This window comes from Paraburkholderia sp. A1RI_3L, from assembly GCF_048957895.1.
Classification (GTDB): Bacteria; Pseudomonadota; Gammaproteobacteria; order Burkholderiales; family Burkholderiaceae; genus Paraburkholderia; species Paraburkholderia kururiensis.
In genome coordinates this window covers 56,923-285,843 of sequence record NZ_JARCHA010000008.1, presented here as the reverse complement: position 1 = coordinate 285,843, position 228,921 = coordinate 56,923, and the positions used below count along the sequence as shown (strand labels likewise).

Genomic DNA, 228,921 nt, shown 5'->3' with positions numbered 1-228,921 from the left:
CATGCCGCGCGAGTTCTTCCTCAACGTGAGCCTGCTCGTGGGCGCCGTGAGCTGCGTAACGATTCCGTGCTTTGCGTGGCTGGCCGACCGCTTCGGCCTGCGCCGCATCTACATGATCGGCGCGCTGATCGGCCTTGCGTGTGCCGTGCCGTTCTTTCTGGCCATGGAGTCGCGCTCGGTGGTCTGGATCACCGTCTTCGCCGTGCTGCTTGCCAACATGGCGCACGACATGGTGGTAAGCGTCCAGCAGCCGCTCTTCACCGAACTGTTCGGCGCCGAGTACCGCTACAGCGGCGCGGGCGTGGGCTACCAGTTCGCGAGCGTGGTGGGCGGCGGCTTCACGCCGTTCATCGCGGTGGCGCTCGTGAGCTTTGCCGGTGGCTCGTGGCACCTCGTGGCCGCGTATCTCTGTGCCGGCTGCGCGATCTCGCTGATCGTCGCCGCCTTCATGAAAAAAGCGTGAAAAAGGCCTAAAAAAAGGCCTGATCCGCAACACATTGCGCCGCGGCTCGACAGCCGCGCGCGCAACGATCTAACGGCATCAGCCGCTACACCCATGAGCAAGACACCGCTGGCAAGGCGCGACTGGATCGCGGGCCTCGAAAAGGGCCTCGCGATCCTCGAAGCCTTCGACGACACCCATCCCCGCATGACGCCTACCCAGGCTGCGGAGCGTACGGGCTTGACGCGCACCGCCGCGCGCCGCTATCTGCTCACGCTCGAACATCTGGGCTATCTCTACACCGACGGCAAGCTCTTCGGCCTCACGCCGCGCGTGCTGCGCGTCGGCTGGTCGTATTTCGATTCGGCGCGCCTGCCGCGCATGGTGCAACCGTATCTGCAGCAACTGAGCGCGGCGATAGGCGAGGGCGTGTACGTGAGCGTGCTCGACGAATGGGAACTCGTCTTCATCGCGCGCAACAGCTCCTCGCGTGTGATGACCACGGGTTTCGTGCTGGGTGCGCGCGTGCCGGCGCCGCTCACGTCGGCGGGCGTCGTGCTGCTCGCATTCGAGCCGGACGAGCACGCCGTGGTGGACTGGCTCAACTCGACCCCGCTGCACCCCTTCACGCCGCACACCATCACGGACCCCGCGAAGCTCCTGACGAGCATTCGCCGCGCCCGCGCGAAGGGCTACGCGATCATCGAGCAGCAGTTGCAAGTGGGGGTGAGAGGCATCGCCATTCCGCTGAAAAACCGGCACGGCCAGGTGGTGGCGGCACTGAGCACCAACATGCCGATGGGCGACGAGACGGCGGACGCATCGCTCAAGCGCGTGCTGCCGCACATGCAGGAAACGGCGCTGGCGATGCTGAACGTGCTTTGAATCGCTAAAGGGTGCGAGCCGTGCGGTCGGCCGCGTTGGCCTTCCGCGCCTGCCGCCCGCCATTCAGACTGCCGGCAACTCAAGCCGCCTGAATCGTTTCCCGGCTGAGCAGCGCACAGGCCGCGTCACCCGCCATCGGCTTGCCGAACAGATAGCCCTGCATCTTGCGGCACCCCAGCTCGTGCAGAATGCGCACCTGCTCCTCGTCTTCGGCGCCTTCCACCACGCAGTCCAGATCGAGGTTGCGGCACAGATCCACGATGGACTTCACCACGCTTTGCCCCGTCGCGTTGTGCACGATGTCGCTCACGAAGCTGCGGTCGATCTTGATCTTGTCGAGCGGCAGTCGGTGCACGTAGGTGAGGCTTGAAAAGCCGGTGCCGAAGTCGTCGAGTGCAATGCGCACGCCCAGTTGCTTGAGCAGCCGCAGCGATTCGCTTGCCAGATCGAAGTCGCTCACCAGCGCCGTTTCGGTGATCTCCATCTCGATGCGATGAGGCGGCACGCCGCTCGCGAGCACGATGTCGGCGATGCGTTGCGTCGCTTCGGGCGAGCCGATGTCGCGCGCCGAAAGGTTGAACGACACCCACGTGTCGTCGGGCCAACGCCGCGCCTCGGCCAGCGCCTTTTTCAGCAGCACTTCGCTCACCACCAGGATGCGGTTGGAGCGCTCCGCACACGCGATGAATTCGGCAGGCGGCACCTCGCCTAACCGCTCATGCGTCCAGCGCGCCAGCGCCTCGAAACCCAGAATACGGTGGTTCGGCAATTCGACGATAGGCTGGAACGCGACCGTTAGCTCGTGCTCGAGGTCCGCATGTGCGAGCGCCTGTTCGATGAGCCCCATGCGGCGCCGCTCGCTTTCATGCGTGTGCGAGAAGATGACCGGTTCGCCCCGCGCGTTCTGCTTGGCGTAGTAGAGCGCGTGGTCGGCCTGCTCGAAGAGCAGTTCGGGGCGCTCGACCGGACCGTCCGACGCCGCAAAACCCACCGATGCCGTGAGCCGCAGCGTGAGGTCGCCCAATTCGTACGGCTGTTGAAGCAGCCGGCAGAGCACGCGGCCGCGGGCCATCAATTCGTCTGTAGAGAGGTTTTCGCGCAGCAGCATGCCGAATTCGTCGCCGCCCAGCCGCGCGAAGAACACCGGGTTCGTGCTGACGTCCAGCAGGCGGCGGCCCACTTCGGCGAGCACGCGGTCGCCGGTGCTGTGGCCGTAGGCGTCGTTGACGAGCTTGAAGTCGTCCAGATCGATGAGCCCGATCACGATAGGGCTCGCGCCTTTCGGCCGGATCGCGCTGTTGCTGTCCGCCGCTGACGCCATGCTGTCGATGTGCGCGAGGAACGCGCGCCGGTTCGGCAGGCCCGTGAGCGAATCGAGATTCGCGAGCCGGAAATTCTCGTCGCTCAAACGCTGCGTTTCGGCCTGGCGCAACCTGAGCGTCACGGTGGATTCCACGAGCCGCGCAAAATCGCGGTAGTGCACGAGCAGCACGAAGATCATCGCGACCCATACGAGCAGCAGGTTCGCCGCCATCAGCATGAATACCAGGTTGCCCGTGAGCGAGAAGAACACCGCGAACGGCAGGATCACGATGGCGGCCAGCATGAGCGCCGCGCCGCGCAGGTGCATCAGGCAAAAGATGCAGCCGATTACCGTGATCGCCATGTAGAACGCCACGTGCGCCTGGGCATAGGCGTCGCCGTACTGGTAGAGGTTAAAACCCCAGGCCGTGAACAGCACGCCGAGCACGGGCACGAGGCGCAGCGTGAGCCGCAGCCGCCTCAGGTGCGTGGCCGTATCCACTTCGACGTTGCGAATGCGTCGCCACCAGAAGAGCCGCACGATGCAGAAGCCGCACAAGGCGCCGGGCGCCCAGACGGTCATCCACATGGGCGCCGAGTGTAGATGTGTGAGTGCAAGCGCCACGCTGTTGGTGACGAGGATGAAATACAGCAGAGGAATCTGCGTGGAAAGCGCAGCGGATTGCGAGCGGATGAGCTCGGGATTCTCCGCCGGAACCGCGAACAGCCTTGCGCATCTTTCGACGGCGCGTCTGCAGCGGAGTATCCATGCGCGATGAACCGGGCGACTTGTCATGATGTCCCGCTGACGTATTCAGAAACGACTTCAATGTAGCAATGTGAGTGCAGTCTCCTTGCGGCTGCTGCCTGCGGCGCGGATCTGGAATCTGGAAGCCCGCGCCCCGCGAAGCCGCGTGCTGCTACTCCCGTAAACGGCAGCAGAGCGGCCCGGCTTGAGCATTTTGGGGGTTTGTCCGCACCTGCAACCGCGCGGCGGGACGAAATCCTTGCAAATCATTGCCGCACGTCACGCATTGCCCGGGCAGACCGCGCGCTCTAAGGTGTAACCCCAACCTCCGGCCCTCGTGCAGAGGGCGCTGCCGCGGCCATAGCAATTCCTGCTGCGGGAGCCCATCAAAACGGCGACTTTCGATTGCGCGCCTTCGCGAATCAGGACATTCCATTAATTTGGCGATGCTTAAATTCAATCAGCACGCAGGCGGTGAGCTTTGCCAGACAGGCGAGGCGCGGACCCCGGCGGGCGCAGGAGACCTTGCAGGCGACCAGCAAAAGGCGCGGCGAGCGATACCAGGAGCGGCAGCATAAAACACTGCGGTCACTTTCCCTTTGTCCGAGGAGCAGGTTCCATGAACGACGATGAAATCAAACAGGGTGGTTTCAGCCGCCGCGACATGATGCGTGTATTGGCTCTGGGCGGCATGCTGGCCTCGGGCGCGGGAGGCCTGCTTGCGGGGGCGAAGAGCGCCTTCGCGGCCGATGCGCCCAAACGCGGCGGCAAGGTACGCGCGGCTTACGAGTCGATATCCACATCCGATACGCTCGATCCTGCGAAGGGCTCCTCGGGCTCGGACTACATCCGCTTTTTCATGATCTACAGCGGGCTCACGCAGTTCGACCCGAGCCTCACGCCGCAGCCCGCGCTAGCCGAGTCGCTGGACACGACGGACGCGAAGACGTGGGTCGTGAAGCTGCGCAAGGGCGTGACCTTTCACGACGGCAAGCCGCTCACGCCCGCCGACGTGACGTACTCGCTGCTGCGCCACAAGAACCCGGCCACGGCGTCGAAGGTGAAGTCGCTGGCCGACCAGTTCGCCGACGTGAAGGCCACCGGCCCGAACGAAGTGACCATCACGCTCACGCAGCCGAATGCCGATCTGCCCGTTATTCTCGCCACGCCGCAGCTCGTCATCATCCGCGACGGTACGACGGATTTCGCCACCGCAGTGGGCACGGGCCCCTACAAGCTCAAGACCTTCAAACCCGGCGTCACCACGGTGGGCGTGCGTAACGACAACTACTGGCGCCAGGGCAAGCCCTACCTCGACGAGGTGGAACTGATCGGCATTTCCGACGACGCGGCCCGCGCGAACGCGCTGCTCTCGGGCGACGTGCATCTGATCAACGGCGTCGATCCGCGTGCCACACAACGCATTGCGTCCACGCCGGGCTACGCGATTCAGGAAACGAAGTCGGGCCTCTACACCGACCTCATCATGCGGCGCGACAACCCGCTCACCGGCAACCCGGACTTCGTGGAAGGCATGAAGTATCTGTTCGATCGCGATCAGATCCGCACGGCCGTGTTTCGCGGCTTTGCCGTGGTAGGCAACGACCAGCCGATTCCGCCTGGACACCGCTACTACTTCGCGGGCTTGCCGCAGCGTCCCTACGACCTGGACCGCGCGAAGTTCCATCTGCAAAAAGCCGGCGCTATCGGCGCGGCGATTCCGCCCGTCTTCGCCACCTCGGACGCCAACGGTTCGATCGAAATGGCCGTGCTCATGCAACAAAGCGCGCAGAAGATCGGCATGAACCTGCAGGTGAACCGCGTGCCCGCGGACGGTTACTGGTCGAACCACTGGATGAAGCATCCGCTCGGCTTCGGCAGCATCAATCCGCGTCCCAGCGCCGACGTGCTCTTCACGCAGTTCTTCAAGTCCGATGCGCCGTGGAACGAGTCCGGGTGGAAGAACCCGAAGTTCGATCAACTACTGCTCGCCGCGCGCGCCGAAACCGACGACGCCAAGCGCAAGCAGATGTACGCCGACATGCAGGTGCTCGTGAGCAAGGAAGGCGGCATCGGCATTCCCACCTTCCTGAGCCTGCTGGATGGCTACGACAAGCGCCTGAAGGGCCTGGGTTCCATCCCGACCGGGGCGATGATGGGCTTCTCGTTTGCCGAGCACGTGTGGTGGGAAGCCTGATGCTCGCGGGCGCAGGCGCGCGTTGATGCGGCGCGCGCCGTACTCCCGACGTTGTCGGGGCCCATACGACAGGCCGGCTGCGCGGTGGCACGCGCGGCCGGCGTCATCGCAACCGTGCTGTTGGGCGTCTAGCCGTTCTACCGGGCAGGAACCATGAACCAGACCGTTGCTTCGTTGATCGTGCGGCGCCTCGCGCTGACGCTGCTCATGCTGCTGATCGTGTCGCTCATCATTTTCACGATCACCAACCTGCTGCCCGGCGACGCGGCGCAGCAGGCGATGGGCCAGGCGGCCACGGCCGACACTGTGGCCGCGTTGCGCCAGCAGTTCGGGCTCGACCAGCCCGCCTGGCTGCGTTATCTCCACTGGCTCGCGGGCATCTCACACGGCAACTTCGGCACGTCGCTTTCGGCGAGCATGCCCGTTAGCGAACTCATTGCGGGCCGCCTGCCGAAGTCGTTGTCGCTGGCTGCCATCACGACGGTGGTGTCCGTGCCGTTCGCCATCGGGCTCGGCATTCTGGCCGCCGTGAAGCAGGGCACGTTGCTCGATCGCATTGTGAGCCTCGGCACGCTGTCGCTGGTGGCCACGCCCGAATTCCTGATCGCCACGTTCGCGGTGCTGATCTTCGCCGTGAAGCTGCGCTGGCTTTCCGCGCTGTCGTATGGCGGCGAGATCGAAACGTTCAACCAGTTCCTGCGTGCCTACGCGATGCCCGTCATCACGCTGTGCTGCGTGATCGTCGCGCAGATGGCGCGCATGACGCGTGCCGCCGTGGTCGAGCAATTGCGCGCGTCGTATGTGGAAATGGCGATTCTCAAAGGCGCGCGGCCCGCGCGCGTCGTACTGCGTCACGCGTTGCCCAACGCGATCGGGCCTATCGCGAATGCAGTGGCGCTGAGCCTGTCGTATCTGCTGGGCGGCGTGATCATCGTGGAAACCATCTTCAACTATCCGGGGCTCGCGCGGCTCATGGTGGATGCCGTGAGCAATCGCGACATTCCGCTCGTGCAGGCGTGCACGATGCTGTTCTGTCTCGCGTATCTGATACTCGTCACGCTCGCGGACCTCTGCGCGATCGTGTCTAACCCGAGGTTGCGCACATGAACCGCCTCACTTTCCTGCGCCGTTCGCCGGTCGCGCTGACAAGGAGCGCCAGCATGTCTTCATCCTTTCCGGAACCCGCATCCGGCGGTGCGAACGGGGCCGGTGGTTCCACCGGTTCGGCGGGTTCCGCACCACCTGCACGCCGCGCGCGGCGCAAGCTCCGGCTTTCGACGAGCGGACGCATCGGTCTCGTGATGGTGGCGTTCATGCTGTTCGTCGCGGTGGTCGGGCCGTGGCTCGCGCCGCATTCCGAAGGCGCCATTGTGTCGCCGGACGTGTTCGCCGGCTTCAGCGCGAAGCTGCCGCTCGGCTCGGATTACATCGGCCGCGACATGCTGAGCCGCATCATTCACGGCACGCGCCTCACGGTGCTGCTCGCGCTGGCGGCGGCTTCCATGGCGGCCTTCGTCGGCACGAGTCTTGGGTTGCTCGCTGCAGTGGCGGGCAAGGCTGTGGACGAAACGATGAGCCGCGTGCTCGACGCCGTCAGCTCGATTCCCACCAAGATGTTTGCGTTGATGGTGGTGGCGGCGTTCGGTTCGTCGCTGCCGCTGCTGATTCTCACGGCCGCCGTGAGCTATACGCCCGGCGCCTATCGCATTGCGCGGGCACTCGCCGTGAACATCAGCTCGCTCGAGTACGTACAGGTGGCGCGCGTGCGCGGCGAAAGCGCGATCTACATCTGTTGCTTCGAAATCCTGCCAAACATGATTCACCCCATGCTCGCGGATCTGGGGCTGCGTTTCGTGTTCGTGGTGCTGCTGCTGAGCGGCCTCAGTTTCCTGGGCCTTGGCGTGCAGCCGCCGTACGCGGACCTGGGCTCGCTCGTGCGCGAGAACATTGCATGCCTGGGCGATGGCGCGCCTGTCGTGCTGATGCCGGCCATTGCCATTGCGCTGCTCACGGTGGGCGTGAACCTGCTGATCGACGGTCTGCGCGGCAGCACGGGCAACCGCCTGCGTGCGCGCCGGCCGGTAGGGGGAGCCTGAGATGAACGCGAACACCGGCAACCTGGTGGAAGTGCGCGGCCTGCGCGTGGTCGGCTCGGCCGATGGCGGCGCCGAAACACCCATCGTACGTGGCATCGATTTCGACGTGGCGCGCGGCGAGGTGCTCGCGCTGATCGGCGAATCGGGTTCGGGCAAGACGACTATCGCGCTTTCGCTGATGGGCCACGCGCGCAGCGGCTGTCGCATTGCGGGCGGCTCGATTCGCGTGGGCGGCTGCGACGTGCGCTCGCTGTCGCCCGATCAACTCGCTGCGTTGCGTGGCCGCAAGGTCTCGTATATCGCGCAAAGTGCCGCGGCCGCGTTCAACCCGGCGCGCACGATTCTCGACCAGGTGATCGAAAGTGCCTTGATTCACGGCACGTTGAGCAAGAGCGCGGCGCAGGCCAAGGCCGTCGAGCTGTTTCGCGCGCTCGCGCTGCCCGACCCTGAGCGCATCGGCAAACGCTATCCGCATCAGGTTTCGGGCGGGCAGTTGCAGCGGCTGCTGGCTGCGATGGCGTTGATCACCGACCCCGAACTCGTGATTCTCGACGAGCCCACCACGGCGCTCGACGTCACGACGCAGATCGACGTGCTGATCGCATTCCGCAAGGTCGTGAAGGAACTGGGTACGACGGCGGTGTACGTCTCGCACGATCTCGCCGTGGTCGCGCAGATGGCCGACCGCATCGTGGTGCTGAGCGATGGCGAGATACGCGAAGTGGGCAGCACGGAGCAGATCCTGCATGCGCCCGCGCATCGCTACACGCAGAGCCTGATCGCGGCCATTACGCCGACGCCGCGTGGCGTGCGCGACGGCGTGGCGGGTACGTCCGCATCCGCGGCCGGCGTTGCTTCCAGTGCCGCGCCGCAACGGCCGCTGCTCGAAGTGCGGCGCCTCGTGGCCGGCTACGGACGCGCCGACGCCAAAGGGTTGCCCGCCACGCGCATTCTCGACGACGTCGACCTCGTGATTCATCGCGGCAAGACGGTAGGCGTGATCGGCGAATCGGGCTCGGGAAAGACGACGCTCGCGAAGGTCATTGCCGGGCTCGTGCCGGTGGGCGGCGGGCAGCTATTGCTGGACGGCAAGCCCATGCCGGCACGCATGGAGCAGCGCACGAAAGAGCAGTTCCGGCGCATTCAGATCGTGTTCCAGAACGCCGACACGGCGCTGAACCCGTCTCACACCATCGGCCAGATTCTTTCGCGGCCGCTCGCGTTCTATCACGGCATGAAGGGCGCGCGCGCCCAGGCGCGCGTGGCCGAGCTGCTCGAACTCGTGCGACTGCCCGCGGCGCTCGCCGCGCGACGGCCGGCGGAGCTTTCGGGCGGGCAGAAGCAGCGTGTGAATCTGGCCCGTGCGCTCGCGGCCGAACCGGACCTGATTCTCTGCGACGAGGTGACGTCCGCGCTCGACACCGTAGTAGGTGCGGCCATTCTCGATCTGCTCGCGGACCTGCAACGCAAGCTCGGCGTCTCGTATCTCTTTATCACGCACGACATCGGCAAGATGCGTTCGATCAGCGACGACATCGTCGTGCTCTACGCGGGGCATCGCGTGGAAGCGGGCGACCGCACGGCGCTGTGCGAGCCGCCTTTCCATCCGTATGCGGACCTGCTTATCTCATCGGCGCCGGAGTTGCGCGCGGGCTGGCTGGAGGAGGCATCGGCGCGGTGTCATGGCGAGCTGCCGCCCGTGGCGGCCGCCACACAAGACGTGGAGCTGTGCACGTTCCTCGGGCGGTGTCCGATGCGCGTGGACGGGTTGTGCAACACGACGGCGCCGTCGCGGCGGCAACTGTCGAACGGGGCCGTCGTGCTGTGCCACCGTTCCGAGGACGACCTGATGCGCCTGCAACAGGGCGCCGCCCTGGGCGAAGGCACGATCGTGTGATGCGACGCGGGCACGGCGAAGCAGCCGATGATCCGCCAGGCACGTTATTTCGTTGTATTAAGGAAAACGTATGGCAACAAGAATCGGAGTGGACATTGGCGGATCGTTCGCGGATTTCGCCGTGCTGGACGACGAGACGGGCGAGCTGAAAACGCTGAAGGTGTTTTCGCGGCCCGAAAGCCCAGGCACCGAAGTGCTGCGCGGCATGGAAGGGCTAGCCGAGCGGTACGGCGTGGATCCACGCGAAGTGGTGTACTTCACGCACGGCACCACTGTGGGCGTGAACGCGGTGGTGCAGCGCAAAGGCCTGCGCCTCGGACTCATCACCACGCGCCACTTCGAAGACGTGCTGGATATCGCACGCCTCAAGGGGCCGGACATGTACGACCTGCTCTCGAAGCGTCCAGCACCGCTCGTGCCGCGCGAGCGCGTGTTCGGCGTGACAGGCCGGCTCGCGGCTGACGGCACGGTAGAAACGCCTGTGGACGAAGCGAGCGTGCTCGCCGCCGTGGAAGGGCTGCGGCGCGCGGGATGCGAAGGTGTGGTGATCTCGCTGCTGCATTCGTATCGCAACCCGGCGCACGAGCAGGAGGTCAAGGCCATTGTGGAACGCGAGATGCCGGGCTTCTTCGTGTCGTGTTCCAGCGACGTGTGGCCCATCATCCGCGAATACGAACGCACGTCCACGGCCGTTATTGGCGGCTACGTGCAGCCGAAGGTCTCGCACTATCTTTCTTCGCTGCAACGCGCGCTGCGGGAAACCGGTATCGGCGCGGACATGAAGGTGACCAAGTCGAACGGCGGCGTGATGAGCGCCGAGGCCGGCAAGAGCAACTGCGTGCAGATGATTCTCTCGGGCACGGCCTCGGGCGTGATCGGCGCGGCATACGTTGCGCAACTGTGCGGACTGAGTTACTGCATGAGCCTCGATATCGGCGGCACCACGGCAGACGTTGCGCTGATCGTGGATGGCGAGCCGCAGTACGCGACGGGCGAGTACATCGGTGACTTCCAGATTCATATTCCTTCGGTGTCCGTTTCGTCGATCGGCGACGGCGGCGGCTCCATTGCATGGGTGGACGAGTTCGGCGTGCTCAAGGTAGGCCCCGAAAGCGCGGGCTCGAACCCCGGCCCCGTCTGCTACGGCAGGGGCGGCACGCGCGCGACGATCACCGACGCGTTCGCCGTGATGGGCGTGATCGGCAACGCGAGCCTCGGCTACAACGCCGTGAAGGTGAATCGCGATGCCGCCTGCCGCGCCATCGAGGCGCTGGCCGCGAAGCTGGGCAGCGACCCGTACCGCACGGCAGAGGCTATTGTCGAGGTCGCCGTCTCGGGCATGTATGCGGGCGTGAGCCGTATCGTGTCGCGCTTCGGCATCGACCCGCGCATGTTCTCGCTGCTGCCGTTCGGCGGCGCAGGGCCCATGCTGGCCTGTCACTTCGCCCGCGCGCTCGGCATGGAACAGGTCGTGGTGCCCACTACGCCTGGCGTGTTGAGCGCCTTGGGCGGCCTGATCGCGGACACGAAGAACGACTTCGTGAAGACCACCTACTACGATCTCGACGCCGCCTCGCTGCGTCAACTCCGTGACGACGCGCAGGCGCTGAGCCACGCGGCACATGCGTGGCTCGCGGGCCAGACCCAGGGGCAGGAAGGCGAGGCGCGTCTCGCCGTCTCTGCCGACATGCGCTACAAGGGTCAATCGTTCGAGATCGACACACCGCTCGAACTGCGCTGGCTCGAAGAGGAAAACATCACGGCGCTGAGCGAAGCGTTCCACCGCGAGCACGCGCGGCTCTACGGCCATAGCGACCTGGATGCGCGCATTCAAGTGGTGGCGCTGCGGCTCGTGATCTCGTCGGCCACGCCGAAACCTGCGCTGCGGCAGATCGAGGTCGCTACGTCGCCTGCCCAGCCCGACACCACCGTAAAGGTGTGGATGGACGGCGCCTGGCGCGACGCCGCGCTCTTTCAGCGTGCGAAGCTGCTAGCGGGACACCGTATCGAAGGTCCGGCCGTCATCGCTCAGGACGACTGCACGACGTGCGTGCTGCCCGGCTTCTCGGGCGAAGTGGATGCTTACGGGAACCTGATCCTGCTGCAGCGTCTGCAATGAAGCCACTGAGCCATTGATACGGAGCCTCGCAAATGCAATTCGACAAGGCAGTGCTGCAAATCTTCGCGAACTACTGTGTGGCGGCTGCGGAGAGCATGGCCTACACGCTCGTGCGCACCGCACATTCCACGTTCGTGAAGGAAACGGAAGACTTCTCGTGCGCAATCATGACGCCCGAGGGCCACACCTTCGCGTCGCCGAAGACGCTTGGCGCCACGTGGTACGTCGGGCTCGACTACGGTCCCGTGATCGGCATGATCGACCATTACGAGCCCGGCGACATCGGCATGACGAACGACACGTATAGCGGTTTCGTCGCCACCCACACGCCCGATATCGTGCTGTGGAAGCCGGTGTTCTACGAAGGCGAGATTGTCTGCTTCGTGGGCGGGCACATTCACAACACCGACATGGGCGGCGCCGTGCCGGCGTCGCTTTCGCGCACGCTCACCGAGATCGAGCAGGAAGGTATCCGCTTTCCGCCCACCAAGATCGTGCGCGCAGGCGTGCTGGACGAAGACCTGCTGCGCATCATGGCGGCCAACGTGCGCGTGCCGGACCAGAACGTGGGCGACCTGCACGCACAGCTTGCTTCGCTGCACACGGGCGAGCGGCGCGTGCTGGAAATCATCGAACGTTTCGGCGTCGATGCCTTCAAGGCCGGCATGCACGCGCTGCTCGACTACGCCGAAGAGCAGGCGCAGACCCTCATTCGCGACATTCCCGACGGCGACTATTTCTTCGCTGAGTACGCGGACGAAGACTCCGTGCGCGGCAAGCCCATGCGCGTGGCGCTCACGCTGCGCATTCGCGGCGGCGCTGTCGAATTCGACTACACGGGCAGCGACCCGCAACTGCAGTCGTCGCTCAACATGCCCACGGGCGGACGCGAACGGCATGCGCTCGCGCTGGTCGGCTTCGTCTACGTGCTCTACACGCTCAATCCGTCGATTCTGCTCAACAGCGGGCTCTTGCGTGTAGCACGCTGCATTCTGCCGCCTGGCACCGTGGTCAATGCGCAGCGGCCCGCGGCGGTCGGCATGCGCAGCCTGACCTGCAAGCTGCTGCACCTGCTCACGTTCGGTGCATTTGCACAGGCCGTGCCGGAGCGGATGCCCGCGTGTCCCGCAGGCGGGCTCTCGATTCTCAGCGTAAAGACGCTGGACCGCGAGGGGGGCACAGTGATGGCGTCGATCGGGCCCATTGGCGGCGGCGCGGGCGGCATGTCGCTGGACGATGGCGAAGACGGGTCCGGCGCCAACAACGCATTCCTGCGCAACACGCCCGTTGAAATCAACGAGGCCGAGGTGCCCATCCGCATTACGCGCTATGGCGTGGCGCCGGGTTCGGGCGGTGCGGGGCAATTCCGCGGCGGCCAGGGGCTCGTCATGGAGTTCAAGGTGTTCGCACCCAACACGCTAGTGACGGCCCGCAATCGCGATCGCACGCACTTCGCGTCGTGGGGCCTGCGTGGCGGCAGCGCGGGCGCTAACGCACGCTTCACGAAGAACCCCGGCACGCCGCACGAGGAGCAGCTGGGCAACAACGATCTGGTGGTCTGCAACCCGGGCGACGTGATCCGGCTGGTGGGCGCAGGCGCGGGCGGTTATGGCCGGCCCGAGGAGCGCGAGATCGAGCGCGTGCGCGACGACGTGCTGCGCGGTTACGTCACGGAACAGCAGGCACGCGACGTGTATGCCGTTGCGCTCACGGACGGCGAGGTCGATGAGGCGCAAACGCAGGTGCTGCGCGAAGACGCGCGCCTGCGCCTCGCGGGCACGCAGCCGCCGGCCTTCGATTTCGGGCCTTACCGCACGGCGTTCGAAGCGAAGTGGACGCGCGAGCGGTATGCGGCGCTCACGCGCATTCTTGCGGGCGTGCCCGTGCAATGGCGCTACTTCGTGAAGCACCGCCTCTTCGAGGCGCTCGACGAACGCATCGCGGCCAACGACGCGGAGCTCGCCAACGCCGGTCTGATCGATGCGCTCTACGCGGAGCTGGCCGCATCGCTGCCGGAACTGCGCAAGGCGGGTTAAGCGAGCGGGATGGTGGCACGGAGATGATGCGGGGCAGGTCCAGCGCTTGCTACCTTGCCCCGTATCAGCCGACGCTCTGGAGCTTGCCATGGCCACCACCGGACCCGACACGACGCCGGACCCGCAGCATCCGAAACCGCCACGCCACAGCGACAACGAAAACAGCAAGCTGCCGCCGTCGCGCGACGCCGGAGAAAATTCGAGCCCCGCAGACAAGCCCGGCAAGCAGCCCGGCGAAGGGGAGCCGTCCGTGGGCTGAATCGGAGGGCCGCGGCGTGCGCTCATGATCTGCCCACGCGCGGCCCCTTACGTTTTCCAGACAGCGCATCGCGCTTGCCCCTGCGCGCGCGAAAGGATTGCAAGCCACCTATGTAGAACTACGTAGATTGCCTACGTGGTTCCACGCTTGTGATGCCCTTTGAGTTTGGGGATACTCGTCCCGCAAAAGAGTTCGACTATCCGGCTTGCGGCAACAACACCGCAGCCCGTCGAACGAGAACAAGGACGGAGACCTCGGCAATGCTGGCAGCCTCGCATCGCGCTTTGCGTGCGCCCACCTTCCTGCCAGCCATTTCTCGCAGTCCCGGTTCGTGCGACATGCGTGGTCTTCGCCGCGCATGGCGTCCCCTTTCGACCAGAACCATGGAGAAGAGACCATGACTGAAATGCCTCGTACGGACGAGGGGCGATCCCGCCGCAGCTGGCGCTGGATCCTCCTGCTGCTCCCTTATGCCGCGTTGCTGTGGCTGCCGTTCTATAACGACAGCCGGCCTTCCTTTGCGGGTTTCCCGTTCTTTTACTGGTATCAGCTGCTGTGGGTGCCGCTGACTTCGCTGCTGCTATACGCCGTCTACCGGGGCACCAAATGAACGAGCTGAATCCCGTCAATCCGGTATCGATGACCGTCTTCATCGCCTTCTTCGCGCTCGTGACCATCGTCGGCTTTCTGGCCGCACGCTGGAAACGCGGTGATCTGACGCAACTGCACGAGTGGGGCCTGGGCGGCCGCCAGTTCGGCACCGTCATTTCGTGGTTCCTCGTGGGCGGCGACTTCTACACCGCCTATACCGTGATCGCCGTGCCGGCGCTCGTGTATGCGGTGGGCGCGTACGGCTTCTTCGCGCTGCCGTACACCATCATCGTCTACCCGTTCGTGTTCGCCGTGATGCCGAAGCTGTGGAAGGTGGCGCACGCGAAAGGCCACATCACCGCAGCCGACTACGTGCACGGCGAGCTGGGCGGCAAATGGCTGCCCGCGGCCGTCGCCATCACGGGCATCGTTGCGACCATGCCGTACATCGCGCTGCAACTGGTGGGCATGCAGGTGGTCATCAAGGGGCTGGGCGTATCGGGCGAACTGCCGTTGATCGTCGCGTTCCTGATTCTCGCGTTCTACACGTACACGAGCGGCCTGCGCGCACCGGCCATGATCGCGTTCGTGAAAGACATCATGATCTACATCGTCGTGATCGCAGCCGTCTGCCTGATTCCCGTGAAGCTGGGCGGCTACAGTCACGTGTTCGACGCAGCCGATACGTACTTCAAGGCGAAGGGCGGTGCCACGGGCATCCTGCTCAAGCCGTCGCAGTTCACGGCGTATGCATCGCTCGCGCTGGGCTCGGCACTCGCGGCGTTCATGTATCCGCACACGATGACGGGCGTGCTCTCGTCGGCATCGGCGGACACCGTGAAGAAGAACGCCATCTTCCTGCCGGCCTACACGCTGCTGCTCGGACTGATCGCGCTGCTCGGCTACATGGCGATTGCCGCGGGCATTCACGTGAAGTCGCCGAGCGACGTCGTGCCGGCGCTCTTCGGCACGCTGTTCCCGTCGTGGTTCGTCGGCTTCGCCGCGGCGGCCATCGCGATCAGCGCGCTCGTGCCGGCGGCCATCATGTCGATTGGTGCCGCGAACCTGTTCACGCGCAACCTGTGGCGTCCGCTGGTGTCACCGTCGATGTCGCCCGCAGGCGAAGCGTCGACGGCGAAGATCGTGTCGCTCGTCGTGAAGTTCGGCGCGCTGCTCTTCATCGTTGCGCTGCCCACGCAATTCGCCATCGATCTGCAACTGCTGGGTGGCGTGTGGATTCTGCAGATCTTCCCGTCGGTGGTGTTCACGCTCTATACGCGTCGCTTCAGTTCCACGGGCCTGCTGTGCGGCTGGCTGGTGGGCGTGGTGATCGGCACGGGGCTCGCGGCTTCGCAAGGGCTGAAGCCGGTGTTCGCCTTGCACGTGGGCGGTGCGGTGTATCCGCTCTATATCGGGCTCATCGCGCTGGCCGCGAATATCGTCGTGACGTTCGTGGTGTCGCTCGCCACGTCGGCACGGCAGCGGGAAGGGGAGCGGCAAGTAGCGGCTTAAGCTTCGCGATCCTCTGTAGTTGCTGTTTTTGTTGATCGAAGGCAGATGCGCTGTGGTGGCGTATCTGCCTTTTTCGTTGAGGGCACGCAATCGCGTGACCGCTGCGTTTCGGCCCTCCCGCGCTTACACCACGATCCTCCCCAACCTCACCACCGTCACCCCCGGCCTCAATTGCCGCAGCGACGGCATGACGAGCACGCAGTTGTCGTAAGGCGTGACCACGGGCTCGCCGCCGTTCCACGCGATGACGGTGCCCGCTTGCTCGAACGTTTCCAGCCCGGTGTAGTTGCCCGCGAAGCGGAAGTCCATGCTCTTTGCGACAACGGGCTCGGTCACGCGGATCACGCGCACGGTTTCGGGCTTCGGTGCAAACCACCCTTCGGGCAAATCCGATTCCTCCAGCACGCCAGTCAGTGCCAGAAAACGCGCGGTGCAATCTTTCGCGACGGTGACGGCCGAGGGCTCCCAGTGTTGCCCGCATTCCACGAGTAGCGCGTTGCGGGGGCTCTGCGGGTTGCTGAAGTCCGCGTAGTCGCGCATGCGCCGGCCTTCGGGGTGGCCTTCGTCGCTGATCACGGTGGCCGGCGCGCGCAGTTGGCGAGCGAGCGCGATGCCTTTGTCGAGCGAGCCGGAAAGCGCGAGCGGCGCGCTTTTTTCATGCATGGAGTGCAGGTCGAGCAGCATGTCCACGGTGTCGATTACGGGCTGCATGCCGCGGGCGCGGCGCAACTCCGTGGAGTCCGCAGACCGGTCATTGAGTTTTGCCGCACTCCATACGCGGTTGAAGTCCTGATCGACGAAGCGCGACGCGTCCGGCCTGCGTCGGTCGAACGTGAGGTAGGCGTCCACGTTCGCGAAGGCCAGCGTCAGCCGGCCCTTGCGCGGGCGCACGCCGGCATCGAGCAGCGCCTTGGCCGTAATCGCCCCGCACACTTCGTTGCCGTGCGTGAGCGCGTTGATCATGACGTGCGGGCCAGCTGCGCCGCTATCGAACGTGTGAACGTACGGCACACCGGTGTTGCCCGCGGCGTAGGGCGCGAGGTCGGGAAATTCGACATCGACGGGATAGGCTTCGGCGGTGGCGTGCGTGTGGGTATCGTTGGCGTGGGTGGTCATGAGAGCGTGCATTCCGTCATGCGTTGATCGATTCGCACCTGGGTTGGCGGCTCAGTTCAATCCGCCCTGGCAGAGATACTTGATGTGCTGATAGTCGTCGAGCCCATAGCGCGAACCCTCGCGGCCATAGCCCGATTCCTTCACGCCGCCGAACGGCGCGGCCTCGCTCGCGAGCGCGCCTTCATTGATGCCGATCACGCCGCTTTCCAGCTTCGCCGCGACGCGCCAGATGCGCCGCACGTCGCGCGAATAGAAGTAGGCGGCGAGCCCGAACGGTGTGTCGTTGGCCGTGTGAATGACGTCGGCGTCGCTGTCGAAGCGAAAGAGTGGGACGACGGGGCCGAACGTCTCTTCGCGAAAAAGCGCCATCTCGCGATTGGCCTCGCCGAGCACGGTGGGTGCGTAATAGTGCGGACCTTCGAGTCCCTCGCCTTGTAGGCGCCGGCCGCCTGTCAGCACCGCGGCGCCGTGCGCGATGGCGTCCTGCACGTGCCGCTCGATCTTTTCAACGGCACGCGCGTTGATCATGGGGCCAATCTGCGAGTCGTCGCGCGTGGCGGGCCCCACGCGCAGCGCCGCGACGCGTGCCACGAGTTTGCGCGCGAACGCATCGTAGACGCCGGCATGCACGTACACGCGGTTGGGGCACACGCAGGTCTGCCCGCCGTTGCGGAACTTCGATGCCATGAGTCCGTCCACGGCGGCGTCCAGGTCGGCGTCGTCGAATACGATGAACGGCGCGTTGCCGCCCAGTTCCAGCGAAAGCTTCTTGAGCGTATCCGCCGATTCGCGTGCGAGGTGTTTGCCCACGGGCGTGGAGCCGGTGAAGGTGATCTTGCGCACGCGAGCGTCTGCGAGCCAGTTGGAAACGGTGGCGGGCGTGTGCTCGCGCGACGCCGTGACGATATTGAGCACGCCGGGCGGCAAGCCCGCTTCTTCGGCAAGACGCGCGAGGGCCAGCGCGGTGAGCGGCGTGTCTTCGGCTGGTTTGGCGACCACGGTGCAGCCCGCCGCAAGCGCAGGCGCGATCTTGCGCGCGATCATCGCGAGCGGGAAGTTCCACGGCGTGATGGCCGCGACCACGCCCACCGGTTCTTTCACAGCCATCATCCGCTTGCCGGGCATCATGGCGGGAATCATGTCGCCGTAGCTGCGCACGGCTTCTTCGGCAAACCACTCCACATATGAGGCGCCGTAGGCCACTTCGCCGCGCGCTTCGGCAAGCGGCTTGCCCTGTTCGCGCGACATGAGGCGCGCCAGGTCTTCGGTGTTGGCGATGATAGCGGCGTGCCAGCGCTTCAGTAATTGGGCGCGCTCGCGCGCCGTGCGTTCACGCCAGCCTTCGAAGGCGGCGTGCGCGGCGTCGGCTGCGGTCTGAGCGTCTTCGGGGCCGCTGTCGGGAACGCTCGTGAAGGCGTTGCCGGTGGCCGGGTCGCTGACGGGGTAGCGTGCGCCGGAAAGCGCGTCGCGCCATTGTCCAGCGATGAAGTTGCCGGTGCGGGCGAGTTCGGGGCGGTCGAGGGTAAGAGGCATGGCGGCGCTCGAAAGGCGTGGTAAGGAAGACGAAATAAACGGTATCGACCCAACGTCAGGCGCAGATGCGGCACTGCCATGCAGCGCGACGCAATCAGTCGGTCAGGGGAAACAGGGTTTCAATCGGGTAATGGTTCTTCACGAAGGGCGACTTGATCACCACATAGCTGAAGTACTTCTCGATGCCGATGTTGCGTTCCAGCAGGTTTTCCATCACGGTCTGGTAGTGCACCACGCTGCGCGTAACGAACTTGAGCAGATAGTCGTAGCCGCCGCTCACCAGGTGGCATTCGGCAATTTCGTCCACGGTGCGAATGCTCGCCTCGAACTTGGCGAAGTCTTCGCGGCGATGGTCTTGCAGCGTGACCTCGGTGAACACGAGCTGGACGTCGCCCAACTTGTTGAGCTGCAGATGCGCGCCGTAGCCCGCGATGTAGCCGGCCTTCTCGAGCCGCTTCACGCGAATCAGGCACGGGCTGGGCGAGAGTCCCACCGCGTCCGCGAGGTCGACATTCGTAATGCGGCCTTTCTTCTGCAGTTGCGACAGAATGCGAAGGTCGATACGGTCCAGCTTCATCGAATTGCTTGCTTGAGTTGACACGGCGCGCGTTGACCTCGGTACATGGAACGGGGCTATCGTAGCACGGCCCGCGAGCGGAAAATTACGCGGCTAACCCTTATCCAGCAAGCCTTTCAGCGGCCCGGCACGGGCGTCGCGGCGGGCCTTCCATTCAGCTTTTCGCCCCCTTCACGCCACGGCGGCGCGCACTTCGGGAAGCGCCAGGACGTCGTCGAGCGTGGTCTTCAGGCGTACGAACATCGTGTCGAATTCTTCCGCTGTGTAGCAGAGCGCGGGCGCGAAGCCGAGGATGTTGTCGGCGAACGCGCGGAAGATCAGACCATTGCGCCATGCCGAGGCCGCAATCTTCTCGCTGAGGTTGAGCGCAGGGTCGAAGCGGCGGCGCGTCGCCTTGTCCGCCACAAGTTCGAGCGCGCCGAGCAGACCGCGGCTGCGCGCGTCGCCCACCAGCGGATGATCGAGCAGCGCCTGCAGGCCGCGTTCGAAACGCGGTGCCTGGGCCATGCCGTTCGCGAGCAACCCGCCTTCGTGATAGAGGCGCAGCACCTCGAGCCCGATGGCGGCGCTCACGGGGTGGGCGGAGTAGGTCTGACCGTGGCCCACCACGGCCGAGGTGCCTGCGCCGTCGGCGATGCCGGCGTAGATGCGTTCGGACATCAGCAGCGCGCCCATCGGCGCGTACCCGGCGGTAAGGCCCTTTGCGACCGTCATCAGGTCGGGCTCCACGCCTTCGGCTTCGCAGGCGAAGAGCGGGCCGGTGCGGCCGAAGCCCGTGATGACCTCGTCGGCGACGAACAGGATGTCGAGTTCGCGGCACGCCTCGCGCATGGCCTTGAGCCAGCCCTTCGGCGGCACGATCACGCCGCCCGAGCCCTGCACGGGCTCGCAGAAGAATGCAGCGACCCGTTCCGGTCCACCCAGCGCTTCCACCTTGGCCCGCAATGCGGCCACGGATGCCGCGATCAGCGCGTCGGCGTCGTTGCCGTGCTCGCTGCGATACGGATACGGCGAGGCAATGTAGTGCTGGTTCGGCAGCGGCAAATCGAAGTGCTGATGAAACGCCGGCAGCGCGGTAAGCCCGGCTCCGACGGACGACGAACCGTGATATCCGCGTTCGAGCGAGATGAACTGCTTTTTCTGCGGCCGTCCTGTCGCGTTGTAGTAGTGCGTGATGTAGCGGATGGCGGCGTCCACGGCGTCGGACCCGCCCAGCGTGAAATAGACGCGCGTAAGCGAAGGGGGCGCAAGCTGAACGAGCTGTTCGGCGAGGCGAATGGCCGGCTCGCAGCCGAAATGAAAGTAGCCGGTGGCGTAGGGCAGGCGGCTCATCTGTTCCGTGGCCACGCGCACGATGCTTTCGTGACCGTAGCCCGTATTGACGCACCAGAGCCCGGAGAAGGCGTCGAGCAGTTCGTTGCCTTCGATGTCGCGCAGCCACGCGCCGCGTCCCGATTCGAGAATGGTGACGCCGCGCTGTTCATGCGCGCGCAGGCTGACGACAGGATGGATCAGATGTTGGCGGTCGGATTCGATGAGTGCGGAAGTCGACATGGCGTGAGCGTTCAATCGTTCGGTGGCGTAGCGTAACGTGCTGGAGGCGCGTGCTGGAGGCACGTGCCCATTGCGTTCTGCACGTACCGCTTGCAGACGATGTTAGCGGGACACAATCGACGATGACGTTGAGAATCGCCGTGGCCAACAGGCGGGAAATGGTTTTTTTGCGGGCCGCGCAGCATTTTGTGCTGCGGGCCATTTCCGCGAGCAAGGCGGTCAATAACCGCGCGTGCGATCCACCCGTCCGACCAGCGGCAAGCCTTCCCGATGCCGGCGCAGGTTGTCGAGCACCACGTCGACGGCGCTTTCGGGCTGCGTCATGCTGGCCACGTGCGGCGTGAGCATCACACGCGGATGGCGCCAGAGCGGATGGCCCGGCGTGAGCGGTTCGGGGTCCGCCACGTCGAGCACGGCGGCGTCGAGCTGGCCCGAGTCGAGCGCATCGAGCAGATCGTCCTGCTGCAGATGCCCACCGCGCCCCACGTTGACGAGCGCGGCGCCGCGCGGCAATTGCGCGAACAACTCGCGGCACAGAATGTGGCGCGTGGCCGGGGTGAGCGGCAACAGGCACACGAGAATATCGGTGCGGGCGAGAAACGCGGGCAGCGAGGCGGTGCCCGCGAAGCATTCCACGCCCTCGATTTCATGCGCGGAGCGACTCCAGCCCGCGCAGCGAAAGCCGAAGCCCGCGAGTTTGGCGAGCACCGCTTGCCCCAGCACGCCGAGCCCCAGTACACCCACGCGGCGTTCGTTCGCCGTGCGCGTGCGCAGCGGTTGCCAGCGTGCTTCGCGCTGCTGCGTGGCATACGTGAGCCAGTCACGATGCAGCGCGAGCACGGCAAGCGTGGCGTATTCCACCATGCCGGCCACGATGCCCGGTTCGATCATGCGGACCACCGGCACGTGCGCAGGAATGGCGGAAAGGTCGAACTGATCGATACCCGCGCCCACCGAAAACACCAGTTCGAGATTCGGAAACGTGGTGGCGATATCGGCTGGCGGCTCCCATGTCGCGAGGTAACGCACGTTGCCCGCGTTCGTGGCGTCGCTGCCCTCGGGCCAGATATGGAACGGAACGTCGGGCGCCTTTTCGGCGAATAGCCGTGCCCATTGCGCCCCGCGCACGGAGTCGGCCTTGTAGAGAAACGTCATGGTGTGGCTTATCTCTGCACGGTGCTGCGCATGCGGCCCACGTCAGCCCAGCGCCTGGTTGGTGACGGCGTACACGCGCGCCTCGCCTTCGAGCCGGGGCGGCGTGCCGCGTGCCATGGTGACGACGGAGTCCACGAACGCGAGCCCCAGGTCGTCGAGCCATGACGAGAGGCCCGTGTCGCCACCCACGTCGATGCGCACGAAGCGCCCGCCTTGCGAGCCGACGCAATGGCTGATCAGCGCCTGTGCGCCTTCGCGATGCGGCGCGACGAGCGGGCCGATCACGTGGCCGCGTCCGAAGCGGCGCATCAAGGCAAAGCCGACAGGCTCGCCTTCGCGGTCCAGCACGACGCCGTCGGCCACGGAAAGCAGGGCGCCGATGAGCGGCGTGCGATCGTAGCCCGCCGCGCGTGCGAGCAATGCAGCGAGCCGTGCCGGGTCGCGCGAGCCGAGCGGACGGATGCGCTCGCCGGGTGCAAGCTGTACCGCGGGCGGATGAACACCCGCCATGCCCTGGTGCTGATGGATGCTGCCGATGGCGGCAAAGCCGAATTTCTCGTAGAGCGGCAGCCCCGCTTGCGTCGCATTGAGGAACGTGGTGCGGGTGCCGAGCGCCTCCATGGTGCGCGCCATCAGCTCGCGGCCAATGCCGCGGCCCTGCTGGTCGGGCGACACGATCACCATGCCGAGCGAAGCGTGCGCGTCGCCATATTTCCAGTGCAGCGCGGTGCCGAGCAGGCCGGTGTCGTCTTCGGCGGCAATGCCGGTGCCAAGGTTCAGCGCGAATTCCCAGTCTTCGCGGCGGTGCGGCCATTTCACTGCAAGCGACAGGTCGTGGGCAGCGGGCAGGTCGGCCGCCGTCATGGGGCGAAACCGCACTTTGGCACGAGCGATCGGTTCAGTCACTTTCCACTCCTTTTTACGATGCCTGCCTACTGTTGCACCGAACCGGCGCGTGTGGCTAGGACGATCTTATTGCTGCGGGGCTCAAGCCCACGTCTCTGGCGCTGCCGCACGGACCACTGCGCGGGCGTTGCACAACGCGCGGTTTCTCCGGTCGCACCCGCATATCACGGCAGCAAATGCTGCGGCATCGCCCGTACCATGAGCCGCATTGCATGCTTCGTTGTCCCTTCTTCTTTTTTGCCGATCCGCGAGGGCACAACAACATAACCGCGATGCGCCGCGCGGAACGGCCCACTGGAACGACCCCATGGAAAGCTTCGATCCCGCTCTCGTTTCCGTGCGCAGCGCGCACTTCATCGGCGGCCGCTATGTAAGCGGTCCCGCCGCGCTGGACGTGGCGCGCCCCTCGGACGGCGCCATCTATGCAGACCTGCCCATTGCCAGCGCCGACGAAGTGGACCGCGCCGTGGAGAACGCCTGGCAGGCGTTTCGCACGAGCGACTGGGCACGCCGCGCCCCGCGCGAACGCGCGCGCGTCTTGCGACGCTGGGCCGAGCTGATCGAAGCGGACGTCGACACGCTCGCGCGCATCGAATCGGTAGGCTCCACGCGGCCCATTCGCGATGCCGCGGCGTGGGACGTGCCATTTACCGCCGAGGGTATCCGCTTCTACTCGGAGTTCGCCGACAAGATTGGCGGCGAGGTGGCGGCCACGCGGCCGGACCATCTCGGCATGATCGTGGCGGAGCCGTATGGCGTGATCGGCGCTATTGCGCCGTGGAATTTTCCGCTCGTGATGGCGTCGTGGAAGATCGCGCCCGCGCTGGCCGCGGGCAACGCCGTGGTGCTGAAGCCTTCCGAACTCACGCCGTTTTCCGCGCTGCGGCTTGCCGAACTCGCCGTCGAGGCCGGCATGCCGGCTGGCATCTTCAACGTGATCCAGGGCGACGGACGCACGACGGGCGACGCGCTCGTGCGCCATCCGCGAATCGCGAAGGTCACGTTCACGGGCTCCAGCCAGACCGGGGCCGCCATCATGGCCGCCTGTGCGCAGAGCGGCACGAAGCCCGTCACGCTGGAGTTGGGCGGCAAGAGCCCGCAGGTGGTGTTCGCCGACGCGCCGGATCTCGACCTCGTGGCGCGCCGCGTGGCCGGCGCGATTGCGGGCAACGCGGGGCAGGTGTGCGTGGCCGGTTCGCGGCTGATTGTCGAAAAGCGCGTGGTGTCGCGTCTCGTGGACGGCATCGCCTCGGCATTCGCCGCGCTCAAGCCGGGGCATACGTGGGCGCCGGGCACCACGCTGCCGCCTATCATCTCCGCGGTTCAGGCGCAGCGCATCGAAGGCATCGTGAAGCGTTCCGTTGAGCAGGGCGCGCAGATTGCCGTGGGCGGCGGCCGCATTCCCATGGCGGGCGACGGCGCCTTCTACGCTCCCACCATCCTGACCGGCGTGAGCGTGAGCAACGAAGCCGTGCGCGAAGAGGTCTTCGGCCCCGTGCTCACGGTTCAGACCTTCGAGAGCGAGGCCGAAGCGCTGGCGCTCGCGAGCCACGAGAAGTACGGGTTGGCCGCGGGCGTGCATACCGCGGACATTGGCCGCGCGCTGCGCGCGATGCGCGCCATCGAGGCCGGCACCGTCTGGATCAACCGCTACGGACGCACGGCCGACTTCGTGATTCCCACGGGCGGCTATAAGCAGTCCGGCCTCGGCAAGGACCTGGGACGCCAGGCATTCGAGGCCAACCTGCGCTTCAAGAGCGTGTTGATCGACCTGAATCAGGGCGCCTGAACCTTCTTGCGCAGCGCTGCAGAACCGTAGGAAGAAAGGGCGCAGCATGTTGTGCTGTCTGCCTGTGCCTTTTCGATGCTTCCGAACGGCCGCGCCGGTTTTCCGGCACGGCCGTTTCGCATCGATGCCCCTCTCGCGGGAGCCATTCCCTTGTCTGTAGCGACCCGTGAAAACCCTGATGGAGCCGACCGCAGCAGGCCACCAGCGGGCGTAACGCTGCCGTCTTCCATACGCCGCGACGCTGTGTGCGGCCTTCGCAAAGCCAGCTTCCGCGAGTCGCCGGAGCGCACCGCATACTCTGCTGTGCAGCCGCCGAAAAACGACGGATTGTGTGTTCGCGGAAGGCCAATACACGACAACCCGCATTTTTTGCGGTGATGTAATTCATTCCAGCAAGAACGACCGTCGCCCTTCACCGGCGCGCCATCGACACACCTTGACCACCACAGGACCCGCCATGACCCGCTTCCGACCGAAATACATCACGTTCGACTGCTACGGTACGCTGACCCGCTTCCGCATGGGCGATATGGCGCGCGAGATCTTCGCCGGCCGCGTGGCGCCGGAACAGATGGAGCAGTTCGTGCGCGACTTCGCCGCGTATCGTCTGGATGAAGTGCTGGGTGCGTGGAAGCCGTATCAGGAAGTGGTGAAGAACGCGGTGCGCCGCACGCTCAAGCGCTGGAACCTCGCTTATGACGACGCCGAGGCCCAGCGCTTCTACGACGCAGTGCCGACGTGGGGGCCGCATGCCGATGTGCCCGAAGGGCTCTCGAAGGTGGCGAAGGAGTTCCCGCTCGTGATTCTTTCGAACGCGTCGAACGACCAGATTCACAGCAACGTCGAAAAACTCGGCGCGCCGTTCCATCGCGTGTTCACGGCGCAGCAGGCGCAGGCCTACAAGCCGCGTCTGCAGGCGTTCGAATACATGCTGGACAACCTGGGCTGCGGGCCGGAAGACATCCTGCACGTGTCGTCGAGCCTGCGCTACGACCTCATGTCCGCGAACGATCTCGGCGTGAAGAACAAGGTGTTCGTCTCGCGCGGTCACGAGCCTTCCACGCCGTATTACAACTATCACGAGATCAAGGACATCGGCGGGCTGCCTGGCGTCGTCGGTCTGTAAGTGTCGGCCGGCCGCGTGTTGTGCGGCCGCAAGCGTCAAGCATGAAGTTCGTGAACGACTGCCCGCTCCGCGCGAGCGAAGGACCGCGATGAAGTTCGAATCGTACTGGCTCGATACCCGTCCGCCATTCCGGCACGGCGACCCGGGGCCCGTGGAAGGATCGGCCGAGGCGGTTGTGATCGGCGGCGGGTTCACGGGTTTGTCGGCGGCGCTCGCGCTCGCGAAGAAGGGCGTGCCCGTGACGGTGCTGGAAGCGGGCAGTGTGGCGAGCGAGGCGTCGGGGCGCAACGGCGGGCAGTGCAATACGGGCCTCGCGCACGACTATGCGACGCTCGCGGAACGCATCGGCCGCGAGCGGGCGCTCGGTTTCTATCGCGCCTATGAGAGCGCCGTGCAATCGGTGCGCACGATCGTTGCCGAAGAGCAGATCGATTGCGACTTCGTGGGCGGCGGCAAGATCAAGCTGGCCGCGAAGCCGCAGCACTTCGCGAAGCTCGAGAAGACCTACGAAACGCTGGTGCGCGACGTTGATCGGGATATCGAACTGATTGCGCCCGAACGCATTCGCGACGAAATAGGTTCGAACGGCTTTTTTGGCGGACTCGTGCAGCGCAACGGCGCGCAGATGCATATGGGCAAGTTCGGCGTGGGGCTGGCCGAAGCGGCGGTGAAGCGCGGCGCGCGCATCTTCGAACAGGCGCCGGTGACGGCGCTCAAGCCGCTGGGCGGCGAGCGTTACGACGTCGTGACGCCGCGCGGCACGATTCGTGCCGCACGCGTGCTGGTGGCAACGGGCGCTTCGCGCGTCGGGCCGCTTCAGTGGTTTCGCCGGCGCATCGCGCCGGTGGGCAGCTTCATCGTCGTGACGGAGCCGCTCGGCAAGGACCGGCTCGATGCGTTGCTGCCCACGCGGCGCGCGTACGTCACCACGCTCAACATCGGCAACTACTTTCGTGCGACGGCGGACACCCGTCTGCTGTTCGGCGGCCGCGCGCGCTTCGCGATGTCGAACCCGCGCTCGGACGAAAAGAGCGGCCGCATTCTGCGTGCAAGCCTCGCGCATTATTTCCCGCAACTCGCCGACGTGCGCCTCGACTATTGCTGGGGTGGCCTCGTCGATATGACGGCGGACCGCCTGCCGCGCGCGGGCCAGCACGAAGGCCTTTTCTACTCGATGGGCTATAGCGGCCACGGCGTGCAGATGTCGGTGCACATGGGCCGCGTGATGGCCGACGTGATGTTCGGCGCAGCGTCGCGCAATCCGTGGGGCGAACTCGCATGGCCCGCCATTCCAGGCCACTTCGGCCACGCGTGGTTTCTGCCGTTCGTCGGCGCCTGGTACCGCTTTCAGGACATCATTCACTAGCCGCGCGGCATTGTGCAAAGGAGCAGCAGCATGGGCGGACGATTTGTCCGGCTTGGCGAAACGGGCCGGGAAAAAGTGAAGCTACGCATCAATGGCGCCGACGTGGAGGCGCTTGCCGGCGACACGTTGCTCGTGGCGATGCTCTGCACCGTGGACCACGTGCGCCAGTCCGAATTCGGCGACGAGACACGTGCGGGTTTTTGCCTGATGGGCGCATGCCAGGATTGCTGGGTCTGGACGGAAACCGGCGAACGCCTGCGCGCCTGCACGACGGAAGTGCGCGAAGGCATGCAGATCGTGACCACACAACCGGAGGTGCAATGGGCCAACCTCGTGTAATCGTCGTGGGCGCTGGACCGGCCGGGGTGCGCTGCGTCGAGACACTGCTCGCAGCGGGCATTGCCCCCATCGTGATCGACGAAGGCCGCCGCGACGGTGGTCAGATCTATCGGCGGCAGCCCGAGAACTTCGGGCGTCCTTATGAAAAGCTCTACGGCACCGAGGCGAGCCGCGCTTCGAATCTGCACACGGCCTTCGAGCGTGTGCGCGCACAGATCGATTACCGGCCCGACACACTCGCGTGGAACGTGAGCGAGGGGCGCCTGTACGTGCTGCATCGCGGCCAGTCGCACGCGCTGCCTTATGACGCGCTTGTGCTGTGCCCCGGCGCGACGGACCGGCTGATGCCGGTGAAAGGCTGGCAACGCGCGGGTACGTACAGTCTTGGCGCATCGCAGATCGCGCTGAAGGCACAGGCATGTTCGATTGGACACAACGTCGTGTTCATGGGATCGGGACCGTTGCTGTATCTGGTCGCGAATCAGTATGTGCGGGCCGGCGCGCGCGTGGCTGCGGTGCTGGACACGTCGCCCGCCGCCGCGCGGCTGCGGGCGCTGCCCAAACTGCTCGCGCGACCCGATGTGCTGAAGAAGGGCGCAGCGCTCGTGTCCGGGCTGAAGAAGGCTGGCGTGCAGGTAGAACACGGCATCGAGCCGCTCGAAATTCTGGGTACCGACAGCCGGGGCGTGGAGGGCATTCAGTATCGCGATGCAAAGGGTGAGGTGCGCCAGATGGCGTGCGACGCCGTGGCGCTCGGCTACCACCTGCGTCCCGAAACACAGTTGGCCGACCTGGCACGTTGCGCGTTCCGCTTCGATGAAAGCACGCACCAGTGGCTACCGCAGATCGACGAACTGGGGCGCAGCTCGCAGGCGGGCGTCTATCTGGCAGGCGACGGCGTTCGCGTACTGGGCGCCGACGGTGCGGAACTGGCGGGGCGGCTCGCGGCATACGCGGTGTTGAGCGATCTGGGTCATACGATATCCGAAGCAACGCTCGCGCCGCTCAAGGCGCAACAGCGCAAGATGGATCGCTTCCGCCAGGGCCTGGCTCAAGCCTTTCCCTGGCCCGCCGCGCAGGCGGCGCGCCTTTCCGACGAGACCATTGCATGCCGTTGCGAAGGCATCACGGTGGGCGAACTGCGGCGCGTCATCAAGAACGAAGGCGCGTGCGAAGCGAACCGTGCGAAGGCATTCAGCCGCGTGGGCATGGGCCGCTGCCAGGGGCGCTACTGCGGGCACGCCGCAGCCGAGATCATTGCCGCTGCCGCAGGCGTGCCGCTCGAACAGGTGGGACGGCTGCGCGGCCAGGCACCCGTGAAGCCGCTTGCCATATCGACGATGGAAATCACGACGGACGTTCACGACGACAGTCCCGCTGCGTCTGCGGCGACACGCGCCAAGGGCGTCACGGAGGTTCACGAATGAAGCGCGCTGAAGCCGATGTGGTGATTGTGGGCGGCGGCATCATGGGCGCGGCCACCGCGTTTTTCCTGCGTCGCCGCGGGCATTCCGTCATCCTGATCGAACGCGGTCTGATCGGACAGCAGGCAAGCGGAACGAACTTCGGCAACGTGCGCCGGCAAGGGCGCTTTCTGCCGCAACTGCCGCTCGCGAACCGTTCGCGCGAAATCTGGGGCAAGCTGCCCGCGCTCATCAATCACGACGCGGAGTTTTTGCCGTCGGGACATATTCGCGTCTGCTATCGCGAAGAACAGGCCCATACGCTCGAAACCTACGCCAGGGACGCGAGCCAGTACGGCCTCATGCTCGACGTCATGCGGGGCGCGCAGATGCGTTCGCGCTTTCCGTTCCTTGGGCCCGAAGTGTTGGCGGCCTCGTACTCGGCGACGGACGGCCATGCGAATCCCCGTCTCGCCGCGCCCGCATTCGGACGTGCGGCTGCACGGCTCGGCGCGCAGATCGAAGAGAACACCGAGATCGCAACCGTCGAAAAAGAGGGCGCCGAGTTCCGGGCAACGGCTGTGGACGGCCGCACGTTTCATGCGCCGGTGTTGCTGGTCACGGCGGGCGCATGGGGCAGCACGCTCAGCGAGCAATTCGGCGAGCCGGTACCGCTTGCCGTGCATGGTCCGCAAATGGCCGTGACCGAGCCCTTGCCGTACGGCATTCGGCCCGTGGTGGGCGTGTCGTCGCCGCTGCTCGAAGAGGTGGTGTATTTCCGCCAGATCGAGCGCGGCAACATCGTGTTCGGCGGTTGCGCGCGCGGGCCCGCATACCCCGACCTGCGCCGAGCATATGTGCTGCCCGAGAGCACGCTTTTGCAGTTCCGCCAGTTGCAACGCCTCGCGCCCGCACTCGCTCGGCTCAACATCATTCGCGTATGGAGCGGCATCGAAGGCTATGTCTCGGACGATCTGCCGGTGATGGGTGCGAGCGGCAAGGTAAGCGGCCTTTACTATGCATTCGGTTTTTCGGGCCACGGCTTTCAGCTCGGACCGGGCGTGGGTGACACCATGGCCGAGCTGATCGATACCGGTGCGACCACGACGCCGCTGGAGCCGTTCGACATTCGCCGCTTTGCTTCGGCCTCGCTTTCGCCTGAGCACGAGGCTGCCGTACCCGCTGGGGCCGCTGCATCCAGCGCTGCGCGGCACGCTGCATAGGAGCACGAATGGGTGCTCTCGACGATGCCGACGTTTCGGGGCGGGCGAACGGCGCCACGCAGCCTATCGAGCGTGCGATCGAGTTCATCGAGCGCTCGTTCGCGCAACCGGTCACGCTGGCCGCACTCGCGGCTACCGCGGAACTCAGCGTGTCGCGTTTTGCGGCGCTATTTCGCGCGCAGGTGGGCATCTCGCCGCATCGGTACGTGTGCCTCGTACGCGTGCGTCATGCGCAGAAGCTGCTGCGCGGCGGCGTGCCGCCTTCGGTGGTGGCAACCGAGGTCGGCTTCTTCGATCAGAGCCACCTGGGGCGTCATTTCAAGCGCACGTTGGGCACCACCCCGGCGGCGTATCTCGCGGCAGCCGAGTAGTCAACGTCTTCGCCTCGCCACGTGACGGCGAGCGACTCTCCTTTCCTGGCGCTCGCCCGGCCGGCAGGTGTTATCGGTCGAATGCGATACCGCGCTCGCGCAACTGCCGCATGCCGCTTTCCAGATGCGCACGCGCGCTCTCGGCGTCGCCGGCGCGCATTTGTTCGTAGGCACGTTGTGCCACTGCTTCGGGAATGGTCTTGAGCGGCCGGTTGGTGCTCATGGCCTTGAGTTGCACCTCCGCGGCGCGTTCCAGGTAGTAGAGATCGTCCCAGGCTTGTGCGATATCGGGTGCGGCCACCATCACGCCGTGGTTCTTGAGGAACAGGATGTCCGCGTCGCCCATCGCCGCGGCAATGCGGTCGCCTTCCGATTCGTCGAGAGCAAGGCCGTTGTAATGCTCGTCCACCGCGGTGCGGCCGTAGAACTTGAGCGCCGTTTGCCCCAGCCACAGCAGAGGCGGGCCTTCCAGCAGGCAAAGCGCAGTGGCGTTCGGCATGTGCGTGTGAAACGCGGCTTGCACGCGCGGCATCAGCCGGTGCAGCCGTGCGTGGATGTAGAAGGCCGTGGCTTCGGGCTTGCCTTCGCCTGCTATGACGTTGCCGTCGAAGTCGCAGACGAGCAGACGCGACGCCGTGATCTCGCTGAACGCGTAGCCGTACGGGTTGACGAAGAAGAGGTCGTCGTGGCCGGGCACGACAGCGGAGAAGTGATTGCAGACGCCTTCCTCGAAGCCGTTGAGTGCCGCAAGCCGGAAGCACGCGGCGAGTTCGATGCGGGCCTGCATGATGGCGTCCGAGTCGAGACGTTGGCGGCGCGAGGCTGCGGCGCAAGGCGAGGTGGTGAGCGTGTGAGCCATGTTGGGCGTAATGAGATCGGCGGGTAAGCGGCTGGAGAAGAGGGCGATTGTCGCGAACATGATCTTCGCGCGGCAACGTGGTGTCGTCCAGTGACGAATCCATTAAGTATTCCGCGAAGAGCGACGAAAGGCGTTCGTCAGGAAGGGTTTGCCGCGTGGCGGCCTCCCTTTCTTATCTGAATTGCAACAATCAATTTCGTCTTGCTTCGCTTGTGTGGGTGCATATGCACAGGCAATATGTCGCGACCGATCTGAAACGTGTGGCTGCTGTTTCCGGTACGGGCCGCGGCCACGTTGCGCTGGTTTGCGCTACGTCTTGCATCGTGCCGTTACGCACCATCGGCCGGTTGCCGCTCTCCTTCACCCTTTCGAGTGCATAAGCACAGATACCATGAGTACGACATCTGCTCAAACTCCCGCAGTCGCCGGCGCCCTGCCGGAGGCTCGTGTTCGTACCATTCCGTGGATGCTGCTCGCCGTAGCCGGCGTGGTGCTCGCGGTATGTGCCGCGCTTGCCTACTGGTTCGCCGTGGGCCGCTGGGTGGAGTCCACGGACGACGCCTACGTAGGCGGCAACGTCACTGTCATCGCACCGAAGGTGACGGGTTTCGTGGACCAGGTGCTGGTGCAGGACAACCAGTACGTGAAGGCCAACCAGGTGCTGATTCGCCTCGATTCGCGCGACTACGATGCGAAGCTTGCACAGGCGGTTGCGGAAGTGAACAGCGCCGAGGCGGCTGTGAACGAACTGAAAGCGAAGCGCGCGCTTCAGCTTGCCGTGATCAACCAGCAGGCGGCCGGCGTGACGGCGGCCCATGCGGAACTGGTGCGTACGAACGCAGATCAGGCGCGTTACCGGCAACTCGTGAAAGACGACGCGGTTTCGAATCAGCTTGTGGAGCAGGCGGATGCGTCGTTTGCCAAGGCGAAAGCCGCGGTGGAAGGTAGCGATGCATCGCTGCTCGCGGCGAAACAGCAGCTCACCGTGCTCGACGCGCAGATTGCCGACGCCGGGGCGCGCGTCGCGAAAGCGCAGGCCGAGCAGCGCTATGCGCAGCTCAACGTCGACTACACGACGATACGTTCGCCTGTAGACGGCTACGTGGGCAACCGCACCGCGCGAGTCGGCCTGCTCGCTTCGGCGGGCACGTCGATGCTCACGGTGGTGCCCGCGCATGACCTGTGGGTCGATGCCAATTTCAAGGAAGACCAGTTGAGGAAGATGCACGACGGCGACCCGGTCGAAGTCACGCTGGACGCTCATGCGGGCACGATACGCGGCACCGTGCAAAGCATTGCGCCGGCTACAGGAGCCACCTTCAGCATATTGCCGCCCGAGAACGCCACCGGCAACTTTACGAAGATCGTGCAGCGCGTGCCCGTACGCGTCGTGCTCGACGTGCCGAAAGAGGCCCACTACCTGCGTCCGGGGCTCTCGGCGACGGTGCGCGTGCATCTCGCAGGCGCGCGTCAGCGCAACGGCTAAGCCCACGAGCGCGGAGACAGCATCATGACCTCACGTGTTCCCGTCAATCCGATGGACCTGCCGCTGCGCACCAAAGTCACGGCGTTCGCATTGATGTGCCTCGGCTTCTTCATGGCGACGCTCGACATCCAGATCGTCGCGTCGTCGCTGAGAGACATAGGCGGTGGCCTGTCCGCGAGCCAGGACGAACTCTCCTGGATTCAGACGGCGTATCTGATTGCCGAGATCATCGTGATCCCCATGTCCGGTTGGCTCACGCGAGTGTTCTCCACGCGCTGGCTGTTTGCCGCTTCCGCATTGGGCTTCACGATTGCCAGCATGCTGTGCGGGATGGCGTGGGACATCAACTCGGAGATCCTGTTCCGTGCGCTGCAAGGCGCGCTGGGTGCCGCGATGATTCCCACTGTCTTCACGACCGCGTTCGTGCTGTTTCCCGGCAAGCAGCGCGCGCTGGCGGCCACCACCATTGGGGCACTGGCCACGCTCGCACCGGCCATTGGGCCCGTGATAGGCGGCTGGATCACTGATCAGTGGTCGTGGCACTGGCTGTTCTATCTCAACGTGGTGCCCGGCATTGCCGTGACGGTGCTCGTGCCGAAGTTCGTGCGTATCGATGAAGCGGACCTGAGCCTGCTGAAGAAGGGCGACTACCTCGGCATTCTGCTGATGTCGGGCTTTCTGGGCTGCCTCGAATACGTGCTGGAAGAAGGGCCGCGCAAAAACTGGCTGGGCGATACGACCATTCTTGTCTGCGTCTGGATATCGGCGATCTGCGGCTTTCTCTTCATCGTTCATGCGCTCACCGCACGCGAAACGATCGTGGACCTGCGCGCGCTGCGCATCCGCAACTTCGCACTCGGCTCGACACTCTCGTTCATCACCGGCATCGGCATCTTCTGCACGGTGTTTCTCACACCCGTCTTTCTTGCCCGTGTGCGCGGCTTCAGCTCGATGCAAACCGGCTTCGCGCTGCTTTCGGTGGGCTGCGCCCAGGTCGTGGCGCTCGTGGTCTATTCGCGGCTCTCCACACGTATCGATCTGCGCTGGCTTAACCTGTTCGGCCTCGTGCTGTTCGGGCTCGGCTGCTATCTCTACGTGCCCGTGACGAGCGAGTGGGGCTGGAGGGAACTGCTGCTTCCGCAGGTGCTGCGCGGCATTGGTCAGCAGTTCTGCATTCCGCCCATCGTGACGATGGCGCTGGGTGCGCTGCCGCCTGCGCGTCTACGTTCGGCAAGCGGGCTCTTCAATCTGATGCGCAATCTGGGCGGCGCGATCGGCGTGGCCGTGAGCAACACCATGCTGAACGACCGGCTCAATTTTCATTACCTGCGCCTCAACGAGCACGTCACGGACGGCAGGCCTGTCGTCGAGGCACTGCTTGCGCATACGTCGGACCAGATCGGGACGGTTGCAGGCAATGTGCTCAGCGGTCCCCAGGCCGGCCTCGCACTGCTGCACAACGTCGTGATGCGCGAGGCACTCACACTCACTTTCTCCGATGCCTACTTTGCCGTGGCGTGCTGCTTTGTCGTCGCCATCTTCTGCGCATTGTTCGTGCGGCGGCTGGACACGGCGATGCCGCCACCCGATGCTCATTGAGGTCTCCGTTCATGAAACCCCGCATCCGAACCACGCTGTTTGCTCTTGCAGCGAGCCTCGCACTCGCGGCCTGTGCCGTGCAGCCCGCCACGCACGCCGACCTTTCGCAGCAGGTGCAGCAGGTCGCGCCGCGCGAATTCACCGTGGCCGTGCCGCCCGATACCGCTGACGCCGCTACCTGGTGGCAGCAGTTCGGCGATCCGGTCATGCACGACCTCGTGAGCACCGTGCTCGATCAGAACCTCGACCTGAAGGCGGCCGCCGAGCGCGTGCGTCAGGCGGAGGCGCAGACCACCGTGCAGCACGCAGCGCTGCTGCCCGAGCTGAACGCCAACGCCAACGCGAGCGATACGCGCATCATCGTGCCGCCGCCGCTCGGCTATGTGCGGCAGGCGGGTTTCGGTTTGTCCGCGAGCTGGAACCCGGACGTGTTCGGCGGCGAGCGTCTCGCACTGCTCGCAGCGAGGGCGCAGACAACGGGCACGCGCGAGGCGCTGAACGAACTACGTCTCGCGCTTGCAGCCAATACCGCGGACGCGTACATCGAACTGCGCTGGGCACAAAGCGAACTGCGCATTCTTGAAGATAACGAACGAATTCGCGAGCGCACGTTGCGGCTTACGCAGGAGCGTCTGCATTACGGTCTTTCGACCCGGCTCGACGTGGCGCGCGCGCAGAACCAGCTGAGCGATCTGCAGGCGCGCATTCCGCCTGTGCAATCGAGAATCCAGCACCAGTTGAGCCTGATCGCCGTGTACACGGGACGCACGCCCGAGAGCTTGAGCGCCAACGCGTTCGGCAACGGCGAGATACCGGTACCGCGCACGTCGGCGCCTTCCACGCTGCCTTCCGAAGCGCTGCTGCGTCGTCCGGACGTGCGCCTCGCCTATGCAACGGTCGAGCAGCGTGCGGCGCAGGTGGGCGCCGCGAAGGCCGAGCGGTATCCGAAGTTCTCGCTCAATCTGAGCGATGGTTTGCTCGCGGCGTCGTATCTCGGCTTGCCCACGCTCACGGACAACCTGTTCAGTGCCGCGCTCGGCGTGACGAGTCCGATCTTCAACGCGGGCCGCATCAACGCGGATATCGCGAAGCGCGAGAGTCAGATGCGCGAGTCGCAGTTGGGTCTCAATGGTGCGGTGCTCAACGCGTTGAAAGACATCGAAGACACGCGTAGCGATCTCGTGAGCGCATCCGGTGCCGTCGAGCGGCTGGGCGCCGCGCTCGGTGCATCGGGCGATGCGCTGCGTCTTTCGAACGAACTCTACAAGGGCGGAGCGTCCAGCTTTCTCGACGTGTTGACGGCGCAGGAGAGCTATCTGCGCGACGACGAGTCGCTGAACGAAGCGAAGCGGGATCACGCGCTCGCGGCGGTTGCGATGTATCGCGCGCTGGGTGGGGGCTGGCGTGTCGAAGCGGGCGGCGACGCGGTCGCGGCAAACGCACTGCGAACGGATTCGGCGGCCCTTGCTGCCGCGCACGGAGCCGCTCAATAAGCGCGCAACTCATCATGAACGACGCAGATTGCTTCGACGCATCCCACGGCTTTGCGATGCGTCGGGCCGCGCGCTATATCAGCAAGCTCTACGAGCGACACCTGAAAGCGGCGGCACTCACGCCGACGCAGTTCGCCATTCTGGGCCGCCTGAGTGGAGGCGAAAAGCTCACGTTCTGCGAACTCGCGGACACGCTGTTGCTCGACCGCACGACACTGGTGCGTGCCGCGAGTGCATTGCGCCGGGCCCGACTCGTTCGAGCCGAAGCCACCAGCGACGACGCGCGCACGCTCCACTTCGCGTTGACCGACGAGGGCAGGGCGGCGCATCGTGCAGCGCGTCCGCTCTGGGACGCCGCCCAGCAGGAACTGGAGCGCGAATTTGGCCATGAGCGCGCACAGGGCCTCAGGCGCGAACTACTCGAACTCGCGAAACTGGGGCGACGATAGAGGATCACCGCTCGTACGTGCGTCGATCCCTTCGCGGCGCAACACACCCACCGCGCCATCGCAGTGACACAATACCGGCTTGGCGGCTCATCGGAGGCGAAGATGCGCAGGCGTGGTCAAGTACGAGCGATAGTGGGCAGGCGGACATGACGCGCATCGACTCCCCGCACCGCAGCACGGAAGCGAGTGAGGCCGAGTGGCTCGAAGCCGGCGGGCGGGGCGGCTTCGCCTCGGGCACGGCCGGTGGCGAACGGACCCGCCGCTATCACGCGCTGCTGCTTGCGGCCACGCATCCGCCGGCGGGCCGTGTCGTGCTCGTCAATGGCATCGAAGCGTGGATCGAGTCGGCGCGTGGCGGCCGTTATCCTCTTACGCGGCATCGTTACATGCCGGATCATCTGCATCCGCCCATTACGGCCGGTCTGATGTCCTTCAACACCGAGCCGTGGCCCACGTGGCGCTTCTGTATCGGCGATGGTTGGCAGGTCACGGCCGAGGTGTTCGTCGCGCACGGTGCCGGGCAAACCGTGCTGAGGTGGCGACTCGAAAGCGTGTGTGCGAGCGACGTACAACATGAGACCCAAGCCGGACACGAAGCGCTCACGTTGAAGGTGCGCCCGCTGCTTTCGGGCCGCGACTATCACGCACTGCATCACGAAAATCCGGCATTCGACTTTACGGCGCACATCGTGAGCGACTGTGTTTGCTGGCAGCCTTACCCGGATCAACCGGTTGTCGTGGCGCAGAGCAACGGCACCTATACGCACGAACCCGACTGGTATCGCAACTTCTGCTACACGCAGGAACGCGAGCGCGGGCTCGATTACAACGAGGACCTCGCCACGCCGGGCCTCTTCTCGTTCGACCTTGCGCAAGGCGACGCGGTGTTGATCCTGAGCGCGCAAACCGCGGCAAACGTGGAGGCAGCCGCACCAGAGGAAGCCGCACCGGAGGATGTCGTCTCCGCCGCCGCGCTCGCGTTGCGTCTCGATGCGCTGGAGCGCGTGCGGCGCGCATCGTTTGCCGGCCGTCTGCAACGCAGCGCCGACGAATACGTGGTCGCGCGCGGCGCGGGCCGCACGATCATTGCCGGTTATCCATGGTTCACGGACTGGGGCCGCGACACGTTCATCGCAATGCGCGGCCTGTTGCTTGCGTCGGGGCGCTACGCGGAAGCGGAGTCCATCCTGCTTGGCTGGACCGAGACGATTTCCGAAGGCATGTTGCCCAACCGCTTTCCCGACGACGGCGGCGCGCCCGTCTACAACGCGGTGGACGCGTCGCTCTGGTTCGTGGTGGCCGTGCACGACTATCTACAGACGGCCCACGCCAGCATTGCGACACGCGAGCGCCTGCAACAGGCGGTCAACACGATCGTGCAGGGCTATGCCGACGGCACGCGCTTCAATATCGCAGCCGACGACGATGGTCTCTTGCGCGCAGGTGTGCCCGGCGTGCAACTGACGTGGATGGACGCGAAGGTGGGGGACTGGGTGGTGGCGCCACGCATCGGCAAGCCCGTCGAGGTGCAGGCCCTCTGGATCAATGCATTGCGTATCGCGCTCGCCTGGGACACGCACTGGAGCGAACTCGAAACGCTGGCGAGCACCTCGTTCGCCGAGCGCTTCGTGAATCCCGCGACAGGCGCGCTTTACGACGTGATCGACGTGGACCACGAACCCGGCCGGGTTGATGCCAGTGTGCGGCCGAACCAGATATTCGCGACAGGAGGCTTGCCCCATGCCGTGATCGACGGGCAGCGGGCACGAGCCGTGGTAAGCCAGGTGGAGGCGCAATTGCTGACGCCGCTCGGGCTGCGGTCGCTCGCGCCGTGCGATCCCGCCTACGTGGGCCGTTACGAAGGCACGCTGTTGCAGCGCGATGGCGCCTATCATCAGGGAACGGTGTGGCCGTGGCTGCTCGGGCCTTTCGTGCAAGCGTGGCTGCGCGTGCAGCGCGCAGCAGGCGTGCCGGATTCGGCGAGCATGGCCGCGGCCCGCGCACGATTTCTCACGCCGCTCTATGCTCATCTCGACGCGGCCGGGTTGGACCATGTGAGCGAAATTGCCGACGGCGACGCGCCGCATACGCCGCGCGGCGCGCCATTCCAGGCGTGGTCGCTCGGCGAATTGCTGCGTATCGAAAAGCTGCTGGGTACATGACGAACGATGGGCGCATGCGCAGCGGCGCATGGGCTCGCATCGGAGGGGCTATGTCAGCGTTACGTGCCAATCTGTTGAAAACAGCCGAAGGGTTGCGTCTGCACGGCCCCGAACTCGATGGCTGGCGCCGTTGGGGGCCGTACCTGAGCGAGCGGCAATGGGGCACGGTGCGCGAGGACTACAGCGAGAACGGCACCGCGTGGGACTACTTTCCGCACGATCATGCGCGCAGCCGCATGTACCGCTGGGGCGAAGACGGCCTTGCGGGATTCGGCAACGACCCGCTGAACTGGTGCGTCTCGCTCGCGCTCTGGAACGGGCGCGATCCCATCATCAAGGAACGCCTGTTCGGTCTCAACAACGAAGAGGGCAATCACGGCGAGGACGTGAAGGAGCTGTACTTCTACCTGGACGGCACGCCCACGCATTCATACATGCGCATGCTCTACAAGTACCCGCATGCGGCGTATCCGTACCAGGACCTCGTGGATGAAAACCGCAGGCGCGGCGCAGACCAGCCCGAGTACGAGATTCTGGATACAGGCGTGTTCGACGACGACCGTTACTTCGACGTCTACGTCGAATACGCGAAGCACACGCCCGACGACATGGCGATGCGCGTAACAGTGGAGAACCGCGCGGACATCTCGGCCTCGCTGCACGTGCTGCCGCATTTCTGGGCGCGCAACCGCTGGGCATGGTCGACGAAGCACAGCAAGGCCGCGCTTACGCTGAGCCGCTACGAAGACGGCGGCGCAGGTGTGCTTGCGCAATACCCGTCGCTCGAACCGCTCGTTGTGACGGCGACGGCACCGCAGCCCATCGAGTGGATCTTCTGCGAGAACGAGACGAACGTGCGCCGTCATTTCGGCATGGAAGGCGAAGGCCCTTTCAAGGACGGCATCAACGACTACATCGTGCATGGCGACGAGCACGCCATTCGCCGCGATCGCGGCACGCGCGCGGCGGCCCACGTGTGCCTGCATCTCGAACCGCATGGGCGTGCGGTGCTGTATTTGCGCTGGCATCCGGAGGCGGCGGCCAGCACGGATCCACTCGATCTGGACGCGCTTTTCGCGCAGCGGCTTGCCGAGGCCGACGAGTTCTACGCGGCGCTTCAGCACGACGTCGAAGACCCCGACGCGCGGCTCGTGCAGCGTCAGGCGCTGGCGGGCATGCTGTGGTCCAAGCAGTACTACCAGTTCGACGTGACGCGCTGGCACGATGGCGACCCAGGCCAGCCGAAGCCGCCGCGCGCCCGCCGCCACGGCCGCAACGCGGACTGGCGTCACATGTGCAATGGCGACATCGTATCGATGCCGGACAAGTGGGAGTACCCGTGGTACGCGTCGTGGGATCTCGCGTTTCATGCGGCGGCGCTCGCGCTCGTCGATCCGGACTTCGCAAAGAAGCAATTGCTGCTGCTCGTGAAAGAGCGCTACCAGCATCCCAACGGGCAACTGCCCGCATACGAATGGGCGTTCGGCGACGCCAATCCGCCGGTACACGCGTGGGCCGCGTGGCGCGTGTACGAGCTGGACCGCGAAGTCACAGGCGAGGGCGACCGCGAGTTTCTCGAACTCATCTTCCACAAGCTGCTGCTTAATTTCTCCTGGTGGGTGAACCGCAAGGACGCCGAAGGCCGCAACATTTTTCAGGGCGGTTTTCTGGGCCTCGACAACGTCGGCATATTCGACCGCTCCTCGCGGCTGCCTGCGGGTGACCGTATCGATCAGGCGGACGGCACGGCGTGGATGGCCTCGTATGCGCTGGACCTCATGCGCATCGGTCTCGAACTCGCCGTCACGAACAAGGCCTACGTGGACATTTCGGTGAAGTTCTTCGAGCACTTCCTGTACATCGCCGAAGCCATCTGCTGCAGCGAAGGGTGCAGCACCGGCCTGTGGGATGACGAAGACGAATTCTTCTACGACGTGCTGCACTTTCCCGACGGCGGGCGTATGCCGATGCGCGTGCGTTCCATCGTCGGGCTGATTCCGTTTTTTGCCGTGCACGTGCTCGAGGAACGCGTGCACGGCAAGCTGCCGGGGCTGCGCGAACGGCTCGACTGGTTTCTCGATCATCGGCCGAATCTCGCGCGCCTCGTGTCGCGCTGGACCGAACCCGGCAAGGGCAACACCACGCTGCTTTCGCTGTTGCGCGGGCATCGCATGAAAGCGCTGTTGCGGCGCACGCTCGATGAAACGGAATTTCTCTCGCGCCACGGCGTGCGTGCACTGTCGCGCGCGCATTGCGAAGCGCCCTACGTGTTCGAACACGACGGCGCGCGCTTTGGCGTGCGCTACCTGCCTGGCGAATCCGATACGCGCGTGTTCGGCGGCAACTCGAACTGGCGCGGGCCCATCTGGATGCCCGTCAACTATCTGCTGATCGAGTCGCTGTACGAGTTCTACCGCTACTACGGCGACGACTTCCGCGTGGCGTGCCCCACGGGATCGGACACGCTGCTCTCGCTGCGCGAGATTGCCGACGAACTGACGCGCCGCGTGACGACACTCTTTCTGCGCGACAAGGAGGGGCGGCGTCCCGTCATGGCCGCTTATCCGCAATTGCAGGACGATCCGCGCTCGCATGACCTCGTGCTTTTTCACGAGTACTTTCACGGCGACAACGGGCGCGGCGTAGGCGCATCGCATCAGACGGGATGGACGGGGCTCGTCGCGCTGCTGTTGCAGCCGCATCGCGTGCAGGTCTCCGGCGTATTGCCTGCGGTGGATGGACAGGCGCGCGAAGAAACCATCACGTCGGCGCGATAGCGCGCCGACGAGGTTGTTCTGTCACTCTGAAGCGCTCGTGCTAATACCGGCATCGCCTGGTTCGCTGCCGTCCGATGCGAAAAACCGGGCCGCTTTACTGATCCGTCACGAAAACACGCGTCGTTTCGTGCCGCTCGACCTGCGCTGAACGCCCCGCCGCCGCAGGCGCCAGGTACGTCTTACCGGCGCCCGCACGCTCCTCGAAAAAAAACGGCAAATCCTCCTAAAGTCACACCCATCGCCGCCGTTATACAGGCCGGCGTCGGAATGTTCGCTCCGGATTTCTCCCTCCAGCAACCGTCGGCCCCAACGGTCCCCATTGGGGCGGCACGCGGCTCTCGCGTCCTCACCTCCCGAACTCTTCCTTTCTGAAGCTTGCGGCTTTCTAGCCGGTTCATTACACGTATTCAGGTATCCGTATCATGTCGTCCAGAAATGTTTTGGCGCCGCGCGACGCACGCGGGCTTGCTATTGACGCGCCCGTGTCGCGCCGGAAATTTCTCGCGGGGTTGCTGGCCGGGGCGGGGAGCCTGACGCTCGCCGCGTGCGGAGGCGGGGGCGGTGGAGGCAGCACCACGACGGCCACCACCTCGAATACGAGCGGACCGAACACGACGACGAACGCGGGCACGACGGCAACCAGCGCGACGACCGCCACGGCGAGCACGTCCACGGCCTCGAACAATGTCGCCACGAAACTCGCGGAATCCACGTCGGGCACCACATTGCCCCCTGCCACGCAGCTCATCGACGCGTCCGGCATGAACTGGACGATCTCGAACGGCCGCGTGATCTGCGGGCACACCAACACGCTGTGCCCCATTACGCCGAACATGCTGCTGTACTGGAACCACACGGTGTACGCACGCAACGTTGCCGGCGTCTGGTACAAGAACCTGAACGGCGTCTGGAGCATTGCGTCGGATCCGCGCAGCGCGCCCATTTTCTACGGGCTCAACGGGCATCCGCTGCAGACCACGGGCGCGTATGCCACGCAGACACCGGCGCAACAGATCGCGATGCTCGCCGACCTGGGCGCCACGGTTTACCGGCTCGATTGCTACGGCGCTACGAGTGACGCGCAAACGCTTGCGCGCTACGCGCAGGCCGCTGCCGGCACGAGCGTGACGATTCTGCCGTGCCTCGCGTTCCATCAAGCCATGTTCACCACGACCGAACAGGACAACTACGATTGGGCGTTCCAGTGCGGCGTGAATACCGCCACCGCATTGCAGGCGTATTGCTCGATCTACGAGATCGGCAACGAGATTGACGACTACTGCTGTATCGGCGTGGGCGAAACGCCGTCCTCGTTCGACAACACACGTTTTCAGCTCGTGCGCGGCCTGCTGCGCGGCGCAGCGGACGGTATCAAGTCCGTACAGCCGGGCGCGAAGATCATCCGCGGCGGCGGCGTCACGACGCTCATCGGCTTCAACAACATGCTGTGGAACGGCACCCAGCCCGACGGCACGAGCGGCCACCCGCGGCTCACGTGGGACTACACGGGCTGGCACTGGTACGAGACGAGCGGCAATATCATCACCGCTTACGACGGTACTGCGACGCCGCTCAACATCCTGCAGAACCTGCAGCAGTACGGCGTGCCGGTGTGGATCACCGAAGTGGGCTTCAACACCGGCGACACCGATCAGGGCGCGGCCTACATTACGCAGGTTTTCAACCAGTACTTCACGGACCGCTCCGCCTACAACATCGCCGGTATCTGTTTCTATGAGCTGTTCGACGTGGCGGCCGAGGGCACCTTCGGTCTGGTCAATGCGGACGGTGTGACGAAGAAGCAGGGCTACGCCGCGTACAAGAATTTCGCGAGCGCCCATCCGGTCTGAGCGATGCCGACGCACCCGGCAGCAGTGACATACCGCGACATGATTCTGTAGTCGCCTTCGTCCGCGTACGCCTCTAAGATTCGCCTGCCACTGCCCACTGCACGAGATGCCGCACGTTGCCGGCGCCGTGCCGGAGGGCTGAACGACACGGAGGAATTCATGAAACGCGTACTCGTCACGCTCGCCATTTGCATCCTTTCCACGGCCGCGATGGCACAGACCGCCACGCCGCCCGCAGGTGGCATGCGTATGGGGCGCATGCTCCAGCAACTCCAGACCCGCTTTGCCAATGCGAACACCACCCACGACGGCAAGCTCACGCGCGAGCAGGCAGCGGCCGGCATGCCCAGGGTCGCGCAGCATTTCGACGAGATCGATACGCAAAAAATGGGCTTCGTGACGCTGGCGCAGATCGAAGACTTCATGAAGCAACGTATGGCTTCACGTTGAGCGGCGCCACCCCTCAAGCGTATTCGGCTCGCTGCGCTACTGGAGCGCAAACCCGGGAACACGCGGAACAGACCCGCATCGTGTCGAAGTTGATGCACAATCGCGACGAGGCACAGACCCGGAGACGCGGCATGGAGCGGGCGGAGAAGATCATCGTGCTCGACGACGAGGCGGAGTTGCGCAACATGCTGCAACGCTTCCTCGCACAGCACGGCTTTCACGTGCGGGTGGTGGCGGACAGCCGGCGCCTGGACCGTTATCTGCAGCGCGAGCCGTTCGACCTGCTCGTGCTCGATCTCATGATGGAGCCGGAAGACGGCCTCTCGGTATGCCGCCGCTTGCGCGCCGAAGGGTACACGCTGCCCATCCTCATGCTCACGGCGAAGGGCGACCCGGTGGACAGAGTGGTCGGCCTCGAGACAGGCGCCGACGATTACCTTGCGAAACCCTTCCTGCCCGGCGAACTCGTGGCTCGCATTCGCGCGTTGCTGCGCGGGCGGAAGATGGCGGCCGGCGACCCCGTCGTAGCCGCGCAGGCGCTGCGCTTCGGCGAGTTTCGCTTCGACGTCGGCCGGCAGACGCTCACGCGAGGAGGGGAACCGGTGGACGTGCATTCGGCGCAGATGCTGTTGTTGCAGGCGCTGGGCGCCTCGCCGAACCGGCCCGTGAGCCGCGAGAATCTGCTGGCCCGCGCGCGCGGCCGCGATCACGAGGCGCTGGACCGCAGCATCGACGTCCAGATTCTGCGGCTGCGCCAGATCGTGGAGAGCGATCCGTCGAAGCCGCGTTTCATTCGAACGGTGTGGGGCGTCGGCTACATGCTGGTGGCCGACATCGAATCATGACGAGCCACGTGCCGTCCGCGATGGATCAGACACCGGCGCGCAACGTGCCGCGCTCGCTGTCGCCGCGTTCGCTCCTTGCGCGCAACATCGTGTTGCTGGTCGCACTCGTGGCATTCACCCAGATTTGCTCGCTCACGGTGCTGCTGCATTACGTGCAGCGTCCGCGTGTGGAACGCGCGGCGATCGCGTTTGCCGACTACGTGCAGCGTATCGACCGCACGCTCGCGCCGTTGCGGGCCGACGAAGGCCGTGCAGCGGCCGCGCGGCTGGGCGCTGTGGAAGCGCTGCCGTCCACGATCGACGACGAGCCGCGTCGCGATCCCGTCCACTTCTACCGCATGATGCAGCGCAAGGTGTTCCTCGATGCACTGAGGCGTCACCTGCCCGCCGATATGCCCGTCATCTGGCAGATCGGCAGCACACAGAAGCTGTGGATTCGCGTACACGTGGCCGGCGCGCCGTACTGGATCACGTTGCCCCTGAACGAAGAGGCGGAAGTGAGCGGCGTGACCACGGCGCTCGCGCTCTCCATCGTGCTGGCGCTGGCTGCGGCGCTGACGGGCTATGCGATCCAGCGGCATATCAACCGGCCCTTGCGCGAACTCGCGCAGGCGGCACAGCAGTTGAGCGCGGGCGAGTCGCCCGCGCCGTTGCCGACGGATGGCCCCACCGAAATCGCCCAGGTGAGCGGGGCGTTCAACCAGATGATGGAGGCGCTACGCCAGGCAGAAGCAACGCGCGCGCTGATGCTGGCCGGTGTGTCGCACGACATTCGTACGCCGCTCACGAAGCTGCGTCTTGCGCTGGCAATGAGCCCATCTGCCGACGGAAGCCGCGAAGTGGCCGACGATTCGCTCTCCGCCGCCGCGCAGCGCTACCTCGACCAGATCGACACCATCCTCCAGCAGTTCATGGACTATGCCGGCAGCGGCGAGCGAGAGATCGCACAGCCGGGCGACCTCAACGCGCTCGTCAGTCAACTGGCCGCGGATTTCGCGGGCCTCGGCCATGACTTCGAACTTTCGCTGGGCGAGGTGCCTGTGTTCGCGTTTCGCCCTGTCGGCACGATGCGAATGCTGATGAACCTCATGCAGAACGCAGTGGCGTATGGACGTACCGGCCTTGCTGTACGAACATGGACGGAGGCCGGTATGGCCTGTGTGGCCGTGGGCGATCGGGGCAAGGGCCTCGCTGCGGACGAACTCGAACAGTTGAAGGCACCGTTCAGCCGTGGCAGCAATGCACGCACGCTGTCGGGCGGCACGGGCCTGGGCCTTGCAATCGTGGAACGGATTGCACGCCTGCATGGCGGTTCGTTGCAGTTCCGGCCGCGCGATGGCGGCGGACTGGAGGCGCTGGTGAGAATGCCGCTTCGGGTACAGACGCGTTAACTACCGACGCGCGTGCAGCGTTTCGCGCATCGCGAAGATGCCAGGAGGCTGTGATGAAATTCGACTACAAGCAGTTTCATATCGACGCATCGCCGCTCGACGAAGGTGGCCACTTCTACGCGCGCGCGAAGATTTTCCGACGCACAGGGCAGGGCAACGCGCCCGTCGAAGTGAAGTATTCGGGCGACCTGGGCGACTATCACTTCGACACCGACGCAGTGGCGGCGGCACAAAAGTGGGCCATTCAATGGTGCGACGAACACGCCGAATGAGGCGCTGGCGTTGTGTTCAGGCGTCGAGCCCTTCGAGATAGGACCACGGATAGATGCCCCTGCGGTGGCCGTCGGCGAAGGCGAGTTGAAGACCGTAGCGGCCCACAGGTTGCACGTCGAGCAGTGTCACGTCTTGCGGCACGTCCACTGTCCGGCCGCTGAGTCGCACCTGGCGGCACGCTGCGCACGGGCAAGCGGCGCGTAACACCGCACAGCGAAGGGAGAGTGTTCGCGTAGCGCTCCAGCGCAGGGTCAGGATGCCTGCTGCGCTGTTCAGCGTGACCTCTTCGGGCGGATTCATCGCGCCGCGCTTTCCAACTGGATTAACGCGATCCTCACGGCCTTGCGCACGTCGGGGTCGCGATCGTCGCGTGCGGCCTGCAACGCAGGTACGGTGCGTGGGTCGCAGAGTTCGCCGAGTGCGAGCGCGGCCTCCTTGCGCAGATTGCTGATGGCATGGGTGAGCAGACTCGCGACGTTGGGCGCCGCGTCGATATCACCAAGGCGTCCTAGCGCGCGTACGGCACGAACACGGACCTGCCAGAACGGGTCGTCGAGCGCGGCAATCAGAGGTTCGCGCGCGATCGCGGGACGCAGCTTGCCGAGCGTCGTGGCCGCTTCTTCGCGCACCTGCCAGGCCTCATCGAGTAGTGCGGCGAGCAGGGCGTGGGTGGCGACGAAGTCGTCTGCTGCGGCGAAGCCCAGGGCGCCGGCAGCGGCCCGGCGTACGTCGGCGTGATCGTCGTGCGTGATGAGCCTTGCGAGCGGCGCGAGGGCGCGTGCGTCGCGCAGCCAGCCGAGCACACCGACGGCTTCCAGGCGAACGTTCGCGTCGGCATGACCGAGTGCGTCGAGGGCGGGCGTGAACGATTCCGCCGCCCGCAATTCCCGCAACGCGCGTAGCACCGCAGCCAGCACGTGAGGCTCAGGACGCGCAGCCCAGCGACACAGTGTCGTTGCCGACGCTGCCTGCTTCAACGCGGCAAGGCTTTGCGCCGCCGTTTCGCGCACTTCGTCCGACGTATCGAGCAGTGCGCTGCACAGTGCATCCACCGTTGTTTCGTCTTCCCAGGCAGCGAGGATGCGGGCGGCCTCAGCGCGCACGGCCGCGTCGGCGTCATGGCGCAAAGCGTTGCGAACCGGCGCGACGAGGTCGGGGTCTTCAAGGTCCGCGAGTTCGATGAGCGCGACGCGACGCACGGCGGCATCCGTGGCGGAAAGCTTCGCGAGCAGCGTCGACGTTTCAGTCGAAGCAGCGCTGGCGACCATGTCTTCGCGCGTGGCGAACGGTTGAACGGTCATGAGAAGCAGGTCTCCATTCAGGCGCATCAACGCAACAGATAAGGAATGTCCACCTTCACTGCGCCGGTCGGACAGTCCTGCTCGCAGGGCATGCAGTACCAGCATTCGTCGAACTGCATGTAGGCCTTGCCTTTGCTGAGGTCGATGGCGAGCAGATCGAGCGGGCAGACATCGACGCACACGGTGCAGCCCTTGTCGGCAATGCACTTGTCTTCGTCAATCGTGACCGGCGCCGAACTGCGATGAAGAATGTCGCGTGGGGTGTGCGGTGCAAGCGTCATGACGTGCTCCATAACGTAATACGTGAAGGGAGTATTCAGGCGAACTGCGTTTCCGCAGGCTTCGTTTCGATGCGCAGCTTCGTATAAGCGTCGCGTTCGCTGTCGGCCAACGGCACGACATACGGCTCCACGGGACGCTTTCTGCAAGCCATCTCGCCGCGCTCGTTCTTGTACAACTCCGTGTGGCAGAACCAGTCGTGGTCGTCGCGCTGCGGAAAATCGACGCGATGGTGATACAGGCCCCAGCGGCTTTCCGTGCGAAAAAGCGAGGCCCGTGCGGCCATTTCCGCACAATCGCGAATGGCGCGCACTTCCGCCGCGCGCATGAGTTCGTGCGCGTTCTGCGCCTTGATGGCGTCTATGTCGTCGACGATGGCCGCAAAGCGCGCGAGGCCGATCTCCATCTTGCGCGTCACCTTCGGCGGCTGAAGATAGTCGTTCACCATGCGACGCAGTTTGTATTCGACCTGCGCGGGCGCGAGTCCGCTTTCGCGTTCGAGCGGCGCATAGATGCGCGCGCGTTCCGCCGCGATTTGTGCCTCGTCGAGCGGGGCGTGCGAGCGGCCCGCCACGTAGTCCGCCGCATGCTGGCCGGCGAACCATCCGTAGGTGAACGCGCCGAGCATGTAGTTGTGCGGGACCGCGGCCATGTCGCCGGCCGCATAAAGCCCCGGCACCGAGGTCTGCGCGTGTTCGTTCACACGCACGCCCGACGCGCTGTGGCCGCTGCAGAAGCCGATTTCGGAGATGTGCATTTCCACCATCTGTTGCCGGTAGTCGGTACCGCGTCCAGCGTGGAAGCGACCGCGGCTAGGGCGTTCGTTGGTGTGCAGAATCTGCTCGATGGTCTGGATCGTTTCTTCCGCAAGGTGATCGAGCTTCAGGAACACGGGGCCGTTGCCGCTTTGCAGCTCCTGGTAGAACTCCCACATCATCTGGCCGCTCCAGTAGTCGCATTCGATGAAGCGTTCGCCCTTGCTATTCGCGGTGAAACCGCCCAGCGGACCGGTGACGTAAGCGCAGGCCGGTCCGTTGTAATCCTTGATGAGCGGATTGATCTGGAAGCACTCCAGATTCGAGAGTGCGGCGCCCGCGTGCCATGCCATCGCGTAACCGTCGCCGGCGTTGGTGGGGTTCTCGTAGGTGCCCATCAGATAGCCCGACGCGGGCAGGCCGAGGCGCCCAGCGGCGCCGCAACAGAGAATCACGGCCTTTGCGCGGACCACGTAGAAGTCCGCGGTGCGGCAGTCGAAACCGAGTACGCCACATACGTTGCCATGCGAATCGGTGAGCAGCCGCGTGGCGACGATGCGGTTGGTGATCGCGACGCGGGCGCGCTTCAACTGCCGGTACAGCACCTTCTTGATGTCGTGGCCTTCGGGCATGGGCAACACGTATGAGCCCATGTGATGCACTTTCTTCACGGCGTAGTCGCCCGTAGCGTCTTTTTCGAAACGCACGCCCCAGCGGTCGAGCTGTTCGATCGTGGCGAAGCTGTGCTTCGCGTAGGCATACACCGTGGACTGGTCGACGATGCCCTCGTTCGCAATGGTGATCTCGCGCGTGTACTGCTCCGGCGTGGCATGGCCTGGAATCACGGCGTTGTTGAGGCCGTCCATGCCCATGGAGATCGCGCCGCTGCGCTTCACGTTGGCCTTTTCGAGCAGCAGCACGTTGAGCGTCGGGTCGCGTTCCTTCGCCTTTATGGCGGCCATAGGGCCGGCGGTGCCGCCGCCAATCACGACGATGTCGTATTCGAGCACGTGGGTGTTCATGACGCTTGCCTTGTGAATGAGCGGGCGCTTTCGGTACCGGCGCGTTCGCGGTCTATCCGCAGCCGGTACTGGAAGGCGTCGCCGCGGAAGTAGAGATATTCGTAGTCGATGGGCACGCCGTTGGCGTCGTGCGTGAGGCGCTCGATGCGCAACACGGCGCTTCCTTCCCCGACATTCAACGCGCTCGCCACTTCGGCGCTGGCGAGCGTGGCGTCGACTGCGACGTCGGCGTGGCCCAGCGGCACGCCGCAATCGTTCTCGATGACGAGGAAGATGTCGCGCGTCGCGAGATCGGCCCTTGCGAGCCGCTTGCCGATTGATTCGGGTACCCAGGTGATTTCGTAGGACACCGGCTCGCGGTCGAGCAGCCGCACGCGCCTGACCTCGATCACGGTCGTGCCTTCGGCAAGTGCGAGCCGCGCGGCGACCGTGCCGTTTGCCGTCAATGCACGCACACCCTGAACCTGGTTGACCACCTCGTGACCCACCGAAGACATCGCTTCGGCGAAGCCTTGTAGCGACGTCACGTTCTGAAACGCCTTGGGCCGAGAAACGAACGTGCCCTTGCCGTGCTGCCTGAAGAGCAACCCTTCCTTCTGCAGATCGCCGAGCGCTTGCCGCACCGTGATGCGGCTCACGCCGAACGACGCGCACAGTTCGTATTCCGAAGGCATGCGGCCGTGCGGCGCGTAGGTGCCGTCCAGAATGCGCGCACGCAATATGTCCTTGATTTGGGCATAGCGCGGTTGAGGCGGCAGAGCGGCGAGAGGCGGTGTGGCAGTGAACGGAGGCATTGGGTGAACTTGTCATGACAAGACGAGTTCGCAGTCTAGCCAGCGCAGCGTGTACCTCAAACGAAGGAATTCCGATATCGATCTGCGCATTTGCGATGAACGTCCGCGATATACGGGAATATGCGTGACAGCGAAATGGATAGCAGAAAAAACTGGAAGCACCGCGTTGACCGTGCGCTTATGAGCCACGCATGATGGCACTTCCTGTCTGGACACTCGGACATCCAGACATCACCAAGCACAAAACACCTGCGAAACACAAGGCCAGGCGAACAAACCATGACATCGAACCATTCATCACACGACGACATCGAATCACGCGCGCATAACGGGCAACGGCGCTCGCTACTCAAGCATGCAGTGGCAGGCACGGCGGCACTCGCCGCCGTGCGCGTCGCAGGCGTTACCGGCGGCGTGGGCGGCCTCGGCGCGCTCGCGGCCAGCATCGACGCACACGCTCAAGGCAGCGGAAAGGTGTTGCGCGTGGGCTACCAGAAGTACGGCAACTTCATCGTGCTCAAGGCGAGCGGTGCGCTCGAAAAGCGCCTGGCGCCGCTGGGCATCACGGTGCAGTGGACCGAGTTTCCCGGTGGTCCGCAATTGCTCGAAGGGCTCAACGCAGGCGCCGTGGATGTGGGGACGGTGGGCGAGACGCCGCCCATCTTCGCGCAGGCGGGCGGCGTGGATTTCGTCTACATCGGCAGCGAGCCGCCCGCGCCGAAGGCCGAAGCCATCGTGGTACCGCACGATTCACCGATTCGCTCGGTGGCCGATCTGCGCGGCAAGAAGGTGGCGCTCAATCGCGGCTCCAACGTGCATTACCTGCTCGTGAAGGCGCTGGAAAGCGCGAAGGTTGGTTATCAGGAGATCGTGCCCGCGTATCTGCCGCCTGCGGACGCTCGCGCGGCATTCACGCAGGGCAGCGTGGACGCGTGGGTGATCTGGGATCCTTATCTTGCAGCCGTGCAGCGTCAGGCGAATGCGCGTGTGCTCGTGGATGGCGAAGGGCTCGTGCGCAACACGCAGTACTACCTCGCGGGCCGCAAGTTCGCGAGTGCGCAGCCGCAAGTCGTGCATGCGTTGCTGGAAGAGGTGAGCCGTATCGACACGTGGGCACGCGACAACATTCCGGCCGTGGCCGCGCAGCTCTCGCCGCAGGTGGGGCTCGACACGGGCACGCTGGAACTCGCGCTGAAGCGCACGACGTATGGCGTGCAGCGTGTGGATGCGGCCACGATCGCGTATCAGCAGCAGATCGCCGATACGTTCACGAATCTCAGGCTGATTCCGAAGAAGCTCGACGTTGCGCAGGCGCGCTGGGAAGCGGCGTCGTAGGTTGGCAGTGAAGCCGCGCGCGAGCGGAGGGAGAATGCGCCGCTCGCGCCGAAGACCGAAGCCTGATGGCAGCTAATGGCAGTTAATGGCAGTTCTTGCTGCCTGCGCCGCCGTGCTCGTGCGCCTGTTCGTCCATGCACACGTCTTCTTCAATCTGCACGGTGACGTGATCGATGTTGAAGCGCGTAGCCAGCCGGCGCTGCACGGCGCTCACGACTTCGCGATGCGGCGCACCCTCCGCGGGATGCACGTGCAGCGTGACCATGTGCTGTTCGCCGGTCATGGACCACGCGTGGATGTGATGCGCGTTGCGCACCTGCGGCACGTTTTGTTCGAGGTCTGATTTGATCTCGGCGAGATCCGTTCCTTCGGGCGAGCCCTCCAGCAGGATATGCGCCGACGACCGCACGATGCCCCACGCGCTCTTGAGAATCACGACGGCGACGAAGATCGAGAGAATGGGGTCGATCGGCGTCCAGCCCGTCAGCAGAATCACGCCTGCGGCCACGATGGCCGCCACCGAGCCCAGCATGTCGCCCAGCACATGCAGCCATGCCCCGCGCAGATTGAGGTTTTCGCGGTTGCCGCCGTGAAGAACGAGAAACGCGACCACGTTCGACGCGAGACCCGCAATCGCCACGATCATCATCGTCTTGCCTGCAACGGGCACAGGCGAGGCGAACCGCTGCACGGCCTCGATCACGATCCACGCGGCAATGACGAAGAGCGCGCAGCCATTCACGAACGCAGCGAGAATTTCGAGCCGTTTGTAGCCGTAGGAAAGTTGCGCGGTAGCGGGGCGCTTGCCGTAGTGAATGGCGACCCAGCTGAAGCCGAGCGCGGCGGCGTCGCTGACCATGTGGCCGGCGTCGGCGAGCAGCGCGAGCGAGCCGGAAATCAGTCCGCCCACCACCTCCACCACCATGAACAACGCAATGACGATGAACGCCCAGCCGATGCGATGCTGGTCCGTGACGCCGTGCAGATGGTTGTGACCGGCGTGGCTGTGGTCGTGGCCGCCATGGCCGTGATCGTGATCGTCGTGATGATCCGCATGGTTGTGGTCGTGCGGATGATCGTGGCCGTGCGAGTGTGGATGTGCCATGGGAGGGTTGCGTGGCTAAACTGGAGGTCTGGGCATTATATACACATATAAACATCTATTGATGTGATCGCAGAGGAGCGTGGATGCAACCCTTCGAGTTGAGCGATGACCAGGTGGTGGAACTGGCGGAAATGTTCCGGCTGATGGGCGACCCGAGCCGGTTGAAGATCATCGCGTCGTGCCTGAGCGCGCCGATGTGCGTCTCGGATATCGCCGCGAAGCACGGCCTCTCGCAGCCGCTCGTGAGCCATCATCTGCGGCTGTTGCGCGCGGCGCGCGTGCTGCGGGCGGAACGGCGCGGCAAACAGATCTTCTACGAGGCCGCCGACGAGCACGTGAAGCGCGTGATCGACGACATGACCGAACACGTTTGCGAGCATCTGTCCTCTGATTTCGACGAGAGCCAGAAAGACGTCTGAGGCTTGCATGTCGCGGCCATTATTTTCTTAAGCAACTGGTAAGAAAAATCGGGCAAGATGCGTCCCTGTCAATTTGTCAGGGAGTGACTCATGACCAACACCCAACACGACGTGGGCCGGTACGACCCGGTGGCCCGTCTGCTTCACTGGCTCATCGTGGCATTGGTTTGCGCCCAGTTCGTACTGGGCTGGACGATGCCCGAAGTGCATCGCGACACGCAACCCGTCGGCCTCATCGCCTTGCACCTTGCCGTGGGCGCCGCGCTTGTGGCCGCCATGGTGCTTCGTATCGTGTGGCGTCTCACGCACCGTCCGCCGCCTGCCAATCTTTCGCCGTTGCTGAATACGGTGTCGGGCGCCACGCACTTTCTGCTCTACGCTGCGCTCGTGGCCGTGCCGCTGCTGGGCTGGGCCAACGCGTCGTCGCGCGGCTGGGCTGTTGAGCTGCTCGGCGCAATCCCGCTGCCCGCGCTTTCCGCAACGGGTTCGAGCGTAGGCCACGCCATGGGCGATGTCCACAGCGCGCTTGCATGGGTGCTGCTCGTGTTGATCGGCATGCACGTGGGCGCCGCGCTGTTCCACCGCTTCGTGCTCAAGGACCGTGTGCTCCAGCGCATGACCTGGTAACCTGGGTAACCTGGTAACGCCGCGGCGGTTGCCACGGTAACCGCTGCAGGCAGGCCCCGAACGGCCCGTTCCCTTTGCCGGGAACGGGCCGTTTGCCGTTATGCGCCTTGGTGTGCGATCAAGGCGAGCGTGCGCGCGTCGGGCTCGCCTTCGAAGTACTTGCGCAGCGCGTCGAGAAACACCGTGTTGTCCGTGGTGGCCTTTGCAAAGAGGCTCATCGACGAGCGGAATTTCAGGTCATCCGGGTAGCCGAAGATGTCTTCGATGGCGCGACCCTCCACGGCGTTCACGATCCCGGTGGTCTGCCGCAGCCGCGGGCCGAGCACGGGATGGCGCAGATACGCCTCGGCCTCGGCGAGCGACGAGATGGCGAAGCGCTGCGCCATGGCGCTGTCGCCCAGGCCCTGGATCTGCGGAAATACGAACCACATCCAGTGGCTGCGTTTGCGGCCCGCCCGCAATTCCTCGCATACGCGGGCATAGACGGGGTCCTGGGCATCGACGAAACGCTGCAGATCGTAGGCGTCGTCGTGTTCTGGGTGGTCGTTCATCGTGTCCTCCTTCTGTGCGCCCGGCGCGCTGCGCGCCGGCATCGCGGCCTGCGCGCTTTGACAGGGCACGTGGTTCGTCCCTACATTACACACACGCCGATAGTCGGCGCGTCAGCGCCCAGGCACCATTCCGCATTCGCCGAGCAAGCCGTCTCCGGGAAAAGCGGTGCGTGCCGGGGCTTTTCCGGCGGGGGCCATGAAGCCATATCGATTGCGCCGTCAGACCTTTCTGCGCGACCACGCGTATCCCGTGTGGCGCGACGTGGTGCTCACCGCGGCACCATTCGTTCTGTTCTTCGGCCTGCTCGTCGCCGCGCTGGTCTGGATCGTGGACCCGGCGCCGCCCGGCAGCATCACCATCAGCGCCGGTCCGCGCGACAGCGTGTTCATGCAGAACGCGCTCGAATACAAACGGATTCTCGCGCGTAACGGCATCACGGTGCGCGTGCTCGAATCCGACGGCTCGGTGCAGAACCTGAAACGTCTGCTCGATGCGCATCAGCATGTGGATCTCGCGCTCGTGCAGGGCGGCGTGTCGGACGGCTTGCCGATACAGTCGCTCATGTCGCTCGGCAGCGTGTTTTACGTGCCGATCGTGGTCTTCTATCGCGGCAGCGGCATGACGCAGCTTTCCGAACTCGAAGGCAAGCGCATCGCGATCGGGCGCGAGGGGAGCGGCACGCGCATGCTCTCGCTGAAGCTGCTCGATGCGAACGGCATTCATGCCGGCGGCGAAACCACGCTGCTGCCGCTCGACGGCCTCGACGCCGCGAAGCAACTGGTGGCCGGCAATATCGACGCCGCCTTGCTGAGCGGCGATTCCGCAGACCGCGGACTCATGCTGCGGCTGCTCGCCATTCCCGGCGTTTCCGTGATGGATTTCGCGGAGGCGAGCGCCTATACGCGCCTCTTTCCCTATCTCGACGAACTCGACCTGCCGCCCGGTGTGCTCGACCTTCGCCGCAAGGTGCCGCGGAACACCGTGCACATGATCAGCCCCATGGTGGAGATCGTGGCTCGCCGCAACCTTCATCCGGCGATTTCGGACCTCATCATCGAAGCGGCTCAGGAAGTGAACGGCACCGCGGGGCTGCTGCAAGGCGCGGGCCAGTTTCCGAAGCTGGTCGCGCACGAATACCCCATCAGCGAAGATGCGGCGCGCTATTACAAATCGGGCAAGAGCTTTCTCTACCGTAGTTTGCCGTTCTGGCTCGCGACGGTGGCAGACCGCATGCTCGTGCTGCTGCTGCCCGTTGCAGTGCTGCTCTTCCCCGCGCTTCGCGTCGTGCCGGCGCTATTTCGCTGGCGCGTGAGGTCGCGGCTCTACCGCTATTACGGCGTCCTCATTGCCATTGAGCGGCGCGCCATGCGGCACGCAACAGAAGCGCAGCGCAAGTCGCTGCTCGATGAACTGGACGGCATCGAGGCGTCGCTCAACAACGTGCGCGTGCCGCTTGCCTATGCGGACGCGTTCTACGTGCTGCGCGAGCACGTGAGCTTCGTCCGCTCGCATCTGGTCGAACCGCATTCCGCGTAGTGCACCTAACTAAGGGACGGAACCCGAAAACACTGCCGCACGCCCGTGAAAGTACGCATATCATGAGAGATGCTGCGTCCGGCTTTTGCGCTGGCGCGTTGTTCGAGCGATTTCCTCACCAGTAAGCGGAGGTGGATATGGCTACGTTTGCTATCGACGGCATACGCATCAATCCCCATACGGATCGCGTGACCCACGTGCGCTGGGCCGCGATCGATCCGAAATCGCATGCGTCGCTTTCTTCAGCGCAGATCGTGGAAGTGGGCGACGTCGTCAACGCCATTCATGCCGGCAACATCGTGTGGTCGCTTTTCACGCTGGGCGGCACGCGCTACCTCGGGCCGAAAATCAAGACGGTCTCGCATACGGACGGGCACGACGGCATCGACACCGACGAGCCCAACGGCACGGTAGAAAAATCCATCGACGATCTGCCGCACGTCTGACCGCGCGGCCCGTCCGCGATTCGAGGCAACACCCGCCGTTTTACTTCTGCGCCGTCTGCAGCGGATACCCGTCGTCCAGCGTCTTCAGAAACGCGATGATGTCTTTGATGTCCGCGTCGCTCATGGCGGGCGGCTCGCCGAAATGGCGGTCGAACGGCGCGTCCGTCACGTCGATGTTCGCGTGGAAGCGCTCGGGCAGATCGTCGTACTTCACGACCTTGCCGTCGGGGCCGCGCGGATAGATCTTGCCGGGGTCCGTGTCGCGCAGGTTGTAGAACTTCATCACGTCTTCGAGCGAGTGATAGACGCCGTTGTGAAAAAACGCCTGACGCGTGGCCGCATTGCGCAGCGAGGGCGTGAGGAACATGCCGCAGTATTGCGTCTGGGTCGACAGATCCGTGCGATGCGGGCCGCACACGCCCATGTCGTGAAACGCGGGGTCACGGTTCACGGCGAGCGTACGATTGCGCGGCACGCCCAGCGCTTCGTACTGGAAGTCGGTGAACATAGGCGGCAGCCCGTCTTCGCCCGGCGTGGCGAGATGGCAGCCCGCGCAGTTCGCGCGGTTCTTGTCGGTGAAGAGGTGCAGGCCGCGTATCTCCGCGCGCGTGAGCCTCACCTTGCCTTCGAGCCAGTAGTCGTACTTGCTCGTGTAGGGATGGAACGACGGGTCTTCCACCTGGTAGCGCGCAATGGCGAACATCGCTTCGGACACGACGCGCGCCGGATCGTTGAAGATGGCCGGCCCGAACAACTGGCGCAACGTGGCGGCGTAGGGCGCCTCGGCGATCTTTGCCGCGACGGTCTTCACGTCCGTGTTCGCCATTTCCACCGGATTGAAGAGCGGACCATAGGCCTGCGCCTGCAGCGTGTCGGCGCGGCCATCCCAGAACAGGCCGCCTTGCGGCACCATGGCGGGCGCCGCGGGCGCAGCGCCCGCCACCTTTTGCGCGCGCGGCGTGCTGGCAGCCTGGGCGGCGGTGTCGGCGAGGCTCGCCGTGGTTTCGGCTTCGCCGTCGTCGGGACCGATGCTGAAGTTCGGCTGCCGATAGAGGTAGGTCAGCAAGGGCACCGCGCGGTCGCCCTGCAGCGACATGTGCGCGCCGCCAGGCTGCACGGGCAGCGCATTGGGCGGGCCGTACGCGTGCTGGGGACTATGGCACGTTGCGCACGACTGCTGGCCCGAGGCCGAGAGCCGCGGATCGAAGAACATCTGCTTGCCGAGCAGCGCGACGGCGCTGAGCGGCGCGGTAGCGGGGCGCATCAGCGTGACCGGATGCGGATTCGCGCCCGTCAGCGTTTCGACGTACTCGCCGATCGCGGCGGGCATCTGCTGCGGGAACACGAGCGCCCAGACGGACGCGAGCGCGAGCACAGCAAGCGCGTAGAGCAGGGCGTGCACGGCACGACGGCGCAGCGTGCCCTTCGGGCGCGCTGACGGGCCATTCGTGGAACCGGTGTTGGGTTGCGGCAGGGAAGGAGCGTTCACGATTCGATGCGGCAAATGACTCGGAGGAGTTGAACGCCGCGCGCGCAGCGCGGCGGCTGCAGTGGCGCGGGCGTCGACACAAACGTTGATGCAAGCGTTGCTGCCAGCCTGGCTTCAAGCAACAAACCGGCCTCGCGGCCGGTTTGTGTTTCAGACGTCAGCAAACGCGACAACGGGCGTATCAGCTTGCCGGCGGCGTGGCGACCACCGTGCCTTGCGTCGGGTCGACAAAGACCGGCGACGTCTTCGGCGTGCCCGTGAAGTCGAACAGGTTCATCATGCTGCCCGCGCTTGCGTCGGCAGAGCCGCCGCCCAGGCGCTGACCGTTCAACCAGTTGTCTTCGATGAAGCGGACTACCGACGACTGGTTGATCAGCGTGTGGTCGACGAAGTTCGTCTTCGCCCACGGCGAGATGACGAGGAACGGAATGCGCGTGCCAGGACCGCAGCGGCCGTTCACGGGCTTGCCGTTGACGCCGTTCGGCGCCGTGCCGCTGCCGCACACGCCGGCGCCGTTCAACTGGTCGGCGAGCGGGTGGAACGAAGCGAGCGTCGGCGACGTGTAGGCATGGTCATACCAGCCGTCCGAGTCGTCCCACGTCACGACCACCGCGGTGTTCTTCCAGTCGGGCTGCTGTTGCAGGAAGTTGACGACCTTCGCCGTGAACGCCTGCTCGTCGAGCGGGTCCGAGTAGCCCGCGTGGCCGTCCTGGAACGCCGGCGCCTTCACGAAGCTCACAGACGGGAAATTGCCCGCCTTCACCGCGGCGAAGAAGTCGTCCGCGTCGTACTGGTGGTTCGCCGGCTCCGGCGTCTTGCCGTCCGTCTCGAGGCTCGAACCGATGGCGGCGATGCTGCTCGGCCGCGTGTGCTGCGGGTTCGAGGTGGACTTGTAGTACTGGAACCAGTTGTGGTGCGGAATGTAGTCGGCCGTGCTGGCGTTCACGACCGGCGAGAGCGTGCTGCGCTTGCAGCCCGTCGTGCCGTTCGAGTTCGTCTGCGACAGGTCGAAGCCGCCCATGAAGCCGCCCCACGTGATGTTCGCGCTGTTGAGCAGGTCGCCGATGTTCTTGCCCGTCATCATCGCGGCGTTGGTCGTGCTCGAGCACACGTCGAAGCCCGGATCGACGTCGTTGATCATCGTGAAGCCGCCCTGGCCGTCGTCCACGTAGTACGACGACGTGGCCGTGGCGGAGACCGGCCCGGTGTTCGCGACGACGACCTGCATGCCGTTGGTCTGGCCGGCGATCACGTTGAGCGCGCCCGGCGTGGACGGGCCGTAGCTCGTCGTATAGGCGTTGTCGCTCATCGCGTAGTGCTGGGCGTAGTTCCAGAGGCCCGTCACGGTGTTGCCGTCGTAGTAGCCCATCACCTGGCCCGTGGTGCCGAACGCGCCGGCGCCGCCGCTCGTGCCCTTGCCCGTGAACTTCGGGAAGAGGTCGGCGAGGCCGTTGTCGTAGGCTTCCTGTTCCGCGGTGTAGGCGTGGTTCTGGTCAGCCGTGGCCGCCTGCGTGCGGTCCAGACGGAACGGGTTCGAGGCGCCCGCGCCGTTCGCCGTGTTCGTGAAGTTCGGGTTTGCCGTGAGCAGCGAACCCGAGAGCCCGTTGATCGACGGCGTGCCGGCTGCCGCCGTGAATGCCGGCTCGCCCGTCGGGTTCGAGGCATTCGGGTAAGTCGCGAAGTAGTGATCGAACGAGACGTTCTCGTTGAAGATCACGACGAGGTGCTTGATCGGCGTGGCCGTCGTCAGCGCGTCCTGGTTCGAGACGGTCTGATTGACGTCGTTGCCGCTGCTGCTGCAGGCGGCAAGGGCGAGGGCGGTTGCCCCGGCGGCTGCTGCGGCGCTCAGCGCGCAGGCCTGGCGAAAAGACATTCGATTCTCCCGAGTCGTGGTGGGGTCAGTTGTGTTTGTTCCTTGCAGAACCTTCCAGAATCGCGCCAGATTGAAACACGGCCCTGTGAAAGCCCCGGGGCACTGCACTTTCAAAGAGGCTTCAACCGTCTGACGAAATGGGGACAGCGTTCGGCCGATGAACGGCGCCGTAGCATGTGCGAGCGCGGATGTCCAACGCGAAGACGCGCCAGGATGCGGCAACGGCGCGACATAGCGACGCGATATATCACAACGAGATATAATTCGCGGCCCTGCCGGGTGGCATGAGTGTCCCGCCTTTCGGGTGGCCTCCCGGCGCCATCGCTTCGTTCGTTCTCACTGGTTCAAGCCGTGTCCCGTTCTGTCGTCACCCGCTGGTTCGCCAGCTTCATGCCCGCCACTGTTGCGATCCGTTGGTCTGAACGCGTGCGCTCCGCGGTGGGCGCGCTCGTCGGAATTGCGCTCACGGGCACGGCAATGCGGCTGCTGCTGCCCGCGTCCGACGTCAATGTGCCGCTGCTCGTGGCGCCCATGGGCGCGTCCGCCGTACTGCTGTTCGGCGTGCCTGCCAGTCCGCTTGCGCAACCGTGGTCGATCATGGGCGGCAACCTTGTGTCGGCCGTGGTGGGCGTGACGTGTGCAACCCTCATCGCCAATCCGGTGTACGCCGCGGCCACGGCGGTCGCGCTGGCCATCTGCGCGATGTTCGCGCTACGCTGCGTGCATCCGCCGTCGGGCGCGGTGGCGCTTACCGCGGTGCTGGGCGGGCCCGCCATTCATGCGCTGGGCTACGGATTCGTGCTTGCGCCTATCGCGACACAGTCGGCCGTGCTGCTCGGTGCGGCGATCGTCTATCACAACCTCACGGGCCACCGCTATCCGCACGCGGCGCCGAAGCAGGACCGCCCCGTGCGCGCACCCGGCGTGCCCGCGCCCGCGCAGACCTTCGCGCGCGCCGATCTGGAGGCCGTGCTGCGGGGCCGCAGCGAACTGCTCGACATCGACACGGGCGACCTCGAAGCGCTGCTGCGCGACGTGCAATTGCAGACGTGGAGCCGCTCGTTCGACGAACTGACCTGCGCCGACGTGATGTCGCGCGACGTGGTGACGGTATCGTCCGGCACGTCCGCGTGGGCCGCGTTGAAACGGCTCGAGCGATACAACATCAAGGCGCTGCCCGTGGTGGACGAACGCCGTCACGTAGCGGGTATCGTTACGCGCGCGGACCTGGCCCGCGCGAGGCCGCGCAAGTCGACGGGATGGTGGGGCACAAGCATGGCGCTCCTGCCTGGTTTCGCTGGGCGCGCGCCGGCTGCGCAACGCGCCGTCACGGCCGGTTCGCTGATGAGCCGCAGCGTGCACACCGTCCACGTGTCCACGCCGATTGCGGACCTCGTGCCCGTGTTCGCCCACTACGGGCACCACCATATTCCCGTGCTGGACAACGAACGCCGGCTGGCCGGCATCATCACGCAGGCGGACCTGATTGCCGGGCTGTATCGGCAGACGTCGCACGAGCAGCGTCTCGCCGCGTGAATTCCATCTGAGTGCCGCCTCTGACGCTTTGGCGTGGGGCGGTGGTTCCCCTTCACAGGGCCGGGTAAATATATCAAGAAATGATATGTTTACCGTTTAGTCACGGGAAATCGCTGTTAATGAACAAGAAGCTTCCAGCGCTCGCGAAGGCCGATTTCGAGCAGCTTTCGGAATTCCGCTACCAGATGCGCCGGTTCGAACGTTTCTCCGAACAGGCCGCGCAGAGCGAGGGCATTACGCCGTTGCAGTATCTGCTGCTGTTGCACATCAAAGGCTTCCCGGGCCGCGAGTGGGCCACCATCGGCGAGCTGGCCGAACGCCTGCAGACACAGCATCACGGCATGGTCGCGCTCGTGTCGCGCTGCGAAGCGCTCGAACTGGTCGAGCGCAGAACGAGCGAAACGGACCGGCGCCAGGTGGAAGTGCATCTGCTCAAAGCCGGCGAGCGCGTGCTCGCGAAGCTCGCGCAACTGCATCGCGCCGAACTGAAGTCGCTGGAAGGCCAGTTCCGCGTGCCGAACATCGATCTCTAAAACTTGCCTTTCCAGGACCATGAGCACGAGCATGAGCACCGCCCTGATCCACACCCACAAGCGTGACTTTTCCGCGAACGCGAGACTGCCGGTGATCTGCGCGATCGCCGCCTGCACCGGCGCGCTCGCCACCCTGGCGGCGTTCGTGCTGCTGAGTCTCATCCATCTGTTCACGAACCTGTTCTTCTTCGGCAGCTTTTCCTTTGCCGATCACTCACCCGCGCACAACACGCTGGGCCTGTGGGTGGTGCTCGTGCCGACCGTGGGCGGTCTCGTGGTGGGCCTCATGGCGCGCTTCGGGTCCGACAAGATTCGCGGCCACGGCATTCCCGAAGCCATCGAGGCGATCCTGTTCGGCAAGAGCCGCATGTCGCCGAAGGTGGCGGTGTTGAAGCCGCTTTCGTCCGGCATCGTGATCGGCAGCGGCGGGCCGTTCGGCGCGGAAGGTCCGATCATCATGACGGGCGGCGCGCTGGGCTCGCTCATCGCGCAGTGCGTGAAGCTCACGGCCGCGGAGCGCAAGACGCTGCTCGTCGCGGGCGCCTCGGCGGGCATGACGGCCGTGTTCGGCACGCCGCTCGCGGCGGTGCTGCTCGCGGTCGAACTGCTGCTGTTCGAATGGCGGCCGCGCAGCTTCATTCCCGTGGCGCTGGCCTGTGCCGTAGCGGGCTTTGCGCGTGCCGTGTTCTTCGGCACCGGTCCGCTGTTCGCGTTGCAGACCGCGCCCGCCGACAGCCAGGCGCTGCTCTGGTGCCTGCTCGCGGGACTGCTTTCGGGCGTGCTGGCGGCGAGTCTTTCGGCGGCGCTCTACAAGATCGAAGACCTGTTCGGCGAACTGCCCGTGCACTGGATGTGGTGGCCGGCCATCGGCGGTCTCGTGGTGGGCATCGGCGGATTCTTCGAGCCGCGCGCGCTCGGCGTGGGTTATGACGTGATCGGCGACCTGCTTCATCAGCACATTGCGTTGCAGGCCGCCATCGCGATTCTCGTGGTGAAGGCCGTGATCTGGGTGATCGCGCTAGGGTCGGGCACGTCGGGCGGCGTGCTCGCACCGCTTCTGATGCTGGGCGCCGGGCTCGGCGTCGTGCTGGGCCACGTGCTGCCTGGCCACGATGCCGCGCTCTGGCCGCTCGTGTGCATGGCCGCGACGCTGGGCGCCACGCTCGGTGCGCCGCTTACGGCCATCGTGTTCGCGTTCGGGCTGACGCACGACGCCAACGCGCTGCTGCCGCTGCTCGCGGCCACGCTCATCGCGCACGGCTTCGCGACCGTCGTCATGCGGCGCTCCATCATGACGGAGAAGATCGCTCGACGCGGCTACCACATCTACCGCGAATACAGCGTGGACCCGCTGGAGCGCCACTACGTCGACGAAGTCATGACGCAGCAGGTCGAGACCATCGACGCGAGCCTGACTGTGGCCGCCACACTCGCGTCGTACTTCGGCCCGATGCAGACGCATCGCGCGTATCCCGTGGTCGAAGAGGACGGCGTGTTCGTCGGCATGGTGGACCGCACGCTGCTCGAAGCGTTCGCGGCGGACACCGTGAAGTACGGGGCCGACGCGCCGTTGCATGCGGCGTTGCGCGACCGCCAACTCGTGACGGCGCTGCGCGAGGAAACGTGCCGGCTCGTGGCCACGCGGCTCGCGGTGCATGGCCTCGAGCGGCTCGCCGTGGTGACGGACCGCGAATCGCGCAAGCTGGTGGGCATCGTTTCGCGCAGCGACCTCGTCAAGCCGTCGCTCGCGCTCTTCGACGAAGAGCACAAGCGCGAACGCTTTCGCCGCATTGCGCCGGTGGTGGCGCGCCGGCGCCTGGCGCCGCTAGGCGGGGCGCGGCGGCCTTGATGTAGGCGCACGGCCCCCGACTCACGTCGCTTGCTGCGCCCCATTCGCCGTGCCGCTCAGCGCGTCGATCTCTTCATCGCTGTAACCGAGCCCGCGCAGCACGTCATGTGTGTGCTCGCCGACCTTCGCGATAGGCAGGCGCGGCGGCAGGCGTTGACCGTCGAGCGAAAGCGGCAGCAGCGGCATGCGCGTCTCGCCGCCGTCGTCGAGTTGCAGCGGCGCGAGGCCGCCGCTTGCGAGCAGATGCGGGTCGTCGAACAGCTCTTCCGGCTTCGTGATGGCCGCGAACGGCACGTGGTGGCGCTCGAACAGCGGCGCCAGTTCCGCCGCTTCGCGCGTGGCGAGCGTGGTCGCAAGTTCGGCAAGCAGCCAGCTGCGCGCGCGAACGCGGTCGTTGTTGCTGGCAAGACGCGCGTCGGCCAGCAGGTCCGGCCGGTCAAGCAGCGCGCACAGCGAGCGCCATTGGGCGTCGCCCGTGGCGGCAATGAACATCTGCTCGCCGTGCGCGAGCGTGAACACGTCGTAGACGGCCCACGCGCTGATGCGTTCGGGCATCGGCGAAGGTGCGGCTCCCGTCGCCGCGTATTGCTGCATGTGCTGCGCAGAAAGCAGCACGCAGTTTTCGAAGAGCGCGCTCTGCACTTCCTTGCCGTGGCCCGTGGCGTGGCGTTCGTGCAGCGCGGCCAGCACGCCGATGGCGCCGAACATGCCGCCCATGATGTCGTTGACCGAGCTTCCCGCGCGCAGCGGGCGGCCTGCGGGACCGGTCATGTAGGCGAGGCCCGCCATCATCTGCACAACTTCGTCGAGCGCGAGGCGATGTTCGTACGGGCCCGCGAGAAAGCCCTTGTGCGAGACGTAGATGAGCTTCGGATTGCGCGCCTTGAGCGAGGCGTAGTCGAGCCCGAGGCTTGCCATGCGGCCGGGCTTGAAGTTTTCGACGAATACGTCGGCGGTATCCGCGAGTGTGCGCAGCGCGTCGAGACCGGCCTCCGTATCGAGGTCGAGCGTCACGCTCTTCTTGTTGCGATTGAAGGTGCGAAAGAAGCCGGCGCCGGTGCCGATCAGACGCCGCGTACTGTCGCCGCGCGGCGGCTCGACCTTGATGACCTCGGCGCCCAGGTCGCCCAGGATCATGCCGCACGTGGGGCCCATCACCATGTGCGAGAGCTCGACGACGCGGATGCCGGCAAGCGGCATGGGAGGCGATGCGGATGCGGTATTCATGAGGTGGTGCGCGTAACCGATGACGTGCTGCGTTGCGAGTCGAACGTGGCGGGCAGACCCGCCCGCGCGAGGTAGCCATAGAGCGGCTCGCCGGGCAGCGCCTCGGCCAGCACGCTGCGCGAGGCGAGCAGGGCGGGCAGGTCGATGCCCGTGTCATAGCCCATGCTTTCCAGCATGAACACGAGGTCTTCGGTGTTCACGTTGCCGGTTGCGCCCGGCGCATGCGGACAGCCGCCCAGGCCCGCGAGCGATGCATCGAATTCGCGAATGCCGTGCTGAAGCCCGACGAGCGCGTTGGCGAGCGCAAGGCCGCGCGTGTCATGCAGATGCAGCGCGCGCAGCTTGCTGCCGGCAATGCCGCGCGCAAGCTCGATGATCTCGCCCACCTGGCGCGGCGTGGCCATGCCCGTCGTGTCGGCAAGCGAGAGGACGTCGGCGCCTGCATCGAGCGCGAGCCGCGCGATGCGCGCCACCTCTTCGCGCGGCACGTCGCCTTGCAGCGTGCAGCCGAACACCGTGGACAGCCCGGCCACGAGTTCGGCGCGGCCTTCGCAGAGCCTGCGCATGTCGGCGAAGGCCGCGATCATCTCGTCGGGCGTCTTGCGCACGTTGGCGAGGCTGTGCGCGGCGCTGACCGAAATGGGCACCACGATGCGCTGCACGCCGGCTTCGAGTGCCCGTTCGGCGCCTTTCACGTTGGGCACGAGCGCCGTGACCACGAGGTCCGCATAGCCGAGCGCGTGGGCCACCACGTCGGTGGCGTCGGCCAGCTGCGGCAGCAGCTTCGGCGGCACGAACGACGTGACTTCCATGTGCCGCACGCCGGCGGCATAGGCGGCGTCGATCCAGCGTTTCTTGGCGTCGGTGGGCATGATGCGCGCAATGCTTTGCAGGCCGTCGCGCAGGCCCACCTCCATGACGATGACACGCTCGGGGCGTGAGTCCATCGGGATGCTCCGTGTCGGTGAAAAGGGGGAGAGAAGCTGGCGGCGGCCCGCCAGACGAGCGACGCGAGCGCTGAATCTATCACGCGAACCCACGCGCGCCCAGGCGGGATTTCACCGTCGCCGCCCGCCGCAGCCAAGCCTGGCGCGGCATTGCATGTGCTGTATAAACATACAGTAGAATTTGACACCTACGCCGCGGACGGCGTTCCGGGTCTCACGCATGGCGCGCCCCAGCGCATATGCCCCGGTCGCCGTCCCGGTCCCACATTTTGACCAGCCGGAATATCTGCCCAAGTGAGCGATAACCGAACCATCCGCATTCGCGGCGCCCGCCAGCACAATCTCAAGAACCTCGACCTCGACCTGCGCACGGGCGAGATGACGGTAGTGACCGGTCCTTCGGGATCGGGCAAGTCGAGCCTCGTCTTCGACACGCTCTACGCCGAAGGCCAGCGCCGCTACGTCGAGACCTTCAGCGCCTACGCCCGCCAGTTTCTGGACCGCATGGACCGCCCGCAGGTGGACCGCGTGGACGGCGTGCCGCCCGCCATCGCCATCGACCAGACCAACCCGGTGCGCAGCTCGCGCTCCACGGTCGGCACGATGACCGAACTCAACGACCACCTGAAGCTGCTCTACGCACGTGCGGCGAGCCTGTTCGATCGCGAGACGGCGCTGCCGGTGCGCCACGACACGCCCGAAACGATCTACGCCGAACTGCGCGCGCGCACCGCGACGGACGACCCGCGCCTCGTCGTGACGTTCCCCGTCGAGCTGCCCGACTCGGCTACCGAAGAGGAAGTCGCGCAGTGGCTCTCCGCGAGCGGCTACACGCGCGTGCAGGCGCAGCGCGAGGTCGTGACGGCGGCAGGCAAGCGCAAGATGCTCGACGTCGTGGCAGACCGCTTTCGCCTGCAGAACGCGGAGAAGAGCCGCGTGATCGAGGCTATCGAGGCCTCACTCAAGCGCGGCGCGGGCCGCGTGAACGTCTATGTCGTGCGTGAAGGCGAGGCAGCCGTAACCGCGGGTGAGGCGCAGCAGCCGGAAATCTGGCGCTTCTCCACGGGCCTGCATTGCCCCGAAAGCGACCTGCGTTACGCGGACCCGCAGCCCGCGCTGTTCTCGTTCAACTCGGCCTATGGCGCCTGCGAGACGTGTCGCGGCTTTGGCCGCGTGATCGGCGTCGATTGGGGCCTCGTGATTCCCGACGAGCGCAAGACGCTGCGCGGCGGCGCCATCAAGCCGCTGCAAACGCCCGCCTGGAAGGAATGCCAGGACGACCTGATGCGCTACGCCGCGAAGGCCGGCATTCGCCGCGACGTGGCGTGGTCGCAGCTCACGCAGGCGGAGCGCGACTGGGTGATCGAAGGCTCGCCCGAGTGGACCGGCAAGTGGCAGACGCAGTGGTACGGCGTGAAGCGTTTCTTCGGCTACCTCGAGTCGAAGGCGTACAAGATGCACATCCGCGTGCTGCTCTCGAAGTACCGCAGCTACACGCCCTGCGAGGTGTGCGGCGGCGCGCGGCTCAAGACCGAGTCGCTGCAATGGCGCCTTGGCAGCAAGCCGAACGCCGACGCCGTGCTGGACCCGCACGCGCGCTTTCTGCCGCACGGCGTGAAGTGGCAGCGCGCGCAGCTCGAAGCGCTGCCGGGGCTGACGGTGCACGACCTGATGCTGCTGCCTATCGAGCGCATCCGGCGTTTCTTCGACGACCTCACGCTGCCTTCGGCGCTGCTTGACGACGCGCTCAAACTGCTGCTCGCGGAAGTGCGCACGCGGCTCAAGTATCTGTGCGACGTGGGGCTCGGCTACCTGACGCTGGACCGCCAGAGCCGGACGCTCTCGGGCGGCGAGGTGCAGCGCATCAACCTCACCACGGCGCTCGGCACCTCGCTTACGAAGACGCTGTTCGTCCTCGACGAGCCCAGCATCGGGCTGCATCCGCGCGACCTCAACCGCATCGTGGAGGCCATGCACCGGCTGCGCGACGCGGGCAACACGCTCGTGGTGGTGGAGCACGACCCTTCCGTGATGCTCGCGGCGGACCGCCTGATCGACATGGGCCCCGGGCCCGGCGAGCGCGGCGGCACGATCATCTACGACGGCACGCCCGACGACATCCGCGAGGCGGGCACGCTCACGGGCGACTACCTGGGCGGCCGCCGGCACGTGGCCGACGCCTCGCGCTGGGCGCGCCGGCCCGTTGAAAGCACCACGCCGCGCCTCGTGCTGGAAGGCGCGAGCGAGCACAACCTGCGTGACGTGACGGTGGCGTTGCCGTTGCAGCGCCTTGTCTGCGTGACGGGCGTGTCGGGCTCGGGCAAATCGACGCTCGTGCAGGACGTGCTGTACCCGGCGCTTGCGCGCCATCTCGGCAAGGCGACCGAATCGCCGGGCGCCTATCGCGCGTTGAAGGGCGTGGACGCCATCAGCGACGCCGTGTTCGTCGATCAGTCGCCCATCGGCAAGACGGCGCGCTCGAACCCCGCCAGCTACGTGGGCGCGTTCGACGAAATCCGCAAGCTGTTCGCGAAGGCGCCGCTCGCGCTGGAGCGCGGCTACGGCGCGGGCATGTTCAGCTTCAACTCGGGCGAGGGCCGCTGCCCGACGTGCGGCGGCTCGGGCTTCGAGCACGTCGAAATGCAGTTCCTGAGCGACGTGTACCTGCGCTGCCCCGACTGCGACGGCAGCCGCTACCGCGCCGAGATTCTCGAAGTGAAGATCGCGCGCGGCGACCGCGCGCTTTCCATTGCCGACGTGCTCGACCTCACGGTGAGCGAGGCCACCCAACTTTTCGCGGCCGACGCCGAAGTGCTGCGCGTGTTGCAGCCCATCGTCGATGTCGGACTCGAATACGTGAAGCTCGGTCAGCCCGTGCCCACGCTTTCGGGCGGCGAGGCGCAGCGGCTCAAGCTTGCGGGCTTCCTCGCCGAAACGGCGCCCACGCGCGGCGGCCAGGTTTCGAGCGAAAGCCGTCTCTTCATGTTCGACGAACCCACCACGGGCCTGCACTTCGACGACATCGCGAAGCTCATGCAGGCCTTCGGCAAGCTGCTGGCGCGCGGCCATTCGCTCGTCGTGATCGAGCACAACCTTGACGTGATCCGCGCGGCGGACTGGATCGTCGACCTGGGTCCCGAAGGCGGCGACGCGGGCGGCGAACTGGTGTGCGCGGGCACGCCCGAAGACGTGAAAGCCTGCGCGCGCTCGCATACGGGCCTCGCGCTGCTGCAATACGACGAGGCGCTCGGCACGCTGGAAGCGCGCGAGCAGGGCGTGCCGCTGCAGCGCTCGCTGAAGGCGGCGCGCGCACGCCGCGCCGTGGAAGGCGAAGACGTGGTGCGCATCGTCAATGCACGCGAGCACAACCTGAAGTCGCTCGACGTGGACATTCCGCACGGTCGTTTCAACGTGATTACGGGCGTGTCGGGCTCCGGCAAATCGACGCTCGCGTTCGACATCCTCTTTCACGAAGGGCAGCGCCGCTACCTCGAATCGCTGAACGCTTACGCGCGCTCCATCGTACAGCCGGCGGGCCGTCCCGAAGTGGATGCGGTCTACGGCATTCCGCCCACGGTCGCGATCGAACAGCGGCTCTCGCGCGGCGGACGCAAGAGCACGGTGGCGACCACTTCCGAGGTGTGGCACTTCCTGCGGTTGCTGTATGTGAAGCTCGGCGTGCAGCACTGCGTCCACGACGGCACGCCCGTGACGGCGCAGAGCGTGGATTCGATTGCCGCGCAGTTGATGCGCGACCATCGCGGGCAGCACGTGGGGCTGCTCGCGCCGCTCGTGGTGAACCGCAAGGGCGTGTATACGGACCTCGCGAAATGGGCGAAGGCGCGCGGCAACAGCCATCTGCGCGTGGACGGCGAGTTCGTGCCCGTGGACCCGTGGCCGAAGCTCGACCGCTTCCGCGAACACACCATCGAGCTGCCTGTCGCGGACCTCGTGATCGCGCCCGAACGCGAAGCCGACCTGCGCCGCGCGCTGGATGCGGCGCTGGAAGCGGGCAAGGGCGTCGTGCATCTGCTTGCGCCGCTCGACGGGCTAGACCGCGCGATGGGCAACGGCAAGCCGACGGCGCGCATCGGCACCGTGAAGGTGCTCTCCACGAAGCGCGCCTGCCCGGTGTGCGGCACGAGCTATCCCGAACTCGATCCGCGCATGTTCTCGTACAACAGCAAGCACGGCTGGTGCACGTCGTGCGTGGGCACGGGCCTTTCGCTCACGCGTGAACAGCGCGCCGCCTACGACGACACGATCACCGCCGACGACGGCCGCGGCCGCGAACAGACGCTGCCTTCCGACGAACTGGAGCCCGAAGGCGTGGGCGAGGAGCCGTGCCCCGACTGCGGCGGTACGCGCCTCAACACGGTGGCGCGTGCGGTGACCTTCGACGCGCACGCCATCGTGGACGTCGCGCAATGGACGGTGGCCGACACGCGCCGCTGGGTCGACACGCTGGAACTCTCGGGACGCGACGCGGAGATCGCGCGCGACGTGATCAGCGAAATCCGCAGCCGCCTGCAGTTCCTGGAGGAAGTGGGGCTCGGCTATCTGAGCCTCGACCGCGCGGCGCCGAGCCTTTCGGGCGGCGAAGCGCAGCGCATCCGGCTTGCGGCGCAACTGGGCAGCAACCTGCAAGGCGTGTGCTACGTGCTCGACGAACCCACCATCGGCCTGCATCCGCGCGACAACCAGATTCTGCTCGACGCGCTGCGGAGCCTGGGCGAGAAGGGCAACACGCTCGTCGTGGTGGAGCACGACGAGGACACGATTCGCCGCGCGGATCACATCATCGACATCGGGCCCGGTGCGGGCAAACGCGGTGGGCGCGTGATCGCGCAGGGCGGCGTGGCGGATCTCGCCGCGCATCCCGAATCGCTGACGGGGCAGTTCCTGGCGCGGCCGATGGTGCATCCGTTGCAGGCGCGGCGGCCGGTGGCGGTGCCCGGGGCAAAAGCAAAGGCACGGCAGGCAAAGGCGCTGGAGGCAACGGCGAACGTGAACGGAAGCGCGAACGGCGCAGAGATGCCGTCGTTGAACTGGCTCACCGTGCACGGCGCAAGGCTGCACAACCTGCGCGACGTGACGGTGCCGATTCCGCTGGCGCGGCTCGTGGCGATTACGGGCGTGAGCGGTTCGGGCAAATCGACGCTCGCGCGCGACGTGCTGATGGCCAACATGCTCGACGCGGTGGGGCGCTCGGTGCTCTCGTCGCCTGCGGAGCGGCGGGCGCGCAAGGCCGCGCAGGGCGGTGCACGCGCGGCGAACGACAAGGCCGCGATGGCCGCAAGGCGCTCCAGCGTGCTCGCGCGGTCGGCGGTTCGGCCGAAGGTGGAGGTCGCACACGCCTGGCAAGGGTGCGAGTCGATCTCGGGCTGGGAAAGCATCGACCGCGTACTGGAAGTGGACCAGACGCCCATTGGCAAGACGCCGCGCTCGTGTCCGGCCACGTATATCGGCGTGTGGGATGCGATTCGCCGGCTGTTCGCGGAAACGCTCGAAGCGCGTGCGCGCGGCTATACGGCCTCGCGCTTCTCGTTCAACACCGGCGACGGACGCTGCCCGGCCTGCGAAGGCCAGGGCGTGCGCACCATCGGCATGAGCTTCCTGCCCGACGTGAAAGTGCCCTGCGACGTGTGCCACGGCCAGCGCTTCAACCCCGAAACGCTCGCGGTGAGCTGGCGCGGACGCAACATCGGCGAAGTGCTCACGATGGAGATCGACGAGGCGGTCGAGTTCTTCTCGGCAGTCACGAACATCGCGCATCCGCTGCAGCTGATGAAGGACGTGGGGCTCGGCTACCTGACGCTCGGCCAGCCGTCGCCGACGCTTTCGGGCGGGGAGGCGCAGCGCATCAAGCTCGTCACCGAACTTTCGAAGGTACGCGACGACGTCACGCGGCGCGGGCAGAAGGCGCCGCACACGCTCTACGTGCTCGACGAACCGACGGTGGGGCTGCACATGGCCGACGTCGCGAAGCTGATCCGCGTGCTGCACCGGCTCGTGGACGGCGGGCACAGCGTCGTCGTGATCGAGCACGATCTCGACGTGATCGCGGAAGCCGACTGGATCATCGACCTCGGGCCGGAAGGCGGCGTGGGCGGCGGCGCCATTGTGGCCGCCGCAGACCCCGAAGGGCTCGTGCGCGTGGCCGGCAGTCACACGGGCGTGGCGCTGCGGCCGGTGCTGGCGCGGGGCGAGGGCGTGCCGGCGAGAGCGGCGAGAGCCGCGGGCGGCGAGGCGTGAGGCGGACCGCAGTGCCTTGAACGATTCGGACGATTCGGACGCCCCGGACGCCGGGCATTATTCGGTGCCGGGGCGGTTTGATGAATCGACACGTGCCGTGGAAAAATCGCGCGAAGACGTGCGCAAGAACTCGAGGACCGCCCCATGACCCTCCGCAAACGCTATGTGCTGGCCTTCTGGCTCATTGCCCTGTTCACCGCGTCGCCGTTCATCTCGGTCTTCATTGCCGGCGCCGTGGCGACTGCGAACGGATGCCGGCTGGACGAGGCGGGCTTTTACCCCTGCGTGATCTTGGGGCACGACTTCGGCGAGTTGCTGGGGTCCATGGGCGTGCTGGGCTGGATGGGCCTCATGACGCTGCCGATCGGCAGTTTTCTGATGTTCTTGCTCGGCGTTGCCGCGCTCGTTCATTTCTTCCGGGACAGGCGCAAAGCGGCTTCGAAGGCGTCGCCGGACGCTTGAGGCCTGACGCTTGAGGCTTGATGCCCCGCGCTGCGGGCCGCAAGCGCCTCACGTCCACGCAACGAAGGCTTTCGTTCAACTCAGAGACAGCTTCCCGAAAATAAATTATTGAGAATCATTCTCGATAACGGTACTATCCCCGTCTTCCAGAAAACTTACAAATGGATTCGGGGTACCGGATGGAAAGCAGCAAGCGGCGCACGAGGCGCCGAGGATTGGCATGCGCGGCATCGCTCGTGGTCGCGCAGGGATGGGCGGCAACGGCCGTGCGCGCAGAAGCGGTGACGGGTAGCGCCGTAACAGGCGCAGTGAGCAACGCCCAAACGGAAACCAGGACGCCCCAGGCCGACGCCACGCCGTCATTACCGGCCGTAAAAGTCAGCGCATCGAAGCCGCTCGACGAAACGGGCTACCAGCCGCGGCGCGCCACGGTGGCCACGCGAACCGACACGCCGCTCATCGATGTGCCCCAAGCGGTCAACGTCGTCACCCAGCAGCAGATCGAAGACCGCGCACCCGACAGTCTCGCCGACGCCCTCGCCACCGTGCCCGGCGTGCGCATGGGCAATACGCTTGGCGGCACGCTCGATGCCATCGTGAAACGCGGCTTCGGCGACAACCGCGACAACTCCATCCTGCGCGACGGCATGCAGTCCGTGCAGCCGCGCAACTTCACGCCCACCACGGAGCGCATCGAAGTGCTGAAAGGCCCGGCGTCGATGCTCTACGGCATTCAGGACCCGGGCGGCATCATCAACGTCGTGACGAAGAAGCCGCAACTCGAAGCACAGAATTCGGTGTCGGGCTTCGCGAGTTCGTACGGCGGAGGCGGCGCGCAGATCGACCTGACCGGGCCTGTCGGCACCTCGGGTCTGGCGTACCGGCTGATTGCCGATCATCAGCGCGTCGATTACTGGCGCAACTTCGGGCAGACGCGCCAGGAGACCATCGCGCCGTCGCTCGCCTGGTACGGGCGCGATACGACAGTGCTGCTGCAATACGAGCACATGAATTACTCCGTGCCGTTCGACCGCGGCACGCTGATCGACACGCGCACGGGCAATCCCGTGGCGATTCCCGCCGACGAACGGCTCGACGAGCGCTACAACGTCTCGACTGGCCGCTCCGATGCGGTCAACCTGCGCGTCGATCACAAGCTGAGCCCGAACTGGACCGTGCATGCGGGCTACGGCTACAACCGCACCTACTACAACGACTGGCAGGCGCGCGTGCTCTCGGCGAACTTCAATACGGGCGTGCTCACGCGCCGCGTGGACAGCACGCAGAACGGCGTGCAGGACGTGCACAACCTCACGTTGAACCTGGAAGGCAAGGTGCAGCTTTTCGGGCTGCAGCACGACGTGCTCGCGGGCGTCGATTACATGCGCAACTATCGCGTGCTGGGCGACCTTTATCGCGGCAAGAACAGCTCCAGCTTCAACCTGTATGCGCCGGTGTACGGCCTGCTTTCGCAGACCAGTACGCTCTCGAAGGCCGACAGCGACCAGACCGACAAGCTCATTTCGCGCGGCGCGTTCGTGCAGGACGCGGTGCATCTGGGCGACCGCTGGATCGTGATGGGCGGGCTGCGTTACGAGTCGTTCGGCGAACTCACGGGCAAGGGACGGCCCTTCGTGACCGGCGCCAACGTGCATGCCGACAAGGTGGTGCCGCGCGCGGGCGTGGTCTACAAGATCGATCCGGCGTGGTCGGTCTATGCGAGCTATAGCCAGTCGTTCCGGCCGAATACGTCGATTGCGCAGCCTATCGGCGATCTGCCGCCCGAAGAAGCGAACGCGTGGGAAGCGGGCTCGAAGCTGGTGACCGATCGGATCACGGCGTCGGTCGCGCTGTTCGACATCCACAAGCGCAACATCCAGACCACGGAAACCATCAACGGCGTGAACTACACGCGCAATGCAGGGCGTGCGCGCTCGCGCGGGCTCGAACTCGAGGCGAACGGCAAGCTCAGCAACACGTGGAGCGTGATCGGCAGCTATACCTACACCGAAGCGCGTTATGCCGACGACCCGAAGCTCGCCGGCAATCCGCTGCCCAATGCGCCGAAGCACGCGGGTGCGCTGTACCTCACGCACGATTTCGGCAACGTCGGCGAGGCGCCCGTGAGCGGTCGCGTACGCGCCGGCGTGGGCGGTCGCGTGTTCAGCAGCCTGCCAGTGGGCGACGGCACGGGCAAGGTGTACCACCTGCCGTGGGGACACGTGGTGGATGCGTTCGTGGCGTGGGATTCGCGCATTTATGGCCGCTCCATTGCGTGGCAGTTGAACGCGAAAAACCTCTTCAACTCGACGTACTACACGTCGAGCTGCTGCACGGGGCTGCCGTTCGTCACGATTGGCGAGAGCCGCGAGTTTCTGCTCTCCGCACGGCTTGATTTCTGATGCCGTGAGAGCCTTGCCCGGCGGGGCTTGCGCACGACCCTGGGCCTCGCGACAATCCCTTGATCAGCGGGCCTGGCGCAGGGTATGATGGGCGCCGTTTGCGGTATCTGGCACAGCGCAAGGTATTGATTTGCGGGCGGAGCGGCCCATCCAGTCCATCTCCGGAACGCACGCCGCGGGTTCGAATCGAACGCGGTCTCGCCCCCGCCCTCGTCAAAACAAACAGTAAGGCTTCGCTGGCATCAGCGAAGCCTTTGTCCTATTCAGTATTCAAAACCCTTTTGAGACGTGCATTTTCCGACACGGAACAATGCGGCACGTCGTGACGGAGCGAGAGGACTTACGAATGTTCGACCTCGACGGAGAGGCGCGCGAACGGCTGATCGTGTGGATTCGACGCCGTATGGATGAATTCGGGATTACGCTGGAAGACCTTGAAGCCTCCATAGCGGCCGATGCGCAAAAGTCCCCCATGTACCGCGATGCATATGGCAACACCTGGGACGGCCAGGGCGAGCGGCCCGAATGGCTGACCCGGGCGGTCAATGCGGGCCAGAACATGGAGCATTTCCGCTGCTGAAGCGGTAAAGCGCATTGCTGTGTTTTCGCGAATAGGTGATGCGCGTTATTCCAGCCGCCGTTATTTTCGTATCAGGACCGCCGCTCAATTCCGCTGAATCCCGGCAATAAAAAGTATTTGGCAGACGGATATTGCGCGGCGGGATTTTGCACCACGGCACGCGCGTGCTGTTCAGTCGATTCAGGAGCTTTCCGCATGGCGGCCACCCCGAATTCATCGGCATCCACGACCGCAGCGGCTGCGGCTTCCTCGCGTTACAGCGACGACGAATGGGCCACCCGCTGCGATCTCGCCGCGCTTTATCGGCTCGTTGCGCATTTCCGCATGACGGACCTGATCGACACCCATATCACCGCACGCGTGCCGGGTCCCGAGCACCATTTCCTGATCAATCGCTACGGCGTGTTGTTCGATGAGATGCGTGCTTCCGATCTCGTGAAGATCGACCGCGACGGACGCGTCGTCGAGCCCGCCGTATCCGACGACCCCGCACGCTACCGCGTGAACGCCGCGGGCTTCACGATTCACTCCGCGGTGCATATGGCGCGTCCCGACCTGCGCTTCGTCGTGCACACGCATACGGCGGCGGGGTCGGCGGTGTCGGCGCAAAAGCACGGACTCCTGCCGATCAGCCAGCACGCGCTGAAGTTTTACGGTCGCCTCGCGTATCACGACTACGAAGGCATTGCGCTCGATCTCGGCGAGCGCGAGCGGCTGATTGCCGATCTGGGATCATGCAACGCGATGATCCTGCGCAATCATGGCTTGCTGGCGGGGGGCGCGTCGGCGGCGGCTGCCTTTCAGGAGATCTACTTCCTCGAGCGCGCTTGCCAGATTCAGGTCCAGGCGCTGGCGGGCGGCGCGGAACTCTCGATGCCTTCCGAGGCGGTCTGCAAGCTCACGGCCAGTCAATTCCAGCGGGACGAAGCCGAAGGCATCGTGCAACTCGCATGGGAAGCCGCGTTGCGGCTCATCGACAACACGCTTTCCGACTATCGCAGCTAGCGCGGGCTGCGTCGTCCGTTCAACGGCTGCCTTCGACTCGTGCAGCCGCTGAACGGAACATCACATAACCCGCACAGTACTCACGACCTGCACGACATCACTGACGCTTCTGCTGCAACTGTGCCTGTTGCTGTTGCAGATACTGCCGGACGTCGCTCATCGACACGCGTCCCGTATGCGACGTATCGATCTGGTCGAAGTGCTTGGCGATATACCCGAGCCCGCTCGTCTGGGCCTGCGCCTTGGTGATGGCAGCGCCGTTGCTCAGCACCGTATTGGCGCCGAGGCGCGCTTCGATGCGTTGCTGTGCCTGCTGCTGGAGCTGGGTTCCGGTGGACGGCACGACAGGCACGGGACGGTTGGTCGGGAAGAACGGACCATCCACGCCGTGGCCGCCTTTGGGCAGCGTGACGGGCGCGACGGACTGAAGATCGGACGCCTGAACGTTGCCGACCACGGCGCCGAGCACGATTAGCGGCAGAACGCGCCGCAGCATATCGATTGGAGACATGATCACTCGCAATAGAAGGGCATGATGGGGCGGGCGCCCGCGCGAACGGATGCCCGCGTTTCTCCTTAGCTTACTGCGCGGCCGCGGTCTGTGCCGCGGCGGCCGTGGGTGTGCCGGCCGGGCTCTCGTCGGGCCACGGCGCCGGCAGCGTCCACAGCGAGAGTGCGAGCGGAATCGGCTGGCCGCGGTAGTAGTCCACGAGGTCGGTCTTCATCTGCGGACGGGCCACGTCGTCCAGATAAATCATGTGGCCGCCCTGGAAGAAGTTCACCTGCAGGTTCGGATTCATGCCCGGCACCGTTTGCAACCGCGCGAGCTGCTTTTCCGTATTGAAGAACGGCGTGGCGAGATCGTGATAGCCGTTCTCCGCAAGTACCTTCAACTGCGGGTTGAGCGTGATGGCGCCGAGCAGATCGGGCAGCGTGTCCGGCAGCGGCTGGCCGTCATGCGAGAAGTCCCACACCTGGATGATGGCGTCGTTGAGCGGCATGTATGCCGCGTTCGGCGCACGGTAGCCCAGGTAGTTCGGCATCTGCGTCTGCAGTGCGGTGGTGAACGGCTGCGAGATCAGGATGTCCGACGGGTCCGAATCGTTCTGCAGACGCGGGTCCGAATTGGGCAGCGAAACGCGTCCGTCGTAGCGGCCAATCGTCGTGCCGGGCAGCAGCGCCGTATTGAACGGATTCACGTTGAAGTAACCCTGCAGCGCCTGCAAGGTCAGGCTCGACGGCCAGCGCCACGATTCCAGCGTGCGCGTGGCCGGAAACACCGGCGTGCCGAGCGCGTCCGGAATGCCGAGCTGGCTCAGTACCCACGACTGCGCATACTTCTGGAAGTGGTTGTACTGGCCCGTCGCGAATATTTCGGATTGCAGCGCATAGAGACCCATGTCGAGCGGCGGTGGCGAGACCTGATTGAAATAGGCCGCCACGGCCGCATAGCCGGGGTAATAGCCCGCGAGTGTATCGGTGTCGAGCATCAGTCCTTCGGTGGATGCCGTGATCGCGGTGGCTTCGATGGCGTCGGCGAAGTAGTTGAGGATGGACGACTGCAGCACGATGCCCGTGAGGTGCACGCCCGAGGACTCGAGCGCGAGCGCGAGCATGTCGGTGCGCGGCGTGCCATACGATTCGCCGTACAGATAAATGGGCGAGCTGCTGCGGTTGTTCACCGTCAGATAGCGCGTGATGAAATCGCGCATCACGTTCACGTCGGGATCGCAGCCCCAGAATTTCTGGTTCGTGTTCGGCAGGATCGCTTCGGAAAGACCGGTGCCCGGAGGATCGATGAACACCATGTCCGTGGTGTCGATCAGGCTCTCGCTGTTGTTGACGAGCGGATAGTTGGGCCAGTTGGTGAGCAGCGGGTCAGGCGTGGCGACGCGCGTGGGCGCGAACGAGCCCAGCCGCAGCCAGATGGATGACGAACCGGGACCGCCGTTATAAAAGAACGTGACGGGCCGTGGCGAACCGTCCGCGTTCGGGGCCGTGTAGGCAACGTACGACATGGTGGCTTCCGGATTGCCGTTCGCATCCAGAGCTGTCAGATGGCCGGTGGTCGTCGTGTAGTTGACGGTGCTCTGGCCCGACGTCCACTGGTAATGCATGACGGCCGCGCGTTCCTTCACCTGCGAAAGGGGCAGACCGTCATTGGCATTGAGCGAGTAGGCCACCGGGTCGGTGTAGGGCTGATTGGCTTGATTGGCCGCAGGCGTTTGTGCGGCGGCCTGATTTGCGGCTACCTGGCGCATGGCGCTTGCCGCAGACGATCCCGAGCCGCTATCGCCGCCGCCGCAACCCGCAAGAATCAGTACGCTCGTGAGCAATGCGCCTGGCACTGCGAGCCAGCGCCCACGGCGCGCGCGGCCGGCGCGGGCCGGCGCGATGACGCGGCTGCCGCTGGAACTACGGTCTGGTTTCATTTCTGTCCCTGTGACTGGTGAGATACCACTACACAAGACCGCGTTCGCCGGTTGGGCACATGAGAAACAGACAGCGCGTGCAGAACCCGCCGGCACCTGCGGCTGACGTTCGACTTTCACAACTGCCTTGAGCTTGAACTGACCGATATGAATAAGAGTACTAACTACATGCCGTGAGGCATGGTCAGTAACTCCTACTGTTTTGAGGCTTTCGCCGCCTTGAGAAAGATTTGGTAAGGACGAGCGACAAGGGAAAAATAGGAGGGGTCACATGACCTTGTCAAGCGGCGCCCATGTGTGCGCAGTCGGGGTGACGGGCCTGTAGTTCGGTTTCTTGTACGTGGCTTCGCGGCGGACAGTCGGGGTGTGGCAGTGGGCTCCTGGTTGGTGCGCAGACGAAAGCGATGCCGCGTGTAACGCGGCGCTCGCGTCAAGCTTGCGGATCGGTGTGCGCAATGGACTGCGGTGGTATGCGATACACGACAGCGCGATATTTAGGCTCGATTCGCTGTTCGACCACGACGCCACCGAGCCCTTCGGCAATCCGGCGACTTGCGCGATTTTCCTCTGCTACGGGATACGTGAAGCCTCGTTGTATGCCGAGGATGCACGTTGCCCATCGAGCCACAAGGCTCACGGCTTCACGGCCGAAACCTTCGCGGTGGCGATCTTCGCGAATCCAGATGCCCAGTTCCGGGTGTTCGCTGTGCAGCCGGTGCAATCCCGTCAAGCCAAGAAACGCTGCACTTTCGCGTTCCCGTATCGCGAAGACAAACTCCGATCCTTCTGCGGCAGCCAGCTGCCATTGCTGCCAGATGCGATTGAAGGCTTCTTTGTTGGCGGGTGGATCCCACGCCATGAATCGGGTGAGGGTAGGCGTAATGCAGTTGAACGCGGCGTCTGCGTCGTCGGCGGAAAACGGTTTGATTGAAAGCCGTGCCGATGCAATCTCGATTTCGCTTAGCCGTGGCGCCATTCGCCGTGGTTTATTCGGGTTGTCGTCCATGCGTTCTCGACATCAAGACGAAATAGCCTTGCCGACGTGCGCGTCGAAGTGGTTTCTATACCAGTCGATCATGCCGCGCATGAACGCTTCGGCGGGCGGCGACTTGCCTGCGCCGACCAGTTCCGCGCATGCTGCCGCGACGGCCACCAGAATGCGCGACGTCTCGGGCACATACGGCAGATCGAGGCCGTGGTCGTGTCGCTCGCGAATGATTTCGTAGCGGGCGTTTTCCGCCAGCGTCCACGCGCTGACGAGGAAGTCGCGCACGCTCGCGCGCTGTCCGCCCACGTCGATGGTGATGCCTCGGTGTTGTTCGGCGTAACCCGCCTGTTCGAGTTTCTCGCAGCTGTCGATGGCGGTGTTGATGACTTCGCGAATCAGCGTCCAGTTCGTTTCCATGCGGTGTGCTCCGGGATATGCCGCTTGCATTCGCTGGGTATGTGGTGAAGGGCGCGATGGCACGAACGGCTGCGCAACAGTATCAACGACAAAATCGCACGACCACAATGCATGCGAGTGGTGCATCGAAATCCGAAATCTGAAATCCGAAATCCGTTTGTCAGCCGGCTCGAATTCGGGCGACAATCGCCGCCATCTTCATGCAGCCTGCGCGAGGTGCTAGACATGTCGGTGCTGATTATCGGGTTGGTGGTTTTTCTCGGTGCGCACTCGGTTCGCATCGTGGCCGAAGACTGGCGGCGCGCGCAGATTGCCCGCCTCGGCGAGAAGGGTTGGAAAAGCGTGTACTCCGTGGTGTCGTTGATCGGTTTCGTGCTGCTGGTGTGGGGCTATGGCCTCGCCCGGCACAATCCCGTGGTGTTGTGGACGCCGCCGCCGTGGGCGCCGCATCTCGCTGCGCCGCTCACGGCGCTTGCGTTCATTCTGTTTCCCGCGGCACACGTGCCCGAAACGCATTTCAAGTCGCTGCTGAAGCACCCCATGGTGACGGGCGTGATGCTCTGGGCCATCGCGCACCTCGCGGCCAACGGCACGCTCAATGCGCTCATGCTGTTCGGCGCGTTTCTGGTGTGGTCAGTCGTGGACCTCATTGCGGCCCTGCGGCGCGATGCAGCGGCCAACGTCGTTTATCCATCGGGCCGGTTCTCGAAGGACCTGATATGCGTGGTCGCCGGCCTCGTTGCGTGGGCGATCTTCGCATTGTGGCTGCACGGCGTGCTGATCGGCGTGCGCCCGTTCGGTTGAGACCCATCGCATAAAACCTCGAAAGACCCATAAAAAAAGTGCCCGCGCGAGGCGGGCACCGAATGTGTCTCGGAGTTTTGCGATCAGGTTATCGCGGACTGCATCGTAGTCCCGATATGTGAAAGCCTCGTGAAAGCGGCGTGACGCGTCGCCGAAGCGTGCACGTCGGCGCTTTCGCCGTGTCGTTACACGTCGAAGAACACCGTCTCGCGGTCGCCTTGCATGTGGATGTCGAAGCGGTAGACCACGCGGCCCACGTGTTCTTCGCGCTTCGCGACCAGCGTCGCGCGGCGTTCGGCCGGCACGGCCGACAGCACCGCATCTTGTCCGTTCGCCGCGGCTTCGTCGTCGAAATAGATGCGCGTGAAGGCGTGGAGCAGCACACCGCGCATCGTCACCGTGACGGCGATGTGCGGCGCGCCGTTGTCCGACGCACGACCGGGCTTCACGGTTTCGACAATGAAGCGCTGCTTCGCATCCGTACCCGTGCCCACGCGGGCAAAGCCGCGAAAGCCCGTTTCGTTCGCCTCCTGGCTCGTCTGCGGATAGCGGCCATCGCTATCGACCTGCGTGAATTCGAGCATCGCGTCGGGAATCGGCGCGCCGTCGCCGTCGAACACGCGGCCGATGATCGTAATGTGCTCGCCCCGCGCTTCGGGCGTGACGAGCGCCGGCGTGAACAGGCTCTTGTGGTCGAAGTTGTATTGCTCGGGGCACAGGCCGTAGGCGAAGTACGGGCCGACCGTTTGCGAAGGCGTTTGCTTGAGAGTCATGGTTCAACGCTCCATCGGGGTTTCGTTGCGGCCGCGCAGCACGATGTCGAATTCGTAGCCAAGCGAGAAGCCTTCTTCGGTGGTGTCGAGCGAGAAGCGCGAAATCAGCCGCTCGCGCGCGCCTTCAGGCACGCCCTGATAGATCGGGTCGAACGCGAGCAGTGGGTCGCCGGGGAAGTACATCTGCGTGACGAGCCGCTGGCCGAAGTAGTCGCCGAACAGCGAGAAGTGGATGTGGTTCGGCCGCCACGCGTTCGGATGATTGCCCCAGGGATAGGCGCCCGGCTTGATGGTGAGGAAGCGATAGCGGCCTTCGTTGTCCGTGAGGCAGCGGCCTGCACCGAGGAAGTTCGGATCGAGCGGCGCGTCGTGCTGGTCCTGCTTGTGCACGTAGCGGCCCGCGGCGTTGGCCTGCCAGACTTCCACGAGCGTGTTGCGCACCGGCTTGCCGCCTTCGTCGAGTACCTGGCCCGTCACGATGATGCGTTCGCCGAGCGGCGCGCCGTTCCTGGCTGCATTGCGCGTGAGGTCGTTGTCGAGCGGGCCCAGGTCTTCGGCGCCGTAGACGGGCGCGTGCTGGTCGCGCAGCTTTTCTTTCAGCGGAATGAGCGGACGCGTGGGACCGCGTTTCACCGACGACCGATAGCCGGGATCGATGTAGGCCGGATGAGAAGGGAAGTCGCGCGCGGACAGAATCGAATCGTCCATCGGGTGTCTCCTTGGAATCGTTGTGGAGTGGGGGTGATGAGGTGCAGCGGGATGATGCGACTTTATCGAACCCGGAAAGTTATGCAAAATGACGTTTTTTCGCGTTTCGTATAACGGACGGTTATGCAACGACGTCTCGCCGACAACCGGGTCAAGTTCCGCCATCTGCAGTGCTTTCTCGCCGTGGCGCAGTTCGGCAGCGTGCAGAAGGCTGCCGAGAGCCTTTCCATCACGCAGCCGGCCGTGTCGAAGACCGTCGCCGAACTGGAGGCGGTGCTCGGCGTGAGGCTGTTCGAGCGCGGCCGGCGCGGCGCCGTGCCCACGCGCGAAGGGCTGCTCTTCATGCCGCACGCCAGCGCCTGCGTGAGCGCGCTGCGCCAGGGCGTGGATCTGCTCGCGCGCAATGGCAACACGACCACGGCCACGCTCGATATCGGCGTGCTACCCACGGTTGCGCCGTCGCTGGTGCCGGCCGCGCTGCGGGTGTTCGCGGCACACTGGCCGCATGTCATCGTGCGGCTCGCCACGGCGGCGAACGCGGAGTTGCTGGAGCGGTTGAAGTCGGGCGCGATTGCATTCGCGGTGGGGCGGCTGGCGGACCCCGAGCGCATGGTGGGCTTGAGCTTCGAGCAGCTTTACAGCGAGCCATTGCTCGCCGTGGTTCGCGCGGGTCATCCGCTTGTGGAGCACGCCGATTTGCACGCGGCGCTCGATCGCTTCACGATCGTGCTGCCGCCGTACGGCACGCTCATCCGCCAGGCCGCGGACAATCTGCTCAAGGCGTGGGGTGTTCCGCCGTTGTCATCGTTCGTGGAGATGCTATCGGTTTCCGTGGCGCGGCTGCTTGCGTTGCAGAACGACGCGGTCTGGTTTGCACCGGCCGGTGCCGTCGAGCACGATCTGCAGCAAGGCGCGCTCGTGCGTCTGCCGATGCCGCACGCGGGCACCGAGGAACCCGTCGGACTCATTCAGCGTACGGATGCCGAGCCTTCGCCGGTGGCCCGCGCGCTGATCGACGCGGTGCGCACCGTGGCGCGCGAGCGGGCCGCTTCATTGAGCAAACCCGTGGGCAAACCCGCAGCCAACCCCGTAACCAAACCCGTTACGCAACGCGCCGCTAAACCGGCACGCAAAACCGCGCCGCGCCGTACCTCGACGGGGGCTGCCGCAGCGGCCGAAACAGGGCGTTCGCGCGGCCGTCGCTGAAGCGCGGTCGGGGTGAACCATACAGTACAAATTGCAGTTGCGGCAGACCGCGAAGCCGGTGTAAAAACACGGTTCAAATCAGGCCGCAGCGCGCCGGTGGACCGCAGCAGGCGCGCCGCGCCGCGCAACACGATCCGGCGAGGCGAGCGGCATTGCCATCTTCGATGTATCTAGTGCCTCGACAAGGAGAAACCATGCCCAGCGACCTGCCCGATCCCGCCGCCGCCCAGCACGCCGCCGCGGACCGCGAGCACAATCCGCTCGGCACCGCGGGCCTCGAGTTCGTCGAATTCGCCGCACGCGACCCGCAGGCGCTCGATCAAACCTTTACGCGTCTCGGCTTCAAGCCCATTGCGCGCCACATCAGCAAGAACGTCACGCTGTACCGCCAGGGCGAGATGAACTTCCTCATCAACGCGGAGCCGGATTCGTTCGCGGCCCGCTACGCGGAGGAGTACGGCACGGGCATCTGCGCGATCGGCATTCGTGTGAACGATGCCCAGCGCGCTTTCGAGCGCGCCGTGGAACTGGGCGCCTGGCAGTTCGAGGGCGAGAAGATCGGCAAGGGCGAACTCTATATTCCGGCCATTCAGGGCATCGGCAATTCGCACATCTACTTCGTGGACCGCTGGCGCGGCCGCGGCGGCCAGCGGGGCGGCGTGGGCGACATCTCGATCTTCGACATCGACTTCCGTCCCATTCATATCGATACCGCCCACGCGGACCTCAGCCACGCGGGCAGCGGGCTCGTGGCGGTGGATCACCTCACGCAGACGGTGGGCGTGGGCCGCATGCAGGAGTGGGTGGATTTCTATCGCGACCTGCTCAATTTCCGCGAGATTCACGAGTTGCACGCGAACTGGCACGTTTCGGCGGAATCGCGCGTGATGGTGTCGCCGTGCGGGGCGATCCGCATTCCGCTCTACGAGGAAGGCACGCCGCGCACGAGTCTCATGCACGAGTATCTGCCTGATCATCCGGGTGAAGGTGTGCAGCACATCGCGCTCGCCACCGACGACATCTTCGCGTGCGTCGACGCGCTCACGGCCAACGGCGTGCGCTTCGTGGAGCCGCCGCCGCGCTACTACGAGGGAATCGACGCACGGCTGCCGGGGCACGGCCTCGACATCGAACGTCTGCGGCGCGCGCACCTTCTCGTGGATGGCGAGACGGGCAAGGGTGCGCCGCAACTCTTCTTCCAGACCTTCGTGCGGCGCAACGCCGGCGAAATCTTCTTCGAGATCGTGCAGCGCAAGGGACACCACGGGTTCGGCGAGGGCAACCTCGCGGCGCTGGCGGCGGCGCGCTGAGCTCAGCGCTTCCCGCCCGCAGCGGGTGCCGGCGGTGCCACCTGCGCGGACTGTGGCACATCAGCGCCCGTGGCCAGCCACAACACTTCGGCGTCTTCCTCGCTTGTGGAAACCGCCGCGTGGCCCGTGCGGCTGTCGAAGTAGATGCTGTCGCCCGCTTCCAGTTGCGTGGGCGCGTACAGCTCCGAATACAGGCACACGCTGCCGCTGATCACATACAGAAACTCTTCGCCTTCGTGGCGGCCCCAGTCGTCGAACGCGTCCAGCGTATGCGCCGTGATGCGGATGCGAAACGGCAGCATGGCCTTGTGCGCGAGGTCCGTGGCGAGCACTTCCATCTGATAGCCGCGATACGCGTGGCGTTGGCCCGCGTTCTTGCGCGTGATCGCGCGCCGGCCGCTTGCGTTGAGCTTCGGCGTGGAGCCGAATAGCTCGGCCAGATCGATCTTGAGCCCCAGCACGATCTTTTGCAGCACATCGAAGGTGGGCGACATCAGGCCGTTTTCCACCTTCGAGAGCGTGGAGCGCGATACGCCGCACAGGCGGCTCGCCACTTCGAGCGTGAGGTCTTGCGCCACGCGGGCGGCGCGCACGCGGCGGCCCAGGTCCGTGGTGGACGATTCGGCCGGTTTGGTGAGGTTGGTGTCCATAAGCGCAATCGATGCAGGCGCCGCTCCGGGCGCACGGTGTTGGCGATCATAACATCGGATTTTGTTCCTATAGGAAACGCGAGGCCTGGACCGGAAATCGGGGGGCTGGGGCGTCTCGCGAAGTGGCGGGAAGGGCGGGAAGGGCGGGAAGGGCGCGCCGATCCTGCCCGATTGGCCTCGACAGACGTGCTGGCAAGGCTTTTGCCCAACGCCTATGATGAATGCGCAGCAATCTCGGCATTGCCGTCGCGGGGCACGGCGTGTATAGTCGCCGGACGCAAGTTTGTTTCTTATCGGAAATAAGGGAAACGCCATGAACGCTTCGACCATCCTCGCCGATCTCGGCATTGCGCAGGCTGTCCAGTCCGGCGACATCGAGGTTCACTCGCCAATCTCGGGTGAACTCATCGGCCGCGTTGCGAGCCACACCGTGGCCGACGTCGATGCCGTGCTGGCGCGCGCCCAGGACGCCTTCAGCCGCTGGCGCAGCGTGCCCGCGCCGCGCCGCGGCGAACTGGTGCGCCTGCTCGGCGACCGTCTGCGCGAGAAGAAGCAGGCGCTCGGCAGCCTCGTGTCGCTCGAAGCCGGCAAGATCCTTCAGGAAGGCCTGGGCGAAGTGCAGGAAATGATCGACATCTGCGACTTTGCCGTCGGTCTTTCGCGTCAGTTGTACGGCCTCACGATTGCGTCCGAGCGTCCCGGCCACCGCATGGGCGAGACGTGGCACCCCATGGGCGTGTGCGCGATTATCTCGGCGTTCAATTTCCCGGTCGCGGTGTGGTCGTGGAACGCGGCGCTCGCACTCGTCTGCGGCAACGCCGTGGTGTGGAAGCCTTCGGAGAAGACGCCGCTCACCGCGCTCGCCGTGCAGCAGATCATGACGGACGTGTTGAAGGAATTCGGCGATGCGCCCGAGGGGCTCGTTGCCCTGATCCACGGCGGCCGCGAAGTGGGCGCGAAACTGGTTGCCGACCCGCGCGCCGCCATCGTCAGCGCGACGGGCAGCACCGAAATGGGCCGCGCCGTGGGCGTGGAAGTGACGAAGCGCTTCGGCCGCTCCATTCTCGAGCTGGGCGGCAACAACGCCGGCATCGTGACACCGAGCGCGGACCGCGACCTCGCGCTGCGCGCCATCCTGTTCTCCGCAGTCGGCACGGCGGGCCAGCGTTGCACTTCGCTGCGGCGGCTCTTCGTGCACGAGAGCGTCTACGACGCAACCGTGGATCGTCTCAAGCAGCTCTACGGCAAGGTGCCTATCGGCAACCCGCTCGAAACGGGCACGCTGATGGGACCGCTGATCGACCGCCAGTCGTTTGCGCGGATGCAGGAAGCGTTGCAGCAGGCGCAGGCCGAAGGCGGCAAGGTGCATGGCGGCGAGCGCGTCGACGTGAAGGGCCTGGAAGGCGGCTATTACGTGCGTCCGGCGCTCGTCGAAATGCCGGCGCAAAGCGCGATCGTGCTCAAGGAAACCTTCGCGCCGATTCTCTACGTCATGCGCTATCGCGACTTCGACGAAGCTATTGCGGCCAACAACGCGGCGTCGCACGGTCTGTCGTCGTGCGTCTTCACAACCGACCTGCGCGAGGCCGAACGCTTTCTTTCGGCCACGGGCAGTGACTGTGGCATCGCCAACGTCAACATCGGACCGAGCGGCGCCGAAATTGGCGGTGCGTTCGGCGGCGAGAAGGAAACCGGTGGCGGCCGCGAGTCGGGCTCGGATGCGTGGAAGGGCTACATGCGCCGTGCGACCAACACGGTCAATTACTCGTCCGCGCTGCCGCTTGCGCAGGGCATCGACTTCAATATCGGCTGAGGGGCGCGGGTTTCCGCGGCTCGCTCAATGCCGTGGACAACGGCGTGGTCAACGCTTCGGCGCGTGGGCGTCGAAGCGTTCTTTTACGGAGTGACAGGTGAGTGCGAAAGTCGTCATCGTCGGCGGTGGGGTAATCGGCAGTTCGGTTGCGTATTTCCTGCGGGCCGCCGACCCAACGGTGAACGTGACCGTCATCGAGCGCGACCCGACGTATGCGCGCTCGTCGTCGGCGTTGTCGGCCGCGTCTATCCGGCAGCAGTTCTCGACGCCGCTCTCCATCCAGATGTCGCTGTTCGGCATCGAGTTTCTGCGCTCCATCGGCGAGCGGCTCGAAGTGGACGGCGTGCAGCCGTCCATCGATCTGCATGAGGGCGGCTATCTGTTTCTCGCCACGCCCGCGGGGCTCGATACGCTGCGCGAGAATCACGCGCTGCAAAAGCGCCTGGGCGCCGACATCAGCCTGCTCGATCGCGCTCAACTGGACGAACGCTTTGCGTGGCTCAACACGGAAGACCTCGTGGCAGGCGCGTTCGGCGAAAGCGGCGAGGGCTGGTTCGACGGTTACGGTCTCGTGCAGGCGCTGCGCAAAAAAGCGCAGGCATTGGGTGCGCGTTATGTGCCGAGCGACGTGACAGGGCTCGTGCGCGATGGCCGGCGCGTCACGCATGTCGTGGACGCGAACGGCGAGTCGTATGCCTGCGACGTGGTGGTGAACGCCGCGGGCGCATGGTGCCGCCGTATCGCGGCAATGCTCGGCATCGACATTCCGGTGTTCGCGCGCCGCCGCAGCATTTTCAATGTGAGTTCGCCGGCGCAGCTGGAACGCTGTCCGCTGCTGGTCGACCCGACAGGCGTGTACTTCCGGCCCGAAGGGCGCACCTACATCTGCGGCACGTCGCCGTCGCCCGACAACGATCCCGACGACCTGCCGCTCGACGAAGTGGACCATGCGCTCTTCGACGAGGTGATCTGGCCCACGCTCGCGCACCGCGTGCCGCAGTTCGAAGCGTTGCGCGTGGAGAACTGCTGGTCGGGCTACTACGAGTACAACGTGTTCGACCACAACGCGATCATCGGCGCGCATCCCGATATCGATAACTGCATCTTTGCCAACGGTTTCAGCGGCCACGGTCTGCAACAGGGACCGGCGACGGGGCGCGGCGTGAGCGAACTGATCCTGCACGGCCGCTATACGACGCTCGATCTTTCGGCGCTCGGCTTTGCCCGTGTGCTGGAGAACCGGCCCTTCGTGGAAAAGAACGTGGTGTAGCGCCGACTGGCGCGCGCTTTGCAGTGCAGCGCGCCGATTCGCTGGCGCGTCAGTCACTTGCGCGCAGCTTGCCCAGGATATCCACAGGCTTGCTCACATTTTCTGTTGATAACTACGGACGACAATTTCGGGCGATAGCGACAGGCGGACGCGCTCGCGTTTCTGCCGGGCTGCACTCAGCCTTACGGCAGAGCCTCAAGCCCGAAGCCCCTCAAACCCCAGGCCTCAAGCCCGAAGCCTCAAGCCCGAAACTTCAAACCGCGCAGCGCGCCACGTGAAAGCGCATTTCCTCTTCCGGCGGATCGTTGGGCGCGTTGTCCGGATGCACCACGCGCACCACGGACCCGTTCGCCGACGGCGTCAACGTGACGAAGTACGACGTGTTCGAGCGGGAGCCCACTTCGAGCTCCGTGGCGCCGTTCGCACGCGATTCGTGCACGCGACCGAGACGGTTCTCGAGGCAACGGGAAATCGACGCGGGCGCATGCATTGACGACACGTAGATCATCGGCGTCGGGTCGTTGGCGAGGGCGGCGTTCTGCTGAGGGCCGCTGGGCGAACCGCAGGCGGCGAGCAGCAGGCTCGGGGCGAGAAGGAACGATTTCTTCATGGCGGGCTTGACCTGGGCGTTCGTTGTACCGATCCGCACCCGGCCTCCGGCGCCTGTGCGCCGACGTGGAGGGGATGCGTGGCCTGGCGCGCCGTCTGAGCGGCGACGCGGTGCGCAGCAGTATACGCACGACATCACGCGTGAGTGCGTAAGAAGATGCAACAGGAAGGGGCAGCGAGGCGGGGTGCGTGGAGGGGACTTGCAGGCCGCGACTCGGCAATATACGCGCCGGTATTCGGGGCGCTACGCGGCAACGCCAATGGCAATACGCGCGCATGGTTCACACCACGCGCGCGTATCGCACAGCACTTTGCACAGGGACTTCAGGCAGGCAGTGATGCGTCAGGTGCAGCGAGACTGCTGCAGCTTCCCGACGCGACTCCGCGCCTGCCAAACTTCATCGAGCCTTAGAACCGGTGACGCAGGCCCACTGCCACGGCCGTCTGGTTCTGCGTCGACGACGGCGACAGCGTGTTGATGGCCGCTACGTTCGCGCCCAGGTTGCCGAACTCGCCCGATGCGTGCTGGTACACGCCTTCCAGGTACACGTCGGTACGCTTGCTGAGCGAGTAATCGCCTTGCAGCGACACGGTGTGCCACTTCGGGTCCCCCGTACCGTTCGAGCCCGTCACGCGACCGTCGGTGAACGTGTACGCGGCGGCGAGGCTCAATGCCGGCGTCAGGGCATAGCGGCCGTTGATCTCGTAGTTGTCGAGGTGCAGGTTCGTGCCCGACAGGCCGCCGACGAACGTGCCGCCCACATTCGTGCTCTGCATGTTGTCGAACTGCGTGTGCGTGTACACAAAGCCGACCGTTGCCGGGCCGTACGTGTAATTCACGCCTGCGCCATACGTGCGTTGCAGCGCGGCTGCGACCTGCGCGCTGCCGTCACCCGCCGACACGGCACCGCCCGTGTTGTTGCTGCCCGAGTTGTTGAGCTGCAAGTAGGCGGCCGCGACGTTCAGCGGACCGTTCGCATACGACGCGCCCACGCTCCATGCGCGGTTGTTCGAGAACTGTCCGGCCGCATTGCTGAAGCCATACAGGCCGCCGAACTGCACACCGGCGAAATTCGGGCTGGCGTACTTCACGGCGTTCTTGATGGAGAACGAGTTGTCGAGGTTGTCGTTGTCGAACGGGTGTCCGGCAAGGTTGTTGCCGTAGCCGTAACCCGCCGCCGAGATCGGCGCGAGGTAGTCCACCACGGAGTCATACTGGCGGCCCAGCGTCACCGTACCGAACTGGTTGCTTTGCAGGCCCACGTACGCCTGACGGTTGAACAACGTGTTGCTTTCGCGGAACTGGCCGTTGTTCAGATTGAAGCCGTTCTCCAACTTGAAGATGGCATGCAGGCCGCCACCCAGGTCTTCACTGCCGCGCAGGCCGAAGTACGTGTTCGACACCGAACCGCTGCCCTGTTGCCAGTTGCTGTGGCCCAGTTGGTTGTTCGAGTAGACGAGACCGGCGTCCAGCGTGCCGTACAGGGTCACACTGCTTTGCGCATGAGCCGAGGCGGCTGCGAAGGCACCTACGATGCCCGCGACAAAAAGGGTTTTTTTCATGATTTATAACTCTCCGAGACAATCCAGAAGAATCGCATCAGCGTATTCACCGCGAGAGGCGAGTGGTCTGACGATTCGGGGGAAAGTGTATTCGGGTGACGGCGGACTTTAATTCCAAATCGCACAACAGTGCTTTCCGGGATTTGTAATGCCGCCAATTCGGCACGTAAGTGCGTGCGAATAAAAGATTATTTCGGTTCGTTTCGCGGCGTGACCGAACCTGGTTGATCCGCGGTATGTTGCTTATGCGCGACGGCCGGGGCTGGCGCGCCTATTGTGCCTCAGGGCAGTGTGGCCGATTGGTCCCGTTTCGGGCAAAGCACTATTCCCGGTTATTGCCTCATTCGGGGGCGCCGAAAGTCATAAAATCCGTTTTGCCCCTTGACCAAGGGCAGTCTTTTTCATCTTTTTCAGGCGGCCTTCGGGCCGCTTTTTTTATGTGCGCGATATGGCGTGTCGTATTAAGTTCCCGGAAAATCAGAAAAACTTTATTGCGGGAATAGAAAGGTACGAATGAGAAAGGAACGTGCCGCCACTTAACTGCGCGGACAGAAGATCGCTGTCATGAGCGGTCCGACGTGCCGCACGATGGCGGGGCTACCCGCCGCCGCCACGGCCGACTGCACCTTGCTGTCGCTGCCGATCACTACCGCGCCGTAGGCCGATTTGCCCACGGGTTCGCCGCTGCCCGTGCGGAAGATGGGGTCGTCCTTTTCGTAGCCCACGATGGCGAACACGCGAAAGCCGAATGCGGTGACATCGGCGTCGTGCATCGGCCAGAACGCGTTGATGGAGTTGCTCTCCACGCGCATGGCATGCGGCTGGATCAGGTTCTGGTCGATCAGGCCGGAGACGAACTGATGGGCGGACACCGTGCACGCGAGCGGCGCGTCCAGCGCGGCCGCCTGGCAAAACAACGGCGTTGCCGCGAGCAAAAGGGCAAAAAGACGACGTTTCATCTGATCGGTGGAATGTTTCGCGGCGCGTGCTTTTTTAGGGGACGCTTTATTCAGGGCCGCAACAAAAGGCTTGCCGTGCTTATTTAATAGGCATGCGACAGGTTTCGCACTTTACCCGCCTTTTGACAATTGTGCTCGCCGCGTTGCGTGCCGGTCACAGCCTTGCGGGGTGAGGGTTTGCGCGGCGCGCGCGGCCACTCGCGAATGTTGCACATACAACATAGGCTGCGCTCCGATGCCATAATGGCGCTTTTACGCGGACTCGCGGATTGCCGCGCCGCCGTCTCCATGCCCCTCGCCCTCGGCCCCTTCATCGTCCCGCTCATCGTCGCGTGCGCGATGTTCATGGAAAACGTGGACGCCACGGTCATCGTGACGTCGCTTCCCGCCCTCGCACGCGACCTCGGACACGACCCCATCTCGCTGAAACTCGCCATCACGAGCTATGTGATCGGCCTCGGCGTGTTCATTCCCATCTGCGGCTGGGTGGCCGACCGCTTCGGCTCGCGCACCGTGTTTCGCGTGGCGATCGGTATCTTCATGACTGGCTCGCTGCTGTGCGCGGCGGCCACGTCGTTGTCCGCGCTCGTGGCTGCGCGCTTCGTGCAAGGCATTGGCGGCGCGATGATGGTGCCGGTGGGGCGCATCCTCATCTTCCGTTCGGTGCCGAAGTCCCAGTTCATTCGCGCCGTCAACTACCTCACGGTGCCCGCGTTGCTAGGGCCTGTCGTGGGGCCGCCGCTGGGCGGCTTCATCACCACCTATCTGCACTGGCGCCTGATCTTCTTCGTCAACATTCCCATCGGTCTCTTCGGTATCTGGCTCGCGAATCGCCACATTGCCAACATGCACGAAGAGCATCCCGGTCCGCTAGACTGGATCGGCTTCGTGCTTTCTGCTGCGGGCGCATCGCTCTTCATGCTCGGGCTTTCGCTCGTGGGCGGTGAACTGGCGTCGGCGAACGTGGCGTTCGTGATGACCGTGACGGGCGCGTTGTTGCTCGCGCTCTACTGGTTCTACGCGCAGCGCGCCGAGCGGCCCGTGCTCGATCTGCGCTTTCTGCGCATTCCGAGCTTTCATGCAAGCGTGGTGGGCGGGTCGCTGTTTCGCATCGGGCTGGGCGCCGTGCCGTTCCTGCTGCCGCTGGCACTCCAGGAAGGGCTGGGCCTGACCGCGTTCGTGTCGGGCTCCATTACGTGCGCCTCCGCGTTCGGCTCGATCTTCATGAAGACCATTGCGACACGCGTGCTTGCGAAGTTTGGCTTCCGCAAGGTGCTCATGGTGAACGCCGCGCTCGCAGGTGCGGCGATTGCCGCGTATGGCTTCTTCTTTCCCGGCACGCCGCATTGGGTGATCTGGTGCGTGGTGCTGGTGGGCGGCGTGTTCCCGTCGCTGCAATTCACGAGCCTCAACTCGCTTGCTTACGCGGACATTGCGGGCCGCGACATCGGTCGCGCAACCAGCGTGGCGAGCGTGATCCAGCAGATTTCGCTGGGCCTCGGCGTGACCATCGCGGGCATCGTGTTGCAGATTTCGCGCGACCTGCAAGGCCATGCCCACGTGGTGTGGTCGGACTTTTGGCCCGCGTTTTTCGCGGTCGCGCTGTTTTCGGTGGCGTCGATTCCGGTTACCGCGAGGCTGCCGCACGGCACCGGCGACGAGATCGCGCGCGGCGTGCGCGGGAAGGTCGGCAAGGCGGCGTAGCAAGCAGCAACGGCTCGGCAACACGAGCGGGACAACAGCCCGCGTCCACTGCCCGCGCCTCTCTTACATCGCTTCTTTCACCGCGCGCAGGAACTGCTTCGTGCGCTCGTGTTCGGGCGCCGAGAAGAACTGCTGCGGCGGTCCCTGTTCGATGATCTTGCCCTGCGAGAAAAAGCACACACGGTCCGCGAACTCTTTCGCAAAACCCATCTGGTGCGTGACCATCAGCATCGTGAGGTTGTGCTCGCTGCCGAGGCGACGGATCACGTTGAGCACTTCGCCGCACAGTTCGGGGTCGAGCGCGGACGTCACCTCGTCGAACAGCATCACCTTGGGCCGCATGGCGAGCGCCCGCGCAATCGCCACGCGCTGCTGCTGGCCGCCCGAAAGCTGCGACGGGTAGTGGTTGCACTTGTCTTCGAGGCCCACAAGACAGAGCAATTCGTGCGCACGCTCCGTGGCTTCCTTGCGCGAGAGGCCGAGCACCTGCATGGGCGCTTCGATCGTATTGGCGAGGGCCGTCATGTGCGGAAAGAGATTGAAGCTCTGAAACACCATGCCGATCTTGCTGCGCACGCGCCGCAGGTGGCGCAGCGAAGCGGGCACGAGCGAGCCGTTCTTCACCATGTGCGTGAGCGGTTCGCCGTCCACTTCGATCATGCCGTCCGTGAGCGGGTCGAGCGTCATCAGCACGCGCAGGAGCGTCGATTTGCCGGAGCCGCTTGGCCCGATGATGGCCACCTTCTCGTTGCGGCCCACTTCGAGGTCGAGCCCGTCGAGCACGGTCAGCGCGCCATAGCGCTTCGTCACGTTGCGAAAGCGCACCATGGGCGCTTCGCCGTTGCTTGCGGCGGCGGGCGTGTACGCGGCGGCGGGGTCACGTTTCATTGCTTGCTCCATTACGGGGGATCCGGAATTCGAGGCGCTGGGCGCGCCGTCACGCATGGCGGTGGGCAGGTTCATGGCAACCTCAGGCTGAATTCGAGCCGCCGCACGAGGTGGGCGAACGTCACGCTGAGCACGAGGAAGAACAGCCCCGCGAGCGTGATGGGCTCCAGATAGCGGAACGTTTCGGAGCCGATGTTCTTCGCCTGCTGCATCAGCTCCACGACGGTGATGGCGGAGAGCACGGGCGTGTCCTTGAACATGGCGACGAGATAGTTGCCGAGCGCGGGCACCACGGGGCGAATGGCTTGCGGCAGGATCACGCCGAGGTAGGTGCGCCGCGGCGAGAGCGACAGCGCGCAGCACGCTTCCCACTGGCCGCGCGCAACGCCGTTGAGGCCGGCGCGATAGACCTCGGACGTATAGCACGCGTAATGCAGCGCGATGCCCGCGGTGCCGGCCGTGAGCGCACTCATCGTGATGCCGTAGACCGGCAGCACATAGAAGAGCACGTAGATCTGGATCAGCAGCGGCGTGCTGCGGACGAACTCGACGACGAAGCCCACCGTCAGCGCCAGCGGCCGGAAGGTGCTGCGCCTCAGAATCGCGAACACGAGGCCCAGCACGAGCGCAATGGCAAAGCCGACGAGCGTGATCAGGATCGTGTAGAGCGAGGCGTGCAGCAGGGCCGGCAGAATCTGCGCGGCGTAGTGAAGATCGAAGAAGCTGTTCATCGGGCGACTCTCTGCAAAAAGCGGCTCATGGCGGTGCCGGCGGCGAGACCCCTGGCTGCGCGTGACCGGCTGTTCGCGATGCCGTGATTCACGCGGTGTTCGAAGTAGCGCATCAACGTCGCAATGCACTGGGCCAGCACGAAGTAGATGACGAGCGTGAGCCCGAAAATCTCCGCGGTCTTGAACGTGGCTTCGTCGAGCTGGCGCGCGCGGAACGTGAGGTCGGAGAGCGTGATCAGCGAAACGAGCGACGTGCCCTTGAGCAATTCGATCATGAGGTTCGTGGCGGGCGGCAGCGCGTTGATCATGGCTTGCGGCAGCACGATGCGGCGCATGCGCGTCAAGGGCGAGAGATTGAGTGCGAGCGCGGCCTCGAACTGGCCACCGGGCACCGAACGCAGCGCGCCGCGCAGAATCTCCGAGCCGTAGGCGCCGTAGTGCAACCCGAGCCCCACGATCGCCACCGTGAGCGGCGTGAGTTCGATACGAAACGGCGGCAGCGGCAACACGAAGAAGAACCAGAAGAGCTGCACGAGCAGCGACGTGCCGCGGAACACTTCGACATAGACGTTGCCCACCCAACGCAGCGGTGCCCACGGCGCGAGTTTGGCGGCGGTGGCCACGAACGCCATGACGATGGCGAGCAACGTCGCGCCGATCGTAATGCCGATGGTCACCAGAGTGCCCTGCATGAGCAGGGGAAATAATTCACGCATGGCGGTCCTCGCTTGCATGATGGCGTGCGGCCCGCCGCGCTGTGCGCGGGCCGCAACGGTAGTGCGTCCGCCGGCCGGCTTCACAGGGACCGACGGGGTCGGCCAGAGCCGGCGCGAATACCGGGAGGGCTACACCCGGCCGGCAGACTTGCGACTGACTTGCGGCGTATTTACCGCGTATTTGCCGCGGACCTGCCGCGCATTTACCGCCGGTTTGCGGCTTACTTGCCGCTGCAGATTTCCGCGGCAGTCTTCGTCGTGATGTTCGACTTGTCGAAGCCGAACGGTGCGACGGTCTGCAGATGATCCGGCGTGCCGAGCCACGCGTGCAGCTGCTTGTTCACGGCGTCGCGCAGATCCGTGTCCTCGGGCCGGAAGGCGAGCGCGCCATAGCCCGTGTGCTTCGGATCGTCGGTGAAGTCGGAGACGGTTTCCACCTGGGCCGCGTCTTTCGAGGCGAGACCCTTCATCGTGAGTGCGGTGCCTGCGGCCGCATCCGCGCGGCGCGCGCGCACGGCCTGCAATTGCGCCGTCGTATCCGGTACCTGGAGCAACTGAGCATCTTTCACGCCCGCATCGCGCGAGTTGCCCAGTTCCACCGCGCCCGCCATCACCGCCAGCTTCACGTCGGACTGTTTTGCTACGTCGCCGTAGCTGTGCAGTTTCTTCGGATTGCCTTTCAGCACGAGCAGCGTGTCCTGAATCTGGTATTGCGGATCGGCGAACGCAACCTGCTTGCAGCGCTCGGGCGTGATGTACATGCCTGCCGCGATCACGTCGAAGCGGCCCGCACGCAGGCCTGGAATCAGCGATCCCCATTCGGTCAGCACGCCATCCACCTTCTTCACGCCGAGCTTCGCGAAGATCTTGCGCGCGATTTCGGGCGACTCGCCCGTCACCTTGCCGTCGGGCGTCGTGTAGGCAAACGGTGCTTCGTTCGCGTAGCCGATGCGTACCTCGCCGGTGCGTTGAATGCGCTGCAGCGTGGTTTCGGCCGCCGCGTGCTGCACGTGCATGAGCAGGCCGGCCGCCGCGATGCACGCGATGCTGAAAGCCTGGGGCAGTCTGGAATGGCGCTTCGGGTTCATGTCGGTCCCATTGCGTGGGGTAAGGATGGCGCGGTGCGTCATGCGCCGCGGAGTCAGGCGGGGTGTCCGTAAAAACCCGGTGTGGTGTCGTGGTACACCGCCATTGGAGCCCAGCATACAAAGCCATATTTTTGTTTCTGATTGCTCTAGGACAATAATTTTCCAACGGGTTTTGCCCGCACTATCCGAACACCGACGAAGACCCAACGAAGACCCGAGCCATGGAGAAGACGGTGAGAGAGCAGTGGCGCGAAGCGGTGCGCGCGGCGCACGGCGCCGAATCGAAATACAAGCGGCTGGTGAAGGCGATTGCGGGCGACATCGAAAGCACGGTGTTGCGCGCGGGCGAACGCTTGCCGCCGCAGCGCGACGTGGCGGCGGAACTGGAAATCAGCGTGCAGACGGTGACCAACGCCTACAAGGAACTGGAGCGCCAGGGCCTGATCCGCTGCGAAGTGGGACGCGGCAGTTTCGTGTCGGGCCGCGTGACGGAGACCATGTCGAACTACATGCTCGATACGGCCGAGCGCTCCGTGGTGGACTTCTCGATTGCACGCATCATCCACACCGCCGAGCACGACGCGATGTGGCGCAAGGTCTGCGCGACGCTCGCGGGCCTCGACGATCAGCCCTGGATTCGCGCATTTCGCCCTATTGCGGGCTTCGAGCATCATCGCCAGGCTGCGGCGGCGTGGCTCGCCACGCTCGGCATGCCGGCCTCGGCGGACACGCTGCTCGTCACGAACGGCGCGGCGCACGGCATCTTTCTCGCATTGGCCTCGCTGGTAGGGCCGGGCGACACCGTGCTCTGCGAAAGTCTGACGGACCATGGCGTGATCGGCAGCGCAAGCGTGCTGGGGTTTACGCTGAAGGGACTCGAAATAGACGAGTACGGCATTCACCCCGAGCACTTCGAAGAGATGTGCGATAGCGAGCGCATTTCGGCGCTCGTGTGCACGCCCACCTTGAACAACCCCACTGTTTCGCTGATGCCGGAGTCGCGCCGCCGCGCAATTGCGCGCATTGCGCAGCGCTACGGCGTCTATGTGATCGAAGACGACGTGTACGGCGCGCTGCTGCCCAAGCCCGTGCCGCCCATTTCGAGCCTGATTCCCGAGCTTTCGTTTTACTGCACGAGCCTCACGAAGTCGGTGCTGACAGGCTTGCGCATCGGCTATCTCACCACGCCGCGCCGCCTCGCGCTGCGCGCCGAGAGTGTGCTGCGCGTGAACAGCTGGATGGCGACGCCGCCCATGGCCGAAGTCGCCACGCGCTGGCTCGTCGACGGCACCGCGGCGCGCCTGCTCGAAGTGCAGCGCGAATGTCTTTCGCGCCGCCAGGCGCTCGTGCAGCAGATTCTGGGCAGCTACGTGCTGGGCGCGCATCCGCACGCGCTTTCGGTGTGGCTGCGCGTGCCTTCGCACTGGCAGACCGACCGGCTCGTGCGCGAGCTGCGCAACCGCAATATCGCGGTCACGTCGCCGGACCCGTTTCTCGTGCGCGGCGGCGAGCGGCCCGATGCGGTGCGCCTGTGCGTGGGCGCGGAAGTGGGCGAAGACACCTTCCGCGCGGCGCTCGAAACCATGCGCGACGTGTTCGAGCAATACCCGCAGGTGCACGACTTCGCGTAAATGTACCAGGACAATCGAAAACAATTTTTAGAACATTAGACTCGGTCGCATTGAAGGACGCTGCGCCATCCGGCGCGGCGCCGAACCCCTCACTGCGGCCTGCCTCATGTCTGTCGTCTGTCCTGCCGATGTCTACCGCGCGCGTCAGCGAATCGGCACGCGTGTGCGGCGCACGCCGCTCGTCGAATCGCCTTCGCTTTCGGCGCTTGCCGGTACGCGCGTGCTGCTGAAACTCGAAACGGTTCAACCCACGGGCAGCTTCAAAGTGCGCGGCGCGACCCATGCGCTGGCCGTGCTTGCGGAGCAAGGCTGCACGCGCGTGGTCACGGCCTCCACGGGCAATCACGGACGCGCCGTTGCTTACGCGGCGCAGGCGCTCGGCATGCAGGCCACCGTGTGCATGTCGTCGCTCGTGCCGGCCAACAAGGTGGAAGCCGTGCGCCAGCTGGGCGCGCAGGTGCGCATTACCGGCGCAAGCCAGGATGATGCGCAGCACGAAGCGCGGCGGCTCGCGCAGGAAGAAGGCTTCGTGTTCGTGCCGCCGTTCGACGACCCGCACGTCATTGCCGGGCAAGCCACCATCGGGCTCGAGATCGTCGAGGACTTGCCCGATGTCGCGAACATCGTCGTGCCGCTTTCGGGCGGCGGCCTTTTTGCCGGCATCGCGCTGATGGCGAAAGCCTTGAACCCCGCCATTCGCATGACGGGCGTCACGATGGCGCGCGGCGCCGCGATGCACGCGAGTCTCGCAGCGGGGCGACCTGTGATCGTGGAAGAGGTCGAGTCGCTTGCCGATTCGCTGGGCGGCGGCATCGGTCTCGACAACCGCTACACGTTCTCCCTCACACGTGACTTGATCGACGAGGCGTTGCTGCTCGACGAGGCGTCCATTGCGCGCGGCATCGCGCACGCGTATCGCGAGGAACGGCTCGTGGTTGAAGGGGCTGGCGCAGTGGGCGTGGCAGCGGTGCTCGATGGCGTGCTCGACGCGACGCAGTCGCGGCGTGGCCCCGTCGTGCTCGTGGTGAGCGGCTCGAACATCGATATGGGTCTGCATCGCCGCGTGGCGGCAGGCTGAGCGAAATGCCACGCGCCATCTGAACAGGACACCCCGATATGTCATCCATCACGTTGCTGGGCGAAAGCGAACTGCGCGAACTCGTGCCACTCGATCTGGCCGCGATCGATCAGGTGGAATCCGCGTTCCTCGCGCTCGCGACCGAAGCGGTGGCGATGCCGCCTGTGCTGCGGCTCGATCTGCCCGAGTATCGCGGCGAGGTGGATGTGAAGACCGCGTATCTGCCGCGCTTCGAGCGCTTTGCGATCAAGGTGAGCCCCGGCTTCTTCAACAACCCGCAGCTCGGGCTGCCCAGCCTCAACGGACTCATGCTCGTGCTCTCGGCGCGCACGGGCCTGACCGAAGCCGTGCTGCTGGACAACGGCTATCTCACCGCCGTGCGCACCGCGGCGGCAGGTGCGGTTGCCGCGCGCTGGCTGGCGCGTGAAAACGCGCGGCACGTGGCGGTGATCGGCGCGGGCGAGCAGGCGCGGCTTCAGTTGCGTGCGCTCGCGTGCGTGCGACGGTTGGAGCGCATCTCCGTATGGGCGCGCGACCGCGAACGCGCAGCGCAGTTCGCGCGCGAGATGGGTGAGCAACTGGCCGTCGAAGCGCGCGTTGCGCAAGACGTGCACGACGCGCTGTGCGAAGCCGACATCGCGATCACCACCACGCCGAGCGAGACACCGCTCGTGCAGGCGCGTGACCTGCATCCGGGTCTGCACATCACGGCGATGGGATCCGACGCGGAACACAAGAACGAGATCGCGCCCGCGGCGCTCGCCGCCGCACGTTACGTGTGTGACCGTCTGCAACAGACGCGCGTGCTGGGCGAGTTGCATCACGCCATCGAAGCAGGCGCTGTGGCCGCGAACGCGCGCTTCGCCGAGCTGGGCGAAGTGATTGCGGGCGGCGTGCCTGGACGTACGAGCGACGACGACATCACGATCTGCGACCTCACGGGCACCGGCGCACAGGACACGGCGATTGCCGCGCTCGCGCTGGCCCGTGCGCGCGCCGCGGGTGCAGGCACGACGTTTCACAACGATGCCCTCAAACACGCAAGCGAGTGACAAGCCGTCCACCTGAGCGCAGAAGGCCAGGACGCGCAGGCAAAGCAGCACGCGCAGGCAAAGCAGCACGAAGGGCAACAAACCGAAGGACAAGGAAGGGACCACCATGCCAGAAACCATGCAACAGAAACCGCACGCGACGAGCGGCGTGGCGCCCGCCGCACCCGCTGTGCGCCTGCCGTTCGAGCGCGAGGAGTACGCCGCGCGCATCGCCCGCACGCGCCGTGCCATGCAGGAAGCCGGCATCGATCTGCTGATCGTGACGGACCCGACCAACATGGCGTGGCTCACGGGCTACGACGGCTGGTCGTTCTACGTGCACCAGTGCGTGCTGCTCGCCATGGAAGGCGAGCCCGTCTGGTTCGGTCGCGGCCAGGATGCCAACGGCGCGCGCCGCACGGTGTTCATGAAGCACGACCAGATCGTTGGGTATCCCGATCATTACGTGCAGTCCACGGAGCGGCATCCCATGGACTACCTCTCGCACGAGGTGATCGAGGCGCGCGGCTGGGGCCGGGGCCGCATCGGCGTGGAACTCGACAACTATTACTTCAGCGCCGCGGCATGGGAAGCGCTCAAGCGCAACTTGCCGCAGGCGCAGTGGCGCGACGCGACCGCGCTCGTGAACTGGCAGCGCGCGGTGAAGTCGCCGCGCGAGATCGAGTACATGCGCATTGCGGCGCGCATCGTCGAAAAGATGCATGCACGCATCGTGGAGCGCATCGAGCCCGGCATGCGCAAGAACGACCTTGTCGCGGATATTTACGCCGCGGGTATCACGGGCGTGGAAGGTTACGGCGGCGACTATCCCGCCATCGTGCCGCTGCTGCCCACGGGCGCCGACGCGGCCGCGCCGCACCTCACCTGGGACGACACGCCGTTCGCGCGCGGGGCCGGCACGTTCTTCGAGATTGCCGGCTGCTTTCGCCGCTATCACTGCCCGCAGTCGCGCACGGTCTATCTCGGCAAACCGCCGAAGCATTTCATCGATGCCGAAAGTGCCGTGGTGGAAGGCATCGAAGCGGGGCTTGCCGCCGCGAAGCCGGGCAACACCTGCGAAGACATTGCGAACGCGTTCTTCGCCGTGCTGCGCAAGTCGGGCATCGAAAAGAACAGCCGCTGCGGCTACCCCATCGGCGCGAGTTATCCGCCCGACTGGGGCGAGCGCACCATGAGCCTGCGGCCCGGCGACCGCACGGTGCTGCAACCGGGCATGACGTTCCACTTCATGCCGGGCCTGTGGCTCGACGACTGGGGTCTCGAAATTACGGAAAGCATCCTGATTACCGAGACCGGCGTCGAGACCTTCTGCAACACGCCGCGCAAACTGTTCGTGAAGGAGTAGGGCATGCGCGCATCGCCGATTACACCGACCGTCGACTTCGACGGGCAAGGGGTTCAGCACGGTTTCCTGAAACTGCCGCACTCGCACGACAGTTCCGCGTGGGGCGCGGTGATGATCCCCATCACCGTCGTGCAGCGCGGGCACGGGCCCACGGTGCTGCTGACAGGCGGCAACCACGGCGACGAGTACGAAGGGCCCATCGTGCTCTCGCGGCTCGCCTCCACGCTGAAGGCCGAGGATGTGGCGGGCCGCGTCATCATCGTGCCGTTCATGAATTACCCCGCGTTTCTGGCGGGAAGCCGCACGTCGCCCATCGATCGCGGCAACCTGAACCGCAGCTTTCCGGGCCGCCCCGACGGCACCCTTACCGAAAAAATCGCGGACTACTTCCAGCGCTATCTGCTGCCGCTTGCCGACTACGTGCTGGACCTGCACGCAGGCGGACGCACGCTCGACTTCGTGCCCTTCGCCGCCATTCACGTGCTGCATGACCCGAAGCAGCAGGCGCGCTGCGAGGCCGCAATGCGTGCGTTCGGCGCGCCGTACTCCATGCGCATGCTGGAACTCGACAGCGTCGGGCTCTTCGATACGGCGGTGGAAGAGGCGGGCAAGGTATTCGTCTCGACGGAACTGGGCGGCGGCGGCACGGCTACCGCGGCGAGCGTGGCCGTGGCGATGCGCGGCGTGCGTGGCTTTCTGCAGCATGCCGGCGTGCTCGCGCCGCCCGCGGGCGAACTGTTCGAGGCGGCGAGCCGCGCGTGGGGCGAGGCATCGCGCACCACGACGCTGCTCGATATGCCCGACGGCAGCTGCTATACGACGAGCGAGCACGACGGCCTGATCGAACCGTGCAAAGACCTGGGCGAGATGGTGGAACACGGGGAGGTGATCGCCCGTGTGTACGACACGACGCGCTCCGGCGCGCGGCCCTTCGAATATCGCGCGGCGCGCAGCGGGCTGCTTGCGGCGCGCCATTTCCCGGGGCTCGTGCGCGTGGGCGACACCGTCGCGGTGGTGGCCGACGTCGTGGAGCGCGGCATTCCGGTGGCGGCCTGAGCACCGCCCGCCACAGGCACGCGATACATCCATGAAACTCGACCGCTACGACCTCGCGATTCTGCGTACCCTGGCGCGCGATGGACGCATCACGAAGTCGCGCCTCGCCGAAGAGGTCAACCTGTCGATCTCGCCGGCGTGGGAGCGCGTGCGGCGTCTTGAAGAAAGCGGGCTGATTCGCGGTTACCGCGCCGACATCGACTGGATCGCGGCGTTCAAGGGCACGCGCATCGTCGTGGAAGTCACGCTCGCGCGCCATACGGCGCACGACATGCGCCGCTTCGAGGAGCGCGTGGCGCGCGCCCCCGAAGTCGTGCAGTGCCACGCCACAGGCGGCGGCGTGGACTACGTGATGCACGTGGTCTCGCGCGACATCGACCAGTACCAGCGTTTCATCGATTCGCTGCTCACGGACGAACTCGGCATCGAACGCTACTTCACCTACATCGTGACGAAGGTCGTGAAGCAGGCAGGGGATACGGTGCCGGACTGGGTTGCGGATTCAGGCGAGGCGGGCTGAGGGCCGCACCCGCCCGAAAGCACGCCACAGAAAAACCCCCTGAAATTCCGGCTCGAAAACAGAAAGAACGCACAGCGTCGGGCCGCAACACAGAAAGAGCAGAGGGCGTGCCGGCCCTACAGTGGAAGGCATTGAAACAACGCGACAGAGGCAGGTGCTGGCCAATGTCATCGCCACTCTGCCGGCCAATCATGGAGGAAGTCATGCTGCTGGGCCATCCCGTTCTATTCAAGTCGCTGTGCTATGTCGACGGACGCTGGGTTCACAGCGACACGGCCTCCACCGTCGCGGTGCAGAACCCTGCCGATCAAAGCGTGATCGGCCATGTTCCGATGTTGAGCGCCGCGCAGATCGAGGAAGCCGTGTCCGCCGCGCAGCGCGCGTTCGAAGCGTGGCGCTGGGTGCCGGTGGCGCAGCGCAGCGCGCTGCTGCTGCGCTGGCACGAACTCGTGCTGCGCCATCGCAACGATCTGGCCAGCATGCTTGCGCTGGAGCAGGGCAAGCCGCTCGCGGAGGCGCGCGGCGAAATCGCCTATGGCGCAAGCTTTATCGAATGGTTCGCGCACGAAGCGAAACGGCTGGGCGGCCGCACGATCCCGTCGCATATCGACGGCGCGCAGCTCGGCACGATGATGGAGCCGGTAGGCGTGGCCGCGCTCATCACGCCGTGGAATTTCCCCTCGGCGATGATCACGCGCAAGGCCGCGGCGGCTATCGCGGCGGGCTGCACCGTGGTCGTGAAGCCCGCGCACGAGACGCCGTTCTCGGCGCTTGCGCTCGCGCAACTCGCGGAAGAAGCGGGATTTCCCGCAGGCGTCTTCAACGTCGTGCTCGGTGAGCCGCAGACCGCGATGGAAACGCTCGTGCGCGACGCTCGCGTGCGCTCGGTCAGCTTCACGGGTTCCACGCGCGTGGGCACGCTCGTCAAGCAGGCCGCGGCGAGTGCCGACATCAAGAAGACCGCACTGGAACTGGGCGGCAACGCGCCCTTCATCGTCGCGGAAGATGCGGATCTCGAAGAAGCCGTGCGCGTGGCCGTGGCCGCGAAGTTTCAGACCTCGGGGCAGGACTGCTGCGCAGCGAACCGCATTCTCGTGGCGAAGCCGCTCTACGAAGCATTCGTTGCCCGCTACAGCGACGCCGTGCGTGCGTTGAAGGTGGGCGGAGCATTCGAAGACAGCGTGGACGTGGGTCCGCTCATGCACCAGGCGGCGTTCGACACCACGCGCGAACGCGTGGCCGACGCCCGCGCGAAAGGCGCACGCATCACCGTGGGCGGCGAGCCGCACGCGCTGGGCGGCTGGTTCTTCGAACCCACCGTGATTGCCGACGCGCGGCCCGGCATGCGCGTCTACGACGAAGAAAACTTCGCGCCCATCTCGGCGGTGTCGCCGTTCGAGACGCTCGACGAAGCCATTGCGCTTGCCAACGACACCGAATACGGCCTTGCCGCCTACTTGATGTCGACGAACCTGAACACCGTCTGGCAGACCCTTCGCCGACTCGAATTCGCGATGGTCTCCGTGAACGGCGCGAAGTTCACGGGCGCGCCCATTCCGTTTGGCGGCATGAAGGCCTCGGGCCTTGGCCGCGAAGGCGGCATGGAAGGCTTCGAACCCTTCGTGGAAACCCGCTACTACTGCCTGGGCCAACTTGGCTTGCCTCACGCGAACGCCGCATCGATGCGGCATGCGGCTGCGGCATGACGCGCGAGCAGGCCCGCCCCTCTATTCAACCGATCACGACATCATCACGGAGAAGCACATGACCTCATTCGACTCCCTGCTCACGGCCGACCGCGCCCACTTCATGCACCCCTCCACGCACGCTCACGACCACGCGAGCGGCGCGCTGCCGGGCCGCATCGTTACGGGCGCAAAGGGCATTCGCATTGAAGACCACACGGGCAAGTCGTTCATCGACGCCTTCGCGGGTCTCTACTGCGTGAACATCGGCTACGGCCGCACCGAAGTGGCCGAGGCCATTTACGAGCAGGCGAAGAAGCTCGCCTACTACCACACCTATGTCGGCCACTCGACGGACACCATCATCGAACTCTCGTCGCGCATCATCGACTGGGCGCCGGCCGGCATGAAGAAGGTGTACTACGGCATGTCCGGTTCGGACGCGAACGAAACGCAGATCAAGATTGTCTGGTACTACAACAACGTGAAGGGCCGCCCGCAAAAGAAGAAGATCATCTCGCGCCAGCGCGGCTATCACGGCTCGGGCATCGTGACGGGCAGCCTCACGGGGCTGCCGGGCTTTCACCAGTGCTTCGACCTGCCCGTCGAGCGCGTCAAGCACACGGTGTGTCCGCACTGGTATCGCCAGGCGCCGGCGGGGATGAGCGAAGAGCAGTTCGTCGCGTACTGCGTGGATGAACTCGAAAAGCTCATTGCGCGCGAAGGCGCGGACACCATCGCCGCGTTCATCGGCGAACCGGTGATGGGCACGGGCGGCATCCTGCCGCCGCCGAAGGGCTACTGGGCGGCTATCCAGCCAGTGCTCAAGAAGCACGACATTCTGCTGATCTGCGACGAAGTGGTGTGCGGCTTCGGGCGGCTCGGTTCGAAGATGGGCGCGCAGCACTACGGTATCGAGCCCGATCTCATCACGGTGGCCAAGGGCCTCACGAGTGCGTATGCGCCGCTCTCGGGCGTGATCGTGAGCGAACGCGTGTGGGACGTAATCGATCAGGCATCCCAGGAACTTGGCGCCATGGGGCACGGCTGGACGTACTCGGGGCATCCGATTTGCGCGGCTGCGGCGCTCGCGAATCTCGACATCCTCGAACGCGAGTCGATTACGCGCAATGCGGCCGAAACGGGTGCATACCTGCAACAGCAACTGCACGCGGCGTTCGATGCGCACCCGCTCGTGGGCGAGGTGCGCGGCGAGGGCATGCTGGCCGCGCTCGAATTCATGGCCGACAAGGACGCGCGCATTCCGTTCGATGCCGCGCTGAAGGTGGGGCCGCGCGTGTCGGCTGCTGCGCTGCAACGCGGTCTGATCGCGCGAGCGATGCCGAACGGCGACATTCTCGGCTTCGCGCCGCCGCTCATCGCATCGCGTGCGGACGTTGACGAGATCGTGCAACTGGCGAAGGCCGCAGTGGACGAGGTGGCCGGGCAGGTGCTCACGCAGAAAGCGTCGGCGGCCGCGTAGAAGTAAATCGAAGGGCGGAAGCAGTAGAGGCGACAGAGGCAGCGCGGGCGCGGCGTTTGCGCCCGCTCGTGCTCGCAAACCGATCATTGGCGTGATATAAGCCCAAGGCAGAGTTTTCTCTGCGCACTCAACTCACTGCGCACGCAAGTGCCATGCAGTGTTGCCATGGGGGACGTCCAATGAAGTTAATCGAAAGAAGCAAAGTCGCTGCTAGTGCATTCGCGTTCGTCTCGCTCGCATCGGTATCCGCGGGCTTTCTCGAGAGCACGCCCGCTGTTGCGAAGGTACCGCAGCAGCCGGCCATCCTTACCGGCTCGGCGGTTGCCGTAGCGGACAAATATGCAGCCGACGCCGCCGAACAGGTCTTCAAGGAAGGCGGCAATGCGGTGGATGCCGCCGTCGCCATCGCATTCACGCTCGCGGTCACGTATCCCGAAGCCGGCAACATCGGCGGTGGCGGGTTCATGACGCTCTACGTGAACGGCAAGCCGTACTTCATCGACTATCGCGAACGTGCGCCGCTGGCCGCCACGCGCAACATGTACCTCGACGACCAGGGCAACGTGATTCCCGGCAAGAGCCTCTATGGCTACGACGCCGTAGGCGTGCCCGGTACCGTGTCGGGCATGTGGGAAGCGCAGCGGCGCTTCGGCAAGCTCAAGTGGAAGCAGGTGCTTGCGCCCGCCATCCATTACGCGCGCGACGGCTTCGAAGTGAGCGACCAGCTCGCGCAGCGTCGCGACGCGGCATCGAAGGAATTCGCGGGCAAGACGAATTTCGATCAGTACTTCGGCGGCATGAACGAAGGCGTCAACTTCAAGCAGCCGCAACTGGCGTCCGTGTTGACGCGCATCGCCAACGACGGCGCGAAAGATTTCTACAGCGGCAAGACCGCCGACCTGATCGCCGCCTCCATGCGCGGCCACGGTCTCATCACGAAGCAGGACCTGCAGCAGTACAAGGCCGTGTGGCGTCAACCGATCGAAGCGAACTGGAACGGCTATCGCATCATCACGGCGCCGCCGCCCAGCTCGGGTGGCATCGGGCTCGTGCAGCTCTTGAAGATGAAGGCCGATCTCGCGCCGTATTTCAAGGGCGTTTCGCTCAACTCGGCTCAATACGTTCACCTGATCGCCGAGATCGAGAAGCGCGTGTTCGCAGACCGCGCCCAGTACCTCGGCGACCCGGACTTCTACAAGGTGCCCATCGCGCAGCTGACCGACGACGCCTACATTGCGAAGCGCGCGGCGGAGGTCAACGAGAACACGCCGTCCGATACGAAGAGCGTGCAGCCGGGGCTTGGCACCTCGATGCCGGAGAAGGCGGAGACCACGCACTTCTCGGTAGTGGACAAGTGGGGCAACGCGGTGTCGAACACCTACACCATCAACGGCTATTTCGGCTCGGGTGTGGTGGCGGACGGCACGGGCATCGTGCTCAACGACGAGATGGACGACTTCTCGGCCAAGCCCGGCGTGCCGAACATGTTCGGCGTGGTGGGCAGCGACGCGAATGCGATTGCGCCGAAGAAGCGGCCGCTTTCTTCCATGACGCCCACCATCCTCACGAAGGACGGCAAGGTGTCGCTCGTGATCGGCACGCCTGGCGGCTCGCGCATCTTCACGTCGATCTTCCAGGTGATCAACAACATCTACGACTTCCACATGCCGCTGAAAGACGCGGTGGCGGCAATGCGCTTCCATCACCAGTTGCTGCCGCCGAATACGATCTTCTGGGAGCCGTATCAGCCCATGGACGGCGAGCTTGCGAAGGCGGTCGAGGCGAAGGGCTATGTGCTGAAGGGGCAGAACTTCAGCGGCGACATCCAGGCCATCAAGATCGACGGCGACACGCCGCTGCCCGCGGCGGACCCGCGCGGACGCGGGGTGACGCGGGTGGTTCAGTAAGTAGCAGGTCAGCAGGAAGCTGGAGTGACGAGGCATCGCACGGGTAGCCGTGCGATGCCTTTTTCGTTTTTGCCGGACCGCGGCGAACGGATGCTTTCCGCAGTGCTCAGCTCACCCCTTCTGCTCCACAGGCGTCACGTCCAGCGCCAGCCGCTGCACGCCGCGCAGCACGGCGATCTTCACCGCGCGATCGATACGCGATGCGTCGAGCGAGCGCTGCAACGCGTCCACGCTGTCCACGGGCAGCGCGTCGATGGCGACGATCGTGTCGTCCACGCGCAGGCCGCCCTGAGCGGCGGGGCTGCCTTTCACCACTTCGAGCACGCGCACGCCCGCGGCCTGATCGAGCCCGAAGTAGCGCTGTGCGCGCCGCGATACCGGCGACACGGTGCCCGCCACGCCGATATAGGCGCGTCGCACGCGGCCATACGCGAAGATCTGCATGATGACCCACTTCGCGGTGTCGATTGCGGTGGCGAAACTGATGGCCTGCGCGCCCTGAATGATCGCCGTGTTCACGCCGATCACCTGGCCTGCCGAATTGATCAGCGGACCGCCCGAATTGCCGGGGTTGAGCGCGGCGTCGGTCTGGATCACGTCGTAGATCATGCGGCCCGTGGTGGAGCGCAGCGAGCGGCCGAGCGCCGAGACGACACCGGTCGTGACGGTCTGCGCGAGGCCGAGCGGATTGCCCACCGCGATGGCGATCTGCCCCACGCGCAGCGACGACGAGTCGCCTAGTTCCACGTGCGGCAGCGGCTCCGCGCAGCCGATGCGCAGCACGGCGAGGTCGCTGTCGGGGTCGTCGCCGACGAGGTCGGCGTCGTATTTCGAACCGTCGGCGAGCGTCACGCTGATGCGCGTGGCGCCGTGCACGACGTGGCTGTTGGTGAGCAGATACCCGTCGGGCGTGAACAGGAATCCCGAACCGGTACCGCCGCGCACGCGCGGCGCGCGGCCGGTGTCGCCGGGCAGGCTGCGTTCGACGGCAATGAAGGCGACGGCCTGCTGCACGCGGGCCAGCGCGCCGATCACGGTGCGCGAGTAGGCGTCGAGCAGGGCGTCGTCGCTTAATGGATCCGGCGTGGCCGGCTCAGGCGTGGCCGGCTGAGGCGCGGCCGGCTGAGATGCGCCCGGCTCAGGCGCACCGCGCGAAAGATCGTCGATAAAACGGGGACGGCTTCCCATGTTGGGGCTCCGGATGAAGAGGGCCGCAGATGCGGGGTCATTGCCCTGTTTTTCAAGGGTGAGGGCAAGCGGTGCCGCGTTTCGCGCGACCGCCCTGCTGGACAGCGAGTCATGCGCGGGGTAATACGGTTGACACCGTGGCATCAGATAATGGGGCGCGCCATTTTGTGCCGCGCCACGTGTGCAATCCGCGCAAGCAGCACGCGACCCATTTTCGTAGCGAGGAGGAAGCCGATGAACGACGAAGACCGCAAGCCCGATATGTCGCTTGAGCGGCAGCGGCGGCTCGAGGAAGAACTGATCGACGCGTACGACGAAGAACTCGAGATGGAGGTGGACGACCGCATCCTCGACGGCGAGGCCGCGTTCACCGACGAGGCTCGCAGCACGCGCCGGCTCTACTTCAAGGAGCTGTTCCGCCTGCAGGGCGAACTCGTGAAGCTGCAGGACTGGATCGTGCACACGGGCCACCGTCTCGTCGTGATCTTCGAGGGGCGGGATGCGGCGGGCAAGGGCGGCGCGATCAAGCGCATCACGCAGCGGCTCAATCCGCGCGTGTGCCGCGTCGCGGCGCTGCCCGCGCCGAACAGCCGCGAGCGCACGCAGTGGTATTTCCAGCGCTACGTGCCGCATCTGCCGGCGGGCGGCGAAATGGTGCTGTTCGACCGCAGCTGGTACAACCGTGCGGGCGTGGAGCGCGTCATGAACTTCTGCACCGACGATGAATACGAGGAGTTCTTCCGCTCCGTACCCGAATTCGAAAAGATGCTGGTGCGCAGCGGCATCCAGATCGTCAAGTACTGGTTTTCGATCACGGACGACGAACAGGAAATCCGCTTCCAGAGCCGCATCGACGACCCGCTCAAGCAGTGGAAGCTGAGCCCGATGGATCTGGAAAGCCGGCGCCGCTGGGAAGCCTACACGCAGGCGAAGGAAGTGATGCTGCAGCGCTCGCACATTCCCGAGGCGCCGTGGTGGGTGGTGCACGCCGTGGACAAGAAGCGCGCGCGGCTCAACTGCATCCACCATCTGCTGAGCCAGGTGCCGTACCACGAGATCGAGCATCCGGCCGTGGCGTTGCCGGCGCGCGTGCATCATCCGGACTACATCCGCCAGCCCGTGCCGGGGGCGATGATGGTGCCCGAGGTGTATTGAGCCATGGCGCTGCGGGAGCAGCGCGCCAACTGTAACCGCAGCGGTTTCAGAGCCTGAAAGACGAAACGCGCGGCGCGGACACTGGTTTCTGCCAGTGCCTGCGCCGCGCGTTTTTTTGTTGCCGGCTCCGCCGAGGCGGGGTTGCTGCTGACCGTTGCGGTGTCGTTCTTCAGACGGCCACGGTCAGCGGGTCACTGCGACATCACTGCAGCATTACTGCGGCATTACTGCGACACGTACGCGACGTAGGGCCCCGTGCCGCCGCCGGTCGACGTCTTGCCGACGATGCCCACGTACACGTGACGTCCGTAGAAGAACGGCAGGCCGAAGTCCATCATGCCGCTGGCCGTGCCCGCGATGTCGTTGAACGCGAAGTTGCCGGTGTTGGCGAGCACGATTTCGTTGGCCACGTTGAAGTTCAGCGCCGTGGTGGTCGCCGAGGCATTCCCGCTCGAATTGGTGAGCGAGGCCGTGAGCGGCAGCGTCGTGCTGGGCGCGTACCACGAACCGCTGCGTGTAATGGTCGAGTCCGGGAAGAACAGGCCGTTGGAGCCCGAGTCGAAGAACGCGTTGTCGGTGAAGGTCTGCGTCTTGTAGGTGGCCGTGAAGTTGCCCGCGTTGTTGGTCTTGAGCAGCGTGGCGCCAGTTCCAGACAAGACGCTGTTGCTTGCTTTATCGATGCCGAATACGAGCGTGCCTGAGGCGGTTGTCGCGCCCAGATCCGCCACCTGCGCCATTTCCACGATCACGCCGTTGTTGTCGGTCGGGAAGAGGGCGACAGGGTTTTGCACCTGCGAGGCGAGCGGCTGGGTGGTAGCCGTGCAGGTGGACGGGGAACCCGAGCACGTGTAATACGCGCCGCTCTGCGCGCCGCTCACACACCCGGTGCCGCAGTCGTATTGACTACTGCCGACGCCGAGAATGCCGTTGGCAAAGGCCGCATTAGGCGTGTTCATGGCCGTGCCGATCTGGCATTCGCTCGGAGCCGATGCCGAGATCGCGGAGTCACTGATGATCTGCACCGGAACGTTCGTGGCGACTTCGGTGCCGAGCTTGATGTCGGCGTTGCGCACGCCGCCCCACGTGTAGCCGCTGACGAAGAGGCCGCATTCGGCGACAGTCGGTGCCGCCAATGCATTCATCGTGTTCGAAGGCACGACCGATGCGAATAGCCGCAAGCCATACGAGCCGGTATCCAGCAGGACGTTCGGGATCGTCGAGCAGGTGGAGCCCGTGGCGCCGGTGTTGGCTTGGCACACCGTCACGCTCACCATCGGCGCATTCACGAGCCCGAACGGCTGGCTCGACACGCTGATCGCCACCGCGTTGGTGCCGTTGACGGCGGTCGGCGTAGCCGTTGCATCGGCCCACGGCGTGGTGTTTGTGGAATTGGTCGAACTGCTCGTGCTGCCGGACGTCGTGGTGCTGCCCGACGTCGTGCCGGAACTGGTCGTCGTGGTCGTGCTGGAGCCGCCGCCACCGCCGCCGCCACAGGCGGCCAGAACGAGACAGAAGCCGGCGATCGCGCCAAACCATGCGAATTTGCTGGACATGAGGGTTATCTCGCTTACTGGATATCGTCAGTGTTGAAGCCGGCCGGCACCGCGAGCGGCAGCCATGCACGGCCCGTGAAGGAACCCATGTGTCCGCCCGTCTGAACCACGAGGTTCGACTGCTGGACGGTGGCGGGTCCGTATCCGTTGTGCTGCGCCGCATGCGCAGTAGCGAGCCCCTGTACGTAGGCAGGGAAGTAGGTGCCGAGCAGCGTGTTCAGCGGCGCCATCTGCGGGCCTTGCCACGCAATGGCGAACACGGTGCCGTTCGTTCCGACGTATTCGCGAACCACCGTGCCGCTCGGCAGCGTGGTCTCGTTGACGCGGAACAGCACGGCAGCGGCGTTGATGCGCTGCGTCATCCGCGTGTTGGTGGTGCTGGCGGGCTGCCAGGTCGGAGCGGCGCCCAGCTCGGCATAGGCCGGCGAGGCGGAAACGATTGCGGCCGCGGCGAGCGCGACAGCAACGGGCGACAAAACCCTCGTATCGAATCTTCTCATTCGCGAATATCCAACGTTTTATGTTTATTGGGTGAGTGGTGCGACAACAGGTGATTCATGGGTCACCCAATGGGGAATGACGGCAGTTAAAGGGAATTCTTAAGGGCGATTACGCCGGTAAGCAGTCGCAGCCCCGCTGGGCTTGGCGTTCGCGGCAGCGGGTAAGACGCGGCAACGCAATCGTAGCGGAACAGCGTTCGATCAATGATCCGAAATGAATGGCCGCGGGAGCGCCTGGCGCGTGCGACGCCCTCAGGCTGACAAGGCGGAACGGAGAAAACAGCGGCGCGGAAAATGGGGCGGCCGCGACGTGTGTGGCGCGTCCGCCGACCGGAAGGTGCGGGGCGCGGCTTACCCATCGGAAGGCCGCGCGGGAAGGCGGCGCGTGGCGGCTCATCCCTCGGAGGGTTGTGCGGAAAGGCGGCGCGTGGCGGCTCTTCCTTCGGAAGGCCACGCGGAAAGGTGGCGCGTCCCGGCTCATCCTTCGGACGGCCGCGCGGGAAGGCAGTGCGCCGCATCCCGCCCGCCGAATGGCGGCGGCGCACCGCGCACCACGTCCGTCCGCCCGTCAGAACGCGTGGCGGAACACCCAGTACAGTGCGCCCGCCAGTGCGATCGAGGCCGGCAGTGTCAGCACCCAGGCCAGCACGAGGCTGCGCACCGTGCCCCATTGCAGCCCCGAGCCGTTGGCCGCCATCGTGCCCGCCACGCCCGACGAGAGCACGTGCGTCGTGGAGACCGGCAGCCCGTACACGTCGGCCGCGCCAATCGTCGCCATGGCGACAAGTTCCGCCGAGGCGCCTTGCCCGTAGGTCAGATGTTGCTTGCCGATGCGCTCGCCCACCGTCACGACGATGCGCTTCCAGCCCACCATCGTGCCCAGTCCGAGCGCGATCGCCACGGCCACCTTCACCCAGGTCGGGATGAACTTGGTGGCGTGGTCCACCTGCTTGCGGAAGTTGTCGATGGCGCCGGCATCCGCCGCCGCGAAGACGGGCTGCTTCGCCTTTTCCATGAGCCGGATGGCTTCGGACACCACGTACATGTCGTTGCGCACGTTGCCCACTTCACTCTGCGGCACGGCGGCCATGGAGGGCGACGCGCCCACCTGGTCCGCAATGCGTAGCGTGAGCGCCTGAATGGCCGGCACCGTGGCGGGCGACAGCTCCCGGCTCGCGATGTAGCGTTCTGCCTCGACGCGCGGCTGCGCGGGCGCCGCTACGCCGTTCGTGTACTTGCCGAAGGTGGCGGCGGCCTCGTGCGCCACGGCGATGAAGGTCTGCGTCTCAGCCGGCGTGACCGCGCGATTGAGCGCGTAGGCGGTGGGCACCGTGCCGATCAGGATCAGCATGATGAGCCCCATGCCCTTCTGGCCGTCGTTGGAGCCATGCGCGAACGACACGCCCGTGCACGTCAGCACGAGCAGCGCGCGAATCCAGAACGGCGGCGCTTCGTTGCCCTTGGGTTCGGCGTAGAGCGCCGGCACGCGCACGAGCGCCTTGAGCACGAGCAGCAACAGCGCGGAAAGCAGGAAGCCGACCACCGGCGAAAACAGCAGCGACTTGCCGACGCCCAGCGCCTGGCTCCAGTCCACGCCGCTTGTGCGCGAGGCGCCGTGCATCAGCTGGTTCATGAGCCCCACGCCGATGATGGAGCCGATCAGCGTATGCGAACTCGACGACGGCAGCCCGAAGTACCACGTCCCCAGATTCCAGATGATGGCCGCGATCAGCAGCGCGAACACCATCGCGAAGCCTGCGCTGCTGCCCACCTGCAGGATCAGCTCCACAGGCAGCAGTTGCAGGATGCCGAACGCGACGGCGCCCGTGGACGTGAGCACGCCCAGAAAATTCCACGTGCCCGACCAGATCACGGCCGCATTCGGCGTGAGCGAATGGGTATAGATGACGGTGGCCACGGCGTTCGCGGTATCGTGGAAGCCGTTCACGAATTCGAAGCCGAGCGCGATGGCGAGGGCCACGCCCAGCAGCAGCCAGGGCAGGATGGAGCCCTCGCGCACGGGCGCGAGATCGCCGATCAGGTGCGTTGCAACGTAGACGGCGCCGATCAGCAGCACGGCGAGAAATGCGGCCAGGCTTGCGTTGCGGCCGCGCGCGGCGCCGGCAGTGGCCTGCTGGGGATACGAAAGGTCTGGCATTGCCTTGTCTCTCCTCATTAGGGTGTCGAGATCGGGAGCGGCCCTGGCAGGACGCGGCCGGGGCGGGGGCGCTCGGGATCGGGCCTGAAAGCGGCCTTGAAGGGGTTTTGAAGCAGGCCCTGAAGGGGCCTTGAAGCAAGCCCGAAACCGGCTCAAAACGGGCCAGAAGCAGGTTCGAAAGCAGGCTCAGAGCGGGCTCAGAGCGGGATCAAGCGCGTGCCAGAACAGCGCACCGAAAGCTGACCCGAAAGCCGAACGAACAGCGGACCAACAAGCGGGTCCCCGTCCATCGTGGCGAATGTGAATGTCGGCTTGATGACGGTTTTGTATGGATGCGACCGCGTTGGGGTCGCTTTGGGGTGAGTTTGGTTTGGCGCGCGCAGTTCCGGGCGGTCTTCGGCTGCTCGGACGTTGGCAGAAGACCGCTCTGGCGTCGCTCGCGCAGACTCGTGCGCTGCGGGAGCGCGCGGGCATCAACCGAGGGAGGAAGGCATGACCGTTTCCCGTCTCAAGATGATTCCCGGCATTGGCGTGGACCGAATGGGCGACGCCGCGGACGCGCAACACAACCGCAACATCCTGCGGCTGGAAAATCTCGACACGGACCTGCGTCCGCCCGCGGAAGCCATCCGCGCGACGCACGCAGCCATCGACGACGACGACGCCAACAGCTACCTGCCGTTCATCGGCCAGACGGCGCTGCGCGAGGCCGTGGTCGCGCGCATGCAGCGCACGGCCGGTGCCGTCTACGATCCCGCCAGCGAATGCATCGTTTCCGCGGGCGGCCTCGCGGGCATCCTCAACGTGCTGCTTTCCATCCTGGAGCCTGGCGACGAAGTGGTGCTCACCGATCCGACCTACGCGGGCCTCATCAACCGCGTGCGGCTGGCGGGCGGCGTGCCCGTGTTTGTGCGGCTCGTGCCCGGCGCTGCGGGCTGGCGCCTCGATCTGGATAGTCTCGCGGCAACCGTCGGGCCGCGCACGCGGGCGTTCCTCATGGTGTCGCCTTCCATGCCGGGCGGTTTCGTCGCGAATGCCGAGGAATGGAACGCGATTGCCGATCATTGCCGCCGCGCCGACGCATGGCTCGTCTACAACGCCGCGATGGAACGCATCCTGTTCGATGGCCGCGAGGTCATTCATCCCGCGGCGCTGCCCGGCATGCGCGAGCGGACCATGACGGTGGGTTCCGTGTCGAAGGAGTACCGCATGATCGGCTGGCGCGTGGGCTGGATTGTGGGCCCCGAGCCGATCATGGCCGACGTGCGGCTCACGAGCCTCTCGAACGTGGTGTGCCAGGTGGGCATCGGCATGCCGGGGGCGACGGCCGCGCTCACCTGTGCCGACGACGGTGTCGCGCAGGCCGTTGCCGAATGGCAGGCGCGCCGCGACTGTCTGCTCGATGCCTTGCGCGGCCTGCCGGTGGTGCCGCCGCACGGCGGCTGGTCGCTGCTGATCGACACGGAACAGTTGGGGCTCGCGCCGCAGGAAGCGTCGCGGCTGCTGCTCGCGAAGGGCGAGGTGGCGGCTACCGCGATGTCGGGCTGGGGGCCTGACGCGGGCCGTTATCTGCGCTTCGTGTTTTCGAACGAGCCCGTTGCGCGGCTAGCGGATATTCGCGAGCGCGTGCGCCGCGCCTGGGGCGTGTAACGTCGCTGCCGCTTGCCGCTTGCCGCTTGCCGCTTGCCGCTTGCCGCTGCCGCCGCCGTGCTTGCGGCGTTCACGCCGTGCATTGCAGCAGCGGCTCGCGCGCGAACACGGCTGCCACCCAGTCGACGAACACGCGGATGCGGTGCGGCAACTGCCGGTTGGGCGAGTAGAGAATCGAGATGGGGCGCGGGATGGAAGGGTAGTCCTTCAGGATCTCGCGCAGCGCGCCGCTGGCAAGATAGGGCTCCAGAATGAAGCGCGTGCCCTTCACGATGCCGAGCCCTTGCAGTCCGCAAGCCACGTAGGCGCCCACCTCGTTCACGGCGATCATGCTTTTCATGTCGAAGAGTTCGGTCTTGCCGTTCACCTGGAAGTCCCAGGCCCGCACGCGCCCCGTGTTGCTCGACACGTAGTTGACGCCGATGTGCCCGCTCAGGTCCTCGGGCGATTTCGGCTCGCCGTATTTGTCGAGGTAGGCGGGCGCGGCGCAGGTCACGCGCCCCATGTTGCCGATGCGCCGTGCCACGAGCCCCGAGTCGTCCAGCTCGCCGGTGCGGATCACGCAGTCCACGCCTTCTTCGACGATGTCCACCTGACGGTCCGAGAGACCCATTTCGATTTCGATGTCGGGATACGCCGCGAAGAATTCGGGCAGCGCCGGAATGATCGAGGTTTTCGCGATCAGCGCCGGCATGTTGACCTTGATCTTGCCCTTCGGGCTCAGCCGGGCATGCGTGAGTTCCGACTCCATCTCGTCCACTTCGGCGAGCACGCGCAGCGAGCGCTGGTAGTAGCGCTCGCCGTCTTCGGTCACGCTCACGCTGCGCGTGGTGCGGTTCAGGAGCCGCGCGCCCAGATGCGCTTCGAGCGCCTGGATGATGCGCGAGGCCTGCGGCGCCGTGAGTTGCAGCGTTTCGGCTGCCTTCGTGAAGCTGCCGGATTCGACCACGCGGGCGAATACCTTCATCGCCAGAAACCGGTCCATCATGTTGCGATCCTCGTTCGTTGTTGTGCCTGAGTCGGCATGGCGTGCACGCTGAATGCGCTTGGCGCGCTCAATGCACCTGATGATGCGTCGGCTAGTCCGCCGAATCCGCCGAATCCTCTGATTCCACGAACACCGCGCGACCCTGCGTCATGTCGCGCAGCGCATCGCGTGCGCGTTCCACCATCGTGGCCGGCATGCTGATGGTGAATTGAACGCCCATCGCGTAGCGGCTATCCGCGAGCGTGAAACCTTCCTGTTCCATCCAGCGCCGCACGCGCGTTTCGTCGGCATAGCCGATCTCCACGGTCAGCAAGGCCTGAGCGATGCGCTCCACGCGCGGCGCGTCTTGCAGCGCCGTCGCAATGGCGTCCGTGTAAGCGCGCACGAGGCCACCCGCGCCCAGCTTCACGCCGCCGTAGTAGCGCACCACGGCCGCGAGCACGCCGTCCAGGTCGTGATGGCGCAGCACTTCGAGAATGGGCCGGCCCGCAGTACCGGACGGCTCGCCGTCGTCCGACATGCCGGACTGGCCGCCCGCCAGCAGCGCCCAGCACACGTGCGTAGCCGTGGGATGCTGCTGGCGCAGGCCGCGCAGCACCTCCATTGCGGCGTCGCGGTCGGCAACGGGCACGGCACAGGCGAGGAAGCGGCTCTTGCGGATGTCGAGTTCCGCGGTAACGGTATGGGCGAGCGTGTAGGTCATGTAGCGGTTTGCCGGAAACCCCGCGATTTTACCGTGGCGGCTTATCGGCCCATCTATCGGCCCGGCTATCGGCTCATCTATGCCGATTGAATTTTTAAGCTGGCGCTGGGTTTATTGGTTTTGTTAGATGCATGTCATTCGGCTGTCGAATGACAGATAACTAACCAACACGCTAATCAACCCACTCACCACACCGCGCGATGCGACCCACCTTCGCCCAGACCGTCGAAGCCAGTTTTGCCGGGCTCACGCCCACCGCCAAGCGTATTGCGAGCTACATGCTGGCGAACCTCGACCGCCTCGGGCTCGAGACCGCCGACGAGATCGCCCAACGCACGGGCACGAGCGGCATCTCCGTGGGGCGCTTTCTGCGCAGCGTGGGCTACCGCAACCTCGACGATCTCAAGCGCGAGCTGCGCGGCGCGCTCGAACGGCCCTGGATGATTACTGACCGGCTCGACGAGTACCGCCGGCGCGCTGCCGCAGGCCAGAACGGCGCCGGCCATGACGACGCGGCTACCGCATCGAACGGCGAAGGAGCGCCCGCGGCAGCCTCGTCGCAGATCGCCTCGCCGCTTGCCTCGCCAGGCGCACCGAACGCGCTGGAACTCGAACTGGACGCCATCCGCCACGTCTACGCGCTCGCGCAGAGCGAGGCGTTCGCCAACGTCTCGAAGCGCATCGCGCATGCCGAGGCCGTCTACATTCTCGGCATCCAGTCCACGCGCGGCATTAGCAACGCGTTCTACAGTTACCTCGAATACATCCGGCCGCGCGTGTTCTACTCGGACGGCATGTCGGGCTCGTACGTGGACTCGCTCAATGCCGAGTTCGCCGAGCCCTACCTGATCGTGACCGACACGCGCGCGTACTCGCGCATCGCGCGCCGCTACTGCGAAGCCGCCGCGCGCCGCGGCCTGCCGTTCGCACTCGTCACCGACCTCTACTGCCCGTGGGCGCGCGACTTCGCCTGCGACCTCATCCAGGTGAAGACCGACGTCGGGCAGTTCTGGGATTCGCTCGCGCCGCTCACGTGCCTGTTCAATCTGCTCATTACGTCGGTGGTCGAACGGCTCGGCCCCGCCATCGACGCGCGCGTGGCCCGCAACCGCGAGCTGCAGCGCGAACTCGAACAGTTCGACGTGCCGGCGTCCCGTCAATCGCATCGCACTACGTCTGCCTCTTCGTGACACCCTTCGTGACCCCATTCATGACCTCATTCATGACGCACCCGCACCGCCTCGTTCCCATCACGCCCGAAAGCCACGGCGTGGATCTCGACATCGTCTACGCGACCGACCGCAACCTGACGGGCAAGCCCATCTATAAGGCGGCCCACTGCCTGTTGCTCGAACCCGCGGAAGCCGCGCTGCGCCGTGCCGTGGAGATTGCGCGTGCAAGCGGCTACACGCTGCGCATCTTCGACGCCTACCGCCCGCCGCAAGCGCAGCAGGTGCTGTGGGACTTCCTGCCGGACCCTACCTACGTGGCGGACGTGAAGCGCGGCTCGCACCACAGCCGCGGCGTGGCGCTCGATCTCACATTGCTCGACACCGAAGGCAACGCGCTCGAAATGGGCACGGGCTTCGACGCAATGACCATCGAATCGGAGCACTTTCACCCCGGCCTGCCCGAGCACGTGCAGCGCAACCGGCTGCAACTGATCGGCGTGATGCACGCCGCGGGTTTCACGCACATCAAGAGCGAGTGGTGGCATTACGAACTGCCCGGCGCAATGGCGTTGCCTCTCATCGACAACGAAGAAAGCGGCCCGTTGCGGTTGATGTAGCGTCCAGATGTAACGCCCTGACGCAGCGCATAGCGGATAACCAGTTTTGCCGATACACCTATTTTCACTACCACTGCACGACCACTTACGGGAGCGAACATGAATCGCGTTTTGCGCAATGGGCTGGCCGCGGCCAGCATGGCGGCAGCTCTGGGCTTCGGGTTTGGCGCGCCGGCGCTGGCCGCCACGCCGAAAGACATGCTCGTGATGGCCACGATGCTCGACGAGTTTTCCACGCTCGATCCGGGCGAAGTCTACGAACTCGTGCCCGAGGAATACATTGCGAACACCTACGACCGGCTCGTGCGGGTGGATCTCAAAGACCCCTCGAAATTCAATGGCGACGTGGCGCAGTCATGGACCGTGAGCCCCGACGGACTCACCTTCACGTTCAAGATCAAGAGCGGCCTCAAGTTCCACTCGGGCAACCCACTCACGGCAGACGACGTGGCCTGGTCCATTCAGCGCACGGTGCTGCTCGACAAGGGCGCGGCTGCGGTGCTGCAAGGCATTGGCCTCACGAAGGACAACGTGCTGCAACGCGTGAAGAAGATAGACGACACGACGGTCAGCATCACCACCGACCAGAAGTACGCGCCGACCTTCGTGCTGAACGTGCTGGGCGCGTGGCCGGCATCGGTGGTGGACAAGCAGTTGCTGCTCACCCACCAGAAGAACAACGACTTCGGCAACGAGTGGCTGCGCACGAACGAAGCGGGCTCCGGCGCGTACCGGCTCGTGAAGTGGACGGCGAACGAGAGCATCGTCTTGCAGCGCTTCGACGGCTACCGTCTGCCGCTCGCCATGAAGCGCATCGTGCTGCGTCACGTGCCCGAAGCGGCGAGCCAGCGGCTGCTGCTCGAAAACGGCGACGCCGACGTGGCCCGCAACCTGAGCCCCGACGACCTCGCCGCGCTCGAAAAATCGGGCAAGGCGCACATCACGGCGGTGCCGCAGGCTACGCTGCTGTACCTCGGCCTCAACGTGAAGAATGCGAACCTCGCGAAGCCCGAAGTGCAGGAAGCCATGAAATGGCTGATCGACTACAACGGCATTCAGACCAACATCGCGAAGACCACCTTCAAGGTGCACCAGACGTTCCTGCCCGAAGGCTTCCTCGGCGCGCTGAACACGAACCCCTACCATCAGGACGTGGCGAAGGCCAAGGCGCTGCTCGCCAAAGCCGGCCTGCCGAACGGCTTCAACGTGACGATGGACGTGCGCAACGGCTACCCCTATAGCGAGATCGCGCAGGCGGTTCAGGCCAATCTCGCGCAGGGCGGCATCAAGGTGGAGATCATTCCCGGCGACAACAAGCAGACGCTCGCGAAGTACCGCGCGCGCCAGCACGATATCTACATCGGCGAATGGTCGGCGGACTACATCGATCCGCACAGCAACGCGCAGGGCTTCGCATGGAATCCGGACAACTCGGAGAAGTCGGCCTACAAGATGCTCGCGTGGCGCAATTCGTGGGACATCCCCGACCTCACGAAGGAAACCAACGAGGCGCTGGCCGAGTCGTCGTCCGCGAAGCGCGCGCAGCTGTATCAGACCATGCAGAAGCAACTGCTCGCGCGCTCGCCGTTCGTCATCATGTTCCAGCAGGTTTCGCAGGTCGCTGCGCGACCCGGCGTGACCGGCCTCGAAGTGGGCCCGATCAACGACCTCGTGTCGTACCTGCACGTCAAGAAGCAATAAGTGTGGCGATAAGCGTGGTCATAAGCGCGGCATGAGAGGCGCGCCCGCGCCTCTCGCTGGAGGAAATCAACATGTCCCTGTCGATGCCGGCTACGCCGCTCGAAACCCTGCGCAAAGGCGCGGCGCGCCACGCGAGCGTGCGCTGGACGCTGCGCGTGCTGCGCTGGGCTGTCACGCTCGCCATCACGTTCGTGGGGCTGCTCGCCGTCACGTTCGTGATTGGCCGCAAGGTGCCCATCGACCCGGTGCTGATGGTGGTGGGCGACCGCGCGTCCGCCACGGCCTATGCGGCGGCGCGTGCGCAGCTCGGGCTCGACCAGCCGCTCGCAGTGCAGTTCTGGCTCTATGCGCGCGACGTGCTGCACGGCAATCTCGGCATCTCGCTGCTCACGGCGAACCCCGTGATCGACGACATCAAACGCGTGTTCCCGGCCACGCTCGAACTCGCCACGCTCGCGACGCTGATCGGCGTGCTGATCGGCGTGCCGCTGGGGGTGATCGCCGCTGCGCGGCATAACCGCTGGATCGACCACGTGGCGCGTTTCGTGGGGCTGATCGGCAGCTCGGTGCCGGTGTTCTGGCTCGGGCTCATGGGGCTGCTGTTGTTCTATGCGCGGCTGCATTGGGTGTCGGGGCCGGGCCGGCTCGACCCCATGTTCGACGGCATGGTGGATACGCACACGGGCAGCCTGCTGATCGACGCGTTGATTGCGGGCGAATGGGACGTGTTCTTCAACGCGCTCTCGCACATCGTGCTGCCGGCCGCGATACTGGGCTACTACTCGGTCGCGTATCTGAGCCGGATGACGCGCTCGTTCATGCTCGACCAGTTGAGCCAGGAGTACATCACCACCGCGCGTGCGAAGGGCGTGCCCGAGCGCCGCGTGATCTGGGTGCACGCGTTCGGCAACATCATGGTGCCGCTGCTCACCGTCATTGCGCTCTCGTACAGCTTCCTGCTGGAAGGGTCGGTGCTCACGGAGATCGTGTTCGCCTGGCCCGGCATCGGTTCCTATCTGACCGGCGCGCTGCTCAATGCCGACATGAATGCCGTGCTGGGCAGCACGCTCGTGATCGGCGTCACGTTCATTGCACTGAATCTGCTGACGGATGCGCTTTACCGCGTGTTCGATCCGCGTGCCCGTTGATGTTCTGGAGAACCGTTTCCGTGCACCCGCGTTCCGATTCGACCGACCTCGTCAAGCTTCCGGACGGCGCCGCGCAGGCGTCGCAGGACGAGGCGCCTCATGAGCCCGTGGGCGCCGCGCAGGCCGTGATGGAGCCGACGCCCGCCACGCACTGGCGCGCCTGGCTTCTGACCGACGCGCCACGCTCGCGCGGCCAGGCGGCGCTGGGCCGCGCGTACCGGCGCTGGCGGCGTTTCGCGAGCAATCCGCTCTCGCTCTTCGGCCTCGCCATTCTGGCGTTGCTCGTGGCGCTCGCGGTGTTCGGGCCGCTCGTCGCGCCGCACGATCCGCTGCGCCAGGTGCTCTCCGACCGGCTGCTGCCGCCGGGCTCTGCATCGCACTGGCTCGGCACTGATCAACTGGGCCGCGACATTCTCTCGCGGCTCATCTACGGCGCGCGCATCACGCTTTCCATCGCAGTGCTCGTCGTGCTCGTGGTGGTGCCCATCGGTCTTCTGATCGGTACGACGGCGGGCTTCTTCGGCGGCTGGATCGACAACGTGCTGATGCGCGTGACCGACATCGCGCTCGCGTTTCCGAAGATCGTGCTCGCGTTGGCGTTCGCGGCTGCGCTGGGCCCGGGCGTCGTGAACGCGGTGATCGCGATCTCGATCACCGCGTGGCCTGCCTATGCGCGCCTTGCGCGGGCCGAAACGCTGCGCCTCGTGCAGGCCGACTTCATCCACGTGGCGCGGCTGCAAGGCGCCTCGCGCGCGCGGCTGCTGCTGCGCTATATCGTGCCGCTCTGCTCGTCGTCGGTGATCGTGCGCGCGACGCTCGATATGGCCGGCATCATCCTGACCGTCGCGGGCTTGGGGTTTCTAGGACTGGGCGCCCAACCGCCCAGTCCTGAATGGGGCTTCATGGTGGCATCGGGCCGCAACGTGCTGCTGGAAGCGTGGTGGGTCGCGACCATTCCGGGCTGCGCGATTCTCGCCGTCAGCCTTGCGTTCAACCTGCTGGGCGACGGCTTGCGCGACGTGTTCGACCCGCGGCATGGAGACTGAATGATGGCAACCGAACGCTCTGGCAGCGCGCCGCTCGCCGAAATAGAAGATCTTCGTATCGCTTTTCGCGGCCACGACGGCGCGCTCACTGAAGCGGTGCGGGGCCTCTCGCTCACGGTGAAGCGTGGCGAGCGGCTTGGCATTGTGGGCGAATCGGGCTCGGGCAAGTCGCTCACGGGCCGCGCGCTGCTGGGCCTCTTACCGCCCGCCGCGCAATTGAGCGCGAAGACGCTGCGCTTCGACGGCGCGGACCTGATCGGCATGGCCGCGCGCGAACGGCGCAAACTCTGCGGCCGCGAGATGGGCATGATCCTGCAGGACCCGAAGTACTCGCTGAATCCGGTCATGACCGTGGGCGCGCAGATGCGCGAGGCATTCGCGCTGCACGAACCGAAGCTGGGCCGCCGCGCCATGCGCGAGAAGATTCTTGCGGCGCTCGCCGCGGTGCATATTCGCGATCCGCAGCGCGTAGCCACGGCGTATCCACACGAACTCTCGGGCGGCATGGGGCAGCGCGTGATGATCGCGATGATGGTGTCCGCGGGGCCGAAGCTGCTGGTGGCCGACGAGCCCACCAGCGCGCTCGACGTGCTCGTCTCCATGCAGGTGCTCGCAATTCTCGACGAGATGATCGAGCGGCACGACACGGGCCTCGTGTTCATCAGCCACGACCTGCCGCTCGTGATGTCGTTCTGCGACCGCGTCGTCGTGATGTACGCGGGACGGGTGGTGGAAACCTGTGCGGCGCGCGACCTGGTGCACGCGCAGCATCCTTATACGCGCGGGCTGCTGGCGGCCAATCCGCCGCTCACGAACCCGCCGGATATCTTGCCGGTGCTCGAACGCGATCCCGCGTGGCTGAATGACCGCGCCCATCAAGCCGGGACCGGCGAAGGAGTGCGGCCATGATCGACGTCGATGCCATCACGGTGCGCTTTCGCACGCAAACCGGTCCGTTCGATGCTGTGCGCGGCGCGAGCTTTCATGTGGACGAGGGCGAGGTGTTCGGGCTCGTCGGCGAATCGGGCTCGGGAAAGTCGACCATTCTGCGGGCCTTGACGGGTCTTGCGCCCATCGTCGAAGGCCGTGCGCAGATCGCAGGCCACGCCGTAGGCGCGAAGCCCGATCGCGCTTTCCGGCGCAACGTGCAGATGGTGTTTCAGGACCCGTATGGGTCGCTGCATCCGCGCTTCACGGTGGACCAGACGCTGCGTGAGCCGCTCGCCATCAACGGGCTTGACCGCGAGGACGAACGCATTGCCGATGCATTGCGCGAAGTGGGGCTGGGGCCGTCGTTCCGGTTTCGCTACCCGCATCAGCTTTCGGGCGGACAGCGGCAGCGCGTGGCGATTGCACGGGCGTTGATCGTGGAGCCGCGCGTGTTGTTGCTCGACGAGCCGACATCGGCGCTCGACGTTTCCGTGCAGGCCGAGATTCTCAACCTGTTGCGAAGGCTGCATCGCGAGCGCAGGCTCACGATGATTCTCGTGAGTCACAACCTCGCGGTGGTGGGCTTTCTGTGCGCGCGCGTGGCCGTGATGCGCAACGGCGAGATCGTGGAGCAGCTTTCGGTTGAAGCCGTGCGCGCGCAGCAGGTCGAGCACGATTACACGCGCAGCCTGCTGCTCGCGACGGGCGGATATCACCGCAAGGCGGCCGGCATCGGGATCGATGCGGCGTTTTGAGGTGGTGCTTTGAGGTGCTGCTTTGATGTGGCTCTGTAGCGGCCTCCGTGGCCGCTCTATGGCCGCACCACGGCGGCTTGATGCGAGGCCGCTGGTTGCCCGGCGCGAATGCGCCGGGCGGCAAGGTAGTCGGCTAAATCAACGGTTCAATCAACGATCGATGGCAAGCTTCGCGCCGAGCCCCAGCAGCACCGTTCCCATGACGGCATCGATCGGCTTGCGGATCTTCGCGTAGCCGCGCTGCACGCTCGCCGTGGAGAGCAGCACCGCGACCGTGCTGAACCAGCCGATGGAGACCGCAGCGACGGTCGCCACCGTTGCACCGTGCACCCACATGGGCGCGTGCACGGGCAGCAGCGTGACGAACAGACTGCCGAAGAACGCGGCGGCCTTCGGATTCGTGAGCCCGACCAGCACGCCGCGACGGTACGAATGCCAGCCGCTGCCCGTGTACGCGGCGGTGGCTGCGGGTTGCGGCTCGGACGGCTGGCGCAGGCCCGCAAGCGTTTTCACGCCGAGGTACAGCAGATAGAGGGCGCCCGCAATGCGGATGCCTTCGTAAAGCCACGCGAGCTTCGCGAGGATCAGACCGAGCCCGAACACGGCGAGCGTGGCCCACAGTGCGTGCGAGGTGGCGATGCCGGCCGCGGCGCAGAGCCCGGCGCGCCGGCGCGAGAGCGCGTGCGACGTGACGGCGATCAGGTCGGGACCGGGGCTGATGCAGGCCAGCAGCATCACGCCGGCTACGGCAGCAAGTTGGGCAAGATAGGGCATCGGCGAACCTCTACGGAAGGAGCGGGGAAGCCACCGATGTTAACGTATCGTGCCGCGGCGCGCGCGCTGCGGCGGGCCTAAAAACTGCTGTGTGGCCTGGGTGTGGCTTGGGTGCGACCCGGGTATGACTTTGTATGTCCCCTGAGCCAGGCCTCGTCGCGAAAGGAGGGAACCGATGACGACCGCTCACCGAATGCCATTCGACCTCATCGGGACGCGGGTGCTCGCGCGCCTCGTGCCTGCGCTTTGCGTGCTGCCTGTAGCGGAGGGCGCCGCTGCCGCCGTCGTTCAACCCGAAACGCTGCGCCTTGCACCGAACGGCTGGATTCCGAATCATCCGCGGTTGCCCGTGCTCGTTTATCGAGACGCGATTGCGCCGTCCGGCCGCGACCCCGCCGCGCGCTTCGAAGCGCGCTCCGCGCAGAACGGCTGGCCGCCGCAATGGCGCAACGGCGTGTATGACTTCCACCACTTCCATCCGTCCACGCACGAGGTGCTCGGCATTGCGGCGGGCACGGCACGCGTGATGCTGGGCGGGCCGCTGCCCGGTGGGCACGAGGTCACGCTGCGTGCGGGCGACGTGGCCGTGCTGCCCGCGGGCACCGGCCATTGCCGCATCGACGCGAGCCGGGACTTTCTCGTCGTGGGCGCGTATCCGCCGGATCAGGACACCGGCATCAGCCGCACGGCGCTGGACGCCGAGCGCCTCGCAGCACTGGAGCGCGTGGGGTATCCGAAGTCGGACCCGCTCTACGGCGCGCAAGGTCCGCTCGTGAAGCTGTGGCACGGGGCTTGATCGAGCCGCACGGTATCGTGCCGGCGCACGCCGACTCAAACGCGGGGCACGGCGGCAAACACGCAAATGTGAGCAACAGGCACGCGCTCGACCACAGCCCATCGTCGAAACACGCCGTGCCGTCGGCGTTTCCCGGCGTGCCGCAGCGTGCAGGGAATGCGAGTTGTGGCAAGGGTGGTCGGGCTTCTATTCTGGCGTCGTTGGGCGAGATGGCATGGGGCCATCGCCACGCTTCGAGAGACTCACGATGACCGATACGATTCAACGCACCTCAGAAACCATGGCACAAACCACGACGCGCGCCACGGCGCAAACCATGAAGCTCAATCACCTGAGCTTCCCTTCGGCGGACACCGCGGCCACCGCCCGCTTCTTCGAGCAGTATCTCGGGTTCACGATTGCCGGCACGTGGGAGCAGTCGTACATCCTGAAGCGCCCCGGTTTCGACGTGGTGATCGATCACGCGCGCGACGACGTGCCCGCCTGGCCGAAAGCCTTCCACGCGGGCTTCGAGCTACCGAGCCTCGCGGCCGTGCGCGCCTTGTACGAACGCTTCAAGGCAGACGGCGTGCAGATGGAGACCGAGGTCTTCAACAACGGTCGCGGCTCGCGTTTCTTCTGCCGCGCGCCGGGCGGCGTGATGTTCGAGCTGAACACCCGCACAGACGCCGCCCCCGAATATCAAGGCACGTTCGACAACTAGCGCGCAGCGGTGTACCGCGGCGCCGGCACGTTGCGCGACAACTCGTTGAACATGGCGAGACGCGCCGCGTTGTAGGCGTCCCACTTTTCGCCCGCGTGCAGGGACGGAATGGTGACCAGCTCGCCGCGGTCGAAGCCCACCAGCGCCGCGTCCACCATGTCCGGTGCGGGCATCACGATGTTGCTGTCCAGGTGTTCGAGCGGCAGGCCGCCCGTCTGCCAGAAGTCCGTGGCGGTGGCGCCGGGCAGCACGGCCTGCACCTGTACGCCCTTGCTCGCCAACTCGTGGTGCAGCGACTGGCTGAACGCCAGCACGAACGCCTTGGTGCCGCCATACACGCCGTTGAGCATTTCGGGCGCAATGGCGACGATCGACGCGATGTTGATGATGGCGCCCTTGCCGCGCGCAACGAAGCCGGGCACCGCGGCGTAGGCGAGGCGCGTCAAGGCCGTCACGTTCAGCTCGATCATGTCTGTCATGCGTTCGACGTTGCTCTCCAGCAGCGGCGTATGCGTGCCGATGCCCGCGTTGTTCACGAGCAGACCGATGCTCGCGTCTTCCTTGAGTTTTGCTTCCACGGTAGCCAGCGCGGCGCGGTCGCCGAGATCGGCTTCGATCACCTCCACGTTGCGGCGCGTTTCGGTGGTGATGCGGTCGGCGAGCGTGACGAGGCGTTCGCGATTGCGCGCCACGAGCACGAGGTCGTAGCCGCGCCGCGCGAGGCGGTCGGCGTAAATGGCGCCGATGCCCGACGATGCGCCCGTTACCAGCGCCGTGCCTTGATGTGCCTGAGTCATGATTTGCTCCTTGCGGTTGAGTGGTGTGGATTCGGCAAGGCAAATCGTAGGCGTCGCGGAGGGTGGCGTAAATGACGTTTATGGGCATGTTTCAGGACATGAAGTCTGAAGGCATAAACACTTGACCACAGAGCAGCGAATGCACGCTTTCCGCCACGGCGGGGCGCTTTGCGTTGCGTTTGCATCGGTTCGCCGAACGGTCTGCGCACAGGTGCGAGAGGATACAGACGGGTTCCGTCAGCGGGGTGGAGAGCGAGCTTCGTTTCGAGGTCCTGGCGCGCGCGCTCATCGGCGCTTTATTCCTGGAACATGCGTCCTTGAACATGCGTGGTTGAACATGCGTCGTTGAACATGCCGTGTTCAGGACGCGATAAGGGCTATCCCTTGCTTTTCGTTTGCCGCGGTTTTGCTCATATCAATCCGGCCTGTTTTCGATCAACCGTCCCTAAAAGACCGCTCTCAAGTAATGCGCCCGTCTGCCGTTATGCCTCTTGCCCCCTATGAGGAAAGAGACAGAGAGGAGTTCTGCATGATCGACAAAGCCCAGCAGGACATTGAGCAGCGTGTCAGATTGGCCGGCAACAACATGTTCGAACTGCTGCTGTTCAGGTTGGGCAGCGCGCCCGGCTCGGACCAGCGCGAGCTGTACGGCATCAACGTGTTCAAGGTCCGGGAAATCGTGGAGATGCCGCCCATTACCGCCCTCGCGGGCTCGCGTCCCGAAGTGATGGGGGTGGTGGATATTCGCGGCCAGGTCATGCCGGTCATCGACCTGGCGCAGACCATCGGCTGTCGCACGGCGGGTGGCCCGCGCATTCTCCTCGTCACCGAATTTGCCCGCACCACGCAGGGCTTCGCGGTGGAAGAGGTGGACGACATCGTGCGGCTGGAATGGAATCACGTCATTCCCGCCGATGCGTCGCTCGGCAACGGCGCCGTGACCGGCTTCGCGCGACTGGACGGCAACACGCCCGATAGCCGCCTCGCGCAGGTGATCGACGTCGAGCAGATTCTGCGCGACGTAATGCCCGACCACGGCGCCCAGCCCGAGCAGGAGACGGGCCGCATCACGCTGCGTCCCGGCTCGAAGGTGCTGGCCGCGGACGATTCGGGCCTGGCACGCAAGCTGATCGAGCAAAGCCTCGATGAAATGGGCGTGTCCTACGTCACGACCAAGAGCGGCCGCGAGGCGTGGGAGTTCCTGCAGGGCGCCGTGCAGCGTGCGCGCGATCAGGGCAGCCGCGTTTCCGACGAGATCGCGCTCGTGCTCACGGACCTCGAAATGCCCGAGATGGACGGCTTCACGCTCACGCGCATGATCAAGTCCGACGACGAGCTGCGCGCCATTCCCGTGGTCATCCACTCGTCGCTGTCGGGCAGCGCGAACGAACAGCATGTGAAGAAGGTAGGCGCAAACGGCTACGTCGCCAAGTTTGCCGCCGCGGAACTGGCCGATGCCATGCGCCATGCGCTGGCCGAGGCATAAAAACGAACCCTGAAATGCAGACGTCTTCTCTTTCCATCCGCTTTCCCATCTCGGTCGGATCGACCACTGAAATCGTGGTCGCGCCCGGCAAAGTCGTTCGGGTGTTTCTGGTCGACTCGCTCGTCCCGCTCTACAACGTCGTGTATGCCGGCTCGCGTTTCATGGCGAATCGCGAGCAGGTGAAGCGGCAGATCGAGGCGCTTGCCGCGCACGGCAGCGAAATGCCGGCGCCCACGTGGGAATGGAAGCTCAACGCAGGCTTCGACCGTTCCGTGGATGGCCATGCGAAAAAAGGCTGGATGCTGATCGAACACCAGGAAAGCTGACGGCTTTTGCGGCGTGCCGAAGCCAGCACGCCGGATAGCGCTCAGGTTCGGCTCGGGTCCTTCCGCGCCGTTTTCAGGCGTCGGGCGGCACGCCCAGTAGCTTGAGTGTGCCTTCGGTCACGCCCGCGAAGACGGGACCCGCCACCGTGCCGCCGTAGAAGCCCTGGCCGGCAGCGGGATCGTCGATCATCACGGCGACGATCACGCGCGGGCGACTCATCGGCGCCATGCCGACGAAGAGCGAGCGGTAGCGGTTCTTCGCATAGCCCTGGCCCACGTGCTTTCTCGCCGTGCCGGTCTTGCCGCCCACGCGGTAGCCCGGCACGTTCGCGGCGCGGCCGGTGCCGCCGTCGCCCGTGGCCATCTCCAGCATTGAACGGATCGCAGCCGCGGTGGCGGGTGTCGTCACGCGGCGCGGATGCGCGGGTGCGCTGATGTTGGGTGCGCCGTTTGCGTCGGTGGCCGGGGCGCTTTGCGTGAGACGCACAGGGTGCAGCGTGCCGTCGCCCGCATACGCGGTGTAGACCTGCGCGATCTGCAGCAGCGACATCGACAGGCCGTAACCGTAGGCCATCGTGGCCTGCTCGATGGGGCGCCAGCGTGCGTACGGCCGCAACTGCCCCGACGCGGCGCCCGGGAACGCGAGCGCCGGCTGGTGGCCGATGCCGTAGTCCTGATACTTGCGCCAGAGGGTTTCGGCCGGCAGGTTCAGCGCGAGCTTCGCGAGCGCGACATTGCTCGATTTCTGCAGCGCCTCGGCCACCGTCAGGCGGCCATGATTCGACGTGTCGTGAATCACCGCGGGGCCGATGCGCCAGGTGCCCGGCGACGTATCCACGATGGTCTGCGCACGCACCTTGCGCTCGTCCAGCGAGAGCGCGACGACGAGCGGCTTGATCGTGGAGCCTGGCTCGAACGTGTCCACCACCGCGCGGTTGCGCAACTGGCTGCCCGTGAGCCGGGCGCGGTCGTTGGGATCGAACGACGGCCAGTTGGCGAGCGCGAGAATCTCGCCGTTGTGCGCGTCGAGCACGACCACGCTGCCCGCATGCGCGTTGTGCTTCGCCACCGCGGTCTTCAGCTGCGCGTAGGCCAGTTGCTGAATGCGCCGGTCGACCGTGAGACGAACGGTCTCGCCGTTGCGTGCGGGCACGGGCGGACGCGTTTCCGAGACCACGCGCCCCAGGCGGTCGCGAATCACTTCGCGGTGCCCCGGCGTGCCGGAAAGCTGCGCATTTGCCGCCAGCTCCACGCCTTCTTGTCCCTTGTCTTCGATGTCGGTGAAGCCCACCACGTGCGCCGCGGATTCGCCCTCGGGATAGAAGCGCTTCGTATCCGCAATCTGCGTGATGCCGGCGAGCGCGAGCCGGTCGATGTGCTGCGCCGTCTGTGCATCCACCTGGCGTTTGAGCAGCACGAACGAGCGGTCGCTGCGCAAGCGGCGGCGCAACTCGTCGAGCTGCATGTCGAGTAATTCCGCGAGCGGACCGTACGCCGCTTCGTCCACGAGCTTGGGCGTGGCCCAGATTTCGTAGGTGGCAAGGCTCACTGCGAGCAGACCGCCGTTGCGGTCCACGATGCGCCCGCGCGTGGCATCCAGTTCGACCGTGCGTTGATAGCGTTTTTCGCCCTGCACGACGTAGAACTCGCGATTGGCGACCTGCACCCACAGCGCGCGGCCCGCGAGTGTGGCGAAGGCTGCGGAGGCGAGCAGCACGACGAACTTCGAACGCCACGAGGGCAGGCGCGCCGCGAGCGCGGGATGAACACTGTTGCGGGTGTAGCCGGCAGGCCGTTGCCGGTTCTTCGTGTAGGTCATGAACGAGAGCGGACAGCGGTCGCCGTCACGAAGCGGGTGGGTAGGCTGTAATCATAATGTAATGAACGTGTGAAGTGATGGTCGGAGCGTGGCGTCGCGACATGATTTGCCCTCGCGATGAGCACGGTGCCGGCGTTTGCAGGGGAAGGACCAACGCGCGCAGAGAAAGCGCGCAGAGAAGGCACAAAGACCGCGCCCGGGCCGTGTCGCGACCCTTTCAAATTCCGCGCCGCTCACTCGTCTAGTGAGTGCGCCATTCCGGCATGGCGTGGTTTCGAAGACGCCCGGCGCACGCGCCGGCGTCTTCATTTTTTGCAGAAGACCAGCGAAGCCGGCCTCTGCATGGTGGCGATCAAGCCGGCAACTGGAAGCTCGCAATAGCGTCGCGCAACGCGCTTGCCTGGTCCTTGAGCGAATGGGCCGCTGCGGCAGCCTGTTCCACGAGCGCCGCGTTCTGCTGCGTCACTTGGTCCATCTCGCCTACGGCGCGGTTCACCTGCTCGATGCCCGCGCTCTGCTCGCGCGAGGCATGGCTGATCTCTTCGAGAATCTCGTTCACGCGCTTCACCGACTGCACGATCTCCGTCATCGTCGAGCCCGCGTTCGAAACGAGCGCCGCGCCGCCTTCCACGGTGTCTGTCGATTTCTCGATGAGCGCCTTGATTTCCTTTGCCGCCGTGGCCGAGCGCTGCGCGAGGCTGCGCACTTCCGCTGCGACCACCGCGAAGCCGCGGCCCTGTTCGCCTGCGCGTGCCGCTTCCACCGCAGCGTTCAACGCGAGGATGTTGGTCTGGAATGCGATGCCGTCGATCACGCCGATGATGTCGCCGATCTGCTGCGCGCTGTGCGTGATCTCGCCCATGGTGCGCACCACGTCGTCCACCACGCGGCTGCCGCGCGTGGCGATTTCCGCCGCTTCGCTCGCAAGCGTTGCCGCCTGCGTGGCGCTGTCCGCGTTCTGCTTCACGTTCGAGGTCATCTGGTCCATGCTCGAGGCGGTCTGCACGAGCGCGGCGGCCTGTTCCTCGGTGCGCTGCGAGAGGTCGGTGTTGCCCGCCGCAATTTCGTTGGCGCCCACGTTGATGTTCTCGGCGCCGCTGCGCACGCGTCCCACGGTGTTCACGAGCGACTCCTGCATGGCGCGCAGTGCGAACAGCAGGCTGCGCTCGTCGCGGCCTTGCACGGTGACGTGCGCCGTGAGGTCGCCCTGTGCGATGCGGTGCGCCGTTTCCAGCGCGGTTTCCAGTTCGCCGCCCAGGCTGCGCCGCACGCTGCGCAGCACCAGCACCATCACGGCCGTGGCCACCGCGCCGAGCGTCACCGTGATGGCGAGCCAGCGCGCGAGGCTTTCGAGGAACGCCGTGCGCACGTCGTCCATGTACATGCCCGTGACGGCGATCCAGTCCCACGGCGCGAAGCGCAGCGCGTAACTCGTCTTGGGCACCGGTTCCTGGCTGCCCGGCTTCGACCACAGGTAATCGACGAAGCCGCCGCCTTCCTTGCTGGCCGCATTCACGATGTCTGTGAACATGTGATTGCCGGCCGGATCGGTGAAGTTCGCCATCTGCTTGCCGACCAGTTCAGGCTTGATGGGATGCATCAACATGACGGACTGCGAATTGTTGATGGAGATGTAGCCGTCCGCGCCGTAGCGCATGGCGGCGATGTCGGCGAGCGCCTGTTTTTTCGCGTCGTCTTCGCTCAACACATGCTGCTGCGAGAGGTCGTAATAGTGTTTGATGACGCCGTTGGCTTGCTGGATGAGCGCGACGAGTTGGGTGCGTCGTTCGGCGATCATCGACGTGCGGCTTTGCCACGCGCCGGACGCACCGATCAGGATCAGACCGATCCACAGAACGACGATCATCGAACCCAGTTTCTGGTTGAGGGTTAGCTTGTGCATGATGGGGGCTCATTCTTTGTAAGGCCGCTCTCGGGCAACGCGCGTCCCTGGCGGGGTTACTTGCCATAACGGCACTGCGGATGCCGCAGCGCAGCAGGGGAAACCCGTAATTTCGAGCCTCATGCTCAGGCTGTTTGTCGCACGCTTGCCTGCGATGCGAATGTGCTCCCTCGTTGTTTGCAGCGCCTGCTATTCCTTGCGATGTGTCGTTGCTATTCGCAGAGCGAGAGGGCGTCGCACGACACTGCGACGTGTTCTGCACATTCGTCGTATTCGTCGTATCTGTCGTGTGCGTGATGTGCGCCCGGACGCGTGACCGGATCTTTCTCGGGCGGGCCTTCGGGGCGCTGGGGTTCGTCGTTGTGATGGCCCGGCGTGGGCGGCGATGTGCGCTCGCTGTCGGGGTCGCGCGTGGGGTCCGCCAGCGGATCGGGTAGGGGGGCGGTATGCATGCGGATCATCAACTCACCTCGCGGGAAGGAGCGAGGCCGGCGTGCTTCGAAAGTACGTAAAGTACAGGTGAAGCAGCCGGCGCTCGCCGGTCGTCGTCTTTCATAGCGTAGGCGATACCGCGCGGTGATGCAGGGACTTCGGTGCGCCGCGCGTCGCTCACCATGCCGGCTTCCTCGCGCGTTCGCCGTGCGCCCGGATGGCATCGAGCTGCCAGTAGCGTTCGGGCGCGAACACGTCGTCGTAACCGTTGGGCAGCGCGCGCAACTGGCTTTCGTAGGCGAGTACCGCTTCGCGTTTGGCGAACGCCTGGCGCGATTCGTCGAGCGTGTGATCGTGTGCGGGATGCGCGGGCGTGGCAGTAATGCCGCGTTCGAGCAGATCTGCGAGGCGTTCCTGCACGAGGCCCGGCAGGCGCCGGTAAATCGCTTCTTCATAGGCGAACCACGAGAGATGCGCGAGCCGCGGCAGCACTTCGCAGCACGCCGCGAACACGAGCGCGTGGTCGCTGTGAAAAAGCCCGAGCGGCATCAGCAGCGTATTGGCCGTGGACCCGTAAATGACCTCTTCCAGCGCGGCCGCGAGCGTGCTCACGGTGGGCGAATCGAGGTACTGCGCATCGAGAAACGGCATGCGGACCGGAATCGCATCGAGCAAGTCGAGCGCGCGGTCGTCTTCTGCCGCGCGCATGCGAATGGCTTCGTGCGCGCCGCTGAAACCGGACTGCTTGTCCCAGGGCGTGGACAGGTCGTGCTCGGGAGCACCGGCGAACACGGTGCAGACGGCGGCATCGGGATGCGTGGCGAGCAGGGCGCCGCATCCGAACACGGCATCGTCGAAATGAGGGGAGACGACAAAGAGGCGCGGGTTGGTTTCGCTCATGGGCGTGGGAAGGGTAGCGGGCAGTGACACGCGACAGCAGGTAACCATCGTCGCAACAACGACGACTGGCGGCAAGACCGGTGAGAGCGGCGGTCACATCAGCTTAGACAATGGCACGCTGCTTTCGTAGGACATTTTCGCGGGACTTGAACGACGTGGGGCAAGCGATGTGCCTGCGCGCGAGCGTGGCGCATCGACGCGTCGTCTGTCGTCTCATTCGCCCTTGAGGTCTGCCGGCGTATCGACGTCGCGCAGGATGCCGGGGTCGTTCACCTCGATGCGGGTCACGGCCTGTGACGAGAAGAGCGCGCGTGCGCCGGTGTCGCCGTCCAATGCCACGAGCGCTTCGCGATGCGCGGCACCGAAGCCCACCGGGTGGCCCCGCTGCCCGCGATAGTACGGCGCGGCGAGCGGCGCGCCCTGATCGACGGCGCGCGCCACGGCTTCAACGGTGGAGACCGCGATCCACGGCATGTCGGCAAGGGCAACGACCCAGCCTTGCGCATCGTCCGTCGCCTCGACAGCGGCGGCGAGGCTTGCGCCCATGCCGCGCTCGGCCGCGGGGGAGAAGATCACGTCGCAGCCCGCTTCGTTGAGCACGCGCGCGAGCGCGTCTGCGCCAGGACGAACCACCGCCACCACCTGAGGCACGACGAGCAGCAGACGATGCGCCGCCGCGTGCGCGACCGTCGTGCCATCAGGCAGCGGCGCGAGCAGCTTGTTGCGCAGACCGTCGGGATCGAAGCGCGAGCCCGTACCGGCGGCAAGCAGCACGCCGGTCGCGAACGATTCGTAGGAAGGCATGAGAACGGCCGGGTGGGGAATGAGGCCGATTGTGCGGCGCAACCGGTCGTGAGGCAAGCGTCGCGAACGGCGGGCGCTTATAGGCCTCGTGCGGGCCGATTGCTTATAGCCGAGTGCGGATGTGCCTGCGGCACATGCGTGCTTAGCTGGACTGCGTATCGGCGCCCTTCGGCCCGGGCTGCGCCGGTTGCGACCGTTGCGAAGGCTTCGAAAACATGGCCTGGCACGCGGGCTTCAACTCGTCGTAGTGCGATTGCAGGCAGTGGGCGATCTTCTGCTTGTTGGGAATGTCCTCTGCACAGAAGTGAAATGCGTCGCCCTTGCAGGCACTTTCTTCCTGCTTGCCCGACTGGGCAGGGGACGACACGCTGAGCGCGAGCCCTGTGGCGAGCAGCGCGCAGGCGAGTACCGAGCTTGTCGAGACGCGAGTAGTCATGGTTCCTCCCGGGCGTCCTTGCTGTGGCTGAGTGTTGGATTGCTGGGGTTGCGCAGTTGCAATAGCGGGTTGCCACGCATGCGATGCACCCACTGGCCGCTTCGCACGAAGCGTGCCCGGCACGCGGCTTGCAGCATTGCGTGCATGCAATGGAGGAACGGTCATGACACGTTTTCGCCTCTTGCCCGCCATCGCCACCCTGGCGGCAACGATGACAGCGGGGCTCGCGCTTCCCCTCGCGAGCGCGCGGGCAGACGATACGCCGAGCCCCTGCGCGGCGCTAAAACGCATCGTCGCGGCGGCGCCCCAGGGCTTCCAGTCGCTCGGTCCCGACGACGGACGCGCCGTCGCCCAACCCTATGGCGACGACGCGCGCTGCACGCCGTCGCACGCGGCGTATCGATGCGAATGGACGCCGCACGACGCGGGATCGTCGGCGGCTGCGTTGCAGGGCGTGGGCGCCGACATCGCCTCGTGTCTGCCCGATGCCACGCACGACCAGAACTCGCCCGCGCGCCAGCACTTCTACCTGGGCGCACGCGGCGATCGTACGGAAATCACGGCGGCGGCAGCGGGCGCTTCGCGCGTCACGCTGACGGTTTCGAAGCCGTAGCGGCAGCGTGGGGCGAGCGTGCAGCGGGCGTTGATGGAATGCGCCCGTTTGTAACTTCTTCCGCGGGTTCGCATCGCGTCACGGCTTTTTGCGAGCGGGAAGCCGTGACGCGATGCAATGCCACGCGATGCAATGTGCGAAGACCTTATGCCTATGCGGTCAGATCGACGAGATGCGGAATGGCCACGTCCGGATTCACGTCGGCGTCGTAGTTCACGGACGCGAGGCCGAAGCCGAAGAGCCGCAGGAATTCCTGCTTGTAGCCGGCGAAGTCCGTGAGTTCGTAGAGGTTCTCTTTCGTTACGTGATTCCAGAGGTCGCCGATGCGCGTCTGCACCTCGGGCGCCAGTTCCCTGTAGTCGGCCCGCAGGCGGCCTTCGTCGTCCAGATGCGGCGCGGCGCCGTAGAGGCTCTCGCGATAGAGCCCATACACCTGCTCGATGCAGCCTTCGTGCGTGCCGTTTTCCTTCATGACCTTGAGCAGCAGCGCGAGATACAGCGGCATCACGGGAATGGCCGAACTCGCCTGCGTGACCACGGCCTTGAGCACGGCCACGCGCGCGTCGCCGCCGTGCGCGGCGAGCTTCGCGCGGATGTCGAGCACCTTGCGGTCCAGGTCCTTCTTCGCGGCGCCGATGGTGCCGTTCCAGTAGATGTCGTGCGTGAGCGTGTCGCCGAGGTAGGTGAACGCCGTGGTCTTCGCGCCGTCGGCGAGCACGCCGGCTTCGCTCAGGGCATCGATCCACATCTGCCAGTCTTCGCCGCCCATCACGGCCACTGTGTTGTCGATCTCGGCCTGCGTGGCGGGCTGGATCACCGTCTCGCCGATGGTTTCCTTGTCGGTGTCGAGGCCGCGCAGCGTGACGGTCTTGCCGATGGGCTTGAGCGTGGAGACGAAGGTCTCGCCGGTGACCGGGTGTGTGCGCCGCGGTGCCGCGAGGCTGTAGACCACGAGGTCGATCTTGCCCAGATCGCGGCGAATGGCGTCGATGGTTTGCTCACGCACGGCGTGGGAGAACGCGTCGCCGTTGATGCTTTTCGCGTAGCGGCCCGCTTGCCGTGCGAATTTTTCGAACGCTGCGCTGTTGTACCAGCCGGCCGTGGCCGGTTTGCTCGCGCTGCCGGGGCGTTCGAAAAACACGCCGAGCGTATCGGCCCCGTACGCGAACGCGGCCGTGATGCGCGCGGCGAGCCCGTAGCCCGTGGAGGCGCCGATCACGAGCACTTTCTTCGGCCCGTTCGCCACCTCGTCTGCGGCGCCGTCACGGCTTTGCGCCGTCACGTAATCGATCTGCTCCTTGACGTTGGCTTCGCAGCCGGCGGGATGGGCCGTGACGCAGATGAAGCCGCGCACGCGCGGTTTGATGATCATGTACTCCCCTTGTCGAGATGCGGGCCGTGGCCGCGGACGCAAAAAATGACGGCATTTTAAAGGAGCCGGCCGGCAAGCGGACGCGACACGCGCTTGCCGCACGCCGCTTGCCGGCGGCACGCGCGTGCTCATGCCCGGCTGGACGATGCCTTCGGGCATGGCGCGGTAGACTGCGGCAACTTCGATGTGAGGCTTTTATGGGCCAACTGACAGGCCAAACGACGGACCAACCGACGGACTAAAGCGACAGGCTAAATGGACAGAATCGACGCCATGCGGGTGTTCGTTGCGGCGGTGGACGAAGGCAGCCTCGCGGGCGCAGGCCGGCGCCTCGGACGCTCGCCCGCCGCCGTGAGTCGTGCCGTCGCATTCCTCGAAGAGCACACGGGCACAGCGCTGCTGCACCGCACGACGCGCACGCTGAGGCTCAGCGATGCCGGCGAACGCTATGCGGGCGCGTGCCGACGCATTCTCACGGATCTCGAAGAGGCCGACCTGCTCGTTGCCGGCGAGGCCGCGGCCCCGCGCGGCCTGCTCACGGTCACGGCGCCCGTGGCCGCGGGCGAGGAGCTATTGCAGCCCGTGCTCGAAGCGTTCATGGCGCTCCATCCCGACGTCACCGTGCGTCTGCAGTTGCTGGACCGTCCCGTGAGTCTCATCGACGAAGGCGTGGACGTGGCGCTGCGCATCGCGCATCTGCCGGACTCGTCGCTGATCGCCATTCCCGTGGGCGAAGTGCGGCGCGTGGTGGCCGCCGCACCGCACTATCTGGGCGGGCATCCGCCCATCACGCAGCCCGCCGATCTTGCGGGTCATCGCATCATCGCCATGACGCATTTCGGCCTCGACTCGTGGAGCTTCCCGCCTGCGGGGCGCTCCACGGTGCCTTTCGTCGTGCAGTTCACGCCGTGCTTCACCGTCAACACGGTGCGCGCGGCGGTGGCCTCGGCCTGCGCGGGGCACGGCGTGACGCGCGTGTTCTCGTATCACGTGGCGGAGGCGGTGCGCGACGGTGCGCTGAAGATCGTGCTCGAAGACAACGAGCATGCGCCGCTGCCGGTGCATCTGATCACGCCGCAAGGGCGGCTTTCGGTGCCGAAGGTGCGTGCGTTCGTCGACTTCGCGGCGCCCCGTTTGCGCGAACAGTTCGCACAGCGGCAGCGGATTACCGACCGCCGGTAACGTCGCGACCTGCCTCGCGCGGGTCTTGCACGGGCTTGCGTGAGGGTGGTGATTCGATCGCCGCGCGGAAGAATGTCTTCCGTGGCGAGGCCATTCAGTTGAAAAACGATTCAATCTAGACTGCCTTTCAGCGAAGGCCGGGACCTTTTCTCCCTCCCCGGCCGGAAGGAGTCGACGATGGATTACGTAGCAACCAAGGGCAGGGCCGCAGGCGCGGCCTCCTTCAATCTCTGGCGCGGCACCGTGGCCGGGGCGAGCGCGAGTCTCGTCGGCATTGGCCTCGCGCGTTTCGCGTACACGCCGCTGTTGCCCGCCATCATCGGCGCGCATTGGTTCGACGCTTCGACGGCCGCGTATCTGGGCGCGGCCAACCTGGGCGGTTATCTTGCGGGCGCACTCGCGGCGCGTGCTCTCGCGAAGCAGTTTCCTGCCGCGTGGGTGCTGCGCGCGATGATGGCGCTCGTCACGGTGGCCTTCGTCGCGTGTGCGCTGCCGGTGTCGTTCCTCTGGTTCTTCTTGTGGCGGCTCGCATCGGGTGTGTCGGGCGGCGTGCTGATGGTGATGGCCGCGCCCACCATCCTCGCGCACGTACCGCCTTCGCGGCGCGGCTTCACGAGCGGGGCGATCTTCACGGGCATCGGGCTCGGCATTGCAGCCTCGGGGACCATCGTGCCGCTGCTGCTGCATCAAGGTCTGACGCAGACCTGGCTCGGGCTCGCCGCGGTCTCGCTCGTGCTTACCGTTGTCGCGTGGAACGGCTGGCCGCATGAGGAGCCGACGGTGCACGCGTCCACCGCCACGCACAACCCCCACGCCGCGCACAAGGCCCCACCGGTTCGCGGACTGCGCGCGCTGTACGCGGGTTACGGCTTGAATGCGGTGGGTCTCGTGCCGCACATGATCTTCCTCGTGGACTACGTGGCGCGCGGTCTCGGCAAGGGCGTGGACGGCGGCGCGCAGTACTGGGTGCTGTATGGCCTTGGCGCGATGGTGGGTCCGCTGGTGAGCGGTCATCTTGCCGACCGGGCGGGCTTTGCGCGGGCGCTGCGCATCGCATACGGGGTGCAGATGATCGCGGTGGCGCTGCCGCTGCTGGGGCTTGGCCCCGTGCCGCTGATGATCTCGAGCGTGGTGATGGGCGCCTTCGCGCCCGGCATCGTGCCGATCGTGCTGGGCCGCGTGAACGAAATGCTCGCGCATCACCCCGCGGCGCAGAAAGGCGCATGGAGCAAGGCGACCACGAGCTTCGCCGTGATGCAGGCGGTGGCCGCGTATGGACTGTCGTTCCTGTTTTCCCGCACGGGCGGCGGTTACGCGATGCTGTTCGCCATCGGCGCGGTCGCTCTGGTGCTCGCGCTGGCACTCGATCTGATCGTGACAGAGAAGGCGAAATGAGCCGGCCCGCCGACGTGGACGGAACGGTGGAAGCAGTTGCGACGGCTGATGATGTCGCCGCCGTGGCCGACGTAACAGCGGACGTGCACGCGTCAGCCCCTCGCAGCTATGCCGGGCGCAACGAGCAGTACTGGCGGCGCAACCTGGCTGTCTGCGTGTTCGGCTCGTTCACCACGCTCGTGAGCCTCAGCATGTTGCTGCCGTTCCTGCCGCTCTATGTGCGGCAACTCGGCGTGAGCTCGCAGGCTGCGGTGATTCAGTGGTCCGGCGTGGCGTTTGGCGCCACGTTTCTGGGCACGGCGGTGACGTCGCCGCTGTGGGGGCGGCTGGCCGACCGTTACGGACGCAAGCCGATGCTGGTGCGCGCCGCTATCGGCATGGCGGTGGTGATGTCGCTGATCGGCGTGGCTCACACGGTGCATCAGCTCGTGGCGCTGCGCCTCGTCGCGGGGCTGGTGGGCGGTTATGCATCGGCGTCCACGGTGATGGTGGGCACCCAGGCGCCGCGCGAACGCGCAGGCTGGGCGCTCGGTGTGCTGTCGACCGGCGCGCTCGCGGGCAATCTGATCGGGCCGCTCGTGGGCGGGCTGCTGCCGGGCTGGATCGGCATTCGCGGCACCTTCTTCGCGGGCGGCGCGATGATCGCCGTGGCTGCTTTGCTTACGATCTTTGTCGTGAAGGAGGATTTTCAGCGCGGCGATGCGGGGGCGCGGGCATCACGGGCGACATCGCGCCCGGCCGTTGACGGGCGCAACGGCACGCGCTTGCCGCAGCGCGCCAACTACGCGGTGATCGCCGCGCTGCTCGTCACGGCGATGATGGTGTTGCTCGCGAACATGTCGATCGAGCCCATCATCACGGTCTATATCGGCGGGCTCGGCGTCGCGGCAGATCGGCTGACGCGCGTGGCGGGCGTCGTCATGGCGTGCTCGGCACTCGGCAGCATGTTGACGGCGGCGCGCCTCGGCGCGCTCGCGGATCGCATCGGCAGCTGGAACGTGATCGTCGGTTGTCTCGTGGCGACAGCGCTCGTCATGATTCCGCAGGCGTTCGTCACGGAGTGGTGGCAGCTTGCGGCGCTGCGCGTGCTGATGGGCATGACGCTCGCGGGGCTGCTACCCGCCATCGCCAAGCTCGCCCGGCACGCCGTGGACGAACGCAGCACCGGCCAGATGCTCGGTTACCTGCAATCGGCGCAGTTCAGCGGGCAGGTGGCGGGCCCGCTGATTGGCGGGCAGATTGGCGTGCTCTTCGGATTGCACGCGGTGTTCTTCGTCACGGGCTCGCTGCTCATGCTCTGCGCGGGGCTTGCGCATTGGGCGCGCAAGCCTTGACGTGCGCGGCGGCGTTCGGCGCGCCGCTGCGGCGGACGGCGCTGCTCACGCCTGCGCGGGACCCATCACCTTGTCGAGCGTGATCGGCAGATCGCGCACCCGCACACCCGTTGCGTGATAGACGGCATTGGCAATCGCCGCGGGCACGCCCGTAATGCCGATCTCGCCAATGCCGCGAATGCCGAGCGGATTGAAATGCTGGTCGTTCTCGTCCACGAACGTGACGTCGATGTCCTGGATGTCCGCGTTCACGGGCACGTGATACTCCGCAAGGTTCGCGTTCGTGAAGCGGCCATGGCGCAGATCGAGTTGCGTGCCTTCTTCGAGCGCGGTGCCCACGCCCCACACGATGCCGCCCATCAACTGGCTGCGCGCGGTCTTCGCGTTGAGCAGCCGCCCCACGCTGTAGACGCCCACGATGCGCGCCACGCGAATGGTGCCGAGTTCCGCATCCACGTGCACTTCGGCAAACACGGCGCCGAACGAGTGGAACGAGTAGCGCGCTTTCTCGTCGCCGGGCTTTGTGGTGCTCTGCGCCTCGATGGGCTGGCCGCCCGCCCGCGCGATGATGGCCGCGGCCGGATCGCGCCGCGAGCTGTCGCGGCGGCTCGTCACCCAGCCGTCTTCCACGGTGACGTCTTCGGCCGCGGCGCCGAAGAGCGGCGAGCCCTTGTCGGCAATGGCCGTGGCGATCAGCTTCGCGCGCGCCTGCAACGCCGCTTCGCGCACCGCGGGCGCGACGCTGGCCGCCGACTGCGAGCCGCCCGACCCGGGCGCGCGCGGCAAGGTCGAATCGCCGAGCGCGAAGCGGATGTTCTGCGGCGGAAAGCCGAGCGCGTCGGCGGCCACCTGCGTCATCACCGTGTAGGTGCCCGTGCCAATGTCCTGCGTGCCCGAGGCCACCATGGCCGTGCCGTCGGGCAGGATGCGCGCGATGGCCGATGCTTCGCTGCGATTCGCGGGATACGTCGCCGTCGCCATGCCGAGCCCGATCAGCGTGTCGCCGCGGCGCATGGAGCGCGGCGTGCTGGTGCGGCGCGACCAGCCGAAGCGCTGCGCGCCCACGCGATAGCACTCGCGCAGTGCCTTGCTCGACCATGGTTTGCCATCCTGAGGATCGACCTCGGCGTAGTTGGCGAGCCGCAGCGCGACGGGGTCCATGCGCAGGCGCCACGCGAGTTCGTCCATGGCGGATTCGAGCGCAAACGAGCCCGGCGTTTCGCCCGGCGCGCGCATGAAGGTGGGCGTGCCGACGTTGAGCGGCACGAGCCGGTGCGTGGTGGCCTGGTTCGGCACGGCGTAGAGAATGCGCGTGGCGAGGCCGCACATCTCGGTCCAGTCTTCGAAGGTCGAGGTGTTGGCAAGCGAGTCGTGACGCATGCCGGTGAGCGTGCCGTCGTGACGCGCGGCGAGCACGAGGCGCTGCTCGGTGTGCGGCCGGCCGCCCACGGGCCCGAACATCTGCGGACGCGTGAGCGCGAGGCGCACGGGGCGGCCCGTCTGCTTTGCAGCCATCGCGCACAACGAAACGTGCGACCACGACGAGCCCTTGCAGCCGAAGCCGCCGCCCAGGAACGGCGAGATCACGCGCACGTTGTCGGGCGCGATGCCGAACACGGCGGCCACCGCCGTGCGCGCGCCCGAGACACCTTGCGTCGAGTCGTAGAGCGTGAGCTGCGGGCCGTCCCAGTGGGCCATCGTGGCGTGCGGCTCCATGGGATTGTGGTGCTGCATCGGCGTGGTGTAGGTCACGTCGAGCACGGCGGCGCCTTCGTGCAAACCGGCCTCCACGTTGCCGCGCTGCGTGGCCATCGGGCGGTTCTGCTGGTCAGGCGGCGTGTGAGCCGCAGCCTTGGCGCGATCGAAGTCGAGCGCGGCGTTGCTCGCGCGGTACTGGATGCGTAGCGCGTTCGCGGCGTCCGTTGCGCGTTCGAGCGTGTCGGCCACCACTACGGCGACAGGCTCGTTGCTGTAGCGCACCTGGTCGTCCTGCAGCAGCGTGAGCCGGCGCCCCGCGGGCGGCGACAACGGCGAGCGCCCGCTGTTGGGCAGACGCATGGCGTTTTCGTGCGTCATGACGAGCAGCACGCCAGGCATGGACTGCGCGCGGCTCGCATCGATGGATGCGACGCTGCCGCACGCAATCGTGCTCGTGACGAGCACCGCATGCGCAAGACGCGCCTCGGGAAACTCGGCGGCGTAGCGTGCCTCGCCCGTCACCTTGAGCACGCCGTCGATACGATCGAGCGGCTGGCCGGTCAGGTTGTTCATGCGAAGTCTCCAATCTGTCCTGCGGCGCGCTTCATGCAGCGCACGATGGCGCGTTGTGCGAGCGGCACTTTGAAGGCGTTGCCCTCGAGCGGCCGGGCGTCGCGCAGGGCGAGGGCAGCGGCGTCGCGCAACGTGGCATCGGTGAGGCGCTGGCCCGCGAGCCGTTGCTCTGCTGCCGTGGCGCGCAGCGGCTTGTGCGCCACACCGCCCAGCGCGATGCGCGCTTCCTTCACGGTGTGGCCGTCCATCTGCAACGCAGCCGCGACCGAAACGAGCGCGAACGCGTAGCTCGCGCGGTCGCGCACCTTGAGGTAATGCGCGTGGTCGGCGAAGCGCGGCGGCGGGAGATCGACCGCGGTGATGAGTTCGCCGGGTTCGAGCGTGGTGTCGAGATCGGGACGGTCGCCGGGCAGACGATGAAACGAGGCGAATGGAATCTGCCGCTCGCCGCTCGGGCCGCTCACGAGCACGACGGCATCGAGCGCCGCGAGCGCCACGCTCATGTCCGACGGATTCACGGCCACGCATTGCGGGCTCGCGCCGAGAATGGCGTGCATGCGGTTGTGGCCACCCATCGCGGCGCACCCGCTGCCCGGGTTGCGTTTGTTGCACTGGGCGAACGCGGGATCGTAGAAATACGCGCAGCGCGTGCGCTGCATGAGGTTGCCGCCCACGGTGGCCATGTTGCGCAACTGTGCCGAGGCACCGGCAAGCAGCGCTTGCGAGAGCAACGGATAGCGCGTGCGAACGAGCGCGTGGTTCGCGGCGTCGCTGTTGCGCACGAGTGCGCCGATGCGCAGCGCGCCGCCCGGTCGCGTATCGATCGAATCGAGGCCGCTGATGCGCGTGATGTCGATGAGCTTGACGGGATGCGCCACGCCGCCTTTCATGAGGTCCAGCAGATTCGTGCCGCCGCCGATGAACACCGCGCCCGGCTGCTGCGCGGCACGCACCGCGCTCGCGACGTCGGTTGCGCGTTCATAGGAGATCGCTTGCATGTGGGCTCGCTCCTGTCTGTTGTCTGTTGCGTGGATCGATGCGTGGGTTATGCCTTCGCCGTATGCACAGCGCGCACGGCGGCCACGATGTTCGGATACGCGCCGCAGCGGCACAGGTTGCCGCTCATGCGTTCGCGGATCTCGTCGTCGGAAAGCTGTGCGGGACGCGTGCGTACGTCGTCGGTGGCGGCGCTCGCGGTGCCTGCGGAGAACTCGTTCAGAAGCGCCGTGGCCGAGCACAGTTGGCCCGGCGTGCAATAGCCGCACTGAAACGCGTCATGTTCGATGAACGCCTGCTGCATGGGACTCAGCACACCGTTGTTCGCGAGGCCTTCGACGGTGGTGATGCGCTCGCCTTCGTGCATGACGGCAAGCGTCAGACACGCGTTGATGCGGCGTCCGTTGGCGAGCACGGTGCAAGCGCCGCATTGACCGCGGTCGCAGCCCTTCTTGGTGCCCATGAGACCGGCGTATTCGCGCAGCGCATCGAGCAGCGTGACGCGCGGTTCGAGTTGCAAGGTGTACTCGCGGCCGTTGATGTCGAGCCGCACAGGCTGCGGCGGGACGGCTGCGCGCGGCGGCGTGGGCGAAACCGATGGCGGCACGGCGGAGGGCGCCGCCACCTGAGGCGTCTGCGCGCGCAGATGCGGCGCCGCGCCTATCGTTGCGGCCGCCGCCGCGGACTGCAGGAAGCGGCGGCGGGCCTTATTGGCCGGGGGCGGCGCGCTGTCGGTATCGGAAGCGCGGGGCCGATGAGTCGATGCCGTCGCCTCGTCATCAGGCGTCTCGGTATGGGTGGGTGTCGTCGTGAATCGATCGCTGGACATGACGTTCTGCTCACTCCATGAAGGTGGGTGCAGAGGCAGCAATTTCAGTGCCGCGCGCAGGGTGCAGGCCCGCGCATCAACGTCGCACGTTGCACGCAACACGCGGCAAAGTAAAGCAGATGTCGCGACTTTCGTTCGATATGACAGCGGTCTGGCGCGAGGCTGTCACGCAGGTGGCGGCATGCTGTCGTGATCGACAGAAAAGGGCGTGGAGGGGCGTGAACGACGTTGCACCGAAGGCTTGCGATTTCGCTACGGGATTTCGCTACCGCACGCTCGAACGTGATGGGGCGACGGGTGGCGTGTGCGATCGATCGACGGCTTGCGCTGTTGCGCGGCTACGCCCCTTCGTTCACCGCATCGCGTTTCGCCTGCGCGCGCCATTGCGCCGGGGTCACGCCCACGTGTCGTTTGAATACGCGCTGGAATGCGGCGTCGGACTGATACCCCACCGCTTCACCGATCTCCGCCACGGAAAGCCGTGTTTGCGCGAGCTTGCGGCCGGCCAGCGTCATGCGGATTTCGGTCAGCACGTCGGCGGGCGAACGGCCCAACGCTTCTTCGAAGTGGCGCACGAACGTCGCACGCGACATGTGGCAGCGCGCGGCGAGTGCGGGGAGGGTCCACGGTTGAGCGGGCTCGTCGAACATCGCGGCAATGGCCGGTTGCAGACGCGGCCTCTGCGCGAGTGCAAGCAGGCCGCGCGGGGCGTCGGCAGATTCGCTCGCGCAGCGCAGTGTCAACGCGAACAGCGCACCGGAGAGTTGATTCACGATCGTTCCATAACCGGGGCGCTGCTCGAACGCTTCTTCGCGCATGAGTTCGACGAGACGCGCAAGACGACTGGCCGCGAAGGCGGTATCGCGTTCGTCCTGCTCGACACTCGCGGTCATGCTGCTGACGATGAGGCGTTGCGGCAGATGATCGCGTAGCAACTGCTGCGGCACGACCGGCAACACGAACCATCCGCAGAGCAGGTCGGCGCCACCACGCGTGCTGCCGTTGGTCGCGATGGTCAACCCGTCAACCTGTTCCTCGCGCACGGCGCGTGCCCGTTTGCCGCTGCCGTCGTGCACGGTGTGCGCGCTGCCGGACGGGAACAGCACGATGTCGCCCGCCTTCATGCGCACCGCGGATTTACCGCGTGGCGCGCCGGGTATTTCCACGACGGCTTCGCCACGCAACAGCACGTGATAGCGGATTTCCCACTCGCCGGCGCGTGGCTCGTCGAGCCGCCACGGGGAGCCGAAGTGGCAGCGCACGTCGAGTCGCCCGGCGACGGGCATCAGCGAAAGGAGTCGGTCGAGTAGTTCCATGTGAGACGTTTGAGCATGAATTTGCGCAATTATGGCATTAAACGGCTCGTGGTGTGTGCCTACACTGACGTCCATGCCATACGACATGGCTAACCTCTCAACTCAGGAGCACATCATGACCCGTCTCACCAGCATCCGCCCCGAAGCCGCCACCGGTGCCGCCGCCGAAGTGTTCGCGAAGATCAAGAAGGCCGTCGGCAAGGTGCCGAACGCTTACGCCACGGTCGGCACGCACAGCCCCGAAGCGCTTTCGGCTGTGCTCGCGTTCGACGCCGCGGTGGCGGCCAGCACGCTCGGCAAGTCCGATATCGAAGTCATCAAGCTCGTGGTGAGCGAGCACGTGGGCTGTGATTACTGTGTCGCTGCACACACGCTGATGGGCAAGCTCGCGGGGCTTTCGGCCGAACAGATGAAGCAGGCGAGGTCGGGCGCGGCAACCGGCGACGCGAAGCGCGACGCGCTGGTCACGTACGTGCGCACGCTCGTCGGCACGCGCGGTACGGTGCCGGCTGATGCGGTGGACGCGATTCGCGCCGCCGGCTACACGGAGCGCCAGGTCATCGAGATCAATCTCGCGATCGCGTCGATCACGTTCACGAATCTGGTTAACCGCGTGAATGACACGGACATCGATTTTCCGGCCGTCGCATAACGTTGCGTGACGTTGCGTGACGTTGCATAAGGTCGGTGTGTCGGCACGCGGACGCCGATTGTATGGCTCGCCAAAACAGTGATTTCAGGCGCGACCCGTTTAACGCGGGCCGCGCAACTCCTACACTGGCATCCAACAGCTTCAGACAAACAACGGTCTGCGGCTTATCCGATAAACAACTTTTGGAGGTTCATCATGAAATCGCTTATCAAGTCCGTGGTTATCGCTCTTGCCGTCGCTGCACCGGTGGCTTCGTTTGCGCAGTCGAATGCGCCCGTGACACGCGCCCAGCTTCGCGCCGAACTGGTGCAACTGGAAAAGGCCGGCTACAACCCGGTTTCGGACCGCGTCGACTATCCGGCGCGACTGCAGGCAGCGCAAGCGCGCGTCGCGGCGCAGAACGGTGACGCGCAGGCTTATGGCGGCACGGTAGCGGGTTCGTCGCAATCGGGCCAGCGCACCGACGTGCAAGTGTCGTCGTACTCGGCGCCCATCTTCGTGCGTCATTGATGGAAGCAGCGCCGGCCGGATGAATGGGCTGGCGCGTGATTTGAGCGGTATTTGAAGGCTCTGGCTTTGAAGGCGCTAGCCCGCCACTCCCGTTAATGGGGAGTGGCGGGCTTGTTTCGTTTGCGGAGTTATTTGGCGGTCGTTTTGCAGGCGCGACGCGATTATCTCGCCAGACAAAACAGTGATTTCGGGCGCGGCCCGTTTAACTCGGGCGGCTCAACTCCTACACTGCTCTCTAACAGCTTCAGACAAACAGTGGTCTGGGGCTTGCCGGACAAACAAACTTAGGAGGTCCATCATGAAATCGCTCGTCAAGTCTGTGGTTATCGCCCTTGCTATCGCTGCGCCGGTGGCTTCGTTCGCGCAGTCGAATGCGCCTGTGACGCGTGCGCAGGTTCGCGCCGAACTGGTGCAACTGGAGAAGGCCGGCTACAACCCGTCCGGCGACCGTACCAATTACCCGTCGGAATTGCAGGCTGCGCAGGCACGTGTAGCCGCGCAAAACGGTGACGCGCAGGCCTATGGCGGCACGGTGGCGGGTTCGTCGCAATCGGGTCAGCCCGCTGAGCGGCAAGTGTCGTCGTACTCGGCCCCTATCTTCCTGCATCACTAAAAGCGCGCGCGGGGCGCGTCGATGCGCCCCGCGGCACGCATCAGTCGATGCCGTGAAAGATCGCGTCGTCCGGCCCGAGCCATGCGGGCCGTTTCCATGTGGCATCGCGCATCGAATGCTGGACGAGTTTTTCCACGCCAAGCAGTACCGCGAAGATCGCCATGCGCACCGGAATGCCGTTGTCCGTCTGCCGGAAGATGGCGAGGCGCGAGTCGTGGTTCAGGTCGGTTGAGAGATCGTTGGCGCCCGGCCGGCTGTCGCGCGGCAGCGGGTGCATGATCAGCGTGTCCGGTCCGCACACGGCATCGACGAGCGCCTGATTGATCTGGAATTCGGGCGTGTAGCCCTCGAACGATTCGTCCGCGAAGCGTTCTTTCTGGATGCGCGTGGCGTACACCACATCGGCGCCGCGCAGGCCTTCCGCGAGCGCGTGCGTCTGTTCCACCACATGATCGTTACGCGAGATCTGCTCGATGATGTAGCTGGGCATTTCGAGCGTGGGCGGCGAGATCAGCGTGAACTTGATGCCGCGATACAACGCGAGCAGCTTCACGAGCGAATGCACCGTGCGGCCGTACTTGAGATCGCCTACGAGTGCGATGTGCGCACCGTCCACGATCTTGCCGAGCCGCGAGAATTCGCGCTGGATGGTGTAGAGGTCGAGCAGGGCCTGGCTCGGATGTTCGCCGGGGCCGTCGCCGCCGTTGATGACGGGAATGTTGGTGGCGCGCGCGAATTCGGCCACGGAGCCTTGTTCAGGATGACGAATCACCATCGCGTCGACGTAGCCGCTCATCACGCGGCTCGTATCGTAGATGGATTCGCCTTTCGCCATCGACGAGAACGTGAAGCCCGTCGTGTCGCATACCGATCCCCCGAGCCGGCAGAACGCCGCGCCGAAGCTCACGCGCGTGCGCGTGCTGGCCTCGAAGAACAGATTGCCCAGCACGGCGCCTTCCAGCACGCGCGAGATTTTCCGGCGCTGGGCGATGGGCTGCATGATGTCGGCGACGCGAAAGAGCGCTTCTACGGCGTCGCGCGAGAACTGGTCGACGGAAAGCAGTTGGGGCTTGCCTTCGAACAGCATCTGGCTGGCAAGCGACTGTGAATCTACGCTTTGCGTATATCCTTCGCCGGGCTCGGCATTGACCACGATCTCGGAAACGAAGCGCTCCACGATTTCGGGCATGCCGCGCGATTCCTGCGAATCGTCGGGCAGAAGCCATGTGTCCAGCGCCCGGCGGGACACGCCGATGCGGCTTGCGAAGGAGTCGCGGGTCATGTTCAGACGCCGCATGGCGTCGCGAAGGAAGGCTTGTTGGGGGACGCTCATGGTGGCACCGTGCGGTTGGTCGGCGAAAGGAATCTATACGCGGTGCGTATATTAGTTCGTCGCCTGTGGAAGTCAAGCGGATTCGGCCCGAGCTTGCGCCTGCGCACGGCTTCGTCTTTCCGCCGCGGGCGCCACCGCCGTCCAAAACCGGTTAAACTGCCGCCCATGCATTCCGCCGCCTTTTTCCAACATCGTGTGTTCCAGTCCGCCGGTCTCGCCGCGCGGGCCGCGGTGGCGTGCATGTTCGCCGGCTCGAAAGCCAAAAAACAGCTGCTCATCTGACCGGAGCCTGCTGTTCCGTCAGATGTGCGACGGAACAGTTGGCAGCCCCCGGCCCCGCAATATCCCCCGCCGTTTCTGTAGTCCCCGGGTCTTCACCAGCCTCGCCGCGCGCCGCTCTGCGGATCTTCCATACGGTCGCATTCGAGGTATGTCATGTCGATTTTTTCGGGTATCTGGATTCCTGTCGTCACGCCGTTCGCCCATGGGGCCGTGGATCACGAGGCACTTGCCGCGATGGTTCGCCGCCAGGCGCAGGCCGGGGTAGCGGGATTTGTCGCGCTGGGCACGACGGGCGAGCCGGCTGCGCTCGATGCAGCCGAGCAGGCCGCCGTGCTCGCCACGATCCGGCGTGCCGCAGGCCCACTGCCCGTGGTGGCCGGCGTGAGCGGCAATCAGGTGGCAAGCGTGCGCGAGCAGATTGCGATGCTCAACGAGAAGCCCATTGCGGGGCTGCTCATCAGCGCGCCGTACTACGTGCGGCCGTCGCAGGCCGGGCTCATCGATTATTTCTCCACACTCGCCGATGCGAGCGCGAAGCCGATCCTGCTCTACGACATTCCACAGCGCACGGGCGTGCGTATCGATCTGCCGACGTTGCTTACGCTCGCGGAACATCCGCGCATCGTAGGCGTGAAGGATTGCTCCGGGTCGCTCGAAACGACGCTGGCGCTGATTCTGGATGGCCGGCTCCAGGTGCTGTGCGGCGAGGACCTGAATCTGTTCGGCACGCTGTGCATGGGCGGTAGCGGCGGCATTACGGCGTCTGCGCACGTGCAGCCGGAGCGCTTCGTGGCGATGTATCGCGCGCTTGCCGAGGGCAGGCTGGACGAGGGACGCGCGCTTTGGCACGCGCTCGTGCCGCTCGTGCGCGCGCTGTTCGCCGAGCCGAACCCGGCGCCCGTCAAGGCGGCGCTCGCCGTGCTCGGCATCATGCGCAACGAACTGCGCGCGCCGATGACGCCGGTCAGCCCGGCGTTGCAGCGTCAACTGGAGACGCTGCTGGCGGCGTAGTGTCGAGCGCGAAGCCCTCGTCGAGCCAGCCGGTGATGCCGCCGATCATGACCTTCACCGGCCGGCCGAGTCGGGCGAGACGGATGGCGCCACGCGCGGCGCCGTTGCAATGCGGGCCGGCGCAGTAGGTGACGAAGAGCGTGTCTGCGGGATAGGCGGCGAGCTTCGACGCCACGATCTTGCCGTGCGGCAGATTGACTGCGCCGGGCACATGGCCGCGTGCGTAGAGAGCAGGGCTGCGCACGTCGAGCAACACGAAGTCGGGCGTGCCGGAAGCGAGCGCATCGTGGACGTCCCAGCAGTCGGTCTCGAAACCCATCGACGATTCGAAGTGCGCGAGGGCCGTGGCACTCGGGGCCGCGGGTACGGCGGTGACGGCGTTCGGTGCCGCGCCCGGCGTGGCATCGATTGCGTGGGCGGTGGTTTCGCTGCGTGAAAACTCGGGCGGCATGGTGGGGCTCCTCTTTGATCGGGATGGAGCCCACATGGTGCGATGGCGACGCCGCGCCGGTAAGTGGCGCAATCGACAATCTCCGGTAACATCGCGCCATGCCAGATCATCTCGTCGTCGCGCTGGTCTACGACCGGCTCTGCACCTTCGAATTCGGCTGCGTCACCGAGGTGTTCGCGCTCGAGCGCCCGGAACTCGGTGTGGACTGGTACCGCTTTGCGGTGTGTGCCGTGGAGCGTGGACCGATACGCGCGGCAGGCGGCATCACGCTCGCGGCGCCTCACACGTTGGCGTTGCTCGACCGTGCGCAAACCATCGTCGTGCCGGGCTGGCGCGATGCCGCCGAACTGCCGCCGCCCGCGTTGCTGAAGAAGCTATACGCCGCCTGGCGGCGCGGCGCGCGTCTGTGCTCGATCTGCTCGGGCGTGTTCGTGCTTGCGGCCGCCGGCGTGCTGGACGGCAAAACCGTCACGACGCACTGGCGCTACGCGCAGCAGTTACAGCAGCGCTACCCGCAGCTGCGTGTGAAACCCGACGCGCTGTATGTCGATGAAGGTGAGGTGATGACGTCCGCGGGGTCGGCGGCCGGGCTCGACATGCTGCTGCATCTCGTGCGCCGCGATTACGGGCCGGCGGTGGCGAATCGCGTGGCGCAGCGCCTCGTCGTGCCGCCGCATCGCGACGGCGGGCAGGCGCAGTTCGTGCCGAGACCGATGCCGCCCGACAACGGTGGTCGTCTTGCGAAGCTGATGGACTGGATGCGCGCGAACGCGGCGCAGACCCATACGCTCGCCTCGCTCGCGGAGCGAGCCGCGATGAGCCCGCGCACGCTGCAGCGCCAGTTTCGCGAGGCCACGGGCCAGGCGCCTGTGGAGTGGCTGATTCGCGAGCGAGTGGCGATTGCGCGGGAACTGCTCGAAGCGTCCGGCGAGATGCCGATCGCGCACGTGGCGCAGCTCGCGGGCTTTGGTTCGGAGGAGTCGCTACGCCGTCACTTCAGGCGCATTGCGCTGACGAGTCCGGCGCAATATCGCAGAAAGTTCGGCGTTGGCGCGTCGGGTCGCCGTACGGCGGCGTGACGGGATTCAGGCAGCGACCACGTTCGCCACGTTACGCTTCGCCGTTCTGAAGAACCCGCCGCCCCGGGACATGGGATGCGACCACGCGCGCGATATCCAGCGCGCTGCTTTCGGCGGGCACGACCTGGCGCCTCGCGTCTTCGTCGTCAGGCAGTGTCCATTCGACGAGCCGGTACGAACGTCCGAACGGATGACGCTGCGGCGCCGATATCCTGCAGCTTTGCACGGGCTTGACTGCGGTATCGCGCTGCATGGTGTGAAGCAGTTGAAGCACCGCGCTCTCGTCCAGCACTGTTTTTCTGGTCATTGTGGTTTCTCCCCACGTGTCAGCGACCCTGGCACGCCCTGTGAGGCTGCAACAGCCCAAAAAAATGCCGCCGATGCTTTGGCGGCCGAACAGGGGATGGTCGTATGGTTGCAGCGAAGAATTAAACGAGCCTTAAAGCACGCGGTGAGGTTGTATCAGTTCATTTCGCGAGCGGATGCGCGGACAGCGCCGGACGGTGTGCGCAGGGTGCGTGATGGAGTCGCGCCGCATATCGGCGGAGCAGGCGGAGCAGGGCATACGAGTGAGGTGCGTGCAAAAACCTGCACGTTGTCAGTGAGTGCCGCTGACCAGGGGCGTGCCCGAGCATGCGACGCCGCTGGCGCAGCGTCGACTTCAAAAGCAGGGAAAAGGAGAAGCGGCGGGCTTACTTCGCGCCGCGCGTGTGGCTATGCCGTAGCGTTTCGCGAACCTTTTTCGCGACGAACAGCGGCACATAGTCGAGGATGCGGGCGTCGGCCCGGTAGTCGTCCCATGTTTCTTCGTACATTCTTGCCACCGTTTCTTCCGGCGTATTGGTTTCAGCTGCAATGGCGTGGACGACTTCCGCTTTGTTGGGCTGAGCCATGTTGCTCTCCGGGGGCGACAGGACGAGGGAAGAAAGACGCGCAGGTCTGATTAGAGAACACCGGATGGCCCGATGCAAATTGAATCGCACTATCGGTCCGGCGCCGGGTAAAAGAAGTAGACCGGGTTCCACTACACCCGTGCCGTGTATGCAAGATGCGCGCCTTGAATCCGGTATGGCCACGCGGCATGACGGCGCAGTGCGCTACCCCTCTTTTTGCCATATTCGCTTCGTACGGCCGTGGTATATATGGCGACGTTCCCACATTCTGGTGGACGGCAACTGTCCGCTATATCAGTCACTCGCTTTTGACGGAGCGTGACGATGAAAACGCTAAAAATCGCCGGGTATTGCGCGCTCGGTGTCGTGGTGGTCGCATTACTCGTGAGCCTCAGCGCTATTCTGCGCGACAGCGTCATTAACCGGCAGATCCACATGCAAGGCCCGTCCGACAGCAGTGTGGTGGCACAGAGTACCGATACGCCGGCGTCCGCCGTTATCTCGTCCCGCTAACAGCCGCTGTTTTTTCTCTTTTCGCCATGCACGTCGCTATGCACGCGCGGCGGCCTTGCCGCGCAGCCGACATGGGCGCGTCATTCCTAATCTGACGATCTTTGACATTCGCCCTCGTGACGTTCCAATAGAATCGATTCGCAGGAGAAACTGGCCGTCATCGTAAGTGTTAAATCTCGCCGAAATTTTTTCGGTCGCGAAACCGATTGGCCGTTTCGATTATCGACTTTATTCCCGAACGTCAGTGCCTTGCGCTCGTGCGCCTGCTCGGCGCGGCCGGCTGAAAGAACGGCAAAAAGAAGGGCAAAACCCAATGCAAACGGATCAGACGCGATAGCGTCCGTTTGGTTTGCACACGGCATGTGCGTCATCGTTGCGCGCCGTTTGCCGTCTTCAGTCGCGCCGCCGCGGCAGCGCCCGGATGTTTCGCCAACGCGACAGGGCCGCACCGGCTCGCATGGTTGTCGCGTTCACAGTGACGGAGTGCCGGGTGCACCGGGAACAAAGCCGCCATGTTGCAGCATTGCGGGGGGAGCATGAGGATAGCGATTCTGGCCGCGGACGTGACGCGCGCCGACTTTGCCGCTCAGGCGCTGTTGCGCGGCGGCCATACCTGCCGGGCATTTTTCGACGGCGTGTCGCTCGCGCACGCGCTCGAACAGCAAGCACTGGATCTCGTGGTAATCGACTGGGACATGTCCCGCATGCGCGGCGACATGCCACTGGGCTGGGCGCGGCAACGCAGCCCGGCCAGAACGCCGGTGCTGTGCATTGTGCAGGCCGGGGGCGCAGCACCGCCTGGCGTAATCGGCGATGTCCCCGTGGACCGTTGCGTGATCGGGCCGCTGTCCGCAGCGGCACTGCTCGCTGAGGTCGATGCCATGCTGGCCCGGGCGCTTGCCGAGCGGTCGGTCGCGCTGGCTACACACGGCGCGCACGGATACGCGGGCATGAACGGCCATGCGAATGGCTACAGGAACGGCCAGGCCATCGACCGGAAGATCGATCACGGAATCGACCAGAGTACGGGCAAGGCTGTGTTCGGCGACTTCGAATTCGATTTCGGCACACGCGCAGTGTTCGTGAAAGGGCGAGCCGTCACGCTGACCCAGAAAGAATTCAGCCTTGCCCTGCTGCTCTTTCAGTGCATCGACGCGTCGCTGTCGCGCGAGCAGATCTTCGAAGCGGTGTGGCCGTCCTCGGCTGGCGCGCCGTCGCGCACCATGGACACGCACATTTCCGTGGTGCGTACCAAGCTCGGGCTCAGGCCGGAAAACGGCTACCGGCTCTCGCCTATCTACGGCTACGGCTATCGTCTCGAGCAGCTGGTGAATCGCGATAAGGCATGACGCTTCACGGCGGCGCACCGCTACAGGTGCGCCTCGCACGCTCGATTCACGGCACGGCGTCTCAGACCGTCCGCAGCATCCCGCCATCCACGAAGTAGGTCGCGCCTACGCTGTAACTGGCCCGCGGCGAGCAGAGGAACACGATGAAGTCCGCGAGTTCCTCCGGCGTCGCGAAGCGCCTGATCGGCGCGTGCTCGTCGGCCACGCGCTGTAGATAAGCTTCCCAGTCTCCACCGTCCTGAGCGCTCAGCTGTTTCGCCGTCTTGATCCAGTCCGGCGTCAGCACGAGCCCGGGATTGATGGTATTCACGCGGATGTTGTCGCCGACGAGTTCGTTCGCGAGGTTCTTCGAGAACATCATGAGGGCGGCCTTCGTGACGTTATAGATAGGCTCGTAGCCGAGCGGCTGCACCGCACAGATCGACGCGTTGTGCAGGATCACGCCACCGCCGCGCGCTTTCATGCCCGGCGCGAGGCCGCGTGCGAGCCTGACCGCGGCCATCACGTGCAAGTCCCAATACGCCTGCCATTTCTCGTCGGGCGCGGCCATGATGGTCTCGTTGCTGCCCGTGCCCGCGTTGTTGAAGAGGATGTCCGCGCCGCCGAAGCTTTCGAGTGCGCCGCGCACGAGCGCCTCCACGCCGGCGGATGTGGCGACGTCGCAGGCCACCGGCACGGCCTTGACGCCGTGTTTCGCGGCGATCTCGCGTGCAGCGCACGCAAGGCGCGCCTCCTGCCGCGCGGCGAGTACGAGGTTCACCCCTTCGGCCGCCAGGCCTTCCGCCACCGCGAGTCCGATGCCCACGCTTGCGCCCGTCAGCACCGCCACCTTGCCGCGCAGTTTCAGGTCCATTGCTGTCTCCTTGTCATGAAAAGTTCACCGGATAAGGCTGGGCCGCCGCGTCGTCATTCTTCTGCAACGTCTGACGGCGATCAATTATTTCGGGAGCACGTCATACAGACTTCCTCGTGTCTCGTGCTTCGAGCCTGACTCCACCCGACTCCACGCTCCCGATCACCTTCTGACGTCGACAGGAATCCCATGAACACGCCTACTCCCGCGTCTGGATCCGCTTCCCGCTCACACCGCAAGGACCGCGCGCCGGCGCTGCCGTTCTTCTGGCCGATCGCCGCCGCGGCCGCCATGGTTCAAACCGGCATCCAACTGTCCGCGAAGAATCTGGCCTTTCTCGCCGAAGAGGAGAAGATCCACTTCGGTTTGCATCCGGCCCTCGCGACACCGAGCCGCCCGCTGCTCGATCTGCGCACCATGGTGCTGCGCGACTACTCCTCGACGCCGCACGCGAACCACAGCGCCGCGGCATCTCACGCTGCGTCGTCCGACACAGTTCTACCGACCATCGTGGACGCGCCCTACGCGGGCCACAGCGCGATGATCGCCGACTTCCAGCCCGGTCAGAGTCTCATGGAAACGCTGCGCAAGCATGGCCTCAAACGGCTTTATCTAACCGACTGGAAAACGGCAACGCTCGACATGAAGGATCTCGAGATCGACCAGTATCTCGCCGAACTGAACGTGTGCGTGGACGAGCTGGGCGGCCGCGTGAACCTGATCGGCCTGTGCCAGGGCGGCTGGATGGCGGCGATGTTCGCGGCGCGCTTTCCCCACAAGGTGGCGAGCCTCGTGCTGGCCGGCTCGCCCATCGATACCGACGCGGGCGACGGTCCCATCAAGCAGATGGCCCACACCTTGCCCCTGTCGTTCTACGAAGACCTGGTGCGCCTGGGCGACGGCCTGATGCGCGGGCGGTTCATGCTGCGGGGCTGGAAGAACATGCATCCGGACCAGCACTACATCACCGATCACGTCGACCTCTACGAGCACATCGACGACCCGGCGTATCTGAAGAAGGAAGAGGCGTTCGAAAGCTGGTACGAGAATCCCGTCGATCTGCCGGGGCGCTGGTATCTCCAGGCCATCGGCCAGATTTTCAAGGAGAACCGGTTCGCGAAGGGCGAGTTCGTGGCACTGGGCAAGCGCCTCGACCTGCGCACGGTGACGTGCCCGGTCTATCTGCTGGCGGGCGAATCTGACGACATCACCACGCGCGAGCAGGTCTTCGATGCGGACAAATACCTCGGCACGCCGCCCGCGGACATCGTGAAGAAGCTCGTGCCCGGCGGGCACATCGGGCTTTTCATGGGGTCGCGCACGCTGCGCGAAGCGTGGCCCGGCATTGCGGCCTGGGTCGCCAGTGCCTCGGCGCGATCTGCCTCAGCCTGACTGTTTCGCGGGCTGCTTCAATGTGGGAGCGGGCCACGTCAGCGTGACGGTCACGCTGCCGTGGCGAGGTATGTCGATGGTGCGGGCGCGTTCGACCCGGTCCGACGTGGCGATCAGCCGATAGTGGCCCGCAGGCAGCTTCGCGTACAGGAACGGACCGTCCGAGCGCGTGGTGAAGAGCGTCGAGCCGTCCGCGTTTTCCACGCGCACGGCAACGTCGGAGAGATACGTTCCGGCGGACGTCGCAAACGTGGCCCGCATGCTGTAGTCCGTGCGGACGGCGCGCATGGCGTCGGCCTCGTCCTGACCTACGCCGCCCGAGACGTAGGCAATGCCATTCGCGTAGTGCACGTCGAGGCCAGGCGCCTGACTTGCCACGGCCCCAGGCTCGCCGCTGTCCACCATCAGCCCCACCTTGCCGCAGTCCATACCGTAGCTGCGCATCGTCGCCTCGCCGTTCGGACCCACGCCAGATTTGCCGCCGTGCATGCCGCTGTCCGCGCCGCCCCGCGCGCCACCTTGCGCGCCGCGCATGCCGCGGCGCGTCGGCGAGGGTAACGCCACGCCTTTTTCCTTCGCGCGGGCCACCAGCGTGTCGCGCATGCGACGCGCGATGGCGAGGCGCTCGTCGAGCGTCGATGCGTTGTGCATTTCATTGCAGTAATCGAGCCGCTCCTGGGGCGAAACCAGCTCGCGCGGTTCGACGACGGGCGGCTTGCCCGGCCCCTGGGCGATGCTGGCAGACGAAACGGCAAGGAGCGCGGCAACCAGCAGCGCGGCCTTGAACAAGGGACTTCGAACAACGGACATGGGCATTTCCCCGGGCAACGGATGCGAACGCGAGTGCGTTCCATCGTGCCGCCGGGTGTTGCTGCGACGTTGATTTGGGTCAAGCGTGAGGCGTCGCGAAAGGGCCGTCCTCAAGAAGGGCGGATAAGCGCGCGTCTGTGCTCCACGCGCCAAAAAGGTGTGGAGGCCGGCTCAGCCCGGCCGATTCTGATCTCCCGGAAAGTTCGCGCAGCGCGAACTGATTTATCATCGCCGACTTGCGGGTCCCGAAAAGGGAATACTTGCGGTGAATTAGGCGCTCGCAAAATTTTTTATTGCGGCACTCGCAAAAAATGGCATATCCAGTTTGCATATATGCATCCGGCTTGCCGTTTCCGGTTTGGTCGCGCAGCCCCCTGTTGCGGTAGCGGCGCCAGCGGTGCCCCATCCGGGCGCCGCCTCGTCGGGCCCACGGAGCCGGACCCCGCAGCCGGATTCCTCGTCTCCGTTGCTTCATGGCGAGGGCGGCCAGGCGAGGGAGTCGCCTCAAGTAATCTAAAGAACTGCCGATAAACGGACACTGGCTGTCAGTCCAGGCTGGATCGGCCGGCTATGCGAGTGCATCGCCAGAGTGCACCGCGCGCATGCACCCCGGGCGGCGTCCGCGTTCTGAATGGATTGTGCGCATCGCTCTTTTTCGGTTTGCGGCTTTCCAGTCGTTACTCGGCGCCTAGACAAGAGATGAACAAAGCAATGTCATTCAGTGGATTCAGGCTGTACAGCGGACGTCGGAAAACGCCGGATCACGCGGCCTGGCGCGCCGTGGCACGCAGGTCGGTCCGGGAAGCCATGCGCTCGGTCGAGGAATATTCGATTTACGAACTCGACGCCCGCGGCCGCATCGCCACCTGGAACAGCGGCGCCGAGAGCCAGATGGGGTATCGCGCGAGCGAAGTCATGGGGCGCCATTTCGGCCAGCTGTTTTGCGCCGAAGAGGGGCGGGTAAGCGAGGCCGAGCGCAGCCTCTCGAGCGCCGCGGCCGAAGGCCGCTTCAGCGGCGAGCTATGGCTGCGCCGCAAGGACGGCACGCAGTTCTGGGCGCGCATGGTCGTGACGCGGCTTTCGCACAGCGTGCGTCGCGCGGCCGGCTATCTCGTCATCACGCACGACCTCACCGATTTGCGGCGCCGCGAGGAAACGGTGCGGTTCACGCTGGATAGCGACGAGCAGGCCGTGATCCGTACCGACGCCCATCAGTGCGTGACCTTCATGAACACCGCCGCGGAGCGCACCACGGACTGGTCTTCGGAGCGCGCCATCGGCAAGCCGCTCAAGGAAGTGCTGCGCATCGTCGACCGGCACGGGCGCCCCTGCAATTTCGACCCGCGCCAGTGGAGTTCGCGCGGCGCGGCCGCGGAGCGGCGCGAATTCAACAGCATGCTGGTGAGCCGTCACGGCAAGAGCTACGACGTCGACGTGTCCGTGTTCGCGATGCCCGACACAACGGGGCGTCACGGCGAAGCACTCGTCGTGTACTCGGACCGCACGAAGCATCGGCGCTTTCATCGCGAACTCGTACGAGCCGAGATGCACGATCGGCTCACCGGCCTGCCGAATCGCGCCGCGTTCGAGGCACGGCTCGACCAGGCGCTGCATCAGCATGTGGACCATGGTCGTGTGCATACGCTCTGCATGATCGATCTGCACGGCTTCGGCATGATCAACGAAGCCGACGGCAGCCTTGCGGGCGATACGCTGTTGCGCCAGGTGTCGCGGCTGCTCGTCCACGAACTGCGCGATACCGATCAGCTCGCGCGCCTCGGAGCCGACGAGTTCGGCGTCTTGCTCTACGACTGCCGCCTGCATCAGGCGCAAAAGATCTGCGCACGGCTGCTGCAGGAAATTCGCGCGCTGGAATTCGCCTGGGGCGATCACGTCTACGATCTGGGCGCGAGCTTCGGGCTGACCGAATTCGCGGACCGCACACGTTCGGTCAGCGACCTGATGAGTGAGGCGGGCATCGCGCGTTCGTCTGCGAAGGCTGCGGGGCGCAACCTCATCTTCACCTACACGCCCGGCGTGGGCGACGCAGCGCGCCAGCATTCGGCGCTGCGCATCGCGTCGAGCATCAAGTCGGCGGTGAAGGCGAACCGCTTTCGGCTCTATGGGCAGGAGATTCGCGCCCTGCCGGCATCGGGCGATGCACGGCCCCACGTCGAAGTGCTGGTGCGCATGGTGGACGAGGCGGGGCAACTGGTGATGCCAGGCGCCTTCATTCCGGCCGCCGAACGCAACAACCTGATGGTTGACATCGACCAGTGGGTAATCGGCGCGGTGATTCGCGACATCGGGCCCACGGTGGCGGATCTGCCTAACGTGATGCTCTCCATCAATCTGTCGGCGAATTCGCTGAGCGACCCGTCCATGGTTTCGTTCATGCAGGATCTGCTGGATGGATCGGCGCTGCCGCCCGAGCGGCTCTGCTTCGAAGTGACGGAGACCGCCTTCGTCACCAATCTCAAGCAGGCGATGGAGTTGATCGAGTTCCTGCGCTCGCGGGGTTGCTCGGTCATGCTGGACGACTTCGGCGCGGGCGTGAGTTCGTTCGGATACCTGAAGCAGTTCCCGGTGGACTACATCAAGATCGACGGCCACTTCGTACGCGACATCGTGAACAGCAATGTGGACCGCGCGATCGTGGAGTCGATTCACGAGATCAGCGGCAAGCTCGGTGCGCGGACCATCGCGGAGTTCGTCGAGTCGCCGGCCATTCTGGGCGTGCTCAACGAGATCGGTATCGACTACGCGCAGGGCTACGCGATTGGACGGCCCATGCCGTTCGCCGATCTGCTGCAAACGCTGCGCGGCGGCCAGGCTTGAATGGCCGGAGTGGGGCGCGTGCCGCTCACTCGTCGTCGCCGTCTTCGATGGCTTTGCGCTCGCGTCGTTCTTCGTTGCCGCGCCTTGCGCGCAGCCGCTGGCGCGAGAGCTGGACGATCACCTCGCCGGTGCTGGCGCCCGCAGGAATCTCGTTACGGATCACGTCGGGCACCATGGGCAGGCCCGAGCGCTGCCGCCGCAGCGCCTTTGCAATGGCCCTCCGGCACTCGTATCCGTGGCAGTCCCATTCGTCACGGATCTTTCCGCAGTAACGGCACTTGTTCATGACGAACAGTCTAACCGCATTCGCCCATGCCGCCGGGCGCGTGCGGGTACGGGCGTTGCTCGTCTTTGGGCATGGAGCCCGCACAACCCATATCCCCTTTCCACGCGAACCGGCGTCCCGGCTCGCTTTTCCGTTTCGCTTCGTGGGCGCAGTGGCGAGGCGCGCGCGCCATCGCGGCGCATACGCGCGTACCGCCGCCCTCCGGTCCCGGCCGCAAGCCGCCGCCCGACCCGTTGCCTGAAATCGATCCGGATCGCATGCCGCCGCCCGGCGACGATGACGACGCGGATCTTCCGCCCGACCCGGACCGTTTGCCGGAGGTCGATCCGCCGTCGCGCGAGCCGCCCGTTGGTTTGTGCCGCGCGTGAAGCGGGAATGGAGCGGAAATGAAGCGGGAACGAAGCGTAAAACAGACCGCCATCCGGCTCACCTGCTGATTTGCCGTTCCCTGCCGCTCAGGTGGTTGCGGGCCGCTGCTTGCCGGCCCAGCGCGCGGACGCGCCGGCTGTTTCGGGCGTCGTGGCGTAGCTCTGCTGGGCGAGCACTTCGATCGGATCGTAGCGCCTGCGCACGAGATAGATGGGGCGGTGCTTGGTCTCGAAGTACACGCGGCCCAGATACTCGCCGATCACGCCGATGCCGATGAGCTGAATGCCGCCGAGAAACAGGATGATGCTCGCAAGCGACGCATAGCCCGGCACCGCGTTGCCCTTGAACAGCGTGCGCACGACGATGAACGCGCCGTACAGCACCGCGAATGCCGCCACCGTGGAGCCCACGTAGGTCCACACGCGCAGCGGCAGCGTGCTGAAACTCGTGAAGCCTTCCAGCGCGAAATTCCACAGCTTCCATCCCGAAAACTTGGTGCGGCCCGCCACGCGCGCATCGCGCACGTACTCGACCACCGTGGAGCGAAATCCGACCCACGCGAAGAGCCCCTTCATGAAGCGCTGCCGCTCGGGCAGGAGCTTGAGCGCTTCCAGCACTTCGCGCGTGAAGAGCCGGAAGTCGCCCACGTTTTCCGGTATGTGCTGCGGCGCGAGTGCGTTGTGCACGCGATAGAACATCGCCGCCGTCTTACGCTTCGCGAAGGTGTCCGTATTGCGATCCACGCGTTGCGCGAGCACCACGTCATAGCCTTGCCGCCATTTTTCGACGAGCCGTGGAATCACTTCGGGCGGGTCTTGCAGATCGGCATCGAAGGGAACGATGACGTCGCCGTTCGACTCGTCGAGGCCTGCCGTCAGTGCGGACTCCTTGCCGAAATTGCGCGACAGCTCGACGAGCTTGACCTTGCCGTAGCGGCGCCGCACGGTCTGCAGTTTGGCGAGCGTGGCGTCGCGGCTGCCGTCGTCCACGCAGACAATCTCGTAGTCGAGTCCTTCGAGCGAGGCGAGCACGGGCACGACGCGCGCGAACAGATGGTCAACGGTATCTTCTTCGTTGTAAAAGGGCACCACCAACGAGAGGAGCATGGTTCTACCTGGAAGTTCGGGCTGCAGGTTCGGATGATCGGCGCGCATGGCGGGCGCCGCGAATTGCGTATAACCGTGCGCCTCGTGCGCCGGGCCTTCGGTGCGAAAGCACACATACGCCCGGGTGGCGCGCCTTTACGGTGACCTCTGCACATGCTTGCGGCAATCTTCTCGCCAGTCGTCGGCAGACCATGGATCGCGCCTCGCGCGCACAGGGACCCCATCGATGAACACGACGAACCCGGGCACGGCACCCGACCCTGCAGCCTATGAGACCACCGCGCAGGACACCGCGCGCACGTCGCGCGTGCAGCGTTCCCCCGCCGATACGCTTTTCGTACCCATCGCGCTCGCCATCTTCGGGCTCGCGGTGATGCTTCGCGTGTACCACCTCGACTATCTGCCGTTGTGGAACGACGAACTTTTTTCGCGCTACTACTACGACCTGTTCGGCGCGAAATTTCTCGTCACCACGGGGCTCACGCTCGAACCCACGCCGCCGCTCTACTACTTCATGCTCGAACCGTGGATGACGTTGTTCGGGCACAGCGAAGTGGCGTTGCGTTCGCTTTCGGTGGTGGCATCGCTCGTGGCCTTGCCGCTCGTCTATGCGGTGGCGCGCGAGCTGTTCGGGCGCACGTCGATTGCGCTCGCCGCGGCCGCGCTGTTCGCCGTCTCGCCCATGGCCGTGTATTTCTCTCAGGAAGCGCGCGTGTATATGTTCACGCTGATTCCCGCGGGCATGATGTTGCTGGGCATTGCGCGATATCTGCGACAACAGCGCAACGGCGACTTGCTGCTCTACGCGGCAGGCGCCGTGATCTCGCTCTACAGCCACGCGACGTTCACGCTCGTGGTGGCCGCGTGCAACGTGGTGGTACTCGTGTCACTTGCGTTCGGCGCGCTGCCAGGGGCCGCTGCGACGGATAGGGAAGCGCGCGCCACGCAACACGCCCGCGTGAGCGCGATCGTTCGCTGGCTGGCGGCGAACGTCGTCGTCGGCATGCTGTGGCTGCCGCTTCTCATGGCGATGCTTTCCATCGGACGACACGGCACCGGGCTCTCGTGGATTCCACCGCTGTCGTTTCGAGATCTGCTCGTGGTGGCGAGCGGACTCGTGGCAGGCCCTATCGCGAGAATGCGCTTTCCCGGCATCGAAGTGGCGGCGCTGTTGCTTGCGGTCCTTGCCGTGACGCTATGGACCACGCGCATGCCGCGGCGCGCGGCAGCGGTGCTGGTCGCCATCCCCATGCTGTTCGTCGTGCTTGCGACTGTCGCGAGCATCAAGCAGCCCATTCTGTTGCCGCGCATTCTGTGCTGGACCACGCTGCCGTTCTCGGTGGCGCTGGCCTGGGCCGTCGTGGTGCCGTCGAAGCTGCGCCTCGCGGCACGTGTGGCCACGCTCATCGCATTCGGTGTGGGCCTCTACTGGCAGATCGCGCTCGCCGATGGCGCGAAGGCACCGCTGCGCACCGTGTTTGGCGACACGCGCACTGAGCTGATGCAGGCCGACGAAGTCGTGCTCGCGCCTTATACGTCGGCGGTGCTGCTTGCCTATTACGGGCCGCCGCTGCGCCAGCTGGTCAAGTGGCACGACCCCGCGGTGACGGGCATCGAGAACGAAGAGATGATCGAGAAGCTCGGCATCGCGCGGCGTGACGTGCAAGAGGTGGCCAACGATATTCGCGCGGGCAAGCCGGTCGTACTCGTTTCGGCGTCGCCGGACGCGCGCTTCATGCCGTTGCTGATGGACCAGGTGCCGGCGCCCGTGCGTCGCGTGGAATCTACCTGCAACGTGGTGCCGCTGCATGGCGTGAAGCCGCCGCCTTGCATTGCTGTCTACGCCTGGAACACGCGCAGCGCGACGATGTCGGGGAGCGCAGGCAATGTGGGCAATGCAGGCAAGGTGGGCAACACCGGCAACGGACCCACCCAATGAGCACACAGGAAAGGGCCGTGCGCGACGAGTCCGCCCGCCATCCCATCGACGATGGCGGGAAGCGCCGCTTCAAAGCCCGCGTACTGCGCTTTGCGCGCTACGCGCTGATGGGCCTCATGGGGACCGCCGTGCAGTACGCGCTGCTCGTGGCGCTCACCGCGACGCATGCCGCGAGTGCCGTCATCGCTTCCACAGCCGGTGCGGCGGCGGGAGCGGTGGTCAACTACCTCCTCAATTACCGCATCACGTTTCAAAGCAGCGCGAAGCACGCACACGCGGCGCCGCGTTTTTTCGTGGTTGCGGCGGCCGGCATGGTGGTCAATGCGTGGGTGATGCACGCGCTCGTCGAGCGCCTGCACGTCTATTACCTGCTCGCGCAGTGCGTGGCGACCGGCGTGGTGCTGCTGTCCGGCTTCGTCGTCAATTCGGTGTGGTCGTTTCGGGCGCGATATTCGGGCTGAAGACCGCCGGACTCACCGCGCGCGGCGTCCACGCACGCCTCGGTCAGCGCGGCGAACGAAGCGGCGGGGCGTGGCAGCTCGTCGTGAGCGGAGGCATCGTTCTCGCGGGCCGATGGCGCGAGATCGGACACATCGGGTACGCCTTCGGTGTCGTTCGGCAATGCGATGCCGAGTACCAGATTCGTCGCGCGCGGCTGCAATCGCCGTATGAGATTGCGCAGCCAGGGCGGGGCTTCGCGCGCGTGCAGCGTCGCGATACAGATCACGGTGTCGCGAGGCGGCCGGGCGTCGTCCATGCGTGTGCGGGAGAAGCGGTCCGAGCCCGTCACGGTGGCTTCGACGCCGCGCCGGTTCAAGAGCTGGGCCGTGGCGGCGGCCACGATGCCGTCGTACTCGCCGCGGCCGCGAACGCAGAGCACCGGCCTGCACGTGCGGTCATTCATCGGCGCGCCGCGCGCAGCACTGCCCGGCCGCGCCTGCCGGCCTTTTCGGCGCTCACCGTGTTCGGACAAGGAGGCCGAAGCCGACGCAGAGGCCGCCATCCCGGCCGCATCGCTGACTGCATCCCCGGTGCCGGCCGCATTCGACACCAGCCCGTCCATCACCGCGAACGCCGTGCGGCGCACGCGCGTGATCTGCTCAGGCGGCACGACGCCGCGCTCGACGTCGTCGTAAGCCAGCCGCAGGCAATCCAGCAGCACCTCGTCGTACCACGCTTCCAGCGGCCGGCCCGCGAGCACCGTATCGGCCTGGGCGAGGGCGTCGGCGGCGTCGCCGGCCAGCAAACGGTGATAGAGGTTTTCGCCGGGCGTGAGCACGGGGTGATCGCCAAACAGCACGTCGAGAAATTCCACGCGCTCCACGTGTCGCCCCAGCGTGACGAGGCACAGCGTAAGCGGTGTGGAGAGGACAAGCCCCACGGGCCCCCAGATCCAGCTCCAGAACAGCGCGGAGACGATCACGGCAAACGGCGAGAGTCCCGTGCTGTTGCCGTAGAGCAGCGGCTCGACGAACTGCCCGGCGGCGAGTTCCACCGTCACGAAGAGAATCGCCGTCCACGCGGCCATCCACCATCCGGGCCCGATGGCCGCGGCCAGCAGCACCGCGAGCAATCCCGCGATCCATGCGCCCACGTAAGGCAGGAAGCGCGCAAGCGCCGTTACCACGCCGAACAGCAGCGCACCCGGCACGCCGATGATCGCGAGGCCGATGCACGCCAGCGCGCCCACCCCCGTGTTGATCGCCACCTGCGCGAGGAAATAGCGGCTCAGACGACGAGCGGCTTCGTCCATGGCGGTGGTCGTGCGATGCAGGTCGCGTGCCCCGAACAGGCGGATCAGCCGGTCGCGCAGGTCTTCCCGCTGCAACAGAATGAAGATCGCCACCACGGCGACGATGCCGGCCGTCTCCAGCGGACTCACCACCGGCGAGGCGAAACGCTGCATCAACTGGAGCGGCGAAGGCGTGGGTTCGTGGACTTCCACGGGCATCGGCGGGCGGTCTGAAGGACTCGCCGAGCGCTCGCGGTTCGCTTCGTCGTCGCGCGGCGGTGCGACGTGGTTGAGCGCTCCCGAGGCGCGGCGCAGCAACGCGTCCGCGCGGCCAATCGTCTCTTCGTGCAGCACTTGCGCCTTGTGTTCGAACGCCGCCTGATAGCGGGGCAGGTCGCCGGCAAGCTGCGCCACCTGGGCGCCGATCAGTACGCCCGTCGCGGCGATCACCGAGAGCGCCACGAGCACCGCCGCGATCACCGATGGAACGTGGCGAAAGCCCACCCGCTTGAGCGCCGTGGCGAAGGGCGCCAGCAGGAAGCTCAGCAGCACGGCCAGCGTGATGGGCATGAGCACGGCGCGACCGAAGTAGAGCGCGCAGATCGCGATGATGCCCGCCGCCATCGAGGTCAGCGTGCGCAGGCCGGGCACCTCGGGCGGCCGCACGCGGGCATTCTCGCGTCGCGGGGGAAATGACGGATTCATGATAGGGACAAGGCGAGCAAGCCGCATGCCGCCTCTGCACAAAAGGCCGCCGAACACCACAAAAAGGCGCGACGGCGGGTGCGCGGCTCACTTACAATGGCCTGCGCCAGAACCGGTCGTTCATGTTTCCAGCATGCTGCGGGCGGATGTCCTGGACCAGATCATTGCTGCCAGCACGCGGGCGCACCGGCATCAAAACTGCGTCACCTACGAGAAGCAAAACGCGACGGTACACATGTACTCCATCCTGCCTGCGTTCGTATCCGCTCTATTTCTGGGGTTTGGGCTTTATGTGCTGCTCACCGAAGGCGTGACGCGCCTCTCGGTGCCATTTGCATTGATGTGCCTGACCACGTTCGCCTGGCAGGGCACGTGGGCGTTCCTGTTCCAGACGTCGAACCCCGAAGTGGCCGGCGTACTCGTCAAGTGCGGCTACTTCTTCATCCTGTTCCTGCCCACCACGTACTACCACTTCGTGACGGAAGTAGCGGCGCGGCGTGGGGAGCAGCCGCTTCTCGTCGCGTCGTACGGCGTTTCGGTGGTGCTCGCCATCCTGCTGCTGGTCACCGACGAGGTGATCTCGGGCTACGGCACGTTTTTCTTCGGCGATTACCCGCGCGCGGGGCGCCTGCATCCCGTGCACGTCGTGCAGACGGTGCTGCTTGCCATGCGCAGTGCATGGCTGCTGACTTCGGCGCGCAGCCAGTCGCGGGCGCGCGCGCGGCAGCGGCTGCTCGACCTGAGCCTCGTGAGTCTGGGTTTCTATTCGATTGCCGCCGTCGATTACGCCGTCAACTACGGCTGGCCGTTCTATCCGCCAGGGGTGTTGTTCATCGCGGTAAGCCTCGGCATTCTGGCCGTCACCATCGTGCGGCACGGGTTGATGCGGCCGTATCTGATTGCGGCCACCGTCGCTCACGAGGTGGCGACGCCGCTTGCCGCCATCGGCATGCACGCCGAGGAACTCGGCACCGCCTTGCCCGAACTGCTGCGCGGCTACCAGCTCGCGGTGCAGCACCAGTTGCTCGTGAACGGGCTGTACCCGGGGCAGTCGGAGCGGCTGCCCACGCTCGCCTCGGCGATCCAGCGTCAGGTGGACAGCACGAGCACGGTCGTGGAGATGTCGCTTGCCTCGTTCACGCTCGACCGGCTGGACCGCCGCAGCTTTGTGCCGCATGCCATTCACGAGTGCATCCAGGCCGCGCTCGACCGCTTTCCGTTCGCGGCCTCGGACCGCGAGCGCGTCGTGGTGGCGCCCATCGATCCGTCGCTGCGTTTTTCCGGTTCGGATTCGCTGATCATTTTCGTGATCTTCAATCTGCTCAAGAATGCCTTGCATGCGATCCAGCATGCGGGCAAAGGCAAGATCGAGATCAGCGCCGTGCTCGAGGGCGGCTATTGCGTGCTGCGCTTCAGCGACACGGGGCCGGGCATCGCCCCCGAGGTGCTGCCACATATCTTCGACCCGTTCTTCTCCACTAAGGGGCACGGCAACGGGGCTGGCATGGGGCTCGCGTTCTGCCGGCGCGTCTGCGAGGTGTTCGGCGGCGACATCGAGTGCGAATCGGTGCCCGGCGAGCACACCACGTTCACGCTGCGGCTGCCCGAGCCCGGGTCCTCGGCGGACCGCGCGCTGCACGATCCGCCGGGACGGTCCCGGCGCTGGGGCACGGGGCAGGGGTATGCCGGCTAGGCCGGCTTCAGGACTTCATGCCCGCCTGCCTTCACAGCCTCGCGTCCTCATGCCCTTGTGCCGTCACGCCGTGATGCCTTGAAGCCCGTAGCGGGCTTGGGCAGGTGATGGCGGATGGTCCGCTCAGCTCGCGAGCGGCGGCAGGATCAGCTCATATTCCTTGACGCGTTCGATGATGCCCGCGGGGAACCGCCGGATCCGCTTGTTCGTGCCCGAGAAAAGAATCTGCTGATAGCCGAGCGAGACGGGGCGTTCGTCCACGCAGAAGCGAAACAGCAGATACGCCGAGCACTGCCGCACCTGGAACGTGTTGAGGTAGCAGTCCACCCGCTGGAACGGGAACGTCTCTTCGACGTATTCCTGGTGTGCGCGCTTGGTGATGAACGCGCCGCCCGCGGCGAGCAGGTTGTTGTGCACGCACTCATGGAACCAGCGCTCGCGGCACACGCCTTGCCACTCGAAATAGCGTGCGAAGTAGGTGTTCTGGAAGGCATTCGAGTCCTTGAGGTAGATGTCGATAACGTGATGGAAGGTCTTGCAGGGACCGGACTCCATCATTTCCGGCGAAAGCATCGCGATACCGCGCGTGAGGGCCGGGGGAATCGTGTCTCGAACCAGCATGGGGAAACTCCTGAAACGAAAGGCTGCAGGCGGCAGCCGCGCGTTCCTTCCATAGGGAGGAACGCCCCATTCTGGCTTCCGAAAGCACTGTCAAAATTTTTGAGGGCGGCGCGAACGGTGCGGGAGCAGCGTTGAACGCGGCATGGCCCACACCTCGGCCAAACGGGGAGTTGCGCCGGGCGAGGATGCCGCCGGATAATCGTGGCGGTTTATCCGTCATTGGGCGGCAACGGCGTACTAAAACAACGATCGCCGGCCTGCGCGTCCCGTGACGTCCGTCCGGCGGGGGCAATGCGTGCGGTTCTGCATGCGCTCACAGGCACGCCGCACGGGCATTCACGTCAACCGGGGCATGCATGAATTTCTTCACCAGACAACCGTTGTTCTATCCCACGTCTGTCGTCTTCGTGGACGACAGCACCGACTTCCTGCATGCGTTGCAGGGCATCTTCGCCGACCGGCACCTGAACCGCTTTTTCACCGACCCTGCGGCGGCGCTGGACTTCCTGTCCTCACGTGCGCATGACGTGCCGCAGGAACGGTTCTCGGGAGCCGCCTATTCCGAGTTCGAAAAGAAAGGGGGCAACGCGTTCGGCCAGGACGCGCTGCATAACGAAGGGCGCTTCGAAGAGATCGCGGCCATCGTGGTGGATTACCAGATGCCGGGCATGGACGGCATCGAGCTGCTGTCGGCACTTTCCGGCATGGCGTGCGCCAAGGTGCTGCTTACTGGTACGGCGGACGAGCCGCGAGCCGTGGATGCATTCAACGACGGTCTGATCGACTTCTACCTGAAGAAGTCCGACGCCGGCATGTCGCGCAAGCTCACGTCGGCCATCGGGCAGGCGAAGCGCAAGCACTGCGCGCAGCGCGGGTACATCAGCGTTCACGACGTCGGCGCAGCCTATCGCGATGCGCGCACGCAGGCCGCGCTGAACGAGATCGCCGCGCGCGAGGGCGTTGTCGAGTATTACTGGCGGCCGGATCAGAACGCCGTGCTGATGTTCGACGCTGAGGGCGCGCCGAGCGTCTTTCTGGCCTGGGACGCGGCCGAATGGCAGTTCCAGTGTGAAGTCGTCACGGACGAAGGCGGTCCTCAAGCGTTGCGCGAAGCCATGGAGGCGCGCCGGCGCATGCCCGTGTTCTGGCCGTCGCAGGCGTACCGGCCAGGGCTTGCCGAGCCGCGCTTTGTCGCGCCCACGGCCATTGCCGACTGGGAAGGCGCTTTTTACGGCTGGACACGGCTGGATGCCGCGGCGGTGGAGCCCGGCGTCATGACGTTCGCGCGCTGGCGCGAGACGAGAGCGGCGACGCTGGCGTCGTCGTAACAGGCTGGTTCGGGATGCGGTTCAACGCGGCGCACAGCGGTTTGCGTTGCCGCGTGCGGCGCGGCGTGCCGGCATAAGGCGCGGCCGGCCGCCGCTCGCGTTGCAGCGCTGTCGCACACATTGGTCCGCTCAGCTTCCAAAGTAGAGCTGGCAGAAGCTGACCGGACCCACACACGAAGACATCGGCGTCTTCGCTTTCATGAACGTGTCAGGCAGGCCTGCGGCGCTCGATCCCGATACCGTGCCGCCCATGCTGCTCGCGGCATCCGCATGGCCATGGCTGTTCGCCTGCGCCACCTGTTGCTGATAGATCGGCGCGACGTCGGGGTACGAGGCGTCGGTGACGAAGCGCAGGCCGTTTTGCTCGGCCTGGACCAGTTCCGCACGTACTTCCGCGCGCGTCTTTTCCGCCGCGGACGCGGTCGTTGCGACACCGGCGGTCGCGAAGAGAGCCACTGCAAGGGCGATGAGTGAACGCGTTTTCATTTCGGTATCCTTAAGTAATGGATGGGGTGACCAGAGTCTGTGTTGCGGTACTCGGGAGAACACAGGCGAAGCGGGCTTTATTCCCGCATCGCGTTTTCAGGTTTTCCTGTGTGACGCCTGCGCGGGTGGCGTGGCGTCGGGCATGAAGCGCGGTTCAACGGGCGCTCATGCAACTGTGAACACAGGATTCGCGGCGGTTATTCCCGCCATTTTGCGGTGGAGAGAACAAACCGGTCGCTCATGCCCGGCCGAGGCGCACGGAAAGCGGTAGCCGGCGGGAGGAGAGGGGAGGCAGGAGAGAGGAGAGCGACGGGAGCGAGGGTCAACCTCGCCCCGAAGCGGAGCGCGGGCGCGAATCGAGTCACCCATGGGGCCGCCGATGAATCGCGGACCGCGCCTGATCAACCGCGTAAAACCAAAACGAATATGCGGCGGCTACCGCACTACCGCACTACCGGACTACCAGCCCCCTGTGCTGGCGATCCAGCGGCAACAGGCAGGTAGCCGCGTCAAGTCACATTGAATTGAATCAGGTCAAACCGCGTTGGCTGCCGTGAAGTTCTTGTACGCCGCGTACGACGACTTCTTCGTCACGCCGTCCGACAGCAGCACGCCGAAGTCGTCGCCGCCGCCCATGTCGATAAGCTCGTACATCATCACGCACTGCAGGTTGTACGTGGTGCGCAGCGAGTAGTACTCCTGCAGCGTGTTGGTCACGTAGGCCGCCTGGTTGGTCGACGTGTCGCCCGTGTAGTAGCCCCATTCCGTGATCCAGATCGGCACGCCGAACGAGGTCTGCAGGATCTGCAGCACGTTCGTGAGGCCCTGCGAGCCCGCACGCACGATGTCGCCCGAGGTTTCGTACCAGTGGTACATCGTGATGTCCCAGTGCACGGGCGTGGCGCCCGAGGTCGGCGTGGTGGTGCCGTTGGGCGTCTGGCCGTTCCACAGCATCTGCAGCGCGGTGTAGGCGAGCGGCACGCCCACGTTCACGCCGCACTTGATGTTCGGGTCCACAGACTTCACGCCGTCGATCATGCCGCGAATGATGCCGCGGAACGCCGGCCAGTACGACGGGTTGTAGTTGGACGGCGAGTTGCCCGCGCCGTTGCTGATGAGGCCCGTGGCGTCGAGTTCGTTGCCGCACTCGATGTAGCTGACAAGCCCCTTCAATACCTGCGCAATGGATTGCGCGAGCTGGTAGCCGTAGCTGTATGCCGTGCTCTCCGACGCGGTGAGGCTGTAGTTCATCGGGTTGATGCACGGCAGGATCGAGATGCCGCTGCCTTTGAACGCACCGTTCAGCGCGTTGGCCACCGTTTGTGCCATGCCCGCGTCCGCCACGTCCGCGCGATAGTTGGTGACGCCCAGGTCCTTGAGGATGGACACCTGCTGCGCGGCGGTCATCGATGCATACACGCCCGAGGTCCACGCGACGTGGCCGTTCATGCCGAAGAAGATCGGCCCGGGGGCCACGGCGGCAGCCGCGACGGTCGAGGCATTGCGCGGGTCCGTGGTCGCATTCCAGACGTTGTTCTGGTTGATGTACCAGTGGCCGCTCGCGTCGGCGGCGTAGATGGTGTGATTCCAGTACAGCAGCAGCGACGCCGCAACGGGGCACCCGGTATTCGCGCCGTTGCGCAGCACCGCGCCGTTGGCGAGGGTCCAGGGCATGCTGTTGCCGTCCGTGATTTCACGCTGCGGCGGAACGGTCGAGCCCGAGGCGGATTCGCGCGGATCGTAGGAGGCGACCCACGCGCTGTTGCGGTTCACGTACCAGAGGCCCGAGGCGTCCCAGGCGTAGATGGTGTGGTTCCAGTACAGAATCCACGAGGCGAGTACCGGGCAGCCCGTGTTCACGCCGGCGCGCAGCACCGCGCCGCCGCTCCAGGTCCAGCTCACGCCGTTGCCGTCCGTGATCGAGGCGGCGTTTGTCGGCACGACGGTGCCCGAGGCGGATTCGCGCGGATCGTTCGACGCTTTCCAGACGTTGTTGACGTTGATGTACCACGCGCCCGAAGCATTGGCTGCGTAGATCGTGCGGTTGTAATAGAGCACCACGGTGGCCGACACCGGGCAACCGGTGTTGGCGCCGGCGCGCAGCACGGCGCCGTTCGAGAGCGTCCAGGCCACGCCGTTGCCGTCGATGATCGAGGCCGCGGGCGGCACCGTGGTGCCCGACGACGATTCGCTCGGCGTGGCGGCCGCGATACGCTGGGACATCGAGGCGTTGGTGGCCGAAGCACTGCTGCCCGACGACGTTCCGCTGCCGCCCCCGCATGCGGCCAGCGCGAGGCTGCCGGCGCCGGCAAAGAGCCCGGCGAGGAAGCGGCGGCGCGTGGCCGGCCGGTTGCCGTCGATGGCGAAGCCCGGAATGGCCGGGACTACCGGAAGCGTCGCGCTTCCCACTGCGTGTTCTACCGAATGTGCTGTCTCTGTCGTCTTACCCACTTTCCACGCCTGTCGAGAAATTACCGAAGGCGCGCAGTATAGGGTCATCCTCTTTCCATTTATTACCGTGTTAATAAATCAAATAAAATTAGTAATAGAAGTCTCGGATCGGGTGGCTTCGCGAAATGTTATTTCTTCGGTACAAGTTGCTTGGTGCTGTTTGAAAGGCTTGGTAAGCGATTGATATGAAAAGACAAAAACATTGATGCGTGTTCTTTTTTACCTGGAACTTTTTTGTACGGCGGAGAAATAACGTCCCTTTTGCGTCTTCTGCTTTTATTTATACGATTAAAGCAATTCAATGTAACTTAATGTAAATGAGGGGTCGAAATCGGGAATGGCCGGGCATACCGAATTCGCGCTTCATCTCGTCTTGCTCCGGGGAGTGCAACCTCGCTAAACGGAGCGTCGGGGCTTGACTCATACGCCGTCGTCGACCAACCTCGTCGCATCGTTCGCATGAGGTTCACGCATGGCACTTCCCCTCGTTCGGCTGGCTTCCCTTGATCCGGTCCGCGGCTTCGTTGCGGTCGGCCGGCGCATGAGCATCACGCTCGCGGCACAGGATCTTTGCCTCACGCAATCGGCTGTGAGCCGCCAGGTGCAGGCGCTCGAGCAGATGCTGGGCGTCGCGTTGCTCAAGCGCGGTCATCGAACGGTTTCGTTCACGCCGGAAGGCGAGCGGCTCTTTCGCGCGGCGGACAGCGCCGTGCAGCAACTCCAGGACGTCTTCGAACTGCTGAGCCAGTCGAAGCAGCGGCGCCCCGTCACCATCACGGCGAGCATCGGCGTGGCCTCGCTCTGGCTGTTGCCGCGGCTCGGGCGCTTGCAGCAGCGCCTTCCCGGCATCGACGTGCGCTTCGCCGCCACGGACAAACCGCTCGATCTCCAGGCAGAGGGCGTCGATCTCGGCATTCGTTACGCGCCGGCGGCGAGGGCGCCGGCGAGCGCGCAACGTCTTTTCGAGGAAGCGATCGTGCCCGTGGCGCACCCGTCGCTCGCGGTGACGCAGCTCGATGCCGACACGCTCGCGCAGCACGTGCTGCTCGAATTCGACGGTGCGCGCCGGCCATTCCTGCAATGGCGCGACCACCTGGGTTCCATCGGACTGGCCGACGCGCCGGTTCGCAGCATCGTGCGATTCAACCAATACGATCAGGTCATTCAAGCCGCGCTCGCGGGGCAGGGCATCGCGCTGGGCCGCGTGCCGCTCGTGAGACCGTTGCTCGCCGAAGGCCGCCTCGCCGCGATTGGGCCGGACACGAACGGGCGCTCCACCGACTACGGCTACTGGCTCCATCAGGCCGACGAGCATCCGCGCGACGACGTGCGCGCCGTCGCAGCGTGGATCGTGAGCGAAGCGGAGTCTGGCGAGGCCTCTGGCACGTCGGGGCTGTAAACCTGCGCCCGGGTTTGCCCGGTTCGCATGCGTATGACGCATGCGATGCATGCCAAAGAATCGATTGAGACGTGGGGCTTCCAGGGCTCTAATGCGCCAACACGCGAACGCGTAAGGACGCTTGAACGAACCCTGAAGGAGACCACCGTGATCGAACCCGAAGCCGCCTGGCGGCGGCGCTGGCTGCTCGTGCTGGCGGGCGGCATTGTCATGGGCGCCGCCCTCGGCGTGCGCAACGTGCAGGGCCTTTTCCTGATGCCTGTGACACTGGACCATGGCTGGCCGCGCGAAGTCTTCGGCTTCGCGCTGGCGCTGCAGAACCTGCTTTGGGGCGTGTCGCAGCCTCTCACCGGCATGGTGGCCGACCGCTTCGGCTCGGCGCGCGTGATTGCCGCAGGCGCCGTGCTCTATGCCGTGGGACTGGTTGTGATGGCGCATTCCGCGACGGCCGGCTTCTATACCCTCGGCACGGGTCTATTGGTGGGCGTGGCGCTGTCGGGCTGCGCGTTCGGTGCGGTGTACGGCGCCCTGAGCCGGCTTTTTCCCGCGGACCGTCGCGGCTGGGCACTTGGCGTGGCCGGCACGATTGGCGGCCTCGGTCAGTTTTGCATGGTGCCGCTTGCGCAGGACATGCTGACGGGCATCGGCTGGCGCAATGCGACGGTCGTGCTCGCGATCGTCATGCTCACCACGGCGCCGCTCGCGGTGTTCCTGCGAGACCGCCCCGTTGCCGCTCACAACGCGAATGCCGATGGAACGACCGCTGGCGTGGCGGCGCAAACCATCGCGGCCGCCGTGCGCGAGGCGCTTACGCATCGCGGCTACTGGCTTCTCAACGTCGGCTTCTTCGCGTGCGGCTTCCAACTCGCCTTCATCGCTTCGCACATGCCGGCGTATCTGCTCGATCACGGTCTCACCGCGCGTCATGCGAGCACGGCGCTTGCCATCATCGCGCTCGCCAATACCGCCGGCACGTTCCTGTGCGGATACGCGGGTGGCTTCCTGCGCCGCAAATATCTGCTCAGTGCGATCTACTTCGTGCGCGCGGCCACGATGCTGCTGTTCGTCCTGCTGCCGCTCACGCCTGTGAGCCTCTATGTGTTCTCGTTCGTCATGGGACTGATCTGGCTCGGCACGGTGCCGCTCACGAACGGCATCGTCTCGCAGGTGTTCGGCGTGAGGTACATCACGACGCTATTCGGCTTTGTTTTTCTGGGCCACCAGCTAGGCAGCTTCTTCGGCGTGTGGCTGGGCAGCGTGGTGTATGACGCGACGCACTCGTACGATCTGCTCTGGTATGGCGCCGCGGCGCTGGGCGTGGTGGCCGGTGTGCTGCATCTGCCTATCGACGACGCACGCGTCGCGCAACGCGCGCGGCCTCTTGCTCAGGCGGCGTGATGAAAGTAGCCGCGCGCATCGTGCCGAGCGGCCCCGCAGCGCTGGCGATAATCGGCCTCGCTGCCTTCGCGGTCTTCATTGCGTGGTGCTTCGCGGGCTACCTCACACCCGCCGCGCTCGTTTCACTGCTCTCGGGCCTTTCGTTTTGCGGATGAAGCGCGGTGTGCACGCGGCCGCGCGGCTCACACCGCGCGCTTCTGTTCTCGAATGGCTGGCCCTTCTTCGGCGAGGTCCCAGAACAATCCCGCCATGATCTGCAGCGACTGGCGCGCGATGCTGCCAAGCAGATGCTCGTTCGGCGCGTGCTGGGAACAGGCCGCGTACGAGTGCGGCACCCACAGCGTGGGCAAGCCGAGGATGTGCGCGAAAACGTCGTTGGGTAGCGACCCGCCCAGGTTCGGCAGCAGCGCCGGCGTTTCGCCGGTGGTGTGCTGTATCGACGCGAGGCACCAGCGCACCCAGGGATCGTCGGGGTCGAGCCGCGTTGCCGCCATGCGTGTGCCGCGCTCGGTCACTTCGATCTCGGTGAAGCCGTACGCGTCCAGATGCTCGCGAAGGTGACGCACGAGGTTCTCCGTGTCCGTGCCCACGACGTAGCGCAACTGGCAATGCGCGACGGCGTGGCCCGGAATCGCATTCACGGGCGCATCGGGATTGCCGGTACGAAACGCGAGTATTTCCAGCGCATTCCACGCGAACACGCGTTCCACGGGCGTGAGGTCCGGCTCGCCCCAGGCAGGGTCGATCTCGGGATCGTTGGGGCCGCCGCCCACTTCGATGGAGCGCAGCGCCTCGCGCACGCTTTCCGGCAGTGTCTCGGGCAAGAGCCCTTTCACGAGAATGCGGCCGTGCGCATCGACCATTGTCGAGAGCGCGTTGGCGAGGCGAATGCCGGGGCTGCGCAGCAGTCCGCCCCAATTGCCCGAATGATGCGCGCCCTCGCGCAGCTTGATTTGCAGCGTGAAGTTGAAGTTGCCGCGCGAGCCGAGAAAGAGCGTGGGGCGCGTGGCCGCCACGCGCGGGCCGTCCGAGGCGATGAAGACGTCGGCAGCGAGCGCTTCGCGGTGCTGCGCGCACACCTCGGCGAGGCCTGGCGAGCCGGTTTCCTCGCCCATCTCGATGATCGCCTTCACGTTGTAGCCGAGGCGTCCGCCACGCGCTTCGATCACCTGTTCGAGCGCCGCGAGGTTGATGGTGTGCTGGCCCTTGTTGTCGGCGGTGCCGCGTCCGTACCAGCGGTCGCCGTCCACGACGACCCGCCAGGGGGCGAGTCCTTCGCGCCACTGCGCGTCGTGTCCGGGCACCACGTCGCCGTGCCCGTAGGTCAGCACAGTGAGCGCTGCCGGATCTTCGATGCGCTCGGCGAGCAGGAACGGGCTCTTGCCGGACACGGGGTTGTCGACGATGCGCGACGTGAAGCCGAGCGCCGCGAGCGCGGGCACCATGTGCTCGCGCAGATACGCATAGAGCGCGGGCTGCGAGTCGGGCAACTGGCTCTCGGTGCGCATGGCGACGCGCTCGTCGAGCACGTGCATGAAGCGGCCGTCGTCGAAGTAGGAAGTGGCCATGTCGATGGCGCGGCTACGGCTCATCGTGTCAGTCTCCAGATGGGGGCGATGCATGAAGCGCGTCGGGGCCGGGCAGGCCGAGCCCCGGCGCGGGCGTCAAGACCGAGGAAAGCAGCGTCCGTGTGTAGGGATGCTCGGGGTTCGAGAAAATCTGCTCGCAACTGTTCTGCTCGACGATGCTGCCGCGATACATCACGGCGACGCGGTCCGCGAGATGTTCCACCACGCCGAGGTCGTGGCTGATGAACAGATAGCTGAGCCCGAACTCCGCTTTCAGATCGAGCAGCAGATTGAGAATTTGCGCCTGCACGGAGACGTCGAGCGCCGACGTCGGTTCGTCGCAGATCAGGATGGCGGGCCGCAGGATCAGCGCGCGGGCAATCGCCACGCGCTGCCGCTGGCCGCCCGAAAGCTGATTCGGATATTGCCCGTGCGTGCGCTCCGGCATGCCGACGAGGTCGAGCATGCGTTTGACTTCGGCGGCCTGCTCTGCGGCAGTGCCGCGGTTGTGCAGCCACAGCGGCAACCCGACGATCTGCGCCACCGTTTTTCGTGGGTTCAGGGACGAGTAGGGATCTTGAAAAACCGGCTGGATTCGCTGCGCCAACTGCCGCGTGCCACGCGGATCGATCTGGCGGCCGTCCACGAGAATGCTGCCTGTGGTGGGTGTGACGAGACCCAGCAGCATCTTCGCGAGCGTGCTCTTGCCGCAGCCCGATTCGCCGACGAGGCCGAGCGTTTCGCCGCGATAGAGCCGCAGCGAGACGTCGTCCACGGCCTTCAATGGACGCGGCTTGCGAAAGAGCCCACGGCCCAGTTCGAACGTGCGGGTGAGTGCGCAGAGTTCGAGTGCGATGTCGCGGGTCTGGGCGGTCGCCGTGTTGACCTTGGCCATGCGCGGCGGCAGATCGGCTTGAGCCGGGCTGGCAGGCAACGAATGCGCAACGGCGTTCATGACGTCACCTCGGCAGTTGCGCCGGCGGAGAGCACACAACGGGAAAGATGCTGCGCGTCCACTTCGGCAAGCGCGGGCGTTTGCAGGCATGCATCGTGTGCCAGCGAACAGCGGTTGCGGAATGCGCAGCCCGAGAACTCGCCCACGAGCGACGGCACGACGCCCGGGATGGCTTCGAGCTTGCTGCCGGGCCGCGTCTTGCCGCGCACCGGAATGCAGTTGAGGAGTCCGCGCGTATAAGGATGGCTGGGCTGCGCGAAGAGATGCGGCGCAGATGCAGTTTCGACGATCTGCCCTGCGTACATTACGGCGACGCGATCTGCGATGCGCGAGACCACACCGAGGTCGTGCGTAATGAACAGCACGGCCGCGCCCATTTCCTGCTGCAACTCGCGCAGCATGTGCAGGATTTGCGCCTGAATCGTGACGTCGAGTGCGGTGGTGGGTTCGTCGGCCACGATCAGGTCGGGCTCGCACATCAACGCCATGGCGATCAGCACGCGCTGGCGCAGGCCGCCCGACAGCTGATGCGGATACTGGCCGAGCCGCTCAGCAGCATTCGTCACGCCTGTTCGCTCGAGCAGGTAGACCGCGCGATCGCGTGCCGCCCGGTGCGTCACCTTGCGGTGTTGCTGCAACGCTTCGCACAGCTGGTTGCCGAGCGTGTACGACGGGTTCAGCGACGTCATGGGCTCCTGAAAAATCATCGCAATGCGGTTGCCGCGCAGACGGCCCATGGCGCGATCGTCGAGCGCGAGCAGGTTGGTGCCGTCGAAGGCGAGACGTGTAGCGTGCCGCGTTGCGCGGCGCGGCAGCAAACCCATCAGCGCGAGCGACGTCATCGATTTACCGCAACCCGATTCGCCCACGATGCAAAGCGTCTCGCCGTGCGCAATTTGAAAGTCGATGCCGCGCACGGCGTGCAGCGTGCCGTTCGGTGTGGGCAGATCGACCCGCAGGTTTTCGACGTCGAGCAACAGGCTCATGGCTCGCTCCTTGTTGAGTGATCGTCTAGCGGCCGTCGGGCGTGGTGAGGTCGCGCATGCCGTCGCCCACCAGGTTGATGGCGAGCACGGTGAGCGCCAGCGCCGCGCCGGGAATGAGGATCACCCAGGGCTGGAAGAACATATACGTCTTGCCTTCTGAAATCATGAGCCCCCACGAGGGCATGGGCGGCGGCACGCCGAGACCGAGGAACGAGAGCGTGGCTTCGAGCAGGATGGCGTGAGCCATTTCGAGCGTCGCCACGACGATCAACGCACCCGCGATGTTCGGCAGCAATTCGCGCAGCAGAATGTACGGCGTGGAGGCGCCCACGGCGCGGGCGGCCGCGATGAACTCGGCGTCGCGCAACTGCTGTGCCACGGAGCGGGATACCACCGCGAAGCGGTCCCACAGCAACAGGCCCAGCAGCAGGATCACCGTCTTCAGCGACCCGCCGATCAGCGACGACATGGCGAGCGCCACGAGCACCACCGGCATGGCGAGCCGCGTGGTGATGAGGTAGCTGATCACCGCGTCGACGCGTCCGCCGAAGTAACCCGCCAGCACGCCGAGCGTGGTGCCGATCAGCGCGGAAAGCGACGCCGCGCATACGCCGATCACAAGCGACACGCGGGCGCCGTAGAGCAGCCGGCTCAGATAGTCGCGGCCCAGCTTGTCGGTGCCGAGCACGTGGAGCCAGCTGCCGCGCGGATTCCAGACGGGCGGCAGGAGCCGGCTTGCAAGATCCTGGGCATAGGGGTCGTGTGGCGCGAGGACCGGCGCCAGCGCCGCGGCGATGACGATAAGCGCAAGCAGCACCGCACCGACCACGAGACTGCGATGATCGAGTGCGCGGCCGAATACGCGCCGCAGAACATGCCGGCGCGGCGGCAAGGCGAGGGTGAGCGCGGGATAGTGCGGCGGAGGCGATGACATGGGCGGCTCCTAGCGCGTACGAAGGCGAGGGTCAAGCGCGGCGTTGGCGATATCGGCAAGAAACGTGAGGCCGATGTAGAACATCGCGATGATCAGTACGACTGCCTGAACGACGGGAAAGTCATTGCGCGAAATGGCGTCCCAGGCCAGCTGGCCGAGCCCTTGCAGCGAGAACACCGATTCGATCACCACGGACCCGCCCAGCATGAAGCCGAGTTCGACGGCGGCGAGCGCCACCACGGGAATCAGCGCGTTGCGTAGCGCATGGCGGATCACGACGCGTGCCGGCGTGAGACCTTTGGCGCGCGCGGTGCGGATGTAGTCGGCGCCGAGCACGTCGAGCATGCCGGTGCGCGTGAGCCGCATCATGGCTGGCGTGGCGTAGTAGCCCAGCGCAATGGCCGGGAGTACGAAATGCTGCCAGCTGCTGTTGCCCGCCACCGGCAGCCACTTGAGTCCCACCGCGAAGACGAGGATCAGCGTGAGGCCGAACCAGAAGCTCGGCATCGCCTGGCCGATCACCGCGACGAAAAGTGCGAGGCGGTCCACCCAGGTGTCCCGATACAGCGCGGCGGCCACACCGAGCGGAATCGCGACGAGTACCGCGATGGCAAGTGCGATGCCGCCCAGTTTCAGCGTGACGGGCAGCCGTTCCGCAATCAGATCGACCACCGACGACTGGAAGAAGAACGAGCGCCCGAAATCCAGATGAACCGCGTGCCAGAGCCAGTCCAGATACTGCGAGGTGACGGGACGGTCCAGTCCGAACTGGTGGCGCAGCGTTTCCACCTGCGCGGCGGTGGCTTCCGGTCCGGCGATGGCCGTGGCGAGATCGCCGGACAGGTGCAACAGCGCGAAGCTGATGATCGACACAGTCAGCGCGACCGCGATGGCGAGCGCGAGGCGGCGAAGCGTGTAGGCGAACATGGCTGGACCGGTGAGTGACGAATGGGTAGTCGCTGCGGTTGTGGTCGTGCGCCTACTTCCAGGAGGCTTCGTAGAAACGCGGCAACTCGTCCGGGTACGCCTTGAAGTTCAGTGACGAGGTGAACGCGTAGTTGGTCGAATACGAGAAGAGCGGCGCCCAGTAGGCCTGTTCGCTGATACGTGTGAGCGCCTTCGAGTAATTGACCTTGCGGATGCCCGCATCGTTCGAGGAGTCCGCGGTATCGAGCCACTTCTCCACGGTCGGGTCTTTGGCGCTGTCGTCTGGGCCGCCCTTGAAGTAGACGCTCGTGAACGCGGAGACGTCGTTCACCGAGAACGAGCCCCAGGCCTGGAACGTCATGGGCGTCTTGCCCGCGCGCTGCGCCGTGCGCAGCGCCGCGTATTGCAGGTAGTGAAGCCGCGCGTTGATGCCCACCTTGCGCAGGTCGCCGATCATCGCTTCGGCGTACTCGCGTTCGCGATACGCGTAGAGGTCGGTATCGAAGCCGTTCGGATAGCCTGCGGCCTTGAGCAGCTCGCGCGCCTTCGCCGGGTTGTACTCGTATTTCACGACGCCTGTCGTGTCACAGCCGAACTGGGTGCGAAAGCAGGCGGAGTAGACGGGCTGACTACCGCCGCGAACCAGGTTCCGGGTGAGCGAGGCACGGTCGATGGCGTAGTTCACGGCCTGGCGCACGCGCACGTCCTTGAACGGCGAATTGGATGCGGAAGTGCCTTGCGCATCCATGGAGAGGTAGCCGACGCGCATCGTCTCGCCGCCCACCACCGTGAGATTGGGCATCGACTTCAGCGAGTCGGCCTGGTCCGCAGGCACGCGCCAGATCCAGTCCACCGCGCCTGTCATGAGTTGCGCCGAGCGCGTTTCCGGATCGGGAATCACGACGAACTTGATCGTGCCGATTTTCGGTGTGCCGAGCGGGCTGTTCTTGAAATAGTTCGGATTCTTGACCATCGTTACGCCGACACCGGGCGTGACTGCGGTAATGCGATAAGGACCCGTGCCGACAGGTGCCTTGCTGAACCCTTCGAGCCCGACCTTCTTGAAGTACGCGGCCGGATAGATGGGCGTAGGACCCGAAAGATATTCGAGCGCGGCCGGGAAGGGCGCCTTCAGGTTGACGCGCACCTGATAGTCGCTGATCTTCTCTGCGTTCTTGATCCAGTCGGTGTTTTGCCGCGTCACGACCTTCGAGTCGGGCGAGACGACGTAGTTGAAGGTGAACACGACGTCGTCCGCGGTGAAGTGGTCGCCGTTCTGGAAGTTCACGTCGTGGCGCAGGTCGAGCACGAGCGAGGTGGGCGACTCCCACTTCCAGGCCGTAGCGAGTTCGGGCTTGTAGGCGCCCGTGGTGGGGTCGCGGTAGATCAGCGTGTCCCACACCATGTGCGCGACGATCACGCCTTCGCGCAGGTTGTTGTGGTACGGCGAGATGTTCTCGGGTTCGCTGTCGGACGCGTAGACGAGCGTGTCGTTCGCCTTGCCGGCGTACGCACTAACAGGCGCAAAGAGCGCAAGGGACAGCGAGAGACATGCGCCGGCGGCGAGTGCGAACGCCCGGGTGCGACGGGTCATGGCGAGACTCCTGTGAACGCGGTGAATGTCCAAAGCGTTGCAATGACCCACCGGTGTGCCGGCGCGTCATACGACCGTGCACCAAGACTAATCGGTGAATTTTGTTGCGACTATTATGGAAACAATAAATCTGCGTTGCCGAAATGGCACGGCAGGGCACGGCAGCGTATTGCCCAGCGGCGACCGCGTTCGAAGCACAAGCGAACCACCGGCAAAAGGGACACGATGAAACATCACCACCTTCAGGAAACGGCGCTTCGTTACTTTCTCGAAGTCGTGCGGGCCGGCTCGATCAGCGAGGCTTCCACTCGCCTGAACGTTGCCGGTTCCGCGATCAGCCGGCAGATCGCACATCTCGAGGACGTACTGGGCACGCCGCTCTTCGAGCGACGCTCGCGCGGCATGGTGGCAAGCGCGGCCGGCGAAATGCTCGCGGTCTACGCGTTGCGCACAGCACTGGAGGCGGACCGGCTCGTTCAGGACATCGACGCATTGCAGGGGTTGCGGCGCGGACAGGTGCGGGTCGCGACGTCGGAAGGATTCGCCATCGAGTTTCTGCCGCAAACCATTGCCGAGTTTCGCAAGAAGTATCCGGGCATCGTCTTTCACACGGCTGTGTGCGCGCCCGCCACAGTCTCGCGGCGCGTGCGCGAAGGCGAGACCGACATCGGCGTTACGTTCAGCCGCACCCCGCAAAGCGACATCAAGATCGAGCACCGCGAGCCTGCGCCAGTGATGGCCGTCATGCGGCGCGACCATCCGCTCGCGCGTTTTCCGCAGGTGTCGCTCGCGCAGCTTTGCGCGTGGCCGCTGGCGTTGCCGGACACGAGCACGACCATCCGCCAGCTCTTCGACGTGGTGTCGAGCCAGCAGCGGCTCGCTATCGAACCCGTGATGGTCAGCAACTACATCGTGTCGCTGCACAACTTTGCGCTGGCCTCGGACGCGGTCTCGATCTCAGGCGAAGTCACCGTCCGCTCGCGACAGGTGCGGGGCGAGATGGCGCTCGTACGCATCAGCGATCGCGGCATGGACGCGCGCAGCATCGAACTGCAGACGCTCGTGGGACGCACGCTGCCCAAGGTGGTGCAGTTGTTTCTGGAGTTCTTGCGCGCGCAACTCGCGAATATCGGCGCAAAGGCAGACAGCGCTTCGTGAGAGCGCAGCAAGACCCGCGCGAACGCGCTCAGGCGCAGCGTGCGAAGCGTGAACGCACGCCTGCAGGGTGGTGCGACAGCTATCGGGTGGCGATGGCGGCGGCTGCGCCCGCCATCATCGTCGCGCTCACGCGGTTGGCGATCTTCACGGCGCGGCGGTTCGTCAGCAACTTGCGCGCGCGAGCCGCCACCACGGTCCACCCGAAGTCCACCATCATCAGGACGATCAGCATGGTTGCCGTCAGTTCGAGCCACGCTACCGTGCCCACGCGTGAGAGGTCCACGATGGTGGGCAGCAGCGCGAGATAGAAGACCATGATCTTCGGATTGCCAAGCGTCACCATCAGTCCCGCCACGAACATGCGCCATGGCGACTGGCCACGCGGCAGCGCGCTTTCGCGCACGTCGGCGGGCGCGTGCCACATCTTCCACGCGAGATAAAGCAGATAGGCGACGCCCGCGAATTTCACGGCCATGAATGCAAGGGCGAACGTATGGGCGAGCACGGCGAGCCCCGTCACCGCGCAGGTCAGCCACAGCGCTTCGCCAATCCACATGGCGGCCAGAAAGGGCAACACGTCGCGCACGCCATTGGTGAGCACGCGTGCGACGAGCGCAGCGATGCTGGGGCCGGGCGAGCCGGCGGCCACGATCAGCGCGAGTGCGAATACGGACAGACCTGAGAGTGTCATTGAGGTGTCTCCATGCCGGACGCTGCCTGTGGTGGGCGCGTGGTTGCGGGGTGGCATCGGCGCCTGAAGGCGAGCGGAGGTGGAGGTCCGCTTCGAGGCCGTGGCGAAATGGTAATACAGCCCGCTCGTGGGCGTTTCGCCGTTATTGTTGTGATGGGGCAGCCGGCAAGGTGTTGACGGCGAGGGGCGGCTGGCGACGGTTAGCGCGTCGCCGTGCCGCGTTCGCCTGTCTACGATTAACTTCTACTCAGTACAGTTTCTTTGGCGGCAACGATCGCTTGATCTGTTTTCGCAGCCGGGCGACCGCCGCGCCCTTCTTCCGTTTGCGCTTCGCCGTGGGCGTTTCATAGGCCATTCTGGCGCGCAATTCCTTGAGAAGACCGGTGTTCTCGATGGAACGTCGGAAGCGACGCAGTGCAACCTCTACGGGCTCGTTCAGCTTGGGGGTTACGGTAGTCAATTCTTTCCTGGATATGAGTTGGCATGGTGAATCATCTGGGCATCCGCGGCGGCGATGCATTGCGCCATCGACATTGAACGACATTCGACGGGAAGCCACTGTCTGTACGGCGCCTCCTGTGCCCGGCGTTTTTGCTCCCCGGCCGCACGATATTCACCCGAGCCGGGGGATACGATTCGGATTCCGATCGAATGCAGTGCGGAGTGCGGCGCTGCTGCTGAAGCGCACTATACGCATGATGCCTGAGTGTGTAACGCTATTTCCTGCTCAAATTACCGGCAATTCCGCATCTTTCGTGCTGTTACGTTTGGCGACGTGAAATGAGTTGACCCGGTCGGGCGATCCGCGTATCTTACGCCGCTGAAGTATTCAGGAAGTTCAATTGGTGTCGTCTCTTGTCCGCCATTTGCGCGGAGTTCGTTTTCCTCTTTCTCCCTCTTGGTGCTTCCCCGCTGCCCCGTGGCACGGGAATGATCAATTTATTTTTTTGAGGGATTCATCATGAATACCGGTACGGTCAAATGGTTTAACGAAGGTAAGGGTTTTGGTTTCATCACGCCGGATGAAGGCGGCCCCGACCTGTTCGCGCACTTCTCGGAAATCTCCGGCGACGGTTTCAAGACGTTGGCTGAAAACCAGAAGGTCAGCTTCGAAACGAAGCGTGGCCCGAAGGGCCTTCAGGCGTCCAACATCAAGCCGCTGTAAAAGTCTTTCGAGCGTTCGCCGCACTCGCCGCGAACGCTTTCTCATCGTATTCCTCGACCGTTTTCGGCGGGGAATACACCTCAGGTTGCATCCCCCAAGGCTGGTTCTCCGATCTGAATAGATCTGCGTTCCTTTACGGAAAGGCGCGGTCGCACACCCATGTTTAATTTCATCACCAATAATGCAAATTTCTTCCACCAGACAATACCGCGGTTATGCGGTTTCGCCGTCTGCTCGCTGTTTGCCTGACGGCTGTTTTTCCTCAAACGTATTGCTCTCGCGGTCCGACGTCCATTCCGGATCAGCGGTTTACGAGTTTTATTCGATCGGATATTTCAGTTCCGAAGAAGACGCCATCGGCTACTCTGACCGATGGGCGCGCGACTGGATCGATACGCGCGGCTGACGCCTCGCTGTCTACACAGATCGCCGATCGCGCGTCGCTTAGCCGAAACGCGCGTCCAGCCACTCCTGTGCCCAGATTTTTGCGTACGCAACAGCGTCTTCGCGTACGTCGAACCCCGCCAGATCGCCGCTCGTATGAATGTCGCATGCGCTACCGTCCGCGCGGCTAGTGCTGATGCGGGCGTGCGCGATGTATTCGCCGTCGGCCCGACGTGGTGTGGGGTCAATGGTGAATCGCGTCGAATTGAAGTGCATGTGCTTTCCTTGCCTGGCTGCCGCGGCCGCGGCCGCGGCCGCGGGTGCGAAGATCGCCCCTGGCCCCTGTTCACGCCTGCAGATCGAGAACGTTCGTGTTCAGAGGGCAGGTATCGATGAGGTGTTCCGCGTACGCGGTCGATGCACGCCTCGCGTCGCCGGCGTTCCGGAAGGGCGTTGCGCTCGACAGCCTGAATACGCGGCTGCGCGATATCCCGTTCGAGCTTCCTGGTTCCTGGATTCGTACAGCAGCGTCGAACCCTTCGTCGTAGTTATGCCCCAACCCGGGCTCGGTTGCGCGATGCGGATAGACCAGCGGATAAATTTCCAGACCGCGATAAAGACGCAAACCTGTTGTCATGGGATACCTTTGAGGCCGCATCACCACGCGGCGGAGGGGAGGGTGTGTGAGCGGCCGGATTCAGTGTTCACACGATCGGCCGGTTTGTTCGGCCCGCAAGGAAGGCGCGTGGCCGATTCCCATTCGACAGGAGACGGGCGGGGCGCCGGGAACGGACGAGGGGCAATCGACCGCCTCATGCTACGCCCATTGCCCGATTTGTACAGCGGAAATTCTGGAGCTATCGCGGCGGTCGCGAAGCGGGAGAAGAGCATCGACCGCCGGCGTCTACGCTGCATCACGCGCGCAGACGAGGTTGCAGCCGGCGCTCTCGTGCCTTCGCGTCTCAGCGGCGGCGAAAGGCTGCGCGTTGCGCTGTGCCGCCGCTGCGCTCGTCTTTGTGCCGGAAATTGATCCGGCCTTTCGTCAGGTCATACACCGACAGTTCCAGCGTGACGCGGTCGCCCGCAAGAATGCGGATGTGGTTCTTGCGCATACGGCCCGATGCGTAGGCGCCCACCACGACGCCATTGTCCAGCGTGACGCGGTAGCGGCTGTCCGGCAGCACTTCGTCAACGATACCGTCGAGTTCAAGCAATTCTTCTTTAGCCATTCAAGGTTCCTGGTCAATGGGCGCGGCACCGGTCGAGATGCCGCACGGGGAAGAAGCCACGAGCGTTGTACAACATGCGCTCGCGCGGGAATGGAAAGCCTGCGGTCTGCTGGTGCCCAGCGTCCGGAATGGATCTCACGGGCGCCGCCCGTCCAGGCGGCGAAGCGCGTGCGCGAGGGAATGGGAAGCCGCGGTGGCCCTTAATGCCGGGCCAATGGAAGTCAGGACGTACAGTTTTGAGAGGCTGCTGCCGGCCTCACTGCACGATCGTTCAAGGGGACATTCACAACGAACCGCACATGTCTTGTTATGTGCTGTTCGAAGCAACTTGAATCCACATTGTAACCGAAGAGCGCCGTTTTCACCGCGCTGCCGCGCACAGGCCCGTCACAGCTGCCTGCGGCGGGCCGTGCAAACGGCGGTTCACCACGCAACGTGCGAAAAGAAGCGTGGCCCGAATACATCGAGCCACGCCTTTCTTCCACAACAACAGCCTTCACATCCAGACGGATCCGCACGATAGTGCAGCCGCGCTGCGCTTATGCCGCCTGTTCGTCCAGCGACGGGTAATCCGTGTAGCCCGTCTCGCCACGCGCATAGTAGGTCGCCGGATTCGGCGCATTGAGCGGGGCGTTCTGGGCAAAGCGTCGCGGCAGATCCGGGTTCGCGATGAAGAGTTGACCCCATGCCACGGCATCGGCTTCGCCCGCGTCGAGCACCTGTTGCGCGGTTTCCTTCGTGAATTTCTCGTTGGCGATGTACGGGCCGCCGAACGCTTCCTTGAGCATGGGGCCGAGCCGGTTGTCACCCAGCGATTCGCGGGCGCAGATGAAGGCGATCTTGCGCTTACCCAGTTCACGCGCCACATAACCGAACGTTGCCGGCGGATTCGAATCGCCCATCGTATGGCTGTCGCCGCGCGGCGCAAGGTGCACGCCCACGCGCGAGGCGCCCCAGACGTCGATGCAGGCGTCCGTGACTTCGAGCAGCAGTCGCGCGCGGTTTTCGATCGAGCCGCCATAGGCGTCCGTGCGGTGGTTCGTGCTGTCTTGCAGGAACTGGTCCAGCAGATAGCCGTTGGCCCCGTGCACTTCGACACCGTCGAAGCCTGCGGCCCTGGCGTTTTCCGCGCCCTTGCGATAGGCGGCCACGATGCCCGGAATCTCGTCGAGCGAGAGCGCTCGCGGCGTCACGTATTCGCGGATGGGGCGCACGAGGCTGACGTGACCTTGCGGCGCGATCGCGCTCGGTGCAACGGGCAATTCGCCGTTGAGGAAGATCGGATCCGAGACGCGGCCCACGTGCCACAGCTGCAGGAAGATCTTGCCGCCGGCGGCATGCACGGCTTCGGTCACGAGCTTCCAGCCTTCCACCTGTTCCTGCGACCAGATGCCCGGCGTATCCGCATAACCCAGGCCTTGCGGCGTGACGGACGTGGCCTCGCTGATGATGAGGCCTGCCGTTGCGCGCTCGGCGTAGTACCGCGCCATGAGCGCGTTCGGCACGCGTTCTTCGCCCGCACGCTGACGCGTGAGCGGCGCCATGATGATGCGGTTGGGCAGGGTGAGATCGCCAATCTGGATCGGGTCGAAAAGAGTTGCCATGTTGTGTTCACCTGTGGAGGCGGGCACGCGGCCCGCGGCTGGGTAAAGTGATTAGGGGATTAGCGCAGTGTTTGGCGCGGTGACGAGCTTGATAACGAGTGCGACGAGAGGCCCCCGGCGATACGGCGCCGCCATGCAGGCCACGCGGCGATGCGTGCGCGTGCGTTCAGAGTTCCGTATTCATGCGTTCGATAAAGGCCTTGATAACCGCGTCATTGCGCTTGAAGAACACCCATTGGCCCACGCGTTTCGACGTCACGAGCCCCGCGCGCTGCAAGGCAGCGAGATGGGCCGACACCGTGGATTGCGACAGGCCGCAACGGGCGTCGATCTTGCCGGCGCATACGCCGTGATCGAGCGGCAATTCCTGATCCGCGAAATGCGCATACGGATCGCGCAGCCAGCCCAGAATCTCCCGCCGAACGGGATTGGCGAGCGCCTTCAGAACGGCGTCGATATCGATGGCTGCTGCTGCGGGTTTTCTTGAACTCATGAAGAGCGTACCGGTGACACACGAAATTAGCATCGCTACGGGACGAATTGTATATCGGAAAATGACGATATTGGCAATGGCACTACTGCGGGTGGGGGTTGTGTCCTTTGATAGGAAACAATTAAGTCTGTCGGGCGACGATAAAGTCTGTCGGGACTGTAGATAGCGGCGGCCCGGTTTTCAATAAGAGGAGCGAAGCCGCCGGAGTTCTGTCTCAACGAGCCGTGACCTCCGTTAAATATGGAGTCGGTGGTCGAGCGCAAGTCCCTTCTGGCTGTACGGTGGCCATTAGCCATACTCCATTGCAGTTTCTTGCCGAAGCGCGCGGCACCTGCAAATGATGTGATGGATGGAGGCAGGCTAGGGGCTGCGACCAGATTAATGGCTCGAGACATGAGGTGTCGCCCCACGCTTTGGTCGAGCGGCGTGCGGCCGGGCGAGGCAGCATGCCAATGCGACCCCGTTTATTTAATTTGGTTGACTTGGTTGACCGGCGCCATGTTTGAGCTAGAGTGGCATGGCATCGCTATCGGAGTCACTCATGGCTCGCGTCCAATCGAAAACTGCTGGCCCGGGGCCGAATATCTCTGTTGTGGCTGCGCGCCAGGCGGCGCTCAGCCGTCTCGCCATGCTCGTCGACAGGCTGGATGAAGATGAAGCGAACGCATTGAGCACGCTATCTGACGATGAGCTTGAGCATCACTTTAAGTCTTATCTGACGCAGGTTGCCTCGCTCAAGGGCGACCGGGTCCAGCCAAATTTCGAAGAAATTCTTGACAAGGATGAAGTCCTCCGGAGACGCAAAGCGTTGGTGCGTGGTAGGCGTCTGATGGAGCCGGCCACTTTTCTGCGGGCGCTAGGTGTCACGAAGCAGGCGCTGAGCAAAGCGGTAAAATCCGGGCGGATGTTCAGTCTGGATGTCGGTCCTGCGACGTACTATCCGGCGTTCTATCTCGACGTGGAAGTCGACCGTAAGCAACTTCAGAAGGTGACTCAGGCGCTTGGGTCCCTGCCAGGATGGAGTAAGTGGCAATTCTTCACGCAGCCCAAGGGGTCGCTCGGGACGCGTACGCCGCTCGAAGCGCTCGCCGAAGGGATGGTGGAGGATGTCAGAGCGGCTGCGCAGGCCTTTGCTGAGCGGTAGGCCCTTTTCTCTCCACTCAACTTCACGTCGGCGCAGCGAGAGTGGAGCACCATGACCATTGATTTGTTTGCCGATTTTGGTAGGCCACAAAGCGATTTACATCAGCAGTTCAGGTCATTGAGATTCCTTTCTTGTTACGCGCCGGCCCGTCAGCTCATCCGACAATTGCAGAGGGAAATTCACCGAACCGACCGCTACTCAGCTCCAGCCGAGCAAGGCCGGACTGTTCATGACTGAGTGCCTGCGTAATCTATACTGGCCGAGGAAACCATCGAGGAGTTGCCGACTGTCCGGCTTGCCTGAATTCTTCGTCTGTTTCTGAGTATGTGATAGACTTCAAACCAATCGCACAGTGAGTGCGGCGTCCCATGCGCGCTTACCCTTACGAGGAGATGCGCCTTTGCGAGATGACCGACCGTTGGAGTTGCACCGCGGAAGGTCTGGAGTGCTCGTCTAGACTTACAGGGCTGGTTTCATGAGACCCCCCTATAGTGGCCGACACTACATTAGGCATGCGCGAGAAAATTTTTCTCTGTGACGTTCTGCAACGCTAGTAATATCCCCCTGTGGGGGCACTATGGCCGGCAAATTTTGCTGGCCATAGCTGTTTTCAGCGTCTGACAAAGTCGTTAGGGGCAATGTTCAAGTGCGGGTCTCCCTCCATTTCTGACTCATCTTGCCCGTGGCACATATGGAAAGATGCTTTCAGATTTTCCTGGCCTCGCGTGCAGTCGTAGTGGAAAGCAGGGTCGAACGGTGCCCCGAGCCGCCGCCGGCCAGACAAAAGGCAGGCATGTGAGTGCCCCCCTGCGTCGTTCGGACGAGCAAAAGCGTGCCGGTCTCGTCCAGGTGCCCGAAAAAGAATGTTCCGGTCGTCGACAAAAAAACACGGCTTTTTCGGGTCGTCCTGTTTTAGCGGATGATTTTGCTCCACTGCCTTGCCAAAAGTTCGGATGGTACTCGTTTTGTCTTGGCTGGTGACGATATTTTCCTGCAATTGCTGAAGGGTAGCGATGAGCGTTCGAGACCGAAAATTGCGTAGAGGCAATAAAAATGGGGTTTTGTTGGAGCGCTCAGTAAGCTCTTTTTTCAATGGTCCTACGCTGGTCCGTACCGACTTGCTGGCGTTTTTCAGGCAATCAACGAGCCTATTTCCGGATTGGCGAATGGTCGTAGGACTACCCCACTCAATTGACCAGTCGACGGACACCACTAGCGTCGATGGGAAAAAATGCTGTCGGAACGCCGTAGTGCTTTGCTCGTCGTGGTTGATACAAACCACCGCAAAAGCAGTATCAGCGAGTCTGTTGTGATGGTCAGCCCGAATCCGCCTCTCAAACTCCTCGCTGAAGAATTCTGCATGCTCTGCGCCATAATTGAATACGTATGGCTTGAGAGGGGTTGAGACAAATTCCGCCTCTGGCGTGGCTATTATGATGTCGCGATTTTTATAAACCTGTTCGTACACATCGTGGGGGATACCCGCAAAGCCGATGACGAATTTCATGCGTGTTACGCCTTGGCAAGTCGCGCCACAATATCAAGCGGCAGCGAGATTCTCCGCATCTCTTCGTCTGTAAGGGCTGCCATCATTTGTTCAAGTAAACTGCTGCGGTCGGCACGACCTCCTGCAGTAGCGCCTCCAGAGGTGAGTGAAGCAGAGAGCACCGCCGCTAGCTCAATGTCGTTGTTCGTTAGCCAGCGTTTGATGCTCGAATATACCGCTGTGCTGTACTCGCCGTTGCTCAGATTTCCTTGAAGAACGACGAATTCCGAGTCCACAGTCTTTTTCCCGCTATTGGTCGCTGCAGCCTCAGACACGTCCTGAAATTGAATCTTAGGCGCTAAGCTCAAAGTTCTGACGCGTCCGCTCGGAATCGGCCGAGTGAAGGCAGCCCAGAATGCCGGCACGAAACTGGGGATGCGGTCATCACCTTTTGCGGACTTATTCGGTGGAGCGAAAAGGACGTCAATTCCGCCAGATAGGTCTGCGTCAGTTGGCACTGCACCTACCTTCAGTTGGTTATTTCGCGGACTGAGGACTTTCAGCCTATCCTTCAGTTCGGTCGAAATATAGGCTCTAAGCTTGCGACCAGCTAACACTGCCTGCAAATCGAAGCCGCGCCCAATCAACGTTTTACCCAGGTGCGACAGAAGATATGCTTTTTGGTATGTTTGCCAGTGCTCCGTCACTAACTCGACAACGTCCTTCTTGAGTGCGTCGAGTTTTTCAATATTCTGTTCGTCCATCACAGGTTGTCCGAGTTGGAGTTCGGCCAGGCCGAGCATTTAATAGTGCAGAAGGCGAGAGGATACACTCCGCCATCGCTTCTGATAATACGAGAATCGCATGCCCCTTGGACGAGCGACAGGTCGAGCCATCGACCTTTACCTCGCACTCTTCCGCATTCCGACCGCACACGATAAAAAATTTCCGGCGAAATCTTCCTTCGCTGTCGTGCCTTTCCTTCCGGTCGCGTTCAACCCTCAAAATCATGCGCGTTTCGATTCCTATACTTAAGGTCAACTCCACCGTGAACTATGGGCATCTCCGCCCGAGTTCCACGGCGGGGATAGCGCTCCCCCTTGTTGCGCGACAGGCCCGCCTGCCGCGTATCTCCCGTGCCGCTGTTCCCCGTCTTGCCAATACCCTTGATTTCCACTGCACCTGAGTCAGCATCTGCGGTAGAAAGCCGCCATCCCCTCCCAAGTGGGTCAGGTTTACTTCGGCATCCCCGGTGAGTCAGTTTTACATCGGCGCTAACACATTGGACCCGATACCATCCGAACGGCCTGCAACACTGCCGCGATTTTCGCCGCAGCCTGCCCCCGAACATATAGCCCGAGTTCAAGCGAATACTCGAACGACCACTGATTCATGTTGGACGAACCCACATAGGCCGCTGCATCGTCTGCCAATACCACCTTGGCGTGGAACGTCTCATTTCCGAGTGCATCGGAGCGGTCCAGACGGAAGTTCAATACTACAACTCCAAGGCGAGACAGGTCCCCGCGAACTGCAGCGAGAGCGGATGGGGGCACGCCGTCCTTGCTGGCACGTAAGACCAAAAATCGGTCAACCGCCGGGGTTCGCTCGAAGAGGTTTAGGACCACTTGCGCACCAACCTCGTCGAAGAATGGCGTCATTATCCCGAAGGACGTGCGCGCCGACTCAGCAATCGCGGGTAGCAGTTGTCTAGTATCCCTAAAACTTCGGCTGCGTTGCAGCATGCTCTCGAGCTGCATGGAGACTTGGCTCGGTGCCGGTGGTTTTGTCAACACCACTTCGACGACGTCGGTGTCTTGGTGAATCCGTGTGCGGTATAGTTTTGCGCCTTTGAGCAGGGGTGCTAACTCTTGCGCCAGAGCGCGGTCCCGCACGCGCCAGGTCAGGAGCGTGGTTTTTTCGAACAGCCCACTGGTTTGGCCTGCAGTCAAGGAGCGTTCAACGTCTGCAGCGCGAGCCTGCGGCAAGCCGAGCCGGGTACAGATGGAGTGCACGGCAGTGGGCACATCCAGTGAGCCTCGGGCCGCTTCTTCGCACAGAGCAGCACTGACCTCACAGTGAGATGCTAGTGAATCGAAGGCGCTTAGTATTTCAGGCCGTAACATCATCGTTGACTACCTCGAGGAAGCCAGGGATTCGCGTACCCTTGTGTGTGGCATCCTCACGCGGCGGTGGGCCGCCTTTAAGAACTGCGCGAGACAGCAATTGGTTCTGTGCGAGACATGATGTCTCGGGAATCATGACGCAATCAGGACAAGCTCCACCTGCCGTGTCACACAGGCGACCCGAGTTGCAGCGGTGCGTGGACGCTTCGAGCAAGCGAGATAAGAACCGATTATTTTCGTTACGCCACAGCGACGACAGGTTGCCTAGGTCCATGGTCGTACCGTTTCGGTAGACGACGAACGCTAGGTCTAGGGGAAAGAGGTACTCGCCCATCGAGCCTAGGTCCAGACCAGAGAGCTCAGCCACGCTCTTCATCATGGCGTGAGCGTACGTATGCAGCAGGGTGTAGACGTAGCGATAAGTAACTGCGTCGTCTTCCTTCAACAATGAGAAGTACCGCCCGAAAGGCTGGGCGACCTCCAAAATCTTTCCACCAAGCTTGACCGTACCGCTCTCGTCCCAGTCCGGTAGGTCAACGACACCAACGGCTTTCAACCACTTGTATACAGCGCGAGGGTCGAGGCGCACATACATCGCTTCGTTCGCTTGCGTCACGACGTAGATGGGGCGTTTGCCACTACGCAGCGGCTCGAACAGGCGCAAGCGCACGGGCATGAACTGATTACGTTTCTCCAAGGTTGGCGTCGCACTAACTCGCGTGTAACCGTGCGTGAAGCGACACAGGTCAAACTCTCGAATCAGGCCTAGGTCGGCGATGCCTAGCTTTGTCATCAAATGCTGGGTCTGCGCTTCTTGGGCCGCTTTTTCGTCGGTGTCCTTCGGTGCAAGGTCGTTGTCGAGATGATTGAAACGCACGAATTTGGCTCGACCACCGTCGGGCGCAGCAGAGAGCTTGCCCCGGTTGAGTGCCTCGTGCTCTACCGCCAGAACGAATGGGTCGAAGCGGCTCGTGTATTCACTGCGCGTGGCAAGCTGCGCGTTGATTGCTAGCGGCAGGGCAACGCGCGGTCGTACAAGCGGCGGGTCGCTTGTGGTCCACCGGTCGATGAGCTTCTTTAGCTCCTTTTCGGCCATCTCCTGCGGGGCCTTGTCGCCCATTCCCCGAGCGAAGTCACGCATCCGCGAAAGGTTCTCGTACGTCTCCCACTCACTGGATTTACCCGCCGCCAACAATGCCGCTTTCATCTCATCAGGGGCGAGTTCGCCGTCTCCAAACCGAAACTGTTTTCCGATAAATGAAGCAAGCTCGGACTGTCGTTGCGGTTCGAGCATCGCCATTAGATGGTGCTCGGACTCCGGAAACAGGACGAACTGTTCCGATTGAGCGTAGTAGGCGGAGGAGGCCCGGTACGAAATGGGCTCCATACGACGCTCGCTTACCCGCCTGTTGGCCGTGTCCCTGAACACCTCCGTGGTGAATCGGTCATTCTGTCGCCACTCATTCGAACGTTTATGCCCGCATGTCGGGTTAGCACAGAAGAAGTGCCACTGACCGATGCGTGGCGAGTCGGTATTTAGCTTGAACTCACTCTTGCCACATACGTTGCACTCTTCGCCGGAAAGCCTCAGGCTGTCCTTACGGTCGTCCCACTCCCATCGACCAGGAGTCGCAGGCATCCACTCGCCCGACCAGTGCACGAAGATGACGTCCAGTTGGCGCCACTGGCACGGCCCTTTGTCGTTAGCTGCGGTGCACTGCGTATTGCGTAGACGGTCAATGTTCTGCGCCAATTCGTGTGCTGATTCGAAGCGCTTGAAGAGCCGGCACCTGTTGCACACGAAAGTCAGTGGTGCCGGGGCGTATCCCATGTGTAGCGGGCTCAGGAATGCAAGGCGGTCTACACCCAGAGGCGCGACGGTAGCACCCTTGAGAAGCGCTTCGTCCAGGCATTGGCGGGGGTCGATTTGTCGGCCTGCCGTGCCCACCGCGTAAGACCGCGTGAACCAACTCTGCCAGACATCCTGAAGCCGCAGGATAATTTGCGCCTTCGTGACCGCGTGAATCGGGGCGTCGTCGACCGTTGTCGAGAAGTCTGGCAAGGAAATGCACGAGCCGAGTCCGCCTTCAAAGGTGAAGAAGGCGCCGGGCGCGTATGCAGAGCCGAGTTGCCCCCGAGAACGCGCCATCGTCGGTGCGCTAAGCGTCTTTTCTTCGTCTTCTGTGCCCAAGAAACGCTTGCTAATTGCCATCTCAGTCCCCCGTCTGTGCGTTGTCCGCACCGTCGTTGTTGGCTGCGCCGTGACGGACGAGGTCCATTACCAGCAGAATCTCGCCGGGTGTTTGGTTCTTGCCATCAGCGTCACGGGTAGAAGCCTGAATGGCGCCGCCCTGGTCGACGTCGCGCAGCGATGTCATCGGCTTGAGCAACAGGTCTGTCTGAGCCTTGAAGTAGCCATCCATATTACCGTTGCCCCAAATTGGACTGCTCCACGTATTGGCGATGAGGTCGCGGGTCTTTTGGTCGATATGGGCACGGTAGTGTTCCTCGCCCTCCGGCGCGAAGGCACCACGCAGTCCGATGGCCAACTCGAGGAACCTGTTGATTTCCTCGATGAAGGCGTCGCCGCGGGACTTAAACTCCTTGCGCACGTTGGGGATGAAGCTGAAGTCCGGTGTCCTGTCCTTCTCGTTCTCCGGCAGGCGAATCAGTTCGCGGCTTGGAACGACCCCCAGCAGGTAGGCCTGCAGCAGGCTCGGGAAGACCCGCTCGACGGCACGCTCTGCCCAGCGGTCGATAGCCGCTGGCTGAACCATGCGCTCGAGGAAGCGATGAAAGATGTCAAAGACGTGCACGATGTGGCGGTCGCGGCGGCGCTGTGGTGTGGGCACTAGGACCACGAAGCCGATGTGCGTACGTCCGACACGTGATGAGGCCTGGATGTATTCCGCGATGTCTGAGGGCATGCCGGCAAAGAACATCGAGTTGAACTCGTCGACGTCCACACCGTGCGAGATGGCTGAAGTTGCGATGACGGAGCGAAGCTGCTCTCGAATTGGCGGCAATGGCTGGCCAGGGTCTACGCGGAGCTGCGCGGTATCGACGACTGCCTGGATTTCGCCTTGTTCCACCGAGCCCGTAATGAGGCGCGTATCGAGGCCCTCCAGTGAGATGCCCTCGTTGAGGTGGCGCTTTCGAGTCTCCTCATATTCAGCGGCCATGATTTGGTCGCCGCCCTTCTTGTTCGTGACGTAGGTGAGTGCAATGCGGTGCAGGTCGATAAGCGTGGCCAGTTGCGAGGGGTCCGCTGCGGCTAGTACCTGCTTGTGCAGTTGCTCAAGCGGACCCGCGGTGACGTGGTCGACCAGCACTTGCCGTGTCGCTTGGAATTGCGCGGGTACACCGCTGGTTAGGTTGTCGAAAAGCCGCGTGACGGTCAAATGAAACCCCGACAGTACCGCCACGCTGGTGGATGTGTGCGGCTTGCCGTTGGTCATAAAGGCGGTGTACACGCGTGCCTGCTGGCTGGCCACTTCAACGTCTGGGTTAGCCCGGCGCTGGGTCTCCTTGGCCAGCGCTGGCTTGGCGTAGAACGACTCATAGAGGGACGGCCCAGGTTCCGGGAACTGGGTAGCCGGAATCGAGCGCTGATACAGGTGCTCAAGTTGCCTCTCGGGGTCGGCGACGGTGGCTGACGCCGCGATGACCTTGGCTCGTCGCCGGCGCCCCTGCCCGTCGACCGCTATCAGGCCAGCGAGCGGCCTCGCCAGGTACTCGAAGACAGCGTCCAGCGTGGACTCGAACAGACCGGCAAACGTGCCCAGTGACTCGTCCAGGAGGTGCGCCTCGTCTTGGATTATGAGGCTCGGGAACGGGTCGTGAAAGATGCGCTTGCCCGTTTGATAGGCGGGGTATATCCCTTGCATGCCTTTGGCGGCAGGACCAGCCGCGAGCTCGCGGTTGTCGGTAGGAACGTACAGTCGCCCGTTAGACGGGTTGACCCAAGGCGCGGCGCCAAACATACCGTAGATGCGGCGGATGGTGTGGTTCGAGTGACCGATGAGCGCCAGCTTATCGACCGTGCCGAGCAAGACCGAGGGCGCAAGGTCGTAGATGTCCTCGTCGACAATGTAGAAGGGAAGCGGCTTCCACTGGCCCTCGTTCGAGTCACACTGGATATTGGTGCAGACGTGTCCCAGCGTCTGGTTCTTGGAGTCGACGAATAGCCGCAACGCGGTTTCGCTGCCACAAAACGGGCACTTTGGCAGCTTTCGCCACGCGCGCAACGCTAACGTGTACTTGCTGTTGCGCTCTCGAAGCGAATGCTCGTCAGCGAGGAAGGGAGGTGCCTCGGATACGGTCGGAATGCTTTTGACACCCTTGGCGCTATGGCGATTGGGTGAGCCTCCGCTTCCAACCCAAAAGCCGATAGACAGTGGGTCTCCGCCGTAGCCATGATGGCGGCGTACACGCTCGCCGTGCGCCAAGACACGCGCGCCCCGTTGTGCCTGCTGAATCGTCAGCAGGCGCAACGGGTAGCGAATCAGGGCCGTCACTCCACAGTGCTTGCGGCGCAGACGGTCTAGCATGAGGTTGAAAACTAGCAGTCCGAAGAACGCTTCGGACTTGCCACCACCGGTGGCGAAGTACAGCAGCGTCACCGCGTCATCGCGGCGCTCGTCGTAGAAGTGCGAAAATTCCGGAATGCGTGAGGCGAGTGCCGGAATGTTCGCGACGATGAAAGCCAGCTGGAACAGGCGCCATTCGTTATCGTCGCCCCGGAAGCGCGCCTTCATGAAGTCGGCCATCGTCTCGTTCATGGCCAGCCACGCCTCGTAGACCACGGCCTTCGGGTCCGTTTGGAGGCCTCGGCTGCTCCAGGCGTCGCGTGACTCGCGCAGACAGTTTAGGCCTGCTTCGACCGCCCTCATCTCGGATTCCCATTTGCGCAAGTCCTGTCGGAAGGCTTCTTCTTCGCGAGCGATGCCCGCCTTGTCAGAGGAGTCGAGACCTTCAGCAGGGTTGACTTGTGTGGGTAGATTCTCCAGCCACTCATGCATTGAAGGTACGAGCGGCGACAAGCCGTTCAGTCCATCGGGCTGCGCCAGCGAGCGCACGCGCCGCTGGACCCCGTTGGCACTCGTCGGCACAATGCGCGGTTGCGTGTAGCGAGGCGTCCACGTAGTCTCAAGCACGCAAGTCCCGGGGTCAGACTGCACCTGCGTGACGCCGCAGTTGTGGCCCATTGCTGGATAGGTCAAGTACTTGTTGTATCGGTAGGATGGCTCAACACGCTCGAGCTTGAGCGGGTGATGGAGCGCAGCGGGCAGCTCAGCTCGAAGCGACACCAGGAATACGGCCTCTTCGGTCTCGTCGACGTTCTGCTTGGGCATCTTGCTAACGTTCTCGAGCGCAAGAAAAATGCTGCGCTTTGAGGGGTTCAACCAGTCAGCGTGCAGCTCGAGGTCCCAGCTCAGCTCTATCTGCGGCAACGTGATGCGCAGGTTCGACTTGCGGACTAGGTCAAGGAAGTCGGCCCATTTGGTGTAACGGCTTGCCGGGATGCGCAGGTCGTGCCGGTAACCCCAAGCTTTGCCACCGCTCTCCGGGTCATCGCTTTGCACCCACTCTTGCATGCGTTTGGCCACGGCTGCGTTCATGTGTGCAGCATGGTCATCGAGGTCACGCTGCAGCTCATCTGTGCTCTTGGAGGTATCAAGCTCAAGCGGTGGGAGCTGCACCTCGAGTCGCATCCATTTGTGCGGGACGGTCAACGGTTCGAAATGCTCATCCTTGATGGGCAGGGCCTCTCCAGCTTTGACGGGCACCCCTTCTGTCGCGCTCTCACCCGCAGCGTCGGCGTCACCTGGTTGCGCCTCGTCGGCCTCGAGGTCGACCGCGTCTTGCGGGATGTCCGCGGTCAAGAGGTGCCGAGGGATGCCTTTGGCTGCGTAGACCTCGTCAACGACCTGGGCCCGAATCGCAGGCCAGCCTGGATGTTTCCACTTGGCAGTGTAAGCGCCCCTGACCTTCTCCCACTCTTCCTCCAGCCGGCGGTCGCGCTCGGCTTTGATTTCATCGACCAACGCCTGGCGCAACATGAAGACAGGCCTGCAGTTCGGTCGCTTGAGGTCTTCTTCGCGAGGCAGCACGCGTACGTAGACACTAAGCCAAGGTGAGACCGTTATCACAGCCGGAGTGACGGCGTTGAGCTGCATCTGCAGGCCGTGCGATGAGACCCAGATGGGTGATGTCACCTCGTCGTCGCCGGAGACACTGCGCTGGGGTAGCAGGAAGCCGGAGTTGAGCAGTGCCCGCGGACGGGCACCAAAGAGGTACTGTCCGGTCGGTCCCTTGCCGCTGAGTTGTCCGTAAGTCAGGTTAAGCAGGCTGTCGACCACAGCCTCTTTCAGAGTCGGAGAGACCCCTGCGGGGTCAGCACGCAAGACAGGCTGGCTCATCACTTTGCCTCCTTCAGAGGGCCAATAATCTCGACAGTGGCTACGTTCTCGCGCGCCTTGTCGAACAACTGGTTGAGCGTTTTCCGCTTGATGCTGGAATGAGCCATGGCGGACTCCGGCTGCAAGAGCATGTACGCGTAGATGTCGGAGACATGGCGTCCGTCCAGTCGGCGAGAGGTGCGAACGGCCATGATGACTCGCTGCCATTGATAGGCGGCTTCGAGCGAGGAAAAGCCAAGCACTTCCATGAAGGCTTTGAACACGTCTTCACGAAGCGGCGCTTGTGGCTTCAATTGCTCGAATGGAGTGTTGGGAGAGCGCCCAAGGTCAATCCAGTGGCGCATCGCCTGCAAAGTTGGCAACCTGCGTTCTAGGCCGGCATCGAGTCCGAGCATCGACTGGTGAATAGCGCGCACCTTGTCTGTCACAGTAGTTTGCGGAAACCGCAGCGCAAGGCGCTTTTGCACAAGCTCGTGGTAACTGCGAAGTGCCGACTCGAACGTCTTGTCGGACTGGATAGGCACCCCCGCGTCGCACAAAGCCTGTTCGACCATCTCGCGCAACTCTGCAGACATGACAAAGACCTTGTCTCCGACGCTCAGCGAGCGGACCTCGCATATCCTGAATCCCGCGCCCGTGGCCTGTTGCGAAGCAGGGTCGTAGACGTACACGTCCGACGTGTCACGGCGATATTGTGTGAGACCGTTGTCGAACCTGATGACCCACGAATCTTGGGCGACTTCGTGCCCCGGAGACGAAATATCCGACGATAGCTCAACCCGAAAGGTCGGCAACACGTAGTCGCCGGTAGATAGAACAGAGGCGTCTTCGGGCAAGTCCTTGAGCTGCCGGAGGATAGACTCCATACGCGGCTTGTAGGATTTGAAATCCGCCATGTGCTCCACAATGGGTTTGAGCGTAGCACGTAGGAACTGACCTGCCCGCTGGGTCAGCAGGAGCACTGAGTGCGCGGGGACCCGGTCGTCGGTCAGCAGCAGGCGCAGGCAGTCCTCGTTAAGGCCGGCGAACACAAGCGTGGCGCCCTGCCGTCCGTCGATATATTCCTCCAGTTGCGAAGAAGTGAGCAGATGCACGCGGTCACGGAAGGTGTTGTAGGTTGCACCGGATGGGTACTGGTCGTACTCGGTGAGGAAGCGCTCGGCTAGGCGGCGGTAAAGCGCATTGGTGAACACAATGGCCACGCTTCGCTTCTTGCCCGTAGCGGCATCGGCGACAAGCGCCGCCAGCTTGTGGGCAAAGGGAGTCGCAGCGTGGTAGTTACCGAAGAGTTTCGAGCCGCGCTCTAGGAATTCAAGCAGGGTCGGTCGGTCGTCTCCGACACCAACGTTGCGGTTAAACTCGAGGACGGCACCCAAATGAGCTGGCCAGTCGAACTCCCTCCGTGTGCGGTCCGTCACGTCCGGGCCGGACAAGTATTCCGCCATGTGCCGCACGCCGCAAGGAAGTGCCGCCAGGCGAGCAAGAAAAGTGGCCGCCTCGACAAGCGGCTTTGCAGCCGCTTGTCCGCCCGGCGCAGCGCTGGCGATGCGAACAAGCCTGTTTGCCACCTTAGCCGCGTCGGCATCCACGATGTGGACATCGAATTCTCGCGGAGACGGATGAGCAGCCTCGCGGGTCCCAGCAACCAAGAGCCCTTCATTGCCCACAGTGCTCGGAATGCCAGTTATCTGGAACGCATGTGGCATGTGCCAACGGTGTTGAGCGTCACGCTTGTGGTTTCGCTCCCAGAGTTCGTCCTTGAGGCGGTAGGCGGCATGCGGCTCGTCCGTGACGACGACCACTCCCGGCATGTCACCTCTGAACACGTCTTCGAGCATGAGGCAGAAGCGTGCCAGATGCTTTTTCCATCCCGGAGCCTCGAAACGCACAGCGCGTGTCGCTTGTACCAGCACCACTTCCGGTGGGCCGAGCTTAGCTAGCGCCTTACAAGCCTGGCGGAGCTCGTCTTCCCCCATTCGCCCATCAAGCGCAAAAAGCGCGTCCGGCGCGGTACGAGGGTCACCAATGACCGCACAATTCATCTGCAATGCTCTTGCATGCGCTCGTCTGGCAAGTTTGGCTCGAACGAGTGCAAGCAGCCGAGCGTCGCAGGCACTCCAGCTGTAGGAGCCGGGCGAGGCTAGGAAGAGCGGCAGCAACTCGCCGACGGTCGGGTTGAAGGGCTCGCTCGAAGCCTGAGGAAGACACCTGTCGGCAAGCGAGAAGAGGAACGCATCCTTGTCTCGCATCGACCGTGTGACTTTCAGATTCCCATTGACCTCGGCCAGGTCGTTGGCGATGTGCAACAACGACTTTCGGTCGAAGTGTAGATGGTTGAGTGGATAGAATACGTTCGTCTTTACTGGGAATAGCAGACCTCGGACACCCTGCTTGTCACCTTCGCGCCAGCGCGCCAGCGTAGCCAACGCATGCACGAGGGTCAAAGTCTTGAGCGTGGCGGGCCACACCATCGCGATATGACGCGAGCGGTGCTGCGCAGCGTACAAGTACAAGTCGGCAAGTGAAACGAGTGCTGACGAAGGCTCGCATGGCTGGGCGCTGTCGTCCCGGTATAGCGCGATAAGAGCCTCACGAGTGCGGGGTACGACCGGCGCGGGCTCAGGCGCTCGCGGAACGGAGGAAGGTTCCAGCTGTTGCGGCGGCACTGCAGGCTTCATCACGGCCTTTGGCTGCACGGCGGGCTTTCGGGCAGCGAGTCTCGCGAGTTCTTCGCGCCTCTTCTTCTGTGCCTCCCGCAGGTCGTTAAGCTGTTTTCTCGATGCCATGATTTTTATGTTTGTCACTGCATGAGTCTTACGTTTGCCACCGTTCCCTGCGCGTAGGCTAAAGGAACTACTGCCCGTGAAACGCTTTGCGCACAGCACTGGACATGTCGTGCCCCTGCGCGAGGAGACTTCTGAGTTGCCCAGGGTCGGGCAGTCGAAGTTGGCTGAGCTCGAAGACAGACACGTTGGTCGCCCCTGAGATACAGCGGAAATAGCGGTCTACCGTGGGCGTGGCGAGCAATTGCGCAAGCAGCTCCGGGGTGAGCGCAGGCTCAGGGCTCACCTGCTCAAGGATGACGGTGTGGTTCTCTCCGACGAAACCACCGTAGGTTTCGATGAGCGGCTTCGGTACGGCTGCGGCAATCAGACGTCGCGGCTGGTCGTTAGAGGTAACGCGCTGCAGTATGACACTGGGCCTGCGCACGACCGAGGGATGGTCTTTTGCCCCCATGTTCACGAAGCAGTGCTCCCGGTTGGCTTTGGGTGCTCCGGAGAAACGCAGACGGCCGTCTGACGAAATGTCGCTCGACCACAGCAGCGGGACAGCGGTACCGCCGCGCGCACGTGCTGCGCTTTTCGCGGACGGATAGGTCGTTCGCGTATCTCGGTTCCATACGAAGGCGCCGATACGTGGTGTGTAGCCGTAGTTGGTAAGGGTTGCATGTGACCTTGCGGCGCTCTTGAGCAAAGCAATGTCGCTTTCCGTGCGTGGAATAGGCCACGCGGTGCCCGAGTTGGGAAGGACACAGCGGCCGACATTAACGTAATCGCCGTCACGTGTGACGACCGACACGCCAGCCTCGGCGACGGACACATGCATGCCCTTTCCACGGCGTGCCAGAGTAAGTGCGGTTTCCTGCTCCACATCGATGAATACGCCGAGCCGGTCGCTAACCATGCCGATGCCGAGTATAGTGGCCTGCGTTAGCAGGAACGTGCGAAGCTTAGAAAAGTACTGGCCGGACAGAAAGCTGGTGGGCGTCACGAGTGCGCAGGTGCCGCCTGGTGCCAGCAGCTTGACGCACAAGGCGACGAAAAGAGCGTACAGGTTTGGCTGCGCTTCAATGATGTCGGCGAAGTCGTGCTGGTAATGCGCGACTTCTGCCGATGGCATCTTCCGGTATGGCGGGTTGCAGACCACAACATCGAGGGTTCCGACTAGGTGCTTGGCGCGCAGGAGCGAGTCCCCTTCGTGAACTTGGAACTTCGGTCGCGCACCTGTCGAGACAAGTTCGTCATGCAGCACCATCAGCAGGAAGTGCTTCGACATCTCGCATAGGGCGGCATCCTTATCGAACCCAAGGATGTGGCGCTGCACGTGGTCGAGGATTTGCTCGGCAGATTTTCTTCGCTCGCGCAGTGCATCGCGCATGCGCATCGCTATCGGCGCTAGGAACGCCGCACCGCCACAGGCAGGGTCGCAGAATTTCCGGACCGCGAAGTCCACGCCACTTACCGCCAAGTCGTCCAGTAGGCGCTTGGTCAGCGATGGCGGTGTGAAGAACATCGCCAATTGCTTGCGGCGCTCTTCGCCGGCGAGCTGGGCATAGGCCGAGGAGAGCCAGTAAATCGCCTCAAGAAGGTCCTGGGCCTTCACGAAGTTGACGAAGGCGCCCACGGCCGGGTGATGCTGCAACTGCGCATTCATCTCTAGGCCGGACCGCGGCAACCCGGGGAACGACTCCTTGCACCAGCGCGCCAACGCGCTGCCGACGACCACGTCTGGACCAAGTTGCGCGCTTTGCATGACAGCCCGAAGGGCGCGGACAAGGCGAAGGAAGTTGGACTTGGTGGCGGGTGTCATCGGAAGAGGTACATGTCGGGCCTGCTCGCTGTGTCGGCTTGGCTCTTTAGTGCCTAGTGGCGCCCAGAGCGTACTCGGGACACCTTGGTCACGGGCTCTTCCTGTCCTGCCAGTGTGTCGGTACTGATACCGCGTTCCTGGCAGAATCGCAGAACCAGTGTCTCGACCATGTTTGTCTTGCTCCGGTTTTCCTGCGAGGCAGCTCGCTCCAACAGCCGGGCGAATTCCGGGGTGACTCGGAAACTGAGCGAAACCGTACGTTCGGCAGTCATTGCGGTCACCATCTCCTGTATAGAACTCCACTATACGTTTTTTCCCGACGACCCACAACCTTGGTTGGTCACTCCGTTCGTGGGCGTGGCCCAAGCTCGCGTTCAGGCCGACGCGCGGCGCCTAGGAATACGAGGAGAGGAATAGAGAAGGGGCAGTCGAACGCAGTGCCGCGATGAAAGGCAGGTGCAGTGGGTGCAGATATATCCGTAGAACGTCGCGCAAAAGGCACAATTCGTTATCGAACACGACAGCGAGAATGCGCATTCGCTATTTCATCCATATGGCGGGAAGAATCGCCTGCAGCCACTCCGGGTCATGGTGGTAGAGCCACTGAAAGCCGCTTCCCGGTAGACGCCGGACGGCTGTCGCAGATAGGTCAGGATGTTTACGGAGCATCTCGACTAATTGCCGACGGTGAAGCTCCTTTCGGTTGTTGTGGCGTGCTGTCTCCCACGTTTCCTTGAGGTCGGGATGGGTGAGCAGATAATCCTCGACGACATAAGGCCGGACCTTGAGGGTATCGGTCATCCGTCTTTTGCTCAGCCCTGCGCGCAAAGCCGCTGAGAGCTGTTTTTCCAGGTCGGCGTCGATAGTATGTGGAAGCCGGCCTGGTTTGATGAGGTGGCCCCGACGCCGGGCCGCTGTCTGGCTCTGAGGTAAGGGTTCTTCAGCGTTATCGCCACAAGCCAGTGCTGCGGCATAGCTGCCGACGAACTCTTTCGGTGTCTCGAACAGAAAGCTCATCAGCAGCAGATGCTTCAGCGGATGCTGCTGTCTGGGAAGCCGGTGCAACAGGGGAGCAAGGAATCCTCCGCTCGGGCCAGCCAGATTCCCGAGGAACTCGCGTCCGAACAGCGACAGCACATCGCCGAAGTAAGCAACAAACTCGTTGCGTACGAACTCTATCCGCGTACTCACGCTATACGAGGGCCAGCCTCGGACGCGCATCTGGAGCAGATAGCTACGAAACAGAGAGGCCTCGTCGAACCGTAAGTTCTTCTGTTCATCGAAGATAAAGCGTCCCCATTCTTCCAGCTTGGCCAGGCGGATAAGGCTGCTCGGTTCAAGCTTTGGCGCAGGTGCGAGATGTCCGGCAGCAATTTCGTCCGGCAGGTAGTAGGCGTTGGCTCTCTTCGGAGGGTAGAAAACGCTCAGCGGCTCTCCATGAAGATGGCAGACGAAACTGGACGGCAACTGGTGCGCAATATGCCACCATGTAAACCCAAACTGTCCCTGCTGCTCGGTATGGCAGGTTGGGCAGTATTTGAGAGGGTTGCCGGGGCTACGCCCCGACTGTGTGATACCCGATTGGTGCAGTGCTCTGGGTGTGGTGCCCAAGGACATGTGGCACTCAATTTCCGTGCGGGCATTGCCCGATAGAAATGGCGCGTGCAATCCATATAGCGTTCGGTGGTGCATCAGCTCATCCAGCGAGCCTAGCAACCCCCGGGTTTTCCGGTGAAAATTTTCCAGCCGAGAGGGGATGTCATGTCGAAGGCCGCAGGTCGGATGGCCGAACAGCAGTCTGCTGGTCGCCTGAGCGGTATGTCCCCCATTCAGGCGGTGGAAGCGGGCGCACCAGCTGTATAGCGACTCGCCGTCCCGAATGGGCGGCGTCGCCGTAGAGGGGAAGAGCTCCGTCAATCCTAGGTAATCGATGCCCATACGTGCTGATTGACCCACTCGATGCCATGTATGGATATTAATGCATCATCGTGGTTTTTGTAGCCCGCCCATTCCTCTGGCCTCAGGAGTACAGCAATCGCGAGAGCATATTCATAGTGGCGCCAATTCCAGCGACTGAATAGATTGCAAATTCCTGGGGTGTGCTTTTCCCGGACTGTGCGAACGTCCTCGTATAGTTTTTCGAGCCACCATTTGGGGAAATTTTCCGAAGCCAGGCTGCTGATATAACTTGATTTTTCATGAGCATCAGCATCGCCAAGACCGAGCGTTCTTAAAATATTATTTATTCCATATTCCACCTGCCATGGTTTTGTGCCGTATGGAATCTTGTATGCGTTGGCTAAAATATCGGAAAAATATTGTATTTTGGGATATTTTTTAATGTCGGATTCGACCGATGCTGGTATTAATTCATCGGTGGTCTCCATGCTTGGCATGTGAGATTTGGATGGGCGTACTCTGCATTTCCTCAGCGCTATCTTATGCCAGGGGCACCAATATAGGGAGGGTATTTGGTGTGCCCTGTTCCAAAAGCTGAAGCCATGCTCTTGCGTTTGTTGCTCAATGCAGGCTGGGCAAAAGCGGTATCGGAACCATTCAGGGGGCGTCAAGCCCACAGGCCGTCTTTCCTCAAGCGTGTAGTTTATGAGTCCGGTACGGAGCGGAAATTGTAGATTAATTGGGAAGTGAGAGTGATTCCATAGAATCTCGGCTTCAGTCATGCCAGCGGCCAGCGAAATGGCCTTAAATCCTACTTTTCTTCCTGAATTGCCTAGACTGAAATTCTCTTGAAGGATTCTCAGCATCTCGTCAGTGGAATCTACGAAATTGATATGACAGAGCCGGCGAATAAAGCCAGGGAAGAATTCATCTTTAACTGGTTTGGGTAGAATCAGCATGGCAGGGGCTGGAGCAACGTCAGTTGACTGCGAACCGCCGCGTAACTGATGGGACGCTTGAGGAAAAGCAGATGGGCCGCAATTGTGAGCTTCCTAGGGCAGGGTTTCGGTTTCTGTACGCAGGGGATGCTTCAGCGTTTCGCTGGTCAAATTCGCCCGGAACACCTGAAACATGGCAAATTTCTGCGACGCGTCGAAATAACCTTCGGGATGCTCGGAGATAAATTTCTCCAGTGCATCAAAGGCACGTAGCTCAATGCGATTAATTTCGCTAGGCGTCAGCGAGTATGCGCTCCGGTCTTGTGCGAAGAGCACGTACTGAAGGTCGATGCCGACGGCCGAGATGCCGGCCAGGTATCGGATGGTCGGAACGCTGCGTTCTTTCTCGTACAGGCTTTGAGCTAGGCGCTGCACCCCTCCAGCTGCGGCTAGGGTGACCTGGCTGAGACCTAGGCGTTCCCTTTCCTCTCTTAGCCTGCTTCCGAACCCCTCCGGAATGGTCGTCGCAAACGGCGAGGTTTGCGCGTGCGCACGCCTTCCCGCATCGGGCCGTCTCGTGCTAGAGTCCATAAAAATTCATGCATAAATGGATTGTCTATGAATGGTATCACATGCAATGGACTTTTTGTCAATCAAGCTTGTGTTGGCTGCAAGCGTGGGAGGCAGGAAGGCGGGCCGTGTTTGATGAATACGGGGTTGATATGGGACGTGGTGGACTATCTCTCGAACGCCTGAAGGCTATCCGTAAGCGGCAGGAAAACGCGGGCTGGGGAAGCAACTACGAGCCCTCGATTCGTGCGGTTCGGGGCGAGGCCCCCGGCAGTTCGTACGCCGTAAAGCTGCGAGCCAGGAAGATTCCGGGGCGTGAAATCCATCTGCTTTCTACCGGCGAAGCTGCGGCAGCGCTGCTCGGCCTGTACCACCCCGACGTGGTGGGCTTGCAGGAACAGCGAGCACTGATGCCGGACGACCGACCGCATCCACTTCATAACTTCCCCGGCGCGATTGCTGGTGGGTTGCCGAAGCTGGGCGGGATGGTGCACGTCGCCACGCGACTTGGCTACCTAAACACTCTGCCAAGGGTATGGGTGCCGAACCCGGATGCGCCGGCGGAGCGCATGGCAATCATTTACCCCTATATCGGGGACCTTCTGTGGGCCATACGCAAAGGTAAGAATCAGTTCTATTGCGTAAATTGGTCTATCAAGGATGACGTTTCGGTGTTCAAAAGGCCCGTCGAGAACTTGGCCGAGCTTCACTCACAGGGAAATTCAGCCGGTACATCGGAATTGCTGGAGCGTCACGAACTCGAGTGTGCCTATTACGAGGGAGCCGGCATCCGAACAGTGCTGCTCGGGGTCAACGAGATTGATGCGCATGTCGTGCACAACCTGCGGCACCTGTTCTTGCATCATCACCGTGAGACAGGTATTTCCCTCCGTGAGCGTGCGGAAGTGCTTGAGCGGTTCCGGCGTTGCATCGAGGTTGAGACGCCTCCGGCACATCTGATTGCGCACTTGTGCGGCACTGGACGTTATTCGCCGGAGGCCTGTCGGGACGTCCTGCTTCAGGGAATCTGGAGCCGGGAGCTGAGGGTCGACCTATTCCGGCCAATATTGATTGACCGACCGTTAAGGTCAGAGGAGAGGGACGTTCTTGTGGTGTACGCCGACTGGTTTCGGGAGCAATCATGCTGACCGGGACCCGGGTCACGGCTCCTAATGGATTTGAGCAATTCGCTAAAGGGGTTCCTTGCTACTTCCTGGGAAATTCGAAGCTGCGTCATCGCGCAGTGTTTGTGCGTTTTGAGTGGTCTGGGCGGGGACAGCCTGCTTCCTACATTCACGCGATGGACCGGGATGACTTTGAAGCGGCGCTCGATGCGAAAAATCTTGTTCTTTCAGATGGCCTTGACTTGCCGCCATGGCTGGCGTCGCGAGAAGGGGTGAATTTCGCCGCGATTGATGCTGACCGGATGAGCATGAAGCGTTCTTACCAGGACATGGTTGACGCCCGCTACCTGTACATCGAACCTGCGCTGAATGACCTGGAGGCTATCCTCGCTGCCGACGATGTCGCGGCTGCCGTCAATGTGTGGGCGAGACGCGCATCTCCGCAGCAGCACGAAGCTCGATTTCGTATCTGGTTCCTGACGTACCTGTGCTTCGGTCGAAATATTTGGGCACTCGCTCCGCCGTTTCATAGGTGCGGCCAGTGGAATAGGGATACGCATTCAACGAAAAAGCAGGGGCCACCTTCGAAGGCATTCGGCGCCGGGTACGGTCACGGCATGACTGCGGCCATCCGAGAGCTTTGCGTTCAGGGCTATCGGAAGTTTGCCCTGCCGGGCAAACCCATGAGCGATATATACGCCGAGGCGATGAACAAGGTATTCGGATGTAAGTGCATCCGAAAAAGAATCGACGGGCAGCCAGATGCATTGGAATTTTTTCACCCAGAAGGCAAGGCATTTCCGTCGCTCAGGCAGTTCACCTATCAAATAAGGAATGTCCTTGGCGAAGCGACTGTTGAAGTGATGCGCTATGGAAGGCAGCGTCATCGAAGAACCCTCGTCCCCTCGAAGGGGCGTTTTTCGGAAGAAGTGGCGTATCTGCTGGAGAAGGTCGAGTTCGACGGGTATTACACAAAAGAACGGCCGCGAGGCTATCTGGAAGGAAGTGTGCTACCGGCCCTGTGTGTAGTGACCGCAAGGGACATGATGGCGGGCACGAAGGTCGGCATCGGGTTTTCGTTTGGCTCGGAACGAGCCGATGCCTATCGGATGGCCCTTTTCTGCATGGCGGTGCCAAAGGATTTCTTCTGTAGATTGTGGGGGCTGAAGCTTGATGCCATGGAATGGACCACGATAGGTTTGCATGCAAGCTCGAAGGTTGACCGGGGACCGGGCTCAACCTCTCAGTTCGCTGCGTCGGAAGCGGCCCAACCAGCCATGGATGAGATGGCACCGTCGTATTCTGGGCAGTCCAAGGCAACGGTAGAGTCGTCTCATCCTAAAAACGTCAAGTTTGAGGACGAGCCTGAGTATGTGCTAAGCCAGCTCGTGCCGGTCGAACTGGCGCGGAGAGAAATCGTGCGGCTCATCGGATACAACCATACTGCGGACATGTCTGACCGCATGGCTATCGACCGGGAGCTTGCAAATGTTCTGCCCAGTCCACATGCATTGTGGAATCACTACGCAGCCAGGCTGCGTACAGCCGGCATATCAATGAGCATCGCTGACGCGGTCAGGACATTTTTGAAGAAAACGCCATTGAAAGTGGAGGCTGATGGCGTGTATCTCGGCAGTCTTCGTTACGACTCGGACGAGCTTCGGGCCAGCGGATTGCTGAACCGGATAGTCCGCAACTCCAGTCGCGCGGAATGGGTGGATGGCTATGTGCTAAGCCTTTGTATCCGACATATCTGGGTCGAAGTCGATGGTCAGTTGCTGATGCTTGATGCGATGCTACCCATTCGTGAAGATGAGGAACTGCTCTTTATTTCCGTCGCGGAACTGGAGCAATGGGAAGAGGCGCGCGCACGTGTGAAGCCTGTATTTGCTGTTCAGCGGGTTGCCGCAAAAGGAGAAATGCGGGACATGTTTGAGCAGGCGACAGGAAAGGCGTGGGATGCGGGAACCCGTCGGGCTGGCCGCGCCAAAAAGACTGCACAGGCAAAGCAGGAAGCAAAGGAAGCAATGCAGCACACGGCCGCTCGGAGGTCCGCATGACGTTCGAGAGCGGCGACCCGTGGTCCGAGCGATTCAACGCTATTCTGAATCCAGATGAGATTCGTCAGCGAGTGGAAAAGCCGCCTGTGTCTGTTGCAGGTATGGACGACTGGCAGCCCAAGGAGGCTGGGCATCGCATCGAGGCTGCGCTGAATACAGTGTTTTATCCATCGGAGCAATGCATCGATATTTTGATGGAGTGGGTTGCAGCCGCACGAGTGCATTGCGCCGAGATGTATGGGAGCCGGCGCGCATTTATCGAACGGGTCTATCAGTCGCAGCCGCCGCTTCGGGAATTCTACTTTCCGATGTGTCTGACGGGACTCGCAGGCACGGGGAAAAGCGCGCTGCAGGAAGCGTTCAAGCGTCTTATGCCGCAGACCGATACGGTAAAAACCGATGATGGAACAGTGTTCCAACTGGTGAGCCACCGTGCAATCACAGTGCGCTCGGCGAGTTCTCCCGGAGACATCATGGTTCAACTCGCGCAGCAGGATGGAACGTACAGGCTGCTATCTGGCCGGGTACGTAAACAGGCCTATCGGGATGGCTGGGCGTTGCTTCTGCTCGACGAATTCCAGTTCGCGACCCAGAGCAGTAGCGCCAGTACTCGAATCGCCCAGATGCTGATGACGGCATGCTATGTCGGGGTTCCCACCGTCTATATTGCCAACTTCAGCATGTTGCACAAGCTTAAGGCCCGCAGCCAGGAGGAGCAGCATCGCCTGCTGAGGCAGGTTCGGGAATTGAGCCCGGAGTCGAGCGGCAGCGTTGACTGGCGAACGGTGCTTCGATGGTATCGCGATGTTGCGCCGGATGTTTTTTTGTTTTCTCCTGATGTGGATGCAGAGCGGATTCATCAGTTGACCGGGGGCGTCAAGCGTGCGGTCATAGCGCTGATGCGGATTGCCTTTGAGAGGGAGTTTGCGGCTTCAGGAACTGTGACCTTGGCCAGCCTGGAGTGGGCATACAACTCGAGTGGCTATGCTTCGTATCGGGCCGACGTTGAGTCGCTGGCGAAGCTTTTCGGCGCGTTCAGGCAACAGCGAAAGGACTTGTGGTGTCCTATTGCCGGTGTGGAGCCAAACCTTGAGGCGCAGTGGGCGCAGCAGCGCCAAAGCAAGGTCGATGAGAAAGCGCTTCGCGCATCGCTTACGGCAGACGAGCGCAAGGCGCTGAACGCGGTATCGAAAGCATCAAAGGGGTCGGGTAAAAAATCGAAGAAGGCTTCGGTACACCCTATACGACGGCGTGGGCAGGACGATGCAGCCACGTTGCTGAAGAATCTGGAGATGCTCGACTCGAAGCAGTAACGGCGCGAGCGTCAATTTCAAGAGTTCGGAAGAATTCCCTCCTTCTCGCGTGGATGCGATGGACGACAAATCCAGGTCGGCCCCCATTGTCTTTGACGAGCTGACGCCAACCCTGTTCGTGGACTTCGACGGGACGCTGCACCGTGGGCGGGCGCTGCTCGAAGAGGATGGCCAGGTTTCACTCGATACAGGCAATTTGGTGCTCGAGTTTGCCCCGCTGCTCGAAGCGCTGCTTCGGCCCTATCCATCGGTCAGGATTGTCTTGACGACTTCGTGGCTGAACACGTTACCGACTGAGCGGGTCGTTTCGCTTTTGCCGCTGGCCCTAGCTGCGCGGGTGGCGGGCACGACGCGCGGCTTCAAGATGCGTTTCGGGTACATGCAGGACGGGTCTGCCCGGACGTACGTTATCCGTTCATACGTGTTCGAGCATCACCTCAAGAACTGGCTGGCCCTCGACGATTCGGTTTTCGGCGCATATCACCTGAGTACCTATTTCCTCGACCTAGAGCCGCATCTGGTGTTGCTCGACAGCAAGCAAGGTATCGGCGACCCGGTGGCCCAGCGACGCATCCTCGAGTGGCTCGCCGAGGTGCATAAGTCGCAGGCCTGAACTCGGGTATCACGAGGTCTCATCAGTTTTGAGGCCCGTCCGTTCCAGTGAAACCTTTGGCGACCGGACTGGGGAGTGGTTTCTGTCAGTAATCTGATGTTTAACGGCTACCGTCTGCGCTGTTTCCGGTTTCTGTGTTGGGTGGCAATTGTTGTGAGGCAGCCTTCTCCAGTGCGGCTAGTCGCTTCTTGACTCCAATCTTTGAATCGAGTTTCAGTGCGGCTCGGTAAGCCTCTGTCGCTTCGCTTATTCTGTCCAACTTTTCCAGCAACTCGCCTTTAAGGCGATAGGCACCAGCTACCCACCTGGCGTCTTGCCCAGGCCGAAAAGCGGAAATTGTTGTGTCAACAACATCATAGGCTCGTTGTACCGCCTTATTGGACCCGTCAGCCTGGACCAGTTCGCCAGCAGCCCTGATACGTGTCCAAGGGTCACCTTTGGTAAGCCGGGCCGTCATAAACTTCTTGGCGTCGAGGAACTCACCGGTCGGAGAGTACGCAAATCTGCCCAGATGGGCGATTGTTGCGAATATGCGCTTAAGCTCACCATCCTCTGTTTCAAACGAGTATTCCGAACTCCATCCTGCGATAGGAGTGCATGAGGCAAGTACTCGTTGCTGCACGACGTCGTGTATCTCAAGGATAGAGCTATCCTCGTTGTCCGAATTGCACGTCTGACTCGCAACATATCGGCCGCATGGTGAGATGCTGAACCCAAACAGGTTCGCCTTGTATGTACGCTCATACACTCGCTTTCCGGCTACATCGAAAATAACCAGATTAGCGGATAGTTTCGAGTTCGGCCCCGCATCATTGACACCGAAAACGCCGGTGTCGGCCACGTCAACGGAAAAAGGTCGCTCGAGGTCGTTGATTTCAGCCACGATGCGGCCCGTAGTGTTGTCTCGGAGTCGAACAGTTTTGCGTCGATTCAAGGATGCATCCGGCCCCGGGTCCCAGTACCCGACAGACCAATGCTTGGTGGGTGAGTGCTTCGCTCGACCAAAATCAATCAGGTCGTCAATTTCTGAGGGGAGCCGGATAGAGGCACGGGCAACGGTGGTTGTCACCTTTCCCTGCTTGTCGGAAGTCTGTGCGCGTGACGTCGGTTCACGCATTGGTTCAGGCGCTGACCGGGATTTCCGTCCCAAAATTCCAAAAAGGCTTTTCAAGAGTGACATGAGGATGCGTTATCCGGCTTTGTCCTAACGGTTCGTGCATTATGCGCGCGTCACAGATACCGCTATAGGTGCTCAGCCCGCATCCGTCAGCCTTTGCCATCTAGGTATCGACCTGATGCGCTAGACGATTGGCGCCGCAGGTGCCCCGGGCAGTGCGGTTCAACTGCTGCCACCAGTCAGGGCAATCGGCACTCGGCTCATTTATGAACTGGTCGGGGACGCTGCTGTGTAGGTGGCATCGAAGAATTTTGTAAGAAATGGCGCGTGTAGCACCGGGGCAACGTCGCCAGATGACATCTCGGCCAATTCGCTGGAAACCCTTGTCCAGCAAGGCCCGACAGACTTTATCGTCGCGAGAGGGTGGTTGTGCGGCCAGTTTGGGGTTCCCGACAGACTTTGCCCGGACTTGTCGTTTTTTCCGGGAGTAATGGAATCAATGACTTACAGCGGGCGTGCCCGACAGACTTAATTGTTTCCCATCACCTTGTCGACACACAAAAGAGTCGGCACTTCTGTACATCAGGAATCGCGCGCGCCCGGAGAAGAGGGGATGGGTCATTTCGAAGTCGCTATCATGCACACCTCTGTCCATCCATCAGCTCGATGGAGCCGCACAGTGCCCCCTGCGCCCATCTTCGCCTTCGAAAAGGCCGCGTGACAGACTTTATTCTCGCAGATCAGCACACCAAAGCCGCCGAAACGAACTGCCCCCAGAAGTTGAACCCCGCCCCAACCTTTGTGGGCAATTCATGGTCGATAGACCGTCGGGAGCTTTTTTCATTTTTCCCGGCCACAAGCAAGCGTCTTGACGGCGCCTGCACCCCGCCGCCCATCACATCTTTATCAGCATTCATTCGTTGTCCGCGGGCCGCGAAGCGCGATAGTGTGCGCGGATATCGCCGCAGCCTGCGCCCGCAGCTGCAGTGCCGCCATGTTCTCTTTTGTCCGCCCTTCGCGCCGCGTGATGCCATCTCCCGTTCTGCAAGTCCTCGGTATAGGCAAGCGCTTCGGCGCCAGCATCGCGTTGGACCACGTCGATCTTTCTATTGGCGCCGGCGAAGTCGTCGCTTTGATGGGCGCGAACGGTGCGGGCAAGTCGACGCTCGTCAAGATTCTCAGCGGTGTTTATCTGCCGGATCGCGGCACGCTTGCGCTGCGTGGCACACCGTTTGATCCGTCGTCGCCGCACGATGCGGCACGGCGCGGTGTCGCCACCGTGCATCAGTCCATCGCGGATGCGGTCGTGCCGAACCTGCCGGCCGCGGACAATCTGCTGCTCGACCGGCTTTGCGGCGGCTCGTCCGCCTGGTATGTGCCCGCGCGCGTCCGGCGTGCCGAGGCCGCGCGCCGGGCCGCGCGTATCGGGCTCGCCGTCGATCTCGATGCGCCGCTCGGAACACTGCCGCTTGCGGCCCAGCAGCAGGTGACGATCGCGCGCGCAATGGCGACGCATCCGGCGTTGCTGATTCTCGACGAGCCGACCGCGAGTCTTTCCGCTGCGGAAGCGGATCGCCTGTTCGAGCTGATCGCACGGCTGCGCGACGAGGGCGTCGCGACGCTGCTCGTCTCGCATCGCGAACGCGACCTGCGGCGTATCGCCGATCGCGTGGTGGTGCTGCGCGACGGTCGCATCGTAGGCGACGCGCGAGGCCCCATCGACTTTCACGCGGCACTCGAAACGATGCTCGGGCGACCGCTGCAACGCTTGCATGAAACGTACGAGACGCCCGACAGCGCCGACACGCGCACGGTATTGAGCCTGCGCAGTCTGCGTCTCACGCCCGCGAGTGCGCCGTTCGATCTCGACGTACGACGTGGGGAGATCGTCGCCGTCGTCGGGCCGGTTGGCAGTGGCAAGTCGCGCCTTGCGCGCACGCTGTTCGGTGCAGCGCATGCGAGCGACGGCGAGATGACGCTCGACGGCCTGCGCTGGCAGCCGCGTTCGCCTGCGCAGGCCATCCGCGCAGGCGTTTTCATGCTCGGCGAAGATCGGCGCCGCACCACGCTCTTTCCCGACAGCGTTCCGTTTGCCACGATCGCCGGCACGATCGGCTTTCCGTTCATGTCGCGCTGGTTTCGCAACGGCTTCGTACGCACACGGCGCGAGCGGCAGGCGGCCGTGGAGGCGATCGAACGTTTCGGCATTCGCTGTCGTGGCGCGGACGACCGTCCCTCGCGCCTGTCCGGCGGCAATCAGCAGAAGGTCGCGCTTGCGCGCTGGCATGCCGAGCCCGCGCGTCTGCTGCTGCTCGACGAACCGTTTCAGGGTATCGATGCCGGCGCGCGCGCCGACATCGTTCGCCTGCTGCGCGGCGAAGCTGCGTCGCGCGCGACGCTCGTGTTCGTCAGCGACCTCGATGAAGCGCTTCAGGTGGCCGACCGCATCGTGCATTTCGATCGCGGCTCGCCTGTCGCGCACGCCGAGCCCTCAGTTCCTGTCCACGCTCTGTGAGCCCATGAAGACCCCTTTGCCCGCCAGCGACCCTGCCGCCACTGTCCCGACAACCCTGTCGTCCGCTCCCATCGTGCACGTGTCGCGCATGCAGACATGGCGCAGACAGCTCGAAAAAAGCGGCATGCTGTTCGCACTCGCGGCGCTTGTCGTCGTGTTCGCGATTGCACAACCCGCATTTCTCAACGTCGACAATCTCTTCAGCATTCTGCAGGCGATTTCGATCACCGCGCTGCTCGGCATCGGCGTCACGATCACGCTGGCCGTGGGCGGCTTCGATCTGTCGGTGGGCAGCATCGCGGCGTCGGCGCAGATGGCCGCGAGCTACGTGCTCGTCGTCTGGCACGGTAGCGCGTGGTGGGCAGTGGCGGCCTGTATTGCGCTCGGTATGGCGGCGGGGCTGTTCAATGCGCTGTTGATTACGCGGCTGCGCGTGCCGGATCAGCTCGCCACACTCGGCACGCTGTTTCTGCTCGCGGGGCTGCAACTCATTCCGACCGGCGGACGTTCGCTTTCGACCGGCACGATCTTGCCGGACGGCACCGAAACGAGCGGGGTGTTTCCGGCCGCGTTTCTCGCGCTTGGCCGCTTGCGTGTGCTTGACGTCGTGCCGCTGCCCGTGATCGTGCTCGCGGTGTTGACGGTGTTCGCCTGCGTGGTGATGGAGACGACTCGCTGGGGCCGCGTGCTTTACGCGATCGGCGGCAACGAGACCGCGGCCCGGCTCGCCGGTGCGCCCACCGCCCGCTACCGCGTGGCGGCCTATGTGGCATCGGGGGCCATCGCGGCGCTGGGCGGCGTGCTGATTGCGGCCCGCGTGGGGCGCGGTGACGTGAGCGCCGGGCACTCGCTGCTGCTCGATGCCGTCGCGGCCGCGCTTGTGGGTTATGCAGTGGGCGCCGCGAAGCGGCCGAATGTGTTCGGCACGGTGATCGGTGCCGTGTTCGTCGGCGTGTTGCTTAACGGACTCACCATGCTCAATGCGCCGTACTACATGCAGGACTTCATCAAGGGCGCCTTGCTCGTCGGCGCGCTGGCGTTCACGTTCGGTGTGGGCAAGTGCGACGACGCGCATGCATGACGGGCGCAAGGTGCGCAAGCGGCGCAAGGGACGCAGTAAGCAGCGCCCCGTCGCGTTTGCACTTCATGCGTACCGCGCGCCTCGTTGCGCAAAGCTGATCGCCAGCACGGCAAGAATCACGGCGCCGGTGGCCACCTGTTGCCAATAGAAGTTCCAGCCGATCAAGAGCAGCCCGTTCGCCACGAGGCTCAGCAGCAACACGCCCAACAACGTGCCCGCCACGCTCGGGCGATGCGTCGTGGAGAGCGTGGTGCCGATGAACGTGGCGCCAATGGCGTTCATCAGATAGCCATTGCCCGCGAGCGGCACGTACGCCTTCACCGTCGAAGACAGGAGCAGGCCGACCACGCCATAGAGCAACGCGCTCGCAACGAACGCCGCACTCACGATGGCCGGTACCGGCAGACCCGCGTGACGCGCTACACCAGGCAGCGCGCCGAGCGCAGCGAGCTGGCGGCCGAACACGGAATGCGCGAGCGCAACATGCAACGCGAGTGCCAGCACGACGACGATGCCCAGCGGCACCGGTACGCCCGCGATGCTGCCGTGCGCGAGCGCGCCGAAGAGCGGCGGCAGGGCCACGTTGAGCAGATAGACCGGCTGTCCGCCGTCCGTTGCCAGTTGCTGAACGGTCTGCCCGATGAACAGCGTACCGAGCGTGGCGAGGAACGGCGCGATGCCGATGCGCGCGACCAGCACGGCGTTCAACGCGCCGGTCGCGAGCGCAGCGGCCAGGCCGCCGAGCGCCGCGGCAAACAGATCGACGTGGTGTGCACACAGCAACACGAAAACGAGGCTGGCTACGTCGATCGATGTGCCGAGCGACAGATCGACCGCGCCCAGCGAGACCGCGAGCGTCATGCCGAGCGCCGCGATGGCGAGCAGCGCGAAGTTATTCAGCAGCACGTCAGCAAGATTGCCCACACGCGCAAAGCCCGGCGCGAACAAGGCAAAGAAAGCGATTACGACGACGAGCGCGCCCACGAGCGCGAAGCGCCGCAGGCCAGTGAGCCGCGACGCGAGCGAGAGGCGCTCAATCATATGCACTGCTCCTGCCATGTCGGCGGCGCACGATTGCCGTCGTCGCAACGACGAACAGGATCAGTACGCCTTCCACACCGTTGACGTAATAGCTCGACAGGTTGTCGAGCTGGAACCCGTTGACGATCACGCCGATGAACAGCACCGCGCAGAGCGTGCCCGGAATGGTGGGCACGAGCCGGCGCGAGAACACCACGCCGAGCAACGCAGCGGCCACGACTGCGAGCAGGTTGTCGCCAGCGCCGGGCGAACTGCCGCTCAAAAGCGCCGCCGACGCGAGCGCGGCCAGCGCCGCAGCGATACCGCACAGCACGTAGCTGGCGGCGACATAACGCGCGCCGTGGATGCCGGCCGCCCGTGCAGCGTCGCGATGGGCGCCCACGGCCGCAAGACGCAAGCCGAACGGCGTTTCGTGAACGAGTACCGTGAATGCCGCGCAGGCAAGCAGCAGTGCGTAGGCGAGATGCGGCACGCCGAAGGGTCCGTCGCGCAGCAGGTATGCAAGCAGAGCGCCGTTCGCCTGGACCGGCGTGTTCTGCGTCAGCACGAGTTCGAAGCCCGCCGCGATGTTCATCGTGGTCAGCGTCGCAAGCAGCGGAACGATGCGTAGCGCGATGACGGCGACCGCGTTCAACGCGCCCACCGTCGCGCCTGTGGCGAGCGTCAACGCGACCGACAGCAGGGCCGGATACCCGTCGCGCTGCGTGACGGCGAAGACGGCTGCGCACAATCCGAGGTTGGCCGCGACCGAAAGGTCGAGCCCGCCGCGAATCGGGTCCGGGCCGCCTGCAATCAACACGATCGTGAGACCGAAGCCGAGCAGCCCGATCACCACCGACTGCTGCAACACGTTGGCGAGATTGGCAACCGTGAGAAACAGCGGCGACGTGAGCGCGAATGCCGTAACCACGATGGCAAACGCGAGCAGCGCGCTGCCGCGCAGCCAGAACTGCGGGTCGCGCAGCCTTGCGCGAATGCGATGTGCCCGTCCTGGACCTATGCCGGGCAACGCGCGCCCGTCGGCCAGCGAACGGGTAGGGGACGACGGGACGTTCATGCCGCCTCCCGTTCCTGCATGGCCGTCTCGCGCGCACCGCTCGCCCAGGCGAGCACGGTTTGCGTGTCCGTTTCGCGCGAGACGAGTTCCTGCACGATGCGGCCGCGCTTCATGACGAGGATGAGATCGGTCACGCCCACAAGTTCGATCAGGTCGCTCGAAAACAGCAGTACGCAGGCGCCGTTGCGCACGAGTTCGTCGAGCAGCCGGTAGATTTCCGCCTTCGCGCCCACGTCGACGCCAACCGTAGGTTCGTCGAGCAGATAGACGGTCGATTCGCGGCTGAGCCAGCGCGCCAGCGCCACCTTCTGCTGGTTGCCGCCGGACAGTTGCCGTACCGGCGTTTCCGTGCTGTGCGTGCGGATGGCGAGCGCGGCGATGAGTCGTTGCACGAGCTGCGTTTCGCGTTGCCTCGCGAGCAGCCCGAAGCGGCTGATGCGCGAAAGGCTGGCGAGCGTCGTGTTTTCGCGCACCGAGAGCGAGCCCGCTACGCCGTGCGCGCGTCTGTCTTCCGGCACGAACGCGATGCCGCTGCGTACCGCGTCGGGTGGGCGGCGTAGTCGCACTGTGCGTCCCGCTACGCTCACGGTGCCCGTCGTGCCGCGCTCGAGGCCGAATAGCGAGCGCAGCACCGCCTTGCCGCCCGAGCCGAGCAACCCCGTCACGCCGACGACCTGCCCGCGCCGCACGTCGAACGACACGTCTTCGAAACGGCCGGGCGCGCCGAGCCCGCGCACGGCGAGCGCGACGTCGCCCGGCGTACGCGCCGATACTGCCGCCGGTGCGCTCCGTTGCGCGCCGATCATCGCCTCGACGAGCGATTCCGTGGGCGTAGTGCGGGCATCGACGTGGGCGACGTCGACGCCGTCGCGCAGCACGCTGACCGTATCGCAGATCGACGCGATTTCATCCAGATAGTGCGATACGTAGAGGATGGTGAGGCCGCGCGCGCGCAGCGTGTCGATGGTGTGCAGAAGACGGTCCACTTCGCGTGACACGAGTGCCGCGGTGGGTTCGTCGAATACGAGCACGCGCGGCTCGCCCGCGAGTGCCCGCGTGATCTGCACGATCTGCTGCTCGGCTACGGTGAGCTCGCCGATCAGGCGGTCGGGATGCAGGTCGATGCCGAAGTGCGTATGCAATGCCTCGCGTGCCTGCCGTTTCAGCCGGCGCGTATCGAGCACGCGCAGCACGCCCGCGCCGCGTGGGCCGAACGCGGGCTCGTAACCGAGCGCGAGCGCTTCGGCCACGGTCGAGGTGGGCGGCAGCAGGCGCTCCTGGTGAATGAATGCGAGGCCCCTGGGGGCAACGCCGGGGGACTGCGGCTCGCCGTGCACGGTGACGGTGCCGGCGTCTGCCGTGTGGATGCCCGCAAGGATCTTGATGAGTGTCGATTTGCCCGCGCCGTTCTGGCCGATCAGGCCATGCACGGTGCCCGGGGCCGCGTCGAGCGATGCGCCGCGCAGCGCCGGTACGCCGTCGAAGTGTTTGACGATGCCGCGCAGCGCGAGGGCCGGCGCATGAGCGGGCGTGTCTTTCGGTGTGCTCATCGCAGTGCCCATTCTGCGGCGCTCGCTTTCGTGGCGTTCATTTCGCGGCGCTCATTTCGCGGCAATCTGGCCGAGCGCCTGCTGCAACTGCGCGGCGTTGTCCTTCGTGACGAGAATGGACGGCACGTAGGTGTACGGCGGCAGGCTCCGATCGCCGGCAAGGTAGCGCGCGACGTTGTCCACCGCGGTCTTGCCGATCAGTGCGGGCTGCTGCGCGACGACGGCCGCCGCGCTCGACTTCGGGTCTTTCACGAGCGAAACGACGTCGGGGCTGCCGTCCACCGCGTAGGTCTTGATCTCGTTGCGATGCGCAGCGTCCACGGCCTGCGTGGCGCCCACCTGCGGCACGTCCCACGCGGCCCAGATCGCCGCAATCTGCCCCTTGGGGTACTTCGTGAGCAACTGGCTGACCTGCGCATACGCGCTCTGTACCGTATTCGGAATCACGTCGCGCAACTCGGGCTCGATGATGTGGACCTTCGGGTAGTACTTGAGCACCGCCTTCAACTGGTCGTAGCGGATCGCGCAAACCGGAACGCCGTAGAAGCCGTTGAACACGAGGATGTTGCCTTCGCCGTGGATGTCGTTGACGAGCTTCAGCGCGAGTTGCTCGCCGATGAAGAAGTTGTCCGAGGTGGTGTCGTTCAGGCTGGCGGGCGACGCGGTGTCGATCGTGAAGAGCGGTATGTTGGCCTGGCGGATTTTCTGCAGCCACGGCTCCAGCACCGAAGCGGTGCCCAGTTGCTCGATGATGGCGTCGGGCTTTTGCGCGATCAGCGTCTGAATCTGCGCAATCTGGCGGTTGTCGTTGCGGCCGGCGTCGAGCGCGATGGGCGTGCCGCCCAGCCGTTTCACCTCGTCGATCGCACCCTGGTAGGCCTTCAGATCCCAGTAGTGGTCCGTGCCGATTGCGGTGATGCCGATGCGCTTGCCTTTGAGCGACGGTGTCGCGCTATCGTTGCTCGCAGTGTTTGCGTTGCCCTCGGAATGGGCGGGTAGTGCGATGACCATCAAGCTCAGCGCGGCGGCGGTGACGAGACGCACAAGTGGCACGAGGGCGCCACGTGTGCGGCGCGAAGAAGAACGGGAATAGGGCGAGGACAGTGTGCGGTGGATCATGTCGTGATGTCGGATGCGAGAGTGAAGGGCCGCAGAAAAGGAATGCGCAATCCGGACCGACTCTACGCAACGATACGCCGCGATTGAAACTAACGATTGACGCTATCGATATGCAAACTCCGACGATTTGCAAATCGGCTGCGGCGAAAACGATCATGGGTCATCCGAAGGAATAACGATGTTCCAAACCTTCGTTTGGGCCACGAGCGGCGCGCTGATAAATTCTGCCGATACTCATTGCAGCGGAGCCGGCGAATGGCAACGATCGACGAAACGAAGTCCTTGCGCGTGGGCGCCGGGACTCAAGCGGCAAACGGCGCACACGTGATCGGCAGCGACGAGGAAGCGCTTGCCGTTGCGCACGCGCTTGCGGAGCGTCTTGCGCAAGAGGCCGCGCAACGGGACCGCGAGCGGCGCCTGCCGCATGAGGAAATCGAATGGTTCTCGCAGTCGGGCCTGTGGGCCATTACGGTGCCGAAAGCGTACGGCGGCGCCGGGGCGACGTACCAGACGCTGGTCGAGGTCGTGAAGATCGTTGCAGCGGCGGATCCGTCGCTGGGGCAACTGCCGCAGAATCATTTCGGCCTTGTCGACGTGATTGCACTCACGGGCACCGATGAACAGAAACGCCACTTCTTTGGGGACATCCTCAGGGGCAAGCGCTTCGGCAACGGTTTCTCCGAAAAGGGCACGAAAAACGTGCTCGACCTGAAGACGCGCGTGACGCGCGACAGGAACGGCGACGACGGCGGTTACGTCGTGAACGGCATGAAGTTTTATTCGACCGGCGCGCTGTTCGCGCACTACGTGCCCGTGCTGGGGCTCGACGAGGACCGCAAGGGATGGCTTGCGTATATCCCGAAGGGCACACCGGGCCTCACGGTGATCGACGACTGGTCGGGCTTCGGTCAGCGCACCACCGCAAGCGGCACGGTAGTGCTCGATAACGTGCGCGTGCCGGCGTCGCACGTGTTTCCCGCGCATCGCGTGTCGGACGAGCCGACGCTGAACGGTCCGCTCTCGCAGATCATTCAGGCCGCCATCGATGCGGGCATAGCGCACGCCGCGCTTGCCGACACGCTGCGCTTCGTGCGCGAACGCTCGCGCCCGTGGATCGACAGCAACGTCGAGCGCGCGAGCGAAGACCCGTTGACGGTGCGCGAGGTCGGCCGGCTCCATATCGATCTGCATGCAGCCGACGCGCTGCTCGAACGCGCTGCGCGCACGCTCGACGAGATCGCGGCGCAACCCGTCACGACGGAAGACGACGTCGCGCGTGCCTCGGTTGCGGTTGGCGAGGCCAAAGTGCTTACCACCGAAATCGCGCTGCTCGCGAGCGAAAAGCTGTTCGAACTGGCCGGCACGCAATCCACGCTCGAAGAGCACAACCTCGATCGCCACTGGCGCAACGCGCGCACGCACACGCTGCACGATCCGGTTCGCTGGAAATACCACCTCGTCGGCAACTACTACCTCAACGGCGTGAAGCCCGCACGGCACCCATGGAATTGATGCGAGCCGTCGCATCCGCGTGCATGGACAAGACATGACCAGACAGATTCGCCTTAACGCCTTCGACATGAACTGCGTCGGGCATCAGTCGCCCGGCCTCTGGGCGCATCCGCGCGACGCTTCGTGGCGCTACCGCGAACTCGGCTACTGGACAGAGCTTGCGCAACTGCTCGAACGCGGCCTGTTCGATGGCCTTTTCATTGCCGACGTGCTGGGCATCTACGACGTCTATCAGGGCAGCGGCGAGGCTGCGATTCGCCAGGCCACGCAGGTGCCGGTGAACGACCCCATCCTGCTTGTCTCCGCGATGGCACACGTCACGCAGCATCTCGGCTTCGGCGTGACGTGTTCGCTCTCGTACGAACACCCGTATCCGTTCGCGCGTCGCATGTCGACGCTCGACCACCTCACCAACGGACGCGTAGGCTGGAACATCGTCACGTCGTACCTCGACAGCGCGGCGCGCAATGTCGGTCTGCCGTCGCAGGCGAATCACGACGAACGCTATGCGCTGGCCGACGAATACCTCGAGGTCTGCTACAAGCTCTGGGAGTCTTCCTGGGATGACGATGCCGTGGTGCGCGATGCCGCGCGGCACGTATTTACGGAGCCCTCGAAGGTCCATCCCATCGCGCATCGCGGGCGTTTTTTCGACGTGCCGGGCATTCATCTGTGCGAGCCCTCGCCGCAGCGTACGCCGGTGCTCTATCAGGCTGGCGCGTCGAAGCGCGGCAAAGACTTCGCCGCGCAGCACGCCGAATGCATCTTCATTGCGGCGCCGTCGCGCGTGGTGCTCAAGGAATTCGTCGCGGACATTCGCGAGCGCGTGAAGCGCTTCGGGCGCGATCCGCACGACGTGCTGATCTTCAACCTCCATACCGTGATTACAGGCCGCACCGAAGCTGAGGCGCATGCGAAGCATGCCGACTATCGCCGCTATGCGAGCGACGAAGGGGCGCTTGCGCTGATGTCGGGATGGACCGGCATCGATCTCTCGAAGTACGACCTCGACGAGCCGTTGCGCTACGTGGAGAGCAACGCCGTGCAGTCGGCGGTGGAAGCGTTGTCGAGCGCGGACCCCACGCGCGTGTGGACCGTGCGCGAGATCGCGAAGTGGGGCGGCATTGGCGGCCTCGGGCCGCTTACGGTGGGCGACCCGGCGCAGGTGGCAGACGAACTGCAATCGTGGGTGGAGGAAACCGACGTGGACGGTTTCAACCTGGCT

195 protein-coding genes (2 of these 195 cut by a window edge) are annotated in these 228,921 nt (G+C 64.5%); 103 read left to right on the top strand and 92 right to left on the bottom strand.

The window, feature by feature from the left end; genetic code table 11:
* Both shiA and PXJ20_RS21970 read left to right on the top strand, forming a co-directional pair.
* Positions 1 to 463, top strand: the 3' end of a protein-coding gene (gene shiA, locus PXJ20_RS21975; protein WP_413214267.1) for a shikimate transporter. Its footprint begins 842 nt before the window's first position; only the last 463 of its 1,305 coding nucleotides appear in the window; the start codon falls outside the window, past its left edge; its stop codon occupies positions 461 to 463.
* A 93-nt stretch (positions 464 to 556) separates the two neighbouring features.
* Positions 557 to 1,327, top strand: a complete 771-nt coding sequence (locus tag PXJ20_RS21970; RefSeq protein ID WP_017777355.1) for an IclR family transcriptional regulator domain-containing protein — start codon at positions 557 to 559, stop codon at positions 1,325 to 1,327.
* Positions 1,328 to 1,406: 79 nt separating this feature from the next.
* Here the strand turns inward: PXJ20_RS21970 and PXJ20_RS21965 are convergent, their stop codons facing one another.
* A complete protein-coding gene (locus PXJ20_RS21965) occupies positions 1,407 to 3,212 on the bottom strand; it encodes a putative bifunctional diguanylate cyclase/phosphodiesterase (protein WP_421031161.1) in 1,806 nt (601 codons plus the stop codon).
* Positions 3,213 to 3,996: 784 nt separating this feature from the next.
* Between PXJ20_RS21965 and PXJ20_RS21960 the strand changes: the two genes are divergently transcribed.
* The 9 genes from PXJ20_RS21960 to mctP all read left to right on the top strand — a co-directional run bounded on the left by PXJ20_RS21960 (position 3,997) and on the right by mctP (position 16,084).
* A complete protein-coding gene (locus PXJ20_RS21960) occupies positions 3,997 to 5,574 on the top strand; it encodes an ABC transporter substrate-binding protein (protein ID WP_421031160.1) in 1,578 nt (525 codons plus the stop codon).
* Positions 5,575 to 5,727: 153 nt separating this feature from the next.
* Positions 5,728 to 6,681 carry an ABC transporter permease gene (locus PXJ20_RS21955; RefSeq protein ID WP_017777358.1) on the top strand — a complete coding sequence of 318 codons (954 nt, stop codon included), beginning with the start codon at positions 5,728 to 5,730 and terminating at the stop codon, positions 6,679 to 6,681.
* 53 nt (positions 6,682 to 6,734) lie between these two features.
* On the top strand, positions 6,735 to 7,670 hold the full coding sequence (locus PXJ20_RS21950) for an ABC transporter permease (protein WP_114811257.1): 936 nt from the start codon (positions 6,735 to 6,737) through the stop codon (positions 7,668 to 7,670).
* Position 7,671: 1 nt separating this feature from the next.
* Entirely contained in the window at positions 7,672 to 9,567 is a 1,896-nt protein-coding gene (locus PXJ20_RS21945; protein ID WP_421031159.1) for an ABC transporter ATP-binding protein, read from the top strand.
* Positions 9,568 to 9,637: 70 nt separating this feature from the next.
* Entirely contained in the window at positions 9,638 to 11,686 is a 2,049-nt protein-coding gene (locus tag PXJ20_RS21940; RefSeq protein ID WP_421031158.1) for a hydantoinase/oxoprolinase family protein, read from the top strand.
* Between the two features lie 32 nt (positions 11,687 to 11,718).
* Positions 11,719 to 13,722 carry a hydantoinase B/oxoprolinase family protein gene (locus PXJ20_RS21935; RefSeq protein WP_421031157.1) on the top strand — a complete coding sequence of 668 codons (2,004 nt, stop codon included), beginning with the start codon at positions 11,719 to 11,721 and terminating at the stop codon, positions 13,720 to 13,722.
* Positions 13,723 to 13,810: 88 nt separating this feature from the next.
* Entirely contained in the window at positions 13,811 to 13,981 is a 171-nt protein-coding gene (locus PXJ20_RS21930; protein WP_421031156.1) for a hypothetical protein, read from the top strand.
* A gap of 397 nt (positions 13,982 to 14,378) precedes the next feature.
* Complete coding sequence (locus PXJ20_RS21925; protein WP_421031155.1) at positions 14,379 to 14,591, top strand: DUF3311 domain-containing protein; 213 nt, start codon at positions 14,379 to 14,381, stop codon at positions 14,589 to 14,591.
* Positions 14,588 to 16,084: a monocarboxylate uptake permease MctP gene (mctP, locus tag PXJ20_RS21920; RefSeq protein WP_421031154.1), complete on the top strand. Its 1,497-nt coding sequence runs from the start codon at positions 14,588 to 14,590 to the stop codon at positions 16,082 to 16,084. Before PXJ20_RS21925 ends, mctP begins: the two co-directional genes overlap by 4 nt.
* Before the next feature lie 123 nt (positions 16,085 to 16,207).
* On the opposite strand, the gene PXJ20_RS21915 is transcribed toward mctP, so the two are convergent.
* The 6 genes from PXJ20_RS21915 to PXJ20_RS21890 form a co-directional block, all read right to left on the bottom strand.
* Positions 16,208 to 17,200 carry a M14 family metallopeptidase gene (locus PXJ20_RS21915; RefSeq protein WP_421031153.1) on the bottom strand — a complete coding sequence of 331 codons (993 nt, stop codon included), beginning with the start codon at positions 17,198 to 17,200 and terminating at the stop codon, positions 16,208 to 16,210.
* Between the two features lie 51 nt (positions 17,201 to 17,251).
* On the bottom strand, positions 17,252 to 18,733 hold the full coding sequence (locus tag PXJ20_RS21910) for an NAD-dependent succinate-semialdehyde dehydrogenase (protein ID WP_421031152.1): 1,482 nt from the start codon (positions 18,731 to 18,733) through the stop codon (positions 17,252 to 17,254).
* A gap of 94 nt (positions 18,734 to 18,827) precedes the next feature.
* Positions 18,828 to 19,310, bottom strand: a complete 483-nt coding sequence (locus PXJ20_RS21905; protein ID WP_017777368.1) for an Lrp/AsnC family transcriptional regulator — start codon at positions 19,308 to 19,310, stop codon at positions 18,828 to 18,830.
* Positions 19,311 to 19,481: 171 nt separating this feature from the next.
* Complete coding sequence (locus PXJ20_RS21900; RefSeq protein ID WP_421031151.1) at positions 19,482 to 20,864, bottom strand: aspartate aminotransferase family protein; 1,383 nt, start codon at positions 20,862 to 20,864, stop codon at positions 19,482 to 19,484.
* Between the two features lie 219 nt (positions 20,865 to 21,083).
* Positions 21,084 to 22,019 carry a 2-hydroxyacid dehydrogenase gene (locus PXJ20_RS21895; RefSeq protein ID WP_421031150.1) on the bottom strand — a complete coding sequence of 312 codons (936 nt, stop codon included), beginning with the start codon at positions 22,017 to 22,019 and terminating at the stop codon, positions 21,084 to 21,086.
* 42 nt (positions 22,020 to 22,061) lie between these two features.
* Positions 22,062 to 22,883: a GNAT family N-acetyltransferase gene (locus tag PXJ20_RS21890; RefSeq protein WP_017777371.1), complete on the bottom strand. Its 822-nt coding sequence runs from the start codon at positions 22,881 to 22,883 to the stop codon at positions 22,062 to 22,064.
* Positions 22,884 to 23,232: 349 nt separating this feature from the next.
* Between PXJ20_RS21890 and PXJ20_RS21885 the strand changes: the two genes are divergently transcribed.
* The 7 genes from PXJ20_RS21885 to PXJ20_RS21855 all read left to right on the top strand — a co-directional run bounded on the left by PXJ20_RS21885 (position 23,233) and on the right by PXJ20_RS21855 (position 30,542).
* The gene (locus PXJ20_RS21885; RefSeq protein ID WP_421031149.1) at positions 23,233 to 24,714 is read left to right on the top strand and encodes an aldehyde dehydrogenase family protein; all 1,482 of its coding nucleotides are present in this window, start codon (positions 23,233 to 23,235) and stop codon (positions 24,712 to 24,714) included.
* Between the two features lie 457 nt (positions 24,715 to 25,171).
* Positions 25,172 to 25,840: a haloacid dehalogenase type II gene (locus tag PXJ20_RS21880; RefSeq protein WP_017777373.1), complete on the top strand. Its 669-nt coding sequence runs from the start codon at positions 25,172 to 25,174 to the stop codon at positions 25,838 to 25,840.
* Positions 25,841 to 25,928: 88 nt separating this feature from the next.
* Entirely contained in the window at positions 25,929 to 27,206 is a 1,278-nt protein-coding gene (locus PXJ20_RS21875; protein ID WP_421031148.1) for an NAD(P)/FAD-dependent oxidoreductase, read from the top strand.
* A 30-nt stretch (positions 27,207 to 27,236) separates the two neighbouring features.
* Entirely contained in the window at positions 27,237 to 27,545 is a 309-nt protein-coding gene (locus PXJ20_RS21870) for a (2Fe-2S)-binding protein (protein ID WP_017777375.1), read from the top strand.
* Positions 27,527 to 28,972 (top strand): FAD-dependent oxidoreductase, encoded by a 1,446-nt coding sequence (locus tag PXJ20_RS21865; RefSeq protein WP_421031147.1) that lies wholly within the window; start codon positions 27,527 to 27,529, stop codon positions 28,970 to 28,972. Before PXJ20_RS21870 ends, PXJ20_RS21865 begins: the two co-directional genes overlap by 19 nt.
* Complete coding sequence (locus PXJ20_RS21860) at positions 28,969 to 30,171, top strand: NAD(P)/FAD-dependent oxidoreductase (RefSeq protein ID WP_017777377.1); 1,203 nt, start codon at positions 28,969 to 28,971, stop codon at positions 30,169 to 30,171. The genes PXJ20_RS21865 and PXJ20_RS21860 overlap by 4 nt, the downstream gene beginning before the upstream one ends.
* Positions 30,172 to 30,179: 8 nt before the next feature.
* Positions 30,180 to 30,542: a helix-turn-helix transcriptional regulator gene (locus PXJ20_RS21855; RefSeq protein WP_017777378.1), complete on the top strand. Its 363-nt coding sequence runs from the start codon at positions 30,180 to 30,182 to the stop codon at positions 30,540 to 30,542.
* 70 nt (positions 30,543 to 30,612) lie between these two features.
* On the opposite strand, the gene PXJ20_RS21850 is transcribed toward PXJ20_RS21855, so the two are convergent.
* The gene (locus tag PXJ20_RS21850; protein WP_421032596.1) at positions 30,613 to 31,401 is read right to left on the bottom strand and encodes an aldolase; all 789 of its coding nucleotides are present in this window, start codon (positions 31,399 to 31,401) and stop codon (positions 30,613 to 30,615) included.
* A 391-nt stretch (positions 31,402 to 31,792) separates the two neighbouring features.
* On the opposite strand from PXJ20_RS21850, the gene PXJ20_RS21845 reads away from it, so the two are divergent.
* The 11 genes from PXJ20_RS21845 (at position 31,793) to PXJ20_RS21795 (ending at position 46,175) form a co-directional block, all read left to right on the top strand.
* On the top strand, positions 31,793 to 32,887 hold the full coding sequence (locus PXJ20_RS21845) for an HlyD family secretion protein (protein WP_421031146.1): 1,095 nt from the start codon (positions 31,793 to 31,795) through the stop codon (positions 32,885 to 32,887).
* A 24-nt stretch (positions 32,888 to 32,911) separates the two neighbouring features.
* Positions 32,912 to 34,486, top strand: a complete 1,575-nt coding sequence (locus PXJ20_RS21840) for a DHA2 family efflux MFS transporter permease subunit (protein ID WP_126876500.1) — start codon at positions 32,912 to 32,914, stop codon at positions 34,484 to 34,486.
* A gap of 11 nt (positions 34,487 to 34,497) precedes the next feature.
* Positions 34,498 to 35,979: an efflux transporter outer membrane subunit gene (locus tag PXJ20_RS21835; protein WP_421031145.1), complete on the top strand. Its 1,482-nt coding sequence runs from the start codon at positions 34,498 to 34,500 to the stop codon at positions 35,977 to 35,979.
* A 14-nt stretch (positions 35,980 to 35,993) separates the two neighbouring features.
* Positions 35,994 to 36,428 carry a MarR family winged helix-turn-helix transcriptional regulator gene (locus PXJ20_RS21830; RefSeq protein WP_421031144.1) on the top strand — a complete coding sequence of 145 codons (435 nt, stop codon included), beginning with the start codon at positions 35,994 to 35,996 and terminating at the stop codon, positions 36,426 to 36,428.
* A gap of 146 nt (positions 36,429 to 36,574) precedes the next feature.
* Positions 36,575 to 38,590, top strand: coding sequence for an amylo-alpha-1,6-glucosidase (locus tag PXJ20_RS21825; protein ID WP_421031143.1), 2,016 nt, complete (start codon positions 36,575 to 36,577; stop codon positions 38,588 to 38,590).
* Positions 38,591 to 38,640: 50 nt separating this feature from the next.
* The gene (locus PXJ20_RS21820) at positions 38,641 to 41,367 is read left to right on the top strand and encodes an MGH1-like glycoside hydrolase domain-containing protein (RefSeq protein ID WP_421031142.1); all 2,727 of its coding nucleotides are present in this window, start codon (positions 38,641 to 38,643) and stop codon (positions 41,365 to 41,367) included.
* Positions 41,368 to 41,789: 422 nt separating this feature from the next.
* Positions 41,790 to 43,217, top strand: coding sequence for a hypothetical protein (locus PXJ20_RS21815; protein ID WP_421031141.1), 1,428 nt, complete (start codon positions 41,790 to 41,792; stop codon positions 43,215 to 43,217).
* A gap of 159 nt (positions 43,218 to 43,376) precedes the next feature.
* Positions 43,377 to 43,667 carry an EF-hand domain-containing protein gene (locus PXJ20_RS21810; RefSeq protein ID WP_421031140.1) on the top strand — a complete coding sequence of 97 codons (291 nt, stop codon included), beginning with the start codon at positions 43,377 to 43,379 and terminating at the stop codon, positions 43,665 to 43,667.
* A 131-nt stretch (positions 43,668 to 43,798) separates the two neighbouring features.
* The gene (locus tag PXJ20_RS21805; RefSeq protein ID WP_017777389.1) at positions 43,799 to 44,512 is read left to right on the top strand and encodes a response regulator; all 714 of its coding nucleotides are present in this window, start codon (positions 43,799 to 43,801) and stop codon (positions 44,510 to 44,512) included.
* Positions 44,513 to 44,532: 20 nt separating this feature from the next.
* A complete protein-coding gene (locus tag PXJ20_RS21800; RefSeq protein WP_199541305.1) occupies positions 44,533 to 45,903 on the top strand; it encodes an ATP-binding protein in 1,371 nt (456 codons plus the stop codon).
* Between the two features lie 53 nt (positions 45,904 to 45,956).
* Positions 45,957 to 46,175 (top strand): hypothetical protein, encoded by a 219-nt coding sequence (locus PXJ20_RS21795; RefSeq protein ID WP_421031139.1) that lies wholly within the window; start codon positions 45,957 to 45,959, stop codon positions 46,173 to 46,175.
* Positions 46,176 to 46,191: 16 nt separating this feature from the next.
* Here PXJ20_RS21795 and PXJ20_RS21790 read toward each other — a convergent pair whose 3' ends face one another.
* From PXJ20_RS21790 to PXJ20_RS21770, 5 genes are read right to left on the bottom strand one after another with little or no spacing between them, the layout of a single operon-like run.
* Positions 46,192 to 46,476, bottom strand: coding sequence for a DUF971 domain-containing protein (locus PXJ20_RS21790; protein ID WP_421031138.1), 285 nt, complete (start codon positions 46,474 to 46,476; stop codon positions 46,192 to 46,194).
* Positions 46,473 to 47,477 carry a HEAT repeat domain-containing protein gene (locus tag PXJ20_RS21785; protein ID WP_421031137.1) on the bottom strand — a complete coding sequence of 335 codons (1,005 nt, stop codon included), beginning with the start codon at positions 47,475 to 47,477 and terminating at the stop codon, positions 46,473 to 46,475. The genes PXJ20_RS21790 and PXJ20_RS21785 overlap by 4 nt, the downstream gene beginning before the upstream one ends.
* A 26-nt stretch (positions 47,478 to 47,503) precedes the next feature.
* Positions 47,504 to 47,758, bottom strand: a complete 255-nt coding sequence (locus tag PXJ20_RS21780; RefSeq protein ID WP_277599441.1) for a 4Fe-4S dicluster domain-containing protein — start codon at positions 47,756 to 47,758, stop codon at positions 47,504 to 47,506.
* A 35-nt stretch (positions 47,759 to 47,793) separates the two neighbouring features.
* A complete protein-coding gene (locus PXJ20_RS21775) occupies positions 47,794 to 49,533 on the bottom strand; it encodes a fumarate reductase/succinate dehydrogenase flavoprotein subunit (protein WP_421031136.1) in 1,740 nt (579 codons plus the stop codon).
* Positions 49,530 to 50,327 (bottom strand): GntR family transcriptional regulator, encoded by a 798-nt coding sequence (locus tag PXJ20_RS21770; RefSeq protein WP_421031135.1) that lies wholly within the window; start codon positions 50,325 to 50,327, stop codon positions 49,530 to 49,532. The genes PXJ20_RS21775 and PXJ20_RS21770 overlap by 4 nt, the downstream gene beginning before the upstream one ends.
* Positions 50,328 to 50,606: 279 nt before the next feature.
* Between PXJ20_RS21770 and PXJ20_RS21765 the strand changes: the two genes are divergently transcribed.
* Positions 50,607 to 51,662 carry a sulfonate ABC transporter substrate-binding protein gene (locus PXJ20_RS21765; RefSeq protein WP_421031134.1) on the top strand — a complete coding sequence of 352 codons (1,056 nt, stop codon included), beginning with the start codon at positions 50,607 to 50,609 and terminating at the stop codon, positions 51,660 to 51,662.
* An 82-nt stretch (positions 51,663 to 51,744) separates the two neighbouring features.
* On the opposite strand, the gene PXJ20_RS21760 is transcribed toward PXJ20_RS21765, so the two are convergent.
* A complete protein-coding gene (locus PXJ20_RS21760) occupies positions 51,745 to 52,767 on the bottom strand; it encodes a cation diffusion facilitator family transporter (RefSeq protein ID WP_421031133.1) in 1,023 nt (340 codons plus the stop codon).
* An 83-nt stretch (positions 52,768 to 52,850) separates the two neighbouring features.
* On the opposite strand from PXJ20_RS21760, the gene PXJ20_RS21755 reads away from it, so the two are divergent.
* Together PXJ20_RS21755 and PXJ20_RS21750 are read left to right on the top strand one after the other, a co-directional pair.
* Entirely contained in the window at positions 52,851 to 53,186 is a 336-nt protein-coding gene (locus tag PXJ20_RS21755; RefSeq protein WP_017777399.1) for an ArsR/SmtB family transcription factor, read from the top strand.
* A gap of 90 nt (positions 53,187 to 53,276) precedes the next feature.
* Positions 53,277 to 53,813, top strand: a complete 537-nt coding sequence (locus PXJ20_RS21750; protein WP_017777400.1) for a cytochrome b — start codon at positions 53,277 to 53,279, stop codon at positions 53,811 to 53,813.
* Positions 53,814 to 53,911: 98 nt separating this feature from the next.
* Here PXJ20_RS21750 and PXJ20_RS21745 read toward each other — a convergent pair whose 3' ends face one another.
* Positions 53,912 to 54,364 (bottom strand): DUF1810 domain-containing protein, encoded by a 453-nt coding sequence (locus tag PXJ20_RS21745; protein WP_413214298.1) that lies wholly within the window; start codon positions 54,362 to 54,364, stop codon positions 53,912 to 53,914.
* Positions 54,365 to 54,560: 196 nt separating this feature from the next.
* On the opposite strand from PXJ20_RS21745, the gene PXJ20_RS21740 reads away from it, so the two are divergent.
* Together PXJ20_RS21740 and PXJ20_RS21735 are read left to right on the top strand one after the other, a co-directional pair.
* Entirely contained in the window at positions 54,561 to 55,901 is a 1,341-nt protein-coding gene (locus PXJ20_RS21740) for a TAXI family TRAP transporter solute-binding subunit (RefSeq protein WP_421031132.1), read from the top strand.
* Between the two features lie 137 nt (positions 55,902 to 56,038).
* Positions 56,039 to 56,347 carry a hypothetical protein gene (locus tag PXJ20_RS21735; protein WP_017777403.1) on the top strand — a complete coding sequence of 103 codons (309 nt, stop codon included), beginning with the start codon at positions 56,039 to 56,041 and terminating at the stop codon, positions 56,345 to 56,347.
* 40 nt (positions 56,348 to 56,387) lie between these two features.
* Here the strand turns inward: PXJ20_RS21735 and PXJ20_RS21730 are convergent, their stop codons facing one another.
* On the bottom strand, positions 56,388 to 57,839 hold the full coding sequence (locus PXJ20_RS21730) for a cytochrome-c peroxidase (protein ID WP_421032595.1): 1,452 nt from the start codon (positions 57,837 to 57,839) through the stop codon (positions 56,388 to 56,390).
* Between the two features lie 178 nt (positions 57,840 to 58,017).
* Entirely contained in the window at positions 58,018 to 59,709 is a 1,692-nt protein-coding gene (locus PXJ20_RS21725; protein WP_421031131.1) for a phospholipase C, read from the bottom strand.
* 351 nt (positions 59,710 to 60,060) lie between these two features.
* Here PXJ20_RS21725 and PXJ20_RS21720 point away from each other — a divergent pair, with 351 nt between their 5' ends.
* From PXJ20_RS21720 to PXJ20_RS21710, 3 genes are all read left to right on the top strand, one after another.
* Positions 60,061 to 61,245: an HPP family protein gene (locus tag PXJ20_RS21720; protein WP_421031130.1), complete on the top strand. Its 1,185-nt coding sequence runs from the start codon at positions 60,061 to 60,063 to the stop codon at positions 61,243 to 61,245.
* Positions 61,246 to 61,364: 119 nt separating this feature from the next.
* On the top strand, positions 61,365 to 61,778 hold the full coding sequence (locus PXJ20_RS21715; protein WP_126876480.1) for a MarR family winged helix-turn-helix transcriptional regulator: 414 nt from the start codon (positions 61,365 to 61,367) through the stop codon (positions 61,776 to 61,778).
* Between the two features lie 31 nt (positions 61,779 to 61,809).
* Complete coding sequence (locus PXJ20_RS21710; RefSeq protein WP_277599450.1) at positions 61,810 to 63,627, top strand: chloride channel protein; 1,818 nt, start codon at positions 61,810 to 61,812, stop codon at positions 63,625 to 63,627.
* A gap of 21 nt (positions 63,628 to 63,648) precedes the next feature.
* On the opposite strand, the gene PXJ20_RS21705 is transcribed toward PXJ20_RS21710, so the two are convergent.
* The gene (locus PXJ20_RS21705; protein WP_413214302.1) at positions 63,649 to 64,854 is read right to left on the bottom strand and encodes a CaiB/BaiF CoA transferase family protein; all 1,206 of its coding nucleotides are present in this window, start codon (positions 64,852 to 64,854) and stop codon (positions 63,649 to 63,651) included.
* Positions 64,851 to 65,801: a hydroxymethylglutaryl-CoA lyase gene (locus PXJ20_RS21700; protein WP_421031129.1), complete on the bottom strand. Its 951-nt coding sequence runs from the start codon at positions 65,799 to 65,801 to the stop codon at positions 64,851 to 64,853. The genes PXJ20_RS21705 and PXJ20_RS21700 overlap by 4 nt, the downstream gene beginning before the upstream one ends.
* Positions 65,802 to 66,095: 294 nt before the next feature.
* On the opposite strand from PXJ20_RS21700, the gene uvrA reads away from it, so the two are divergent.
* From uvrA to PXJ20_RS21675, 5 genes are all read left to right on the top strand, one after another.
* Positions 66,096 to 72,056, top strand: coding sequence for an excinuclease ABC subunit UvrA (uvrA, locus tag PXJ20_RS21695; RefSeq protein WP_421031128.1), 5,961 nt, complete (start codon positions 66,096 to 66,098; stop codon positions 72,054 to 72,056).
* 144 nt (positions 72,057 to 72,200) lie between these two features.
* Positions 72,201 to 72,518: a hypothetical protein gene (locus PXJ20_RS21690; RefSeq protein WP_017777412.1), complete on the top strand. Its 318-nt coding sequence runs from the start codon at positions 72,201 to 72,203 to the stop codon at positions 72,516 to 72,518.
* Between the two features lie 215 nt (positions 72,519 to 72,733).
* A complete protein-coding gene (locus PXJ20_RS21685; protein WP_421031127.1) occupies positions 72,734 to 74,920 on the top strand; it encodes a TonB-dependent siderophore receptor in 2,187 nt (728 codons plus the stop codon).
* Between the two features lie 322 nt (positions 74,921 to 75,242).
* Positions 75,243 to 75,500, top strand: coding sequence for an H-NS histone family protein (locus PXJ20_RS21680; RefSeq protein ID WP_026121970.1), 258 nt, complete (start codon positions 75,243 to 75,245; stop codon positions 75,498 to 75,500).
* A 195-nt stretch (positions 75,501 to 75,695) separates the two neighbouring features.
* Positions 75,696 to 76,505 carry a class II aldolase/adducin family protein gene (locus PXJ20_RS21675; RefSeq protein ID WP_421031126.1) on the top strand — a complete coding sequence of 270 codons (810 nt, stop codon included), beginning with the start codon at positions 75,696 to 75,698 and terminating at the stop codon, positions 76,503 to 76,505.
* A gap of 97 nt (positions 76,506 to 76,602) precedes the next feature.
* On the opposite strand, the gene PXJ20_RS21670 is transcribed toward PXJ20_RS21675, so the two are convergent.
* The 4 genes from PXJ20_RS21670 to PXJ20_RS21655 form a co-directional block, all read right to left on the bottom strand.
* On the bottom strand, positions 76,603 to 77,016 hold the full coding sequence (locus tag PXJ20_RS21670; protein ID WP_026121971.1) for a hypothetical protein: 414 nt from the start codon (positions 77,014 to 77,016) through the stop codon (positions 76,603 to 76,605).
* Between the two features lie 70 nt (positions 77,017 to 77,086).
* Complete coding sequence (locus PXJ20_RS21665; protein WP_421031125.1) at positions 77,087 to 78,937, bottom strand: S10 family serine carboxypeptidase-like protein; 1,851 nt, start codon at positions 78,935 to 78,937, stop codon at positions 77,087 to 77,089.
* A gap of 430 nt (positions 78,938 to 79,367) precedes the next feature.
* On the bottom strand, positions 79,368 to 79,913 hold the full coding sequence (locus PXJ20_RS21660; RefSeq protein ID WP_421032594.1) for a GNAT family N-acetyltransferase: 546 nt from the start codon (positions 79,911 to 79,913) through the stop codon (positions 79,368 to 79,370).
* A 42-nt stretch (positions 79,914 to 79,955) separates the two neighbouring features.
* A complete protein-coding gene (locus tag PXJ20_RS21655) occupies positions 79,956 to 80,342 on the bottom strand; it encodes a hypothetical protein (protein ID WP_421031124.1) in 387 nt (128 codons plus the stop codon).
* 225 nt (positions 80,343 to 80,567) lie between these two features.
* On the opposite strand from PXJ20_RS21655, the gene PXJ20_RS21650 reads away from it, so the two are divergent.
* A complete protein-coding gene (locus PXJ20_RS21650) occupies positions 80,568 to 81,146 on the top strand; it encodes an NnrU family protein (RefSeq protein WP_421031123.1) in 579 nt (192 codons plus the stop codon).
* Between the two features lie 185 nt (positions 81,147 to 81,331).
* Here PXJ20_RS21650 and pcaG read toward each other — a convergent pair whose 3' ends face one another.
* Together pcaG and pcaH are read right to left on the bottom strand one after the other, a co-directional pair.
* Positions 81,332 to 81,919, bottom strand: coding sequence for a protocatechuate 3,4-dioxygenase subunit alpha (gene pcaG / locus PXJ20_RS21645; protein WP_421031122.1), 588 nt, complete (start codon positions 81,917 to 81,919; stop codon positions 81,332 to 81,334).
* Between the two features lie 3 nt (positions 81,920 to 81,922).
* Positions 81,923 to 82,627 carry a protocatechuate 3,4-dioxygenase subunit beta gene (gene pcaH, locus PXJ20_RS21640; RefSeq protein WP_017777422.1) on the bottom strand — a complete coding sequence of 235 codons (705 nt, stop codon included), beginning with the start codon at positions 82,625 to 82,627 and terminating at the stop codon, positions 81,923 to 81,925.
* Positions 82,628 to 82,750: 123 nt separating this feature from the next.
* Here pcaH and pcaQ point away from each other — a divergent pair, with 123 nt between their 5' ends.
* Both pcaQ and PXJ20_RS21630 read left to right on the top strand, forming a co-directional pair.
* On the top strand, positions 82,751 to 83,833 hold the full coding sequence (gene pcaQ, locus PXJ20_RS21635) for a pca operon transcription factor PcaQ (RefSeq protein WP_421031121.1): 1,083 nt from the start codon (positions 82,751 to 82,753) through the stop codon (positions 83,831 to 83,833).
* Positions 83,834 to 84,027: 194 nt separating this feature from the next.
* Positions 84,028 to 85,143 carry a 4-hydroxyphenylpyruvate dioxygenase family protein gene (locus PXJ20_RS21630; RefSeq protein WP_421031120.1) on the top strand — a complete coding sequence of 372 codons (1,116 nt, stop codon included), beginning with the start codon at positions 84,028 to 84,030 and terminating at the stop codon, positions 85,141 to 85,143.
* Positions 85,144 to 85,145: 2 nt separating this feature from the next.
* Here PXJ20_RS21630 and PXJ20_RS21625 read toward each other — a convergent pair whose 3' ends face one another.
* The gene (locus PXJ20_RS21625; protein WP_126876469.1) at positions 85,146 to 85,793 is read right to left on the bottom strand and encodes a helix-turn-helix domain-containing protein; all 648 of its coding nucleotides are present in this window, start codon (positions 85,791 to 85,793) and stop codon (positions 85,146 to 85,148) included.
* A 313-nt stretch (positions 85,794 to 86,106) separates the two neighbouring features.
* Between PXJ20_RS21625 and PXJ20_RS21620 the strand changes: the two genes are divergently transcribed.
* Together PXJ20_RS21620 and PXJ20_RS21615 are read left to right on the top strand one after the other, a co-directional pair.
* Positions 86,107 to 87,606, top strand: coding sequence for an aldehyde dehydrogenase family protein (locus tag PXJ20_RS21620; RefSeq protein ID WP_413214316.1), 1,500 nt, complete (start codon positions 86,107 to 86,109; stop codon positions 87,604 to 87,606).
* A gap of 97 nt (positions 87,607 to 87,703) precedes the next feature.
* A complete protein-coding gene (locus PXJ20_RS21615) occupies positions 87,704 to 88,876 on the top strand; it encodes an NAD(P)/FAD-dependent oxidoreductase (protein ID WP_421031119.1) in 1,173 nt (390 codons plus the stop codon).
* Between the two features lie 253 nt (positions 88,877 to 89,129).
* Here PXJ20_RS21615 and PXJ20_RS21610 read toward each other — a convergent pair whose 3' ends face one another.
* From PXJ20_RS21610 to PXJ20_RS21600, 3 genes are all read right to left on the bottom strand, one after another.
* On the bottom strand, positions 89,130 to 89,486 hold the full coding sequence (locus PXJ20_RS21610) for a sugar ABC transporter ATPase (RefSeq protein ID WP_421031118.1): 357 nt from the start codon (positions 89,484 to 89,486) through the stop codon (positions 89,130 to 89,132).
* A 407-nt stretch (positions 89,487 to 89,893) separates the two neighbouring features.
* Positions 89,894 to 91,048 carry a porin gene (locus PXJ20_RS21605; RefSeq protein ID WP_126876465.1) on the bottom strand — a complete coding sequence of 385 codons (1,155 nt, stop codon included), beginning with the start codon at positions 91,046 to 91,048 and terminating at the stop codon, positions 89,894 to 89,896.
* Between the two features lie 536 nt (positions 91,049 to 91,584).
* Positions 91,585 to 92,007: a hypothetical protein gene (locus PXJ20_RS21600; RefSeq protein WP_026121972.1), complete on the bottom strand. Its 423-nt coding sequence runs from the start codon at positions 92,005 to 92,007 to the stop codon at positions 91,585 to 91,587.
* Between the two features lie 288 nt (positions 92,008 to 92,295).
* Here PXJ20_RS21600 and PXJ20_RS21595 point away from each other — a divergent pair, with 288 nt between their 5' ends.
* Positions 92,296 to 93,711, top strand: coding sequence for an MFS transporter (locus PXJ20_RS21595; RefSeq protein ID WP_126876463.1), 1,416 nt, complete (start codon positions 92,296 to 92,298; stop codon positions 93,709 to 93,711).
* A gap of 63 nt (positions 93,712 to 93,774) precedes the next feature.
* Here the strand turns inward: PXJ20_RS21595 and ehuA are convergent, their stop codons facing one another.
* The 4 genes from ehuA to ehuB all read right to left on the bottom strand — a co-directional run bounded on the left by ehuA (position 93,775) and on the right by ehuB (position 97,134).
* Positions 93,775 to 94,599, bottom strand: coding sequence for an ectoine/hydroxyectoine ABC transporter ATP-binding protein EhuA (gene ehuA, locus PXJ20_RS21590; protein WP_421031117.1), 825 nt, complete (start codon positions 94,597 to 94,599; stop codon positions 93,775 to 93,777).
* A gap of 71 nt (positions 94,600 to 94,670) precedes the next feature.
* The gene (ehuD, locus tag PXJ20_RS21585) at positions 94,671 to 95,330 is read right to left on the bottom strand and encodes an ectoine/hydroxyectoine ABC transporter permease subunit EhuD (protein ID WP_017777433.1); all 660 of its coding nucleotides are present in this window, start codon (positions 95,328 to 95,330) and stop codon (positions 94,671 to 94,673) included.
* On the bottom strand, positions 95,327 to 96,046 hold the full coding sequence (gene ehuC, locus PXJ20_RS21580; protein WP_421031116.1) for an ectoine/hydroxyectoine ABC transporter permease subunit EhuC: 720 nt from the start codon (positions 96,044 to 96,046) through the stop codon (positions 95,327 to 95,329). Before ehuC ends, ehuD begins: the two co-directional genes overlap by 4 nt.
* A gap of 221 nt (positions 96,047 to 96,267) precedes the next feature.
* Positions 96,268 to 97,134 (bottom strand): ectoine/hydroxyectoine ABC transporter substrate-binding protein EhuB, encoded by an 867-nt coding sequence (gene ehuB, locus PXJ20_RS21575; protein WP_017777435.1) that lies wholly within the window; start codon positions 97,132 to 97,134, stop codon positions 96,268 to 96,270.
* A gap of 221 nt (positions 97,135 to 97,355) precedes the next feature.
* On the opposite strand from ehuB, the gene PXJ20_RS21570 reads away from it, so the two are divergent.
* From PXJ20_RS21570 to ggt, 9 genes are all read left to right on the top strand, one after another.
* Positions 97,356 to 98,765 carry a PLP-dependent aminotransferase family protein gene (locus PXJ20_RS21570; protein WP_421031115.1) on the top strand — a complete coding sequence of 470 codons (1,410 nt, stop codon included), beginning with the start codon at positions 97,356 to 97,358 and terminating at the stop codon, positions 98,763 to 98,765.
* 106 nt (positions 98,766 to 98,871) lie between these two features.
* Positions 98,872 to 99,843 (top strand): hydroxyectoine utilization dehydratase EutB, encoded by a 972-nt coding sequence (gene eutB / locus PXJ20_RS21565; protein ID WP_421031114.1) that lies wholly within the window; start codon positions 98,872 to 98,874, stop codon positions 99,841 to 99,843.
* Between the two features lie 38 nt (positions 99,844 to 99,881).
* Positions 99,882 to 100,895: a cyclodeaminase gene (locus PXJ20_RS21560; RefSeq protein ID WP_421031113.1), complete on the top strand. Its 1,014-nt coding sequence runs from the start codon at positions 99,882 to 99,884 to the stop codon at positions 100,893 to 100,895.
* Positions 100,896 to 101,001: 106 nt separating this feature from the next.
* The gene (doeA, locus tag PXJ20_RS21555) at positions 101,002 to 102,240 is read left to right on the top strand and encodes an ectoine hydrolase DoeA (protein ID WP_421031112.1); all 1,239 of its coding nucleotides are present in this window, start codon (positions 101,002 to 101,004) and stop codon (positions 102,238 to 102,240) included.
* A gap of 3 nt (positions 102,241 to 102,243) precedes the next feature.
* Positions 102,244 to 103,296 carry a N(2)-acetyl-L-2,4-diaminobutanoate deacetylase DoeB gene (doeB, locus tag PXJ20_RS21550; RefSeq protein ID WP_413214322.1) on the top strand — a complete coding sequence of 351 codons (1,053 nt, stop codon included), beginning with the start codon at positions 102,244 to 102,246 and terminating at the stop codon, positions 103,294 to 103,296.
* 31 nt (positions 103,297 to 103,327) lie between these two features.
* Positions 103,328 to 103,816, top strand: a complete 489-nt coding sequence (locus PXJ20_RS21545; protein ID WP_277599465.1) for an Lrp/AsnC family transcriptional regulator — start codon at positions 103,328 to 103,330, stop codon at positions 103,814 to 103,816.
* 203 nt (positions 103,817 to 104,019) lie between these two features.
* On the top strand, positions 104,020 to 105,522 hold the full coding sequence (locus PXJ20_RS21540) for an NAD-dependent succinate-semialdehyde dehydrogenase (RefSeq protein ID WP_421032593.1): 1,503 nt from the start codon (positions 104,020 to 104,022) through the stop codon (positions 105,520 to 105,522).
* 58 nt (positions 105,523 to 105,580) lie between these two features.
* Positions 105,581 to 106,984, top strand: a complete 1,404-nt coding sequence (locus PXJ20_RS21535) for an aspartate aminotransferase family protein (RefSeq protein ID WP_421031111.1) — start codon at positions 105,581 to 105,583, stop codon at positions 106,982 to 106,984.
* A 179-nt stretch (positions 106,985 to 107,163) separates the two neighbouring features.
* The gene (gene ggt / locus PXJ20_RS21530; RefSeq protein WP_017777444.1) at positions 107,164 to 108,891 is read left to right on the top strand and encodes a gamma-glutamyltransferase; all 1,728 of its coding nucleotides are present in this window, start codon (positions 107,164 to 107,166) and stop codon (positions 108,889 to 108,891) included.
* 111 nt (positions 108,892 to 109,002) lie between these two features.
* Here ggt and PXJ20_RS21525 read toward each other — a convergent pair whose 3' ends face one another.
* Entirely contained in the window at positions 109,003 to 110,079 is a 1,077-nt protein-coding gene (locus tag PXJ20_RS21525) for a S1C family serine protease (RefSeq protein WP_421031110.1), read from the bottom strand.
* A 234-nt stretch (positions 110,080 to 110,313) separates the two neighbouring features.
* Here PXJ20_RS21525 and ppk2 point away from each other — a divergent pair, with 234 nt between their 5' ends.
* Positions 110,314 to 111,234 (top strand): polyphosphate kinase 2, encoded by a 921-nt coding sequence (gene ppk2 / locus PXJ20_RS21520; protein ID WP_017777446.1) that lies wholly within the window; start codon positions 110,314 to 110,316, stop codon positions 111,232 to 111,234.
* A gap of 224 nt (positions 111,235 to 111,458) precedes the next feature.
* On the opposite strand, the gene PXJ20_RS21515 is transcribed toward ppk2, so the two are convergent.
* From PXJ20_RS21515 to PXJ20_RS21505, 3 genes are all read right to left on the bottom strand, one after another.
* Positions 111,459 to 112,787, bottom strand: a complete 1,329-nt coding sequence (locus tag PXJ20_RS21515; protein WP_421031109.1) for a DUF3443 family protein — start codon at positions 112,785 to 112,787, stop codon at positions 111,459 to 111,461.
* A 14-nt stretch (positions 112,788 to 112,801) separates the two neighbouring features.
* Positions 112,802 to 113,287 carry a DUF2844 domain-containing protein gene (locus tag PXJ20_RS21510; RefSeq protein WP_026121975.1) on the bottom strand — a complete coding sequence of 162 codons (486 nt, stop codon included), beginning with the start codon at positions 113,285 to 113,287 and terminating at the stop codon, positions 112,802 to 112,804.
* A 568-nt stretch (positions 113,288 to 113,855) separates the two neighbouring features.
* Positions 113,856 to 115,445, bottom strand: coding sequence for an inorganic phosphate transporter (locus PXJ20_RS21505; protein WP_421031108.1), 1,590 nt, complete (start codon positions 115,443 to 115,445; stop codon positions 113,856 to 113,858).
* A gap of 492 nt (positions 115,446 to 115,937) precedes the next feature.
* On the opposite strand from PXJ20_RS21505, the gene PXJ20_RS21500 reads away from it, so the two are divergent.
* A complete protein-coding gene (locus PXJ20_RS21500) occupies positions 115,938 to 117,095 on the top strand; it encodes a pyridoxal phosphate-dependent aminotransferase (protein ID WP_421031107.1) in 1,158 nt (385 codons plus the stop codon).
* Between the two features lie 70 nt (positions 117,096 to 117,165).
* Here the strand turns inward: PXJ20_RS21500 and PXJ20_RS21495 are convergent, their stop codons facing one another.
* Together PXJ20_RS21495 and PXJ20_RS21490 are read right to left on the bottom strand one after the other, a co-directional pair.
* Entirely contained in the window at positions 117,166 to 118,080 is a 915-nt protein-coding gene (locus tag PXJ20_RS21495; RefSeq protein WP_026121976.1) for a LysR family transcriptional regulator, read from the bottom strand.
* 94 nt (positions 118,081 to 118,174) lie between these two features.
* On the bottom strand, positions 118,175 to 118,786 hold the full coding sequence (locus PXJ20_RS21490) for an IMPACT family protein (RefSeq protein ID WP_421031106.1): 612 nt from the start codon (positions 118,784 to 118,786) through the stop codon (positions 118,175 to 118,177).
* Between the two features lie 200 nt (positions 118,787 to 118,986).
* Here PXJ20_RS21490 and sapR point away from each other — a divergent pair, with 200 nt between their 5' ends.
* The 7 genes from sapR to PXJ20_RS21455 all read left to right on the top strand — a co-directional run bounded on the left by sapR (position 118,987) and on the right by PXJ20_RS21455 (position 126,155).
* A complete protein-coding gene (gene sapR, locus PXJ20_RS21485) occupies positions 118,987 to 119,976 on the top strand; it encodes a sap1 transcriptional regulator SapR (protein WP_017777453.1) in 990 nt (329 codons plus the stop codon).
* A gap of 32 nt (positions 119,977 to 120,008) precedes the next feature.
* The gene (ddpX, locus tag PXJ20_RS21480) at positions 120,009 to 120,575 is read left to right on the top strand and encodes a D-alanyl-D-alanine dipeptidase (protein WP_421031105.1); all 567 of its coding nucleotides are present in this window, start codon (positions 120,009 to 120,011) and stop codon (positions 120,573 to 120,575) included.
* A 99-nt stretch (positions 120,576 to 120,674) separates the two neighbouring features.
* Positions 120,675 to 122,276, top strand: coding sequence for an ABC transporter substrate-binding protein (locus PXJ20_RS21475; RefSeq protein WP_421031104.1), 1,602 nt, complete (start codon positions 120,675 to 120,677; stop codon positions 122,274 to 122,276).
* A 71-nt stretch (positions 122,277 to 122,347) separates the two neighbouring features.
* Positions 122,348 to 123,424, top strand: coding sequence for an ABC transporter permease (locus PXJ20_RS21470; protein ID WP_421031103.1), 1,077 nt, complete (start codon positions 122,348 to 122,350; stop codon positions 123,422 to 123,424).
* Positions 123,425 to 123,552: 128 nt separating this feature from the next.
* Positions 123,553 to 124,470 (top strand): nickel transporter permease, encoded by a 918-nt coding sequence (nikC, locus tag PXJ20_RS21465; protein WP_421032592.1) that lies wholly within the window; start codon positions 123,553 to 123,555, stop codon positions 124,468 to 124,470.
* Positions 124,471 to 125,379 carry an ABC transporter ATP-binding protein gene (locus tag PXJ20_RS21460; protein ID WP_421031102.1) on the top strand — a complete coding sequence of 303 codons (909 nt, stop codon included), beginning with the start codon at positions 124,471 to 124,473 and terminating at the stop codon, positions 125,377 to 125,379.
* Positions 125,376 to 126,155 carry an ABC transporter ATP-binding protein gene (locus tag PXJ20_RS21455; protein ID WP_421031101.1) on the top strand — a complete coding sequence of 260 codons (780 nt, stop codon included), beginning with the start codon at positions 125,376 to 125,378 and terminating at the stop codon, positions 126,153 to 126,155. The genes PXJ20_RS21460 and PXJ20_RS21455 overlap by 4 nt, the downstream gene beginning before the upstream one ends.
* 150 nt (positions 126,156 to 126,305) lie before the next feature.
* On the opposite strand, the gene PXJ20_RS21450 is transcribed toward PXJ20_RS21455, so the two are convergent.
* Positions 126,306 to 126,929 (bottom strand): LysE family transporter, encoded by a 624-nt coding sequence (locus tag PXJ20_RS21450; protein WP_277599475.1) that lies wholly within the window; start codon positions 126,927 to 126,929, stop codon positions 126,306 to 126,308.
* A 175-nt stretch (positions 126,930 to 127,104) separates the two neighbouring features.
* Between PXJ20_RS21450 and PXJ20_RS21445 the strand changes: the two genes are divergently transcribed.
* Together PXJ20_RS21445 and PXJ20_RS21440 are read left to right on the top strand one after the other, a co-directional pair.
* Positions 127,105 to 127,725: a cupin domain-containing protein gene (locus tag PXJ20_RS21445; protein WP_421031100.1), complete on the top strand. Its 621-nt coding sequence runs from the start codon at positions 127,105 to 127,107 to the stop codon at positions 127,723 to 127,725.
* 316 nt (positions 127,726 to 128,041) lie between these two features.
* Positions 128,042 to 128,428: a VOC family protein gene (locus PXJ20_RS21440; protein WP_126876562.1), complete on the top strand. Its 387-nt coding sequence runs from the start codon at positions 128,042 to 128,044 to the stop codon at positions 128,426 to 128,428.
* Here the strand turns inward: PXJ20_RS21440 and PXJ20_RS21435 are convergent.
* Positions 128,425 to 129,225, bottom strand: coding sequence for an SDR family NAD(P)-dependent oxidoreductase (locus PXJ20_RS21435; protein WP_421031099.1), 801 nt, complete (start codon positions 129,223 to 129,225; stop codon positions 128,425 to 128,427). The two genes, PXJ20_RS21440 and PXJ20_RS21435, sit on opposite strands and share 4 nt — an antisense overlap.
* Before the next feature lie 529 nt (positions 129,226 to 129,754).
* Between PXJ20_RS21435 and PXJ20_RS21430 the strand changes: the two genes are divergently transcribed.
* Entirely contained in the window at positions 129,755 to 130,711 is a 957-nt protein-coding gene (locus PXJ20_RS21430; protein ID WP_017777465.1) for a chemotaxis protein, read from the top strand.
* A gap of 14 nt (positions 130,712 to 130,725) precedes the next feature.
* Positions 130,726 to 131,037 carry a hypothetical protein gene (locus PXJ20_RS21425; protein ID WP_042301348.1) on the top strand — a complete coding sequence of 104 codons (312 nt, stop codon included), beginning with the start codon at positions 130,726 to 130,728 and terminating at the stop codon, positions 131,035 to 131,037.
* Between the two features lie 73 nt (positions 131,038 to 131,110).
* Here PXJ20_RS21425 and PXJ20_RS21420 read toward each other — a convergent pair whose 3' ends face one another.
* The 6 genes from PXJ20_RS21420 to PXJ20_RS21395 all read right to left on the bottom strand — a co-directional run bounded on the left by PXJ20_RS21420 (position 131,111) and on the right by PXJ20_RS21395 (position 137,331).
* Complete coding sequence (locus tag PXJ20_RS21420; protein WP_421031098.1) at positions 131,111 to 132,856, bottom strand: peptidoglycan D,D-transpeptidase FtsI family protein; 1,746 nt, start codon at positions 132,854 to 132,856, stop codon at positions 131,111 to 131,113.
* A 352-nt stretch (positions 132,857 to 133,208) separates the two neighbouring features.
* Complete coding sequence (locus PXJ20_RS21415; RefSeq protein WP_017777468.1) at positions 133,209 to 134,759, bottom strand: methyl-accepting chemotaxis protein; 1,551 nt, start codon at positions 134,757 to 134,759, stop codon at positions 133,209 to 133,211.
* Between the two features lie 212 nt (positions 134,760 to 134,971).
* Complete coding sequence (locus PXJ20_RS21410) at positions 134,972 to 135,211, bottom strand: hypothetical protein (protein WP_277599937.1); 240 nt, start codon at positions 135,209 to 135,211, stop codon at positions 134,972 to 134,974.
* A gap of 157 nt (positions 135,212 to 135,368) precedes the next feature.
* Complete coding sequence (locus PXJ20_RS21405; RefSeq protein ID WP_421031097.1) at positions 135,369 to 136,091, bottom strand: PIG-L deacetylase family protein; 723 nt, start codon at positions 136,089 to 136,091, stop codon at positions 135,369 to 135,371.
* A gap of 213 nt (positions 136,092 to 136,304) precedes the next feature.
* Positions 136,305 to 136,895 carry a nucleotidyltransferase family protein gene (locus PXJ20_RS21400; protein WP_126876441.1) on the bottom strand — a complete coding sequence of 197 codons (591 nt, stop codon included), beginning with the start codon at positions 136,893 to 136,895 and terminating at the stop codon, positions 136,305 to 136,307.
* A gap of 142 nt (positions 136,896 to 137,037) precedes the next feature.
* Complete coding sequence (locus PXJ20_RS21395) at positions 137,038 to 137,331, bottom strand: hypothetical protein (RefSeq protein WP_421031096.1); 294 nt, start codon at positions 137,329 to 137,331, stop codon at positions 137,038 to 137,040.
* Positions 137,332 to 137,494: 163 nt separating this feature from the next.
* Between PXJ20_RS21395 and PXJ20_RS21390 the strand changes: the two genes are divergently transcribed.
* A complete protein-coding gene (locus PXJ20_RS21390) occupies positions 137,495 to 137,944 on the top strand; it encodes a hypothetical protein (RefSeq protein WP_421031095.1) in 450 nt (149 codons plus the stop codon).
* Between the two features lie 151 nt (positions 137,945 to 138,095).
* Here PXJ20_RS21390 and fabV read toward each other — a convergent pair whose 3' ends face one another.
* Positions 138,096 to 139,316 carry an enoyl-ACP reductase FabV gene (fabV, locus tag PXJ20_RS21385; protein ID WP_421031094.1) on the bottom strand — a complete coding sequence of 407 codons (1,221 nt, stop codon included), beginning with the start codon at positions 139,314 to 139,316 and terminating at the stop codon, positions 138,096 to 138,098.
* Positions 139,317 to 139,571: 255 nt separating this feature from the next.
* Here fabV and PXJ20_RS21380 point away from each other — a divergent pair, with 255 nt between their 5' ends.
* The 3 genes from PXJ20_RS21380 to PXJ20_RS21370 all read left to right on the top strand — a co-directional run bounded on the left by PXJ20_RS21380 (position 139,572) and on the right by PXJ20_RS21370 (position 143,227).
* The gene (locus tag PXJ20_RS21380; RefSeq protein WP_421031093.1) at positions 139,572 to 140,498 is read left to right on the top strand and encodes a LysR family transcriptional regulator; all 927 of its coding nucleotides are present in this window, start codon (positions 139,572 to 139,574) and stop codon (positions 140,496 to 140,498) included.
* A gap of 177 nt (positions 140,499 to 140,675) precedes the next feature.
* The gene (locus PXJ20_RS21375; RefSeq protein ID WP_421031092.1) at positions 140,676 to 141,893 is read left to right on the top strand and encodes a YbfB/YjiJ family MFS transporter; all 1,218 of its coding nucleotides are present in this window, start codon (positions 140,676 to 140,678) and stop codon (positions 141,891 to 141,893) included.
* Positions 141,890 to 143,227 carry an MFS transporter gene (locus tag PXJ20_RS21370; RefSeq protein WP_421031091.1) on the top strand — a complete coding sequence of 446 codons (1,338 nt, stop codon included), beginning with the start codon at positions 141,890 to 141,892 and terminating at the stop codon, positions 143,225 to 143,227. The genes PXJ20_RS21375 and PXJ20_RS21370 overlap by 4 nt, the downstream gene beginning before the upstream one ends.
* Before the next feature lie 45 nt (positions 143,228 to 143,272).
* Here PXJ20_RS21370 and PXJ20_RS21365 read toward each other — a convergent pair whose 3' ends face one another.
* The 4 genes from PXJ20_RS21365 to PXJ20_RS21350 form a co-directional block, all read right to left on the bottom strand.
* Positions 143,273 to 145,498, bottom strand: a complete 2,226-nt coding sequence (locus PXJ20_RS21365) for a xanthine dehydrogenase family protein molybdopterin-binding subunit (RefSeq protein ID WP_421031090.1) — start codon at positions 145,496 to 145,498, stop codon at positions 143,273 to 143,275.
* A complete protein-coding gene (locus PXJ20_RS21360; protein ID WP_421031089.1) occupies positions 145,495 to 146,496 on the bottom strand; it encodes an FAD binding domain-containing protein in 1,002 nt (333 codons plus the stop codon). The genes PXJ20_RS21365 and PXJ20_RS21360 overlap by 4 nt, the downstream gene beginning before the upstream one ends.
* A 47-nt stretch (positions 146,497 to 146,543) precedes the next feature.
* Positions 146,544 to 147,323, bottom strand: coding sequence for a (2Fe-2S)-binding protein (locus PXJ20_RS21355; protein WP_421031088.1), 780 nt, complete (start codon positions 147,321 to 147,323; stop codon positions 146,544 to 146,546).
* Between the two features lie 338 nt (positions 147,324 to 147,661).
* Positions 147,662 to 148,639 carry a cupin domain-containing protein gene (locus PXJ20_RS21350; RefSeq protein WP_421031087.1) on the bottom strand — a complete coding sequence of 326 codons (978 nt, stop codon included), beginning with the start codon at positions 148,637 to 148,639 and terminating at the stop codon, positions 147,662 to 147,664.
* A 115-nt stretch (positions 148,640 to 148,754) separates the two neighbouring features.
* On the opposite strand from PXJ20_RS21350, the gene PXJ20_RS21345 reads away from it, so the two are divergent.
* The 3 genes from PXJ20_RS21345 (at position 148,755) to PXJ20_RS21335 (ending at position 150,414) form a co-directional block, all read left to right on the top strand.
* Entirely contained in the window at positions 148,755 to 149,291 is a 537-nt protein-coding gene (locus PXJ20_RS21345; protein WP_017777482.1) for a carboxymuconolactone decarboxylase family protein, read from the top strand.
* A gap of 195 nt (positions 149,292 to 149,486) precedes the next feature.
* Positions 149,487 to 149,801 carry a DUF4148 domain-containing protein gene (locus tag PXJ20_RS21340; protein ID WP_017777483.1) on the top strand — a complete coding sequence of 105 codons (315 nt, stop codon included), beginning with the start codon at positions 149,487 to 149,489 and terminating at the stop codon, positions 149,799 to 149,801.
* Between the two features lie 298 nt (positions 149,802 to 150,099).
* Positions 150,100 to 150,414: a DUF4148 domain-containing protein gene (locus PXJ20_RS21335; RefSeq protein WP_126876431.1), complete on the top strand. Its 315-nt coding sequence runs from the start codon at positions 150,100 to 150,102 to the stop codon at positions 150,412 to 150,414.
* A 40-nt stretch (positions 150,415 to 150,454) separates the two neighbouring features.
* Here the strand turns inward: PXJ20_RS21335 and PXJ20_RS21330 are convergent, their stop codons facing one another.
* A complete protein-coding gene (locus PXJ20_RS21330; protein WP_026121984.1) occupies positions 150,455 to 151,747 on the bottom strand; it encodes an aspartate carbamoyltransferase in 1,293 nt (430 codons plus the stop codon).
* A 435-nt stretch (positions 151,748 to 152,182) separates the two neighbouring features.
* On the opposite strand from PXJ20_RS21330, the gene dapA reads away from it, so the two are divergent.
* Positions 152,183 to 153,040 carry a 4-hydroxy-tetrahydrodipicolinate synthase gene (gene dapA, locus PXJ20_RS21325; protein ID WP_421031086.1) on the top strand — a complete coding sequence of 286 codons (858 nt, stop codon included), beginning with the start codon at positions 152,183 to 152,185 and terminating at the stop codon, positions 153,038 to 153,040.
* Here the strand turns inward: dapA and PXJ20_RS21320 are convergent.
* Positions 152,994 to 153,491: a rhodanese-like domain-containing protein gene (locus tag PXJ20_RS21320; protein WP_421031085.1), complete on the bottom strand. Its 498-nt coding sequence runs from the start codon at positions 153,489 to 153,491 to the stop codon at positions 152,994 to 152,996. The genes dapA and PXJ20_RS21320 overlap by 47 nt on opposite strands.
* Before the next feature lie 98 nt (positions 153,492 to 153,589).
* Here PXJ20_RS21320 and ftrA point away from each other — a divergent pair, with 98 nt between their 5' ends.
* Positions 153,590 to 154,570 carry a transcriptional regulator FtrA gene (gene ftrA, locus PXJ20_RS21315; RefSeq protein WP_421031084.1) on the top strand — a complete coding sequence of 327 codons (981 nt, stop codon included), beginning with the start codon at positions 153,590 to 153,592 and terminating at the stop codon, positions 154,568 to 154,570.
* Positions 154,571 to 154,601: 31 nt separating this feature from the next.
* Here ftrA and PXJ20_RS21310 read toward each other — a convergent pair whose 3' ends face one another.
* Both PXJ20_RS21310 and PXJ20_RS21305 read right to left on the bottom strand, forming a co-directional pair.
* Positions 154,602 to 154,877, bottom strand: a complete 276-nt coding sequence (locus tag PXJ20_RS21310) for a DUF2866 domain-containing protein (protein WP_411828962.1) — start codon at positions 154,875 to 154,877, stop codon at positions 154,602 to 154,604.
* A gap of 385 nt (positions 154,878 to 155,262) precedes the next feature.
* On the bottom strand, positions 155,263 to 155,463 hold the full coding sequence (locus PXJ20_RS21305; RefSeq protein WP_017777490.1) for a DUF3562 domain-containing protein: 201 nt from the start codon (positions 155,461 to 155,463) through the stop codon (positions 155,263 to 155,265).
* A 324-nt stretch (positions 155,464 to 155,787) separates the two neighbouring features.
* Here PXJ20_RS21305 and PXJ20_RS21300 point away from each other — a divergent pair, with 324 nt between their 5' ends.
* Complete coding sequence (locus PXJ20_RS21300; RefSeq protein WP_017777491.1) at positions 155,788 to 155,976, top strand: hypothetical protein; 189 nt, start codon at positions 155,788 to 155,790, stop codon at positions 155,974 to 155,976.
* A 536-nt stretch (positions 155,977 to 156,512) separates the two neighbouring features.
* Positions 156,513 to 157,325, top strand: a complete 813-nt coding sequence (locus tag PXJ20_RS21295) for a response regulator transcription factor (RefSeq protein WP_421031083.1) — start codon at positions 156,513 to 156,515, stop codon at positions 157,323 to 157,325.
* A gap of 61 nt (positions 157,326 to 157,386) precedes the next feature.
* On the opposite strand, the gene PXJ20_RS21290 is transcribed toward PXJ20_RS21295, so the two are convergent.
* Complete coding sequence (locus PXJ20_RS21290; RefSeq protein WP_017777493.1) at positions 157,387 to 158,178, bottom strand: SDR family NAD(P)-dependent oxidoreductase; 792 nt, start codon at positions 158,176 to 158,178, stop codon at positions 157,387 to 157,389.
* Between the two features lie 189 nt (positions 158,179 to 158,367).
* On the opposite strand from PXJ20_RS21290, the gene PXJ20_RS21285 reads away from it, so the two are divergent.
* Complete coding sequence (locus PXJ20_RS21285) at positions 158,368 to 159,570, top strand: alpha/beta fold hydrolase (protein ID WP_421031082.1); 1,203 nt, start codon at positions 158,368 to 158,370, stop codon at positions 159,568 to 159,570.
* Here PXJ20_RS21285 and PXJ20_RS21280 read toward each other — a convergent pair.
* Entirely contained in the window at positions 159,562 to 160,380 is an 819-nt protein-coding gene (locus PXJ20_RS21280; RefSeq protein ID WP_421031081.1) for a hypothetical protein, read from the bottom strand. The two genes, PXJ20_RS21285 and PXJ20_RS21280, sit on opposite strands and share 9 nt — an antisense overlap.
* A gap of 711 nt (positions 160,381 to 161,091) precedes the next feature.
* Here PXJ20_RS21280 and PXJ20_RS21275 point away from each other — a divergent pair.
* Complete coding sequence (locus PXJ20_RS21275; protein WP_421031080.1) at positions 161,092 to 163,218, top strand: EAL domain-containing protein; 2,127 nt, start codon at positions 161,092 to 161,094, stop codon at positions 163,216 to 163,218.
* 25 nt (positions 163,219 to 163,243) lie between these two features.
* On the opposite strand, the gene PXJ20_RS21270 is transcribed toward PXJ20_RS21275, so the two are convergent.
* The gene (locus PXJ20_RS21270) at positions 163,244 to 163,504 is read right to left on the bottom strand and encodes a hypothetical protein (RefSeq protein WP_026121988.1); all 261 of its coding nucleotides are present in this window, start codon (positions 163,502 to 163,504) and stop codon (positions 163,244 to 163,246) included.
* Between the two features lie 71 nt (positions 163,505 to 163,575).
* On the opposite strand from PXJ20_RS21270, the gene PXJ20_RS21265 reads away from it, so the two are divergent.
* On the top strand, positions 163,576 to 163,872 hold the full coding sequence (locus PXJ20_RS21265) for a hypothetical protein (RefSeq protein WP_421031079.1): 297 nt from the start codon (positions 163,576 to 163,578) through the stop codon (positions 163,870 to 163,872).
* Between the two features lie 87 nt (positions 163,873 to 163,959).
* Here the strand turns inward: PXJ20_RS21265 and PXJ20_RS21260 are convergent, their stop codons facing one another.
* Positions 163,960 to 164,979, bottom strand: coding sequence for a glycosyltransferase family 2 protein (locus PXJ20_RS21260; RefSeq protein ID WP_026121989.1), 1,020 nt, complete (start codon positions 164,977 to 164,979; stop codon positions 163,960 to 163,962).
* A 226-nt stretch (positions 164,980 to 165,205) separates the two neighbouring features.
* Here PXJ20_RS21260 and PXJ20_RS21255 point away from each other — a divergent pair, with 226 nt between their 5' ends.
* The gene (locus tag PXJ20_RS21255; RefSeq protein ID WP_421031078.1) at positions 165,206 to 166,918 is read left to right on the top strand and encodes a glycosyltransferase family 39 protein; all 1,713 of its coding nucleotides are present in this window, start codon (positions 165,206 to 165,208) and stop codon (positions 166,916 to 166,918) included.
* On the top strand, positions 166,915 to 167,379 hold the full coding sequence (locus tag PXJ20_RS21250; protein WP_421031077.1) for a GtrA family protein: 465 nt from the start codon (positions 166,915 to 166,917) through the stop codon (positions 167,377 to 167,379). The genes PXJ20_RS21255 and PXJ20_RS21250 overlap by 4 nt, the downstream gene beginning before the upstream one ends.
* On the opposite strand, the gene PXJ20_RS21245 is transcribed toward PXJ20_RS21250, so the two are convergent.
* Complete coding sequence (locus tag PXJ20_RS21245; RefSeq protein WP_421031076.1) at positions 167,283 to 169,355, bottom strand: AI-2E family transporter; 2,073 nt, start codon at positions 169,353 to 169,355, stop codon at positions 167,283 to 167,285. The two genes, PXJ20_RS21250 and PXJ20_RS21245, sit on opposite strands and share 97 nt — an antisense overlap.
* A gap of 235 nt (positions 169,356 to 169,590) precedes the next feature.
* Between PXJ20_RS21245 and PXJ20_RS21240 the strand changes: the two genes are divergently transcribed.
* Entirely contained in the window at positions 169,591 to 171,048 is a 1,458-nt protein-coding gene (locus PXJ20_RS21240) for an ATP-binding protein (RefSeq protein ID WP_421031075.1), read from the top strand.
* Positions 171,049 to 171,171: 123 nt separating this feature from the next.
* On the opposite strand, the gene PXJ20_RS21235 is transcribed toward PXJ20_RS21240, so the two are convergent.
* A complete protein-coding gene (locus tag PXJ20_RS21235) occupies positions 171,172 to 171,669 on the bottom strand; it encodes an acyl-CoA thioesterase (protein WP_421031074.1) in 498 nt (165 codons plus the stop codon).
* A 356-nt stretch (positions 171,670 to 172,025) separates the two neighbouring features.
* Between PXJ20_RS21235 and PXJ20_RS21230 the strand changes: the two genes are divergently transcribed.
* Positions 172,026 to 172,997: a response regulator gene (locus PXJ20_RS21230; protein ID WP_277599503.1), complete on the top strand. Its 972-nt coding sequence runs from the start codon at positions 172,026 to 172,028 to the stop codon at positions 172,995 to 172,997.
* 129 nt (positions 172,998 to 173,126) lie between these two features.
* Here PXJ20_RS21230 and PXJ20_RS21225 read toward each other — a convergent pair whose 3' ends face one another.
* Together PXJ20_RS21225 and PXJ20_RS21220 are read right to left on the bottom strand one after the other, a co-directional pair.
* On the bottom strand, positions 173,127 to 173,483 hold the full coding sequence (locus tag PXJ20_RS21225) for a DUF4148 domain-containing protein (protein ID WP_126876417.1): 357 nt from the start codon (positions 173,481 to 173,483) through the stop codon (positions 173,127 to 173,129).
* Positions 173,484 to 174,017: 534 nt separating this feature from the next.
* The gene (locus tag PXJ20_RS21220; protein ID WP_421031073.1) at positions 174,018 to 175,934 is read right to left on the bottom strand and encodes a hypothetical protein; all 1,917 of its coding nucleotides are present in this window, start codon (positions 175,932 to 175,934) and stop codon (positions 174,018 to 174,020) included.
* 472 nt (positions 175,935 to 176,406) lie between these two features.
* On the opposite strand from PXJ20_RS21220, the gene PXJ20_RS21215 reads away from it, so the two are divergent.
* The 3 genes from PXJ20_RS21215 (at position 176,407) to PXJ20_RS21205 (ending at position 178,886) form a co-directional block, all read left to right on the top strand.
* Complete coding sequence (locus PXJ20_RS21215) at positions 176,407 to 177,333, top strand: LysR substrate-binding domain-containing protein (protein ID WP_126876416.1); 927 nt, start codon at positions 176,407 to 176,409, stop codon at positions 177,331 to 177,333.
* 147 nt (positions 177,334 to 177,480) lie between these two features.
* Positions 177,481 to 178,731, top strand: a complete 1,251-nt coding sequence (locus PXJ20_RS21210) for an MFS transporter (RefSeq protein WP_017777508.1) — start codon at positions 177,481 to 177,483, stop codon at positions 178,729 to 178,731.
* Positions 178,731 to 178,886, top strand: coding sequence for a hypothetical protein (locus PXJ20_RS21205; RefSeq protein ID WP_017777509.1), 156 nt, complete (start codon positions 178,731 to 178,733; stop codon positions 178,884 to 178,886). Before PXJ20_RS21210 ends, PXJ20_RS21205 begins: the two co-directional genes overlap by 1 nt.
* A 27-nt stretch (positions 178,887 to 178,913) precedes the next feature.
* On the opposite strand, the gene PXJ20_RS21200 is transcribed toward PXJ20_RS21205, so the two are convergent.
* The 6 genes from PXJ20_RS21200 to PXJ20_RS21175 are packed head-to-tail and all read right to left on the bottom strand — an operon-like array spanning position 178,914 to position 185,695.
* Positions 178,914 to 180,323, bottom strand: coding sequence for a M20 family metallopeptidase (locus tag PXJ20_RS21200; RefSeq protein ID WP_421031072.1), 1,410 nt, complete (start codon positions 180,321 to 180,323; stop codon positions 178,914 to 178,916).
* 4 nt (positions 180,324 to 180,327) lie between these two features.
* The gene (locus tag PXJ20_RS21195) at positions 180,328 to 181,194 is read right to left on the bottom strand and encodes an ATP-binding cassette domain-containing protein (protein WP_421032591.1); all 867 of its coding nucleotides are present in this window, start codon (positions 181,192 to 181,194) and stop codon (positions 180,328 to 180,330) included.
* Positions 181,195 to 181,250: 56 nt separating this feature from the next.
* Positions 181,251 to 182,240, bottom strand: a complete 990-nt coding sequence (locus PXJ20_RS21190) for an ABC transporter ATP-binding protein (protein WP_421031071.1) — start codon at positions 182,238 to 182,240, stop codon at positions 181,251 to 181,253.
* A gap of 25 nt (positions 182,241 to 182,265) precedes the next feature.
* Positions 182,266 to 183,174: an ABC transporter permease gene (locus PXJ20_RS21185; RefSeq protein ID WP_421031070.1), complete on the bottom strand. Its 909-nt coding sequence runs from the start codon at positions 183,172 to 183,174 to the stop codon at positions 182,266 to 182,268.
* A 9-nt stretch (positions 183,175 to 183,183) separates the two neighbouring features.
* Positions 183,184 to 184,101, bottom strand: a complete 918-nt coding sequence (locus PXJ20_RS21180; RefSeq protein ID WP_421031069.1) for an ABC transporter permease — start codon at positions 184,099 to 184,101, stop codon at positions 183,184 to 183,186.
* Between the two features lie 52 nt (positions 184,102 to 184,153).
* Positions 184,154 to 185,695 carry an ABC transporter substrate-binding protein gene (locus PXJ20_RS21175; protein WP_421031068.1) on the bottom strand — a complete coding sequence of 514 codons (1,542 nt, stop codon included), beginning with the start codon at positions 185,693 to 185,695 and terminating at the stop codon, positions 184,154 to 184,156.
* Positions 185,696 to 185,920: 225 nt separating this feature from the next.
* Here PXJ20_RS21175 and PXJ20_RS21170 point away from each other — a divergent pair, with 225 nt between their 5' ends.
* On the top strand, positions 185,921 to 186,853 hold the full coding sequence (locus PXJ20_RS21170; RefSeq protein ID WP_017777516.1) for a LysR family transcriptional regulator: 933 nt from the start codon (positions 185,921 to 185,923) through the stop codon (positions 186,851 to 186,853).
* A gap of 79 nt (positions 186,854 to 186,932) precedes the next feature.
* Here the strand turns inward: PXJ20_RS21170 and PXJ20_RS21165 are convergent, their stop codons facing one another.
* Together PXJ20_RS21165 and rpsU are read right to left on the bottom strand one after the other, a co-directional pair.
* Complete coding sequence (locus PXJ20_RS21165) at positions 186,933 to 187,544, bottom strand: LysE family translocator (protein ID WP_017777517.1); 612 nt, start codon at positions 187,542 to 187,544, stop codon at positions 186,933 to 186,935.
* A gap of 247 nt (positions 187,545 to 187,791) precedes the next feature.
* Positions 187,792 to 188,004: a 30S ribosomal protein S21 gene (gene rpsU, locus PXJ20_RS21160; RefSeq protein WP_413214367.1), complete on the bottom strand. Its 213-nt coding sequence runs from the start codon at positions 188,002 to 188,004 to the stop codon at positions 187,792 to 187,794.
* A gap of 501 nt (positions 188,005 to 188,505) precedes the next feature.
* On the opposite strand from rpsU, the gene PXJ20_RS21155 reads away from it, so the two are divergent.
* Positions 188,506 to 188,709: a cold-shock protein gene (locus tag PXJ20_RS21155; RefSeq protein WP_017777519.1), complete on the top strand. Its 204-nt coding sequence runs from the start codon at positions 188,506 to 188,508 to the stop codon at positions 188,707 to 188,709.
* Between the two features lie 181 nt (positions 188,710 to 188,890).
* Positions 188,891 to 189,115, top strand: coding sequence for a hypothetical protein (locus tag PXJ20_RS21150; RefSeq protein ID WP_421031067.1), 225 nt, complete (start codon positions 188,891 to 188,893; stop codon positions 189,113 to 189,115).
* 38 nt (positions 189,116 to 189,153) lie between these two features.
* Here the strand turns inward: PXJ20_RS21150 and PXJ20_RS21145 are convergent, their stop codons facing one another.
* The 4 genes from PXJ20_RS21145 to PXJ20_RS21130 form a co-directional block, all read right to left on the bottom strand.
* On the bottom strand, positions 189,154 to 189,369 hold the full coding sequence (locus tag PXJ20_RS21145; RefSeq protein ID WP_017777520.1) for a hypothetical protein: 216 nt from the start codon (positions 189,367 to 189,369) through the stop codon (positions 189,154 to 189,156).
* Positions 189,370 to 190,055: 686 nt separating this feature from the next.
* On the bottom strand, positions 190,056 to 190,322 hold the full coding sequence (gene infA / locus PXJ20_RS21140) for a translation initiation factor IF-1 (protein WP_017777522.1): 267 nt from the start codon (positions 190,320 to 190,322) through the stop codon (positions 190,056 to 190,058).
* 539 nt (positions 190,323 to 190,861) lie between these two features.
* Complete coding sequence (locus tag PXJ20_RS21135; protein ID WP_126876409.1) at positions 190,862 to 191,926, bottom strand: alkene reductase; 1,065 nt, start codon at positions 191,924 to 191,926, stop codon at positions 190,862 to 190,864.
* 166 nt (positions 191,927 to 192,092) lie between these two features.
* Positions 192,093 to 192,419, bottom strand: a complete 327-nt coding sequence (locus PXJ20_RS21130; protein ID WP_017777524.1) for an ArsR/SmtB family transcription factor — start codon at positions 192,417 to 192,419, stop codon at positions 192,093 to 192,095.
* A 541-nt stretch (positions 192,420 to 192,960) separates the two neighbouring features.
* Here PXJ20_RS21130 and PXJ20_RS21125 point away from each other — a divergent pair.
* Positions 192,961 to 193,563 carry a hypothetical protein gene (locus PXJ20_RS21125; RefSeq protein ID WP_421031066.1) on the top strand — a complete coding sequence of 201 codons (603 nt, stop codon included), beginning with the start codon at positions 192,961 to 192,963 and terminating at the stop codon, positions 193,561 to 193,563.
* A gap of 610 nt (positions 193,564 to 194,173) precedes the next feature.
* Here PXJ20_RS21125 and PXJ20_RS21120 read toward each other — a convergent pair.
* The 10 genes from PXJ20_RS21120 to PXJ20_RS21075 form a co-directional block, all read right to left on the bottom strand.
* Positions 194,174 to 195,070: a hypothetical protein gene (locus tag PXJ20_RS21120; RefSeq protein WP_421031065.1), complete on the bottom strand. Its 897-nt coding sequence runs from the start codon at positions 195,068 to 195,070 to the stop codon at positions 194,174 to 194,176.
* A 5-nt stretch (positions 195,071 to 195,075) separates the two neighbouring features.
* Positions 195,076 to 195,852 carry a hypothetical protein gene (locus PXJ20_RS21115; RefSeq protein WP_421031064.1) on the bottom strand — a complete coding sequence of 259 codons (777 nt, stop codon included), beginning with the start codon at positions 195,850 to 195,852 and terminating at the stop codon, positions 195,076 to 195,078.
* A 471-nt stretch (positions 195,853 to 196,323) separates the two neighbouring features.
* Complete coding sequence (locus tag PXJ20_RS21110; protein ID WP_421031063.1) at positions 196,324 to 197,001, bottom strand: phospholipase D-like domain-containing protein; 678 nt, start codon at positions 196,999 to 197,001, stop codon at positions 196,324 to 196,326.
* Positions 197,002 to 197,161: 160 nt separating this feature from the next.
* The gene (locus PXJ20_RS21105; protein WP_421031062.1) at positions 197,162 to 199,387 is read right to left on the bottom strand and encodes a hypothetical protein; all 2,226 of its coding nucleotides are present in this window, start codon (positions 199,385 to 199,387) and stop codon (positions 197,162 to 197,164) included.
* Between the two features lies 1 nt (position 199,388).
* Entirely contained in the window at positions 199,389 to 203,597 is a 4,209-nt protein-coding gene (locus tag PXJ20_RS21100) for a DEAD/DEAH box helicase family protein (RefSeq protein ID WP_421031061.1), read from the bottom strand.
* Positions 203,597 to 206,383 carry a hypothetical protein gene (locus tag PXJ20_RS21095; protein ID WP_421031060.1) on the bottom strand — a complete coding sequence of 929 codons (2,787 nt, stop codon included), beginning with the start codon at positions 206,381 to 206,383 and terminating at the stop codon, positions 203,597 to 203,599. Before PXJ20_RS21095 ends, PXJ20_RS21100 begins: the two co-directional genes overlap by 1 nt.
* 67 nt (positions 206,384 to 206,450) lie before the next feature.
* The gene (locus PXJ20_RS21090) at positions 206,451 to 208,187 is read right to left on the bottom strand and encodes an HsdM family class I SAM-dependent methyltransferase (RefSeq protein ID WP_421031059.1); all 1,737 of its coding nucleotides are present in this window, start codon (positions 208,185 to 208,187) and stop codon (positions 206,451 to 206,453) included.
* Positions 208,188 to 208,727: 540 nt separating this feature from the next.
* Complete coding sequence (locus tag PXJ20_RS21085) at positions 208,728 to 210,125, bottom strand: TnsD family Tn7-like transposition protein (RefSeq protein ID WP_421031058.1); 1,398 nt, start codon at positions 210,123 to 210,125, stop codon at positions 208,728 to 208,730.
* Positions 210,107 to 211,045, bottom strand: coding sequence for a TniQ family protein (locus PXJ20_RS21080; protein ID WP_421031057.1), 939 nt, complete (start codon positions 211,043 to 211,045; stop codon positions 210,107 to 210,109). The genes PXJ20_RS21085 and PXJ20_RS21080 overlap by 19 nt, the downstream gene beginning before the upstream one ends.
* 93 nt (positions 211,046 to 211,138) lie before the next feature.
* Positions 211,139 to 211,615: a helix-turn-helix domain-containing protein gene (locus tag PXJ20_RS21075; RefSeq protein WP_421031056.1), complete on the bottom strand. Its 477-nt coding sequence runs from the start codon at positions 211,613 to 211,615 to the stop codon at positions 211,139 to 211,141.
* Between the two features lie 107 nt (positions 211,616 to 211,722).
* On the opposite strand from PXJ20_RS21075, the gene PXJ20_RS21070 reads away from it, so the two are divergent.
* From PXJ20_RS21070 to PXJ20_RS21055, 4 genes are read left to right on the top strand one after another with little or no spacing between them, the layout of a single operon-like run.
* Positions 211,723 to 212,742 carry a hypothetical protein gene (locus PXJ20_RS21070; RefSeq protein WP_421031055.1) on the top strand — a complete coding sequence of 340 codons (1,020 nt, stop codon included), beginning with the start codon at positions 211,723 to 211,725 and terminating at the stop codon, positions 212,740 to 212,742.
* Entirely contained in the window at positions 212,736 to 214,778 is a 2,043-nt protein-coding gene (locus PXJ20_RS21065) for a hypothetical protein (protein WP_421031054.1), read from the top strand. Before PXJ20_RS21070 ends, PXJ20_RS21065 begins: the two co-directional genes overlap by 7 nt.
* Entirely contained in the window at positions 214,775 to 216,091 is a 1,317-nt protein-coding gene (locus tag PXJ20_RS21060; protein ID WP_421031053.1) for a hypothetical protein, read from the top strand. Before PXJ20_RS21065 ends, PXJ20_RS21060 begins: the two co-directional genes overlap by 4 nt.
* Before the next feature lie 58 nt (positions 216,092 to 216,149).
* Complete coding sequence (locus PXJ20_RS21055; RefSeq protein WP_421031052.1) at positions 216,150 to 216,704, top strand: HAD domain-containing protein; 555 nt, start codon at positions 216,150 to 216,152, stop codon at positions 216,702 to 216,704.
* A gap of 100 nt (positions 216,705 to 216,804) precedes the next feature.
* On the opposite strand, the gene PXJ20_RS21050 is transcribed toward PXJ20_RS21055, so the two are convergent.
* Both PXJ20_RS21050 and PXJ20_RS21045 read right to left on the bottom strand, forming a co-directional pair.
* The gene (locus PXJ20_RS21050) at positions 216,805 to 217,773 is read right to left on the bottom strand and encodes a tetratricopeptide repeat protein (RefSeq protein ID WP_421057437.1); all 969 of its coding nucleotides are present in this window, start codon (positions 217,771 to 217,773) and stop codon (positions 216,805 to 216,807) included.
* Between the two features lie 788 nt (positions 217,774 to 218,561).
* Complete coding sequence (locus PXJ20_RS21045) at positions 218,562 to 218,738, bottom strand: hypothetical protein (protein ID WP_413214369.1); 177 nt, start codon at positions 218,736 to 218,738, stop codon at positions 218,562 to 218,564.
* A 110-nt stretch (positions 218,739 to 218,848) separates the two neighbouring features.
* Between PXJ20_RS21045 and PXJ20_RS21040 the strand changes: the two genes are divergently transcribed.
* Positions 218,849 to 220,336 carry a sugar ABC transporter ATP-binding protein gene (locus PXJ20_RS21040; protein WP_421031050.1) on the top strand — a complete coding sequence of 496 codons (1,488 nt, stop codon included), beginning with the start codon at positions 218,849 to 218,851 and terminating at the stop codon, positions 220,334 to 220,336.
* A gap of 88 nt (positions 220,337 to 220,424) precedes the next feature.
* Complete coding sequence (locus PXJ20_RS21035; RefSeq protein ID WP_421032590.1) at positions 220,425 to 221,417, top strand: ABC transporter permease; 993 nt, start codon at positions 220,425 to 220,427, stop codon at positions 221,415 to 221,417.
* A 63-nt stretch (positions 221,418 to 221,480) separates the two neighbouring features.
* Here the strand turns inward: PXJ20_RS21035 and PXJ20_RS21030 are convergent, their stop codons facing one another.
* From PXJ20_RS21030 to PXJ20_RS21015, 4 genes are read right to left on the bottom strand one after another with little or no spacing between them, the layout of a single operon-like run.
* On the bottom strand, positions 221,481 to 222,458 hold the full coding sequence (locus PXJ20_RS21030; protein ID WP_421031049.1) for an ABC transporter permease: 978 nt from the start codon (positions 222,456 to 222,458) through the stop codon (positions 221,481 to 221,483).
* Positions 222,451 to 223,515 carry an ABC transporter permease subunit gene (locus PXJ20_RS21025; protein WP_421031048.1) on the bottom strand — a complete coding sequence of 355 codons (1,065 nt, stop codon included), beginning with the start codon at positions 223,513 to 223,515 and terminating at the stop codon, positions 222,451 to 222,453. Before PXJ20_RS21025 ends, PXJ20_RS21030 begins: the two co-directional genes overlap by 8 nt.
* Complete coding sequence (locus PXJ20_RS21020) at positions 223,512 to 225,077, bottom strand: sugar ABC transporter ATP-binding protein (RefSeq protein WP_421031047.1); 1,566 nt, start codon at positions 225,075 to 225,077, stop codon at positions 223,512 to 223,514. The genes PXJ20_RS21025 and PXJ20_RS21020 overlap by 4 nt, the downstream gene beginning before the upstream one ends.
* A 39-nt stretch (positions 225,078 to 225,116) precedes the next feature.
* On the bottom strand, positions 225,117 to 226,076 hold the full coding sequence (locus PXJ20_RS21015) for a sugar ABC transporter substrate-binding protein (protein ID WP_421032589.1): 960 nt from the start codon (positions 226,074 to 226,076) through the stop codon (positions 225,117 to 225,119).
* 363 nt (positions 226,077 to 226,439) lie between these two features.
* On the opposite strand from PXJ20_RS21015, the gene PXJ20_RS21010 reads away from it, so the two are divergent.
* Positions 226,440 to 227,696 carry an SfnB family sulfur acquisition oxidoreductase gene (locus PXJ20_RS21010; RefSeq protein ID WP_421031046.1) on the top strand — a complete coding sequence of 419 codons (1,257 nt, stop codon included), beginning with the start codon at positions 226,440 to 226,442 and terminating at the stop codon, positions 227,694 to 227,696.
* Positions 227,697 to 227,730: 34 nt separating this feature from the next.
* Positions 227,731 to 228,921: the 5' portion of an LLM class flavin-dependent oxidoreductase gene (locus PXJ20_RS21005; protein ID WP_421031045.1), read on the top strand. Its footprint extends 192 nt past the window's final position; the window shows 1,191 of its 1,383 coding nt (coding positions 1-1,191); its start codon is at positions 227,731 to 227,733; its stop codon lies beyond the right edge, outside the window.

Bases quoted from the DNA above. Each gene is read 5' to 3' on its own strand.
- ehuC (WP_421031116.1), bottom strand. From the start codon at position 96,046: ATGCGTGAATTATTTCCCCTGCTCATGCAGGGCACTCTGGTGACCATC.
- PXJ20_RS21750 (WP_017777400.1), top strand. From the start codon at position 53,277: ATGACCAACACCCAACACGACGTGGGCCGGTACGACCCGGTGGCCCGT.
- PXJ20_RS21265 (WP_421031079.1), top strand. From the start codon at position 163,576: ATGGAGCCCGCACAACCCATATCCCCTTTCCACGCGAACCGGCGTCCC.
- PXJ20_RS21015 (WP_421032589.1), bottom strand. From the start codon at position 226,076: ATGGTCATCGCACTACCCGCCCATTCCGAGGGCAACGCAAACACTGCG.
- ehuB (WP_017777435.1), bottom strand. From the start codon at position 97,134: ATGAACCCGAAGCGCCATTCCAGACTGCCCCAGGCTTTCAGCATCGCG.
- PXJ20_RS21165 (WP_017777517.1), bottom strand. From the start codon at position 187,544: ATGACACTCTCAGGTCTGTCCGTATTCGCACTCGCGCTGATCGTGGCC.
- ehuA (WP_421031117.1), bottom strand. From the start codon at position 94,599: ATGAAACGTGACCCCGCCGCCGCGTACACGCCCGCCGCCGCAAGCAAC.
- PXJ20_RS21955 (WP_017777358.1), top strand. From the start codon at position 5,728: ATGAACCAGACCGTTGCTTCGTTGATCGTGCGGCGCCTCGCGCTGACG.
- PXJ20_RS21515 (WP_421031109.1), bottom strand. From the start codon at position 112,787: ATGTCCAGCAAATTCGCATGGTTTGGCGCGATCGCCGGCTTCTGTCTC.
- PXJ20_RS21290 (WP_017777493.1), bottom strand. From the start codon at position 158,178: ATGGACCTGAAACTGCGCGGCAAGGTGGCGGTGCTGACGGGCGCAAGC.
- PXJ20_RS21240 (WP_421031075.1), top strand. From the start codon at position 169,591: ATGTACTCCATCCTGCCTGCGTTCGTATCCGCTCTATTTCTGGGGTTT.
- PXJ20_RS21560 (WP_421031113.1), top strand. From the start codon at position 99,882: ATGTCATCCATCACGTTGCTGGGCGAAAGCGAACTGCGCGAACTCGTG.
- PXJ20_RS21055 (WP_421031052.1), top strand. From the start codon at position 216,150: ATGGACGACAAATCCAGGTCGGCCCCCATTGTCTTTGACGAGCTGACG.
- PXJ20_RS21295 (WP_421031083.1), top strand. From the start codon at position 156,513: ATGAGGATAGCGATTCTGGCCGCGGACGTGACGCGCGCCGACTTTGCC.
- PXJ20_RS21455 (WP_421031101.1), top strand. From the start codon at position 125,376: ATGATCGACGTCGATGCCATCACGGTGCGCTTTCGCACGCAAACCGGT.
- PXJ20_RS21670 (WP_026121971.1), bottom strand. From the start codon at position 77,016: ATGTCTCCAATCGATATGCTGCGGCGCGTTCTGCCGCTAATCGTGCTC.
- PXJ20_RS21040 (WP_421031050.1), top strand. From the start codon at position 218,849: ATGCCATCTCCCGTTCTGCAAGTCCTCGGTATAGGCAAGCGCTTCGGC.
- PXJ20_RS21065 (WP_421031054.1), top strand. From the start codon at position 212,736: ATGCTGACCGGGACCCGGGTCACGGCTCCTAATGGATTTGAGCAATTC.
- pcaG (WP_421031122.1), bottom strand. From the start codon at position 81,919: ATGACTCTCAAGCAAACGCCTTCGCAAACGGTCGGCCCGTACTTCGCC.
- PXJ20_RS21495 (WP_026121976.1), bottom strand. From the start codon at position 118,080: ATGGACCGGTTTCTGGCGATGAAGGTATTCGCCCGCGTGGTCGAATCC.
- PXJ20_RS21830 (WP_421031144.1), top strand. From the start codon at position 35,994: ATGAACGACGCAGATTGCTTCGACGCATCCCACGGCTTTGCGATGCGT.
- PXJ20_RS21870 (WP_017777375.1), top strand. From the start codon at position 27,237: ATGGGCGGACGATTTGTCCGGCTTGGCGAAACGGGCCGGGAAAAAGTG.
- PXJ20_RS21855 (WP_017777378.1), top strand. From the start codon at position 30,180: ATGGGTGCTCTCGACGATGCCGACGTTTCGGGGCGGGCGAACGGCGCC.
- PXJ20_RS21745 (WP_413214298.1), bottom strand. From the start codon at position 54,364: ATGAACGACCACCCAGAACACGACGACGCCTACGATCTGCAGCGTTTC.
- PXJ20_RS21935 (WP_421031157.1), top strand. From the start codon at position 11,719: ATGCAATTCGACAAGGCAGTGCTGCAAATCTTCGCGAACTACTGTGTG.
- PXJ20_RS21610 (WP_421031118.1), bottom strand. From the start codon at position 89,486: ATGAAGAAATCGTTCCTTCTCGCCCCGAGCCTGCTGCTCGCCGCCTGC.
- PXJ20_RS21620 (WP_413214316.1), top strand. From the start codon at position 86,107: ATGAACGCTTCGACCATCCTCGCCGATCTCGGCATTGCGCAGGCTGTC.
- PXJ20_RS21310 (WP_411828962.1), bottom strand. From the start codon at position 154,877: ATGACCAGAAAAACAGTGCTGGACGAGAGCGCGGTGCTTCAACTGCTT.
- PXJ20_RS21200 (WP_421031072.1), bottom strand. From the start codon at position 180,323: ATGAGCCGTAGCCGCGCCATCGACATGGCCACTTCCTACTTCGACGAC.
- PXJ20_RS21500 (WP_421031107.1), top strand. From the start codon at position 115,938: ATGACCGTTTCCCGTCTCAAGATGATTCCCGGCATTGGCGTGGACCGA.
- PXJ20_RS21120 (WP_421031065.1), bottom strand. From the start codon at position 195,070: ATGAAATTCGTCATCGGCTTTGCGGGTATCCCCCACGATGTGTACGAA.
- PXJ20_RS21355 (WP_421031088.1), bottom strand. From the start codon at position 147,323: ATGTCCAGCGATCGATTCACGACGACACCCACCCATACCGAGACGCCT.
- PXJ20_RS21270 (WP_026121988.1), bottom strand. From the start codon at position 163,504: ATGAACAAGTGCCGTTACTGCGGAAAGATCCGTGACGAATGGGACTGC.
- PXJ20_RS21540 (WP_421032593.1), top strand. From the start codon at position 104,020: ATGCTGCTGGGCCATCCCGTTCTATTCAAGTCGCTGTGCTATGTCGAC.
- PXJ20_RS21705 (WP_413214302.1), bottom strand. From the start codon at position 64,854: ATGAATACCGCATCCGCATCGCCTCCCATGCCGCTTGCCGGCATCCGC.
- PXJ20_RS21510 (WP_026121975.1), bottom strand. From the start codon at position 113,287: ATGAGAAGATTCGATACGAGGGTTTTGTCGCCCGTTGCTGTCGCGCTC.
- PXJ20_RS21130 (WP_017777524.1), bottom strand. From the start codon at position 192,419: ATGAGTTCAAGAAAACCCGCAGCAGCAGCCATCGATATCGACGCCGTT.
- PXJ20_RS21400 (WP_126876441.1), bottom strand. From the start codon at position 136,895: ATGCCTTCCTACGAATCGTTCGCGACCGGCGTGCTGCTTGCCGCCGGT.
- PXJ20_RS21460 (WP_421031102.1), top strand. From the start codon at position 124,471: ATGATGGCAACCGAACGCTCTGGCAGCGCGCCGCTCGCCGAAATAGAA.
- PXJ20_RS21010 (WP_421031046.1), top strand. From the start codon at position 226,440: ATGGCAACGATCGACGAAACGAAGTCCTTGCGCGTGGGCGCCGGGACT.
- PXJ20_RS21890 (WP_017777371.1), bottom strand. From the start codon at position 22,883: ATGACGGCGGCCGACCTGCCCGCTGCCCACGACCTGTCGCTTGCAGTG.
- PXJ20_RS21965 (WP_421031161.1), bottom strand. From the start codon at position 3,212: ATGACCGTCTGGGCGCCCGGCGCCTTGTGCGGCTTCTGCATCGTGCGG.
- pcaQ (WP_421031121.1), top strand. From the start codon at position 82,751: ATGCAACGACGTCTCGCCGACAACCGGGTCAAGTTCCGCCATCTGCAG.
- ggt (WP_017777444.1), top strand. From the start codon at position 107,164: ATGAAGTTAATCGAAAGAAGCAAAGTCGCTGCTAGTGCATTCGCGTTC.
- PXJ20_RS21380 (WP_421031093.1), top strand. From the start codon at position 139,572: ATGGACAGAATCGACGCCATGCGGGTGTTCGTTGCGGCGGTGGACGAA.
- PXJ20_RS21850 (WP_421032596.1), bottom strand. From the start codon at position 31,401: ATGGCTCACACGCTCACCACCTCGCCTTGCGCCGCAGCCTCGCGCCGC.
- PXJ20_RS21330 (WP_026121984.1), bottom strand. From the start codon at position 151,747: ATGAGCGTCCCCCAACAAGCCTTCCTTCGCGACGCCATGCGGCGTCTG.
- PXJ20_RS21420 (WP_421031098.1), bottom strand. From the start codon at position 132,856: ATGACCTACACGAAGAACCGGCAACGGCCTGCCGGCTACACCCGCAAC.
- PXJ20_RS21760 (WP_421031133.1), bottom strand. From the start codon at position 52,767: ATGGCACATCCACACTCGCACGGCCACGATCATCCGCACGACCACAAC.
- PXJ20_RS21885 (WP_421031149.1), top strand. From the start codon at position 23,233: ATGGAAAGCTTCGATCCCGCTCTCGTTTCCGTGCGCAGCGCGCACTTC.
- nikC (WP_421032592.1), top strand. From the start codon at position 123,553: ATGGAGCCGACGCCCGCCACGCACTGGCGCGCCTGGCTTCTGACCGAC.
- PXJ20_RS21340 (WP_017777483.1), top strand. From the start codon at position 149,487: ATGAAATCGCTTATCAAGTCCGTGGTTATCGCTCTTGCCGTCGCTGCA.
- mctP (WP_421031154.1), top strand. From the start codon at position 14,588: ATGAACGAGCTGAATCCCGTCAATCCGGTATCGATGACCGTCTTCATC.
- PXJ20_RS21600 (WP_026121972.1), bottom strand. From the start codon at position 92,007: ATGAAACGTCGTCTTTTTGCCCTTTTGCTCGCGGCAACGCCGTTGTTT.
- PXJ20_RS21300 (WP_017777491.1), top strand. From the start codon at position 155,788: ATGAAAACGCTAAAAATCGCCGGGTATTGCGCGCTCGGTGTCGTGGTG.
- PXJ20_RS21415 (WP_017777468.1), bottom strand. From the start codon at position 134,759: ATGCACAAGCTAACCCTCAACCAGAAACTGGGTTCGATGATCGTCGTT.
- PXJ20_RS21365 (WP_421031090.1), bottom strand. From the start codon at position 145,498: ATGAACAACCTGACCGGCCAGCCGCTCGATCGTATCGACGGCGTGCTC.
- PXJ20_RS21595 (WP_126876463.1), top strand. From the start codon at position 92,296: ATGCCCCTCGCCCTCGGCCCCTTCATCGTCCCGCTCATCGTCGCGTGC.
- PXJ20_RS21715 (WP_126876480.1), top strand. From the start codon at position 61,365: ATGAACAAGAAGCTTCCAGCGCTCGCGAAGGCCGATTTCGAGCAGCTT.
- PXJ20_RS21215 (WP_126876416.1), top strand. From the start codon at position 176,407: ATGGCACTTCCCCTCGTTCGGCTGGCTTCCCTTGATCCGGTCCGCGGC.
- PXJ20_RS21045 (WP_413214369.1), bottom strand. From the start codon at position 218,738: ATGAATGCTGATAAAGATGTGATGGGCGGCGGGGTGCAGGCGCCGTCA.
- PXJ20_RS21225 (WP_126876417.1), bottom strand. From the start codon at position 173,483: ATGAAAACGCGTTCACTCATCGCCCTTGCAGTGGCTCTCTTCGCGACC.
- PXJ20_RS21945 (WP_421031159.1), top strand. From the start codon at position 7,672: ATGAACGCGAACACCGGCAACCTGGTGGAAGTGCGCGGCCTGCGCGTG.
- PXJ20_RS21410 (WP_277599937.1), bottom strand. From the start codon at position 135,211: ATGCATACCGCCCCCCTACCCGATCCGCTGGCGGACCCCACGCGCGAC.
- PXJ20_RS21100 (WP_421031061.1), bottom strand. From the start codon at position 203,597: ATGAGCCAGCCTGTCTTGCGTGCTGACCCCGCAGGGGTCTCTCCGACT.
- PXJ20_RS21900 (WP_421031151.1), bottom strand. From the start codon at position 20,864: ATGTCGACTTCCGCACTCATCGAATCCGACCGCCAACATCTGATCCAT.
- PXJ20_RS21815 (WP_421031141.1), top strand. From the start codon at position 41,790: ATGTCGTCCAGAAATGTTTTGGCGCCGCGCGACGCACGCGGGCTTGCT.
- doeB (WP_413214322.1), top strand. From the start codon at position 102,244: ATGCGCGCATCGCCGATTACACCGACCGTCGACTTCGACGGGCAAGGG.
- PXJ20_RS21910 (WP_421031152.1), bottom strand. From the start codon at position 18,733: ATGCCTCTTACCCTCGACCGCCCCGAACTCGCCCGCACCGGCAACTTC.
- PXJ20_RS21795 (WP_421031139.1), top strand. From the start codon at position 45,957: ATGAAATTCGACTACAAGCAGTTTCATATCGACGCATCGCCGCTCGAC.
- PXJ20_RS21775 (WP_421031136.1), bottom strand. From the start codon at position 49,533: ATGAACACCCACGTGCTCGAATACGACATCGTCGTGATTGGCGGCGGC.
- PXJ20_RS21175 (WP_421031068.1), bottom strand. From the start codon at position 185,695: ATGACCCGTCGCACCCGGGCGTTCGCACTCGCCGCCGGCGCATGTCTC.
- PXJ20_RS21440 (WP_126876562.1), top strand. From the start codon at position 128,042: ATGAAGCTCAATCACCTGAGCTTCCCTTCGGCGGACACCGCGGCCACC.
- PXJ20_RS21840 (WP_126876500.1), top strand. From the start codon at position 32,912: ATGACCTCACGTGTTCCCGTCAATCCGATGGACCTGCCGCTGCGCACC.
- PXJ20_RS21305 (WP_017777490.1), bottom strand. From the start codon at position 155,463: ATGGCTCAGCCCAACAAAGCGGAAGTCGTCCACGCCATTGCAGCTGAA.
- PXJ20_RS21800 (WP_199541305.1), top strand. From the start codon at position 44,533: ATGGATCAGACACCGGCGCGCAACGTGCCGCGCTCGCTGTCGCCGCGT.
- PXJ20_RS21915 (WP_421031153.1), bottom strand. From the start codon at position 17,200: ATGACCACCCACGCCAACGATACCCACACGCACGCCACCGCCGAAGCC.
- PXJ20_RS21445 (WP_421031100.1), top strand. From the start codon at position 127,105: ATGACGACCGCTCACCGAATGCCATTCGACCTCATCGGGACGCGGGTG.
- PXJ20_RS21370 (WP_421031091.1), top strand. From the start codon at position 141,890: ATGAGCCGGCCCGCCGACGTGGACGGAACGGTGGAAGCAGTTGCGACG.
- PXJ20_RS21790 (WP_421031138.1), bottom strand. From the start codon at position 46,476: ATGAATCCGCCCGAAGAGGTCACGCTGAACAGCGCAGCAGGCATCCTG.
- PXJ20_RS21360 (WP_421031089.1), bottom strand. From the start codon at position 146,496: ATGCAAGCGATCTCCTATGAACGCGCAACCGACGTCGCGAGCGCGGTG.
- PXJ20_RS21570 (WP_421031115.1), top strand. From the start codon at position 97,356: ATGGAGAAGACGGTGAGAGAGCAGTGGCGCGAAGCGGTGCGCGCGGCG.
- PXJ20_RS21170 (WP_017777516.1), top strand. From the start codon at position 185,921: ATGAAACATCACCACCTTCAGGAAACGGCGCTTCGTTACTTTCTCGAA.
- PXJ20_RS21845 (WP_421031146.1), top strand. From the start codon at position 31,793: ATGAGTACGACATCTGCTCAAACTCCCGCAGTCGCCGGCGCCCTGCCG.
- PXJ20_RS21860 (WP_017777377.1), top strand. From the start codon at position 28,969: ATGAAGCGCGCTGAAGCCGATGTGGTGATTGTGGGCGGCGGCATCATG.
- PXJ20_RS21390 (WP_421031095.1), top strand. From the start codon at position 137,495: ATGACACGTTTTCGCCTCTTGCCCGCCATCGCCACCCTGGCGGCAACG.
- PXJ20_RS21780 (WP_277599441.1), bottom strand. From the start codon at position 47,758: ATGACGCTTGCACCGCACACCCCACGCGACATTCTTCATCGCAGTTCG.
- PXJ20_RS21625 (WP_126876469.1), bottom strand. From the start codon at position 85,793: ATGGACACCAACCTCACCAAACCGGCCGAATCGTCCACCACGGACCTG.
- PXJ20_RS21155 (WP_017777519.1), top strand. From the start codon at position 188,506: ATGAATACCGGTACGGTCAAATGGTTTAACGAAGGTAAGGGTTTTGGT.
- PXJ20_RS21545 (WP_277599465.1), top strand. From the start codon at position 103,328: ATGAAACTCGACCGCTACGACCTCGCGATTCTGCGTACCCTGGCGCGC.
- PXJ20_RS21605 (WP_126876465.1), bottom strand. From the start codon at position 91,048: ATGAAAAAAACCCTTTTTGTCGCGGGCATCGTAGGTGCCTTCGCAGCC.
- ftrA (WP_421031084.1), top strand. From the start codon at position 153,590: ATGCCAGATCATCTCGTCGTCGCGCTGGTCTACGACCGGCTCTGCACC.
- PXJ20_RS21075 (WP_421031056.1), bottom strand. From the start codon at position 211,615: ATGGACTCTAGCACGAGACGGCCCGATGCGGGAAGGCGTGCGCACGCG.
- PXJ20_RS21115 (WP_421031064.1), bottom strand. From the start codon at position 195,852: ATGCTCGGCCTGGCCGAACTCCAACTCGGACAACCTGTGATGGACGAA.
- PXJ20_RS21950 (WP_114811257.1), top strand. From the start codon at position 6,735: ATGTCTTCATCCTTTCCGGAACCCGCATCCGGCGGTGCGAACGGGGCC.
- PXJ20_RS21335 (WP_126876431.1), top strand. From the start codon at position 150,100: ATGAAATCGCTCGTCAAGTCTGTGGTTATCGCCCTTGCTATCGCTGCG.
- PXJ20_RS21970 (WP_017777355.1), top strand. From the start codon at position 557: ATGAGCAAGACACCGCTGGCAAGGCGCGACTGGATCGCGGGCCTCGAA.
- PXJ20_RS21105 (WP_421031062.1), bottom strand. From the start codon at position 199,387: ATGGCAATTAGCAAGCGTTTCTTGGGCACAGAAGACGAAGAAAAGACG.
- PXJ20_RS21435 (WP_421031099.1), bottom strand. From the start codon at position 129,225: ATGACTCAGGCACATCAAGGCACGGCGCTGGTAACGGGCGCATCGTCG.
- PXJ20_RS21095 (WP_421031060.1), bottom strand. From the start codon at position 206,383: ATGGCATCGAGAAAACAGCTTAACGACCTGCGGGAGGCACAGAAGAAG.
- PXJ20_RS21895 (WP_421031150.1), bottom strand. From the start codon at position 22,019: ATGACGTTTCTCTACAAGGCCGACTCCGTGCGCGGGGCGCAATGGGCA.
- PXJ20_RS21650 (WP_421031123.1), top strand. From the start codon at position 80,568: ATGTCGGTGCTGATTATCGGGTTGGTGGTTTTTCTCGGTGCGCACTCG.
- PXJ20_RS21275 (WP_421031080.1), top strand. From the start codon at position 161,092: ATGTCATTCAGTGGATTCAGGCTGTACAGCGGACGTCGGAAAACGCCG.
- PXJ20_RS21125 (WP_421031066.1), top strand. From the start codon at position 192,961: ATGGCTCGCGTCCAATCGAAAACTGCTGGCCCGGGGCCGAATATCTCT.
- PXJ20_RS21880 (WP_017777373.1), top strand. From the start codon at position 25,172: ATGACCCGCTTCCGACCGAAATACATCACGTTCGACTGCTACGGTACG.
- PXJ20_RS21940 (WP_421031158.1), top strand. From the start codon at position 9,638: ATGGCAACAAGAATCGGAGTGGACATTGGCGGATCGTTCGCGGATTTC.
- PXJ20_RS21740 (WP_421031132.1), top strand. From the start codon at position 54,561: ATGAAGCCATATCGATTGCGCCGTCAGACCTTTCTGCGCGACCACGCG.
- ppk2 (WP_017777446.1), top strand. From the start codon at position 110,314: ATGAACGACGAAGACCGCAAGCCCGATATGTCGCTTGAGCGGCAGCGG.
- PXJ20_RS21405 (WP_421031097.1), bottom strand. From the start codon at position 136,091: ATGAGCGAAACCAACCCGCGCCTCTTTGTCGTCTCCCCTCATTTCGAC.
- fabV (WP_421031094.1), bottom strand. From the start codon at position 139,316: ATGATCATCAAACCGCGCGTGCGCGGCTTCATCTGCGTCACGGCCCAT.
- sapR (WP_017777453.1), top strand. From the start codon at position 118,987: ATGCGACCCACCTTCGCCCAGACCGTCGAAGCCAGTTTTGCCGGGCTC.
- ddpX (WP_421031105.1), top strand. From the start codon at position 120,009: ATGACGCACCCGCACCGCCTCGTTCCCATCACGCCCGAAAGCCACGGC.
- PXJ20_RS21665 (WP_421031125.1), bottom strand. From the start codon at position 78,937: ATGAAACCAGACCGTAGTTCCAGCGGCAGCCGCGTCATCGCGCCGGCC.
- PXJ20_RS21085 (WP_421031058.1), bottom strand. From the start codon at position 210,125: ATGGGCATCGATTACCTAGGATTGACGGAGCTCTTCCCCTCTACGGCG.
- PXJ20_RS21725 (WP_421031131.1), bottom strand. From the start codon at position 59,709: ATGTCTTTTCGCCAGGCCTGCGCGCTGAGCGCCGCAGCAGCCGCCGGG.
- PXJ20_RS21260 (WP_026121989.1), bottom strand. From the start codon at position 164,979: ATGCTCCTCTCGTTGGTGGTGCCCTTTTACAACGAAGAAGATACCGTT.
- PXJ20_RS21430 (WP_017777465.1), top strand. From the start codon at position 129,755: ATGATCGACAAAGCCCAGCAGGACATTGAGCAGCGTGTCAGATTGGCC.
- PXJ20_RS21690 (WP_017777412.1), top strand. From the start codon at position 72,201: ATGACCCTCCGCAAACGCTATGTGCTGGCCTTCTGGCTCATTGCCCTG.
- PXJ20_RS21675 (WP_421031126.1), top strand. From the start codon at position 75,696: ATGGCGGCCACCCCGAATTCATCGGCATCCACGACCGCAGCGGCTGCG.
- PXJ20_RS21320 (WP_421031085.1), bottom strand. From the start codon at position 153,491: ATGCCGCCCGAGTTTTCACGCAGCGAAACCACCGCCCACGCAATCGAT.
- PXJ20_RS21280 (WP_421031081.1), bottom strand. From the start codon at position 160,380: ATGTCCGTTGTTCGAAGTCCCTTGTTCAAGGCCGCGCTGCTGGTTGCC.
- PXJ20_RS21770 (WP_421031135.1), bottom strand. From the start codon at position 50,327: ATGCCTCCGTTCACTGCCACACCGCCTCTCGCCGCTCTGCCGCCTCAA.
- PXJ20_RS21350 (WP_421031087.1), bottom strand. From the start codon at position 148,639: ATGGAACTACTCGACCGACTCCTTTCGCTGATGCCCGTCGCCGGGCGA.
- pcaH (WP_017777422.1), bottom strand. From the start codon at position 82,627: ATGGACGATTCGATTCTGTCCGCGCGCGACTTCCCTTCTCATCCGGCC.
- PXJ20_RS21020 (WP_421031047.1), bottom strand. From the start codon at position 225,077: ATGGGCACTGCGATGAGCACACCGAAAGACACGCCCGCTCATGCGCCG.
- PXJ20_RS21810 (WP_421031140.1), top strand. From the start codon at position 43,377: ATGAAACGCGTACTCGTCACGCTCGCCATTTGCATCCTTTCCACGGCC.
- PXJ20_RS21450 (WP_277599475.1), bottom strand. From the start codon at position 126,929: ATGCCCTATCTTGCCCAACTTGCTGCCGTAGCCGGCGTGATGCTGCTG.
- PXJ20_RS21230 (WP_277599503.1), top strand. From the start codon at position 172,026: ATGAATTTCTTCACCAGACAACCGTTGTTCTATCCCACGTCTGTCGTC.
- PXJ20_RS21030 (WP_421031049.1), bottom strand. From the start codon at position 222,458: ATGATTGAGCGCCTCTCGCTCGCGTCGCGGCTCACTGGCCTGCGGCGC.
- PXJ20_RS21180 (WP_421031069.1), bottom strand. From the start codon at position 184,101: ATGTTCGCCTACACGCTTCGCCGCCTCGCGCTCGCCATCGCGGTCGCG.
- PXJ20_RS21035 (WP_421032590.1), top strand. From the start codon at position 220,425: ATGCAGACATGGCGCAGACAGCTCGAAAAAAGCGGCATGCTGTTCGCA.
- PXJ20_RS21905 (WP_017777368.1), bottom strand. From the start codon at position 19,310: ATGAAGCTGGACCGTATCGACCTTCGCATTCTGTCGCAACTGCAGAAG.
- PXJ20_RS21060 (WP_421031053.1), top strand. From the start codon at position 214,775: ATGACGTTCGAGAGCGGCGACCCGTGGTCCGAGCGATTCAACGCTATT.
- PXJ20_RS21250 (WP_421031077.1), top strand. From the start codon at position 166,915: ATGAGCACACAGGAAAGGGCCGTGCGCGACGAGTCCGCCCGCCATCCC.
- PXJ20_RS21235 (WP_421031074.1), bottom strand. From the start codon at position 171,669: ATGCTGGTTCGAGACACGATTCCCCCGGCCCTCACGCGCGGTATCGCG.
- PXJ20_RS21765 (WP_421031134.1), top strand. From the start codon at position 50,607: ATGACATCGAACCATTCATCACACGACGACATCGAATCACGCGCGCAT.
- PXJ20_RS21490 (WP_421031106.1), bottom strand. From the start codon at position 118,786: ATGACCTACACGCTCGCCCATACCGTTACCGCGGAACTCGACATCCGC.
- PXJ20_RS21375 (WP_421031092.1), top strand. From the start codon at position 140,676: ATGGATTACGTAGCAACCAAGGGCAGGGCCGCAGGCGCGGCCTCCTTC.
- PXJ20_RS21930 (WP_421031156.1), top strand. From the start codon at position 13,811: ATGGCCACCACCGGACCCGACACGACGCCGGACCCGCAGCATCCGAAA.
- PXJ20_RS21755 (WP_017777399.1), top strand. From the start codon at position 52,851: ATGCAACCCTTCGAGTTGAGCGATGACCAGGTGGTGGAACTGGCGGAA.
- PXJ20_RS21080 (WP_421031057.1), bottom strand. From the start codon at position 211,045: ATGCTGATTCTACCCAAACCAGTTAAAGATGAATTCTTCCCTGGCTTT.
- PXJ20_RS21185 (WP_421031070.1), bottom strand. From the start codon at position 183,174: ATGTCATCGCCTCCGCCGCACTATCCCGCGCTCACCCTCGCCTTGCCG.
- PXJ20_RS21425 (WP_042301348.1), top strand. From the start codon at position 130,726: ATGCAGACGTCTTCTCTTTCCATCCGCTTTCCCATCTCGGTCGGATCG.
- PXJ20_RS21805 (WP_017777389.1), top strand. From the start codon at position 43,799: ATGGAGCGGGCGGAGAAGATCATCGTGCTCGACGACGAGGCGGAGTTG.
- PXJ20_RS21660 (WP_421032594.1), bottom strand. From the start codon at position 79,913: ATGGCGCCACGGCTAAGCGAAATCGAGATTGCATCGGCACGGCTTTCA.
- PXJ20_RS21195 (WP_421032591.1), bottom strand. From the start codon at position 181,194: ATGGCCAAGGTCAACACGGCGACCGCCCAGACCCGCGACATCGCACTC.
- PXJ20_RS21255 (WP_421031078.1), top strand. From the start codon at position 165,206: ATGAACACGACGAACCCGGGCACGGCACCCGACCCTGCAGCCTATGAG.
- PXJ20_RS21865 (WP_421031147.1), top strand. From the start codon at position 27,527: ATGGGCCAACCTCGTGTAATCGTCGTGGGCGCTGGACCGGCCGGGGTG.
- PXJ20_RS21655 (WP_421031124.1), bottom strand. From the start codon at position 80,342: ATGGAAACGAACTGGACGCTGATTCGCGAAGTCATCAACACCGCCATC.
- PXJ20_RS21145 (WP_017777520.1), bottom strand. From the start codon at position 189,369: ATGCACTTCAATTCGACGCGATTCACCATTGACCCCACACCACGTCGG.
- PXJ20_RS21475 (WP_421031104.1), top strand. From the start codon at position 120,675: ATGAATCGCGTTTTGCGCAATGGGCTGGCCGCGGCCAGCATGGCGGCA.
- PXJ20_RS21875 (WP_421031148.1), top strand. From the start codon at position 25,929: ATGAAGTTCGAATCGTACTGGCTCGATACCCGTCCGCCATTCCGGCAC.
- PXJ20_RS21535 (WP_421031111.1), top strand. From the start codon at position 105,581: ATGACCTCATTCGACTCCCTGCTCACGGCCGACCGCGCCCACTTCATG.
- PXJ20_RS21470 (WP_421031103.1), top strand. From the start codon at position 122,348: ATGTCCCTGTCGATGCCGGCTACGCCGCTCGAAACCCTGCGCAAAGGC.
- dapA (WP_421031086.1), top strand. From the start codon at position 152,183: ATGTCGATTTTTTCGGGTATCTGGATTCCTGTCGTCACGCCGTTCGCC.
- PXJ20_RS21285 (WP_421031082.1), top strand. From the start codon at position 158,368: ATGAACACGCCTACTCCCGCGTCTGGATCCGCTTCCCGCTCACACCGC.
- PXJ20_RS21245 (WP_421031076.1), bottom strand. From the start codon at position 169,355: ATGAATCCGTCATTTCCCCCGCGACGCGAGAATGCCCGCGTGCGGCCG.
- PXJ20_RS21735 (WP_017777403.1), top strand. From the start codon at position 56,039: ATGGCTACGTTTGCTATCGACGGCATACGCATCAATCCCCATACGGAT.
- PXJ20_RS21190 (WP_421031071.1), bottom strand. From the start codon at position 182,240: ATGAGCCTGTTGCTCGACGTCGAAAACCTGCGGGTCGATCTGCCCACA.
- PXJ20_RS21630 (WP_421031120.1), top strand. From the start codon at position 84,028: ATGCCCAGCGACCTGCCCGATCCCGCCGCCGCCCAGCACGCCGCCGCG.
- PXJ20_RS21825 (WP_421031143.1), top strand. From the start codon at position 36,575: ATGACGCGCATCGACTCCCCGCACCGCAGCACGGAAGCGAGTGAGGCC.
- PXJ20_RS21960 (WP_421031160.1), top strand. From the start codon at position 3,997: ATGAACGACGATGAAATCAAACAGGGTGGTTTCAGCCGCCGCGACATG.
- PXJ20_RS21525 (WP_421031110.1), bottom strand. From the start codon at position 110,079: ATGGGAAGCCGTCCCCGTTTTATCGACGATCTTTCGCGCGGTGCGCCT.
- PXJ20_RS21205 (WP_017777509.1), top strand. From the start codon at position 178,731: ATGAAAGTAGCCGCGCGCATCGTGCCGAGCGGCCCCGCAGCGCTGGCG.
- PXJ20_RS21785 (WP_421031137.1), bottom strand. From the start codon at position 47,477: ATGACCGTTCAACCGTTCGCCACGCGCGAAGACATGGTCGCCAGCGCT.
- PXJ20_RS21150 (WP_421031067.1), top strand. From the start codon at position 188,891: ATGCAAATTTCTTCCACCAGACAATACCGCGGTTATGCGGTTTCGCCG.
- eutB (WP_421031114.1), top strand. From the start codon at position 98,872: ATGTCTGTCGTCTGTCCTGCCGATGTCTACCGCGCGCGTCAGCGAATC.
- doeA (WP_421031112.1), top strand. From the start codon at position 101,002: ATGCCAGAAACCATGCAACAGAAACCGCACGCGACGAGCGGCGTGGCG.
- PXJ20_RS21395 (WP_421031096.1), bottom strand. From the start codon at position 137,331: ATGACTACTCGCGTCTCGACAAGCTCGGTACTCGCCTGCGCGCTGCTC.
- PXJ20_RS21700 (WP_421031129.1), bottom strand. From the start codon at position 65,801: ATGGACTCACGCCCCGAGCGTGTCATCGTCATGGAGGTGGGCCTGCGC.
- PXJ20_RS21835 (WP_421031145.1), top strand. From the start codon at position 34,498: ATGAAACCCCGCATCCGAACCACGCTGTTTGCTCTTGCAGCGAGCCTC.
- PXJ20_RS21505 (WP_421031108.1), bottom strand. From the start codon at position 115,445: ATGCCAGACCTTTCGTATCCCCAGCAGGCCACTGCCGGCGCCGCGCGC.
- infA (WP_017777522.1), bottom strand. From the start codon at position 190,322: ATGGCTAAAGAAGAATTGCTTGAACTCGACGGTATCGTTGACGAAGTG.
- PXJ20_RS21135 (WP_126876409.1), bottom strand. From the start codon at position 191,926: ATGGCAACTCTTTTCGACCCGATCCAGATTGGCGATCTCACCCTGCCC.
- PXJ20_RS21090 (WP_421031059.1), bottom strand. From the start codon at position 208,187: ATGACACCCGCCACCAAGTCCAACTTCCTTCGCCTTGTCCGCGCCCTT.
- ehuD (WP_017777433.1), bottom strand. From the start codon at position 95,330: ATGAACAGCTTCTTCGATCTTCACTACGCCGCGCAGATTCTGCCGGCC.
- PXJ20_RS21025 (WP_421031048.1), bottom strand. From the start codon at position 223,515: ATGAACGTCCCGTCGTCCCCTACCCGTTCGCTGGCCGACGGGCGCGCG.
- PXJ20_RS21925 (WP_421031155.1), top strand. From the start codon at position 14,379: ATGACTGAAATGCCTCGTACGGACGAGGGGCGATCCCGCCGCAGCTGG.
- PXJ20_RS21820 (WP_421031142.1), top strand. From the start codon at position 38,641: ATGTCAGCGTTACGTGCCAATCTGTTGAAAACAGCCGAAGGGTTGCGT.
- PXJ20_RS21710 (WP_277599450.1), top strand. From the start codon at position 61,810: ATGAGCACCGCCCTGATCCACACCCACAAGCGTGACTTTTCCGCGAAC.
- PXJ20_RS21345 (WP_017777482.1), top strand. From the start codon at position 148,755: ATGACCCGTCTCACCAGCATCCGCCCCGAAGCCGCCACCGGTGCCGCC.